At 69.1% G+C, this 230,218-nt stretch carries 216 protein-coding genes, 3 tRNA genes, 1 other RNA gene, 1 pseudogene and 1 riboswitch (2 of these 222 only partly in view); of the genes and pseudogenes, 128 read left to right on the plus strand and 93 right to left on the minus strand.

Annotated elements, in window-relative coordinates:
* Nucleotides 1–4, plus strand: partial view of a M20 family metallopeptidase gene (locus OHB23_RS11285; RefSeq protein ID WP_328809549.1) — the end only. Its footprint begins 1,169 nt before the window's first position; only the last 4 of its 1,173 coding nucleotides appear in the window; its start codon lies beyond the left edge, outside the window; its stop codon occupies nt 2–4.
* Nucleotides 1–987 (plus strand): D-2-hydroxyacid dehydrogenase, encoded by a 987-nt coding sequence (locus OHB23_RS11290; RefSeq protein WP_328809550.1) that lies wholly within the window; start codon nt 1–3, stop codon nt 985–987. The genes OHB23_RS11285 and OHB23_RS11290 overlap by 4 nt, the downstream gene beginning before the upstream one ends.
* On the opposite strand, the gene OHB23_RS11295 is transcribed toward OHB23_RS11290, so the two are convergent.
* Nucleotides 922–2,268 carry a YhgE/Pip domain-containing protein gene (locus OHB23_RS11295; protein ID WP_307092252.1) on the minus strand — a complete coding sequence of 449 codons (1,347 nt, stop codon included), beginning with the start codon at nt 2,266–2,268 and terminating at the stop codon, nt 922–924. The two genes, OHB23_RS11290 and OHB23_RS11295, sit on opposite strands and share 66 nt — an antisense overlap.
* Nucleotides 2,269–2,342: 74 nt before the next feature.
* On the opposite strand from OHB23_RS11295, the gene OHB23_RS11300 reads away from it, so the two are divergent.
* A complete protein-coding gene (locus OHB23_RS11300; RefSeq protein ID WP_328809551.1) occupies nt 2,343–2,993 on the plus strand; it encodes a TetR/AcrR family transcriptional regulator in 651 nt (216 codons plus the stop codon).
* A gap of 34 nt (nt 2,994–3,027) precedes the next feature.
* Here OHB23_RS11300 and OHB23_RS11305 read toward each other — a convergent pair whose 3' ends face one another.
* On the minus strand, nt 3,028–4,131 hold the full coding sequence (locus OHB23_RS11305; RefSeq protein ID WP_056446339.1) for an NADH:flavin oxidoreductase/NADH oxidase: 1,104 nt from the start codon (nt 4,129–4,131) through the stop codon (nt 3,028–3,030).
* Nucleotides 4,132–4,287: 156 nt separating this feature from the next.
* Here OHB23_RS11305 and OHB23_RS11310 point away from each other — a divergent pair, with 156 nt between their 5' ends.
* The 10 genes from OHB23_RS11310 to holA all read left to right on the plus strand — a co-directional run bounded on the left by OHB23_RS11310 (nt 4,288) and on the right by holA (nt 13,857).
* Nucleotides 4,288–5,565: a glutamate-5-semialdehyde dehydrogenase gene (locus tag OHB23_RS11310; protein WP_222649337.1), complete on the plus strand. Its 1,278-nt coding sequence runs from the start codon at nt 4,288–4,290 to the stop codon at nt 5,563–5,565.
* A 41-nt stretch (nt 5,566–5,606) separates the two neighbouring features.
* Nucleotides 5,607–6,488, plus strand: coding sequence for an AAA family ATPase (locus OHB23_RS11315; RefSeq protein WP_056445834.1), 882 nt, complete (start codon nt 5,607–5,609; stop codon nt 6,486–6,488).
* A 3-nt stretch (nt 6,489–6,491) separates the two neighbouring features.
* Entirely contained in the window at nt 6,492–7,934 is a 1,443-nt protein-coding gene (locus OHB23_RS11320) for a vWA domain-containing protein (RefSeq protein WP_328809552.1), read from the plus strand.
* A gap of 58 nt (nt 7,935–7,992) precedes the next feature.
* Nucleotides 7,993–8,739 carry a nicotinate-nucleotide adenylyltransferase gene (gene nadD, locus OHB23_RS11325; RefSeq protein ID WP_268788579.1) on the plus strand — a complete coding sequence of 249 codons (747 nt, stop codon included), beginning with the start codon at nt 7,993–7,995 and terminating at the stop codon, nt 8,737–8,739.
* Nucleotides 8,736–9,191: a ribosome silencing factor gene (rsfS, locus tag OHB23_RS11330; RefSeq protein ID WP_051613344.1), complete on the plus strand. Its 456-nt coding sequence runs from the start codon at nt 8,736–8,738 to the stop codon at nt 9,189–9,191. Before nadD ends, rsfS begins: the two co-directional genes overlap by 4 nt.
* Complete coding sequence (locus tag OHB23_RS11335) at nt 9,188–9,829, plus strand: histidine phosphatase family protein (RefSeq protein WP_056445828.1); 642 nt, start codon at nt 9,188–9,190, stop codon at nt 9,827–9,829. The genes rsfS and OHB23_RS11335 overlap by 4 nt, the downstream gene beginning before the upstream one ends.
* Nucleotides 9,829–10,551 carry a diglucosylglycerate octanoyltransferase gene (gene octT, locus OHB23_RS11340; protein ID WP_328809553.1) on the plus strand — a complete coding sequence of 241 codons (723 nt, stop codon included), beginning with the start codon at nt 9,829–9,831 and terminating at the stop codon, nt 10,549–10,551. The genes OHB23_RS11335 and octT overlap by 1 nt, the downstream gene beginning before the upstream one ends.
* Nucleotides 10,552–10,628: 77 nt before the next feature.
* Nucleotides 10,629–11,348, plus strand: coding sequence for a ComEA family DNA-binding protein (locus OHB23_RS11345; protein WP_328809554.1), 720 nt, complete (start codon nt 10,629–10,631; stop codon nt 11,346–11,348).
* Entirely contained in the window at nt 11,345–12,871 is a 1,527-nt protein-coding gene (locus tag OHB23_RS11350) for a ComEC/Rec2 family competence protein (protein ID WP_328809555.1), read from the plus strand. Before OHB23_RS11345 ends, OHB23_RS11350 begins: the two co-directional genes overlap by 4 nt.
* Nucleotides 12,868–13,857, plus strand: coding sequence for a DNA polymerase III subunit delta (gene holA, locus OHB23_RS11355; protein ID WP_027505699.1), 990 nt, complete (start codon nt 12,868–12,870; stop codon nt 13,855–13,857). The genes OHB23_RS11350 and holA overlap by 4 nt, the downstream gene beginning before the upstream one ends.
* Nucleotides 13,858–13,994: 137 nt before the next feature.
* Here the strand turns inward: holA and rpsT are convergent, their stop codons facing one another.
* Nucleotides 13,995–14,255: a 30S ribosomal protein S20 gene (gene rpsT / locus OHB23_RS11360; protein ID WP_027505700.1), complete on the minus strand. Its 261-nt coding sequence runs from the start codon at nt 14,253–14,255 to the stop codon at nt 13,995–13,997.
* Between the two features lie 266 nt (nt 14,256–14,521).
* On the opposite strand from rpsT, the gene OHB23_RS11365 reads away from it, so the two are divergent.
* Genes OHB23_RS11365 through OHB23_RS11375 form a run of 3 tightly spaced genes read left to right on the plus strand, consistent with a single transcriptional unit; the run spans nt 14,522 to nt 17,996 of the window.
* A complete protein-coding gene (locus OHB23_RS11365) occupies nt 14,522–16,186 on the plus strand; it encodes a circularly permuted type 2 ATP-grasp protein (RefSeq protein ID WP_442972979.1) in 1,665 nt (554 codons plus the stop codon).
* On the plus strand, nt 16,186–17,157 hold the full coding sequence (locus OHB23_RS11370) for an alpha-E domain-containing protein (RefSeq protein WP_027505702.1): 972 nt from the start codon (nt 16,186–16,188) through the stop codon (nt 17,155–17,157). The genes OHB23_RS11365 and OHB23_RS11370 overlap by 1 nt, the downstream gene beginning before the upstream one ends.
* A gap of 8 nt (nt 17,158–17,165) precedes the next feature.
* On the plus strand, nt 17,166–17,996 hold the full coding sequence (locus tag OHB23_RS11375; RefSeq protein WP_222630380.1) for a transglutaminase family protein: 831 nt from the start codon (nt 17,166–17,168) through the stop codon (nt 17,994–17,996).
* Here OHB23_RS11375 and OHB23_RS11380 read toward each other — a convergent pair.
* Entirely contained in the window at nt 17,980–19,413 is a 1,434-nt protein-coding gene (locus OHB23_RS11380; protein WP_328809556.1) for an ATP-binding protein, read from the minus strand. The genes OHB23_RS11375 and OHB23_RS11380 overlap by 17 nt on opposite strands.
* 191 nt (nt 19,414–19,604) lie before the next feature.
* Between OHB23_RS11380 and OHB23_RS11385 the strand changes: the two genes are divergently transcribed.
* Entirely contained in the window at nt 19,605–19,928 is a 324-nt protein-coding gene (locus OHB23_RS11385; protein ID WP_328809557.1) for a ribosomal protein L7/L12, read from the plus strand.
* Nucleotides 19,889–20,023, plus strand: coding sequence for a hypothetical protein (locus tag OHB23_RS11390; protein WP_328809558.1), 135 nt, complete (start codon nt 19,889–19,891; stop codon nt 20,021–20,023). Before OHB23_RS11385 ends, OHB23_RS11390 begins: the two co-directional genes overlap by 40 nt.
* Nucleotides 20,024–20,030: 7 nt before the next feature.
* Here the strand turns inward: OHB23_RS11390 and OHB23_RS11395 are convergent, their stop codons facing one another.
* On the minus strand, nt 20,031–20,612 hold the full coding sequence (locus tag OHB23_RS11395) for a type II toxin-antitoxin system PemK/MazF family toxin (protein ID WP_328809559.1): 582 nt from the start codon (nt 20,610–20,612) through the stop codon (nt 20,031–20,033).
* Nucleotides 20,613–20,718: 106 nt separating this feature from the next.
* On the opposite strand from OHB23_RS11395, the gene OHB23_RS11400 reads away from it, so the two are divergent.
* The 3 genes from OHB23_RS11400 (at nt 20,719) to OHB23_RS11410 (ending at nt 24,457) form a co-directional block, all read left to right on the plus strand.
* On the plus strand, nt 20,719–21,747 hold the full coding sequence (locus OHB23_RS11400; protein ID WP_200933839.1) for an iron-siderophore ABC transporter substrate-binding protein: 1,029 nt from the start codon (nt 20,719–20,721) through the stop codon (nt 21,745–21,747).
* A 102-nt stretch (nt 21,748–21,849) separates the two neighbouring features.
* Nucleotides 21,850–23,736: a translation elongation factor 4 gene (gene lepA / locus OHB23_RS11405; RefSeq protein WP_269320095.1), complete on the plus strand. Its 1,887-nt coding sequence runs from the start codon at nt 21,850–21,852 to the stop codon at nt 23,734–23,736.
* 28 nt (nt 23,737–23,764) lie between these two features.
* Nucleotides 23,765–24,457: a TetR/AcrR family transcriptional regulator gene (locus OHB23_RS11410; RefSeq protein WP_328809560.1), complete on the plus strand. Its 693-nt coding sequence runs from the start codon at nt 23,765–23,767 to the stop codon at nt 24,455–24,457.
* Between the two features lie 3 nt (nt 24,458–24,460).
* Here the strand turns inward: OHB23_RS11410 and OHB23_RS11415 are convergent, their stop codons facing one another.
* The gene (locus tag OHB23_RS11415; protein WP_328809561.1) at nt 24,461–26,509 is read right to left on the minus strand and encodes a glycoside hydrolase family 15 protein; all 2,049 of its coding nucleotides are present in this window, start codon (nt 26,507–26,509) and stop codon (nt 24,461–24,463) included.
* A 67-nt stretch (nt 26,510–26,576) separates the two neighbouring features.
* On the opposite strand from OHB23_RS11415, the gene OHB23_RS11420 reads away from it, so the two are divergent.
* The 6 genes from OHB23_RS11420 (at nt 26,577) to OHB23_RS11440 (ending at nt 30,881) form a co-directional block, all read left to right on the plus strand.
* Nucleotides 26,577–26,816 carry a hypothetical protein gene (locus OHB23_RS11420; protein ID WP_222632728.1) on the plus strand — a complete coding sequence of 80 codons (240 nt, stop codon included), beginning with the start codon at nt 26,577–26,579 and terminating at the stop codon, nt 26,814–26,816.
* A gap of 117 nt (nt 26,817–26,933) precedes the next feature.
* A complete protein-coding gene (locus OHB23_RS22940; RefSeq protein WP_321163718.1) occupies nt 26,934–27,023 on the plus strand; it encodes an Ms4533A family Cys-rich leader peptide in 90 nt (29 codons plus the stop codon).
* A 120-nt stretch (nt 27,024–27,143) separates the two neighbouring features.
* A complete protein-coding gene (locus OHB23_RS11425) occupies nt 27,144–28,163 on the plus strand; it encodes a sulfate ABC transporter substrate-binding protein (protein ID WP_027505708.1) in 1,020 nt (339 codons plus the stop codon).
* A gap of 2 nt (nt 28,164–28,165) precedes the next feature.
* Entirely contained in the window at nt 28,166–29,038 is an 873-nt protein-coding gene (cysT, locus tag OHB23_RS11430) for a sulfate ABC transporter permease subunit CysT (RefSeq protein WP_328809562.1), read from the plus strand.
* Nucleotides 29,035–29,838 (plus strand): sulfate ABC transporter permease subunit CysW, encoded by an 804-nt coding sequence (gene cysW, locus OHB23_RS11435; RefSeq protein ID WP_328809563.1) that lies wholly within the window; start codon nt 29,035–29,037, stop codon nt 29,836–29,838. Before cysT ends, cysW begins: the two co-directional genes overlap by 4 nt.
* Before the next feature lie 5 nt (nt 29,839–29,843).
* Entirely contained in the window at nt 29,844–30,881 is a 1,038-nt protein-coding gene (locus tag OHB23_RS11440) for a sulfate/molybdate ABC transporter ATP-binding protein (protein ID WP_235578974.1), read from the plus strand.
* A 1-nt stretch (nt 30,882) separates the two neighbouring features.
* On the opposite strand, the gene OHB23_RS11445 is transcribed toward OHB23_RS11440, so the two are convergent.
* From OHB23_RS11445 to OHB23_RS11465, 5 genes are all read right to left on the minus strand, one after another.
* Nucleotides 30,883–31,365: a hypothetical protein gene (locus OHB23_RS11445; protein ID WP_328809564.1), complete on the minus strand. Its 483-nt coding sequence runs from the start codon at nt 31,363–31,365 to the stop codon at nt 30,883–30,885.
* 73 nt (nt 31,366–31,438) lie between these two features.
* The gene (locus tag OHB23_RS11450; protein ID WP_328809565.1) at nt 31,439–33,196 is read right to left on the minus strand and encodes a GTP-binding protein; all 1,758 of its coding nucleotides are present in this window, start codon (nt 33,194–33,196) and stop codon (nt 31,439–31,441) included.
* Complete coding sequence (gene cysD, locus OHB23_RS11455) at nt 33,196–34,122, minus strand: sulfate adenylyltransferase subunit CysD (protein WP_222630395.1); 927 nt, start codon at nt 34,120–34,122, stop codon at nt 33,196–33,198. The genes OHB23_RS11450 and cysD overlap by 1 nt, the downstream gene beginning before the upstream one ends.
* Nucleotides 34,119–34,850 carry a phosphoadenylyl-sulfate reductase gene (locus tag OHB23_RS11460; protein WP_027505713.1) on the minus strand — a complete coding sequence of 244 codons (732 nt, stop codon included), beginning with the start codon at nt 34,848–34,850 and terminating at the stop codon, nt 34,119–34,121. The genes cysD and OHB23_RS11460 overlap by 4 nt, the downstream gene beginning before the upstream one ends.
* Before the next feature lie 70 nt (nt 34,851–34,920).
* On the minus strand, nt 34,921–36,621 hold the full coding sequence (locus tag OHB23_RS11465; RefSeq protein ID WP_328809566.1) for a nitrite/sulfite reductase: 1,701 nt from the start codon (nt 36,619–36,621) through the stop codon (nt 34,921–34,923).
* Nucleotides 36,622–36,919: 298 nt separating this feature from the next.
* Here OHB23_RS11465 and hemW point away from each other — a divergent pair, with 298 nt between their 5' ends.
* Nucleotides 36,920–38,095 carry a radical SAM family heme chaperone HemW gene (hemW, locus tag OHB23_RS11470; protein WP_328811629.1) on the plus strand — a complete coding sequence of 392 codons (1,176 nt, stop codon included), beginning with the start codon at nt 36,920–36,922 and terminating at the stop codon, nt 38,093–38,095.
* Nucleotides 38,096–38,222: 127 nt separating this feature from the next.
* On the opposite strand, the gene OHB23_RS11475 is transcribed toward hemW, so the two are convergent.
* On the minus strand, nt 38,223–38,528 hold the full coding sequence (locus OHB23_RS11475; protein ID WP_027505715.1) for a type II toxin-antitoxin system VapB family antitoxin: 306 nt from the start codon (nt 38,526–38,528) through the stop codon (nt 38,223–38,225).
* Nucleotides 38,529–38,635: 107 nt separating this feature from the next.
* Here OHB23_RS11475 and hrcA point away from each other — a divergent pair, with 107 nt between their 5' ends.
* From hrcA to era, 7 genes are all read left to right on the plus strand, one after another.
* The gene (hrcA, locus tag OHB23_RS11480) at nt 38,636–39,679 is read left to right on the plus strand and encodes a heat-inducible transcriptional repressor HrcA (protein ID WP_328809567.1); all 1,044 of its coding nucleotides are present in this window, start codon (nt 38,636–38,638) and stop codon (nt 39,677–39,679) included.
* A gap of 73 nt (nt 39,680–39,752) precedes the next feature.
* Nucleotides 39,753–40,904 (plus strand): molecular chaperone DnaJ, encoded by a 1,152-nt coding sequence (gene dnaJ / locus OHB23_RS11485; RefSeq protein WP_328811630.1) that lies wholly within the window; start codon nt 39,753–39,755, stop codon nt 40,902–40,904.
* An 18-nt stretch (nt 40,905–40,922) separates the two neighbouring features.
* Complete coding sequence (locus tag OHB23_RS11490; RefSeq protein WP_027505718.1) at nt 40,923–41,684, plus strand: 16S rRNA (uracil(1498)-N(3))-methyltransferase; 762 nt, start codon at nt 40,923–40,925, stop codon at nt 41,682–41,684.
* Between the two features lie 340 nt (nt 41,685–42,024).
* Complete coding sequence (locus tag OHB23_RS11495; protein WP_056446329.1) at nt 42,025–43,044, plus strand: PhoH family protein; 1,020 nt, start codon at nt 42,025–42,027, stop codon at nt 43,042–43,044.
* Nucleotides 43,045–43,096: 52 nt separating this feature from the next.
* On the plus strand, nt 43,097–43,660 hold the full coding sequence (gene ybeY, locus OHB23_RS11500) for an rRNA maturation RNase YbeY (protein ID WP_027505720.1): 564 nt from the start codon (nt 43,097–43,099) through the stop codon (nt 43,658–43,660).
* A complete protein-coding gene (locus OHB23_RS11505) occupies nt 43,657–44,994 on the plus strand; it encodes a hemolysin family protein (RefSeq protein ID WP_056445784.1) in 1,338 nt (445 codons plus the stop codon). The genes ybeY and OHB23_RS11505 overlap by 4 nt, the downstream gene beginning before the upstream one ends.
* Nucleotides 44,981–45,889: a GTPase Era gene (era, locus tag OHB23_RS11510; RefSeq protein WP_027505722.1), complete on the plus strand. Its 909-nt coding sequence runs from the start codon at nt 44,981–44,983 to the stop codon at nt 45,887–45,889. Before OHB23_RS11505 ends, era begins: the two co-directional genes overlap by 14 nt.
* A 55-nt stretch (nt 45,890–45,944) precedes the next feature.
* Here the strand turns inward: era and OHB23_RS11515 are convergent, their stop codons facing one another.
* On the minus strand, nt 45,945–48,314 hold the full coding sequence (locus tag OHB23_RS11515) for an FdhF/YdeP family oxidoreductase (RefSeq protein WP_328809568.1): 2,370 nt from the start codon (nt 48,312–48,314) through the stop codon (nt 45,945–45,947).
* A 139-nt stretch (nt 48,315–48,453) separates the two neighbouring features.
* On the opposite strand from OHB23_RS11515, the gene OHB23_RS11520 reads away from it, so the two are divergent.
* The 4 genes from OHB23_RS11520 to OHB23_RS11535 are packed head-to-tail and all read left to right on the plus strand — an operon-like array spanning nt 48,454 to nt 51,004.
* Nucleotides 48,454–48,954 (plus strand): SRPBCC family protein, encoded by a 501-nt coding sequence (locus OHB23_RS11520; protein ID WP_328809569.1) that lies wholly within the window; start codon nt 48,454–48,456, stop codon nt 48,952–48,954.
* 58 nt (nt 48,955–49,012) lie between these two features.
* On the plus strand, nt 49,013–49,846 hold the full coding sequence (recO, locus tag OHB23_RS11525) for a DNA repair protein RecO (protein ID WP_442972980.1): 834 nt from the start codon (nt 49,013–49,015) through the stop codon (nt 49,844–49,846).
* Nucleotides 49,797–50,603 carry an isoprenyl transferase gene (locus OHB23_RS11530; protein WP_027505726.1) on the plus strand — a complete coding sequence of 269 codons (807 nt, stop codon included), beginning with the start codon at nt 49,797–49,799 and terminating at the stop codon, nt 50,601–50,603. Before recO ends, OHB23_RS11530 begins: the two co-directional genes overlap by 50 nt.
* Complete coding sequence (locus OHB23_RS11535) at nt 50,600–51,004, plus strand: hypothetical protein (protein ID WP_027505727.1); 405 nt, start codon at nt 50,600–50,602, stop codon at nt 51,002–51,004. The genes OHB23_RS11530 and OHB23_RS11535 overlap by 4 nt, the downstream gene beginning before the upstream one ends.
* A 1-nt stretch (nt 51,005) precedes the next feature.
* Here OHB23_RS11535 and OHB23_RS11540 read toward each other — a convergent pair whose 3' ends face one another.
* On the minus strand, nt 51,006–51,410 hold the full coding sequence (locus OHB23_RS11540) for a Fur family transcriptional regulator (RefSeq protein WP_328809570.1): 405 nt from the start codon (nt 51,408–51,410) through the stop codon (nt 51,006–51,008).
* On the minus strand, nt 51,407–51,754 hold the full coding sequence (locus tag OHB23_RS11545; RefSeq protein WP_027505729.1) for an ArsR/SmtB family transcription factor: 348 nt from the start codon (nt 51,752–51,754) through the stop codon (nt 51,407–51,409). The genes OHB23_RS11540 and OHB23_RS11545 overlap by 4 nt, the downstream gene beginning before the upstream one ends.
* Nucleotides 51,755–51,956: 202 nt before the next feature.
* On the opposite strand from OHB23_RS11545, the gene OHB23_RS11550 reads away from it, so the two are divergent.
* Nucleotides 51,957–53,342 carry a glycine--tRNA ligase gene (locus OHB23_RS11550; protein ID WP_027505730.1) on the plus strand — a complete coding sequence of 462 codons (1,386 nt, stop codon included), beginning with the start codon at nt 51,957–51,959 and terminating at the stop codon, nt 53,340–53,342.
* A 3-nt stretch (nt 53,343–53,345) separates the two neighbouring features.
* On the opposite strand, the gene OHB23_RS11555 is transcribed toward OHB23_RS11550, so the two are convergent.
* The 3 genes from OHB23_RS11555 to OHB23_RS11565 form a co-directional block, all read right to left on the minus strand.
* Nucleotides 53,346–53,777 (minus strand): SRPBCC family protein, encoded by a 432-nt coding sequence (locus OHB23_RS11555; protein ID WP_027505731.1) that lies wholly within the window; start codon nt 53,775–53,777, stop codon nt 53,346–53,348.
* Nucleotides 53,778–53,846: 69 nt separating this feature from the next.
* Nucleotides 53,847–54,380, minus strand: a complete 534-nt coding sequence (locus OHB23_RS11560) for a hypothetical protein (RefSeq protein ID WP_328809571.1) — start codon at nt 54,378–54,380, stop codon at nt 53,847–53,849.
* Between the two features lie 88 nt (nt 54,381–54,468).
* Complete coding sequence (locus OHB23_RS11565; RefSeq protein ID WP_222630414.1) at nt 54,469–56,490, minus strand: TPM domain-containing protein; 2,022 nt, start codon at nt 56,488–56,490, stop codon at nt 54,469–54,471.
* 127 nt (nt 56,491–56,617) lie between these two features.
* Here OHB23_RS11565 and OHB23_RS11570 point away from each other — a divergent pair, with 127 nt between their 5' ends.
* From OHB23_RS11570 to dnaG, 7 genes are read left to right on the plus strand one after another with little or no spacing between them, the layout of a single operon-like run.
* Nucleotides 56,618–57,532 (plus strand): ABC transporter ATP-binding protein, encoded by a 915-nt coding sequence (locus OHB23_RS11570; protein ID WP_056445775.1) that lies wholly within the window; start codon nt 56,618–56,620, stop codon nt 57,530–57,532.
* Nucleotides 57,529–58,320 carry an ABC transporter permease gene (locus tag OHB23_RS11575; protein WP_056445772.1) on the plus strand — a complete coding sequence of 264 codons (792 nt, stop codon included), beginning with the start codon at nt 57,529–57,531 and terminating at the stop codon, nt 58,318–58,320. Before OHB23_RS11570 ends, OHB23_RS11575 begins: the two co-directional genes overlap by 4 nt.
* A gap of 35 nt (nt 58,321–58,355) precedes the next feature.
* Nucleotides 58,356–59,555, plus strand: coding sequence for a sensor histidine kinase (locus tag OHB23_RS11580; RefSeq protein ID WP_328809572.1), 1,200 nt, complete (start codon nt 58,356–58,358; stop codon nt 59,553–59,555).
* Entirely contained in the window at nt 59,552–60,160 is a 609-nt protein-coding gene (locus OHB23_RS11585) for a response regulator transcription factor (RefSeq protein ID WP_027505737.1), read from the plus strand. Before OHB23_RS11580 ends, OHB23_RS11585 begins: the two co-directional genes overlap by 4 nt.
* 46 nt (nt 60,161–60,206) lie before the next feature.
* The gene (locus OHB23_RS11590) at nt 60,207–60,896 is read left to right on the plus strand and encodes a YdcF family protein (protein WP_027505738.1); all 690 of its coding nucleotides are present in this window, start codon (nt 60,207–60,209) and stop codon (nt 60,894–60,896) included.
* On the plus strand, nt 60,893–62,164 hold the full coding sequence (locus tag OHB23_RS11595; RefSeq protein WP_328809573.1) for a deoxyguanosinetriphosphate triphosphohydrolase: 1,272 nt from the start codon (nt 60,893–60,895) through the stop codon (nt 62,162–62,164). Before OHB23_RS11590 ends, OHB23_RS11595 begins: the two co-directional genes overlap by 4 nt.
* 57 nt (nt 62,165–62,221) lie before the next feature.
* Nucleotides 62,222–64,147, plus strand: a complete 1,926-nt coding sequence (gene dnaG / locus OHB23_RS11600) for a DNA primase (protein ID WP_056445766.1) — start codon at nt 62,222–62,224, stop codon at nt 64,145–64,147.
* On the opposite strand, the gene OHB23_RS11605 is transcribed toward dnaG, so the two are convergent.
* A complete protein-coding gene (locus OHB23_RS11605; protein WP_027505741.1) occupies nt 64,144–64,380 on the minus strand; it encodes a hypothetical protein in 237 nt (78 codons plus the stop codon). The two genes, dnaG and OHB23_RS11605, sit on opposite strands and share 4 nt — an antisense overlap.
* A gap of 129 nt (nt 64,381–64,509) precedes the next feature.
* Nucleotides 64,510–64,582: transfer RNA gene (locus OHB23_RS11610), tRNA-Asn, on the minus strand.
* 167 nt (nt 64,583–64,749) lie between these two features.
* Here OHB23_RS11610 and OHB23_RS11615 point away from each other — a divergent pair.
* Complete coding sequence (locus OHB23_RS11615) at nt 64,750–65,643, plus strand: siderophore-interacting protein (protein WP_285185609.1); 894 nt, start codon at nt 64,750–64,752, stop codon at nt 65,641–65,643.
* A gap of 107 nt (nt 65,644–65,750) precedes the next feature.
* Here OHB23_RS11615 and OHB23_RS11620 read toward each other — a convergent pair whose 3' ends face one another.
* The 8 genes from OHB23_RS11620 to treS all read right to left on the minus strand — a co-directional run bounded on the left by OHB23_RS11620 (nt 65,751) and on the right by treS (nt 75,142).
* Complete coding sequence (locus tag OHB23_RS11620; protein WP_328809574.1) at nt 65,751–66,311, minus strand: hypothetical protein; 561 nt, start codon at nt 66,309–66,311, stop codon at nt 65,751–65,753.
* A gap of 4 nt (nt 66,312–66,315) precedes the next feature.
* Nucleotides 66,316–67,248, minus strand: a complete 933-nt coding sequence (locus tag OHB23_RS11625; RefSeq protein ID WP_051613353.1) for an SDR family NAD(P)-dependent oxidoreductase — start codon at nt 67,246–67,248, stop codon at nt 66,316–66,318.
* 170 nt (nt 67,249–67,418) lie between these two features.
* The gene (locus OHB23_RS11630; protein ID WP_328809575.1) at nt 67,419–68,513 is read right to left on the minus strand and encodes a GGDEF domain-containing protein; all 1,095 of its coding nucleotides are present in this window, start codon (nt 68,511–68,513) and stop codon (nt 67,419–67,421) included.
* A 51-nt stretch (nt 68,514–68,564) separates the two neighbouring features.
* Nucleotides 68,565–69,629 carry a YihY/virulence factor BrkB family protein gene (locus tag OHB23_RS11635; protein ID WP_328809576.1) on the minus strand — a complete coding sequence of 355 codons (1,065 nt, stop codon included), beginning with the start codon at nt 69,627–69,629 and terminating at the stop codon, nt 68,565–68,567.
* Nucleotides 69,630–69,674: 45 nt separating this feature from the next.
* A complete protein-coding gene (locus OHB23_RS11640; RefSeq protein ID WP_328809577.1) occupies nt 69,675–70,709 on the minus strand; it encodes an NAD-dependent epimerase/dehydratase family protein in 1,035 nt (344 codons plus the stop codon).
* Between the two features lie 60 nt (nt 70,710–70,769).
* Entirely contained in the window at nt 70,770–71,870 is a 1,101-nt protein-coding gene (locus OHB23_RS11645; RefSeq protein ID WP_328809578.1) for a GGDEF domain-containing protein, read from the minus strand.
* Between the two features lie 103 nt (nt 71,871–71,973).
* Nucleotides 71,974–72,921: a methionyl-tRNA formyltransferase gene (locus tag OHB23_RS11650; protein WP_328809579.1), complete on the minus strand. Its 948-nt coding sequence runs from the start codon at nt 72,919–72,921 to the stop codon at nt 71,974–71,976.
* A 37-nt stretch (nt 72,922–72,958) separates the two neighbouring features.
* Nucleotides 72,959–75,142, minus strand: coding sequence for a maltose alpha-D-glucosyltransferase (gene treS / locus OHB23_RS11655; protein WP_027505747.1), 2,184 nt, complete (start codon nt 75,140–75,142; stop codon nt 72,959–72,961).
* Between the two features lie 197 nt (nt 75,143–75,339).
* On the opposite strand from treS, the gene OHB23_RS11660 reads away from it, so the two are divergent.
* A complete protein-coding gene (locus OHB23_RS11660; protein ID WP_328809580.1) occupies nt 75,340–76,080 on the plus strand; it encodes a GAF and ANTAR domain-containing protein in 741 nt (246 codons plus the stop codon).
* Between the two features lie 3 nt (nt 76,081–76,083).
* Here the strand turns inward: OHB23_RS11660 and OHB23_RS11665 are convergent, their stop codons facing one another.
* Together OHB23_RS11665 and OHB23_RS11670 are read right to left on the minus strand one after the other, a co-directional pair.
* Nucleotides 76,084–78,402, minus strand: a complete 2,319-nt coding sequence (locus tag OHB23_RS11665; RefSeq protein WP_328809581.1) for a sensor domain-containing protein — start codon at nt 78,400–78,402, stop codon at nt 76,084–76,086.
* A 223-nt stretch (nt 78,403–78,625) separates the two neighbouring features.
* Nucleotides 78,626–78,699 (minus strand) — tRNA-Ile (locus OHB23_RS11670).
* 67 nt (nt 78,700–78,766) lie between these two features.
* On the opposite strand from OHB23_RS11670, the gene OHB23_RS11675 reads away from it, so the two are divergent.
* Complete coding sequence (locus OHB23_RS11675; protein WP_197027787.1) at nt 78,767–78,913, plus strand: hypothetical protein; 147 nt, start codon at nt 78,767–78,769, stop codon at nt 78,911–78,913.
* Between the two features lie 3 nt (nt 78,914–78,916).
* Here the strand turns inward: OHB23_RS11675 and OHB23_RS11680 are convergent, their stop codons facing one another.
* The 4 genes from OHB23_RS11680 to OHB23_RS11695 form a co-directional block, all read right to left on the minus strand.
* Nucleotides 78,917–80,746, minus strand: a complete 1,830-nt coding sequence (locus OHB23_RS11680; RefSeq protein WP_328809582.1) for a putative bifunctional diguanylate cyclase/phosphodiesterase — start codon at nt 80,744–80,746, stop codon at nt 78,917–78,919.
* Between the two features lie 73 nt (nt 80,747–80,819).
* Nucleotides 80,820–82,925, minus strand: coding sequence for an Rv1355c family protein (locus OHB23_RS11685; protein WP_328809583.1), 2,106 nt, complete (start codon nt 82,923–82,925; stop codon nt 80,820–80,822).
* 22 nt (nt 82,926–82,947) lie between these two features.
* On the minus strand, nt 82,948–83,670 hold the full coding sequence (locus OHB23_RS11690; protein WP_051613357.1) for a hypothetical protein: 723 nt from the start codon (nt 83,668–83,670) through the stop codon (nt 82,948–82,950).
* 68 nt (nt 83,671–83,738) lie between these two features.
* Complete coding sequence (locus OHB23_RS11695; RefSeq protein ID WP_197027788.1) at nt 83,739–84,146, minus strand: PAS domain-containing protein; 408 nt, start codon at nt 84,144–84,146, stop codon at nt 83,739–83,741.
* 241 nt (nt 84,147–84,387) lie between these two features.
* On the opposite strand from OHB23_RS11695, the gene OHB23_RS11700 reads away from it, so the two are divergent.
* Nucleotides 84,388–86,232, plus strand: coding sequence for a putative bifunctional diguanylate cyclase/phosphodiesterase (locus OHB23_RS11700; RefSeq protein ID WP_328809584.1), 1,845 nt, complete (start codon nt 84,388–84,390; stop codon nt 86,230–86,232).
* Here OHB23_RS11700 and OHB23_RS11705 read toward each other — a convergent pair.
* Nucleotides 86,151–88,391 carry a molybdopterin-dependent oxidoreductase gene (locus tag OHB23_RS11705; protein ID WP_328809585.1) on the minus strand — a complete coding sequence of 747 codons (2,241 nt, stop codon included), beginning with the start codon at nt 88,389–88,391 and terminating at the stop codon, nt 86,151–86,153. The two genes, OHB23_RS11700 and OHB23_RS11705, sit on opposite strands and share 82 nt — an antisense overlap.
* 71 nt (nt 88,392–88,462) lie before the next feature.
* On the opposite strand from OHB23_RS11705, the gene OHB23_RS11710 reads away from it, so the two are divergent.
* On the plus strand, nt 88,463–89,290 hold the full coding sequence (locus tag OHB23_RS11710) for a serine hydrolase domain-containing protein (RefSeq protein ID WP_328809586.1): 828 nt from the start codon (nt 88,463–88,465) through the stop codon (nt 89,288–89,290).
* Nucleotides 89,291–89,437: 147 nt separating this feature from the next.
* Nucleotides 89,438–89,941, plus strand: a complete 504-nt coding sequence (locus tag OHB23_RS11715; protein ID WP_027505753.1) for a DUF3145 domain-containing protein — start codon at nt 89,438–89,440, stop codon at nt 89,939–89,941.
* Nucleotides 89,942–90,010: 69 nt separating this feature from the next.
* On the opposite strand, the gene OHB23_RS11720 is transcribed toward OHB23_RS11715, so the two are convergent.
* The 6 genes from OHB23_RS11720 to aceE form a co-directional block, all read right to left on the minus strand.
* The gene (locus OHB23_RS11720) at nt 90,011–91,444 is read right to left on the minus strand and encodes an acyl-CoA carboxylase subunit beta (RefSeq protein ID WP_222630462.1); all 1,434 of its coding nucleotides are present in this window, start codon (nt 91,442–91,444) and stop codon (nt 90,011–90,013) included.
* A gap of 130 nt (nt 91,445–91,574) precedes the next feature.
* Nucleotides 91,575–92,825, minus strand: a complete 1,251-nt coding sequence (locus OHB23_RS11725; protein ID WP_328809587.1) for a KasA/KasB family beta-ketoacyl-ACP synthase — start codon at nt 92,823–92,825, stop codon at nt 91,575–91,577.
* Nucleotides 92,826–92,833: 8 nt separating this feature from the next.
* The gene (gene acpM / locus OHB23_RS11730; protein ID WP_027505756.1) at nt 92,834–93,145 is read right to left on the minus strand and encodes a meromycolate extension acyl carrier protein AcpM; all 312 of its coding nucleotides are present in this window, start codon (nt 93,143–93,145) and stop codon (nt 92,834–92,836) included.
* Nucleotides 93,146–93,336: 191 nt separating this feature from the next.
* Nucleotides 93,337–94,254, minus strand: a complete 918-nt coding sequence (locus tag OHB23_RS11735; protein ID WP_328809588.1) for an ACP S-malonyltransferase — start codon at nt 94,252–94,254, stop codon at nt 93,337–93,339.
* 128 nt (nt 94,255–94,382) lie between these two features.
* Nucleotides 94,383–95,747 (minus strand): PucR family transcriptional regulator, encoded by a 1,365-nt coding sequence (locus OHB23_RS11740; protein ID WP_081821256.1) that lies wholly within the window; start codon nt 95,745–95,747, stop codon nt 94,383–94,385.
* A gap of 35 nt (nt 95,748–95,782) precedes the next feature.
* Nucleotides 95,783–98,569 (minus strand): pyruvate dehydrogenase (acetyl-transferring), homodimeric type, encoded by a 2,787-nt coding sequence (gene aceE / locus OHB23_RS11745; protein WP_239533026.1) that lies wholly within the window; start codon nt 98,567–98,569, stop codon nt 95,783–95,785.
* Nucleotides 98,570–98,939: 370 nt separating this feature from the next.
* On the opposite strand from aceE, the gene OHB23_RS11750 reads away from it, so the two are divergent.
* The 4 genes from OHB23_RS11750 to OHB23_RS11765 all read left to right on the plus strand — a co-directional run bounded on the left by OHB23_RS11750 (nt 98,940) and on the right by OHB23_RS11765 (nt 100,236).
* Nucleotides 98,940–99,362, plus strand: a complete 423-nt coding sequence (locus OHB23_RS11750; protein WP_027505760.1) for a DUF3052 domain-containing protein — start codon at nt 98,940–98,942, stop codon at nt 99,360–99,362.
* Nucleotides 99,362–99,826 (plus strand): peroxiredoxin, encoded by a 465-nt coding sequence (locus tag OHB23_RS11755; protein WP_204868236.1) that lies wholly within the window; start codon nt 99,362–99,364, stop codon nt 99,824–99,826. Before OHB23_RS11750 ends, OHB23_RS11755 begins: the two co-directional genes overlap by 1 nt.
* Nucleotides 99,827–99,857: 31 nt before the next feature.
* A tRNA-Val gene (locus OHB23_RS11760) sits at nt 99,858–99,929 on the plus strand.
* Nucleotides 99,930–99,939: 10 nt separating this feature from the next.
* Nucleotides 99,940–100,236, plus strand: coding sequence for a DUF1272 domain-containing protein (locus OHB23_RS11765; RefSeq protein WP_328811631.1), 297 nt, complete (start codon nt 99,940–99,942; stop codon nt 100,234–100,236).
* A gap of 132 nt (nt 100,237–100,368) precedes the next feature.
* Here the strand turns inward: OHB23_RS11765 and OHB23_RS11770 are convergent, their stop codons facing one another.
* The gene (locus OHB23_RS11770) at nt 100,369–101,526 is read right to left on the minus strand and encodes an iron-containing alcohol dehydrogenase (protein WP_328809589.1); all 1,158 of its coding nucleotides are present in this window, start codon (nt 101,524–101,526) and stop codon (nt 100,369–100,371) included.
* 106 nt (nt 101,527–101,632) lie between these two features.
* Nucleotides 101,633–103,123, minus strand: a complete 1,491-nt coding sequence (locus OHB23_RS11775) for a CoA-acylating methylmalonate-semialdehyde dehydrogenase (protein ID WP_042575241.1) — start codon at nt 103,121–103,123, stop codon at nt 101,633–101,635.
* A 120-nt stretch (nt 103,124–103,243) separates the two neighbouring features.
* On the opposite strand from OHB23_RS11775, the gene OHB23_RS11780 reads away from it, so the two are divergent.
* Nucleotides 103,244–104,149, plus strand: coding sequence for a LysR family transcriptional regulator (locus tag OHB23_RS11780; protein WP_328809590.1), 906 nt, complete (start codon nt 103,244–103,246; stop codon nt 104,147–104,149).
* On the opposite strand, the gene OHB23_RS11785 is transcribed toward OHB23_RS11780, so the two are convergent.
* On the minus strand, nt 104,143–105,612 hold the full coding sequence (locus tag OHB23_RS11785) for an MFS transporter (RefSeq protein WP_027505769.1): 1,470 nt from the start codon (nt 105,610–105,612) through the stop codon (nt 104,143–104,145). The two genes, OHB23_RS11780 and OHB23_RS11785, sit on opposite strands and share 7 nt — an antisense overlap.
* 189 nt (nt 105,613–105,801) lie before the next feature.
* Here OHB23_RS11785 and OHB23_RS11790 point away from each other — a divergent pair, with 189 nt between their 5' ends.
* Nucleotides 105,802–107,181 carry an amidase gene (locus OHB23_RS11790; protein WP_027505770.1) on the plus strand — a complete coding sequence of 460 codons (1,380 nt, stop codon included), beginning with the start codon at nt 105,802–105,804 and terminating at the stop codon, nt 107,179–107,181.
* A gap of 182 nt (nt 107,182–107,363) precedes the next feature.
* Here OHB23_RS11790 and OHB23_RS11795 read toward each other — a convergent pair whose 3' ends face one another.
* Together OHB23_RS11795 and OHB23_RS11800 are read right to left on the minus strand one after the other, a co-directional pair.
* The gene (locus OHB23_RS11795; RefSeq protein WP_056445720.1) at nt 107,364–107,771 is read right to left on the minus strand and encodes a PaaI family thioesterase; all 408 of its coding nucleotides are present in this window, start codon (nt 107,769–107,771) and stop codon (nt 107,364–107,366) included.
* Nucleotides 107,772–107,814: 43 nt separating this feature from the next.
* Nucleotides 107,815–108,510, minus strand: a complete 696-nt coding sequence (locus tag OHB23_RS11800) for an acetoacetate decarboxylase family protein (protein ID WP_222647301.1) — start codon at nt 108,508–108,510, stop codon at nt 107,815–107,817.
* Between the two features lie 70 nt (nt 108,511–108,580).
* Here OHB23_RS11800 and OHB23_RS11805 point away from each other — a divergent pair, with 70 nt between their 5' ends.
* On the plus strand, nt 108,581–109,555 hold the full coding sequence (locus OHB23_RS11805; protein WP_328809591.1) for a cobalamin biosynthesis protein: 975 nt from the start codon (nt 108,581–108,583) through the stop codon (nt 109,553–109,555).
* Here the strand turns inward: OHB23_RS11805 and OHB23_RS11810 are convergent.
* Genes OHB23_RS11810 through OHB23_RS11820 form a run of 3 tightly spaced genes read right to left on the minus strand, consistent with a single transcriptional unit; the run spans nt 109,484 to nt 111,580 of the window.
* Nucleotides 109,484–110,398 (minus strand): SURF1 family cytochrome oxidase biogenesis protein, encoded by a 915-nt coding sequence (locus OHB23_RS11810; RefSeq protein WP_328809592.1) that lies wholly within the window; start codon nt 110,396–110,398, stop codon nt 109,484–109,486. The two genes, OHB23_RS11805 and OHB23_RS11810, sit on opposite strands and share 72 nt — an antisense overlap.
* Nucleotides 110,399–110,435: 37 nt before the next feature.
* Nucleotides 110,436–110,894 carry a low molecular weight protein-tyrosine-phosphatase gene (locus tag OHB23_RS11815; protein ID WP_328809593.1) on the minus strand — a complete coding sequence of 153 codons (459 nt, stop codon included), beginning with the start codon at nt 110,892–110,894 and terminating at the stop codon, nt 110,436–110,438.
* The gene (locus OHB23_RS11820) at nt 110,891–111,580 is read right to left on the minus strand and encodes an HAD-IA family hydrolase (RefSeq protein WP_328809594.1); all 690 of its coding nucleotides are present in this window, start codon (nt 111,578–111,580) and stop codon (nt 110,891–110,893) included. Before OHB23_RS11820 ends, OHB23_RS11815 begins: the two co-directional genes overlap by 4 nt.
* 35 nt (nt 111,581–111,615) lie before the next feature.
* Between OHB23_RS11820 and cobC the strand changes: the two genes are divergently transcribed.
* Genes cobC through OHB23_RS11840 form a run of 4 tightly spaced genes read left to right on the plus strand, consistent with a single transcriptional unit; the run spans nt 111,616 to nt 115,697 of the window.
* On the plus strand, nt 111,616–112,677 hold the full coding sequence (cobC, locus tag OHB23_RS11825; protein ID WP_328809595.1) for an Rv2231c family pyridoxal phosphate-dependent protein CobC: 1,062 nt from the start codon (nt 111,616–111,618) through the stop codon (nt 112,675–112,677).
* Nucleotides 112,677–113,837: a Nif3-like dinuclear metal center hexameric protein gene (locus tag OHB23_RS11830; protein WP_328809596.1), complete on the plus strand. Its 1,161-nt coding sequence runs from the start codon at nt 112,677–112,679 to the stop codon at nt 113,835–113,837. The genes cobC and OHB23_RS11830 overlap by 1 nt, the downstream gene beginning before the upstream one ends.
* Nucleotides 113,838–113,850: 13 nt before the next feature.
* Nucleotides 113,851–114,588, plus strand: coding sequence for a zinc ribbon domain-containing protein (locus tag OHB23_RS11835; protein ID WP_027505779.1), 738 nt, complete (start codon nt 113,851–113,853; stop codon nt 114,586–114,588).
* Nucleotides 114,585–115,697, plus strand: a complete 1,113-nt coding sequence (locus tag OHB23_RS11840; RefSeq protein WP_328809597.1) for a bifunctional RNase H/acid phosphatase — start codon at nt 114,585–114,587, stop codon at nt 115,695–115,697. The genes OHB23_RS11835 and OHB23_RS11840 overlap by 4 nt, the downstream gene beginning before the upstream one ends.
* Before the next feature lie 37 nt (nt 115,698–115,734).
* Here the strand turns inward: OHB23_RS11840 and OHB23_RS11845 are convergent, their stop codons facing one another.
* On the minus strand, nt 115,735–117,000 hold the full coding sequence (locus OHB23_RS11845) for an SLC13 family permease (RefSeq protein WP_373428377.1): 1,266 nt from the start codon (nt 116,998–117,000) through the stop codon (nt 115,735–115,737).
* On the minus strand, nt 117,000–117,527 hold the full coding sequence (locus OHB23_RS11850; RefSeq protein WP_222638389.1) for a DUF1697 domain-containing protein: 528 nt from the start codon (nt 117,525–117,527) through the stop codon (nt 117,000–117,002). Before OHB23_RS11850 ends, OHB23_RS11845 begins: the two co-directional genes overlap by 1 nt.
* A 185-nt stretch (nt 117,528–117,712) precedes the next feature.
* On the opposite strand from OHB23_RS11850, the gene rnpB reads away from it, so the two are divergent.
* The 3 genes from rnpB (at nt 117,713) to OHB23_RS11865 (ending at nt 120,224) form a co-directional block, all read left to right on the plus strand.
* Nucleotides 117,713–118,136, plus strand: an RNA gene (gene rnpB, locus OHB23_RS11855) — RNase P RNA component class A.
* Between the two features lie 470 nt (nt 118,137–118,606).
* Nucleotides 118,607–118,792, plus strand: a complete 186-nt coding sequence (locus OHB23_RS11860; RefSeq protein ID WP_037185713.1) for a hypothetical protein — start codon at nt 118,607–118,609, stop codon at nt 118,790–118,792.
* Nucleotides 118,793–118,808: 16 nt separating this feature from the next.
* A complete protein-coding gene (locus tag OHB23_RS11865; RefSeq protein ID WP_328809598.1) occupies nt 118,809–120,224 on the plus strand; it encodes an RNB domain-containing ribonuclease in 1,416 nt (471 codons plus the stop codon).
* 44 nt (nt 120,225–120,268) lie between these two features.
* Here the strand turns inward: OHB23_RS11865 and OHB23_RS11870 are convergent, their stop codons facing one another.
* The 4 genes from OHB23_RS11870 to panB all read right to left on the minus strand — a co-directional run bounded on the left by OHB23_RS11870 (nt 120,269) and on the right by panB (nt 124,131).
* On the minus strand, nt 120,269–121,804 hold the full coding sequence (locus tag OHB23_RS11870) for a CYTH and CHAD domain-containing protein (protein WP_328809599.1): 1,536 nt from the start codon (nt 121,802–121,804) through the stop codon (nt 120,269–120,271).
* 39 nt (nt 121,805–121,843) lie between these two features.
* Nucleotides 121,844–122,809, minus strand: a complete 966-nt coding sequence (gene pip / locus OHB23_RS11875; protein WP_328809600.1) for a prolyl aminopeptidase — start codon at nt 122,807–122,809, stop codon at nt 121,844–121,846.
* Between the two features lie 2 nt (nt 122,810–122,811).
* Nucleotides 122,812–123,225 carry a hypothetical protein gene (locus OHB23_RS11880; RefSeq protein ID WP_308115559.1) on the minus strand — a complete coding sequence of 138 codons (414 nt, stop codon included), beginning with the start codon at nt 123,223–123,225 and terminating at the stop codon, nt 122,812–122,814.
* 69 nt (nt 123,226–123,294) lie between these two features.
* The gene (panB, locus tag OHB23_RS11885; RefSeq protein WP_027505787.1) at nt 123,295–124,131 is read right to left on the minus strand and encodes a 3-methyl-2-oxobutanoate hydroxymethyltransferase; all 837 of its coding nucleotides are present in this window, start codon (nt 124,129–124,131) and stop codon (nt 123,295–123,297) included.
* Between the two features lie 134 nt (nt 124,132–124,265).
* Between panB and OHB23_RS11890 the strand changes: the two genes are divergently transcribed.
* The 3 genes from OHB23_RS11890 (at nt 124,266) to OHB23_RS11900 (ending at nt 130,481) form a co-directional block, all read left to right on the plus strand.
* A complete protein-coding gene (locus tag OHB23_RS11890; protein WP_328809601.1) occupies nt 124,266–125,855 on the plus strand; it encodes an alpha/beta hydrolase in 1,590 nt (529 codons plus the stop codon).
* Nucleotides 125,856–125,958: 103 nt separating this feature from the next.
* On the plus strand, nt 125,959–127,299 hold the full coding sequence (glnA, locus tag OHB23_RS11895) for a type I glutamate--ammonia ligase (protein ID WP_027505789.1): 1,341 nt from the start codon (nt 125,959–125,961) through the stop codon (nt 127,297–127,299).
* A gap of 167 nt (nt 127,300–127,466) precedes the next feature.
* On the plus strand, nt 127,467–130,481 hold the full coding sequence (locus OHB23_RS11900; RefSeq protein WP_056445676.1) for a bifunctional [glutamine synthetase] adenylyltransferase/[glutamine synthetase]-adenylyl-L-tyrosine phosphorylase: 3,015 nt from the start codon (nt 127,467–127,469) through the stop codon (nt 130,479–130,481).
* Between the two features lie 87 nt (nt 130,482–130,568).
* Here OHB23_RS11900 and OHB23_RS11905 read toward each other — a convergent pair whose 3' ends face one another.
* The 5 genes from OHB23_RS11905 to glnA (OHB23_RS11925) all read right to left on the minus strand — a co-directional run bounded on the left by OHB23_RS11905 (nt 130,569) and on the right by glnA (OHB23_RS11925) (nt 135,875).
* Nucleotides 130,569–131,543 (minus strand): glycine betaine ABC transporter substrate-binding protein, encoded by a 975-nt coding sequence (locus OHB23_RS11905; protein ID WP_027505791.1) that lies wholly within the window; start codon nt 131,541–131,543, stop codon nt 130,569–130,571.
* Nucleotides 131,543–132,355: an ABC transporter permease gene (locus OHB23_RS11910; RefSeq protein WP_027505792.1), complete on the minus strand. Its 813-nt coding sequence runs from the start codon at nt 132,353–132,355 to the stop codon at nt 131,543–131,545. Before OHB23_RS11910 ends, OHB23_RS11905 begins: the two co-directional genes overlap by 1 nt.
* Nucleotides 132,352–133,557, minus strand: coding sequence for an ABC transporter ATP-binding protein (locus OHB23_RS11915; RefSeq protein ID WP_056445669.1), 1,206 nt, complete (start codon nt 133,555–133,557; stop codon nt 132,352–132,354). The genes OHB23_RS11910 and OHB23_RS11915 overlap by 4 nt, the downstream gene beginning before the upstream one ends.
* Entirely contained in the window at nt 133,550–134,200 is a 651-nt protein-coding gene (locus OHB23_RS11920; protein WP_027505793.1) for an ABC transporter permease, read from the minus strand. Before OHB23_RS11920 ends, OHB23_RS11915 begins: the two co-directional genes overlap by 8 nt.
* Before the next feature lie 238 nt (nt 134,201–134,438).
* The gene (gene glnA / locus OHB23_RS11925) at nt 134,439–135,875 is read right to left on the minus strand and encodes a type I glutamate--ammonia ligase (RefSeq protein ID WP_027505794.1); all 1,437 of its coding nucleotides are present in this window, start codon (nt 135,873–135,875) and stop codon (nt 134,439–134,441) included.
* A gap of 226 nt (nt 135,876–136,101) precedes the next feature.
* Here glnA (OHB23_RS11925) and OHB23_RS11930 point away from each other — a divergent pair, with 226 nt between their 5' ends.
* Nucleotides 136,102–136,575, plus strand: coding sequence for an RDD family protein (locus OHB23_RS11930; protein WP_027505795.1), 474 nt, complete (start codon nt 136,102–136,104; stop codon nt 136,573–136,575).
* 69 nt (nt 136,576–136,644) lie between these two features.
* Here the strand turns inward: OHB23_RS11930 and OHB23_RS11935 are convergent, their stop codons facing one another.
* The 5 genes from OHB23_RS11935 to sucB all read right to left on the minus strand — a co-directional run bounded on the left by OHB23_RS11935 (nt 136,645) and on the right by sucB (nt 142,210).
* Nucleotides 136,645–137,397, minus strand: a complete 753-nt coding sequence (locus OHB23_RS11935; protein WP_056445665.1) for a DUF4191 domain-containing protein — start codon at nt 137,395–137,397, stop codon at nt 136,645–136,647.
* Between the two features lie 82 nt (nt 137,398–137,479).
* Nucleotides 137,480–138,517: a lipoyl synthase gene (gene lipA / locus OHB23_RS11940; RefSeq protein ID WP_027505797.1), complete on the minus strand. Its 1,038-nt coding sequence runs from the start codon at nt 138,515–138,517 to the stop codon at nt 137,480–137,482.
* Nucleotides 138,518–138,541: 24 nt separating this feature from the next.
* Nucleotides 138,542–139,309 (minus strand): lipoyl(octanoyl) transferase LipB, encoded by a 768-nt coding sequence (gene lipB / locus OHB23_RS11945; RefSeq protein ID WP_222649293.1) that lies wholly within the window; start codon nt 139,307–139,309, stop codon nt 138,542–138,544.
* Between the two features lie 24 nt (nt 139,310–139,333).
* A complete protein-coding gene (locus OHB23_RS11950) occupies nt 139,334–140,221 on the minus strand; it encodes a TIGR01777 family oxidoreductase (RefSeq protein ID WP_056445658.1) in 888 nt (295 codons plus the stop codon).
* Nucleotides 140,222–140,359: 138 nt separating this feature from the next.
* Nucleotides 140,360–142,210 (minus strand): 2-oxoglutarate dehydrogenase, E2 component, dihydrolipoamide succinyltransferase, encoded by a 1,851-nt coding sequence (gene sucB / locus OHB23_RS11955; protein WP_328809602.1) that lies wholly within the window; start codon nt 142,208–142,210, stop codon nt 140,360–140,362.
* A 310-nt stretch (nt 142,211–142,520) separates the two neighbouring features.
* Between sucB and OHB23_RS11960 the strand changes: the two genes are divergently transcribed.
* A complete protein-coding gene (locus tag OHB23_RS11960; protein WP_328809603.1) occupies nt 142,521–142,853 on the plus strand; it encodes an oxidoreductase in 333 nt (110 codons plus the stop codon).
* A 22-nt stretch (nt 142,854–142,875) separates the two neighbouring features.
* Here OHB23_RS11960 and OHB23_RS11965 read toward each other — a convergent pair whose 3' ends face one another.
* Nucleotides 142,876–144,384, minus strand: coding sequence for a leucyl aminopeptidase (locus OHB23_RS11965; protein WP_222630518.1), 1,509 nt, complete (start codon nt 144,382–144,384; stop codon nt 142,876–142,878).
* 105 nt (nt 144,385–144,489) lie between these two features.
* On the opposite strand from OHB23_RS11965, the gene gcvT reads away from it, so the two are divergent.
* Together gcvT and OHB23_RS11975 are read left to right on the plus strand one after the other, a co-directional pair.
* Nucleotides 144,490–145,605, plus strand: coding sequence for a glycine cleavage system aminomethyltransferase GcvT (gcvT, locus tag OHB23_RS11970; RefSeq protein WP_027505803.1), 1,116 nt, complete (start codon nt 144,490–144,492; stop codon nt 145,603–145,605).
* Nucleotides 145,606–145,638: 33 nt separating this feature from the next.
* Nucleotides 145,639–146,742, plus strand: coding sequence for a branched-chain amino acid aminotransferase (locus OHB23_RS11975; RefSeq protein ID WP_027505804.1), 1,104 nt, complete (start codon nt 145,639–145,641; stop codon nt 146,740–146,742).
* 4 nt (nt 146,743–146,746) lie between these two features.
* Here OHB23_RS11975 and cobS read toward each other — a convergent pair whose 3' ends face one another.
* Genes cobS through OHB23_RS11995 form a run of 4 tightly spaced genes read right to left on the minus strand, consistent with a single transcriptional unit; the run spans nt 146,747 to nt 149,794 of the window.
* Nucleotides 146,747–147,499, minus strand: a complete 753-nt coding sequence (gene cobS, locus OHB23_RS11980) for an adenosylcobinamide-GDP ribazoletransferase (RefSeq protein WP_328809604.1) — start codon at nt 147,497–147,499, stop codon at nt 146,747–146,749.
* A complete protein-coding gene (cobT, locus tag OHB23_RS11985; RefSeq protein WP_037185716.1) occupies nt 147,499–148,554 on the minus strand; it encodes a nicotinate-nucleotide--dimethylbenzimidazole phosphoribosyltransferase in 1,056 nt (351 codons plus the stop codon). The genes cobS and cobT overlap by 1 nt, the downstream gene beginning before the upstream one ends.
* Nucleotides 148,548–149,114, minus strand: a complete 567-nt coding sequence (locus OHB23_RS11990; RefSeq protein WP_328809605.1) for a bifunctional adenosylcobinamide kinase/adenosylcobinamide-phosphate guanylyltransferase — start codon at nt 149,112–149,114, stop codon at nt 148,548–148,550. Before OHB23_RS11990 ends, cobT begins: the two co-directional genes overlap by 7 nt.
* 11 nt (nt 149,115–149,125) lie before the next feature.
* On the minus strand, nt 149,126–149,794 hold the full coding sequence (locus OHB23_RS11995; RefSeq protein ID WP_027505807.1) for a DUF3043 domain-containing protein: 669 nt from the start codon (nt 149,792–149,794) through the stop codon (nt 149,126–149,128).
* 85 nt (nt 149,795–149,879) lie between these two features.
* Between OHB23_RS11995 and OHB23_RS12000 the strand changes: the two genes are divergently transcribed.
* From OHB23_RS12000 to OHB23_RS12010, 3 genes are all read left to right on the plus strand, one after another.
* Complete coding sequence (locus OHB23_RS12000; RefSeq protein WP_222638381.1) at nt 149,880–150,929, plus strand: glycerate kinase family protein; 1,050 nt, start codon at nt 149,880–149,882, stop codon at nt 150,927–150,929.
* A 97-nt stretch (nt 150,930–151,026) separates the two neighbouring features.
* Nucleotides 151,027–151,407: a HesB/IscA family protein gene (locus tag OHB23_RS12005; RefSeq protein WP_027505809.1), complete on the plus strand. Its 381-nt coding sequence runs from the start codon at nt 151,027–151,029 to the stop codon at nt 151,405–151,407.
* 166 nt (nt 151,408–151,573) lie between these two features.
* A complete protein-coding gene (locus tag OHB23_RS12010; protein WP_027505810.1) occupies nt 151,574–152,548 on the plus strand; it encodes a carbohydrate kinase family protein in 975 nt (324 codons plus the stop codon).
* 14 nt (nt 152,549–152,562) lie between these two features.
* Here OHB23_RS12010 and asnB read toward each other — a convergent pair whose 3' ends face one another.
* The gene (gene asnB / locus OHB23_RS12015) at nt 152,563–154,488 is read right to left on the minus strand and encodes an asparagine synthase (glutamine-hydrolyzing) (protein ID WP_328809606.1); all 1,926 of its coding nucleotides are present in this window, start codon (nt 154,486–154,488) and stop codon (nt 152,563–152,565) included.
* Between the two features lie 295 nt (nt 154,489–154,783).
* On the opposite strand from asnB, the gene ctaC reads away from it, so the two are divergent.
* From ctaC to OHB23_RS12030, 3 genes are all read left to right on the plus strand, one after another.
* The gene (gene ctaC, locus OHB23_RS12020) at nt 154,784–155,830 is read left to right on the plus strand and encodes an aa3-type cytochrome oxidase subunit II (RefSeq protein WP_371831725.1); all 1,047 of its coding nucleotides are present in this window, start codon (nt 154,784–154,786) and stop codon (nt 155,828–155,830) included.
* 6 nt (nt 155,831–155,836) lie between these two features.
* Nucleotides 155,837–156,253 carry a cytochrome c oxidase subunit 4 gene (locus OHB23_RS12025; protein ID WP_027505813.1) on the plus strand — a complete coding sequence of 139 codons (417 nt, stop codon included), beginning with the start codon at nt 155,837–155,839 and terminating at the stop codon, nt 156,251–156,253.
* 214 nt (nt 156,254–156,467) lie between these two features.
* A complete protein-coding gene (locus OHB23_RS12030) occupies nt 156,468–157,355 on the plus strand; it encodes an alpha/beta fold hydrolase (protein WP_328809607.1) in 888 nt (295 codons plus the stop codon).
* A gap of 255 nt (nt 157,356–157,610) precedes the next feature.
* Here the strand turns inward: OHB23_RS12030 and qcrB are convergent, their stop codons facing one another.
* The 4 genes from qcrB to ctaE form a co-directional block, all read right to left on the minus strand.
* Nucleotides 157,611–159,347: a cytochrome bc1 complex cytochrome b subunit gene (qcrB, locus tag OHB23_RS12035; RefSeq protein ID WP_328809608.1), complete on the minus strand. Its 1,737-nt coding sequence runs from the start codon at nt 159,345–159,347 to the stop codon at nt 157,611–157,613.
* The gene (qcrA, locus tag OHB23_RS12040; protein ID WP_081821261.1) at nt 159,344–160,579 is read right to left on the minus strand and encodes a cytochrome bc1 complex Rieske iron-sulfur subunit; all 1,236 of its coding nucleotides are present in this window, start codon (nt 160,577–160,579) and stop codon (nt 159,344–159,346) included. Before qcrA ends, qcrB begins: the two co-directional genes overlap by 4 nt.
* Nucleotides 160,576–161,457: a cytochrome bc1 complex diheme cytochrome c subunit gene (gene qcrC / locus OHB23_RS12045; RefSeq protein WP_056446281.1), complete on the minus strand. Its 882-nt coding sequence runs from the start codon at nt 161,455–161,457 to the stop codon at nt 160,576–160,578. The genes qcrA and qcrC overlap by 4 nt, the downstream gene beginning before the upstream one ends.
* A 78-nt stretch (nt 161,458–161,535) precedes the next feature.
* A complete protein-coding gene (ctaE, locus tag OHB23_RS12050) occupies nt 161,536–162,150 on the minus strand; it encodes an aa3-type cytochrome oxidase subunit III (RefSeq protein ID WP_027505815.1) in 615 nt (204 codons plus the stop codon).
* A gap of 287 nt (nt 162,151–162,437) precedes the next feature.
* On the opposite strand from ctaE, the gene OHB23_RS12055 reads away from it, so the two are divergent.
* Nucleotides 162,438–162,929: a hypothetical protein gene (locus OHB23_RS12055; protein ID WP_027505816.1), complete on the plus strand. Its 492-nt coding sequence runs from the start codon at nt 162,438–162,440 to the stop codon at nt 162,927–162,929.
* Nucleotides 162,930–162,940: 11 nt separating this feature from the next.
* Entirely contained in the window at nt 162,941–163,984 is a 1,044-nt protein-coding gene (gene trpD / locus OHB23_RS12060; RefSeq protein WP_222647742.1) for an anthranilate phosphoribosyltransferase, read from the plus strand.
* A 1-nt stretch (nt 163,985) separates the two neighbouring features.
* Here trpD and OHB23_RS12065 read toward each other — a convergent pair whose 3' ends face one another.
* Nucleotides 163,986–164,261 carry an Lrp/AsnC family transcriptional regulator gene (locus OHB23_RS12065; protein WP_328809609.1) on the minus strand — a complete coding sequence of 92 codons (276 nt, stop codon included), beginning with the start codon at nt 164,259–164,261 and terminating at the stop codon, nt 163,986–163,988.
* 64 nt (nt 164,262–164,325) lie between these two features.
* Nucleotides 164,326–166,068, minus strand: coding sequence for a DEDD exonuclease domain-containing protein (locus tag OHB23_RS12070; RefSeq protein ID WP_231476318.1), 1,743 nt, complete (start codon nt 166,066–166,068; stop codon nt 164,326–164,328).
* 175 nt (nt 166,069–166,243) lie between these two features.
* Here OHB23_RS12070 and OHB23_RS12075 point away from each other — a divergent pair, with 175 nt between their 5' ends.
* The 5 genes from OHB23_RS12075 (at nt 166,244) to OHB23_RS12095 (ending at nt 171,128) form a co-directional block, all read left to right on the plus strand.
* Nucleotides 166,244–166,534 (plus strand): hypothetical protein, encoded by a 291-nt coding sequence (locus OHB23_RS12075; RefSeq protein ID WP_328809610.1) that lies wholly within the window; start codon nt 166,244–166,246, stop codon nt 166,532–166,534.
* A 113-nt stretch (nt 166,535–166,647) separates the two neighbouring features.
* Nucleotides 166,648–166,813: riboswitch (cyclic di-AMP (ydaO/yuaA leader) on the plus strand.
* Between the two features lie 16 nt (nt 166,814–166,829).
* Nucleotides 166,830–167,399: a C40 family peptidase gene (locus tag OHB23_RS12080; RefSeq protein ID WP_027505820.1), complete on the plus strand. Its 570-nt coding sequence runs from the start codon at nt 166,830–166,832 to the stop codon at nt 167,397–167,399.
* Between the two features lie 290 nt (nt 167,400–167,689).
* Nucleotides 167,690–168,691 carry a C40 family peptidase gene (locus tag OHB23_RS12085; RefSeq protein WP_081821287.1) on the plus strand — a complete coding sequence of 334 codons (1,002 nt, stop codon included), beginning with the start codon at nt 167,690–167,692 and terminating at the stop codon, nt 168,689–168,691.
* Complete coding sequence (locus tag OHB23_RS12090; protein ID WP_328809611.1) at nt 168,661–169,977, plus strand: hypothetical protein; 1,317 nt, start codon at nt 168,661–168,663, stop codon at nt 169,975–169,977. The genes OHB23_RS12085 and OHB23_RS12090 overlap by 31 nt, the downstream gene beginning before the upstream one ends.
* Before the next feature lie 26 nt (nt 169,978–170,003).
* Nucleotides 170,004–171,128: a glycosyltransferase family 4 protein gene (locus tag OHB23_RS12095; RefSeq protein ID WP_222647744.1), complete on the plus strand. Its 1,125-nt coding sequence runs from the start codon at nt 170,004–170,006 to the stop codon at nt 171,126–171,128.
* On the opposite strand, the gene OHB23_RS12100 is transcribed toward OHB23_RS12095, so the two are convergent.
* Complete coding sequence (locus OHB23_RS12100) at nt 171,116–172,924, minus strand: AMP-dependent synthetase/ligase (protein WP_328809612.1); 1,809 nt, start codon at nt 172,922–172,924, stop codon at nt 171,116–171,118. The genes OHB23_RS12095 and OHB23_RS12100 overlap by 13 nt on opposite strands.
* A gap of 135 nt (nt 172,925–173,059) precedes the next feature.
* Here OHB23_RS12100 and OHB23_RS12105 point away from each other — a divergent pair, with 135 nt between their 5' ends.
* The 6 genes from OHB23_RS12105 (at nt 173,060) to OHB23_RS12130 (ending at nt 177,595) form a co-directional block, all read left to right on the plus strand.
* The gene (locus OHB23_RS12105) at nt 173,060–173,437 is read left to right on the plus strand and encodes a hypothetical protein (protein WP_027505825.1); all 378 of its coding nucleotides are present in this window, start codon (nt 173,060–173,062) and stop codon (nt 173,435–173,437) included.
* Between the two features lie 124 nt (nt 173,438–173,561).
* Nucleotides 173,562–173,999, plus strand: coding sequence for an SRPBCC family protein (locus tag OHB23_RS12110; protein ID WP_027505826.1), 438 nt, complete (start codon nt 173,562–173,564; stop codon nt 173,997–173,999).
* A gap of 29 nt (nt 174,000–174,028) precedes the next feature.
* Nucleotides 174,029–175,255, plus strand: coding sequence for an ArsA family ATPase (locus OHB23_RS12115; protein WP_328811632.1), 1,227 nt, complete (start codon nt 174,029–174,031; stop codon nt 175,253–175,255).
* Nucleotides 175,248–175,646 (plus strand): hypothetical protein, encoded by a 399-nt coding sequence (locus OHB23_RS12120; RefSeq protein WP_307092422.1) that lies wholly within the window; start codon nt 175,248–175,250, stop codon nt 175,644–175,646. Before OHB23_RS12115 ends, OHB23_RS12120 begins: the two co-directional genes overlap by 8 nt.
* A 37-nt stretch (nt 175,647–175,683) precedes the next feature.
* Nucleotides 175,684–176,667, plus strand: a complete 984-nt coding sequence (locus OHB23_RS12125) for an ROK family protein (protein WP_027505827.1) — start codon at nt 175,684–175,686, stop codon at nt 176,665–176,667.
* A gap of 190 nt (nt 176,668–176,857) precedes the next feature.
* On the plus strand, nt 176,858–177,595 hold the full coding sequence (locus tag OHB23_RS12130; protein ID WP_027505828.1) for a lysophospholipid acyltransferase family protein: 738 nt from the start codon (nt 176,858–176,860) through the stop codon (nt 177,593–177,595).
* Nucleotide 177,596: 1 nt separating this feature from the next.
* On the opposite strand, the gene OHB23_RS12135 is transcribed toward OHB23_RS12130, so the two are convergent.
* On the minus strand, nt 177,597–178,874 hold the full coding sequence (locus tag OHB23_RS12135) for a glycosyltransferase 87 family protein (RefSeq protein ID WP_328809613.1): 1,278 nt from the start codon (nt 178,872–178,874) through the stop codon (nt 177,597–177,599).
* Nucleotides 178,875–178,913: 39 nt separating this feature from the next.
* On the opposite strand from OHB23_RS12135, the gene OHB23_RS12140 reads away from it, so the two are divergent.
* Together OHB23_RS12140 and OHB23_RS12145 are read left to right on the plus strand one after the other, a co-directional pair.
* The gene (locus tag OHB23_RS12140; RefSeq protein WP_027505830.1) at nt 178,914–179,423 is read left to right on the plus strand and encodes a polyadenylate-specific 3'-exoribonuclease AS; all 510 of its coding nucleotides are present in this window, start codon (nt 178,914–178,916) and stop codon (nt 179,421–179,423) included.
* A 46-nt stretch (nt 179,424–179,469) separates the two neighbouring features.
* Nucleotides 179,470–180,855 (plus strand): class II 3-deoxy-7-phosphoheptulonate synthase, encoded by a 1,386-nt coding sequence (locus tag OHB23_RS12145; RefSeq protein ID WP_027505831.1) that lies wholly within the window; start codon nt 179,470–179,472, stop codon nt 180,853–180,855.
* A gap of 15 nt (nt 180,856–180,870) precedes the next feature.
* On the opposite strand, the gene pknB is transcribed toward OHB23_RS12145, so the two are convergent.
* Nucleotides 180,871–182,892, minus strand: a complete 2,022-nt coding sequence (gene pknB / locus OHB23_RS12150; RefSeq protein ID WP_285185476.1) for a Stk1 family PASTA domain-containing Ser/Thr kinase — start codon at nt 182,890–182,892, stop codon at nt 180,871–180,873.
* Nucleotides 182,893–183,053: 161 nt separating this feature from the next.
* On the opposite strand from pknB, the gene OHB23_RS12155 reads away from it, so the two are divergent.
* Nucleotides 183,054–183,422: an Rv2175c family DNA-binding protein gene (locus OHB23_RS12155; protein WP_027505833.1), complete on the plus strand. Its 369-nt coding sequence runs from the start codon at nt 183,054–183,056 to the stop codon at nt 183,420–183,422.
* Between the two features lie 12 nt (nt 183,423–183,434).
* Here OHB23_RS12155 and OHB23_RS12160 read toward each other — a convergent pair whose 3' ends face one another.
* From OHB23_RS12160 to OHB23_RS12175, 4 genes are all read right to left on the minus strand, one after another.
* The gene (locus tag OHB23_RS12160) at nt 183,435–184,427 is read right to left on the minus strand and encodes a phytoene/squalene synthase family protein (protein ID WP_285185473.1); all 993 of its coding nucleotides are present in this window, start codon (nt 184,425–184,427) and stop codon (nt 183,435–183,437) included.
* Nucleotides 184,424–186,088 carry an alpha-(1->6)-mannopyranosyltransferase A gene (locus tag OHB23_RS12165; protein WP_328809614.1) on the minus strand — a complete coding sequence of 555 codons (1,665 nt, stop codon included), beginning with the start codon at nt 186,086–186,088 and terminating at the stop codon, nt 184,424–184,426. The genes OHB23_RS12160 and OHB23_RS12165 overlap by 4 nt, the downstream gene beginning before the upstream one ends.
* Before the next feature lie 101 nt (nt 186,089–186,189).
* Nucleotides 186,190–187,758 carry a phytoene desaturase family protein gene (gene crtI, locus OHB23_RS12170; RefSeq protein WP_328809615.1) on the minus strand — a complete coding sequence of 523 codons (1,569 nt, stop codon included), beginning with the start codon at nt 187,756–187,758 and terminating at the stop codon, nt 186,190–186,192.
* Nucleotides 187,755–188,858: a polyprenyl synthetase family protein gene (locus OHB23_RS12175; protein WP_197027790.1), complete on the minus strand. Its 1,104-nt coding sequence runs from the start codon at nt 188,856–188,858 to the stop codon at nt 187,755–187,757. The genes crtI and OHB23_RS12175 overlap by 4 nt, the downstream gene beginning before the upstream one ends.
* A 222-nt stretch (nt 188,859–189,080) precedes the next feature.
* On the opposite strand from OHB23_RS12175, the gene OHB23_RS12180 reads away from it, so the two are divergent.
* The gene (locus tag OHB23_RS12180; protein ID WP_081821267.1) at nt 189,081–190,127 is read left to right on the plus strand and encodes a methylenetetrahydrofolate reductase; all 1,047 of its coding nucleotides are present in this window, start codon (nt 189,081–189,083) and stop codon (nt 190,125–190,127) included.
* Here the strand turns inward: OHB23_RS12180 and OHB23_RS12185 are convergent.
* The 5 genes from OHB23_RS12185 to OHB23_RS12205 are packed head-to-tail and all read right to left on the minus strand — an operon-like array spanning nt 190,059 to nt 195,025.
* Nucleotides 190,059–191,237 carry a glycosyltransferase gene (locus OHB23_RS12185; protein WP_222630580.1) on the minus strand — a complete coding sequence of 393 codons (1,179 nt, stop codon included), beginning with the start codon at nt 191,235–191,237 and terminating at the stop codon, nt 190,059–190,061. The genes OHB23_RS12180 and OHB23_RS12185 overlap by 69 nt on opposite strands.
* Nucleotides 191,234–191,965 (minus strand): LppM family (lipo)protein, encoded by a 732-nt coding sequence (locus OHB23_RS12190; protein ID WP_328809616.1) that lies wholly within the window; start codon nt 191,963–191,965, stop codon nt 191,234–191,236. The genes OHB23_RS12185 and OHB23_RS12190 overlap by 4 nt, the downstream gene beginning before the upstream one ends.
* Nucleotides 191,966–191,988: 23 nt before the next feature.
* Nucleotides 191,989–192,840 carry a carotenoid biosynthesis protein gene (locus OHB23_RS12195; RefSeq protein WP_328809617.1) on the minus strand — a complete coding sequence of 284 codons (852 nt, stop codon included), beginning with the start codon at nt 192,838–192,840 and terminating at the stop codon, nt 191,989–191,991.
* Nucleotides 192,837–194,453: a phytoene desaturase family protein gene (locus OHB23_RS12200; RefSeq protein WP_222649275.1), complete on the minus strand. Its 1,617-nt coding sequence runs from the start codon at nt 194,451–194,453 to the stop codon at nt 192,837–192,839. The genes OHB23_RS12195 and OHB23_RS12200 overlap by 4 nt, the downstream gene beginning before the upstream one ends.
* On the minus strand, nt 194,450–195,025 hold the full coding sequence (locus tag OHB23_RS12205) for a GNAT family N-acetyltransferase (protein WP_231476337.1): 576 nt from the start codon (nt 195,023–195,025) through the stop codon (nt 194,450–194,452). The genes OHB23_RS12200 and OHB23_RS12205 overlap by 4 nt, the downstream gene beginning before the upstream one ends.
* Nucleotides 195,026–195,422: 397 nt before the next feature.
* Between OHB23_RS12205 and OHB23_RS12210 the strand changes: the two genes are divergently transcribed.
* The 26 genes from OHB23_RS12210 to OHB23_RS12335 all read left to right on the plus strand — a co-directional run bounded on the left by OHB23_RS12210 (nt 195,423) and on the right by OHB23_RS12335 (nt 224,624).
* On the plus strand, nt 195,423–195,866 hold the full coding sequence (locus tag OHB23_RS12210; protein ID WP_328809618.1) for an SAV_6107 family HEPN domain-containing protein: 444 nt from the start codon (nt 195,423–195,425) through the stop codon (nt 195,864–195,866).
* Nucleotides 195,867–196,033: 167 nt separating this feature from the next.
* Nucleotides 196,034–196,462: a DUF3040 domain-containing protein gene (locus OHB23_RS12215; RefSeq protein ID WP_027505840.1), complete on the plus strand. Its 429-nt coding sequence runs from the start codon at nt 196,034–196,036 to the stop codon at nt 196,460–196,462.
* A gap of 512 nt (nt 196,463–196,974) precedes the next feature.
* Nucleotides 196,975–197,406 (plus strand): division/cell wall cluster transcriptional repressor MraZ, encoded by a 432-nt coding sequence (gene mraZ / locus OHB23_RS12220; RefSeq protein WP_027505841.1) that lies wholly within the window; start codon nt 196,975–196,977, stop codon nt 197,404–197,406.
* A 201-nt stretch (nt 197,407–197,607) separates the two neighbouring features.
* Entirely contained in the window at nt 197,608–198,612 is a 1,005-nt protein-coding gene (gene rsmH, locus OHB23_RS12225) for a 16S rRNA (cytosine(1402)-N(4))-methyltransferase RsmH (RefSeq protein WP_328811633.1), read from the plus strand.
* Nucleotides 198,609–199,409, plus strand: coding sequence for a hypothetical protein (locus OHB23_RS12230; RefSeq protein WP_328809619.1), 801 nt, complete (start codon nt 198,609–198,611; stop codon nt 199,407–199,409). Before rsmH ends, OHB23_RS12230 begins: the two co-directional genes overlap by 4 nt.
* Nucleotides 199,406–201,322, plus strand: coding sequence for a peptidoglycan D,D-transpeptidase FtsI family protein (locus OHB23_RS12235; protein WP_328809620.1), 1,917 nt, complete (start codon nt 199,406–199,408; stop codon nt 201,320–201,322). The genes OHB23_RS12230 and OHB23_RS12235 overlap by 4 nt, the downstream gene beginning before the upstream one ends.
* 47 nt (nt 201,323–201,369) lie before the next feature.
* Nucleotides 201,370–203,106, plus strand: a complete 1,737-nt coding sequence (locus OHB23_RS12240; RefSeq protein WP_328809621.1) for a UDP-N-acetylmuramoyl-L-alanyl-D-glutamate--2,6-diaminopimelate ligase — start codon at nt 201,370–201,372, stop codon at nt 203,104–203,106.
* Complete coding sequence (locus OHB23_RS12245) at nt 203,103–204,554, plus strand: UDP-N-acetylmuramoyl-tripeptide--D-alanyl-D-alanine ligase (protein ID WP_328809622.1); 1,452 nt, start codon at nt 203,103–203,105, stop codon at nt 204,552–204,554. The genes OHB23_RS12240 and OHB23_RS12245 overlap by 4 nt, the downstream gene beginning before the upstream one ends.
* Nucleotides 204,551–205,630, plus strand: a complete 1,080-nt coding sequence (gene mraY / locus OHB23_RS12250; RefSeq protein WP_027505847.1) for a phospho-N-acetylmuramoyl-pentapeptide-transferase — start codon at nt 204,551–204,553, stop codon at nt 205,628–205,630. The genes OHB23_RS12245 and mraY overlap by 4 nt, the downstream gene beginning before the upstream one ends.
* A gap of 7 nt (nt 205,631–205,637) precedes the next feature.
* Nucleotides 205,638–207,128, plus strand: a complete 1,491-nt coding sequence (murD, locus tag OHB23_RS12255; RefSeq protein WP_328811634.1) for a UDP-N-acetylmuramoyl-L-alanine--D-glutamate ligase — start codon at nt 205,638–205,640, stop codon at nt 207,126–207,128.
* On the plus strand, nt 207,125–208,684 hold the full coding sequence (gene ftsW / locus OHB23_RS12260; RefSeq protein ID WP_328809623.1) for a putative lipid II flippase FtsW: 1,560 nt from the start codon (nt 207,125–207,127) through the stop codon (nt 208,682–208,684). Before murD ends, ftsW begins: the two co-directional genes overlap by 4 nt.
* On the plus strand, nt 208,681–209,802 hold the full coding sequence (gene murG / locus OHB23_RS12265; protein WP_328809624.1) for an undecaprenyldiphospho-muramoylpentapeptide beta-N-acetylglucosaminyltransferase: 1,122 nt from the start codon (nt 208,681–208,683) through the stop codon (nt 209,800–209,802). The genes ftsW and murG overlap by 4 nt, the downstream gene beginning before the upstream one ends.
* Nucleotides 209,799–211,274 (plus strand): UDP-N-acetylmuramate--L-alanine ligase, encoded by a 1,476-nt coding sequence (gene murC, locus OHB23_RS12270; RefSeq protein WP_056445582.1) that lies wholly within the window; start codon nt 209,799–209,801, stop codon nt 211,272–211,274. Before murG ends, murC begins: the two co-directional genes overlap by 4 nt.
* A 14-nt stretch (nt 211,275–211,288) precedes the next feature.
* Complete coding sequence (locus tag OHB23_RS12275) at nt 211,289–212,080, plus strand: cell division protein FtsQ/DivIB (protein WP_328809625.1); 792 nt, start codon at nt 211,289–211,291, stop codon at nt 212,078–212,080.
* A gap of 174 nt (nt 212,081–212,254) precedes the next feature.
* Nucleotides 212,255–213,436: a cell division protein FtsZ gene (gene ftsZ / locus OHB23_RS12280; protein ID WP_027505852.1), complete on the plus strand. Its 1,182-nt coding sequence runs from the start codon at nt 212,255–212,257 to the stop codon at nt 213,434–213,436.
* Nucleotides 213,437–213,438: 2 nt separating this feature from the next.
* Nucleotides 213,439–214,164 carry a peptidoglycan editing factor PgeF gene (gene pgeF, locus OHB23_RS12285; RefSeq protein ID WP_328811635.1) on the plus strand — a complete coding sequence of 242 codons (726 nt, stop codon included), beginning with the start codon at nt 213,439–213,441 and terminating at the stop codon, nt 214,162–214,164.
* Nucleotides 214,161–214,886 (plus strand): YggS family pyridoxal phosphate-dependent enzyme, encoded by a 726-nt coding sequence (locus OHB23_RS12290; protein ID WP_328809626.1) that lies wholly within the window; start codon nt 214,161–214,163, stop codon nt 214,884–214,886. Before pgeF ends, OHB23_RS12290 begins: the two co-directional genes overlap by 4 nt.
* 81 nt (nt 214,887–214,967) lie before the next feature.
* Nucleotides 214,968–215,675, plus strand: coding sequence for a cell division protein SepF (locus OHB23_RS12295; RefSeq protein WP_027505855.1), 708 nt, complete (start codon nt 214,968–214,970; stop codon nt 215,673–215,675).
* A gap of 160 nt (nt 215,676–215,835) precedes the next feature.
* Nucleotides 215,836–216,114, plus strand: coding sequence for a YggT family protein (locus tag OHB23_RS12300; RefSeq protein WP_027505856.1), 279 nt, complete (start codon nt 215,836–215,838; stop codon nt 216,112–216,114).
* 216 nt (nt 216,115–216,330) lie between these two features.
* Nucleotides 216,331–217,191 (plus strand): DivIVA-like cell division protein Wag31, encoded by an 861-nt coding sequence (gene wag31 / locus OHB23_RS12305; protein ID WP_027505857.1) that lies wholly within the window; start codon nt 216,331–216,333, stop codon nt 217,189–217,191.
* Between the two features lie 65 nt (nt 217,192–217,256).
* Nucleotides 217,257–217,415, plus strand: coding sequence for a hypothetical protein (locus tag OHB23_RS12310; RefSeq protein ID WP_027505858.1), 159 nt, complete (start codon nt 217,257–217,259; stop codon nt 217,413–217,415).
* Nucleotides 217,416–217,660: 245 nt separating this feature from the next.
* Nucleotides 217,661–220,795 (plus strand): isoleucine--tRNA ligase, encoded by a 3,135-nt coding sequence (gene ileS / locus OHB23_RS12315; protein WP_328809627.1) that lies wholly within the window; start codon nt 217,661–217,663, stop codon nt 220,793–220,795.
* Nucleotides 220,796–220,850: 55 nt separating this feature from the next.
* Nucleotides 220,851–222,143, plus strand: a complete 1,293-nt coding sequence (locus tag OHB23_RS12320) for a DNA polymerase IV (RefSeq protein WP_373428381.1) — start codon at nt 220,851–220,853, stop codon at nt 222,141–222,143.
* 138 nt (nt 222,144–222,281) lie between these two features.
* A complete protein-coding gene (locus tag OHB23_RS12325; protein WP_328809628.1) occupies nt 222,282–222,920 on the plus strand; it encodes a hypothetical protein in 639 nt (212 codons plus the stop codon).
* Nucleotides 222,921–223,152: 232 nt separating this feature from the next.
* Complete coding sequence (locus OHB23_RS12330; protein ID WP_027505862.1) at nt 223,153–223,800, plus strand: cutinase family protein; 648 nt, start codon at nt 223,153–223,155, stop codon at nt 223,798–223,800.
* A gap of 311 nt (nt 223,801–224,111) precedes the next feature.
* Nucleotides 224,112–224,624 carry a hypothetical protein gene (locus OHB23_RS12335; protein WP_027505863.1) on the plus strand — a complete coding sequence of 171 codons (513 nt, stop codon included), beginning with the start codon at nt 224,112–224,114 and terminating at the stop codon, nt 224,622–224,624.
* Nucleotides 224,625–224,686: 62 nt separating this feature from the next.
* On the opposite strand, the gene OHB23_RS12340 is transcribed toward OHB23_RS12335, so the two are convergent.
* Together OHB23_RS12340 and OHB23_RS12345 are read right to left on the minus strand one after the other, a co-directional pair.
* Nucleotides 224,687–225,442: a hypothetical protein gene (locus tag OHB23_RS12340; protein ID WP_328809629.1), complete on the minus strand. Its 756-nt coding sequence runs from the start codon at nt 225,440–225,442 to the stop codon at nt 224,687–224,689.
* Complete coding sequence (locus OHB23_RS12345; RefSeq protein ID WP_027505864.1) at nt 225,433–226,374, minus strand: hypothetical protein; 942 nt, start codon at nt 226,372–226,374, stop codon at nt 225,433–225,435. Before OHB23_RS12345 ends, OHB23_RS12340 begins: the two co-directional genes overlap by 10 nt.
* Nucleotides 226,375–226,443: 69 nt before the next feature.
* Between OHB23_RS12345 and lspA the strand changes: the two genes are divergently transcribed.
* Genes lspA through OHB23_RS12360 form a run of 3 tightly spaced genes read left to right on the plus strand, consistent with a single transcriptional unit; the run spans nt 226,444 to nt 228,577 of the window.
* Entirely contained in the window at nt 226,444–227,022 is a 579-nt protein-coding gene (lspA, locus tag OHB23_RS12350) for a signal peptidase II (RefSeq protein WP_231476321.1), read from the plus strand.
* Entirely contained in the window at nt 227,019–227,945 is a 927-nt protein-coding gene (locus OHB23_RS12355) for an RluA family pseudouridine synthase (protein WP_027505865.1), read from the plus strand. Before lspA ends, OHB23_RS12355 begins: the two co-directional genes overlap by 4 nt.
* Nucleotides 227,946–227,950: 5 nt before the next feature.
* Nucleotides 227,951–228,577 (plus strand): hypothetical protein, encoded by a 627-nt coding sequence (locus OHB23_RS12360; protein WP_051613372.1) that lies wholly within the window; start codon nt 227,951–227,953, stop codon nt 228,575–228,577.
* 2 nt (nt 228,578–228,579) lie between these two features.
* On the opposite strand, the gene OHB23_RS12365 is transcribed toward OHB23_RS12360, so the two are convergent.
* Nucleotides 228,580–229,167, minus strand: a complete 588-nt coding sequence (locus OHB23_RS12365; RefSeq protein ID WP_027505867.1) for a CHAP domain-containing protein — start codon at nt 229,165–229,167, stop codon at nt 228,580–228,582.
* 92 nt (nt 229,168–229,259) lie between these two features.
* On the opposite strand from OHB23_RS12365, the gene OHB23_RS12370 reads away from it, so the two are divergent.
* Both OHB23_RS12370 and OHB23_RS12375 read left to right on the plus strand, forming a co-directional pair.
* Nucleotides 229,260–229,913, plus strand: a complete 654-nt coding sequence (locus OHB23_RS12370) for a SanA/YdcF family protein (RefSeq protein ID WP_442973040.1) — start codon at nt 229,260–229,262, stop codon at nt 229,911–229,913.
* Nucleotides 229,914–230,009: 96 nt separating this feature from the next.
* Nucleotides 230,010–230,126, plus strand: a pseudogene (locus tag OHB23_RS12375) (carbonic anhydrase); the annotation flags it as partial.
* A gap of 13 nt (nt 230,127–230,139) precedes the next feature.
* Here OHB23_RS12375 and OHB23_RS12380 read toward each other — a convergent pair.
* Nucleotides 230,140–230,218: the 3' portion of a hypothetical protein gene (locus OHB23_RS12380; protein WP_231476323.1), read on the minus strand. It continues 575 nt past the right edge of the window; only the last 79 of its 654 coding nucleotides appear in the window; its start codon lies beyond the right edge, outside the window; the stop codon is at nt 230,140–230,142.

Genomic DNA, 230,218 nt, shown 5'->3' on the forward strand with positions numbered 1-230,218 from the left:
GTGAGCCCCTCCCGCACGAACGGCGGAGCGAGGCCGATCATCACCGTCCTGCACGACGGACTCCTTCCCGACCGGGTGCAGGAACTCGACACCTCGTACGAGGTGCGGCATGCCACCGCCGACACGTTCGGCGATGCGGTCGACGGCGCGCAGGCGGTCCTGCTGTGGGACTTCTTCTCGTCGGCGCTCCGGGACCAGTGGTCGCGCTGCTCCGCACTCGAATGGGTGCACGTCGCCGCAGCAGGGGTGGACAAGCTGTTGTTCGACGACCTCGCGGCGTCCGACGTCGTGGTGACCAACGCGCGCGGGGTGTTCGACGTGCCGATCGCCGAGTTCGTGCTCGCGTCCGTGCTCGCTCTGGCGAAGGACGTGCGCGGCACCGTCGAACTCGGCCGACAGGCGCGATGGTTGCGCCGGGAGACCGAGAACATCGCGGGGCGTCGAGCTCTGGTGATCGGAACGGGCAGTATCGGCCGGGCCACGGCGCGCATGTTGCGTGCCGTCGGTATGGACGTCGCCGGGGTCGGACGGACGGCTCGCACGGGTGATGCGGATTTCGGAACCGTCCACGCCAGTACGGATCTCGCGTCGGTGGTACCCGGCGCCGACTACCTCGTTCTCATCGCACCGCTGACACCGTCGACACGGGGCATGGTCGGCCGCGACGTTCTCGCGGCGGCCGATCCCGGGGTGCGCGCGATCAACGTGGGTCGTGGCGAACTGCTCGACACCGACGCGCTGGTCGACGCTCTGCGCAGCGGCCACGTCGGGGGAGCTGCCCTCGACGTGTTCGACACCGAGCCGCTGCCACCCGAGCACGTGCTGTGGACCCTCGACCACGTGCTGCTGACCGCACACATGAGCGGTGACACCGTGGGGTGGCGCGACCGGCTCTACTCCGGTTTCGCCGAGAATGCCGAACTATTCGCGGCCGGCCGACCGCTGCGCAACGTCGTCGACAAGTCCCTCGGGTTCGTCGCCGGGTGACCCGGTGACCGCGGGCGTCCGGTCGTATCCCTTGCGGTCGTAGATCGCGATCACCAGAGCGCCGAGGACCAGGCCGATGACGAGCCCGAGCAGCGTCATGCCGAGTCCGTGGGCGAGACCCGAGTTCCAGCGTGAGTCGAAGTAGAGGATCGAGCGCACGGCGAGATACACCTGATGCATCGGTTCGAATTGCGCGAGCCACCCGAAGAGCGCAGGTGACGCCTGGATCGGGATGGTGGCGCCGGCGGACGGCAGGCCCAGGATCACGAAGACGACGAGGTTGAGGATCAGCCCCGGAGTGCCGAAGATCGACAGCACCGACACCGCGGTGATCCCGACGGCCGAGATCGCCAGCACTCCGAAGAGCCACAGGCCCAGCGCATTCGGGATCGGCATGCCCAGTGCGGTGGCGATCGCGACGTAGAGACCGGACACCACGAACCCGATCACCACCATCGTGAGCCATTTCGCGGCGAGCACGCGCAGGCGACTGTCGGTGGATCGGCGACGCTGCAGGAAGGTGGGGCCGAACTCGAGCGGCACGAAGCCGAGTGCGCCGTCGACGAGAGCGCTGGCGATCATCGCGCCGGTGAAGCCGGCGAGCACGAGCAGCAGGGCGTAGTAGAAGGCGGACAGCCCGAGCCCCGTGCCGTCCGGAAGTGGGTCGTAGGGAGTGACGACGATGTCGACCGGCGCAGCCAGTGTGAGGGCCGCGGCCCCGGAGAGGGTGGCGCCCGCGGGCAGTGCCTCGGTCACTTGCGTCGTGAGTCGTTCTCCCAGAGTGCCGTTCGCGGAGTCGAGCGCCGTGTCGCCGATGGTGGTCATGAGGGAGGAACCGAGTGTGCCGGCACGCGGATTGGTCATGATCGTCACGATGGGTCGCTCGATGTCGCCCGCCACGACGGAGGCCTGCGTCAGGATCGACACTCGTTTGGTGAAGTCGCTCGGCACGACGATCGCGCCGTAGACGTCGCCGTTCGCGAGGAGGTTCTGCGCCTCCGCGATACCGACCTGCTTCAGATCGATCTTCTCCGCGTCGATGCCGTCCGCGATGCCCTGGCCGATCTGCTGCCCCAGGTTCGCCTGCTCACCGTTCGGCAGCACGTCGCCCTCGTCGCTGACCACCAGTGCCACCGGGAAGTGGCGGAGGTTCTCCTTGGGGTCGAGGATGCCGCCGAGGTACAGCGCCGCGAGCAGCGACATGACGACGGAGACCGCGACGACCGGCAGCACCCAGGTGGTGGGGCGCCGGAATGCGGGCGCAGCGGCTTCGGGGGACATGGCGGGCCTTCCGTCGGCATGTTCTCGGGGACCGATACACATCTGTATCGTCTCGTTCGATACGATAGTGCATCATGGCGGCGACTTCAGGCAACGTGACCGCGAGAACAGGCAGGACCGCCACTCGCAGCAGAGCACAGACTCGCGAGCGAGTGCTGGACGGCGCCCTCGAGGTGTTCGTCGAACGGGGTTTCGGGCGATCGACCCCGGAACAGATCTGCGAGCGAGCGGGATTCACTCGCGGAGCGTTCTACTCGAACTTCTCGTCGATGGACGAGGTCTTTCTCGAACTGTGGACGCGACAGGCGTCGGGACTGATCACGCGGGTACGCGGAGTGGTCGACGCCCTGGGGTACGACGCGTCCGACGGACGGTCCTTCGAGGAGATCGTCGTGGCAGCGCTGAGCGGACTGGTCGGCGACGTGTCGTGGCACGTACTCATGGCGGAGTTCGGCGCCCACGCGGCGCGGAACCCGGGGCTGGCGGCCGTGGTGACCGGGCACCGGGCCGCGCTCCGTGACGCCCTGCGTCCCATGATCGTTCACGGTCTCGCGACCCACGGGCGCGAGGTGGCGGTGGACGACGACACCCTCGGTCGGGGTGTCGTCGCCGCCTACGAAGGAGCGATGGCCCAGGCGATGATCGAGCCGGCCAACCCGGTACCCGCGCGACTCGCCCTCGAGCTCGTGGCCGCGGTCATATGGTCGTTCTCGCGCGAGCGCTGACTCCGCACATGGTCGTTCTCGCGCGAGCGCTGACTCAGAACGCCCGCTCGTACTGCGGAGGTGTGGCCGGGGTGATGTCCGCGCCGAGCTCGCGTGCCGCACGACGGGCCCAGTAGGGGTCGCGCAGCAGTTCGCGCGCCAGGAACACAGCCACGGCCTCGCCGGACCCGATGATGTCCTCGGCCTGCTTGGGCTCGGTGATCAGTCCGACAGCGGCCGCGGGGATGCGCGTCTCGCTCTGGATGCGCCGGGCGAACGGCACCTGGTAGCCGGGTTCGACGGGGATGGACGCCTTCGCGACGTTGCCACCCGTGGAGACGTCGACGAGGTCGACACCATGATCCTCGAGCTGCTGGGTGAGCAGGACGGTCTGGTCGGGCGTCCAGGCCTCGGAGTCGACGCCACGCTCCTCGCCGGTCCAGTCGGTCGCAGACACGCGCACGAAGACGGGCTTGTCGGCCGGCCACACCTCGCGGATCGCGTCGACCACGCGCAGGGTCAGGCGGACACGACCCTCGAAGCTGCCGCCGTACTCGTCGGTCCGGTGGTTGCTGGCCGGGGACAGGAACTGGTGCAGCAGGTAACCGTGCGCCGCGTGCACCTCGGCCACGTCGAAGCCGGCGGCCAGCGCGCGTACCGCGGCGGAGCGGAAGTCGTCGACGACCTTGTCGATGTCCGCGGTCGTCATCTCGCGCGGAGCCGGGTAGTGGCCGAACTCGACAGCGCTGGGTCCGACCGTCTCCCACGCGAGGGAGTCGTCCGCCGCCAGCGGCTTTCCGCCACGCCACGGTGCGTCGGTGGACGCCTTGCGACCGGCGTGGGCCAACTGGATCGCGGGCACACTGCCGTGCTGCCGGATCTCGGTGACCACCTCGGCCAACGCGTTCGCCTGCTGGTCGTTCCAGATGCCGAGGTCCCACGGCGTGATGCGGCCCTCCGGGCTCACCGACGCCGCCTCGGTCATCACCAGGCCGACGCCGCCGACGGCACGCGAGACGAGGTGAGTCCGGTGCCACGGTGTGACCGCGCCCGTCGAGGGTCCCTCCGCGTCCGCCGAGTACTGGCACATCGGCGACATCCACACCCGGTTGGGGAAGGTGACCTCACGCAGGGTCAAGGGCTCGAACAGCAGGCTCACAGTCATCTCCTCGTCTCGTCCTACACGCGCGCCGTCCACGACGACAGCGCTCAGGATGAACGAACAATTCGGCCGGGCGATCATTCCCGTCGGCCGGATCGTCCCGGGTGCGCTCGGGCGTACGGGCTGGTGGGAGCGTGACCTACCCTGGACGGCGTGACTGCCACCACCAGCGCCGAGGTGTCCACCCCCGATGCTCTCGAAGCGGACGTGCACGCCGCTGCTGCCCGCGCCCGGGTCGCCGCGCGCGCACTCGCTCTGCTGACGACCGCGCGCAAGGACGACGCGCTGCACGCCGCGGCGGACGCCGTCCTGGCCTCCGCCGACGCGATCCTCGCCGCCAACAGCGAGGACCTCGCACTCGCCGAGGCGTCCGGCACCCCGCCCTCGCAGCTCGACCGACTGCGGCTGACCCCCGACCGCATCGACGGCATCGCCGCCGGACTGCGCCAGGTGGCGTCTCTGCCGGATCCCGTGGGGGAGCTCCTCGAGGGTCGGACCCTGCCCAACGGACTCGAGATCCGGCAGCTCGCGGTGCCGCTCGGCGTCGTCGGCATGATCTACGAAGCCCGGCCCAACGTCACGGTCGACGCGTTCGGGCTCACTCTGAAGTCGGGCAACGCCGTCCTCCTGCGGGGGTCGTCCTCCGCCGCGCGATCGAACGCCGCGCTGGTGGGTGTTCTGCGGGCGGCCCTGTCGGCGCTGGACCTTCCCTCGGACGCCGTCCAACTCCTGTCCAGCGAGGATCGCGCGACGGTCACGCACCTCATCCGGGCTCGCGGACTCGTCGACGTCGTCATCCCGCGCGGTGGGGCCGGCCTCATCTCGGCGGTGGTGCGCGACGCGACGGTGCCCACCATCGAGACCGGTGTCGGCAACTGCCACGTCTACGTGCACGCGTCCGCGGACCTCGACATGGCCGAGCGCATCCTGCTCAACGCGAAGACACGTCGAGTGAGCGTGTGCAACGCCGCGGAGACGGTGCTGATCGACGCCGCCGTGGCCGACGTGGCGGTGCCGCGTCTGGTGCAGGCGTTGTCGGACAACGGCGTACGTGTCCACGGCGATCTTCCCGGTCTCGTTCCGGCCACCGAGAACGACTGGGCCGACGAGTACCTCTCCGACGACATCGCCCTCGCCGTCGTCGACGACCTGGATGCCGCCGTCGCGCACATCGACAGGTACGGCACGGGACACACCGAGGCGATCGTGGCATCGGATCTCGCTGCCACGCGTGCGTTCTCGGCTCGGGTGGACGCAGCGGCCGTCATGGTCAACGCCTCCACCGCGTTCACCGACGGTGAGCAGTTCGGCTTCGGAGCCGAGATCGGCATCTCCACCCAGAAGCTCCACGCCCGCGGCCCCATGGGGCTGCGGGAACTCACCTCGACCAAGTGGATCGTCCAGGGCGACGGGCACATTCGTCCGGCCTGACCCGCCTCCACCACCTCTCTGGAACAACCGAAAGGCCCGGCGTGACGCAGACGTACTCCGACATCGTTCCGTTCTTCTCCGACGTCGACGACGTGGCGACCCGCCTCGCCGCCACGGGGTACCTCGCCGACAAGGCGACCGCCACGGCGGTGTTCCTCGCCGATCGTCTGGGCAAGCCGCTGCTCATCGAGGGCCCGGCAGGCGTCGGCAAGACGGAGCTGGCTCGCGCCGTCTCGCAGGCCGCGGGAGCCGAACTGGTCCGCCTGCAGTGCTACGAGGGCGTCGACGAGGCGCGGGCACTGTACGAGTGGAACCACGCGAAGCAGATCCTGCGCATCCAGTCGAGTTCCGGCGCGGGGTGGGACGAGACACGCCACGACGTGTTCTCCGAGGAGTTCCTGCTGTCGCGGCCCCTGCTCACGGCGATCCGTCGATCGGATCCCACAGTGCTGCTGATCGACGAGACCGACAAGGCGGACATCGAGATCGAGGGCCTGCTTCTCGAGGTGCTCAGCGACTTCGCGATCACCGTGCCGGAGCTCGGCACCATCTCGGCGACCAGGCGGCCGTTCACGGTGCTGACCTCCAACGCGACACGCGAGTTGTCGGAGGCGCTGAAGCGTCGCTGCCTGTTCCTGCATCTCGACTTCCCGGACGCCGACCTGGAGCGGCGCATCCTGGCCAGCCGGGTCCCGGAGCTGCCGGAGGCGATGGCCGAGCAGATGGTGCGCATCGTGCAGGTGCTGCGGGACATGCAGTTGCAGAAGCTGCCGTCGGTCGCCGAGACCATCGACTGGGGCCGCACCCTGTTGGCTCTGGGCATGGACGAGGTGAGCGACGCGGCCGTGCGGTCGACGCTCGGCGTCATTCTCAAGCACCGCTCCGATCAGGACCGCGCCGTCGCCGAACTCCGACTCGGCTGACCCGTGACCGGGACGGTGGACATCTCCGGCATCCCCGCACACCTGGTGGGGTTCGTGGAGGCGCTGCGTCGCCGCGGTATCGACGTCGGCCCGTCGGAGACGGTCGACGCGGGCGCGGTGCTGGCCGTTCTCGACATCCTCGATCGGGAGGTGGTGCGGGAGGGTCTCGCGTGCGCGCTGGTGCGCCGACCCGGCCATCGACCCGCGTTCGACGCGCTCTTCGATCTGTGGTTCCCGGCCGCGATCGGTGCGCGGACCGCCGACGAGGAGAACACGGTCGGCCCGCCTCTCGCCGAGGACGGCACCGTCGATCTCGACGCTCTGAAACACGTGCTGGCGGAGCTGCTCGCGGACGGTTCCGCGGAGGCAATGGCGCAGGTCGAGCGCCTGGTGGGCGACATCGTCGAGACCTACGGCAAGTACAGCTCCAGCCGCGGCGAGTCGTTCTCGGAGTACCAGACGCTGCGCACGGTGGAGCCGTCGACGCTGCTGGCGAAGATTCTCGACGGACTGATCGGCCGCTCCAGCGGTCCCGGTGCACCCACGACCGGCGAGTTCGAGTCCGAACTGGCCCGTCGGACGGCCGCGGTCCGCATCGCGGAGTTCCGGTCGATGATCGAGAAGGAGACCCGTCGCCGCACCGCCGAGGTGCTGGGCAAGGAACGGGTGGCGTCCTACGGCGTCCCGCGCCTGGCCGAGGACGTCGACTTCCTCCGCGCGTCCGAGTCGGAACTGGCGGCCCTCCGCAAGAACGTCGCTCCGTTGGCGCGGCTCCTGGCGAGCCGACTGGCGGCCCGTCGACGGCGGTCGCGAGCGGGGTCGATCGACCTGCGGCGCACCCTGCGCAAGTCCTTGTCGACGGGCGGCGTCCCCATCGACCTGGTCAACCGCAAGCCCCGCACCGCGCGGCCCGAACTGGTGATCTTCTGCGACGTCTCGGGATCGGTCGCCGGCTTCAGCCAGTTCACCCTGCTGCTCGTGCACACGTTGCGCGAACAGTTCTCCCGAGTGCGTGTCTTCGCGTTCATCGACACCGCCGACGAGGTGACCCGGTTCTTCGACGCTTCGGCCGGACGCGCGTCGCTCGCCGAGTCGATGTCGCGCATGATCGCGGAGTCGGAGCTGATCACCTACGACGGCCATTCCGACTACGGCCACTCCTTCGAGACCTTCACCGCGCATCACCTCGATGCCATCGGTCCTCGGGCGTCGCTGTTGATCCTGGGCGATGCCCGCACCAACTACCGCGATCCGCGCACCGAGTCCCTCGCCCGCATGGTCACCGTCGCCCGGCACGCGCACTGGCTCAACCCCGAGCCGAAGGCGCAGTGGGGGACCGGCGACTCGGCCGCCGACGTCTATCGGCGGGTGATCTCGATGCACGAGTGCCGGTCGGCGGCGCAACTGGCCGAGGTCGTGTCGCGGCTCCTGCCCACGGGATCCTGACGTCTCTCGGTTCGGCCGAATCCTCTGTTCGGGGCAGGTCCACGTAGAGTCGTCACTCGTGCAGGAACCGACGACGCCGCCCGAGGGCCGACGCCCGCGACGTCTCGGCGTCATGGGTGGCACGTTCGACCCCATTCACCACGGGCACCTCGTGGCCGCCAGTGAGGTCGCCGACCGGTTCCAGCTCGACGAGGTCGTCTTCGTTCCCACCGGCCAGCCCTGGCAGAAGCAGGACCGGACGGTGAGCCCGGCGGAGGACCGCTACCTCATGACGGTGGTCGCCACCGCGTCCAACCCTCGCTTCTCCGTCAGCCGCGTCGACCTCGACCGTGCGAAGCCGACGTACACCGTCGACACGCTTCGCGATCTCGCCGACCAGCATCCCGGTGACCAGCTGTTCTTCATCACCGGGGCCGATGCTCTCAGCAGCATCATCGGGTGGCAGAACTGGCAGGAACTGTTCGAGCTGGCCCGCTTCGTCGGCGTGTCCCGCCCCGGGTACGAACTGGGTGCCGACCATCTGGCCGAGTACCTCGATCGGTTGCCGAAGGACGTCCTGACCCTCGTGGAGATCCCGGCTCTGGCCATCTCGTCCACGGAATGTCGACGGCGTGCCGCCGAGAACCGTCCCGTCTGGTACCTCGTGCCGGACGGCGTCGTCCAGTACATCTCGAAGCGGGACCTGTACCGCCCCGCCGGGGAGGAGCGTCACGACGGCATCGCGACCGTCTCCGAGCCCGCACCCCAGCACACCGGCACTTCCGCCACCACCGCATCAGCCCTACCAGGAGAGAACACCACGTGAGCGCTACACCCGAGGCCATCAGGGTCGCCAGCATCGCCGCACTCGCGGCGGACGAGAAGCTCGCCGCCGACGTCATGGCCCTCGACGTCTCCGACCAGCTGGTCATCACCGACTGCTTCGTCATCGCGTCGGCACCCAACGAGCGCCAGGTCAACGCCATCGTCGAGAACATCGAGGAGAAGCTCCGCGAGGCGGGCAGCCAGCCCGTTCGTCGTGAGGGCACCCGCGAGGGCCGATGGGCACTGCTCGACTACGTCGACGTCGTCGTCCACGTGCTCCACAACGACGAGCGTCACTTCTACGCCCTCGAGCGTCTGTGGAAGGACTGCCCGGTCCTCGAGATCGAGGGTCTCGGAGCCACGGACACCTCGACGCAGTACGGCACCGACGATCACGGTGTCGACGACGCCCTCGACCACGGTGTCGATCGCGTCACCGAACCGGACGAGTGACGTCCGTTCGTCGGTTGGTGCTGCTCCGGCACGGTCAGACCGAGTACAACGCGGCCTCGCGCATGCAGGGTCATCTCGACACCGACCTGACCGAGCTGGGTCGCACACAGGCCGAGGTCGCCGCTCGAGCGTTGGCATTGCTGCAGCCACACCGCATCGTCTCGTCCGATCTGCGACGGGCACACGACACGGCGACCGCGCTGTCGACGGCCACGGGTGTTCCCGTCGAGCTCGACGAGCGGCTCCGGGAGACGCACCTCGGTGACTGGCAGGGGCTGACGCACCTCGACGTCGACGACGTCTCACCCGGCGTCCGCGAATCGTGGCGCGCCGACGCCGAGTTCCGTCCGCCGGGCGGCGAGTCGCGCGTGGACGTCGCCGAGCGCTCGATGCCGCTGATCCAGGAGCTGCTGAAGGACCCGGAGTGGACCACGGCGCCCGTCGTCGTGGTCGCCCACGGTGGAACCATCGCCGCGCTCACGGCCGCACTGCTCGATCTGCCGGTCGACCGGTGGCCGGTGCTCGGGGGACTGGGCAACGCCAGCTGGGTGCAGGTCGCCGGACACGGAACGGACGACGTCTCCTGGCGCCTGGACGTGTGGAATGCGACGGCCGCCGTGGCGGGTGACGTTCTCTGATGTCCGAGGCGGATCGCCCGGTCCTGCTCGTCCTCGCGGACTCGCTCGCGTACTACGGTCCCGAGGGCGGACTGCCGGCCGACCATCCCCGCATCTGGCCCACGCTCGTCGCGCGCGAACTGGGCTGGGACGTCGAGCTCGTCGGCCGCATCGGCTGGACCTGCCGCGACGCCTGGTGGGCACTCACCCAGGATCCCCGTGTGTGGGCGTCGATACCGCTTGCCGGGGCGGTGGTCCTCGCGACCGGCGGGATGGACTCGTTGCCGTCACCTCTGCCGACGGCCCTGCGGGAGCAGATCCGCTACGTCCGACCGCCCATCCTGCGACGCGGTGTGCGCGCCGCCTACGGCTGGCTGCAGCCGCGGCTCTCGCACCTGGGCCGTCCGGTGGCCCTGCCGCCGCATCTGAGCGTGGACTACCTCGAACAGATCCGGGCCGCCCTCGCGGCCGTGCGTCCGGACGTCCCCGTCATCGCGACGCTCCCGTCGGTACATCGGTGCGACGCCTACGGACGTGTGCACGCCGGTCGCGAACCGGCCGTGCGGGCGACCACGGCGTGGGCTGCGGAGCACGATCTCCCGCTCGTCGACCTCAAGGCCGCCGTCGAGGAGAACATCGCGTCCGGTGACGCGAATCCCGATGGCATTCACTGGGGTTGGGACGCACACGTGCGCGTGGCCGAGTCCGTCGTCGCTGCCGTGCGCGCCTCCGCCCGCATCTGATCCACAGGGTCGTGGCCGTCCACAGATGAGCCCGGCGGCGGCTCGTCTCGTCCTGGCCCGGGCCTACCGTCGCGGGCATGGCACCCGAGATCGCTGCTCCCGAGCCGGCCGACCCCGAGGGCGGCCGGTCCGACGCGGTGCATCGCCGCGCGGGTCTCGTCGGCTCGCGCTTCCGGATCGATCCGGGGTCCCGCGGCGTCCGTGCCCTCGCCGTGGCCGCCGTCCTTCTCGTGGGCGCCGTGGGGACGGTGGTGATGCGAGATTCTCCGCAGGTCACCGCGGTGCCGCCGCTTCCCACTCTGATCACCGAGTCCGAGACGCCGACGACGTCGGCACCGGAATCCGCGGGAGTCGTGGTCAGCGTGCTCGGCGCTGTGATGCGCCCGGGACTCGTCACCGTTCCCGCCGAGTCCCGCATCGCCGATGTCGTCGCGGCCGCGGGTGGGCGCCGGGACGACGCGGACCTCTTCGGGCTCAACTGGGCGGCGAAGGTGTCGGACGGTGACCAGGTGGTGGTGGGGTCGACGACGGGGTCGGTACCGCTCGCTCCGGCGCCCGTGTCCGTGGCCGGTGAGGGGTCGTCCGATGCCGGCGGGAAGGCCCCGGGTCTGGTGTCGCTGAACGAGGCGACGGAGGCAGAGCTCGATGCCCTGCCCGGTGTCGGTCCGGTGACCGCGGGCGCGATCGTGCAGTGGCGCACCGAGAACGGCGGCTTCACGTCCGTCGATCAGCTGTCCGAGGTGAGCGGTGTCGGCCCCGCTCGGCTCGAGAAGCTGACGCCCCTGGTCACGGTGTGACCGACGCACCGGCCGTGGATCTGCGGCTCGTCCCGAGTGCGGTGGGGGCGTGGGCTGCGACCGTGGTGGCCGTCGGCGCGGGGTGGCGGCCCGCGGCGGCTCTGGCCGCGGTGTGCGTGCTCGTGGCGGTCGTCGGCTGGTGGTGCCGGCGTCGGCACGGCTGGGGATCGGTGGTGATGCTCGTCGTCGTGGCGGCCTGCTGCGTCACCGCGGCGTTCGCGGCGATGTCGTCCCTGCGGATGCACGAGGTGACGACGGGCCCGGTCCGCGAGGGCGCGCTGGGCGGTGCGTACGCGACGGTCGAGGGCGTCGTCACGGACGATCCACGTCCGATCACGGGCTCGTTCGCGGATCAGGTGCTCGTGCCGATACGAGCAAGCCGAGTGACGCTGCGCGGCACCGTCGTCGATGGGTCGGCACGGATCACCGTGTTCGCGCCCCCGGATCCGTGGCGGGCACTGGAACCGGGTGTCTCGGTGACGTTCCGGGCGCGGCTCGCGGCTCCCGATCGTGTGGGCGCGGTGGATGCCGTCGCACGTGCCACGGGGCCACCCGAGGTGGGGAGCGCGCCGGCCCTGCTCCGGTGGTCGGGCGTGGTGCGACGTGCTCTCGCGGAGGCCGCTGCCATCGCTCTGCCACGTGAGGAGGAGGGGCTGCTCCCGGGGATGGTGGTGGGGGACAGGTCGGGACTCGACGTCTCCGTCCAGGACTCGTTCACGGCGGCCGGAATGTCCCACTTGACCGCTGTGTCGGGTGCGAACTTCACCTTCGTCGTCGGGTGTGTCGTCCTCGGCGCTCGGCTGCTCTCGGCCGGCCCTCGGACCACCGCGGCGCTCGCGGGAATCGTCCTCGTCGCGTTCGTCGTGGTGGCGAGACCGTCACCCAGCGTCCTGCGTGCGGCGGTCATGGGTGTGCTGGGTCTGCTGGCGGTGATGACCGGCCGCCGTCGCCATGTGATGCCGGCCCTGTGCACCGCGGTGCTGGTGCTGCTGGCCGTCGATCCGGGACTGGCGGTGTCGTGGGGGTTCGCGCTGTCGGTGACCGCGACGGTCGCTCTCGTGCTGCTCGCCCCGGTGCTGACGGCGATGGTGAGCCGCGCCGACGCACCGCCCGGTCGCCGACGTCCGGTGCTCGACGCCGTGGCCGTGGCGCTGGCGGCGCACCTGGTGACCGCGCCGCTGGTCGCCGCCATGGCCGGAACGTTCTCCGTCTACTCGGTGGCGGCGAACGTGCTCGCCGCACCCGTCGTCGGGCCGGTCACCGTGATCGGCGCGCTGGCGGCCGTGGTGGCCGTCGTGAGCGTGGAGGCCGGGGCCGTCGTCGCCGGGGTGGCGTGGGTGCCGCTGCGGTGGTTGCTGGCCGTGGCCGCGTACACGGCGGACGCTCCTGGTGCGACGGTGCTCACTCCGACCGGGCCTCGGGGCGCCGCCGTCGTCGGGGGATGTGTCCTCGTCGCGGCGGGCGCGGCGGTGATGGTCCGGCGTCGGTGGCTGTCGGCGCACCGTGGCACCATCGACCGGTGAGTTCGACAGCGAGCAGCACCCGTCCCGAGCCCCTGCACCTCGTCCTGGGCGACGAGGAACTCCTCGTCGAGCGTGCGGTGTCGTCCATCGTGGCCGCGATGCGCGCGGCAACGGTGGGGGCCGGGGCAGAGGTGCCGGTCGACCGTCTGCGGGCGGGGGACACGACGGTCGCCGAGCTCGCGGAACTGCTCAGCCCCTCCCTCTTCGCCGAGGATCGCGTGGTCGTCTTCGAGGCGGCCGCGGAGGCCGGTAAGGACGCGATGACGCTGGTTCTCGACGCCGCGGCGACGCCGGTGGACGGTGTGGTCCTGGTCGTTCTGCACTCCGGTGGAGGCCGGGCCAAGGCCATGGTGGGGGCGCTGCAGAAGTCCGGTGCCGTGGTCCACGAGTGCGCGAAGCTGTCCAAGGCGTCGGAGCGCGTCGACTTCGTGCGGGCCGAGTTCCGCTCCCACTCGGAGACACGCGTCGCTCCCGATGCCATCGCCGCGCTCGTCGACGCGGTGGGGTCCGATCTCCGCGAACTGGCCGCCGCGTGCTCGCAACTGGTGTCGGACACGGCGGGGAAGGTCGATGTCGCGGCGGTCCGCCGCTATTACTCGGGCCGTGCGGAGGTCACGGGCTTCGACATCGCCGACAAGGCCGTGTCGGGTGACCGTGCCGGCGCCCTCGAGGCACTGCGGTGGGCGATGTTGGGCGGCACACCGCACGTGCTGCTCGCGGACGCACTGGCCGAGGCCGTCCACACGGTGGCGCGGGTCGGTTCGGCGGGCCGCGGCGATCCGTTCCGGATGGCGTCCGAACTGGGGATGCCGCCGTGGAAGATCAAGAAGGCGCAGGCGCAGGCCCGCATGTGGGATCCGCAGCGCATCGCCGAGGCACTGCAGGTGGTGGCCGCGCTCAACGCGGACGTCAAGGGCCAGGCCGCCGATGCGGACTACGCGGTGGAACGCGCCGTGAACGTGGTGGCGGGGCTGAGTTCGCGCTGACAGCGCCGCCCGGGCACACGACTACGCCCCGGGCATCGTGCTCGCCCGGGGCGTAGTGCTGACAAGCTACTGCACAGGAACTCTCGAGAAGAACTGCACAGGGACTCTCGAGAGGAGCCGCGAGGGCTCGGGAGAGATCAGAGCTTGTTGAAGGCCAGCGACAGTGCCGACTTCTTGTTGGCAGCCTGGTTCTTGTGGATGACGCCCTTGCTGGCTGCCTTGTCGAGCTTGCGGCTCGCAGTCAGCAGGATCTCCTCGGCCTTGGCCTTGTCGCCGGCTTCGGTCGCCTCACGGAAGGAGCGAATCACGGTGCGGAGCGACGACTTCACCGACTGGTTGCGCAGGCGCTGACGCTCGTTGGTAGCGATTCGCTTCACCTGGGACTTGATGTTGGCCACGCGTAGTTATCCTTCGTCTCTTCTCGGTCCGGGACGGCTGACTCCGGGGAACACTCTCGAGCCGTACGTGCAGTGCTTGTGAAAGCTGGTGACGGTGGGTGCGCACGAGCGTGCCCACGTCCGACGTACGAGACTACCAGCGTCGGTCCGGTAACCCAATTCGGTGATCTCGCTGCAGGGAGTCGGTGTGCACGTGACTCGTGAGGTTGCATGGAATTAACGTGTCCACCGTGCTCCAGGGGTACCTGTGAGGCAGCATGGCGACCATGAGTCCCCGATCAAGCGCTGCACCACAGGCGAAGAAGAGCCGTTCGCAGTCGCAGTCCTCGTCCGGGCCGAGCGTCTTCGACGGTTACCGGGACATCGGGAAGTACGGACTGGCGTTCGACGAGATGTTCGACGGCGACGGCGGGCTGCGTGGACCGTACAAGGGAATCCACAAGGCGCTCGCGCCGTCGGACGCCGCGGAACTGGACGCCCGCTCGGACGCCCTCGGCCGCGCCTTCGTCGATCAGGGCATCACGTTCGCGCTCGAGGGGCAGGAGCGTCCGTTCCCTCTCGACCAGGTGCCCCGGGTCATCGCGGCGTCCGAGTGGAACAAGCTCGAGCGCGGGATCAAGCAGCGGGTCAAGGCACTCGAGTTCTTCCTGGCGGACATCTACGGGGAGCAGGAGATCCTGCGTGACGGCGTGGTCCCGAAATCTTTGGTGACGTCGTGCGAACACTTCCACCGCGAGGCGTTCGGCATCGTGCCGCCCAATGGTGTGCGCATCCACGTCGCCGGTATCGACCTGATCCGGGACGCCGAGGGCACGTTCCGTGTCCTCGAGGACAACCTGCGCTCGCCGTCGGGGGTCTCGTACGTGATGGAGAACCGCCGCACCATGGCGCGCGTGTTCCCCGACCTGTTCGCCAGCCACCGGGTGCGTGCGGTCGGTGACTACGCCACGCACCTGCTGCGCGCCCTGCGTGCCGCTGCCGCGATCAACGAGGCGGACCCCACCGTCGTCGTCCTCACACCCGGCGTCGCGAACTCTGCGTACTTCGAGCACTCCCTCCTCGCCCGGCTGATGGGCGTCGAGCTGGTCGAGGGCCGCGACCTCTTCTGCCGCGACAACGTCGTCTACATGCGCACCACCGAGGGCGAGCGCCAGGTCGACGTGATCTACCGCCGCATCGACGACGACTACCTCGACCCCATGCAGTTCCGACCCGACTCCGTTCTCGGTGTGGCCGGACTGGTCAACGCCGCACGTGCCGGCAACGTCGTCATCTCCAGCGCCATCGGCAACGGTGTCGGCGACGACAAGCTCACCTACACGTACGTGCCGACCATCATCGAGTACTACCTCGGCGAGAAGCCGCTCCTGGCCAATGTCGACACGTACCGGTGCTGGCTGCCGGACGAGTGCGAGGAGGTGCTCGACCGTGTCGACGAACTGGTGATCAAGCCCGTCGAGGGCTCCGGCGGATACGGCATCGTGTTCGGTCCGGACGCGTCGCCCAAGGAACTGGCCACGATCAGCAAGAAGATCCGGGCCGATCCGCGCGGATGGATCGCGCAGCCGGTGGTGCAGCTGTCGACGGTGCCCACCAAGATCGGTGACCAGCTCGCGCCGCGGCACGTCGACCTGCGGCCGTTCGCCGTGAACGACGGTGACGACGTGTGGGTGCTGCCCGGCGGACTGACCCGAGTGGCGCTGCCCGAAGGGTCCCTGGTGGTCAACTCGAGCCAGGGCGGCGGCAGCAAGGACACGTGGGTGCTGGCCGGCCGCGCCACCAAGGAGGACGAGCGTGAGCTCGGCGGGGCGGAGATCGTGTCCGAACCCCCGTCGTCACCCACCGCGGAGCAGGGCCCCGAGCTCAACAGCCAGCAGATCCAACAGCAGCAGCAACAGCTGACCCACTCCCTGAAGGACGGTGCCCGCTGATGTTGGCTCGTAACGCCGAATCGCTGTACTGGATCGGCCGCTACGTCGAACGCGCCGACGACACCGCGCGCATCCTCGACGTCACGGTGCACCAGCTGCTCGAGGACGCGACGGTCGACCCCGACCACACCTCACGAGTGTTGTTGCGGGTGTTGGGATTCGAGCTTCCCGACGAGCGCCTGGACGTGTGGTCGTTGACGGAACTCGTCGCGTTCTCGCGCGAGGGCAACGGCTCCATCGTCGACTCGTTGTCCAGCGCCCGCGAGAACGCTCGCGGCGCACGCGAGGTCACCTCGAGCGAGATGTGGGAATGTCTCAACACGACGTACAACGCACTGGGTGAACGCATCCGAGCGTCGAAGCGTCTGGGCCCCCACGAGTTCCTGGGGTTCATCGAGGAGCGCGCAGCGATGTTCGCCGGCCTCGCCGACTCGACGCTCAGCCGCGACGACGGCTACCGGTTCCTGCTGCTCGGTCGCTCCGTGGAACGCATCGACATGACCGTCCGCCTGCTGCTCGCCCGTGCCGGCGACCGACCGTCGTCGCCGGCGTGGGTCACGGTGCTGCGGTCGGCCGGTGCACACGACACGTATCTGCGTACCTACCGTGGCGCTCTCGACGCTCAACGCGTCCTGGAGTTCATGCTCCTCGACCGGCTGTTCCCGCGCTCGGTGTTCTACGCACTGAGCGAGGCCGAACACTCGCTCGACAGCCTCGACCATCACCCCGACATGCGCGTCGGATCCCGTGCCGAGGCGCAGCGACTTCTCGGCCGCGCTCGCAGTGAACTCGAGTTCCTGCAGCCGGGTGTTCTGCTGGAGGACCTGCAGGACCGTCTGATGTCGTTGCAGGAGACCTGCCGCGAGGTGGGTGAGGCGATCTCCAAGCAGTACTTCCACGCAGCGCCCTGGGTCGCCTGGACGGACGCCGGAAGCCGAACGGACGAAGCACAATTGGAGGGTGAACTGTGAGCTGGCGGATGCGCGTCGTGCACACCACGGGGTACAACTACGACGCACCGGTCACGTCCTCGTACAACGAGGCGCGACTGACGCCGCGGAGCGACACCCGGCAGAACGTCATTCTGAACCGCGTCGAGACCGATCCGGCGACGAGGTCGTACCGGTACACCGACTACTGGGGCACCGCGGTCACGGCGTTCGATCTGCACGCTCCACACACGTCCCTCGAGGTGGCCGGGTCCTCCGTCGTCGAGACGGACGCGTTCGTCCCGCCGGAGGAGACCCTCGACTGGGAGGACCTGGCCGCAGACCCCGTGGTGGACAGGTTCAACGAGCTGCTCGGCCACAGCACCTACGTCCCTCGGAACCGTCAGCTGACGTCCGTCGCGAAGAAGTTGGCGAAGGATCTGGGGCCGTACGACGCCGTGGTGGCCGTCTGCGACTGGGTGAACCAGGAGATGTCCTACGTTCCCGGCACCACCGGGGTGCACACGTCCGCGGTGGAGGCGTGGGCCGAGAAGAAGGGCGTCTGCCAGGACTACGCACACCTCACGCTGGTGTTGCTCCGCAGTATCGGCATTCCTGCCCGCTACGTCTCGGGCTACCTGCACCCGAATGCCGAAGCGGTGGTCGGTGATTCGGTCGAGGGTCAGTCACACGCGTGGATCGAGGCGTGGACCGGATCGTGGTGGGGCTACGACCCGACCAACGGTGTGCCGGTGAACGAACAGCACGTCTCGGTGGGAATCGGACGCGACTACGCCGACGTGCCACCCCTCAAGGGAATCTTCTCCGGTGGCGGGTCCACGGAACTCGACGTCGTCGTGGAGATCACCCGGCTGGCCTGACGCCAGATCCGCCCAACAGCGAGCGCGTCAGTCTCTGACGCTCGTCCACGCAGGCGGTGAGCACCGCGGCGACGTCGTCGTCGGTGATCACCGTCGGGTGCCCGTCGGCGCCATGGTCGTCGCGTTCGATCGCGGCCACCACGGTGCGGCGCACGAGTTCTCGGACGTACGAGGCGGTTCCACCCTCGGTCGCCTCCACCAGCGGTGTGAGATCGGCTGCCACGTTCACGGCCGACAGGTAGAGCCGTGCCAACCGTTCGCGACCGCGGGTGTCGGGCAACGGGATCTCGACCGCGAGGTCGATACGGCCGGGCCTGTCCCGGACCGCTCGCTCGATGGAGTCCGGTCTGTTGGTGGTCAGGACGAACGTGACGTCCGCGTCGCCGTCCATGCCGTCCATCGCATCGAGCAAGGCGAACAGGAGCGAGTTCACACCCGTTTCCTCGCGCTCCCGGGCGATGAGATCGACGTCCTCGACCACCACGACCGACGGGCTCAGGCGGCGTGCAAGGGTGGTGGCCTCGGCGATGTGGCGCATCGCGGACCCGGTCAGCACGATCACCGTGCTGTCCGGCACGAGTCCGAGCAGGTGGCGGACCGTGTGGGTCTTGCCGGTTCCGGGTGGGCCGTACAGGAGTATGCCGCGACCCACGTGTTGGCCCGCTTCACGTAGTCGTGCTGCCGAGGACCCGACGGTGACGAGATGGCGAGTCATCGCCTCGAGGGTGCCGTCGGGAAGGATCAAGTCCTCGCCCGCGACGGTGGGCCTCGCCATGAACCTCACGAGGCCGTTGCCGCGTCCACCGCTCCCTCCCAGGGTCAGGACCTGCCCGCGCATGACGTCGTGGTCGGTCATGAGCGAGAGGAGGGCGTCCAGCGTGCTCGCACCGGCGTCTCGATCGCCGGACAGCACCTCGATCTGGAGTGGGGCCTGGTGGGCCGGGTCTGGAATGTGGAGCGCGACCGCCACGGGAATACCGCCGGGAGAGTGGGTGTCGAGCAACCCGAACACCGGGACGGACATCGTCGACGCGGGACCGACGTCCACCGACCGGTACTCGACCGGTGCGCCGCGACAACTGCCACCGCGACGGCAGGAACTCAGCATGGCGACGAGATCGTCGTGGTACCGCTCGTGGCCACGGACCGACGACCACCGTTGTGCCGCAGATGATGTCGACTCCTCCGGGCGGTCATCGGCATAGGCCTCGACGGCGAGGACGAGGGTCGCGGCCTGATAGGCGGGGAGTGAGCGGCGATGCGAGATCACCGCATCCGGAGGCGCCGCCAGGTGCGAGAAGATGTGCAGCGCAGGCTCTTCGAGCGGACCGGTGTCGAGTGTCCGGGCGCGATGTGAGAGATGGGACAGGGCTCCGCTGACGATGTCGAGGGAGTCCGGGGTATGCGTGAGGGTCACAGTGAACGCACTACCAGTGCGGATGGTTCGAAGGAATGTGACGCAGGATGTGGCGCCCGTGAGAATGGGGAAGAAGGGGGCGGAAATCACATCCGCACAGAGACGGTAGCACCGCGGCATGGATGTGCGCCAGAGCCGGCCGGAGCTGACGACCCTCGCGGCGTCCGGGCGGAGGTGATTCACTGGAGACCATGTCGGCCTCCGGATGGTTCCTCGTCGCCCTGATCGTTCTCGTCGCCGCCGTGCTCGCGTTCCGACTTCTCGGACGCGCCGCATCCGGCAGGCCCACTACCTCCGGCGAGGTCGGAACGGTCGGGTTGGACGACGGTGCTCGCGCCGAGATTCATCGACTGCTGGCCGCCGACAAGAAGATTCAGGCGATCAAGGTCTATCGGGAACGAACTGGCGCCGGACTGCGCGACGCGAAGGTGGCTGTCGAGTCCCTCGAACGCGGTGAGTCCCTACGCCGGGCCCGGTGCAGTGGGACGACCTCGTTCCGCGCCTCACGGCACTGAAGAACGAGGGACGGGCGATCGCCGCGATCAAGTTACTCCGCGAGCGGACCGGATTGTCGCTGCTCGAGGCCAAGAACGCCGTCGATCGACTGTGATCCGAGTTCAGTGCCAGGAGAAGTCGGAGCGCAGGCGCTGTGCCACCAGGTCGAAACGATCACGGGGGAGGACGGCTCCCTCTCGTCGGATCCCGCCCTCGGGAACGTCGAGCACGCGGTCGAGACGGACCCAACTCGGGCGTCCCTGCGCGTCCCACGGCCCGCCGCCGAGGCCGAGCCAGTCGCGGTCGCCGTCGTGCTTGCTCTGACTCGAGAGCATGAGGCCGAGCAGAGTGGAAGTGTCGCGGCCGACCACGAGCACCGGTCGATCCTTGCCCTGCGACGGATCCTCCTCGTAGGCCACCCACGTCCACACGACCTCGCCCGGGTCCGCGGCGCCGTCCAGCGCGGGGGAGTACTCGATGCGCCGTGCGCGCATGGCGGTGGGAACCGAGGTCGACGTCACGGGCCGTCCCGACGATGCTCCGGTGGGTGACGTGCCACCGGCACCGGACGCGCCGATGCGTGAACCCAACGACTGCGTCACCTTGTCGAGGGCGCCGGACCGCTGCAGCTGCCGGAACAGGCGCGGGCCTTCCGCCACTGCGAGTCGTCCCAGTTTCTTGCCGATCGACGCCAGAGTTGCCATGCCGACCAGGCTACCGAGACCCGAGGACGTAGCTCACCACCCGTGAGTGAGGTTCGGCTACCCTAAGTCCGATTTTGGGAGATTCCCGATGTGAAAGAGGGTTGTCGTGAGGCGTGGAAGTGTCGGACGTGTGGGTCGCCGCACGGTGGTGGCCGTCGGACTGAGTGTCCTGGCGCTGGTGTCGGCGTGCTCGTCCGACACCGAGAGCGGATCGACCGAGGGGTCGGTGACCGTGACTCACGCCTACGGCGAGACCGTCGTGCCGGCCGATCCGCAGCGTGTGGTCTCGGTCGGACTGACCGAGCAGGACACCCTGCTGGCTCTCGGCGTCGTTCCCGTCGGTGTCACGGAGTGGTACGGAGAGCAGCCGGACGCGACGTGGCCCTGGGCTCACGATCTGCTGGGTGACGCCCGGCCCGAGGTGCTCACCCAGGACGACGGCATCCAGTTCGAGAAGGTCACCGCCCTCGAACCCGACCTCATCATCGGCACCAACGCCGGTATGACGCAGGACGACTACACCCGGTTGAGCGCCATCGCCCCGACCATCGCCCACAGCGACGTCGATTCCCCCTACTTCGAGCCGTGGGATCAGCAGACCCGCACCATCGGAGCCGCGCTCGGCAAGCCCGACGAGGCGGAGGCGCTCGTCGAGAACGTCCGCACCCGGTACCGAGAGGCCGCCGAGGCCCACCCCGAGTTCGCGGGGAAGAAGGCCGTCCTCCTGCAGAACGCGATCTACGACGGCAACGCCATCGCCTATCAGGACGGTCTGAGCACCGACTTCCTCACCTCGCTCGGGTTCGAGATCCCGTCCGAGCTCGATGCCTTCGTCCAGGAGGAGGACGCCCAGGCGTACATCCCGTTGGAGAACCTCTCCGTGCTCGACACCGCCGACGTGCTGCTCTGGGCCACCGAGTCCCCGGAGGACCGCGCGACACTCGAGGCCGACCCGGTGTACTCGTCGTTGCAGGAGGTGCGGGAGAACAGGCTCGTCTTCACCGACGCGATCACGGCCGGCGCCATCTACTTCACCTCGCCGCTGAGCCTGCCGTACCTGCTCGACTCGCTCGTACCGGCATTCGAGAGCACCCTCGCGGGTGCCGGAGCGGCCACCACCACGGCCCCCGCCTGACCCCTCCGGCCTGCCCGCCCCACCTGCACGACCGGCCTCCGGCCTGCCCGCCCCACCTGCACGACCGGCCTCCGGCCTGCCCGGGACCCCGGCCGTGGTGACGTGCAGATATTCTGTACGTCACCACGGCCGTCTCGTCAGGAGTACCCCATCACCAATTTTGCGGACACGACGTTCACGGATCCCACCAGGATCCGTAACTTCTGCATCATCGCCCACATCGACCATGGCAAGTCGACGCTGGCCGACCGCATGCTGCAGCTCACCGGTGTCATCGACGACCGGTCGATGCGCGCGCAGTACCTCGATCGCATGGACATCGAGCGTGAGCGCGGCATCACCATCAAGGCGCAGAACGTCCGCCTGCCGTGGAAGGTGGGGGACACCGAGCACGTCCTGCACCTGATCGACACCCCCGGGCACGTCGACTTCACCTACGAGGTGTCGCGTGCACTCGAGGCGTGCGAGGGTGCCGTGCTCCTCGTCGACGCTGCACAGGGCATCGAGGCGCAGACGCTCGCGAACCTCTACCTGGCACTCGAGAAGGATCTGACGATCATTCCGGTGCTGAACAAGATCGACCTGCCCGCGGCCGACCCCGACCGCTACGCCGCGGAGATCGCCCACATCGTCGGCTGCGAGGCGGACGACGTGCTGCGCGTCTCGGGCAAGACCGGCATGGGCGTCGAGGCATTGCTCGACGAGGTGGTCCGTCTGGTGCCCGCGCCCGTCGGCGACGCCGACGGCCCCGCACGCGCCATGATCTTCGACTCCGTCTACGACGCGTACCGCGGCGTGGTGACGTACGTGCGTGTGGTGGACGGCAAGATCCTGCCGCGCGAGAAGGTCACCATGATGTCGACCGGTTCGACGCACGAGCTCGTCGAGGTGGGCATCGTCTCGCCGGACCCCAAGGCGACGAAGGGCCTCGGCGTCGGTGAGGTGGGCTATCTCATCACCGGCGTCAAGGACGTGCGTCAGTCGAAGGTGGGAGACACCGTCACCAGCGCCCGCAACGGCGCGACCGAAGCGCTCACCGGATACCGCGAGCCACGGCCGATGGTCTACTCGGGTCTCTACCCGGTGGACGGGTCCGATTACCCCGATCTGCGCGACGCCCTCGAGAAGTTGCAGCTCAACGACGCCGCCCTCACCTACGAACCGGAGACGTCCGTCGCTCTCGGGTTCGGGTTCCGCTGCGGATTCCTCGGTCTGCTGCACATGGAGATCACCCGCGAGCGCCTCGAGCGCGAGTTCGGGCTCGACCTGATCTCGACCTCGCCCAACGTCGTGTACCGGGTGGAGATGAACGACGGCGCCGAGCACATCGTCACCAACCCGTCGTACTGGCCGGAAGGCAAGGCGCGCGCGGTGTTCGAGCCGATGGTCAAGTGCACCATCATCTCGCCGAGCGAGTTCATCGGGTCCATCATGGAGCTGTGCCAGAGCCGCCGCGGTGAGCTCGGCGGCATGGACTACCTGTCGGAGACCCGCGTCGAGCTGCGCTACACCATCCCGATGGCCGAGATCATCTTCGACTTCTTCGACATCCTCAAGTCACGCACCCGCGGCTACGCGAGCCTCGACTACGAGGAGATCGGCGAGGAGTCGGCCAACCTGGTGAAGGTGGACATCCTGCTGCAGGGCGAGGCCGTCGACGCGTTCTCGGCCATCGTGCACGCCGACGCGGCCGGTGCCTACGGCAACAAGATGACCACCCGACTCAAGGACCTGATCCCGCGCCAGCAGTACGAGATCCCGATCCAGGCGGCGATCGGGTCGAAGATCATCGCGCGCGAGAACATCCGTGCGATCCGCAAGGACGTCCTGGCGAAGTGCTACGGCGGTGACATCAGCCGTAAGCGCAAACTGCTCGAGAAGCAGAAGGCCGGCAAGAAGCGGATGAAGACCATCGGTCGTGTCGACGTGCCACAGGAGGCGTTCGTCGCCGCCCTGTCCACCGACGCGTCCGCGGACAAGAAGAAGTAGGTCCGCGGTCGCTCCCGCGGGGACACCCATGACCAGGACCCCGCCGGCCGGCACCGGGTCCGCCGGCGACGACGAGCCGCCGTCGCTGGCCGACGCGGACCTGCTCCGTACCCCGCCGGCGACGCCGCGCGGAGTGCGCACGCGCGCTGCGCTCGTCGCGGCGGCGCGGGTGGTGTTCGAGCGTGCCGGGTACCTCGACGCCCGTCTGGTGGACATCACCGCCGAGGCTCGCTGCTCGTCCGGCACGTTCTACACCTACTTCGCGAGCAAGGAAGAGATCTTCGCGGCGGTGCTCGAGGTGTCGCAGGACGACATGATGCACCCCGGTACCGAACACGTGCCGGACGACGGTGATCCGGTCGCCGTCATCGAGGCGAGCACGCGCGCGTACTTCGAGGCGTACGAACGCAACGCGAAGCTGATGGAACTGCTCGAACAGGTGGCGGCCATCGACATCCGGTTCCGGCGGCTCCGACGCAACCGTGCCGACGCGTTCGTCCGTCGCAACGCGCGCAGCATCGCGGGTCTCCAGCGACGAGGCCTGGCGGACAGCGGCGTGGATCCCGTCGTCGCATCACTCGCGTTGTCGGGCATGATCTCCCGGCTGGCGTTCACCCATTTCGTGGTGGAGCCGTCCCTCGGCGAGCCGCCGACGTGGTCGTCGGATCAGCTGGTGCACGCGGCGACGCGCCTGTGGGTCAACGCCCTCCGACTCGACTGACCGTCACGAGTGCGCATGGCCGTGGGCGGGCTGGAACTGCCCGGCCTGCGCTGCCTCCTCCGCCCGGATGACGTGCACCACGGCGTTGATCAGCGCGAGGTGGGTGAACGCCTGCGGGAAGTTGCCCAGGTGCCGACCCGTCTTCGCGTCGATCTCCTCCGCGTAGAGCTTCAGCGGGCTCGCGAACCCGAGCAGCCGTTCACACAGTCGCTTCGCACGGTGCAGTTCGCCGATCTCGACCAGTGCGGACACCAACCAGAACGAGCAGATGGTGAAGGTGCCCTCCTCGCCGGAGAGCCCGTCGTCCGTGGTGTCGACGCGGTAGCGCAGTACCAGGCCGTCCTCGGTGAGCTCGTCGGCGATGGCGAGCACCGTCGCCCGGACGCGCTCGTCGTCCGACGGCAGGAACCGCAGGAGCGGCACCAGCAGCAACGAGGCGTCGAGTGAGTCGTCGCCGTATCGCTGGGTGAAGACTCCGCGCGAGTCGACGCCGTGCTCGAGAACGTCGGCCTTGATCTCGTCGGCGATGCTCGACCATTCCTCGGCGTACGCCTTCTCGCCGTGCAGCACAGCAAGTTTCGCTCCGCGGTCGAGCGCCACCCAGCACATCACCTTGGACGACGTGAAGTGCTGCGGTTCCCCACGTACCTCCCAGATGCCCCGGTCGGGCTCGCGCCAGTGCTCGATCGCTTCCTCCACCTGACGCTTCAGCAAGGGCCACAGCGACTCCGGAACATTCTCCCGCGAGCGCACGTGCAGGTAGACGGAATCGAGCATCGTGCCCCAGATGTCGTGCTGCACCTGGTTGTAGGCACCGTTTCCGATGCGCACAGGGACGGCTCCGTCGTACCCGGACAGGTGTCCGAGCTCCTCCTCCTCGAGCGTGCGTTCGCCGCCGATGCCGTACATCACCTGCAGCGGAACGGGTTCGCCGTCCGGGCCCGACGTCACGTCGGAGATGAAGGCGAAGAAGTCGTTGGCCTCGCGATCGAGGCCGAGCGTGTACAGACCCCACAGGGCGAAGGTGGAGTCGCGTACCCAGGCGTACCGGTAGTCCCAGTTCCGCTCTCCGCCCGGCGTCTCCGGCAACGACGTGGTGCTCGCGGCGAGCAACGCGCCGGTCGGTGCGTACGTGAGACCCTTGAGGGTGAGCGCGCTGCGCTGCAGGAACCCGCGCCACGGATGGTCGGGAAAGCGGCCGATGGTGATCCACTGGCGCCAGCACTCCGCCGTCTGCCACATCTTTTCGGCTGACTCCTCGAAGGTGCGGGGAGGATCGAGCGTCGACCACGACAGCGCGACGAAGACGTTGTCGCCCTCCGTCATCCGAGTCCGGGCGCGGGCCTCTCGCCCCTCGAGGCCGATGCGCAGATTGGTGGTCAACTTGAGAGTGGGTTCGGAGCCGTCGCCCGCCGTGGCGGTGGCCGTCGCCTCCTCGTAGACGTTGCCGGTGTACTCCCACACGGCAGGCTTGCGGTGGTAGTCGAACGCGGGCTCACAACTCATCTCGAGCTCGACCGTTCCGCTGACGCACTTCACGCTGCGGATGAGGCAGTGCTCGGCGTCCCAGTCGGACGGGGCCCGGCGGTGCGTGCGGGAGCGCTCGTCCGTGTTGTGCCACTTGCCCATCACCAGAGCGTCGCGGACCACCAACCATCCGGTCTCGGTCTGCCACGTGGTCTCGACGATCAGACCGCCCGGGAGATAGCGCCGCGCCGCGGGCACGTTCTGACCGTAGGGGCCGATGCGGAACTGCCCGGCACCGCGATCGAGCACCGCTCCGAAGATGCTGGGGGAGTCCGGTCGCGGAATGCACATCCACTCCACCGCACCGTTGCGAGCGATCAGACACGTGGTCTCGCAGTCCGACAGGAAGGCGTAGTCGTCGATCGGCGGAAACGTCGTGCGATGCGGCAGCCAGGTCTGGGCCGTGCCGGGAACGGTGTCGAGCGCGCCGCCCTCCTCGGCCGGCTCGGCCGCGCCGGGGCCGAAGACGGCTTCCCCCGCGCTGGCGACGCGGGGGACCACGGACTGTTCGTCGAACGGGCTCATCCGCCCATCATGAAGCCGTCCGGCGCCCCAGTCCACCGCGGAGAGCGAGGGACTACTGTCGTGAGGTGTGAACGCAGTGGCCACGTGGTGGGACGGAGTCGAACTCTGGATCGCCGGGTTGCCGTTCGTGCCCCAGGTCGCCGTCGTCCTGCTGGTGGTCGTGCCGGCAGCGGCACTCACCGCGTACGTCGTCGACATCGTGTTGTCGGCGCTCTTCGATGCCAGGCGGCGCTACTTCCGCCGGACGCCCGCCGACCGGGACCCCGCAGCCGTGACCACCGGCGACTCCGACCCCCGAGAGAAGTGACACCGTGCCCCGCTCCCGTGTGACCCTGGCCCTCATCGCGCTGATCGTGCTGGTGATCGTCGCGTGGCTGCTGACTCGGTAGCAGGCTCCCTCCGACTTTCTGCTAAATTCTCGGCTGTGTCCGACGCAGCCCCGCACCCGATCCGCCATGAACTGGCGCTGATCGCTGTCGGCATGCTCGCGGTCGCTGACGTCGACTGTCGCTGACCCCACACGGCGCGCCCTCACCGATTCCGGCGCGTTCCGCTCGTCAGTTCCGTCCATCACCGCTGTTCATGTCCGTGCCGCCGCGCGCTCGCGTGTGCCGCACTCCTCGAGAGGTCCACCGTGTTCCCATCACGTCGTGTCCGCCTGCTGTCCGCCGCCGCCGTCGCGGCCGCCCTCACCCTGACCGCGTGCTCCACCGGGTCCTCCGACACCGTCGGGGAGACCGCCGCGTCCACGTCCGGTCCGTCGCTCACCCTCGTCGGGTACGCCGTGCCCAAGAACGGGTGGGATGCCATCGGCGCCGCGTTCGCCTCCACCGAGAACGGTGACAACGTCACCATCAACGCCGACTACGGCGCCTCGGGCAACCAGTCGCGCAAGGTCGCCGACGGCGCACCGGCCGACATCGTCAACTTCTCGGTCGAGCCCGACGTCACCCGACTGGTGAAGGCCGGCAAGGTCGACGAGGCCTGGAACCAGAACGCCTACGGTGGCGTGCCGTTCGGCTCCGTGGTGTCCATCGTGACGCGACCGGGCAACCCGAAGAACATTCGCACGTGGGAGGACCTGATCCGCCCCGACGTGCAGGTCATCAGCCCCAGCCCGCTCAGCTCCGGCTCGGCGAAGTGGAACTTGTTGGCGCCCTACGCCTCCGTGAGCAACGGCGGCCAGGATCGCCAGGCCGGCCTGGACTACGTCACCGAACTGGTGAAGCACTTCCCGGTGCAGCCCGACTCCGGCCGCTCCGCGTCCGAGGCGTTCCTCCAGGGCCAGGGCGACGTCCTGCTCAGCTACGAGAACGAGGCGCTGTTGCTCGAGGGGCAGGGTCAGCCGGTGGAGCACATCGTTCCGGACCAGACCTTCCGCATCGACAACCCCGTCGCGGTCGTCAACTCCAGCGCTAATCTCGAGCAGGCCAACGCGTTGAACGACTACCTCTACACCGCGGACGGCCAGAAGATCTGGGCCGACAGCGGTTTCCGTCCCGTCGACCCCGCAGTCGCCGCCGACTACACCGACAAGTTCCCGACGCCGCAGAAGCTGTACACCATCGACGATCTCGGTGGCTGGGCTGCGGTGGACAGTGACCTGTTCGGCGAGAACGGTGCCATCAACGCGATCTACAAGGCATCGAGCTGACCATGACGACAGAGGTCGCCGGTCGGCGAAAGTTCCTCCCTCGCCGGCCGGCCTCCGGCCTTCCCGCCCGTCGCCGGCCGGCCTCCCATCTTCCCGGGGGATCGCTCACGCTCGGCACCGTCGTCCTGTGGCTCTCGATCATCGTCCTGCTGCCCCTGGCAGCCGTGCTGAGTCGCTCCCTGTCCGACGGACCCGCCGAGTTCTGGGACGCGGTCACCGATCCGCGGGCGCTGGCCACTCTGCGCGTGACGGTGCAGGTCTCGGTGGTGGCGGCGCTGATCAACGTGGTGATGGGAACCGTCATCGCCTGGGTGTTGGTGCGAGACGACTACCCGGGCAAGTCCGTCGTCAACGCGCTGATCGACCTGCCGTTCGCCCTGCCCACCATCGTCGCGAGCCTGGTGCTCCTGTCGCTCTACGGCCCGATGAGTCCGGTGGGCATCACGTTGAACGCCACCAAGGCCGGTGTCGTGCTCGCCCTCGCCTTCGTCACACTGCCGTTCGTCGTGCGCGCGGTGCAGCCGGTCCTCATCGAGCTCGACCAGGAAGTGGAGGAAGCAGCCGCCTCGCTCGGTGCGAGCAATCTGGTGATCTTCCGGCGGGTCGTGCTGCCGGTGCTGCTGCCGTCGATCCTCTCGGGTGCCGGACTGGCCTTCTCGCGGGCACTCGGCGAGTTCGGATCCGTCGTCCTCATCGGTGGCAACATTCCCGGCGAGACGCAGATCGCGTCGCAGCTCATCCGCGAGCAGATCGAGACCGATCAGCCCGTCGACGCGGCCGCAATCTCGGTGGTGCTGTTGCTCATCGCCTTCGTGGTGCTGTTCGTGCTGCGCATCTCCGGTAGCCGCCTCGCCCGGCGGGAGGAGCAGAAGTGAAGCTGTCCACCGGAACTCGACTGAGCCTCCGTACGGTCGCGCTGCTCTACCTGGCCGTGCTGGTGGTGTTCCCGCTGGGTGCGATCCTGTACCGCACGTTCGAGAACGGCATCGTCTCGTTCTTCCAGCTCATCACCACGCCGGCCGCACAGTCGGCGTTGCAGTTGTCGCTGATCATCGTCGCGATCGTCGTGCCGCTGAACGTGGTGTTCGGCGTCGTCACGGCCTTGGCTCTCGCGCGCGGCAACTTCCGTGGCAAGGGGTTCGTGCAGGCGGTCGTCGATCTCCCGTTCGCCGTGTCCCCGGTCATCGTGGGTGTCGCGCTCATCCTGCTGTGGGGTGCCGACGGCTGGTTCGGCTTCCTCGCCGAATGGGGCATCACGGTCATCTTCGCGCTGCCCGGCATGGTGCTGGCCACCATCTTCGTCACGCTGCCGTTCGTGGTGCGCGAGGTGGAACCGGTGCTGCACGAGATCGGACAGGAGCAGGAGGAGGCCGCGGCCACGCTGGGCGCGACGTCGTGGCAGACCTTCTGGCGCATCACACTTCCCGCCATCCGCTGGGGGCTGACGTACGGCGTCGTCCTGACGGTCGCCCGCGCGCTCGGCGAGTTCGGTGCCGTCATCATCGTCTCCACCAACCTGCCGGGCATCTCGCAGACGCTGACGCTGCTGGTGAACGCCAGGTACGAGGACTTCAACCAACCGGGCGCGTACGCCGCGTCGACACTTCTCATGGTCGTCGCCGTCATCGTGTTGCTGCTGATGACGGTTCTGGACCGCAAGCGAACCAAGGAATGAGCACCGTGACGACGACGACCACGACGACAGAGAAGCGCACGGGCGGCATCGAGATCTCCGTCCGGGGAGCGCGGAAGAACTACGGCGACTTCGCGGCCCTCGACGACGTGTCCCTCGACATCCCGTCCGGATCGTTGACGGCGCTCCTGGGGCCCAGCGGGTCGGGCAAGTCGACACTGTTGCGGTCGATCGCCGGACTCGAGGAGCTGGACTCCGGCGTGGTGGTCATCGCCGGCGACGACGTCACGACCGTCAGTCCGCAGAAGCGCGACATCGGATTCGTCTTCCAGCACTACGCCGCGTTCAAGCACCTCACCGTGCGCAAGAACGTCGCCTTCGGGCTCGAGATCCGCAAGCGGCCCAAGGCCGAGATCGACGAGCGCGTCGATCAGCTGCTCGACATCGTCGGCCTCTCGGGTTTCCAGACGCGCTTCCCGGCGCAACTGTCCGGTGGCCAGCGTCAGCGCATGGCCCTGGCCCGCGCGCTCGCCGTGGACCCGCGGGTGTTGCTGCTCGACGAGCCGTTCGGTGCCCTGGACGCCAAGGTGCGGGCCGATCTCCGCACGTGGCTCCGTCGACTGCACGACGAGGTGCACGTCACCACGGTGCTCGTCACGCACGATCAGCAGGAGGCGCTGGACGTCGCCGACCGGATCGCGGTCATGAACAAGGGCCGGATCGAGCAGGTGGGCGCTCCTCGCGATCTCTACGACACCCCGGCGAACGATTTCGTCATGTCCTTCCTCGGTGAGGTGTCGCGGCTCAACGGCCAGCTGGTCCGTCCGCACGACATCCGGGTCGGCCGCACACCGGATCTCGCGAACGCGCAGCAGACCGGCACGGCCGAGAACGCGGGGGTGTTGCGGGCGACCGTCGAGCGTGTCGTGCACCTGGGCTTCGAGGTGCGGGTGGAGCTGCGCAACGGCGCCACCAACGAGCTGTTCTTCGCGCAGATCACCCGCGGCGACAACGAGGCGCTGGGGCTGCAGAGCGGGGAGACCGTGTACGTGCGTGCCACGCGCGTGCCGGTGATCCCCGGCTGACTCACGCGCGTTCGACGCACCCCGACCGGACACACACGGTCGGGCCACGGAACGCCGGATCACCGCATCGCGTGACCATCGCCAGCACGTCGCCGGCGTGGATGTCCGACGGCAGGTCGAGCGCGGGGCACACGCAGCGCCCCGACCGGGTGCAGAGGCAACACGGAACCGGTCGGCACACCGGATGGCGCGAGGCGACGCGGACGGACACCGGGGCAACACCCCAGTCGGCACCGGTCGTGACGACGCGGAGGAGCCCTCGGTACACGTCCACCGACCGGACCCGGGTCACCGTGACCACCGCGGTGCCCGCTCGGACGGCCACGGCGTCGCCGTACTCGTCGCACAGATCGTCGAGGAACGTCTCGGCGCGCCCGTCGCTTCGGACACACAGCCTGCCCCCGTGGGTGTGAATCTCCCCGGGCCACAGCGCACGAGCATCGTCCGGAGACGACAGCGACGGCAGTAGTTCACGCAAGGTCATGACTCGACCCTGCATGCTCCACTGCCGTCGTCGGCGGTTCCTGACGTCGTCTCGACGCGGGGGCGTCTCTTCCTTACGCGTTCGATGCGCGCAGCACGGCTGCCGCGACCTCGGCCGGCGTCGCGGTGTCGTCGGCATCGACGTGGTGATCGGTGACCGGGATCCCGGCCGCAGCGATCTCGACTCGCGCGGCAGCGAGATCCTCGCCGTCCGCCGACGAGATGGGCACGATCGCGACCACTCCGGCATCCGCGAACAACCGGGCCAACCGGGCGAGTTGCACCGTCGCGGCGCGGGTTCCGGCTGCGGCGTCGATGTCGAGGACTCCGCGGACGTTGTCACCGCCGACGATGTAGGCGGTGCGACCGGAGGCGGTCAGTGCGTCCTCGAGCGCGACGGCGACGGCGGCCTTGTGCGAGGACGGGTGGCCGGTGAGCCAGATCGTCGCACCGTGCTGACCGGTACGGCGGACACGCTCGTCGCGGGTGATCGACGACGGAACCCAGGACGGGGTGTCCGAGCGGTCGAGCACCGCGCGGGACCCCTCGATGATGCCCGCGGCCACGGTGTCGTTCGTGTGCTCGTCCAGCAGGATGAACGCACCGGAGTCGCGGTTGTCCGCGTAGTCGTCGGTCACGATCACCGCACTGGTTCGCAGTGTCACCCGCGCGATGTCGTTGAGCGACAGGTTCTCCGAGCCGGGATGCTCGTCGAGCGTCTCCGGATCGAGTCGCGAGTGGATGCGCTGCACCGTCGCGCGCACCGTGGTGGTGGTGTGCTTGATCGCCAGTCGGTCGCCGACACCGAGAGGTGCCTCCGCCAGCCAGCACACGGTGGCATCGAATTCCCGTGCGAGCGTGGGCAGGTGGGCGTCGGGCTCGCCACTGACCAGGACGTCGCCGCGGGCGACGTCGATGTCGTCGGCCAGTTCGACGGAGACGCTGAGCGGAGCCACGGCGACGTCGCGGGCGTTGTCCAGTGTGTCGAGTGCCGTGACCACACTGCGCGATCCGGACGGCAGCGCGACGATCGAGTCGCCGATCTGCACGGTGCCGGCGGACAGCCGGCCGGTGTACCGACGGCGTTCGCCGTCGGTGGGGCGAGAGACCCACTGCACGGGCAACCGCAGCTCCGTGGCGACCGGTGCGGGAGCGACCAGGTCGATGCTCTCGAGGTGATCGAGCAGAGTGGGGCCCGTGTACCAGGGCATGGTCGAGGACGGCCGAACGACGTTGTCGCCCAGCTTCGCCGCGATCGGGATGACCAGGATCTCCGTGCCGAGGCGGGCACCGAGGTCGGCGAGCTCGCGCTCGACGTCACGGAAGCGGGACTCGTCGAAGTCGATGAGATCCATCTTGTTGACGGTCGCCACCAGGCGGTCGACACCCACGAGCGTCGCGATCCGGGCGTGACGACGCGTCTGCCGCAACACGCCGGCGCGGGCGTCCACGAGCAGGATGGCGACGTTCGCGTTGGAGGCTCCCGTAAACATGTTGCGCGTGTAGCGCTCGTGTCCCGGGGTGTCTGCGAGGACGTAGCTGCGACTCGGCGTGGAGAAGAAGCGGTAGGCGACATCGATGGTGATGCCCTGCTCGCGCTCGGCACGCAGACCGTCCGACAGGGCGGCGAGGTCGGCCACGCCCTCCTCGTCGGTCACGGCGTCGAGGTGATCGAGCGGAAGACTGTCCGTGTCGTGCAGCAGCCGCCCGATGAGGGTGGACTTGCCGTCGTCGACGGAGCCGGCTGTGGCGATGCGCAGCAGCTGACGCGGGGCGGTGGGAGCCGGGGACACCGGAACGTCCGACACCGGAAGCGGATTGGTGATGGTCATCAGAAGTACCCCTCGCGCTTGCGATCTTCCATCGCGGCTGTGGACGTGCGGTCGTCGGCGCGGGTCTCGCCGCGCTCGGACACGGTGGCCGCGGAGATCTCCGTGATCACCCCGGCGATGTCGGTGGCGTGCGAGCGCACGGCGCCGGTGATGGTGAGGTCGCCCACCGTGCGGTAGCGCACCATCTCGACGGCAGCGGTCTCGTGCTCGGTCGGGGAGGTGAACTCCGAGGTGGCGAGCAGGATGCCGTCGCGCTCGAACACCTCGCGCTCGTGGGCGAAGTAGATGGACGGCAGTTCGAGCTGCTCGAGCTCGATGTACCGCCAGATGTCCAGCTCGGTCCAGTTGCTCAGCGGGAACACGCGGACCTGCTCACCGCGCTTGATGCGGCCGTTGTACAGCGACCACGGCTCGGGGCGTTGGGCCCGCGGATCCCACTGGCCGAACTCGTCGCGGAAGCTCAGCACACGCTCCTTGGCGCGCGCACGCTCCTCGTCGCGCCGCGCACCACCGAAGGCGGCGTCGAACTTGTTCTCCTCCAACGCGTCCAGCAACGTCCGGGTCTGGAGACGGTTGCGTGAGCCGGAGGACCCGCCGACCTCGCGGACGCGACCGGAGTCGATCGACTCCTGGACGGACGCGACGACGAGGCGATGGCCGCCCTCCTCGAGTCGTCGGTCGCGGAACTCGATGACCTCGGGGAAGTTGTGTCCGGTGTCGACGTGCATCACCGGGAAGGGAACGGGGGAGGGGCGGAACGCCTTCTCCGCCAGGCGGAGCAGGACGATGGAGTCCTTGCCCGCCGAGAACAGCAGTACGGGTCGTTCGAGCTCGGCCACCACCTCGCGGATGATGTGCACGGACTCGGCCTCGAGTGCCCGGAGCTCGTCGACGTGGGTGACGTCCACGCTCGTGGCGGCTGTCATCGGGTTCCTTCCTCGGTCGAGTGCAGTCCGCACTCGGTCTTGGTGCTGCCGGCCCAGCGACCGCTGCGCGGGTCCGCTCCGGGAGCGGGCTTGGCCGTGCACGGTGCGCACCCGATCGACGGGTAGCCCTCGTCGACGAGCGGGTTCACGAGGATGCCGTGCTCGTCGATGTAGGACTGCATCTCGTCGTCGGACCACGCCGCGATCGGGTTGATCTTCACCAGGCCGAACGCCTCGTCGAAGGAGATCAGCGGCGAGTTGGCGCGCGTGGGTGCCTCGACGCGGCGGATGCCGGTGACCCAGGCGCTGTAGTTCGCCAGCTCACGCTTCAGCGGCACGACCTTGCGCAGTGCACAGCAGCGTGCGGGATCGCGGGCGAAGAGATCCTTGCCCTCGAGCCTGTCCTGCTCGGCCACCGACACGGTCGTCTTCGCGTCGATGACGTTGACCCCGTAGACCGACTCGACGGCGTCACGAGTACCGATGGTCTCGGCGAAGTGGTAGCCGGTCTCCAGGAAGAGCACGTCGACACCCGGATGCACCTGCGCGGCCAGATGGACCAGCGCGCCGTCCTGCATGTTCGACGCGACGATGTAGTCGTCGCCGAAGGTGTCCTCGGTCCAGCGCATGAGCTCGTCCGCCGAGGCGCCGTCCATCTCCCGCGCACCCCGCTCGGCGATGGCGCGGAGCTCGGACTCGGTCAGGTGGCGATGGGTGGCGACGCTCATGAGACAACCTTTCGCGGGCGGACGGTCCAGGAGACAACGCGAGGGCGGGACACGCGATTCCCGTGCTCGCTCACTGCAGATCCGCGTCGTCGGCGCGTACGGCCCACTGCGCGAACCGCTCGCCCTCGTCGCGCTGCTTGACGAAGTTGCGGACGATACGGTCGATGTAGTCGCCCAGCTCGGCGCTGGTGACCTTGTGCTGGCGCAACTTCCGGCCGAAGGCACTGTCGAAGCCGAGGCTTCCACCGAGATGGACCTGGAAGCCCTCCACCTGTCCGCCGTCACCGTCGTCCACCAGTTGACCCTTGAACCCGATGTCGGCGACCTGCGAACGAGCGCACGAGTTGGGGCAGCCGTTGATGTTCACGGTGATGGGGACGTCGAGCTGCGCATTGACGTCGGCCAGCCGCTGCTCGAGTTCGGGGACGAGCACCTGCGAACGCTTGCGGGTCTCGGCGAAGGACAGCTTGCAGAACTCGATGCCGCTGCACGCCATCAGGTTCTTGCGCCAGATGGACGGCCGCGCCGGCAGACCCAGTGCGTCCATCTCGGCGATGAAGTCCTCGAGCTTCTCGTCGGAGATGTCCAGGACGATGAGCTTCTGGTACGGGGTGAACCGGATGCGATCCGACCCCGCCCGCGCGGCCGCGTCGGCGACCTTCGTCAGGATGGTGCCGGAGACGCGGCCCGCGATGGGGGCGAGTCCGACGGCGTTGAGGCCGTTCTTCAGCTTCTGGACCCCGACGTGGTCGACGGGCCGGGTCGGCTTCTCGGGGGCGGGGCCGTCGAGCAGCGGCCGCTTCAGGTACTCGGTCTCGAGCACTTCCCGGAACTTCTCCACGCCCCAGTCCTTGACCAGGAACTTCAGCCGCGCCTTGTTGCGCAGACGCCGGTACCCGTAGTCACGGAAGATAGAGACGACGCCTTCCCACACGTCGGCGACCTCGTGCAGCGGCACCCAGACCCCGAGCCGCTGCGCGAGCATGGGATTGGTGGACAGACCGCCGCCGACCCAGACGTCGAGGCCGGGACCGTGCTCGGGATGGTTCACCCCGATGAAGGCGATGTCGTTGACCTCGTGGACCACGTCCTGCTGGCCGGAGATCGCGGTCTTGAACTTGCGGGGGAGGTTCGAGTACTCCGGCCGGCCGATGTAGCGCTCGACGATCTCGTCGATGGCGGGCGTGGGATCGAGGACCTCGTCGAGCGACTCGCCGGCGAGCGGGGAACCCAGCACGACGCGCGGGCAGTCGCCGCACGCCTCGGTGGTCTTCAGACCGACCGACTCGATGCGGCGCCAGATCTCGGGGACGTTCTCCACCTCGATCCAGTGGTACTGCACGTTCTCCCGGTCGGACAGATCGGCGGTGTCGCGGCCGAACTCCTGCGAGATCTCACCCAGAGTGCGCAACTGCAACGCGCTGAGTGCGCCGGCATCGCAGCGGATGCGCATCATGAAGTACTTCGCTTCGAGCAGATCGATGTTCTCGTCGCCCGTGAAGGTGCCGTCGTAGCCCTGCTCGCGCTGGGTGTAGAGCCCCCACCAGCGGAAGCGCCCGCGCAGATCGGCCTTGTCGATGCTGTCGAAACCCTGCTTGGAGTAGATGTTCTCGATCCGCGCGCGGACGTTGAGCGGGTTGTCGTCCTTCTTGCTCTGTTCGTTCGCGTTGAGCGGTTCCCGGTAGCCGAGTGCCCACTGGCCCTCGGACCTCCGCTTGGCGGGACGGGTCGACCGTGCGCGCGGCGCAGCGGTGTCGGGGGTGTTCGTCATGGGCGCTCCAAGGTCGGGCGCCGAACAGGAAGGGGTGTCTCGGAGGGCTGGTCCGCACACCTCGTCCCTGACCGGCCGGGGGGTGTGCGGGCTGGCGGGAGGGTCAGACGAGCGGCCTCAGACAGCTGCAGACGCGTGCGAGATCGACGTGGCGCCGAGCCACGAGCATGATCTCCACGACTGTCATGAGCCCCATTCTGCCACGACGCGGGTGCCTCCCCCGACCAGGGCGTCGACGAGGAGGGAGGAGGACACTGGTCCGGTGATCCCCGTTCCACTCGCTCCTCCCGCTGTCGGTGTGCTCGCACCCGACTCGTTCGTCGATCGTCCGGCCGCGCCGTTCGGCCTCTACCTCCATGTGCCGTTCTGCGCGACGCGCTGCGGTTACTGCGACTTCAACACCTACACCGCCGGGGAGCTCGGAACGTCGGCGTCACCGCAGTCCTGGCTCGACGGAGTGCGCCGCGAGCTCGATCTCGCCGCGGCGACGTTCGCGCGGGAGTCGGGCAGCGTGCCCAGCGTCGACACCGTGTTCGTGGGCGGCGGAACGCCGTCGCTGCTCGGCGCCGACGGCCTCGCCGATCTTCTCGGTGCCGCGCGCTCGTCCTTCACGTTCTCGGCCGATGCCGAGGTGACGACGGAGTCGAATCCCGAGTCGACGTCGCCGGCCTTCTTCGACGGAATCCGCGCGGCCGGCTACACGCGCGTGTCGTTGGGCATGCAGTCGGCGGCACCGCACGTGCTCGCGATCCTCGACCGCACCCACACCCCGGGACGCGCCGGGGACGCGGCACGGGAAGCGGCGGCGGCCGGGTTCGACCACGTGAACCTCGACCTCATCTACGGAACGCCGGGAGAGAGTGACGACGACCTCGATGCGTCGTTGACGGCGGTGCTCGACGCCGGTGTCGACCACGTGTCCGCGTACGCGCTCATCGTCGAGGACGGGACGGCCCTGGCGAGACGGGTGCGCCGGGGCGAGCTCCCGGCTCCGGACGACGACGTGCTGGCGTCGCGCTACGAGCGGATCGACGCGCGTCTCGGCGCGGCCGGCTTCGGGTGGTACGAGGTGTCCAACTGGGCGCGGGGCGACGGTGCGGAGTGCCGGCACAACCTGGGGTACTGGGACGGCGGTGACTGGTGGGGCATCGGTCCCGGCGCACACAGCCACGTGAACGGGACGCGGTTCTGGAACGTCAAGCATCCGGCGCGATACGCGGAGACGCTGGCGAACGGGGCGCTGCCGATCGCGGACAGCGAATCTCTCACGAGCGACGAGCAACACATGGAACGTGTCTTGTTGACCGCGCGGCTGCGGGCGGGAATGGCCGCGGGTGACCTGTCAGCGGACGAGGTGGCCCGTGCGGACTCGATCGCGTCCGACGGACTGCTCGTCCGTCTGGGCGATCGGTACGTCCTCACCGACCGTGGGCGGTTGCTCGCCGACGGGGTCGTGCGCGACATTCTCGAGTGAGTGCCGCTCAGGAGAAGTAGGCGAATGCCGAGGTCACCAGTTCGATCAGATCGACTCTGCCTGCGAAGAGGTCTGTGAAGAAGGTCTGCCAGCCTGTCCATGGGTCCATACGGACAACCTATCGACTTCAGGCCCCGATCGCGTCGTAATCGAACACCCGCGCGTGCAGGACGACACGGTTTCGCAGCGCAGCCCGCACCGCCCGGTGCAGGCCGTCCTCGAGGTACACGACGCCGTGGTAATGCACGGCATGGGGAAACAGGTCCCCGTAGAACGTGCTGTCCTCGGACAGCAGACGGTCGAGTTCGAGCACCTTCGTGGTGGTCACGATCTCGTCGAGGCGCAGCTGACGTGGCGGAATCTTGGACCAGTCGCGGAGCGACAGACCGTGCTCCGGATACGGCTTGCCGTCGCGCACTCCCTTGAAGATCACACCGGTCACAGTAGTGACTCGGGCGAGCGGAATGGGGCACCCGCGCGTCGCCGACTAGAATCGGCTGGTCCCGCACAGCCACCGGTCCCGAGCGTAGGAGGGTTGCGATGTCGAGTACGGAGGATCGACGTTTCGAGGTCCTGCGTGCCCTGGTCGCCGACTATGTCGCGACGCAGGAGCCCATCGGATCGAAAGCACTGGTCGATCGACACAATCTGGGAGTGTCCAGCGCTACCGTGCGCAACGACATGGCCGTGCTGGAGGCCGAGGGCTACATCACGCAGCCGCACACCAGCTCGGGTCGTATCCCCACAGACAAGGGCTACCGGCAGTTCGTCGACCGCATCGCCGACGTCAAGCCGCTCTCTTCGGCGGAGCGACGGGCGATCCTGCAGTTCCTCGACACCGGCGTCGACCTGGACGACGTGCTGCGGCGCGGTGTTCGCCTGCTCGCCCAGCTGACCCGTCAGGTCGCCGTCGTGCAGTACCCGACCCTGTCCGCGTCGTCGGTCCGCCATCTCGAGGTGGTGGCCCTGACGCCGGCGCGACTGTTGCTGGTGCTCATCACCGACTCCGGCCGCGTCGATCAGCGCATCGTCGAACTCGGCGACGTCATCGACGACGAGGACCTCTCGCGTCTGCGGTCGCTGCTCGGCGGCGCGCTGGAGGGCAAGCGTCTCGCCCTGGCGTCGGCCGCGGTGGCCGAACTCGCCGAGACGGCGCCCGAGGATCTGCGCGACGCCGTGGTGCGCTCGTCGACCGTGCTGGTCGAGACGCTCGTCGAACACCCGGAGGAGCGGCTCGTGCTCGGGGGGACCGCCAACCTGACGCGCAACGCCGCCGACTTCGCCGCGCTCAGTGGGTTCCCGGGGTCGTTGCGCTCCGTGCTCGAGGCGCTGGAGGAACAGGTCGTGGTGCTCAAGCTCATCGCGGCGACCCAGGACACCGGCCGAGTGACCGTCCGGATCGGCGAGGAGACCATGGCCCCGGAGATGCGGGGCACCTCGGTGGTCTCCACCGGCTACGGCTCGGCGGGCAACGTGCTGGGCGGTATGGGTGTGCTCGGCCCCACTCGCATGGACTACCCGGGAACGATCGCGTCGGTCGCGGCTGTTGCTCGATACATCGGAGAGGTGCTGGCCGAACGATGACGGCCGGTGCACTCACCTGCCCCACCCGAACTTTTCCCGACCCACCTTCCACCAAGAGGATATGAGTACACACGTGGCACGCGACTATTACGGAACTCTGGGCGTCGACAACAAGGCGTCGGACCAGGAGATCAAGCGCGCGTATCGCAAACTCGCGCGTGAGTTCCACCCCGACGTCAACCCCGACGAGTCGGCCCAGGCCCGCTTCAAGGACATCAGCTCCGCGTACGAGGTGCTGTCCGATCCCGAGAAGCGACGCATCGTCGATCTCGGTGGCGATCCGCTCGAGAGTGGCGGCGGAGGCGGAGCAGGCGGCTTCGGCGGTGCCGGCTTCGGCGGCGGACTGGGCGACGTGTTCGAGGCGTTCTTCGGCGGCAACGGCGGCGGCACCCGCGGACCCCGCGGTCGCGTCCAGCCCGGCTCGGACTCGCTGCTGCGCACCACGCTGACGCTGGAGGAGTGCGCCACCGGCGTCACCAAGCACATCGCCGTCGAGACGGCCGTGCTGTGCGACGTGTGCACCGGTTCCGGGACCAACGGCGACTCGACGCCGGTCCGCTGTGAGACGTGCAACGGTGCCGGCGAGGTCCAGTCGGTCCAGCGGTCGTTCCTCGGACAGGTCATGACGGCGCGTCCGTGCCCCACCTGCTGCGGCGCGGGCGAGACGATCCCCGATCCCTGCCGCAAGTGTGGCGGCGACGGGCGCGTGCGTGCCCGCCGCGAACTGGCCGTGAAGGTGCCGGCCGGTGTCGGCAGCGGGATGCGCATCCGCCTCGCGGCGCAGGGCGAGGTCGGCCCCGGCGGCGGTCCCGCCGGTGACGTGTACGCCGAGGTGGTCGAGAAGTCGCACGACGTGTTCGTCCGCGACGGCGACGATCTGCACTGCACCATCCGCGTGCCGATGGCGGACGCCGCCCTGGGCACGTCCGTCAGCGTCGACGCGATTCTCGACGGTCCCACGACGATCACCGTCGACCCCGGCACGCAGCCCGGCTCGGTGCAGGTCCTGCGCGGTCACGGCATGCCCAAGCTGCGCAGCGGTGTCCGCGGCGATCTGCACGCGCACCTCGAGGTGGTCGTCCCGGCCCGCCTGGACTCCACGGAGACCAAGTTGCTGCAGCAACTGCGCACTCACCGCGAACGCGACAACGCCGAGGTGGTCACCACCGCATCGCAGCACACCGGGGGACTGTTCTCCCGTCTGCGCGACGCCTTCAGTCGCTGATCGGGCGGGGGACCACTGGTGGCGGCGACCGTCTACTTCCTCGATCCGCTGCCGTCTCCGGGGGAGTCGGGCGCGTTGGACGGGGCCGAAGGTCGGCACGCGGCCACGGTGCGCCGGACGACCGTCGGTGAGCGGCTGGTGCTGTCGGACGGCCGCGGCTCGCTCGCGGCCGTCGAGGTCACCGGCGTCGAGAAGGCCCGGCTCTCGTTCACGGTGCTCTCCGTCACCACCGCGGAGCCGCCCCGGCCCACGGTGACCGTGATCCAGGCGCTCCCGAAGTCGGAGCGCTCGGAACTGGCCGTCGAGACGGCGACCGAGGCGGGTGCGGACGCGATCGTGCCGTGGCAGTCGCTGCGCTGCGTGTCGCGATGGGACGGCCCGAAGGCCGTCAAAGGTGTCGCGAAGTGGCGGAACGCTGCCTCCGCGGCCGCCAAGCAGGCGCGGCGTGCCTTCGTTCCCGACGTCGCCGACCTGCACGACACTCGGATGGTGCGCAGCCTGGTCGAGGGCGTCGTCGCACGTGGGGGCATCGTGGTCGCGCTGCACGAGGCTGCGCCCGGGGCCTTCGCGGACCTCCCGTTCCGCGGCGCACCCGAGGTGGTGCTCGTCGTCGGACCCGAGGGCGGGCTCGACGACACGGAGATCGACATGCTCGTCGGTGCCGGCGCGACGCCCGCGCTCCTGGGGCCGACCGTCCTGCGGACATCGACCGCGGCGGCCGTGGCGTTGGGCGCGCTCGGCGTCCTGACCGATCGCTGGGACGGCGCGCCCCCTGCTTGATCTGCGGCGCGGGCCGCTGGTGCACGTGCTCCGGTTTCCGCAACCCGCTCCTGTCGCGACCGGAGCAGGTTGTTGCAACCGGAGCACCTGGCGCCGCCCGGCCCGTGTGCGGGAAGGGGCAGCTACGAGGGTTGCGCGCGACATACTGGAATGCGCTTCTCGGGGGAGACGTTAAAGTGGTGAGAGGTTCCCGTCGCGGCGAACCGAGTATCGAAACCCGAGAGAAGGCCATAGCCACCACGTGAGTGACAACATCCCTTTCGTCGGCACCAGAGGTGACGATGCGCAGGACACCACTCGTGCGTCCCGCGCGCAGAAGCGGCAGTCCTCACGCCCGGTTCTGACCGAGGCGCGTGTGACCGAGTCCATCGAACTCGACCCCGCCGTGATGTTCCCTCTGCTCGGGTCCGCCGACGGTAACCTCCGGGCGCTCGAGCAGGTGCTCTCCGCCGAGATCCACGTACGCGGCAACGTCGTCACGTTCGAGGGGGCACCGTCCGACATCGCCGTCGGCAAGCGGGTGCTCACCGAGCTCGCCGCCGTCGTGGTCGCCGGCGGACCGGTCACTCCGGACGCGGTGCGGCGCACCGTCGCGATGCTCAGCCGCGGCGTGAGCGAGTCTCCCGCCGAGGTCCTGAGCCTGGACATCCTGTCCCGACGAGGCAAGACCATCCGGCCCAAGACGCTGAACCAGAAGCGCTACGTCGACGCGATCGACGCCAACACCATCGTGTTCGGCGTGGGTCCCGCCGGAACGGGCAAGACCTACCTGGCCATGGCCAAGGCGGTGCAGGCTCTGCAGGCGAAGCAGGTCAGCCGCATCATCCTCACGCGCCCGGCCGTCGAGGCGGGGGAGCGACTCGGGTTCCTCCCCGGCACACTGCACGACAAGATCGATCCGTACCTGCGTCCGCTCCACGACGCGTTGCACGACATGATGGACGTCGAAGCCATCCCGAAGCTCATGCAGGCGGGCATCATCGAGGTCGCACCGCTGGCCTACATGCGTGGCCGCACGCTGAACGACGCGTTCATCATCCTCGACGAGGCGCAGAACACCACGGCCGAGCAGATGAAGATGTTCCTGACCCGCCTCGGCTTCAACTCGAAGATCGTCGTCACCGGTGACATCACCCAGGTGGATCTCCCCGGGGGATCGCGTTCGGGACTGCGTGCCGCCACCGAGATCCTGGTGGACATCGACGACATCCACTTCGCCAAGCTCGACAGCAGCGACGTGGTCCGGCACCGACTGGTCTCCGACATCGTCGACGCCTACGACCGTTTCGACGCCGCGGACGCCAAGTCCGCCAACCGCGCTGCGCGTCGCAGTGGCGGTCCCCGCGCCGCGCACCACTGATGTGGGCGTGCACGGGCACGGGGGCGTCGCCGCGCACTAGTACGGTGTTCGCATGAGCATCGAGGTCTCCAACGAATCCGGGATGGACGTCGGAGAAGAGGATCTGATCGCGGTCGCGCGCTACGCCATCGCGCAGATGGACGTGCACCCGGCAGCCGAGCTGTCCATGGTCCTCGTCGACTCCGCCACCATGGCCGATCTCCACATGCGCTGGATGGACCTGCCGGGTCCCACCGACGTGATGTCGTTCCCGATGGACGAGCTCGAGCCGGGCGGTCGCCCGGACTCACCGGACCCGGGTCCGTCGATGCTCGGAGACATCGTGCTGTGCCCGTCGTTCGCGGCGGACCAGGCCGAGAAGGCCGGGCACCCGCTCGAGCACGAACTCGCACTCCTCACCGTGCACGGTGTGCTGCACCTCCTCGGCTACGACCACGCGGAGCCGGACGAGGAGAAGGAGATGTTCGGCCTGCAGAACAGCATCCTCGAGGACTGGTACGAGAGTCTGCGCCAGGCCGAGCGCGACGCTCTGTCGGCTGCGCGGGACGCGAAACTGTTGGGCAGCACCGGCTTCGCGAATCCCCGGACCGATGCCGGTGGTGAGTCGACCCGGTGACCAGCGCTCCGGCACTGATCGTGCTCGCGGTTGTCCTCGTCCCTCTCGGTGGCCTCTTCGCTGCCATCGACTCCGCCGTCAACACCGTCTCCTCAGCACGCGTCGAGGAGATGGTGAAGGAATCTCGGGGCGGGGCGAGCGAACTGCTCCGCATCCTCGAGGACCGTCCGCGGTACGTCAATCTGATGGTGCTGCTGCGCATCCTGTGCGAGATCGGGTCCACGGTTCTGCTCGCCGGAGCGTTGCTGGACCTGCTCGCGCCGGCGCAGGCGCTGGCCATCGCCGCCGGCGTCATGGTGGTGGTCGACTACGTCGTCATCGGCGTGGGGCCCCGCACACTCGGCCGCCAGCACGCGTACTCCATCTCGCTGGGGTCGTCCTACCCGCTGCGCGCCATCGGCATCCTGCTGGGCCCGGTGAGCCGGTTGCTCATTCTCGTCGGCAATGCGATCACGCCCGGCCGCGGCTTCCGCAACGGTCCCTTCGCCTCCGAGATCGAACTGCGGGAACTCGTCGACATGGCGCAGGAGCGCGGCGTGGTCGCCGACGACGAGCGCCGCATGATCCAGTCCGTGTTCGAGCTCGGCGACACCTCCGCACGCGAGGTGATGGTGCCGCGCACCGAGATGGTGTGGATCGAGCGTGACAAGTCCGCCGGACAGGCGACCACCCTCGCCGTGCGGAGCGGGCATTCGCGGATCCCGGTGATCGGCGAGAACGTCGACGACATCCTCGGCGTCGTCTATCTCAAGGACCTCGTGCAACAGACGTACACGTCGTCCGACGGTGGCCGCAGCGTGCGTGTCGACGAGGTCATGCGTCCCGCGGTGTTCGTCCCGGACTCCAAGCCGCTGGACAGCCTGCTGGCCGAGATGCAGAGGGACCGCAAGCACATGGCCGTCCTGGTGGACGAGTACGGCGGTGTCGCCGGCCTCGTCACCATCGAGGACGTGCTCGAGGAGATCGTCGGCGAGATCGCGGACGAGTACGACACCGACGAGGTGGCCCCGATCGAGGAACTCGAGGACGGCCGCTTCCGGGTGTCGTCCCGGCTCCCTCTCGAGGATCTCGGCGAACTGTTCGACATCGAGATCGACAACGACGAGGTGGACACCGTCGGCGGCCTGCTGTCCTACGAGATCGGGCGCGTCCCGCTGCCGGGCGCCCGTGTCGAGGCACACGGGTTGATCCTGGTGGCCGAGGGCGGCTCCGATGCGCGCGGACGAGTGCGTGTGAGCACCGTGACCGCCGAGAAGCTTCCCGAACCGGACGCCGACGACGAGGACTCCGAGTCGTCGGACGAGAGAGACGAGATCGACCATGACCGAGACTGACGATTTCCACTCCGGGTTCGTGTGCTTCGTCGGACGGCCCAACACCGGCAAGTCCACCCTGACGAATGCCCTGGTGGGGGCCAAGATCGCCATCACGTCCTCCCGGCCCCAGACCACACGCCACACCATTCGGGGCATCGTGCACCGGGACCACGCGCAGCTGATCCTCGTGGACACCCCGGGCCTGCACCGGCCGAGGACCCTGCTCGGGCAGCGTCTCAACGACCTGGTGCGCGACACCTACTCGGAGGTCGACGCCATCGGTCTCTGCATCCCGGCGGACGAGAAGATCGGTCCCGGCGATCGCTGGATCCTGGAGCAGGTCCGCCACAACGCGGGCAGGACAGCGCTGGTCGGTCTGGTGACCAAGATCGACAAGGTCTCCAAGCAGCGCGTCATGGAGCAGCTGATCGCCGTCTCCAACCTGCTCGGTCCCGACTGCGAGGTGGTCCCCGTGTCCGCCGCGTCCGGCGAGCAGGTGGAGGTCGTCGTCGACGTCTTCGCGAAGGTGCTGCCGCCCGGGCCTGCGTTCTACCCCGACGGTGAGCTGACGGACGAGCCGGAGGAGACCCTCATGGCCGAGTTGATCCGGGAGGCAGCGCTCGAGGGAGTGCACGACGAGCTCCCGCACTCCCTCGCCGTGGTCATCGAGGAGGTCGGGCCCCGCGAGGGGTCGGACACGATGCTGGACGTGCACGCCATTCTCTACGTCGAACGTCAGTCGCAGAAGGCGATCGTCATCGGCAAGGGTGGGGCTCGACTGCGCGACGTGGGCACCGCGGCTCGCGGTCAGATCGAGAAGCTGCTCGGTACCCGCATCTACCTCGACCTCCGCGTCAAGGTGGCCAAGGACTGGCAGCGCGATCCCAAGCAGATGGGCAAGCTGGGCTTCTGACCCCGCGCTACCGTGCCGCGATCGAATCGTCGCGACACGGTAGCCGGGTCCAGGTTCAGGAGAGGTGCTCAGGCTCCGTCTGGGTCTTGTGGTGCTCGTCGGAGCGCATGGCGTCCTGGCCGCCGTGCCCCACTCCCGGGCTGCCGGCCCTGGCCGGACTCAACGAGACGACGATCGACTTCGACGTGGGGCAGTTGCTGTCGGTCGCCGACGAGTCCAACGGAACCAGCGGGTTGGTCTCCGGGTAGTAGGCGGCCGCGGACCCCTTGGGCGTCTGGTACTCGACGATCCGGAAGTTCTCGGCGACGCGCACCACGTCGTCGTCGTCCCACTTGGTGGTGATGTCGACGAAGTCGCCGTCCTTCATGCCGAGTTCCGCGATGTCGCCGCGGTTGACGAACACGACGCGGCGGCCGCCCTCGATTCCCCGGTACCGGTCGCTGAGTCCGTAGATCGTGGTGTTGAACTGATCATGGCTCCGGAACGTCTGCAGCAGAAGATGTTTCGGCGGCACCTGCAGAGCCTCGATGGGCGAGACGAAGAACTCGGCGAGGCCGGACTCCGTCTGGAAGGTCCGCGAGTCCCGCGGCGGGTGGGGGAGGACGAAGCCTCCGGGGCGCCGAGCGTTGACCTCGTAGCCCTCGCATCCCGGAACCACCCGCGAGATGTGCTGACGGATGGTGCGGTAGTCGTCGCGCATGCCCTTCCAGTCGAGACCGTAGCGGTCGCCGATCGTGGCCTCCGCGATCTGCGTGATGATCTCGACCTCGGACTTGACGTGCCGGCTCGGCGGATCGAGCGGACCGCGGGAGGAGTGCACCGAGCACGTCGAGTCCTCGACGCTGATCCACTGCGGCCCGCTGGCCTGGATGTCCTTCTCGGTGCGGCCCTTGGTCGGCAGGATCAGCGCCACGTCCCCGGTGACGAGGTGCGAGCGGTTGATCTTCGTCGAGATGTGCACCGTCATGTTCGTCTTGCGCATGGCATCGAAGGTGACGGTGCTGTCCGGCGTGGCCTGGGCGAAGTTGCCGCCTAGACCGAGGAAGAACTTCACCTTGCCGTCGCGCATCCCGCGGATCGAGTCGATCGTGTCGAGACCGTTCTCGCGGGGCGGATCGAAGCCGAACTCGCTCTCGAGTGCGTCGAGGAAGTGCTTCGGTACCCGCTCCCAGATGCCCATGGTGCGGTCGCCCTGAACGTTCGAGTGACCGCGCACGGGCAGCACACCCGCGTTCGGCTTGCCGATGTTGCCCTGAGCGAACGCGAGGTTGGTGATCTCCTTGACGGTGTTCACGGCGTTGCGGTGCTGCGTGATGCCCATGGCCCAGCAGAAGACGGTGGCCTTCGAGTCGCGCAGGAGCTTCGCTGCGTCTGTGATCTGGGCTCGGGAGAGACCGGTGACCGTCTCCACCTCGTCCCAGTCGACCGCCGAGACGTGCTGCTTCCACAGATCGAAGTTGTTGGTGTACTTCTCGATGAACTCGTGATCGAGGGCGTCCCACTCGACCAGCAGCTTGCCGATGGCCTGGAAGAGCGCCAGGTCGCCGTTGATGCGGATCGGCAGGTGCATGTCCTCGAGATCGGTGCCGGGTCCCACCATGCCGCGCGGGGTCTGCGGATTCTTGAAGTTGATGAGGCCGGCCTCGCGCAACGGGTTGATCGCCAGAATCTTGGCGCCGTTCTGCTTGGCCTTCTCCAGCGCGGACAGCATGCGCGGGTGGTTGGTGCCCGGGTTCTGTCCGGCCAGGATGATGAGGTCCGCGCCGTACACGTCGTCGAGCACGACGCTGGCCTTGCCGATGCCCATCGACTCCTGCAGGGCGAACGACGTGGACTCGTGACACATGTTGGAACAGTCCGGCAGGTTGTTGGTGCCGTATGCGCGAACGAAGAGCTGGTACACGAACGCGGACTCGTTCGACGCGCGGCCCGACGTGTAGAACGTGGCCTCGTTCGGGTGCAGCGAGCGCAGCTCCTCGCCGATGAGGTCGAAAGCCTCGTCCCACCCGATCGCCTCGTAGTGGGTGCCGCCCGACCGCTTGACCATCGGGTGCGTGATTCGTCCCTGCTGACCGAGCCAGTGCTCACTGTGCGAGTCGAGGTCGGCGATGCTGTGGCGCGCGAAGAACTCCGGGGTGGCGCGGCGCTTGTCGGCTTCCTCGGCGACGGCCTTCGCGCCGTTCTCGCAGAACTCCGCGGCGTGACGGTGACCCGGATCCGGATCGGGCCACGCGCAGCTCATGCAGTCGAAGCCCTCGGCCTGGTTCAGGTCGAGCAGGGTCCGTGCGGTCCGCACCGGGCCCATGCGCTCGAGCGAGCGCTTCATCGAGACGGCGACGGCGGTCGGACCGGCGGCATGCGTCTTCGGCTTCTCGATCGACAGGTCGGCCTCGTCGTAGTCCCGAGAGTCGTGTGTGCGTGTCATCGATCCGTCACTCCTTCATGTCGCGCGTGCCCCTCTGGTCGAGGGTAGTGCGCGGCGCCGACACGACCGGTCGGACGACGCGCTTCCACTCCTGTCTACCCGCGCCGACGATTCCGTACCCGTCGCCTAGCGTGAGGCCATGACGAGAACTCGCACCGTGTCCGATCACGTCGACGTCGCGGCATCGCCCGACGAGGTCTACGCCCTGGTCAGCGACCCGACACAGACGCATCGGTGGAGCCCCGAGAACACGGGAGCGGTGGTGGACGAGCCGCGCCGTGGAGGTACCTACGAGGGCATGACGTTCGTCGGCCGCAACAAGCGCGGCCGGGCGACGTGGAGCACGCGGTGCGTGGTGACGGCCGCCGAGCCTGCACGGCGATTCGCGTTCCGGGTGGAGGTCATCGGACCCGGCAAGCCGATCGTCCGCGCACGGAACGCGAGCTGGGAGTACACCTTCGCACCCGTGGACGGCGGCACCCGCGTCACCGAGACGTGGACGGACGATCGGCCGTGGCCCGACGCGGTGGCCGCGTTGTTCGACAAGGTGGCCACCGGGGGCAGTTCCTTCTCGTCCTTCCAGCGCCGCAACATCGCGCGGACGCTGGCGAATCTGCAGGCCGAGCTCGGCGCTCCCTGACCTCGCCCGGTCGTCCTGCGTGGGACAATGACATGGTGCCGGCGAGCAGAGGTGGAGTGTGAGGTCGTATCGCGATCATGCCGTCGTCCTGCGCCAACACAAGCTCGGTGAGGCCGACCGCATCGTCACGCTCCTCACCCGCCGCCACGGACTGGTGCGCGCAGTGGCGAAGGGCGTGCGCCGCACGACGTCGAAGTTCGGCGCCCGGCTCGAGCCGTTCGCCTACATCGACGTGCAGCTGTATCCCGGTCGCAACCTCGACATCGTGACCCAGGTACAGACCGTCGAGTCGTTCGCGTCCGACATCGTCGCCGACTACGGCCGCTACACCACCGGGTGCGCCGTCCTCGAGACCTCCGAGCGACTGGCGGGTGAGGAGCATGCTCCGGCGCCTCGTCTGCATCACCTGACCGTCGGCGCGCTGCGCACCCTGGCCTCCGGGGCTCGCGACTCGGAACTGGTGCTGGACGCGTTCCTGCTGCGGGCGATGAACTTCGCCGGGTGGGCTCCGTCGCTGGACGAGTGCGTGACGTGCGCTGCGCCCGGTCCGCATCGCGCGTTCCACGTCTCCGCCGGGGGAGCGGTGTGCACCCACTGTCGCCCCGCCGGGTCCAGCACACCCTCGGTGGGTGTGCTCGACCTGATGTCGGCCCTGCAGAGCGGCGACTGGGCGGGTACCGAGGCGTCGACCGACTCGATGCGCGTGCAGGCGAGCGGTCTGGTGGCCGCGCACCTGCAGTGGCATCTCGAACGGCAACTCCGCACCCTCCCGTTCGTCGAACGCAGCGGCGGGTCCGGGACCGCCGGGTCCGCACCCGCCGGAGAAACTCCGGTCGGGCAGGATGAGACCCGTGATCCGTCGAAGTCCACGCGAGCAGCCCACCCGGCGTGAGGTCCGCGCGCCCGATCCGCACCCGTCCGGTGCCCGCGCGCCGATCCTGCAGCCGGAGCTGATTCCCCGCCACGTGGCGCTCGTCATGGACGGCAACGGACGCTGGGCGCAGGATCGCGGACTGCCCCGCACCGCCGGTCACGAGCGCGGCGAGGCCGTCCTCATGGACACGGTCTGCGGATGCATCGACATCGGCGTGCGGTGGCTGTCCGCCTACGCGTTCTCGACGGAGAACTGGCGCCGCAGCCCGGACGAGGTGAAGTTCCTCATGGGCTTCAACCGCGACGTCATCCGCCGCCGCCGCGACGAGATGCACGAGATGGGGGTGCGCGTCCGCTGGGCGGGGCGCCGACCTCGTCTGTGGCGCAGCGTCATCAACGAACTCGAGACGGCCGAAGAGCTCACGAAGGACAACACCGTCATGACGCTGACGATGTGCGTCAACTATGGCGGCCGCGCCGAGATCGTGGACGCAGCCCGCGAGATCGCCCGTCGCGCAGCAGCCGGACAGCTCGATCCCGACAAGATCTCCGAGGCGTCCTTCGCGAAGTACCTCGACGAACCGGACATGCCCGACGTGGACCTCTTCCTGCGGCCGTCCGGCGAGCAGCGCACGTCCAATTTCCTGATCTGGCAGTCCGCCTACGCGGAGATGGTGTTCCAGGAGAAGCTCTTTCCCGATTTCGATCGCCGCGACCTGTGGGCCGCGTGCGTCGAGTACGCCTCGCGTGACCGCAGATTCGGTGGTGTGAAATGACGGAGCAGGACATCGTGGCGGCCCTGCAGGACCGTGCCCGGCTGGCACTCGGACAGTTCGCGGACGTGTCCGTGGGCGACGACGGATCGCTCGGGTTCAGCTACGCGGGCGCACTCTGCTCGCTGCGTGCGGTCGCTCTGAGTCCGGGACTCGAGGTGCTCGCTCTGACGGCCGTGCTGGCCTGGGACCGTCCGTCGTCGGGAACGCTGCGGGCGCGAGTGGCGGTGCGCAACAGCGAGTCCCAGTTCGGCTCGATCTCGCTCACGACGCACGGGTCGCAGGCCGACGTCGTGATGCGCTACACGTTCCCGGCGTCGGGTCTCGACGACGAACCACTCATGACGATGCTCGTCCTGGTGCTCTCGGGTGTGGAGAAGGCGCGCGTCGGCCTGGTGCCGTGACTCATCGCGCGGCGCACTCGCTGCAGGTGCCGAAGATCTCGGCGGTGTGGCTGACGTCGCTGAAACCGTGCTTCGACGCCACCGACTTGGTCCAGCGCTCCACGGCGGCACCTTCCACCTCGACGGTGAAGCCGCAGACGCGGCACACCAGATGGTGGTGGTGACCGTCGGAGCACCGGCGGTAGACGGACTCACCGGAATCGGTCCGCAGGACGTCGATGGTGCCGGCGTCCGCGAGGGCCTGCAGGGTGCGGTAGACGGTGGTGAGGCCGATACCGTCGCCACGCTTGCGCAGTTCGTCGTGCAGCTCCTGCGCCGACCGGAACTCGTCGACGGTCTCCAGCAGTTCGGAGATGGCGCTGCGCTGCTTGGTCGAGCGCACACCGATGGTGCGGGGAGCGGTCACGAGTGGTTCTCCTCCTGAGCGTGGGCGACGGCGTCGACGACGATGTGGGCGAGGTGGTCGTCCACCAGGCGGTACAGGACCTCGCGTCCGGCACGCTCACCGCGGACGACGCCCGCGGCCTTGAGGACACGCAGGTGCTGGCTGATGAGGGGCTGCGTGACGCCCAGCGCACCGACCAGCTCGTGCACGCACCGTTCCGACTCGCGCAGTTGCAGCACGATCGCGATGCGCACCGGAGCAGCGAGTGCACGCAGCAGGTCGCCTGCGCCGCCCAGCACGTCCTTGGACGGCAGCGGAACGGGGCTCGGAGCCGCGGGAGGGACCACCGTGTCGTCGATGCTCATGAAGGTCCTCCTGCGCTGTCGGGTGGCGCTTAATGGAAACAGTAACCACTTTCGACATCTACTCTGATATGCGCGGACGTGCATGTCAACTCACCGGTGCTCGAACACCGGGACGTCGCCGGATAGTCTGATGTGTCGCGAGCAGAGGGACACCCCCTCGCTCGGCAGTACTACCGACCACCCGAGATGGAGAGCTGGCCCCGTGGCACCGAAGTCCAAGATCGATACCGTCGCCAACCTGGCCAAACGCCGGGGACTCGTCTATCAGTGTGGCGAGATCTACGGCGGAACCAAGTCGGCCTGGGATTACGGCCCCCTCGGCGTGGAGCTGAAGGACAACATCAAGAAGCAGTGGTGGCGCAACATGATCACCAGCCGCGAGGACACGGTGGGTCTCGACTCGTCCGTCATCCTGCCGCGCGAGGTGTGGGAAGCGTCCGGCCACGTCGAGACGTTCTCCGATCCGCTGGTCGAGTCGCTCCACACCCACAAGCGCTACCGCGCCGATCACCTTCTCGAAGCGTACGAGGAGAAGCACGGCCACCCGCCGGAGAACGGACTCGCCGACATCCGTGATCCCGAGACCGGCGAGCCCGGTTCCTGGACGGAGCCGCGCGCGTTCTCCGGACTGCTCAAGACGTTCCTCGGACCTGTCGACGACGAGGCAGGCCTGCACTACCTCCGCCCCGAGACGGCGCAGGGCATCTTCGTCAACTTCGCCAACGTGCTCACCACGTCGCGCAAGAAGCCGCCGTTCGGCATCGGCCAGATCGGCAAGAGCTTCCGCAACGAGATCACGCCCGGCAACTTCATCTTCCGCACCCGCGAGTTCGAGCAGATGGAGATGGAGTTCTTCGTCAAGCCCGGCGAGGACGAGCAGTGGCACCAGTACTGGATCGACTACCGCATGAAGTGGTACACCGATCTGGGCATCGACCCGGAGAACCTGCGCCTGTACGAGCACGCGCAGGAGAAGCTGTCGCACTACTCCAAGCGCACCGTGGACATCGAGTACCGCTTCGAGTTCCAGGGCAGCGCGTGGGGCGAGCTCGAGGGCGTCGCCAACCGCACCGACTTCGATCTGTCGACGCACTCGAAGCACTCCGGCACCGACCTGAGCTTCTACGACCAGGCCAACGACGAGCGCTACACCCCGTACGTCATCGAACCTGCTGCGGGACTGACGCGTTCGCTCATGGCGTTCCTCGTCGACGCGTACCACGAGGACGAGGCGCCCAATGCGAAGGGCGGCGTGGACAAGCGGACGGTGCTGCGACTCGATCGTCGTCTGGCGCCGGTCAAGGCCGCCGTGCTCCCGCTGAGCCGCAACGCCGACCTGACGCCCAAGGCCAAGGACCTTGCGGCGACTCTGCGACAGAACTGGAACGTCGAGTTCGACGACGCCGGCGCCATCGGTCGCCGCTACCGTCGCCAGGACGAGATCGGCACCCCGTTCTGCATCACGGTCGACTTCGACACGCTGGACGACCATGCGGTCACCATCCGCGAGCGCGACAGCATGGCACAGGAACGGATCGCCCTCGATCAGGTCGAGGGCTACCTCGCCACCCGTCTGCTGGGCTGCTGACCGCTACTTCTGCAGAGCAGCGGTCATCTGCTCCTCGGTCTCTTTCCCGACCCGCTCGAAGGCGATGCCGGCGAGCGGGTCGGCCAGTTTCGCAAGGCCGTTGAACTCGATGTTCGCGTGATAGGTGATCTCGGTGGAGGTCGGGCCGGCCTCGTTCAGCGTGATGTCGTCGGTGCTCGTAGCCGTCTTGTTCGTGCCCTTCAGGACGATGTGGCCGGGCTCGTCGACCTCGAGACGGTAGGTCAGCTCGGTCGAGATGCCGTACAGCTTCGACGTGTTGTTCCATTCCGTGCCGACGGCGACCGGTCCGGGCGTGGACTGCGTGCACTCCACGGTGCCCGGATCCCATTCGGTGGCGTTCGCGAAGTCGCGCAGGTACGCGGCCACGTCCGCCCGTGATCGGGTGACGGTGAAGGTGCGGGTGACATCGACCATGGGTGGGGCTCCTGATGCTAGGTGGGTGACTCCAGAGTGCCCGTTCGCGCGCAGTACTGAAACACCACGTCAGCGGACACAGGAGTGCTGCTGGTACTCCACCAACTGGCGCTGCACCGACACGGGTACCGGGATGCGGGTGTAGACCGGCACACCGTCACCCACTGCGATCCACGCGGGGAACACGAAGGGCTTCCTGGCGTCCGCGATGACATGCGGTTCGCAGGACGCCGTCGACAGCGTGACCGCGACGATGTCGGCGAGTTCGGCGGCGGCACATTCTTCGGCGTGGATTCGGTTCAGGGTGTCGTTCTGCGACGCGAGCGGCACCTCGACCGCGATGTCGTCACTCGTCTCGACGACCGCTGTCGCCGGTTCCGCTCCGACATCGCACAGCGCTGTTCCGTACGGCACGGTGACGTCGATGCGGGAACCGCGGTCGAGCGTGATCTCGCGAGGTGTCGCGTCGACCGTCTCGAAGCCGGGAGAACGCAGTGCGACCGACCGGACGGTGACCGGCTGCTCCGACGCGCCGGTGAGCGTCACCTGAAGCTGTCCGCCCACCGCGTCGTCGTCGCGGCTCCGGTAGGCGGATGCGCTCACGGGGGCACGGACCTCCGGCGGCGGCGGTGCGCAGCCGACGAGGAGCGTCAGGGCAAGGGCGCTCGCCGCGACCCGGGCGGTCACCGGCTCAGAAACGTCCGCCGGACGAGCGTCCGATGCGTCCCGAGCTGCCGGAGCCACCGAACGAGCGCGGGCCGCCGCCGAATCCGCCGTAGCCACCGCCGCGACGGTTCCCGTACGAGCGGCCCCCGGAGAAGCCGCCGCGCAGCACGCTGTCGATGAGCACGCCGGTGAGGATGCCGCCCGCCGAGGACGAGCCGCCGTACCCACCGCTGTGCCGAGGACGCTGTGTCGCCTCCCAGTCGGCGACGTCCGCCTGAGCGAGGTGCGACGCCTGCGCGGCGAGGGACAGGGCGGCCGCGGCGTGCTGCAGAGCGCGTGGCGCGTCCGTGGCACCCAGCTGCTGGGCGGCTTGGACGTGCCGTTCGGCCTCGGCGAGCCGCGTGCGTGCCTGGACCTTCACCGCGCCGCTGCGGGCGCCGATGTACTCGCTCGCGGCACGCACCTGTGCCTGCGCCGACGCGAGGTCCCGGTCCAGTCGAGCGCGGGCATGGTCGTCCTGTTCCTTGCTCTGTGTGGCGACGGCGAGTGCGGAGTCGAGTTGCGCGTCGGCCGCGACGAGGGCGTTCATACTGCCCAGCGGATCCTGCGTGCCGCGGGTCCGTGCCCGACCCAACGCCTCGGCGACGGCGGCCCGTGCCGCGGCGAGTCGGTCTCCGCCGTGCGAGGCGAGGCGGTCCGCCGACGCGATGTCGGCTTCCGCGTCGGCCATCGCCGCGTCGAGCCCGGAGCGCGCGGCCTCGATGTCGGCGTCGGCGTGCTCGACGGCGTCGAGCAGCGATCGGGCGCGCGACAGCGCACTCTCCGCGGTGCGCACCGCGGCCACCACCGGTCCCTGGTGACCCACCGGTTGCGCGGCGGCATCACGCCCCTCGTCGATGCTCGCGTCGGCGAGCTCGAGCTGTTCCTTCGCCAGGTCGACGTTGTTCGCCACCGGCGCGAGGACGGAGCTGTCGTACCGCCCCGCGAGGCTCGTCAGGGTCGCTGCCGCCGCGTCCAGCCGCGCCGTCTGCTCCACCTGCCCGCGCGTGAGCGCGTCGAGACGGGAGTCCGCGTCGATCAACAGGTTCCGGATCTCGTCGAACTCGGCGACCTTCTCGTCGAGGTGCCGGTCCGCGTCACTGCACGAGGTGATGATCGACAGGAGCATCTGGCGCCGCTCGTCGGGCGACTCGGGGATCGCGTCGTCCAGACGCTGCCTCGTCTCGAACGCGGCCGCGAGCGCGCGGCGGGCGCCGTCGAGAGCCTCGACGAACGGGCGAGCCGCGGCCTGTCCCAGTTCGCCGACGGCAGTGGACAACTCGTCAGCACTGGCCCGGATCGCCTCGTCGGTCTCCACCAGCAGAGCGCGGGAACGCTCGTCCAGGACGTCGAGCGGGAGAGCGGCGAAGGCCGCGGGGTCACTGCCGTCCAACTGCTCGGCGGCCTCCAGTGCATCGGCTCGCCGCCGCCGTGCGCGCAGCCGAGTGAAGGCGAAGGCGCCCAGTACGAGGACGAGGATCACGCCGACGGCGACCCAGAGACCTGCCGATCCCGAGCCGGTGGTCGACGCCGCCTTGCCCAGGCCGGTGGCTGCCGCCGTCGCCGCGCCCGCCCAGTTCTCCTCGCGCAGCGCCGGTTCGATCGAGGCCTGCTCGAGTTCGGAGATCTCCGAGTCCGAGATGCTCGACAGCGCCTGGGGAACGTTCAGGACGTACGAGCGGGCCTGCGTCGCGACCGCCATGAGCACATCACGGTCCCCGAAGTCGCTGGTGGACGCCGTGCGCTCACCCCACGAGGTGGCAGCCTGGCCCGAGAAGTCGTCGACGAAGACCACCCAGAGCCGGAAGCCCTGCTCGTCGTAGAGGGTGTCGACGGCGGACTGCACCTCGGACACCTCACCGGCATCGAGTGCGCCGGCCTGATCGGTGACCTGCTCGGGCACTCGGAACGGTTCCTCGGCGGAGGCGGGCACGCCCACACCGACCACGGCGAGGACGAACAGGATCGCGGTGGTGGCGGCACGCAGGAGCACTCGGACCCGGGTCATGGTGGGAACCTACCGGGAGCGTGGCCGAACGGTGCGAACGAGGACGAGAGACCCGTGACAACTGTCATGCCGCGGTCGTGACGCACGAACGAGGGTTCGTCCCTCGCATCGGAGCAGTGTTCTTCTCATGACCACACCAGCGATTCACCTCGACCATCTGCGGAAGTCGTTCGCCGGGCCGGGCCACACCCGTGTCCAGGCCGTCGACGACCTGTCACTCGTCGTCCACCCGGGCGAGATCGTCGCGTTCCTCGGGCCCAACGGCGCCGGCAAGACCACCACGATCGACATGATGCTGGGCCTCGGTCGACCCGACGAGGGCTCCGTCGCCCTCTTCGGCGGATCGCCCGAGGACGCCGTCGCGACGGGCCGCGTGTCGGCGGTGATGCAGAGCGGGGGACTGCTCAAGGACATCACCGTCGAGGAGACCGTTCGCCTCATCGGCACCCTGTACTCGTCCACCCGGCCCGTCTCGGAGGTCCTGGCACGCGCAGGCATCGCGGACATCGGGGGCCGGATGGTGGGGAAGTGCTCCGGCGGTCAGCAGCAGCGGTTGCGGTTCGCGCTCGCCCTGCTCCCGGATCCCGATCTCATCGTGCTCGACGAGCCGACCACGGGCATGGACGTGGAGGGCCGACGTGAGTTCTGGGCCGCCATGCGCGAGGACACCTCGCACGGACGCACGGTCCTGTTCGCCACGCACTACCTCGACGAGGCGGACGCCTACGCCGACCGCATCGTGCTGCTGCGCGACGGGCGCATCGTGGCGGACGGCACCGCGGCCGAGATCAAGAACGTGGCGTCCGGCCGGCGGGTCTCGGCGATCCTGCCGGGCGCGCGGGCAGCCGATCTGCTGGCCGTTCCCGGCGTCGACGACGTCGAGATCCACGGTGACCGGCTCACCGTCCACGCGACGGACTCTGATGCAGTCGCTCGATACCTGTTCGCACACACCGCAGCTCGCGAGGTGGAGATCGTTCCCCACACTCTCGAGGACGCGTTCCTGACCCTCACCACCGACACCACCGGGAGCCTCGCATGACCGCCACCGATTCGACCACCACCACCACTGTCCGGACGCTGCCGGCTCGGGGCGGATTCAACGCCGGCTTCCTCGCACTCGAGATGCGCCGGATGTTGCGGAACCGCCGCACCGTCGTCTTCGCACTCGTCGTGCCGCCGATCTTCTTCCTCATCTTCGGGCTGCAGGGTGATCTGAAGACCGAGTCGGCAGGATCGGCGAACGTCACCGGCTACGTCATGGTGAGCATGGCCCTCTACGGCGCGATGCTGGCCACCACGAGTGGCGGCGCCATGGTCTCGATCGAACGCGGACTCGGATGGAGCCGTCAGCTGCGGCTCACCCCGCTGACCCCCACCGCGTACATCGCGGTGAAGGTCGTCGTCGCCATGGCGCTCGGGCTCGTGTCCGTGGCCGTCGTCTTCGCCGTCGGTGCGGCGACAGGCGCGACTCTTCCCGCCGCGGCATGGGTGGAGTGCTTCGTGCTCGCCTGGATCACCTCGATCGTGTTCGCGGCGTTCGGCCTCTTCATGGGGTACCTGCTGCCGTCGGAGAACGTGATGCAGATTCTCGGACCCGGTCTCGCTGTGCTCGCGTTCGCCGGTGGTCTCTTCGTCCCGGCGAGTGGATGGTTCGCGACTGTGGCGAAGTTCGTCCCCACGTACGGGGTGGCCACGTTGGCGCGGTCGCCGCTCGGGGACACCTCGTGGACGTCGCTGGTGGAGGCGCTCGTCAACGTCGCGGTGTGGACGACGATCTTCGTGATCGGCGCGATGACGATGTTCCGCAAGGACACCGCCCGCGTATGACACGTCCGGACACCAGGGGGTCTAGCGTGGCGGCGGTGAGCAGGACCACCGCCGCCGCGCTCGGCCGTCGTCAGGGCCTCGTGCAGTCACTTCGGTCGCATTTCGTCATCGAGCCGCGCGAGGTGAACGTCGACGACAGCGAGGGGACGCGACTGCGCGCCGCCGTGCGCCGAGGCTGGATCTTCAGTGCGGTGTGGCTGGCCTACCTGATCTATCCGGTACGGGCGGTGTGGAGTTACGACGGGCCCGTCCACTGGCAGGTGGCCGCAGCGCTGTGTCTGCTCGCCTTCGCCGCGGTGTTCCTGGGTGGTTTCCGCGACTTCCGTGGTCGGCTGCACGCCGAGGCGCAGGTGCGAGTACCCCGACAGTGGGCTGTGGTGGTGGCGCTGATGCTGCTGCTGGTTCCGGTCGCTCCCGCAGCCGGCGACTCCGTGTTGACGGGATGCGTGTTCGTGGCGGTTCTCGCCGTCATGACCCTCCCGCCCCGATCAGGTCTCCTCGTGCTCGCTGCGAATGTCGCCGCGGTCGAGGTGCTTCCCCGTGTCGTCCCGAAGTGGACCCCGGACGATTCCGCCGGGTTCACCGTGGCGGTGGCCGCGTTCGCCGCCTGGGGAATCAGCCAACTCGTCGCTCGCAACATCCAGCTGACCGAGGCGCGCCGCCGCCTGTCCGACCTTGCCGTGGTCGAGGAGCGCGAGAGAGTCGCTCGCGACGTCCACGACATCCTCGGCCACTCGCTGACCGTCATCACCATGAAGGCCGAGCTGGCCGGGCGACTCGTCGAGGTGGATCCGGCGCGTGCCGCTGTCGAGATCGCCGACGTCGAGAGCCTCTCGCGCGCAGCGCTCGCCGACGTGCGATCGACGGTGGGCGGGCTGCGACACCTGCGACTCGACACCGAGATACGCGGAGTGCGCAGCGCCGTCGAAGCGGCAGGGATGACACTGCACATCGAGGGGTCGGTGCGTGACGTGGCGGAGGAGTTCCGTGAGCTGTTCGCCTGGGCGCTCCGGGAAGCGGTGACGAACGTGGTGCGTCACAGCGGCGGAACCGAGTGCCGGGTGCGACTCGATGCCCGCCGGATCACCGTCGCGGACAACGGCATCGGGCCGCAGGGCGAGTCCACGGGCACCGGCCTGCGGGGACTCACCGACCGCGCGGACGCCCTCGGCGCCGTCGTCCGGGTCGCGCGCGGAGGAGACGGTGGGTTCACGGTGACGGTGACGGCGCCGTGACGATCCGACTCCTGCTGGCCGACGACCAGGCCCTGGTCCGCGGCGCTCTGGCCGCCCTGTTGGGACTCGAGCACGATCTCGACGTCGTCGCGGAGGTGGGGCGCGGCGACGAGGTGGTGCCCGCAGCGCTCGAGCACCGTCCCGACGTGGCGCTTCTCGACGTCGAGATGCCCGGGGGAGACGGCATCGCCACCACCGCCCTGCTGAGGGCGGCAGTCCCCACGTGTCGCGTGCTCGTGGTCACCACCTTCGGACGGCCCGGGTACGTGCGGCGGGCCATCGACGCCGGTGCCGGCGGATTCGTGGTCAAGGACACGCCCGCTCGCCAGCTCGCCGAGGCGGTCCGGCGGGTCCACGCCGGGATGCGCGTCATCGACCCGGCACTGGCGACGGAGACGCTGACGGCCGGGAACTCGCCCCTGACACCGCGGGAGCGGGACGTCCTGTCCGCGGCTCGCTCCGGGACCACCGCCGGGTCCATCGCCGCCGCACTGCACCTCTCCGAGGGCACGGTGCGGAACCATCTCTCCGCCGCCATCGGGAAGACCGGTGCCACCACGCGCGCCGAGGCCGTGCGCATCGCGGAGGACAACGGGTGGTTGTGAGGCGCGCCGGACCGATCTCCGCGGGTGCGGCTGGCAGAATCGACGTGTGAGTACCGACTACCGCTACGACGACCCGTACGTGCCGCAGCCCGATCGTCTCGGCTTCGGCGGCACCGTCGCGCGCTGGCTCCGTCGGCTCGTGGCGGGCGTGGTCCTCGTGGGAGTGCTCCTCGTCGGTGGGACCGCCGTGCGGGTGTGGCAGGTGGCTCGGATCGACGATCACACGCCGTCGGACGCCATCGTCGTGCTCGGCGCGGCCCAGTACGACGGCGTCCCCTCGTCGGTCTTCGAGGCGCGACTCGAACAGGCGTCGGCGCTGTTCTCCAGCGGGGTCGCTCCGCTGATCGTGACGGTCGGTGGCAAGCAGGTGGGCGACAACTACACCGAGGCGGCGTCGGGTCGGAACTACCTGATGGATCAGGGTGTTCCGGGCGAGGACATCGTCGCCGTCGAGGAGGGGTCGGACACCCTGCTGAGCATCGAGGCCGTCGCGGCGGAGTTGCAGTCGCGAGGACTGACCGACATCACCCTGGTGAGCGATCCGTGGCACTCGCTGCGCACCCGCACCATGGCGCGCGACGCCGGTCTGGACGCGTGGACGTCGCCCACTCGCCAGGGCCCCGCCGTGTTCACCCGCGAGTCGCAGATCCACGGGATCGCCAGGGAGACAGCGGCTCTGCTGTGGTACCAGCTGACGCACTACTCCGCGGACTTCCAGTACACGGCCAGCCAGTGACGCAGTACGACGCGGCGGACCTCGAACGACTGGTGGCGGAGGGGCCGAAGACGGCCGCGCTGGTGCTCACCGAGACACCCGGCGATTCGCGAGGACACTTCGCCCGTGATCGCGCCCGGGTGCTGCACTCGGCCGCGTTGCGACGCCTCGCCGACAAGACTCAGGTCACCGGTCCCCGTGAGGGCGACACGCCCCGCACCCGATTGACGCACTCTCTGGAGGTCGCCCAGATCGGGCGCAGCATCGCCGACGGCATCGGGTGCGACCCCGATCTGGTGGAACTGGCCGGGCTGGCTCACGACATCGGCCACCCGCCCTACGGACACAACGGCGAGCGGGCCCTCGACGAGGTGGCCGAGTCCTGCGGCGGGTTCGAGGGCAACGCTCAGAACCTTCGGATCCTCACGGTGCTGGAACCGAAGGTCCTCACCGAGGACGGCGCCAGCGCCGGGCTGAACCTCACTCGTGCCTCGCTCGATGCCGCGATCAAGTACCCGTGGTTGCGGCCGCGGCCGGGCGCGAAGTTCGGCGCCTACGACGACGACGCCGACACCCTCACCTGGATCCGCGAGGGCGCACCCCAGGGTCGTCAGAGCCTGGAGGCGCAGGCGATGGACTGGGCCGACGACGTCGCGTACTCGGTGCACGACGTGGAGGACGGCATCATCGCCGGGCGCATCGACCTCCGGTCGCTGGCCGACCCCAGCGAGCAGTCGGCCCTCGCCGAGATGTCGGTGAGCGAGTTCCGCGGCTTCGACCGTGACCACATGCGCGAGGCCGCTCAGCGGTTGTCGGAGATGCCGGTGGTCACCGATGCGTCAGGCTACGACGGCACTCTCGTCCGCTCGGTGGCGCTCAAGCGGATGACGAGCGAACTGGTGGGCCGATTCACCACCGCCGCCATCTCCAGCACCCGGGAGGCAGCCGACGGCAGGCCTGTGCGGCGCTACGAGGCCGATCTCTCCGTACCGTCGCTGGTCCGAGCGGAGGTGGCGTTGCTCAAGACGATGGCGCTGCGTTACGTGATGTCCGACGCCGGGCACCGGCTCCGGCAGGACCGTCAGCGCGATCGCATCCACCGCGTCGCGGCCTGGCTGCTGTACTCGGCACCGACCTCGCTCGATCCGATGTTCGTTCCCGTGTGGAACGCCGCCGCGGACGACTCCCAGCGCATCCGCGTCGTGGTGGATCAGATCGCGTCCTACACGGAGTCGCGGCTCGAACGGGTGGACAAGAGCAGCCTCGGAGCGCAGGCGTCCTGGGGTTAGCGGGTCCGGGTCGGTACGGCGGGGGAGCCGTGTCGGACCCGGCACTAGACTGGGCTCGTGGCCGGCCGGATACCTGAACGCGATGTAGCCGCCATTCGCGAACGCACTCGCATCGAGGACATCGTCGGCGAGTACGTCGCACTGAAGGCTCCGCGAGGCGACTCCATGAGCGGGCTCTGCCCGTTCCACGACGAGAAGAACCCGTCTTTCCACGTCCGGCCGAATCACGGCACCTTCCACTGCTTCGGCTGTGGTGAGGGCGGCGACGTGTACACGTTCCTGCAGAAGATCGAGCACATCACGTTCGTCGAGAGCGTCGAGCAACTCGCGGATCGGCTGAGCTACTCCATCTCGTACGAGGGTGGCGGCACCTCGGTCCAGCGTGATCGTGGGACCCGGTCCCGCCTCGTCGCGGCCAATGCGGCAGCGCAGCAGTTCTACGCCGAGCAACTCGGATCACCCGAGGCGCAGGCGGCGCGGGACTACCTGACGCAGCGCAACTTCGATGCCGCCGCGGCACAGGAGTTCGGGTGCGGGTTCGCCCCGAGTGGGTGGGACACGCTCACCAAGCATCTGCTGAACAAGGGCTTCGAGTTCAAGGAACTCGAGGCGGCCGGGCTGTCCCGCGAGGGCAAGCGGGGTCCGATGGACCGGTTCCACCGTCGATTGCTGTGGCCCATCCGCAACCTGTCCGGTGACGTCATCGGCTTCGGCGCACGCAAGATCTTCGACGACGACACGATGCCGGGAAAGTATGTCAACACTCCGGAGACGTTGCTGTACAAGAAGTCTCAGGTGCTGTTCGGCCTCGACCTGGCGAAGAAGGACATCGCCAAGGGGCATCAGGCCGTCGTCGTCGAGGGCTACACCGACGTCATGGCCATGCACCTGGCGGGAGTCAAGACGGCGGTCGCCTCGTGCGGTACCGCTTTCGGTGACGAGCACCTCGCGCTCCTGCGTCGGCTGCTGATGGACGACAAGTTCTGGCGCGGCGAGATCATCTACACCTTCGACGGGGACTCCGCCGGTCAGGCCGCCGCGATGAAGGCCTTCTCGGGAGACCAGAAGCTCGCCGGCCAGACGTTCATCGCGGTGGCTCCGGACGGGATGGATCCGTGCGACCTGCGCCTCGAGAAGGGGGACGCGGCGGTACGTGATCTCGTCGCGCGTCGTACCCCACTCTTCGAGTTCGCCATTCGCGGCGCTCTGTCCGAGTGCGATCTCGACACCGCCGAGGGACAGGTCGAAGCCCTGCGCCGCACCGTGCCGATGGTCGCCCAGATGAAGGACCGTGCGCTCCGCGACAACTACGCGGCTCGGCTCAGCGGCTGGGTGGGCTGGATAGACGAGCGCATGGTGGTCAACCGGGTGCGCGAGGAAGCGGCCAAGATCGCGAAGGGTGGCGCTCCGGCGCCGCTCCGGCGGCCGGTGCGCAGTACCGAGACCGAGAAGGCCGCGCCGGTCGGACCGGCCCATCCGGCGCGCAACGACCCCACGCTGTGGCCGCAGCGCGAAGCCCTCAAGGCCGTCATGCAGCACCCCGGTATCGCCGGGTCCGTGTTCGATTCGCTGCCGCCCGAGACGTTCGGGCACCCGGCGTACGCCGCGGTGTCCGAGGCGGTCCGCGAGGCCGGTGGAACGGCCGCGGGGCTCGGGGGCGGGGAGTGGCTCGACGCCGTCGGCAAGAAGGCGGAGCCGAAGGGATTGCGCTCCCTGGTCACGGAACTGGCCGTCGAGGCCATGCCCATCTCCGACGAGGCGACCCCGCGCTACATCTCGGGGGTGCTCGCGCGTCTGCAGGAGGTGTGGGTCGGCCGGCAGGTGGCGGAACTGAAGTCGAAGCTGCAGCGCATGTCACCCATCGAGAAGCCGGACGACTACAACGCGCTGTTCGGCGACCTCATCGCGCTCGAGCAGTACCGCCGCAGCCTGTTGGAGCAGGCCGTCGGCAGCACCACGGACGCGGAGTTCCCCGCCGTCTAGAGCTTGTCGTGCGGGATGTAGAGCTGAGTGTCGTCGACCTGCTTCATCGGCTCGAGCTTCGGCTGCGTGCTGAGGGTGTCGGCCAACTTCTGGCGTCCGGCCGACACGACCTTCTTCGTCGCCGGGCTCGACGCCACCGCCTTCGTCGCGCGGCTGATCTGTTCGTAGCGCGCCCGCCCCGCCTTGGTGCCGAGCACGTATCCGGCAGCGATGCCGGCCAACATTCCCATCATGTGAGCGTGAGTCCTTTCGAGACGTCTGAGACCATCCTGCCCGACGTGACCGGGCACGGCGAACTCCCCGGGGCGGGTGCGGCGAAACGAGAAGAGCCCGTGACCGACGACGGTCACGGGCTCTGTGTGCTCCCCCATCTGGACTTGAACCAGAAACCCTTCGATTAACAGTCGAATGCTCTGCCAATTGAGCTATGGGGGAATGTTCGTGGCTCCGACAGCACCCTCTCGGATGCATCCTCGCCGAGAAGAGACTCTAACCCATGGCACCCGTCGACCACCAAATCGCCTCGTCCTGGCACCACCACACCCGGCCTGGTCAGGGTAACCTAACTCGGAACGACGACCTCGACTGCGGGAGCACCGACGATGACCGACGACACCGAGCCGACCTTCTACTGGGCCGAGGTGGTGGACCGGACGACACTGAGCCCCAACCTCGTTCGCCTCACCTTCGGCGGAGAGGACCTGCGCCGGTACCGCCCGGCCGGTGTGGCCGACGAGTGCGTCGCGCTCTACTTCCCGGCTCCCGGCGACGCTCGGCCGCCGGCCATGCAGTGTGTCGACGGGGTGTGGTGGTACCACGACGACGCCGCCCGTCCCGAGGGCCGCAACTACACGGTGCGCCGGGTGACGGACGCCGGTGAGCTGGTGATCGACTTCGTCGCCCACGACGGCGGGGTGGCCGCCTCCTGGGCGCTGTCGGCGCGACCGGGCGACGTCGTGGTCGTCACTCCACCGCGGCACTGGTTCGCGCCGCCGGCGGACACCGCGTGGTTCCTCCTCGCGGCGGATCTCGCCGGGCTTCCGGCGCTGGGCCGAGTGCTCGAGGAGTTGCCCGCGAACACTCGGGCCCATGCGATCGTCGAGGTTCTCGACGAGGCCGACGTGCAGACGTTCGAGTCGGCGGCCGAGGTGACAGTGCAGTGGTGCGTCGGGTCCGGTAACGGGCACGGTCCCGGAGTGCTGCCGGACGCGGTGCAGGCGTGGGAGTTCCCGCCGGGCGAGGGTTACGTCTTCTTCGCGGGGGAGGCCGCGGACTCGCGTGCCGTCCGCAAGTACGTGCGACGCGAGCAGGGTATGGGCGTCGACCGTTTCGACATCATCGGCTACTGGCGCGTGCGAGCCGAGCAGTGGCTCGCGAAGTACACGGCGGTGGAGAAGGAGGTGTCCGCCGTCTACGTGGGCGCGCTGCAGGAGGGCCGTTCGGAGTCCGAGGCGGCTCTGATCTACGACGAAGCGCTGGAGAAGGTGGGGCTCTAGAACGCGGTCCACGCGCTCCCCGGCGTGCAAGGATGCCCCATGAGCTCACTGCAGCCGTTCCACGTCATCGTTCTCCTGCTGATCGTGCTGGCGGTGGTGGGCCTGATCTACGCACTGGTGCGGCGGCGCTGACGCCCACCCTCCCGGCGCACTCCTCGGCGCGCGAACTCCAGGAGCACCGCACCCGAAGCAACCCCTGCCACGATGTCGATCCACATCCGGTCCGACCCGGCGACGGCCAGGACGAAGCCGAGCACCCCGAGAACGGTCAGCACCGAGCCCAGGACGTCGAACAGTCGCAGGTGCCACAGGCGCGCCAGGACGACGAAGTGCACGCCGACCACGACGGCCACCCAGGCGACCCCGGCCTCGGGCAGTCCGAGAGGCCCCGCCACGATGCGGATGCCGACGAAGAGCAGCACCACCTCGGCGAGCACGATCACGACGTAACCGCGTCCGAACGGTGTGACACCCGCGGGCACCGTGGCCACGGGATTGCGCGCGATTCCCACGAGAACGGTGATCGCGGCCGCCGCAGCGGCCACGCAGAACGCGAGACGCAGGAGTGTCGGCGACGACGCCGAGTTGACCACCACGAACACGAGTCCGAACACGGCGCCGATGAGGGATCCGAGCTTCTGTGGGGGCAACCGGCGTCGGGTGGTCATGGACTCAGTGTGGACGGTCTCCGGTCCGCGCGGTCACTTTCCGCGGGGGAGGTGCGGTCCTGGAGTGGAATACATTGCCCTCCGAATCGTCTTTGGGCTCGCGTGCGATGCCGAAACGCCACATCAACGGCCCGACGAGTCGATCGAAGACCGCCGGGACCAGCGAGTAGCCCGCCGACGCGAACTTGTTGACGAGGCCGAACACCGCATCGGCGTCCCGCTCACGCTGTGGGCGCCGGACGACCGCCGCGACGGCACGGGCGATGACCTCGGGCTCCGCGACGGGGGGAGGCGGCGATCCTGCTCTCCCGACGACGGTGGCGGCCTGCTCGTAGATCGGCGTGTTCACGGCACCGGGTGCGACGGCGCTGACGTGCACGCCGGGATACTGCCGAACCTCTTGCTGGAGAACACGGGTGAGGCCGCGCAGCCCCCATTTGGACGTGACGTAGGTGCCCATCCACGGCACCGCGATACGGCCCAGCAACGAGCCGATGACCACGAGGTGGCCGTGCTCCTGGTCGCGGAACACCGTGAGCGTCGACCGTGCGACGTTCGCGGACCCGAGCAGGTCGACCGACACGGCGTGATCGAACACCTCTGCCGGGGTGTCGAGGAACGTCCCGTAGGACATCACCGCGGCGGAGTGCACGCAGACGTCGAGGCGGCCGAACTGCTCGACGACCTCGGTGACGACCTTGGTCACGTCGTCGCCGCGCACCACGTCGACCGGCTTGACGGCCACCGCGGCGGCGCCGCGTTGCAGGCATTCGTCGGCCACGGCGGCCAGACCGTCACGGCCACGGGCACACACGACGATGGACCAGCCGCGCTCGGCGTAGAGGTGGGCGGTGGCGCGACCGATACCGCTGGACGCGCCGGTGATCAGGATCGTCCCGGCGGATCGACGATCGGTGGGAGAGATGGACTGGGTCATGGATCACCTCGAGTATCGACGCGCTGCCGACGTCGGCGCGCGTCCGGAGAGTCGACGGCCGAGACCGTCGATGGTGACGCCAGTTCTCGACGCCGTCGACGCCGCGGATGTGACCGGCGGCGTCCCAGAGCAGTACCCCGAATTCGGAGTCACGAGCAGGACGAGACCGATCAACGCCGATATTTCTCGCGATACATCGCGTTGTCCGCCCGCCTCATCAGTTCGTCGAGGTCCGGGCCGACGCCGCCGGGGGCGGGGTTCCACACCGCGACCCCCGCACTGACGGAGAGCTGCGCGGCGCCGAGCCCGTCGAGGGCGGTCGCCCCGAGGTCGAGGACCTCCTGTTCGCCGGCCCCGGGGAGGACGACCACGAACTCGTCGCCGCCGACGCGGGCGATCAGATCGTCGGAGCGAAAACTTCTGTGGAGAATGCCGGACAGTCGTACCAGCGCCGTGTCGCCCGCGTCGTGGCCGGCTCGGTCGTTGATCTCCTTGAGACCGTCGAGATCGAGATAGAGGACACCGACGGGCACGGCATCACGTTCGCAGTCGGCGAGCGCGGGCGAGGCGCCCCGCGCGAGACCGCGCCGGTTCAGCAGCCCCGTCAGGTCGTCTCGGTGAGACAGCGAATCGGCTCGAGCGCGTGCTCGATCCACCGACCTGTAGCGCTCCCACAGCAGACCGATGGTGCGGATCCGCACGTAGTGGATCAACCCCGCCACCAGAACGGTGCGCACGATCGCGGCCGCGAAGGTGCGCACCCCGGCGTCTCCGATCCCGTTGACCGAGGCAAGGGCGATCCAGGCCAGTACGCCCCCGGTGACGACGACGACCACGTGCCATCGTCGTTGCAGCAGCGCGGCGGCGGCGACGATGGAGAGCGCGAGTCCGAAGGCGGGGAAACCGGAGTCCGCATCGGCGTTGCCCAGAACGGGACTGGCGATGATCAGGGCTGCGGCGACGAACGTCACGACGTCCGTGTGACGGTAGAACCACACGGCCCGCGGCGTGTGCAGAGCCCAGAACGTCGTGGCCGCGAGCGCGGCGACCAGCAGGTTGTAGGACTGAACCCACCAGTGGACCGCATAGTCGGGGTCCGTCACCACCCACAGGAACACCGCTCCGTACAGAACGGTGCTCAGCACGCAGATCGCGGCGAGGCCCTGGACGACCACCACGTCCGATCGCACCGGATCGCCGTCGCGCCACTGCCGACGCGCTCGGCGTGCGGACGCCACCAGCGCGCCCGCCCCCGTGTCACTCACTCGCGCAGACCACCCTCGCTCCGGGCTCCCATGGCCCGTGTCACCACCACGCTACCGGGCGGACGAGTCCTCGCCACGTGAGAGGCGCAGGGCGCGACCACGTTCGACGTGTTCGCGATCGGTCTCCTCGTTCTTCTCCGAGACGCGCGTGTCGCGCGGTGGAAGCTGCAGATGGTCCTCGGCCTCGATGCCGGCCTGGAGTTGGCGGCCGCGTTCGAGTTCGGAATCGAGTTCCGCCCCGAACAGCAGAGCGAGGTTCGTGATCCAGAGCCACAGCAGGAAGATGATCACGCCGGCCAACGACCCGTAGGTCTTGTTGTAGCTGCTGAAGTTCGCGACGTAGAAACCGAAGAGCACGGACGCGAGGATCCACACGACGATGGCCATGCCGGCCCCTGTGCTGATCCATCGGAACTTCGGCTGCTGCACGTTGGGTGTGGCGTAGTAGAGGATCGCGACGGCCAGGACGATCAGCGCGAGGACGACGGGCCACCGCGCGATGTTCCACACCGTCAGTGCGGTGTCGCCGGCACCGATCGCGTCACCCACGGCCGTGGCGACGGGACCGCTGACGGCCAGCATGAGTCCCGCTGCGGCGATGCAGATCAGGCCGACCAGAGTGACGACCAGCATGACCGGTCGGAGCTTCCAGATCGGTCGGCCCTCGTCCACCTCGTACATCCGATTCATGGCGCGGCCGAACGCGCCCACGTAGCCGGACGCCGACCAGAGGGCGCCGGCCAGACCGATGATCAGGGCGAGTCCGGCGGTGGGCGCCTGGACGAGCTGCTCGACCGGTCCGCGCAGTGTGTCGACGGCGGACGACGGCCCCAGGTCGGACACGATGTCGAGCACCGCGGTGACGGTGCGCTCGCCCTGCCCGAACACGCCGAGAAGGGACACGACGGCGAGAAGAGCCGGGAACAGCGACAGCACCGCGTAATACGTGAGAGCAGCGGCCAGATCGGTGCACTGGTCCTTGGAGAACTCGCGCGCGGTCTTGCGCAGGACGTAGAAGAACGACGGCCTGGTGAGATCGGTGGGTGAATCGGGCTTCCGAGGATCGTCCGGGTCCGCGTGGGCCGGGTCGTCACCCGTCGTCTGCTCTCGGGTCATGGACTGCGGACTACCCGCACTCACCCGACGCAAACCGCCGCCGGGTCACGCGGACAGCGGCGGGGTCGGGGCGTCGTCCACCTCGTGCACGCCGCGGACGAACTCGGCGAGAGCGTCCTGCGCGGTGTGTCGAGGCGCCCACTCCAGCAGGTCGCGGGCGCGACCGGAGTCCATGATGGGAAGCCGCAGCACCGCGTCGAAGAGGCCGGGGTCGGTGGGAACGAGGCGTGCGGTGAACAGAGCATCGAGGGCGAGTCGCACCGCGGACGCGGGCAGAGGGATCAACCGCGCGCGGAGAATCTCCGCGAAGGTGGCCGGGGTGATGACGGGGTCCGCCGCGAGGTTGAACGCGCCCGACACCTCGCGCACCGCCGCCGCGGCGAATGCTCGTCCGACATCACGGGAGTGCACTCCCTGGAACACCAGATCCGCGATGTCAGGGAAGACCGGGACGAACGCGGGTCGCACCAGCCGGGCCGGGACGAAGGGTCCGCCGAACAGTCGACGCTGCTCCGTGGACGCCGACGCCTCGAAGACGAAGGCCGGGCGCATCCGGACGACCCGGAGGTCGGGATTCCGCGTCTCCACCCGGTCGAGCACACGCTCGAGATACGACTTCTCGCGCGTGTAGGCCGCGCCCTGCCAGCCGTGCGTCGGCCAGTCCTCGGTCACCCGAACGTCTTTCGATCCCGGGGAGTAGGCACCGACCGACGACGCGTGCACCAACGCGCTCACTCCGGCCGCCGCCGCGGCGTCGAAGACCCGCATCGCGCCGACGACGTTGACGTCCCAGGTCTGCACCGGATCGCGCGACGGCTGGAACTGCCACGCCAGGTGTACGACGACGTCGACTCCGTCGAACAGCGGGACCAGGTCGTCCCGTGCGATGTCCGCCTCGACGAACGTCGTCCGTGCGGGAGCCCACGCCGGACGACCGTTCGTCGGCACGGGCGAGCGCCGCGCGATCGCACGGACCGCGGAGACCGCCGGGTCGTCGACCAGCGCGTCGACGACCGAGGTCCCGAGGTTTCCCGTCGCTCCGGTCACGGCCACGACGAGCCCACTGCGTTGTTCCGGCATGTCGTGGCGATACCCGTGCGTCGGGGAGCCAAACGGGTACCCCGGCTCCCGCGTCGCCGTTCAGCGCCGTGACTTGACCCGATACATCGCGTTGTCGGCGCGCCTCGTCAGGTCGTCGAGATCCGGCGCGTGTGGTCCCGGACTCCACACTGCCAGTCCGACACTGACGGACACCTCGGTGGTCATCGAGAGATCGCGGATGGACGCGCCCAGATCCAGCGCCACGGTCCGGTCCGTGTCGGGGAGAACCACGACGAATTCGTCACCGCCGACGCGGGCGACGATGTCACTGCCGCGGAACGCGGTCCCCAGCATCTCGGCGAGTCGTACCAGTACGGCATCTCCGGCATCGTGCCCGAGGGTGTTGTTGACATCCTTGAGACCGTCCACGTCGAGGTAGAGAACGCTCACGGGCCGAGACTCTCGTCGGCACCGATCCAGTTCGGTCGCCGCACGTCGCTGGAGGCCGCGACGGTTCGCCAGGCCGGTGAGATCGTCGACGTGCGACAGGGAGTCGGCCGCGGCACGTTGCTCGTCGACCATCCGATACTTCTCCCACAGCAGGTCGATGGTCTTCATGCGGAAGTAGTGGATGACCGCGACGACGAGAACGGTTCGCAGCACCGACACCGCAAAGGTCTGCACGCTCACGTCCGTGCCGTGAGCCACCGCCAACGCCGTCCACGCGCACACCGCCAGCGTGGTGAACGTGACGATGTGGGCGCGACGTTGGAGTATTCCGGCGAAGGCCACGATGGCCAGAACGAGTCCGAAGGCCGGGTAAGCAGACCCCGCGCTGGCATAGGCGAGGACCGGACTGCCGACGACGAGAATCGCGGCCACCAGGGTGACCGCGTCCGTGTGCCGGTAGAAGATGGCGGCACGCGGGGTGTGCAACGCACACCAGGTGATTGCGGCGGTCACCGTGACCCCGAAGGTGTAGGTCTTCGACCACCAGGAGAACGCGTAGTCGTCGGCCGTCGTCATCCAGACCAGGACAGCGCCGAACAGGAGCGTGCAGAGTGCCGTGATGGTGGCGAGTCCTTCGACGATGACGAGGTCGGAGCGCACCGGATCACCCGCGCGTGCCGTGGATCGCCACACCGTCCGTGAGTGCTGCGCACGGTCCGTCCACGAACCGGGACCGGTGATTCTCGCCATGTAGACCGTCCTCGTGACCAGCCCCCGTCACCCGCTTCCAGGTGAAATGTACTCGACCCGACCCGTTCGTGATCCCGTTCGCCCGACCTGCCGGAACCGAACGTCAGGGAGCGTCGGTGAGGTACCCGCCGCCGCGGGGGAAGTACTCCGCAGCAGGGATCGTGCGGTCGTCGTCCTCGGTGCGCACCGCGTCGATCACGAGCGCTCGGTTACGGCCGAGGTGGGCGTTCGGGCCGGAGACGATCGCCATGCCGTCACCCTCGTGGATGAAGACGCGACCGGGTGTACCGCCGTAGATGCCCTGCGACACATGCGCTTCGACGATGCGGAGCCGACGGCCACGGTGATGGGTCCACGCGTTGGGGTAGGGGTCGGACTGAGCGCGGACCAGACGGTCGATGTCCTCGGCCGGCCACGTCCAGTCGATACGGCTGTCGATGTCCGCACGCTTGTGGAAGAACGTCCGCTGCGAGAGGTCCTGCGGGGTCCACACCGCGGTGCCGCTCTCGATCGCGCCGAGTGCCTCGAGCAGTACCTCGGGAATGAGGTCGATGGTCGCCTGCACCAACTGGGTCGCGGTGTCGCGCGGGCCGATCGGAACGGACCGCTGGATGACGACGTCGCCGGTGTCGAGTTCGTCGTCCATACGGTGCGCGGTCAGGCCGGTCTCGGCCGCGCCGCTGATCAGCGACCAGATCACGGGGGAGAAACCCGTGAACCGGGGCAGCAGTGAGTCGTGCAGGTTGAGGGTGCCGTGCGGCGGCATGTCGTAGATGGACCGGGGCAGCTTGGTGCGCCAGTTGTTCGCGACGATGATGTCCGGCTTCGCCTCCTCCAACGCGACGCGCATCGCATCGTCCGGAGTGAGGGCGAGGTGGACCGGCACGTCGTGGGCGCGTGCCAGATCTTCCACGGAATCCGACCAGATCGACTCGTACGAGTGCTCACTGGGAGGATGGGTGACGGCCAGGACCACCTCGTGATCGGACTCGATGACCGTCCGAAGCGTCGTGTGTCCCCAGGTCTGATAGCCGAACATCGCCACTCGCATGCTGGTTAGCCTAACCTTCCCCGGCCACCTCTCGGCATCAGCCCCTGAGCATCACCGGGACGCCCTGGTAGGGCTGCAGGGTCATAGGGAAACTGCCCAGCTCGTCGACGACGGCGATGTCCTGGTCGGTGAACAGGTCCACCACCGTGGCCCCGCCGGTGAGGTGCTTCGACTGCACCGTCGCGTGGATCTCGTCGCCCGTGAAGTTCAGCACCGTCGCCGAGATGGATCCGTTGCCCAGCTGGTGCACCAGGACGAGCAGCCCCTTGTGCGACACGGACGGGACGTCGAGCTGGGTGGCCGTCGCGATGCCGTACCTCGTCCGCACATCGAGGATGCGGGACAGCTGACGCGCGAACGACGTCGAGTCCTTCATCTGCTCCGGCAACGAGCCGTAGAGACTGCGGCCACGGGGGATCCCGGACTCCGACCGGGTGGCGTCGGGCGAGGTGTTCATGAGGTCGTGAGCCCCACGGTTGATCCAGCGGGTGTCGCCCTCACGGATGAGATCGGCGACCTCCTCCGCCGGCACCGGGAGGATGCCGGTGAGGTCCCAGCCGGACAACGCGAACACGCCCGGTTGCAGCGCGTTGTACATGGCCAGCATGAGATGGGCGCGCTTGACCGTCTCGATGTCGGTGTCGTCCATCCGGTCGAGGTCGCGGATGCCCAACGACGCCGTGATGACCGACGCGGTGGTGCAGGCGATCCCGTTGTTGGTGAACGTGCGGTTGTACGGCGCCCACCGGCCGGTGAGTCGTTCGCACAGTTCGGCGCGGATCTGGTCACCCAGATCGCCGCCCTTGATCACGTCGCCGCCGTACGAGAACTCGTCCTCACGGTGCAGGGTCGCGAAGTGCACCAGCTCGAAGGTCATCTCGTCGTGATTCTGCAGCGCGTGCACCAGCGAGGCGGTGTCCACACCGTGGTCCCGCGCCAGATTCATGGTGAGCCTGAGAAACTCGGTGTTCCCCATGACGAGCGCGTGGTGATAGGCGGGGCGGTTGATGAAGTCGTAGGACAGATCGGCGCCGCTGCTTCCCATCGCCTTGATGTCGTCGATGGTGAGGTTCAGCTCCTGGAAGGTGAAGCCACCCATCTTGCGCACCACACTGGAGATGAGGTGATTGGCGGCCTCCGAGAGCGGGTGGCCCTCGGACCATCCCGGACCCTCGGTCCGGCGCTCGACTCCGAGGAACCCGTTGGCGTCGAGACGCAGTGCGCCGGCGCCGAGGTCCGCGATGGAGTGGCAGGCGTCGCCGATGACGAGGCGCATACCGGCGAACGAGGGATCGAGCCAGTTGATGGAGGGCTGACCCGCCTTGAAGTAGTGCAGGTACACCCAGCGGCGCTCGACCCCGTCGACTCCGCGGATGACCGGCGTGGCACTCCAGTTGGTCTCCTTGACGCCCATCTCGTAGAAGATGACGCGCTGGAGCTGGCCGACGATGTACCCGGCACGAGCGAGATTGGCCTCGGACTCGGCATCGATGTTCACCGAGTCCTGGCCCGCCTTCACGCGGGGGAGCAGGTGCCAGTCCTGCGGCTCGATCTCCACCATGTGGTAGATGCCGGGGTAGTCGGAGACGTTCATCTCCGCCAATCGGAAATCGGCGCCCTTGCCGGTGTGTCCGGGGACGATGTCGTCGATGACGATGCCCTCGTAGGCGGACGCGACGACGCACAGCCGCCGGAACTCCTCCTCGGAGCCGAACGCCGGGTCGATCTGCATGCTGACGCGGTCGAAGTGGCCGTCGACCGACGGTGTGGCATGCCACCCGTGCAGTCCGCCGGCCTCCTTGACGGGGCCGGTGTGCACGGCCGTGATGCCGATGTCCGAGAACACCTGCCACAGAGCCTCGTCGCCGAGCGTGCCGAGAAAGCTCTGTCCTGGAGCCGCGATGAGCGAGATGGGATACGCGGTGAACCACACGGGTGCGCGCTCGACGGCTCCGCGCGGATCCGGCGACGCGTAGGGGTTCTGCCACATGCTGCCCTTGCCGGACAACTGTTCCGCGATCAGCTTGGCATCGTGCAGCATCGACCGGTCGACGAGCCACGACACGTACTCGGGATTGGAGGCGTCGGCGTCACCCTGGGGCAGCGCGCCCGCGGTGCGGTACGCACGACGCACCGACGGCTTCAGTGGGCGAGGCCTGGCCGGGTAGAAACTCTCGTCGTACGTGATCTCGCTGGGTTCGTGCTGAACTTCCGGATCCACTGTTCCTCCGATGTGACGGGACGCGCGGACATCTTCGATGGGAAGCTCCCACAGGCGTGCCTGGTCTGCATGCCGTCCGGGGAACTACCCGAGGGTCGACGAACCGAAACGCCGACCGCACCTCAGACTACGCACGGACCGACGGAGTGTGCCGAACACGCCTCGGTGGATCGGCGGGCGTGTGATCGAATGGTGCAATGGACACGGAAGGGCGGGCCGAAGGTGGCCTGACACCCGAACGACTCGGTGAGATCGTCGGCTCGCTGGGTCGACGCATCGAGGACACGGACGAGCTCGGCGAGTTGCTGCAGCGGTCGGTGGATCTCGCGCACGACGTCATCAGGGGCGCCGACAGTTGCGGCGTGACAATCGATTACGACGGCACCACGTACACGGCGGTCTACACCGACAGCACCACCCTCGCAGTGGACGAGATGCAGTACGAGACCGGCGAGGGTCCGTGCCTCGAGGCGTCCCGTACCGACACCACGATCGTCGTCGACTGCGACAGCACCGAGCAGCGGTGGCCGGAGTTCGCGGCCGCGGCGCGCACCGAGGGTGTGCACTCGTTCCTCGCCTCGCCCATCAGGACTCTCGACGGCGTGATCGGCTCGTTCAACCTGTACGGCTCGTCCGCCGACGCCTTCGACGACATGGACGCCGACATCCTGGACAGCCTCACCACCACGGTGGGACGGGCCATCGGAGAGCACGCTCGCTACACCGACGCCACCACCACGGTGAGCGGACTGCGCGACGCCATGGCGCGACGCGCCCCCATCGAGCAGGCCAAGGGCATTCTGATGGCGATGCGCGGTCTCGACGCGGACGCCGCGTTCGACGTGCTCTCGCGTGAGGCGCAGCGCCGGAACATGCGAGTTCGCGAGGTGGCCGCCGACTTCGTGCGCGACGCCACCAGGACCGATCCGGCCGGCTGACGGTCAGCCGGCGCGTCGCTCCAGCAGCATCGAGGTGACCTCGTTCGCGCTGGCCGGGTGGGCGAGCCAGAAGCCCTGGGCCAGATCGCAACCACTGTCCCGCAGACGGTCGAACTGGGCCTGTGACTCGACACCCTCGCCGACGACGGCGACGTCGAACGCGTGTGCCAGGGACACGATGGCGGACACGATGGCCTCGGGCTGCTTGCCCGGCATGGCCTGGATGTACGTCTGATCGATCTTGAACGCCTCGATGACGGGATACCGGCTGAGGTAGGTGACGGAGCTGTGGCCGCTGCCCAGATCGTCCAGGAGGATGGACACGCCCATCTCGTGCAGTTCGGTGAGGGCGTCCCGCACCTGCGCCGTGTCCGCGAGCCACACCGTCTCGGTGATCTCCAGGCCGAGTCGGCCCACCGGCAGACCGGAACTGGCGAGGATGCGGGCGACGCTGGCCACGAACTCGGGCTGGCGAAGCTGCAGGGCACTGACGTTGACCCGCACGCCGACGTCCGAGATGGCCTGCCACTCCGCCGCCTGCACGCACGCGGTGTGCAGAGCCCACAGGCCGAGGGTGTTGATCTGGCCCGTGCGCTCGGCGATCCGGACGAAGGTCTCCGGGCTCACCGAGCCGAGGGTGGGGTGCTGCCACCGCGCGAGTGCCTCCACGGCGGTGATGCGGCCGGTCGCGATGTCGAAGATGGGCTGGTACGCGAGCGTCAGGATCTGGCTGTCGAGAGCCGACCGGAGATCGGCCGACAGAGCCAACTGGTTGCGGCGGTGCTCGCGATCGTCGGTGTCGAACACCGCGACGTTCCCGCGACCGGTGTCCTTCGCGCGATACATCGCCACGTCGGCGCGGCGGATGAGCTCGTTGCCGGGCACGGTGTCGTCCGCCAACGCGACGCCGATGCTCGCGGTGATGCGCAGTTCGTTGCCGTCGACGACGATGGCCGCCCGCACGGCGTCCGCGTAGGCCTGCGCCACGGCGATCGACTCCTCCGGACCGGAGAGGTTCTCGCAGACCGCCACGAACTCGTCGCCGCCCAGGCGAGCCACGGTGTCGCCGGGGCGCGATGCCCGGGTGAGGCGGTTGCCGATGGACACCAGAGCCGAGTCGCCCGCCTCGTGCCCCAGCCCGTCGTTGATGGACTTGAAGTCGTCGAGGTCGATGAGCATGACGGCCGTCGTGGTGGCCTTCGCGACGCCCCGTTCGACGGCGGACTCGATCCGGTCGTACGCCAGCGCGCGATTGGGGAGCCCCGTCAGCGGGTCCCTGAGGCTGCGGTAGCGCAGTTCGCTCTCGACACCGACACGATGCACCGCTGCGGACACGACGTCGGACACCGTGTCGAGGGCGCCGGTGTCGAGCATCGGATTGTCCGGGACCAGAATCGGCGGCCCCGCCGTCGTGATGTCGATGATCGGCACGGACGACCCGGTGGCGGAGGAGAGATAGCGCGAGTCGACCCCGAGGACGGTCAACACACCCCACGGCTGGCCGGTGCCGTCGATCGGCACGGCGACCGCGTTCTCGACACCACCCGCGACGAGGGCGGCGACGTCGAACCTGGACTCGTGCGCGTCCCCGGACCACACGATCCGGGTGGCCGATCGGCTGGCGAACGCGGTGATCGAGGACGGCCCGGTGGCGCACAGATCGTGCGGTGCGTCGTCCCCCGTGGCGGCGACGATCTCGAGAGTGGCGGGCAGGTCGTGCGCGCGGGTGATGACGGCGCACCGCGCCCCGTACAGCGTCACGACGGCGTCGGTGGCCGCCGACAGAAGGTCGTCGAGCCGGCCGCGCAGAGCGAGCCTGCTCAGCTCGGCGACGACCCGCTGCTCGGACGCCCGGAAGGTCGACGCGTCCAGAGCCTTCTGCAGGAGATGGTCGTCGGCATTCTGTGCAGAGGCGTCGCGATGGATCGAGACGACCAGGGACGAGTCGTCGTCGTGGCCGCGTACGGCGAATGCTGAGGTGGACACCGCGAGCCTTTCTCCTGTGAGGTGATGCACCAGTTCTGTTCGGCCGAGCCAAGTTCCGTGGAGCTGGACAGCCGAGAGGATGTCCGTGAGCGTCGTGGGGGGAGTGGGGACGACGACGGCGTCCACGGTCGGATCGTCCGGCGGCCCGTGCTCACCGCCGTCGAGTCCGAGAGTCCTCGACGCCTCGGGATTCGCGTGGACGATCCGGCCGTCGGACGTGGACACGAGCACCACGTCGGGGGAATGGTCGAACACCGTCGCGAGACCGAGTCGCGAGGACATGAAGGCCTCCGACAGCGTCGGGCGCGGGTCTGATCCATCCTCGTCGGGCATCATCGTCGTTCCTCACGGCTCTGCCGTCGGTCCTGCCTCTCTCGTCACCGTTCGGAGCCGACGAACAGACGGGTAGCCGGGTCGATCGCTTCGAAACAAACCTAGAGTTCAAAATATAGCAGACGAACAGCCGAAACGACGGTGTGTGCGTGTCGGGACAACGGTGTCCCGGCGAGGGGGACGTCCTGGCCTGACGACCGAGGTGTGGGAAGGCGAAGGGTCCGAGTGGGGCGGGCGGGGCTCGAACCCGCGACCAATGGATTATGAGTCCACGGCTCTAACCGACTGAGCTACCGCCCCCGGCGCTGACGCGCGCTCACGATACCTGGGCAGGATTAGCGACGGCGGCCGCGGGTACGCGTGCCGCATGACCGAACCGAACGGCGACTCGCCCGTGTCCGACGAACCCTCGACCTCCTCGGAGAGGCCCTACGACTCCTCGCGCGACCCCGACGCGGACCCGTCGGAACTGGACGACGCGGCCGGAACGCAGCCCGACCAGGCGGAGGGCTGACGTTCAGCTCGGTGTGAGCGTTCCGACTCGCAGCATCTCGAGGACGACGTCGGCGGGCTGGGGGCGGGCGTAGAGGTACCCCTGCGCGCGCGAGCACCCCAGTTCCAGCAACACGGCACGGGCGTCGACGTCCTCGAGCCCCTCCGCGATGAGGTCGAGGTCGTAGGCCCGAGCGAGGGCGGTGACGGCCTCGACGATCGCGCGGTCGTCTCTACTGGTCGCGAGGTGGGTGACGAACTCGCGATCGATCTTGACGGCGTCGACCGGCAGCGTCTTGAGATGCGAGAGCGAGCTGTACCCGGTGCCGAAGTCGTCGATGGCCACGCGTACCCCGAGTGCACGGATGTCGCGCAGAGCCCGTGCGGCCAGGACGATGTCGTGGACCACCGCCACCTCGGTGATCTCGATGCAGAGGTACTGCGGCTCGAGGGAGTACCGGGACAACGCCTCTCGTACGGTGTGCACGAAGTCGAGCGAGACCAACTGTGCGGGTGACACATTGACCCGCAGTGCGATGTCCAGTGTTCCCAACGTCGAGCGCCACGACGCGTACGTTCTGCACGCGGTGTGGAGAACCCACCGTCCGAGGTCGGTGGCCAGGTTGACGGCCTCGGCGATGGCGATGAACTCGACGGGCGGCAGCATGCCCCGCGTGGGATGCTGCCACCGCACCAGGGCCTCGACCGCGGTGATGCGGTCTGTCGTGAGGTCGATCTCGGGTTGGAAGTGCAGGAGCAACGACTCGCCCTCGATCGCTGCGCGCAGATGCAGCTCGATGTCGTTCTGCAACTCGTTGCGTTCGCGGATCTCGGAACTGAACAGCGAGACCTGATTGCCCCCGGCCGTCTTGGCGGCCAGCGCAGCCTGGTCGGCGTCCGCGATCACCGAATCGACCGTACCGCTGCCGGGGATGCCCAGTGCGACACCGATACTGGCGGTCCGTGAGACGTACTCGCCCGCCATGTCGACCCGTGCGGTCACCACGGTGAGGATGCGGCAGGCCTCGGCGTACGCGTCGTCCTCGGTCATCGGACCGGGAAGAACGACCACGAACTCGTCGCCGCCCCACCGTGCGAGAAGAGTGTCCGCGTCCGAATGCCGCTGCAGCCGTGCGCCGACCGTGCGGAGGAACGTGTCACCGGCCGAGTGCCCCAGGAAATCGTTCAGAGCCTTGAGACGATCGAGGTCGAAGTAGAGCACCGCGAATGCGTCACCGCCCCCGGCGAGTCGAGCGGACAGCAGCTCCGAGACACCCCGCCGGTTGAGCAACCCCGTCAACGCGTCGTGCGTGGCGGCCCACCGCAGGTGCTCCTCGGCGGCGATCCGAGCCTGCAGTTGGGAGAAGAGGGTGGCGATCGCTTTCAGCGCCTCGACCTCCTCGTCGGACCACTCGCGGTCGCCCGACGCGACCAACCCCAGGGTTCCGGTCGTCGTGTCGCGGGTGACGAGCGGGACCGATGCCATCGAGATGCTCTGATAACCCGAGGCGCTCTCGACGCGTCGGCGGTAGTCCTCCATGGCGGGATCGGGGCGGAAGAGCAGCGGCTCCTTGAGGTGCTCCGTCGCGGCGAACACGGGGTCGGCGTCACGAAAGGTGACGGTCCCCAGTGGGTCGGGATCAGGGACGTCGGTACGAGCGGGCCACTCCGCCACCATCACGGTGGCACGGCGTTGCGCGTCGTGATGCCGGAGATAGGCGGCGTCCACGTCGAAGTAGTCGACGAGATTCGAGAGGACTTTCTCGTATCCCGCACCGACCGTGGCGGCGTTGACGCCGATCAGATGGGTCGCCACACGGGTCACCAGCACGTCGAAGCTCGGACGGCGCTCCAACGTCGGGTCTCCTCGCGTGGCTGCGGAGCGCTGGACTGCACTCGTTCAGCCGACTGTACCGCGAAGAGTGCCGTCAGCGAGGTCGACGCCGACTTCGAACGGCGGGAATTGCGCAGTGAGACAGTCGCAATACGAGGCCGACCGGTTTGTCTCGCGGCTGAACAGCGGTATCGAGGAAGCGGTGACGCAGTGCGCGTAGTCGCTCGGCGTAACGCGGGGACAGAGCGTCGAATTCGTGCTCCTCCGAGGCGTAGAGGAACACGGGAGACACGGGATGAACTGCCAGACCGTGCAACTCGGCCGTGATCCACGCACGCTCCACTGCACCGCCGGCGCCGACGTGATCGCGGCCGGTGGTTCCCGGCGCGAACACGACGAGTACCGCGGACGTGGTCGCCATCCGAGCGCGCGTGTCGTCGCCCAACGCCGTGCCGGTGTCCCAGTCCGCGAGAAGACGCATCACGTCGGGTCGTCGGGCGACGTCGAGCTTGACCAGGTCGGTGGCGTCGAGGGCCAGAGTGGCGACATCGATACCGGTGTCCGGGTCGTCGTCTCCGGGCCACCGCAGTTCGGACATCATCTCGGCGTGCAGCGTGGTGGTGAGGTAGCGGAGTCGGTCCGATTCCGCCAGGATCTCGCCGATCTCGGACAGCGCCGCCCGATCCGTGATCACGATCGCTGAGCCGTCCTCCGCTGCAGCCGCCGCGCGCAGGTCGCGCACGACCTCGTCGGCCAGTGCGGTCGGTGTGCCCGGATGACGGTTCGTCGAACGCCGCATCATGGCCTCGTGGAGGGGAGCGAGGGCAGTGTCCGGCCTTCGCGCCAGTGTCAGGTCGACGCGTACGCGACCGTCCCCCTCGTCGACGACGGTCGGCACCGCCGTGAGTCCGGCTTGGGCCGCGGCGACCCGAGCGTTGAACACCGCGGCGCCCAGGGCGATTCGGCTCCCGCGGTGCGCGACATCGAGACCGGTGGTGCGCAGAGGGTCGAGCGTGATCGTGACGACGTCGTCGGACGTGGTCACGATCCACGGCTGAACGTTGCCGCCGGACGGTGCGCGCCGAGCGGCCTCCACCATCGAGTCCACGACCGAGGTCGGTGTCGTGGGCGCCGTCGTCGGTGCCGGCTCGTCGATGGGGTCCCGGGCGCTCTCGGTCGTTCCGAGGGTGTCGAGAGCGCCGTCGACGTCGACACGGGTGCGACCGGACGGCATGGAAAGGCCCAACACGATGCGCCGCACCACCGCTGCGACCGTCGCCCCTCCCAGAGCGACGTCGCTCCCGAGCTGCGGCCACGTCGAGATCGTGCGGTCGACTTCGACCATGGACGCGGCGAACCGCGCGGACACGTCGGATGCACCGAGGATCGACATGACGTGGGGTGCCTTGTCGCGCGTGCTGAGACCGCTGAGGGCGCCCGACGAGAGAGTGCCGACGGCGCCGTGGAAGATCGGACGATCGGGCTCGAGATCGAACCGTTCCACGTCGAGAAGTCCGCGGTCGCTGGTCTCCATGATCACCGGGATGCGATGCCGCTTGGCGGCTTCACGCAGCAGGACCTTCACGTCGAGGGAATCGCATTCCTCGACGACGATGTCGAGGCCGTCCAGGAAGTCGTCGACCGTGTCGGCGGTGATGCCGCGTGCTTCGACGCGCACGGACAGGTAAGGGTCCAGCTCGGCGATGCGCCGGGAGACGATGTCGGTCTTGCTCTCGCCCAGGTCGAGAACGGTCGACGGGATCCGGTTGAGGTTGGAGAGCTCCAACTCGTCGAAGTCGGCGACCCGCAATTCCCCGCACAGTCCCTCGAGGGCCAGGGTGTGCGCGACCGCGTGCCCCACGCTGAGACCCACGACGCCGATCTTCGCCGCGCCGAACCGGTCCTGCTCCTCGGCGGTGATCTTGTTGCGGTTGCGGTCGAGCCGGAGCCGCCGGAACCCGCGAGGCCCGAGAACGCGGACGAGCGTGCGGCGCCACGGATAGTGCACCCAGCGAGGGGATTCGTCCAGAACGTCGTCATCGGGCCGGGGGACCAGCGCGGACAGTCCCCGTGCCTGGGCGTCGAGTGTGTCGAGAACGACGGTCACACCGTCGCCGAGCAGAGACTCGACGACCGCTCGATCGTTCTCCGAGTGTGGATCGAGAACGAGTGCAGCAGAGCCTGTCAGCGCATCGGTCACGAGTCGCTCCTTCGTGTCGGGCCTATGTCGTTCCCGTGGACCAGGTGTGGACCAGTTGCGCTGCCGCGTCGTCGATCCGTCGAGCGTGATGCGCGTGAGCGGTCTCTCGGAACGTGTTCAGATCCCACCAGAGGGCCCTCGTGCTGTAGCGGTCGTCCGGATACGGCGTGGGGTCGATCGTATCGGCCACCACGGCCCCCGACTTCTGCCACATGGACACGGCATGGTCCGCAGCGGTGGAGAGTGCGAAACGCACCCCGAGCAACGAGCACGCCAGCGGTCCTGCGTGCGCGATCATGTCGACGAGACGTTTGTCGCGTGGCGCTGCACGATCCACCCAGCCCGATTTGAGCTCGATGACTCCCTCGCGGAGACGGTCGTTGACAGCGTCTCGCAAGACGTTCCGCGCCAACGGGTTCCGTTGCCACTCCAGGTCGGCGTGCGTCTGACGGGCGTGCTCGTACGGACCCTGGACGCGGATGCCGGCGAGCATGCGCCCGGACGCATCCAGGGCGCACAGAAAGATGGTCGTGTTCCGCCCGTCGCGGATGGTGTCGTACTCGAGGGCGACGGACACGTCGTGCCGCTCGTAACTGATGCGTGCACCTTCGAGGTAGCGACGCCACAGATCCGGGCGGGAGGTGGGGGAGGTGGCGACCACGGTGCACTCGAACACCGGATCGTCGTAGTACCCGAAGGCGTGTGTGGGGCGTGTGTGCGTGGTCGAGAGTGGCGGGGCCGTCATGGTCTGGCGCTCCTGTACTCGGGATGGTGTCCACCGGGGTTCAGCGGTCGTGCCTCCGGCCCGGCGAGTCAGGCCGCGGGGGCGACCGGCGTCGACTCGACGAGCAGGTATCGACGGTCCCCGACCTGTACCCGGGAGAGTTCGAGATCCACCTCGACGGCCCCACCGTCCTTGCGGACCAGCCGGAGCCGAGCGTCGGCCGAGCCGTCGAGGGCGGCAAACGCCCGCGCGGTCGCATCGGCGAGGGCCTCGGTGTCGGCAGGATGGAGCACTGCGGACGATCCGAGCAGCGCGAGCTCACCCGAGTCGTAGCCGAGCAGGTTGCTGCACGCGGAGTTGTAGAACGCGAGAGCGCCGGAGCCGTCGTGCACCGTCGTCGCCCGGTCGGACCGCACGACTCGGTAGTACAGGGACGAGAGGTCAGGGGCAGCCGTGACCGAGCTCGCTGACGTATTCATCGATACCAGGTCCGACATGGGACCGATAGTGGCACAGTGACTTACGGTTCTGCCACGGTGCAACTGAGGCAAAACCGGTAAAGAGTCGGTTTTTATGTGTGATGTCATGAGTTGCAGGTCACTGCATTTTCGGATCAGATGTTGATCAGAATGCGCGGAAGATGCCTCGAGCTGCGAGTACGACACGCTGCATCGACCGGGTGGGGTGGTGACGGCCGTGCGGGGGCATCGGGCCGATCAGGGGATTTCAGGAGAAGTCATGGATCGGATGGAAGGTCGGACGAGTGTCCGGCGGCCCCTCAACACGCTCGTGTCCGAGTTGGCGACGCGGTTGCTCGGTGCCGACTCCGCGAACGTCGTCGAGGCGTACCGGGCGCTGCTCCGAGACCTGTCCACCGATTTCGGGATGGACACGTGCTTTCTCCGGCACAACGACGAGCGCATCGACGCGTCGATTCTCGTCGCGGAGTGGCCCCCGCGGCCCGTCGTTCCCGACCCGGATCCGTTGGGCGTCGTGTACTTCGACAGAGCGGATCCCGTGTTCGCCCGGTCGCGCAGCCAGACCGAGGTCGAGATCTACAGGCCGAGCGATCAGCCCGAGAACTACCGCGACCGGGTGAAGGACGCATCAGGGGTTCCGGCGACCACGATGGTCGCGGTACCCCTGGTCGGCGACGGCCGCACCCTGGGCGTCCTGGGTTTCGTTCGATTCGCCGACCGCGAGTGGACCGCGGAGGAGCTCGAGGCCGTCACTGCGGTCGGAGCGATGCTCGCCCAGGTGCAGAGGCGCGTGGCCGCGGAGAACGAACTGCGCCACACCGCGATGATCGACGAACTGACCGGGCTGATGAACCGTCACGGGCTGACCGAGCTGCTCGACGGGCGCGCCGGCGACGGCACCGCGGTGGGCGTGCTGTTCGTGGACATCGACCGGCTGGCCGCTCTCAACGACTTCCTCGGCCATCGCATGGGTGACGAGTTCCTGCGCACCGTCGCGGACCGCATCCGCCGCCGACTGCCGGACGGGGACGTGGTGGCGAGGCTCGGCGGGGACGAGTTCGTCGTCGTCCTCGGTGGTGCGCCCACGGCCGAGGACGGCGCGGACCGTGCGGAGATGGCCCGTTCGGTGGTCGCCGAGCCGATGGTGGTGGGGGACGACAGGGTGACCCGCACGGCGAGTATCGGCGTGGCCGTGGGAACCGCGGATCCGTCGGAGATGCTGCGCCGGGCGGATCAGGCGGCGCTGCACGTGAAGTCGTCGGGTGGCAACGGCGTCGTCCTCTACTCGGACGAGATCGCGGCGACCAACGACCTCCGGACCGACGTCGAGCTGACGCTGGGCCATGCCATCTCCCACGACCGGTTGGTGCTGCACTTCCAACCCGAGGTGGACCTGCGTTCCGGTGAGATCACCGCAGTGGAAGCTCTCGTCCGCTGGCCGCATCCGACCCGCGGCATGCTCGGGCCCGACGTGTTCGTGCCCATCGCCGACGCGGCGAACCTCGCCCCGGAACTCGGGCGCTGGGTCATCGATGCGGCGTGCCGGGCGTATGTGAGCTGGCGGGACGCCACGGGTCGCACCGACCTGGTTCTGCGCGTGAACATCTCACCGGTCCACCTCGCCGTGCGCGACTTCGCGCAGGAGGTGGCGGACGTCCTGCGGACCCACGGGATCGACCCGGCCTGCTTCTGCCTGGAGCTGTCCGAGGTCGCGGTGGTGGATTCGGTGGCGCGATCGGGCGCAGCCCTGACCTCCCTGCGCGACAGGGGAATCAGGACGGCCATCGACCACTTCGGTGTCGGCTACTCGTCACTGCTGCATCTCAAGAGGTTGCCGCTCGACGTGCTCAAGATCGACAGGCACTTCACCGACGGGCTCGGCGTGGACGGCGACGATCGTGCGCTCGTCTCGGTCATGATCGGACTTGCTCGGTCACTCCGGCTCGACGTCGTCGCCAACGGAGTCGAGACGTCCGCGGCGGCGCGCACTCTGGTCGAGCTGGGCTGCCACCGCGCGCAGGGTCACGCCATCTGTCCGCCCGTCGACGAACCCACCCTCCGCTCGCTGCTCGTCGACGGGACCCGGCTGCTCGACGTGTCCTGATCGTCGGTCCTGACGAGCCGGAGCGTCACCGGGACACCGTTGAGGACGGCATTTCCCGCGACGCCCTCGACGCGGTCCGGATCGGTGAGGTCGTTGACGCTCGGTCCGCGGACGTCGCGGGCCACCGTCAGTCGCACACCGTCGCGGTCATGCCCGAAACCGTGCGGGATGCTCACGACGCCGGGCATCACCGAGTCGCTCGCCGTCACCTCGATGCGCACGGAGCCGGCGGCGGACACGACCTCGACGGTGTCCCCGTCGGCGATGCCGAGACGGTCGAGATCGGCGGGATGTGCCAGCAGACCGTGGCGCGGCTTGCCCTTCACGAGACGCGGCGCGTTGTGCATCCACGAGTTGTTGCTGCGAACGTGGCGGCGCCCGATCAGGAGCAGTTCGCCGTCCGCGGACGGCGTCGCGGCGAGTAGAGCGCTCCGCAGTCTGTCGATGTCCGGGGTGATCACGTCGTGCATCAGACCGATACGCCGATCGCGGGTGAGCAGCTTGCCCGGCAGACCGGGACGCAGCGGACCGAGGTCGGTGCCGTGCGGGTTCTTACGAAGTGTCCGCAGAGTGACCCCGCGAGCGCGCAGCAGCAGGAGTTCGACCGTTCGGGCGGGGGACAGCCGAGTGCGCACCTCACGGACCACGGCCGCGGCGTTCACCCGACCCAGGGTCCGCGCACGCGGTCCGCGGCGGCGGACGGCGGCGTAGCGCAGACTCAGATCGCGGAAGATCTCCCAGTCGTGGCGCGCGTCGGCCTCTTTCGGCAGGACGGCCGGATTGAACTTGGCGGTGTTCCGCACCGCGAACGTCGAGAAGATCAGGTCGTAGTGGTCCCGCTCGAGGGCCACCGTGGACGGCAGGATGATGTCGGCGTGGCGTGAGGTCTCGTTGACGTAGATGTCGAAGGACACCATGAAGTCGAGCCCGGCGAACGCGTCGTCGAGTCGGGGGCCGCCCGGCATCGACAGCACCGGGTTGCCCGACGCCACGACCATGGCGCGGACGCGCCCGGGCCCGTCGGTGGTCATCTCGTCCACGAGGGTCGACGCCGGGAGCTCGCCACTGAACTCGGGCAGATCCCGTACCCGGCTGCGCCACTTGTCGAAATGACCGCGGCCGGTGATCTTGTTCGCGATCAGGTCGACGGCCGGATCGGTGAACAGCACGCCGCCGACCCGGTCGAGATTGCCGGTCAGGATGTTCAGGACGTGCACCGCCCACTGGCACACGGTGCCGAATTCCTGGGTGGAGACACCCATCCGGCCGTAGACCGCGGCCGATCCGGCACTCGCGAGATCGCTTGCCAGCGCGCGGATCACGTCGGCGTCGATACCGGTGAGAGGTGCCACGGCCTCGGGCGTGAACGCCGCCACCGCCTCGGTCACACCCTCGACGCCGTCGACGTACGGGGCGGGGGTAGCGGCGCCGTCGGCCAGGACGACGTGAACGAGCGCCAGCAGCAGATGAGCATCCGTGCCGGGACGGATGAAGTGGTGGGTGTCGGCGACGTCCGCCGTCTCGGTGCGCCTCGGGTCGATCACCACCATGCGCCCGCCCCGTGCGCGCAGTTCCTTCACCCGCTTCCCGAAATCGGGCACCGTCATCATGGATCCGTTCGACGCCATCGGGTTGGCGCCCAGGACGAGGAAGAAGTCGGTGTTGTCGATGTCGGCGATCGGCTGACGGAGCTGATGCCCGTAGAACAACATGTTGGTCAGCTGGTGCGGCAACTGGTCCAGCGACGTGGCGGAGTACCGGTTGCGGGTGCGCAGCATCGACAGGAACGGGATGCCGTGGGTCATGGCGCCGAGACTGTGCACGTTGGGGTTGCCCGCGTAGACACCCACGGCGTCGGCGCCGTGCTCGTCACGGATGGCGGACAGGCGTCGTGCCACGAGGTCCACCGCTTCGTCCCACCCGATCTCGCGCCACCCCGACTCGGTGCGCTGCAGCGGTCGGCGGACACGGTCGGGGTCGTTCAGGATGTCGACGAGCGCGGTCGCCTTGGGGCAGATGTGTCCGCGGGACAACGGATCCTTCTTGTCCCCGCGGACGGACTGCACACCCTCGTCGGTCACCGTGTACTCGAGTCCGCACATGGCCTCGCAGAGGGTGCAGGTGCCGTGGGCGGTGCGGGTGGTTCCAGCCGAGGTCATTCCACGCACGCTAGTCGCGTGTACCCGGACGCATCGAGATTCTGTGACGAGTGTGAATTACAGTCGGGCTCGTGGTCACCGGCAACGCATCCGAGATTCTGTCCTCACTCACCGACTGGCCGGTCCCGGCGGTGTCGGCCGCGGTGATCACCGACGGTCCCGACGTGGCCGCGCGGCACGGTGATCGGGACCGCGTGCAGGAACTGGCCTCGGTCACCAAGCTCCTCGTCGCCTACGCGGCGCTCGTTGCGGTGGAGGAGGGAGCCGTCGAGCTCGACGAGGCGGCGGGACCCGAGGGATCCACCGTCCGACACCTTCTCGCCCACACCTCGGGAGTCGCGTTCGACGACCGACGGCCCACCACGGCGCCGGGGACGAAACGCATCTACTCGAGCGCCGGCTTCGAGATTCTGGCGGAGCACGTGACCGAGCGTTCCGGCATCGAGTTCGGGGAGTACCTGTCCGCCGCCGTGCTCGAACCGTTGGGTATGACCTCGACCGAGCTGCACGGGTCGGCCGGCCACGGAGCCCGGTCCAATCTCCGCGACATGGAGGCGTTCGCGGCAGAACTGCTCGCACCGACGCTCGTCTCCCGCCAGACCGTCGACGAGGCGACGATCGTGCAGTTCGAGGGACTCGGAGGCATCCTCCCCGGGTACGGGTCGCAGCGACCCAACGACTGGGGTCTGGGCTTCGAGCTCCGTGACCACAAGTCGCCGCACTGGACGGGGGAGACGAACTCGGCGCGCACGTTCGGGCACTTCGGGCAGTCGGGAACGTTCCTCTGGGTGGACCCCGAAGCCCGCGTCTCGTGCGTCGTGCTCGCCGACCGCGCCTTCGGGGACTGGGCCAAGCCGCTGTGGACCGCGTTGGGTGACACGGTGCTCGCGGGCGTGTGACCCGCCGCGACACGCCGCCGGAACCCACGCGACACACCGAACGACTGGTGTAACAGGGGTAACTCGAGGCACACTGGTAGAAGCCGTACATCAGCAGACGCGTCAGGCCGTTGGGGAAGACGTCCCTCGTCGAAGCTGGAGGCAACGGTGAACGCACTGAACCAATTCGCGGACTCGACCACGGGTGTCGTCTACATTCACTCGTCGCCGGCCGCGCTGTGCCCGCATGTCGAATGGGCGCTGTCCGATGCGCTCGACTGCCGAGCAAATCTCAAGTGGACCGCGCAGCCCGCATTCGACGGTCAACTGCGGGCCACCACCAACTGGACCGGCCCCGTGGGCACCGGCGCCCGGTTGGCCAGCGTGCTGCGCTCATGGCAGATGCTGCGTTTCGAGGTCACCGAGGACCCCAGTGAGGGTGTCGACGGTGAACGCTTCGCGCACGTGCCCGGCCTCGGCCTGTGGCACGGCGCCACCAGTGCCAACGGCGACGTCATGGTGGGCGAGCAGCGACTGCGGTCGATCCTGGAACAGGGCCGCGGCGACGTGTACGCGCAGCTGGATCACGTTCTCGGTACCGCCTGGGACGCGGAGCTCGAACAGTTCCGTCTCGGTGGAGTCGGCGGAGAGGTCACCTGGCTCGCGAGTTAGTGGGCCTCCGGCCCCCGTGAGCCTTTTGCGCATCCAGGGATGCGCACAAGGCTCACGGGGCGACGCCACTCAGAGCGGGATGTTCTTGTGGCGACCACGGCGCGCCGGGGCGTCCGCCAGCGCGCGGGTGAGAGTGCTGCGGGTGGCGGCCGGATCGATGATCGCGTCCACGACGCCGATGCCCACGGCCCGCTCGACACCACCGGCGATGGCCTCGTGCTCGGCCGTCAGACGGTCGTGCAGCGCCTCGCGCTCGTGATCGGGCGCCGCTGCCAGTGCCTTCTTGTGCAGGATGCCCACGGCCGCCTTGGCGCCCATGACCGCGACCTCGGACTCCGGCCAGGCGTAGACGGCCGTTGCTCCGAGAGCCCGTGAGTTCATCGCGATGTATGCGCCGCCGTAGATCTTGCGGGTCACCAGTGTCACGCGGGGCACGGTGGCCTCGGCGAACGCGTGCAGCAGCTTGGCACCGCGGCGGACCACGCCCTCCCACTCCATGCTGACGCCCGGGAGGTATCCGGGGACGTCCACGACGACGACGAGCGGGATGCCGAAGGCATCGCACAGGCGGACGAAGCGGGCGGCCTTCTCGGCGGACTCGGAGTTGAGGCACCCACCGAGGCGGATCGGGTTGTTGGCGATGACACCGACCGAGCGACCGCCGAGGCGGCCGAGCCCGGTGACGATGCTGCGCGCCCAACCACCCTGGAACTCCTCGAAGGACGACTCGCCCTCGACGTTGTCGAGGAGCTCGTGGACGACCGGGTGCACGTCGTACGCGCGGCGGTTCGACGCGGGCAGGAGTGCCTTGAGATCGGTGTCGCCGTGCTGGGCGGCGGCCAGGTCGAACTCGCCCTGCTCACTGAACATCGACACGAGCCGACGTCCCCGTGCGAGGGCGTCGAGTTCGTCGTCGGCGACGATGTGGCAGACGCCGGACTTGCGGAAGTGGGTGTCGGGCCCACCGAGCGAGGCCATGTCGACCTGCTCGCCGGTGACGCTGCGCACCACGTCGGGACCGGTCACGAAGACCCGGCCCTCGGGGGCCATGATCACGACGTCGGTGAGCGCGGGGCCGTACGCGGCGCCGCCGGCGGCGAATCCGAGCACGACCGAGATCTGCGGAACGGTGCCTGACGCACGGACCATGGCCTCGAAGACCAGCCCGACGGCGTGCAGGGCCTCGACGCCCTCGGCGAGACGGGCCCCACCGGAGTGCCAGATGCCGACGATGGGCGCTCCGGAGTCCAGGGCCTCGTCGATGGCGGAGACGATGTGCTTGCAGCCGTCGACTCCCATGGCGCCGCCCATGACGGTGGCGTCGGAGCAGTAGGCGATGGTGCGGACTCCGTCGATCTCACCCGAGGCGGCCAGCACACCGGACTTGTCACGGTCGTGCAGCGGGGTGGTCGTACCGGAGTCGAAGAGCTTCTCGAGACGAGCGAGGGGGTCGCGCGGGTCACGCGACGAGGAGTGGCGGGTGTGCGGAGCGAGGACGGTCATCGTGTTCTCCCCTTCATACTGCCGCTCCCGGCAGGGGAGTGGTGGTGCGGGCGAAGATCCGGCGACCGCGGTCGCCGGATCTCCGCCCTCGTGCGCGTACGACTGTCACGCCGTGACGGCTGCGGAGCCGTCAGTGGCGTCCGAAGGCGAGCGCAACATTGTGCCCACCGAATCCGAACGAGTTGTTCAGTGCGTACTCGATCTCGCCGCGACGGGCCTCGCCCGACACGACGTCGAGGTCGATCTCCGGATCCTGGTTGTCCAGGTTCAGCGTGGGCGGAACGATCCCGTCCCGGATGCTGAGCACTGTCAGGATCGACTCCAGGGCGCCGACAGCGCCGATGGAGTGCCCGAGGGCCGACTTCGGTGCGTACACCGATGCGTGGTTGCCCACCGCAGCGTTGATCGCGGTGGCCTCGGCCGTGTCCCCGATGGGAGTGGCCGTGGCGTGGGCGTTGACGTGCGAGATGTCCTGCGCCGTCAGTCCCGCCGTCTCGATGGCCCGGCGCATCGCACGCGCCGCACCGGTTCCGGCCGGATCGGGAGCCACCAGGTGGTACCCGTCCGAGGTGATGCCGGCGCCGAGAAGGCGAGCATGGATCGTCGCGCCGCGAGCCTTGGCGTGCTCCTCGCTCTCGATCACCATGAGCGCACCGGACTCGCCGAAGACGAAGCCGTCACGATCCTTGTCGAACGGCCGCGAGGCCGCCTGCGGATCGTCGTTGCGTGTGCTCATGGCACGCATCATCGAGAAGGCCGCGATCGGCACCGCGTCGATGTGTCCCTCGACCCCACCCGTGACCATGATGTCCGCGTCGCCCATGACGATCATCCGCCATGCGTGAGCGATCGCTTCCGATCCCGACGAGCATGCCGACACCGGTGTGATGACACCGGCGCGTGCACCCAGGTCGAGCCCCACGACAGCCGACGGTCCATTCGGCATGATCATCTGCACGGCGAGCGGGGACACCTTGCGGTACCCGCCCTCGCGCATCTTCTTGTCGGCGTCGAGCAGTGCGTCTCCGCCGCCCAGGCCGGTGCCGATCGAGACGCCGAACCGCTCCGAGTCGACCTCGGGGCTGCCGGCGTTCTTCCACACCTCCTTGCCCAGGACGTATGCCATCTGCTCGACGTAGCTCATGCGTCGTTGCTCGACGCGAGAGAGAAGAGTCGATGGATTGACGGCCAGATGGCCGCCGATGCGAACCGGAAGATCGAACTCGGTGACGAAATTGTCCTCGAGCACGTCGATGCCGCTCTCCCCGTTCAGCAGTCCCTTCCACGTCGCGTCGACGTCACCGGCGATGGAGGTGGTCACCGCCAGGCTGGTCACGACGACGTTGCGGAAGCCCCCGTTGGCTGTGCTGGGCGTGGTCACGGTCGTGCTCACTCGCCTGCGGAGTCGCTCTGGTTGTCGAGCTTCGCCTTGATGGCCTCGGCGGCCTCGGGGTTCTCGGCTTCGAGCTTCTGGATGTAGTTCACGGCGTCGCCGACGGTGCGGAGGCTGGCGAGATCCTCGTCGGGGATCTTGACGCCGTACTTGTCCTCGGTCTGCACTGCGATCTCGACCATGGAGAGGGAGTCGATGTCCAGGTCGTCGACGAACGACTTCTCGACGGTCACCTCGGACGGCTCGATGCCGGTGACCTCTTCGATGATCTCGGCGAGTCCGGCGATGAGTTCTTCCTGCGTGGCCACGGAGTGGCTCCCTTCGTGTAAGGAACTGTGCACACGACGCGACTGTGCGCCGGTGCGGATGCTGTCTCGACGAACGCTCGTTCTCGAGTCGGGCCGGCTACGTACCGGCCCCGCTCACCTCACGACGTGCGGTGAGCGATGCGCATCCCCGGCCCGGCCCGTGACGGACCGGCGGGGTTGCGCGCAGTAACCTAACCGACCGATACCGGGGCGGTGAGGCCGGAGACGTCCTCCGGAGTCTTGAGGGCGACCGTCGGGGTGCCGCGCATCTCGCGCTTGGCGATCCCGACGAGGGTGCCGGCCGGCGGGAGCTCGACGATCGAGGCGACCTCGGCCGCGCGCAGCGTCGCGGTGCACAGATCCCACCGGACGGGCCGGGTGACCTGGCCGGCGAGCTTGGCCAGTGCGTCCGCGCCGGAGGTGACCTCGCGGCCGTCGAGGTTGGAGAGCAGGCGACGCGTCGGCTCGGACGGCGTGATGGAGGCAGCTGCGGCGACCACGGCGTCCTGCGCGGGTGCCATGAAGCGCGTGTGGAACGCGCCGGCGACGGGCAGCGGGCGAATGCGTGCCCTCTCGGGCGGGTTCGCGGCGAGCTCGGCGAGGTCGGTGAGGAGACCGGCAGCCACGATCTGGCCGGCGGCGTTCCGGTTGGCGGCCTCGAGGCCGAGCTCGGTCAGACGCTCGAGGACCGCGTCCTCGTCGCCACCGAGCACGGCGGACATGCCGGTCGGAGCCAGTGCGCAGGCCTTGGCCATCTCGGCGCCGCGGATCGCGGCGAGAGCGACGGCGTCGTCGGCGGAGATGACGCCCGCGACGGCGGCTGCGGCGAGTTCACCGACGGAGTGGCCGGCGACGACCATGTTCTCCGGCAGTCCGTGCGTGCGCTCGATCTCCTCGAAGGCGAGGAGCGCAGCGGCCACGACGAGCGGCTGGGTCACGGCGGTGTCGGTGATCTCCTCCGCCGTGGCGGTGGTTCCGAGCCGCGTCAGGTCGAGGCCCGACGCCTGCGACCAGAGGGCGAGACGATCCGCGGCCCCGGGGAGTCCGAGCCACGGCACGAGCATGCCGGGTGTCTGAGAGCCCTGTCCGGGCGAAAGCACTGCAATCACGGAACTAAGAAAACACTGTGAAGGCCGTTTCAGGAGATGTTCTACGCGATGAACCTTGTCGGTCGTATTTGTCAGAACCCTACAAACGCCCTGCAGGATGGGTCGCATCGTTCCTGGCGCAAGATCCGTTACTGTATGAGATTCCCAAATGTTCCGGCTGTGACTGTTGTTATCGGTGATGGGCTTTCGTTATGGGATTGCGACAGGCGACCCACTGTTGCCGCGATTCTCAGGACGTACGCATCACGGGCATTGGTGGGATCCCGACCAGTCACCTCCGCGATTCGCTTGAGCCGATATCGCACAGTATTTGGATGAACAAACAGTGACCTGGCACACGTCTCGACCGCTCCGCCGCAATCGAGATACGCATCGAGCGTGTCCGAGAGTGCCGATCCGGCAGCCTGGAGCGGCTGGACGATGAGCTCGTTGAGCGACGTGACCGCCGCCTGATCGCCCAGCAACGCTCGTTCCGGCAGTAGTTCACCCGCGTGCACCGGCCGCGGTGCTCCCCGCCATCCGACCACCGCCTGCATCCCCGCGAACGCCTCCACGGCACTCGAGTGCGCGGCGCCGAGGGTGCGGGTCGTCGGGCCGATGACCACCGGGGTGTCGGAGAAGTTGCGCATGAGGTCGTCGAGGAAGGCGGCACTGGTCGGGTCGCCGGAGAGATGACCGGAGACCACCATGACCAGACGCGTGCCCTGCACGACGGCGAGCGCGGCGCGATGGTGGCGCTGCGCCACCGTGTGCACGGTCCCGACGACGGAGACGCCCTGATCCGGTGGAGGCGATCCGACGAGCACGGTGGCCGGCGCGGTCGCGTCCCAGTTGAGGGTCGCGGCACGCGAGAGCATGTCCGAGCCCGTGTCGCCACGGACGACGGCGTCCACCACGAGGGCCTCGAGCCGGGTGTCCCACGCGCCACGCGACTCGGCCGCGCTCGCGTACACCGACGCGGCGGCGAATCCCAACTCGCGCCCGTAGCGCAGCACTGCTTCCGTGAGCGCGACGAGTTGCTGATCGTTGCGCGCCAGGGCCGGGAGCCACTGCTCGAAGAACTCCATGGCGACCCGGACCATGTCGACGGTCTGCCGCAGAGTCAGGCGCCGCGCCAGATCCTGCGGGATGACCTGGAACGCGTCGAGGCTGAAGCGGATGTCGCTGTCGGGGTTCTGCAACCACTCGAGGAAGTTGACGACGGCCGTCTGCACGAGCATCTGCACACTCGCGCGCTGCGACGCATCGAGGTCGCTCACGAACGGCAGCTGATCCTGCATCTGGGTCAGCGCCTCGGTGGAGAGCCTGCTGGAGAACTGCTTCACCCGTCGCAGCAGTGCATCGGGAAGCGGGACTCGTTGTTGTCTCGCGCGGATCGCGCCACCGGGTCGGTGGGCCTCCGCGGCGGCGCGGCGGAGTTCGCGGCGTTCCCGGACACGCTCCGATTCCCCCTCCGGCGAACCGTCGGGGGAATCGGGAGCGATGTCGGCCATGGCCACGAACTTACGCGGCGTGCCTGGTGCAACTGTCAGGCGACGCCCGGATCGGCCGTGGAGATCGGAGCGGCCAGGACGTCGTCGATCTGGTAGCGCTCGGCTGCCTCGACGGCCTTGTCCTTGTCCACCTCACCCGAGCGGGCGAGCGCGGACAGCACGGCGACGACGATCGACTCGGCGTCGACGTTGAAGTGCCGCCGTGCCGCGGTGCGGGTGTCGGAGAAGCCGAACCCATCGGTGCCCAGCGTCGTGTAATGGCCGGGAACCCACTGACGGATCTGATCCGGGACAGCACGCATCCAGTCCGACGCGGCGACGAAGGGTCCCTCCGCCTCCTGCAGCTTGCTGGTGACGTACGGGACGCGCGGCTCGTCGCCGGGGTTGCGCAGGGCCTCGGTCTCGGCGTCGACACCGTCGCGGCGGAGTTCGCCCCAGCTGGTCACCGACCAGACGTCCGCGGACACGCCGTAGTCCTCGGCGAGGAGTTCCTGCGCACGCAGCCCGGACGGCATGCCCACACCGGAGACCAGGATCTGTGCCTTCGGGCCGTCGGCCTTGCCCTTCTGGAACAGATAGATGCCCTTCAGCAGACCCTCGACGTCGAGGTTCTCGGGCTCCGCCGGCTGGCGGTACGGCTCGTTGTACAGAGTGATGTAGTAGAAGATGTTCTCTCCACCGAATCCCTCCACACCCTCGGTGCCGCCGTACATCCGGCGCAGACCGTCCTTGATGATGTGCGCGATCTCGAACGAGAACGCCGGGTCGTACGCGACGGCCGCCGGGTTCGTCGCCGCGAGCAACAGCGAGTGTCCGTCGGCGTGCTGTAGGCCCTCACCGGTGAGTGTGGTGCGGCCGGCGGTGGCGCCGAGCACGAAGCCGCGGGCCATCTGGTCGGCAGCGGCCCAGAGGCCGTCGCCGGTCCGCTGGAAACCGAACATCGAGTAGAAGATGTACAGCGGGATCATCGGTTCGCCGTGAGTGGCGTACGACGTGCCGACGGCCGTGAAGGACGACGTCGAGCCGGCCTCGTTGATGCCCTCGTGCAGGATCTGGCCGGTGACGTTCTCCTTGTAGGCGAGCATCAGTTCCGAGTCGACCGAGGTGTAGAGCTGGCCGTTGCGGTTGTAGATCTTGAGCGACGGGAACCACGAGTCCATACCGAAGGTGCGGGCCTCGTCGGGGATGATCGGCACGACGCGATGGCCGATCTCCTTGTCGCGAAGAAGTTCCTTCATGACGCGGACGAGCGCCATGGTCGTCGCGACCTCCTGCTTGCCGGAACCCTTCATGATCGACTTGTAGGTCGAGTCGGGCGGCATGGGCAGCGGCTTCGCCGACGTGCGACGCTCCGGGACGTATCCGCCCAGGGCCTTGCGGCGATCGAGCATGTACTGGATCTCGGGGGAGTCCTCGCCCGGGTGGTAGTACGGGGGCAGGTACGGATCCTTCTCGAGCTCCTCGTCGGAGATCGGGATGTGCTGGATGTCGCGGAACGCCTTGAGGTCGTCCAGCGTCAGCTTCTTCATCTGGTGGGTCGCGTTGCGGCCCTCGAAGTGCTTGCCCAGCGTGTAGCCCTTGATGGTGTGCGCCAGGATCACCGTCGGCTGGCCCTTGTGCTCCATCGCGGCGGCGTACGCGGCGTGGACCTTGCGGTAGTCGTGGCCACCGCGCTTGAGGTTCCAGATCTCGGCGTCGCTCAGATCCTTGACCAGTTCCTTGGTCCGCGGATCGCGCCCGAAGAAGTTGTCGCGGACGTAACTGCCGTCGTTGGCCTTGTACGTCTGGAAGTCGCCGTCGGGCGTGGTGTTCATCAGGTTCACCAGGGCGCCGTCGCGGTCCTTGTGCAGGAGCGTGTCCCACTCGCGGCCCCATACGACCTTGATGACGTTCCAGCCGGCGCCGCGGAAGAACGACTCCAGTTCCTGGATGATCTTGCCGTTGCCGCGCACCGGGCCGTCGAGGCGCTGCAGGTTGCAGTTGACGACGAAGGTCAGGTTGTCCAGACCCTCGGTGGCCGCCACGTGAGCGAGGCCTCGCGACTCCGGCTCGTCCATCTCGCCGTCGCCGAGGAACGCCCACACGTGCTGATCGGTGGTGTCCTTGATGCCGCGGTCGGCGAGGTAGTGGTTGAAGCGCGCCTGGTAGATGGCGTTCATCGGGCCGAGGCCCATCGACACCGTCGGGAACTCCCAGAAGTCCTGCATCAGACGCGGGTGCGGGTACGACGGCAGGCCGCCACCCTGATCCGCGTGGCTGTACTCCTGGCGGAAGCCGTCCATGCGCTCGGCCGGAATGCGACCCTCGAGGAACGCGCGGGCATAGATGCCGGGGGAGGCGTGGCCCTGGATGAAGATGTGGTCACCGCCGCCCGGGTGGTCCTTGCCGCGGAAGAAGTGGTTGAAGCCCACCTCGTACAGAGCAGCGGACGAGGCGTACGTGGAGATGTGGCCACCGACGCCGACGCCGGGGCGCTGCGCGCGGTGCACCATGATCGCGGCGTTCCAGCGGATCCAGGCGCGGTAGCGGCGTTCCATGGACTCGTCGCCGGGGAACCACGGCTCGTTCTCGGTGGGGATGGTGTTGACGTAGTCGGTCGACGTCAGCGCGGGAATGGACACACGCTTCTCACCGGCACGCTCGAGCATGCGCAGCATCAGGTAGCGGGCGCGCTGCGGCCCGGAGCGCTCGAGGAGCTGGTCGAAGGATTCCATCCACTCGTCGGTCTCGTCACTGTCGATGTCCGGAAGGTACGACGCCACCCCCTCTCGGATGACGCGAACACGGCCGTCCGTGCTCGCCTTCCTGGCGACAGCGCCCATCGCGGCGTCTGCCGCGTCGGTGCGCTCTTCCTTCGTCGATTCCGACAACGTGTGTTCTCCTCGATGTGGCGGGAGCATGGTGTGCTCCCGGTCCAGTGCGAGCCGGTCCTGTGACGCCGGCCCGCTGTGCAGCTTCACGGTGATCTGGGTCAATCTCGGGTGATCGAGGTCAATCCTGCCCCATCGGACCCCGCTTGGTGCAGGTGGTTCCCGATTGGGTAAGCGTGAAATCAATGCAACGGAAAAACGCGCAGATCGCCGCGTCGGCTTGCGCCGGGGCGCCCGACCCTGTTCGCTTTGACTACTGCACACTTTGCTGTATCGCCCGGTCGGTCTCGATCGGGTTCACGACTCGAAGGAGGACACGACCGTGGTCGCCGCGGCGGACGCCCAGAACTATGCCCAGAAGCTCGGAGTCACCCGCGACATGGTCGTGCAAGAGTTGGGTTGGGACGAGGACACCGACGACGACTTGCGGGCCGACGTCGAGGAGATGATCGGCGGCGAGACCGTCGACGAGGATTCCGACGAGGTGGTCGACGTCGTGCTGCTGTGGTGGCGCGACGGGGACGGAGACCTGGTCGACGCCCTCATGGACGCCATCACCCCCCTCTCCGACGACGGTTTCGTGTGGGTCCTCACTCCCAAGACAGGCCAGTCCGGCCATGTCGAGCCCAGCGAGATCGCCGAGTCCGCACCCACCGCGGGCCTCACCCAGACCTCCACCACGAACCTCGGTGCGTGGATCGGCAGTCGGCTGGTGCAGCCCAAGGCTCAGCCCACGAAGCGCTGATGACGCTCGAGGTGGGAGTCGAGGCTCCCGACTTCACGTTGAAGGACCAGAACAACCAGCCCGTCACGCTGTCGGACTATCGCGGCACCAAGAACGTGCTGCTGATCTTCTTCCCGCTCGCGTTCACCGGCACGTGCCAGGGTGAACTCTGCCGGGTGCGCGACGAGCTGCCGAAGTTCGAGAACGACGACACCGCGGTGCTCGCCGTCTCGGTCGGTCCGCCTCCCACGCACAAGATCTGGTCCGCCGAGCAGGGATACACGTTCCCGCTCCTGTCGGACTTCTGGCCGCACGGCGCCGTGGCGCAGCAGTACGGCGTGTTCAACGAGGACCTCGGGTTCGCCAACCGCGGCACCTTCCTCATCGACACGTCCGGAGTGGTGCGGTTCGCCGAGATGATGGGTCCGGGCGAGGCCCGTGACCAGGGGGCTTGGGAGAAGGCCCTCGCCACGCTAGATTCTTGAGCGCGTTCCCCGGCTCGGTCGGGGAACGACGGGGCGTATAGCTCAGCGGTAGAGCTCTGGTTTTACACACCAGCGGTCGGGGGTTCGAACCCCTCTGCGCCCACATCATGGACATGCGGCCCAATTGCGAACGGTGCGACGTGGATCTGCCCCCGTCGTCCGTCGACGCTCATGTCTGCACCTACGAGTGCACCTTCTGCACCGCCTGCGTCACGCGCCTGTCGAACGTGTGCCCCAACTGCGGTGGCGGCTTCGCCCCGCGTCCGGTTCGACCGGCTCGCGAATGGCGGCCGGGGTTGTCGGTGGCGCTGCGACCCGGATCGACCGTGCGAGTGCACACGCAGTACACCGAAGCGGAGCTCGACGAGTTCGTGGACCGGGTGAAGGGTGTGCCGCCGACTGAGCGGTGAACGGGTTGTCGTGCGCTGGGCGATGGGGTGCTGGGGCTGCCGGGCGCTGCGCCCGGTGTTGTGCGCACGCTGAGCGTGCGCACAACACCGGGCGGTGCGCGCGGGGGAGCGCGACGGGGCGGCGCCGACCGGTCAGAACACCTGCCGGTACAACTCCTCGATCTGCTGGGCGGTGGGGACCACCGGGTTGTTGTTCGGCGAGCCCGAGGCAAGTGCCTGCTCCGCCATCAACGGGACGAGCTTCTCCCACTTGTCCGCATCGAGACCGTGCGCGCTCGGGGATGGCACTTCGACCGTCGCGCAGAGGTTCTCGATGTAGGTGACCAGTGCTGCCGAGGCCACGTCGTCGCTGTCACCCTCATGTGCGGCGCCGAGTTGCCGCGCGCACTCCGCGTACCGCTCCGGGGCACCGGGTATGGAGAATGCGGTGACGGCGGGCAGCAGCATCGCGTTCGACAAGCCGTGTGCGACATGGAAGTGGCCACCGATGGGTCGGCTCATGCCGTGCACCAGACACACGCTGGCGTTGGAGAACGCCATCCCGGCCTGGGTGGACGCGGCCATCATCGCGGCGCGCGCCTCGGCGTCGTCCCCGTCGGTGTACGCGCGTACGAGGAACCGTCCGATGGTGCGCATGGCGTTGAGGGCCAACGCATCGGAGATCGGGTTCGCCTTCGTGCTGACGTACGCCTCGATGGCGTGGGTCAACGCGTCGACACCGGTGTCCGCGGTGAGGCGTGGCGGCATGGACATCGTGAGTTCGGGGTCGACGACGGAGGCGATGGGGAGGAAGGACAGGCCGGGGCACAGCATCTTCTCGTCCGACTCGCTGTCGGTGATGACGGTGAACTGCGTTGCTTCCGAACCGCTTCCGGCCGTGGTCGGGATGGCGATGATGGGCAGCGCCGGTCCGGTGTACGGGCCGGGTGCCTTGTAGTCGCGCATGACGCCGCCGCCCTTGCTCAGCACCGACAGTGCCTTCGCGGTGTCCATGGGGCTCCCGCCGCCGAAGCCGATGACGGCGTCCGCGTCGTGCGCTGCGACGGCGGCGACCCCGGCGGTGAGGGAGTCGGTGGTGGGGTCGGGAACCGTCTCGGCGAACAGCGCGCCGGTCTTGCCGGCGGCCGCGATGATGCCCATGACGCGGTCCGCTGCACCCGTGCTGACCATGAACTTGTCGGTCACGAGGAGGGGGCGCTCGACTCCGAGGTCGTCGAGTACCTGGCCGAGGTCCTCGACGGCGCCGGGTCCCATACGCAGGAAGCGGGGAAAGGAAATGGATGTCGACATCGTCGTCGTGCTCCTTCTCGTGATCGGGCGGTGCGTGATGCGGAAATGCCGATGCCGCACCGCCTCCCGAACTGCGGAGAGACGATGCGGCGCGGCGTGGACCTGACTAGTCGTTCTCGGGGAATCCCAGGTTGATGCCGCCGTGGCTGGGGTCGAGCCAGCGGGAGGTGACGGCCTTGGCGCGGGTGAAGAAGTGCACGCCCTCGGTGCCGTGGGCGTGGGTGTCGCCGAAGAGGCTGTTCTTCCAGCCACCGAAGCTGTAGTAGGCCATGGGAACCGGGATCGGCACGTTGATGCCGATCATGCCGACCTCGACCTCGTTCTGGAAGCGTCGAGCGGCGCCACCGTCGTTGGTGAAGATGGCGGTGCCGTTGCCGTAGGGGTTGTCGTTGATCAGCTGCAGCGCCTCGTCGTACGTGTCGACGCGGACGACGGAGAGCACCGGTCCGAAGATCTCGTCGGTGTAGATGCTCATCTCGGGGGTGACGTGGTCGATGAGGGTGGGTCCGAGCCAGAAGCCCTCGTCTCCGCCGTCGGCCTTGACGGTGCGGCCGTCGACGACGATGGTGGCGCCGGACTCCTCGCCCGCGTCGACGTACGAGGCGACCTTGTCGCGGTGCGCCTTGGTCACCAGTGGGCCCATGTCTGCGCCGCGGGTGCCGTCGCCGGTCTTGAGCGGGGTGGTGCGCTCGGCGATCTTGGCGACCAGCTCGTCTGCGATGTCGCCGACCGCGACGAGGGCGGAGATTGCCATGCAGCGCTCACCGGCGGAGCCGAAGCCGGCGTTGACCATGGCGTCGGCAGCGAGGTCGAGGTCGGCATCGGGGAGCACGATGGCGTGGTTCTTGGCGCCGCCGAGGGCCTGGACGCGCTTGCCGTGCGAGGTGCCCGTGGCGTAGACGTACTGCGCGATGGGGGTGGAGCCGACGAAGCTGATGGACTTGATGTTGCGGTTCTCGAGCAGCTCGTCGACGGCCGTCTTGTCACCCTGGAGAACGTTGAAGACGCCGTCGGGCAGGCCCGCTTCCTTCCACAGCTCGGCGATCCAGATGCTCGCCGTCGGGTCTTTCTCGGACGGCTTGAGCACGACGGTGTTGCCGGCGGCGATGGCGATGGGGAAGAACCACATCGGCACCATGGCCGGGAAGTTGAACGGGCTGATGATGCCGACGGGTCCGAGCGGCTGGCGCAGGGAGAAGACGTCGACTCCGGTGGAGGCGTTCTCGGTGAAGCCGCCCTTGAGCAGATGCGGGATACCGCAGGCGAATTCGACGACTTCCTGGCCGCGGCTGATCTCGCCGAGCGCGTCGGAGAGGACCTTGCCGTGCTCGGCGGTGATGATCTCGGCGAGTTCGCCCTTCTTCGCGTTGAGCAGTTCGCGGAAGTTGAAGAGGATCGCGGTGCGCTTGGACAGCGAGGTGTCGCGCCAGGCGGGGAAGGCGGCGGTGGCCGAGTCGATGACGACGCGGGCATCCTCGACGGTGGCGAGAGCGAGCTCGCCGGTGACCTGACCGGTGGCCGGGTTGGTGACGGGGGAGGTCTTGTCGGAGGTGCCGGCGAACGGCTTGCCGTCCACCCAGTGCGTGATCGTGTTCACGGAGATTCCTTCGGTCGAGTGCTGGCCTGTGACCTGAGTCTCCCTAGCAGAATTGCGTCTGTCAAAGGCCAAAGGCGCACTCTCGCGTGCAGATCTGCACGTGGTGGGTACGCTCACGGCATGTTCTCCGCCGATCACCTCCGCTTTTTCCTGGAGGTCTCGCGCCACGGGCGCCTCAACAACGCCTCGCGAGTGCTGGGTGTCGACCACACGACGGTGGGCCGCCGCATCACCAGTCTGGAGAAGGCGGCGGGCCATCGACTCTTCGATCGCACGCCGTCGGGCTGGCGGCTGACGGAGGCGGGGCGGCGCCTCGTGGGCTACGCGGAGACGGTGGAGTCGACGCTGATCGCGGCGTTCGAGGACCAGACGACGTCCGTGGGATCGCTGACCGGCTCCGTGCGGATCGCCGCCCCGGACGGTTTCGGTGCCTTCGTGCTCACGCCGCAGCTGACGCGGCTGCGCCGGGACCACCCTCGACTCGACGTCGAGCTGGTCACCGCCACGGAGCACGACGCGCTGAGCACCCGCGGCTTCGACGTCGCCGTGAGCCTGGAGCGGCCGTCACCGCGATTCATGTCATCGCGGAAGCTGGCGTCGTACGAGCTCAAGCTGTACGCGTCACCGTCGTACCTCCGCGCCGCGCCCACACTGGAGAGCCTCGACGACCTGCGTCGGCACGTCCTGATCTGGTACGTCGACGCGCTGTTGGACGTGGTGCCGCTGCGCATCCTCGACGCCATGCATCTCGACGGTCGACCGCAGTTCCAGACCAACAACATCACCGGGCACTGGCTCGCGGCCCGCCACGGGCTCGGGATCGCACCGTTGCCCAACTACATCGGCGAGCCGGACGACCAGCTGGTCTGCGTGTTGCCCGACGAGTTCGCCGTGCGCCGCGACTACTGGACCGCGATGCCTCGCGATCTCACGCGACTGGCGCGGGTGAAGGCCGTCGACGAACTACTGCGATCGATCGTCGCCGACGACGTGCACCTTCTGGCACCGGATGCGGACGATCAGTGAGCCCGTCGCGGTAGTGCGAAGACCAGGACGAACGCGAGCACGGCGAATCCGGCGCTGACTCCCATGGCGTGCGCCGCGCTGTCGGTGAACGCCGTCGCGACGGCGTCCTCACCGGGGCCCATGACGTTCAGCGAGCCGAAGAGGACGCTACCGATGATGGCGATGCCGATCGCGCTGCCGACCCGCTGCATCGTCGAGATGACACCGCTGGCGGCGCCCGCGTCGGGCCGATCGACCGTCGCGACGATGAACTGCGCATTGGGAGCGATGAAGGCGCCGTTGCCCAGGCCTGCGATGAACAGGGGCAGCAGCAGCTTCCAGTTGGTCAGGGCCGACGCATCGGTGAACAGCAGGACCAACCAGGCCCACACGAGTCCCAGGGTGACGAGGGCCGTGCCGAGCACCAGGACGTTGCGGCCGAGACGTTCGGCCAGCCTGTTGGACTGCGACGACGAGATGATGCTGCCGATCGCGAACGGGATCGACACCACGCCCGAGGCGAGGGCCGAGTTGCCGAGACCGGTCTGCCACAGGATCGAGATGGTGAAGAAGATCGACGTGAAGGCAGCGAAGTAGACGAGGGCGAGAATGACCCCGCCGGTGAACGCGGGCCGGGTGAACAGTCGCGGCGGGACAAGAGGGGTGCGGCCGGCACGCGAGTAGCGCACCTCCCACGCGCCGAACAGCCCGATGAGCACGATGCCGGCGCCGAGTGTCACATACGTCCAGGTCGGCCATCCGGTGTCCTGGCCCTCGATGAGGGGGACCAGGATCGCGACGAGACCTGCCGTGACGAGTGCGAGACCCACCCAGTCGATACCGCGCGCGGGGGCGTCGGGGGAGTCGATCTCGGAGCGGGTCGGCAAGATCTTCGCGGCCAGGATCAAGCCGATGAGTCCGAACGGCAGGTTGACCCAGAAGACCAACCGCCACCCGCTCTCGCTGCCGGCGGCCTCGATGATCAGACCGCCGATGATGGGGCCCAGTGCGGACGAGACGCCGATGACGGCGCCCATGATGGCGAAGGCCTTGCCCCGCATCTGCGGCGGGAACAGCAACTGGATGTAGGCGGTGACGGCGGGGACGAAGATGCCGCCCGCGAGTCCCTGCACGATGCGCGCCGCGACGAGCTGCAGATCGTTCTGCGCGAGTCCACACGCGAGGCTGGCCACCGTGAAGAGGGCGAGTCCGGTGAAGAACACCCACTTGTGGCCGATGCGGTCGCCCACCCGACCCGCCGGGATCAGTGCCAGGCCGAACGCGAGCGCGTATCCGGAGATGATCCAGGACAGGGTGGCCTCGGACGCGTCGAGGCTCGTGCGGATGGTGGGGAGCGCGACGTTGACGATGGTCGTGTCGAGCAGGGCGATGAACATGCCCATGAGCAGGACGATCAACGACTGCCAGGCGCGTCGGGAGACCGCGGGGGCCGCGTTGTCGGCCGAGGTGGAAGTGGTGGACACCCGAGAAACCTTTCGCACAGGACAGTAACTGACGACCGTATTCGGTGAAGACGTGAGTCTCGGACCGGTCGTGGCCGCATTCTCTAGAGTTGCGTGCACCACGGAGCGCGGCGCACGGGGTGCAGCGTTCCCCGCGGGACGCGCACGCAATCACCGCTTCGCCGGTGACGGAAGCGAGGGGGATCTTCGATGACACATGCGTTCACGGACGATGCGTTGGGGCGCGACGACGCGGTGGGGCTCGCGCTGCGAGTGCGCAGGCGCGAGGTCTCCGCCGCGGAGCTGGCGTCGGCGGCACTGTCGCGCATCGAGAAGATGGCCGAGTTGGACGCGCTGGTGGGGCCACCACTGACGACTCCCGTCGTCGGCGACCAGGCGGGGCCGTTCGCGGGTGTGCCGACGCTGATCAAGGACAACAGCGACGTCCGAGGGCTGCCGACGGGCCAGGGCTCCGAGATCATCCGTGCTCGTCCCGCGGACCGGCACGGTCCCGTGGCCCGCGAGATGCTCTCGATGGGGTTCGGTGTCATGGCCAAGACGACGCTGCCGGAGTTCGGTCTCAGCGCGTCGACCGAGTTCCCGACCCGGCCGCCCACCCGGAACCCCTGGAACACCGAGTACTCGACGGGCGCGTCCTCGGGCGGATCCGCGGCGCTGGTGGCGGCGGGGGCGGTTCCCCTCGCACACGGCAACGACGGCGGCGGCTCGATCCGGATCCCAGCGGCCTGTACGGGGCTCGTGGGCCTCAAGCCGTCGCGCGGCAGGTTCGTGCTGCCGGCGCTGGAGAAGCTGCTGCCCGTCGCGATCGTCTCCGAGGGCGTGCTGACGCGCAGTGTCCGTGACACCGCCGCGTTCTGGGCCGCGGCCGATCACGCGAGTGCACGACGCCTGCGACCGATCGGCACCGTGACGGGCCCGTCGGCGCGGCGTCTGCGGGTCGGTGTGATCCGGCAGTCGCCCGCGGGCGGCCCCACCGACGTCGAGACGCTCGCCGCGCTGGACGACGCCGCCGCGCTCCTCGAGCGCCTCGGTCACACGGTGGACGAGATGACCACCGTGCCGATCGACCCACGCTTTCCCGAGGACTTCGTCGAGTACTGGTCGTTCCTCGCCTACGTTCTGCAGAAGACGACGCCGCGTCTCGAGGGCCGCACGGAACGCGACTTCGACACGCTTACCGTGGGACTCGCGGACCGCTTCCGTCGTACGCGGTACCGATTGCCGTCGGTGGTGCGTCGACTGCGCAGGGCCGGTGCCGACTACGCCTCGATGTTCGCGAGCGTCGACCTGGTGCTGTCCCCGGTGCTCGGGCACACCACGCCGCGGCTGGGGCATCTGTCGCCGCACGTGCCGTTCGACGAGTACCTCGAGAGGCTCACGTCCTACGCCGCGTTCACTCCGCTGCACAACGTGGCGGGAGCGCCGGCGATGTCGCTGCCGCTGGGGCGCTCGAGCGCCGGACTGCCGGTGGGGGTCATGTTCTCCGGTGTGCAGGGCGACGAGCGAACGCTGCTCGAGGTGGCCTTCGAGATCGAGGGCGCGGCACCGTGGCGTTCCCTCGCCGACTGACACGAGAACGTCGCCCGTTCTCCGTGTTGCGACCCCCGACGGGCCGGCGGGTGCCTAGTGTTCTGGGACAGGGGGCGACCCGAGCCCGCTGACAGGCACGAACGTCGGAGGAACACATGTCCGCAGGGCTCGTCGACATCCTGATCCGCATCAGCTACCTGTTCCGCGGCTGGAGCTTCTAGTCAGGCGTTCGGGTTCGCCACGTTCTGCAGTCGCACCTGACCGCGGGCGATCTCCTTACCGGAGTCGGCGCTGGTGATGATCACCTGCCAGAGCTGCTGTACCCGACCCTGTTGCAGCGGGGTGGCGACCACGTCGACCCGCCCCTCGGTCATCGACCGGAGGAAGTCCGTTCCGTTGTGGACGCCGACGGCGAACTGTCCGCGGTCCGAGACCGCCACGCTCGCACCGATACTCGCGGCCGATTCGACGGCCGAGGCGTAGACGCCGCCGTGCACGACGCCCCACGGGGTGTGATGATCGCTCGTCAGATCGATGTGTCCGCGTACCTCGGTGCCGGTGGCCGTGGTGACCTGCAGCCCGGCTGCGGCGGTGAAGACGGTGTCGGCGAAGTTCTGTAGGTCGGTCATGGGGTCTCCTGTGTAGGCGGACCCACAGTCAACCCCAACGAGCTCAGCGTCGGTCGACGTGTCCACCGAACACGATGGAGGCGTCGGCGAGTGCCACGCTCACGGTCGGCGTGCGTCCGTGCAGGTGACCCAGCGGACCGTCCGATGCGAACGTCCACGTCGTCGACAGCGCGCGGGTGGTCGCGTAGATCGTGTTGCGGGACACGACGGTGCGACCGCCGAGGTGCTGTGCGGTGGTGAGCGGAATGCGCGGCGTGCCCGGTGTGAGTCGGCGCCCGACCCGCGCGTCGAGCGCCGCGACGGGGGCACCGTCGAAGGTCATGGACGCGGTGACACGCGGCCCGCTCGTCTCGCGGCGGAATTCGCCCAGATGCTTCGGTATGGACCACAGTTCGCGCCCACCGGTGCGGGACTGCGGACTGTCGACCCAGATGTGCGGGATGGTGGCCATGACGGTGAGGCCGCGCCGGACGAGTACCGAGCCGATCAACTCGTCGTAGGACAGGACGCCGCCCGAGGTGTAGCGCACGAAGGCCGCGGAGACGACAGCGTGCCCGCCGACCGTCACCAGCCGGGCATCGGCGTCGGACACGGCGGACACCACGTCCTTCGGGAGCTCGTGGACGGGAACGCGGTAGACCGACACCAGCAGGGTGCCGCCGAGGTACCAGGGCTCCGGCGGATACAGCTCGCCGTCCGCGCCGGTGTGCCAGTCCTGCGTCCGCGTCGACTCCGTCATGCGCACAGGGTAGCCGAATACGTGGACGTCCGACTATCTGACCGTGACGCGGCGGATAGGATCGCAGACGATGATCACCGCACCCGCCGTCGGAATCGTGTCCGGATACCTCGCCGACCTGATGCTGGGGGATCCACGACGCCGTCATCCCGTGGCCGCCTTCGGATCTCTCGCCGCCGCCCTCGAGACGCGGACGTACCGGGACGACCGACTCGCCGGAACCGTCCACACCGCACTGCTCGTCGGTGGAGCCATCGGCGCGACGGCCGCGGCGGATCGACTCGTGCGCGATCACCCGGTTCCGCGTGTGACGCTGACGGCCGCCGCGGTCTGGGCGTGTCTCGGCGGAACGACGCTGGCCCGCACGGGTCTCGCGCTGGCCGACGCCCTCGACGCCAACGATCTTCCGGCCGCGCGGGCGATTCTGCCGTCGCTCTGCGGGCGTGATCCCGCTCTGCTGGACGACGCGGGCGCGGCGCGGGCGGCGCTCGAATCGGTGGCCGAGAACACGTCGGACGCGACGACGGGCGTGCTCTTCTGGGCCGCGGTGGCAGGGGCTCCCGGCGTTGTCGGCTACCGCGCGGTCAACACCCTCGACGCGATGATCGGCTACCACTCGCCGCGCTACGAACGGTTCGGATGGTGTGCCGCCCGGCTCGACGACGTGGTCAACCTGATCCCCGCCCGACTCACCGGACTCCTCACGGCAGCATCGGCGCCGACGGTGGGTGGGACGCCGCGGGACGCCCTGGCCGCGTGGCGCGCGAGCGCGTCCGACCATCCGAGCCCGAATGCCGGAGTGACCGAGTCGACCGCCGCGGGCGCCCTCGGAGTACGGCTCGGCGGCGAGACGGCCTACGCGCACGGTGTCGAACAGCGGCCCGTCCTGGGCCGGGGAAGCGTCCCCACGACGAACGATCTGCGGCGTGCGGTGCGCCTGTCGGCCGCGGTGCAGGCGAGCGCCGCGGCGGTGTCAGCGCTTCTTGCCGTAGCGATCGGTCAGCAGCGTCGTCGACTCGGCCGCGGGCGCCGACTTCCTTCGTAGGCCTCGCCGCGGCTTCAGCAGCGCGTCCAGTCCGTCGTCGTACTCGTCGGGAGCGGCGGTGGGCTCGAGATCGTCGCTCGGTTCGAGATCGTCACTCGACTCGGCGTTGCCACGCCGCCGTTCCTTGATCTCGGCGCGCACGAAGTACGCCAGACCCAGCGGAGCCATGATGCCGAACGCCAGCCACTGCAACCCGTAGGACAGGTAAGGCCCGGCGTCGAGCTGCGGCAGCGCGAGAACACCGAGACCGCCGGGCTGCGCGTCGGCGAGCTGCACGTACCCGTCGACCGGATCGGTGCCGGTCAACTCACCGACCTGGGCGGGCGTGATCGTGTAGACCTGCGGGACCCCGGGACCGGCGACGGCGGGCTTGTCCGGAACCGACGGTTCCGAGACGCGCAGGCGGCCCTCCAGCGTGACGGTGCCGGCCGGCGGGGGATCGAAGGTCGGGACGTCGATACCCGTGGTGGGCAGCACGTAGCCGCGGTTCACCAGGATCGTGGGCCCGGCGTCGGTGACGAACGGGGTGAGGACCTCGAAGGCCGGGGTGTCGTCGACGCTGCGCAGGCGGACCACCACATCGCTGCCGGCGTCGTACGTCCCGGTGACCACGACCCGTCGCCAGTCGTCCTCGGGGGCGACGACCTGCTCGGTCAACAGGTCGGCAGCATCGACCGGTTCCGCGTCGAAGGAGCGGCTGATCTGCTCGTTCCGCGCCGACGTGGTGGTGTTCTTGCCCAGTTGCCAGGGCGCGAGAACGGAGAAGCAGAGGTACGCGAAGAGGATGACGACAGCCGCGAGTGCCAACCACCCGGGACGGAGAAGGAACGACAGTCGGCGCACGACTACACAGCGTAGTCGTCGCGTCGCGACGGGGGTGTCAGTGCTGCGTGAGGGCCTTGAGTAGACCGGGGACGGCCGCCTCGATCTGCTCGCGCACCGTCCGGAAGTCGCCGTCGTCGCCATAGTACGGATCGGCCACCGAGTCGGAACCGGCGTCCGGGTCGAACGAGCGCAGCAGTGCCAGCCGGTCCGCGGGGACGCCGAGGCGACGGAGGTCGCGCTCGTGAGTTCGATCCAGCGCGACGACGAGGTCCGCACCCAGGATCTCGGGATCGACGGTGCGGGCGCGATGGGCCGACGGGTAGCCGTGCGACTCCAGCTCGGCAGCGGCGCGCGGGTCGGCGGCGTCGCCGACGTGCCAGTCGCCCGTACCGGCGCTGGTGACGCGCACCCGGTCGTCCATCCCGGCATCCGCGAGGGCCTGCGTCACGATCTTCTCGGCCATCGGCGACCGACAGATGTTGCCCGTGCAGACGAAGGTCACGTGCACCGTCATGCCGCGTCCGTCGTGAGCGAGGAGAGCAGCGTGGTGAGTTCCGCCGCCGATCCGACGGACCACGAGGCCGCGTCGTGCTCGGACTCGAATCCGTATCCCCACCGGACCAGGACGACGGGGATGCCCCAGTGCCCGGCGCCGAACACGTCGTGGTCGCGGTCGCCGACCATCACCACCGACGCGGTACCGCCGTCGGCCGTGGACCGAGCCGGGCGCCCCACCTGCTCGAGTGCGCGCGCGACGACGTCCGCCTTGGACCGGCGGCTGCCGTCGTCGCTGGCGCCCGCGATGAAGCGGAAGTAGTCGGCCAGGCCGAAGTGTTCGAGAATGCGCCGTGCGAATCGTTCGTTCTTCGACGTCGCGACCGCCATCGGGACACCGGCGGCCACGAGCGCGTCCAGCACGTCGACGATGCCCTCGTACACCCGGTTCTCGGACCAGCCGCGGCTGTCGTAATACTCCGTGTAGGCGGCGCGGGCGCGCTCGACCCTGTCCTCGTCGAGACCGAGGGACCGGAACGTGTCGATCATCGGCGGACCGATGACGTGCGCCCGGACGTCGTCGCCGGGCGGCGGGCTCCCCACCGTCGCGAGCGCGTGATCGAAACCGGCGAGGATGCCGGGTGCGGAATCGGTGAGGGTGCCGTCGAGGTCGAAGAGGACGAGGTCGACGGCTGTGGTGGACATGGGGGTCAGTATATGGAGCGCCTACAGTCACCCGAGTGACAGGCGACGCCCGTATCGATCCGCTGCTTCGCCACCACGGCGACGTGGAGGTCGAGGCGGGCATGCTCGACTTCGCGGTGAACGTTCGTGGGTCCCGGCCCCCCGAGTGGTTGCGGCGCAAACTGATCGAGGCCGTCGACCGACTCGCGGCGTATCCGTCCGAGGCCGAGGACCGGCGGGTTCGCGACCGAGTGGCGTTGCGCCACGGTCGATCTCCGGACGAGGTGCTGTTGCTCGCCGGAGCGGCCGAAGGATTCGCGATGCTGCCCCGGCTGCGCCCGCGCCTCGCCGCGGTCGTCCACCCGTCCTTCACCGAGCCGGAGTTCGCCCTGCGCAGTGCCGACGTCCCGGTGCATCGGGTCGTCCTGCCCGCGCCGTACCGGCTCGTCGACGCCGCCGTTCCGCACGACGCCGACATGGTGGTGCTGGGCAATCCCACCAACCCGACGTCCATCGGCCATCCCCGCGCGGACGTGCTCGCACTCCGGGCGGAGGGACGCGTGCTCGTCGTGGACGAGGCATTCGCCGACACCGTGCCCGGCGAGCCCGAGTCCCTGGCGTCGCAGTCTCGTCCCGACGTGGTGGTGCTGCGCAGCCTCACCAAGTCGTTCGCCCTCGCGGGGCTGCGGTGCGGGTACGCGCTCGGAGCGCCGGACGTCCTCGCCACACTGAACCGGGGCCGACCCCACTGGCCGCTGGGCACCCTGCAGCTGGCCGCGATCGAGGCGTGCTGCGAACCCGACGCCGTCGCGTCCGTGGACGCCGACGCGCTCGTGCTCGCCCGCGAGCGGCAGTACCTCGTCGAACGGCTCCGCGTACTCGGGGTGGAGGTGTCGGCACCGGCGACGGCGTCGTTCGTGCTCGTCCGCGCGGAGAACGGCGCAGCGATCCGGGCCGCGTTGCGGGACCGCGGTGTCGCGGTCCGCCGAGGCGACACCTTTCCCGGCCTCGGCCCGGATCACCTGCGGATCGCGGTGCGGGGCGCGGACTCCGTCGACCGACTCGCCGACGCGTGGGGTGACGTGGTGCGCGAGATGGGCACACCTAGGGTCGAGTGATGGCATCGACGGGAACCGCAGCGCCCACCCTGGCCGAGATCATCGACGTGCTCGACGCGGCGTACCCGCCCCGGCTCGCCGAGAGCTGGGACTCGGTCGGTCTGGTGTGCGGCGATCCCGCGAACTCCGTGACCACCGTGATGTTAGCCGTCGACGCCACGGCCGCCATCGTCGACGAGGCGATCACCGCCGGTGCCGATCTGCTCGTGGTGCACCACCCACTGCTGCTGCGCGGCGTGGACACGGTCGGTGCCCACACGCCCAAGGGCGCGTTGGTGCATCGCCTGATCACGGCGGGGTGCGCTCTGTTCACCGCCCACACCAACGCGGACTCGGCGCAGCCCGGAGTGTCCGACGCGCTGGCGACACTGCTGGGCCTCACCGATCTGCGCCCCCTCGACGAGAAGTCGGACGGGGGCCTCGACAAGTGGGGTGTGTACGTCCCGGTGGCCGACGCCCCCGCCGTGCGGCAGGCCATGTTCGACGCGGGCGGCGGGTCGATCGGCGACTACCGCGAGTGCAGCTGGAGCGTCGTGGGCGACGGCCAGTTCCGTCCCGTCGACGACGCGCGGCCGGCGATCGGCACCGTCGGCACCGTCGAGTCGGTCGAGGAACGGCGCGTCGAGATGGTCGCTCCGCGCTCTGCACGCGCGGCCGTTCTCACCGCGCTGCGCTCGGCGCACCCCTACGAGGAAGTGGCGTTCGACGTCGTCGAGACGGCCGGGTTGCCGACCGACTGCGGGCTGGGCCGGATCGGGACGCTGGCCGAGCCGATGTCGTTGCGCGCCTTCGCCGACCGCGTCGGCAGCCGGCTCCCGTCCACTGCCTGGGGAGTGCGCGCCGCCGGCGACCCGGACGCGACGATCCGGCGGGTGGCCGTGTGCGGTGGATCCGGGGACTCGATGCTCGGCACCGTCACCGCAGCGGGTGTCGACGCCTACGTGACCTCCGACCTGCGACACCACGTGGCGGACGAACACCTGCGGGCCGGCGGACCTGCGCTGATCGACGTCGCGCACTGGGCGGGGGAGTTCCCGTGGTGCGCCCAGGCGCGCGACCTGCTGGACAGCGCGTTCGGTGATCGCGACGGCTGGACCACCCGGACACTGACGATCAGAACGGATCCGTGGAGCATCGGCGTCCGTCCCCCGCAGGACTAGTACCGTGACACGCGTGAACGTCGACCCGAAGATCCAGCTCTCCCTCCTCGACCTGGCCGCCATGGACACCGAACTGGCCCAGCTCGCACACCGTCGACGCACTCTTCCCGAGCAGGTCGAGCTCGATGCACTCGAACGCGAGCGGATCGACCGCAAGGACGCAGCCGTGGGCGTGCAGATCTCGCTCGACGATCTGGACCGGGACATTCGCAAGCTCGAGGGTGAGGTCGACGCCGTGCGCCGCCGCGAGGAGAAGGACCGCGCTGCGCTGGCCTCCGGCGCGGCTCCCGCGAAGCAGCTCAGCGAACTCCAGCACGAGCTTGGCAGCCTCGAGCGCCGCCGCGGCATCCTCGAGGACGAGTTGCTCGAGGTCATGGAGCAGCGCGAGGCGTCGCAGAGCGATTACGAGCACGCCGGTGCCAATCTGACACAGGTCGAGGACACGATCGTCGACGCCACCCGTCGACGCGACGACGCGCTCGCCGACGTCGAGAACGCCGAGCGCACTCGGTCGGCGCAGCGCGAGGAGCTCGCCGCGCAGCTGCCCGCCGAGGTGTCCGCGATGTACGAGAAGCAGCGTGAGAGGTCGGGCATCGGTGCCGCCCTGCTGCGTGGTCGGCGCTGCGGTGCGTGCCGGATCGAGCTGGATCGCGGCGAGATCGCGCGCATCGCCGGCACCGCGCCCGACGTGGTCGTGCGGTGCTCGGAGTGCAACGCGATCCTGGTGCGCACCAACGAGTCCGGTCTGTGAGTCCCCATCCCGACTCCGTCCTGGTGGAGGCCGACGGGGGATCGCGAGGCAACCCCGGGCCCGCCGGATACGGCGCCGTCGTGTGGGACGCGGCGCGAGCCACGGTGTTGGCCGAGCGCCGCGAACACCTGGGAGTGGTGACGAACAACGTCGCCGAGTACCGCGGACTGATCGCCGGTCTCGAGGCGGCCCGCGAACTCGGGGCCTCGCGCGTCTCGGTGCGGATGGACTCCAAGCTGGTGGTCGAGCAGATGTCCGGCCGCTGGAAGGTCAAGCACCCGGACATGATTCCGCTGCGCGCGCGAGCAGCCGCTGTCGCGGACACGTTCGACGACGTGCAGTACGCGTGGATCCCGCGCGCCGAGAACTCGCATGCCGACCGGCTGGCCAACCAGGCGATGGACGGTGAGGACGCGCTGCTCACCGGTGCGGCCGAGGTCGCGAGCGCACCGACGCCGGTGTCGGAACGGCCTGCCTGGCAGTCCGTCTCGGGTGCCGCGACCCGCACGATCCTGCTGCGGCACGGCCAGACCGCCCTGTCGGTGGATCGTCGGTACTCCGGCCGAGGCAACCCGGAGCTCACCGAGCTCGGGCGAGCGCAGGCAGCGGCCGCGGCGCAGCGTGTCGCACTGCTGGGCGGCGTCGACGTCGTCCTGAGCTCACCGCTGGGCCGGGCGCACGACACCGCGTCGGCCGTCTCCCGCGCGACCGACGTCCCCGTCACCGTCGTCGAGGACCTGACGGAGACGGACTTCGGCGAGTGGGAGGGCCTCACCTTCCTCGAGGCCACCGAGCGCGATCCCGAGCTGCATCGGCGGTGGATGGGCGACACGTCCGTCGCGCCGCCCGGCGGCGAGAGCTTCGACGCCGTCCTCGAACGGGTGCGCCGGGTCCGCGAACACATCGCGACCGAGTACGCGGGGAAGACCGTCGTCGTGGTCTCGCACGTGACGCCCATCAAGACGCTCCTGCAGCTCGGCCTGGACGTCGGCCCGTCGATCCTCTACCGGATGCACCTCGACCTGGCGTCCATCAGCATCGTCGACTGGTTCGACGACGACGCGGCCTCCGTACGCCTGGTGAACGACACGTCCTTCCTCTGGGCCTGATGGAGGAACCGACACGTCGTTCCTCTGGACCCGACCACTACACCTGCAGGGCGAGCCACAGGGCGACGGTCGCCGCGACCACGGTGATCGGTGTGGTCACCAGACCCACCACGGTGAACGTCCGCAGGCTCGGCGGCTCGCCCTCGGCGCGAGCCACGCGGCGCCACAACATGATCGCGAGCGACCCGACGTAGGTGAGGTTGGGCCCGAGGTTGACGCCGATCAGCATGGCGAGCAGCGCGCCCACCGGTGCAACGCCTGTCGTCGACGTCAGTGCGGCGAGCAGCAGCAGCGTCGCGGGCAGGTTGTTGAGCACGTTGGAGGCGACCGCGGCCACCGCGGCGACGGTCAGGAGCGCGAGCAGCGTGGACGACGTCGGCAGGATCTCGGTGACGGCCTCGCCCACCGGACCCCCGGCGAGTCCCGCGACCACCACTCCGAGCGCGAAGACGAACACGCAGAACCACAGATCGAGTGCACGCACGATCGCGACGGGAGTCGTCTCGGACCGGCGCAGCGCAGGAACGGCGAGCACGATCGCGGCCGCCGCGGCCACCCACACCGGTTCGAGGCCGAGCGACCCACTGATCGCGAAACCCACCAGAGCGCAGCCGATCACGACGAGGGCGAGCGTCGGCGCCGCCACGGACGGACCGTCGTCGTCCGGCGGGTTCTCCACCTCGCGCAGGTCGGCGCGGAACAACCAACGGAACGCCGCGTACTCGAGCGCGATCGCGACGACCCACGGCGCTGCCATCAGCGCGGTGAAGTGCAGGAACGACAGACCGGTGGCCGAGAACACCAGCAGGTTGGTCAGATTCGAGACCGGCAGCAGCGTGGAGGCCGAGTTCGACAGGTGTGCCACGGCATACGACGCCGGCCGTGGCGACATCCCGGCGCGGCGGGCGGCGGCGATGACGACCGGGGTGAGCAGGACGACCGTCGCGTCGAGACTGAGCACTGCCGTGGTGAGGGACGCGGTGACGAACACGAGCATCAGGAGCCGCGTGGGGGAGGATCGCGACCGGGCGTGCAGGACGGACGCGATCCACGTGAACACACCGTGCGCGTCGGCGAGGTGAGCGAGAGCCAGGATCGCCGCGAGGAACGCCACCGTGGGGGCGAGCTCCGCCGTCTCCTCGAGTGCGTCGCTCGTCGACACGACTCCGAGCAGGATCGCCAGTGCCGCGGCCGGAACGGCGATGGTGGCCTCGGGGAGTCCGCGAGGGCGAGCGATGGCGAAGACCAGGACGGCAGCCACCAGCAGCGCGGCCACGACGGTCCGCGCGGTGGAATCGGTGATCACGCGAGGATCTTGCGCAGCGTGCGGAGGTTTCGCGTGGTCGTCGTCGACTTGTAGGACGCGCGCGCACTGGCCTTGCCGACGACACTGGACAGGGTGTCACCGCGCACGACCTCCCAGAACAGGACGTGATGCGGCCCGAGTGTCGACCTCTCGACGACGGGGTCGGCCGTCTCGCCGATCGCCGCGAGATCGGTGGTGGACACACCGTCCGTCGAGAAGATCACGTAAGGGTGGCGTACCGCCTCGTCGGTCTCCCACGGGAAGGCGGCGACGATCTCGGCGAGCTGCTCCACGGTCACGACCACCACCCACGCCTCGTAGCCGAAGGCCTGCCGCAGGACGCCCTCCACGTCGGAGCGCACCACGGCCGGGTCCTGCGTCGTCGCGGTGAGCACCACGTTGCCCGACGCGAGAACGGTGCGCACCGCGGTGTATCCGGCGTCCTCCAGCGACGACCGCAGGGCCGCCATGGAGATGCGGATGCCGCCGACGTTGATGCCGCGCAGGAGGACGACGAAGGTCATGCGCGTGACTCTAGATCCCCGGTCCGACCGTCCGTCCGCTCGGCACACCCACCCCCCGCGAGTACGTCCGAACTGTCGTGATCGGGGCTCGCCCAGCGACGGTTCGGACGTACTCGCGTGGGTCGACGAGGGGGTCGGGCGTGGGTGGGACGGGGGTGGCGGAGCGGCTACCATGACGGGGCGGACGAGTTGGCCGGGCGGCCGCGGCACGGAGAACTGACGACCGGCGTCGTCAAGCTTCGAGCCGAGGAAAGTCCGGACTCCACAGAGCAGGGCGGTTGCCAACAGCAACCCGAGGCGACTCGCGGGACAGTGCCACAGAGAAGAGACCGCCGACCGGTCCTCGGATCGGTCGGTCAGGGTGAAACGGTGCGGTAAGAGCGCACCAGCACCCCGGGTGACCGGGGTGGCTCGGTAAACCCCGCCCGGAGCAAGATCGAAGGTCGCACCGCCGTTCGCGGTGGTGCGTCTGCGCAGGTGTTCGAGGGCTGCTCGCCCGAGCCTGCGGGTTGATCGCTCGAGGTACCCGGCGACGGTGTGCCCAGATGGATGGTCGCCACCCGGGATTCGTCCCGGGGACAGGATCCGGCTTACACGCCGACTCGTCCGCGCACACGACCAGCACGGACCGCTACGTCGGAGGGCGGACTAGAACATACGTTCGATGTCCTCTACAGTGAGTCTCGGCGGGCCGGCGGTAGGAAACTACGGGAAGCGTCGGCCCGCCGCCACGTATCGAGTCCTCCTGAACGACGAAAGGCCCCGTCCTCGATGAGGGCGGAGCCGTTCGTGAGCAGAGTGGATCAGATGGGGTCGACCACCAGCAGGGTGGCCCAGTACGTCGCGGCGTCATGGCCCATCAGCGGCAACAGTTGATCGAAGAGAAGGGTCGACATGTCGTACTCCTATCGGGTGCGTGGTCCGGCTCCGGTCCGGCGTGTGTACCCGGACATGCGAGAAGTGTAACGCGGCCGCCGGTCCCGCGGTGTGTGCGGTCGGCGCGTCGCCGACCGTGAATCGCGGGGCCGCAGAACGCGAAGTCTGTTCCGTCGGGGCAGATCTGGGGCACACTGTCGATCATGAGTGACGACGACGATCAGTGGTACTTCCGCATCAGCGACAAGGCTGTCGTGCAGGGTAAGGAGGCCGGTGCGATGGACCGCATGGGCCCCTACCCCGACAGGGCCACCGCCGAGCGCGCCCTCGAGATCGCCGCGGAGCGCAACAAGGCCGCGGACGACGCCGACGACACCTGGTCTTCGTGACCGCATCGGCGCGCTCGTGACCGCGTCGGTGTCGAGGCGGGCCGTTGCGCCTCGGGTCGACGGAGTCGACTTCTCGGCTGTGCGCGCCGAGTTCGACCTGCCGACCGGGTACCCGCCCGACGCTGTCCCGGTGGCGGACTCTCGTCCGACGCGGCGCGACGCGACCGACCTCGAGTTCGTGACCATCGACCCGCCCGGGTCGATGGATCTGGATCAGGCTCTCGTCGTCCACCGCACCGACGCGGGTTTCCGCCTGTACTACGCCATCGCCGACGTCGGTGCGGTCGTCGCGCCGGGAAGCGTGCTGGACGAGGAGGTGCGCCGCCGTGGACAGACGCTCTACCTCCCGGACGACAGCGTGCCGCTGCACCCTCGGCAGATGTCCGAGGACGCGTCGTCCCTCCTGCCGGACCGGGTACGGCCGGCCGCGCTGTGGACCATCGACACCGACCCCGCGGGGACGGCGACGTCCTGGCACGTCGAGCCGGCGACGGTGCGCTCACGGCAACGGTTCACCTACGCCGAGGTGCAGTCGGCTGTCGACTCCGGCACCGTGCATCCGTCGCTGACGGCGCTGCAGGATCTCGGTCGGGCGCGGCGGGCCCTCGCGGTCGCGCGCGGCGCCATCGAGCTCGCGCTTCCCGAACAGGAGGTCGTCGCCGACGGTTCCGACCGCGGCGGATGGCGCCTCGAGATCGCGCCGCGCACCGAGGCCGACGCGTGGAACGCCGAGATGTCCCTGCTCACCGGAATGTGCGCCGCCGCGATCATGCTCGAGGCGAAGGTCGGCATCCTGCGCACTCTCCCGCCGCCGGGCGCGTCGGACGTCGAGGCACTGCGGGCGGTGGTGCGGGCACTGGGCCTGCAGTGGCCGACCGGTGCCTCGCCCGGCCAGGTTCTCGCCGGCCTGGACCCGGCGGCTCCCACGACTCTCGCCGTGATGACCGAGGCGACCACGCTGTTGCGCGGCGCCGCGTACGTCGCATTCGACGGTGAGACACCCGAGCAGCCGGATCATTCCGGGATCGGTGGCCCGTACGCCCACGTCACCGCGCCGCTACGTCGGCGCGTCGACAGGTACGCCACCGAGGTGTGTCTCGCCCACTGCGCCGGAACCGCTGTCCCCGACTGGGTGCTCGCCGAGTTCGCGGAGCTGCCCGACGCGATGCGGCGCAGCGATTCGCTGGCGTCGAAGGTGGATCGCGCGTGTATCGACCTCGTCGAGGCCAGGGTGCTGGCGGACCGCGTCGGCGACACCGTCTCCGCCGTCGTGCTGCGCGGACGTACCGACAAGCGGCCCGCCGAGGTCTTCGTTCCCGAGTACACCGTCGTCGGCCCGTGTTCGGGAGACCCGGCCGAGGGCACGACCGTCGCCGTGCGGGTGGGGCCCGTGGACGTCGCGACCCGGCGAGTGGAGTTCTCGGTCGGGTAGGCCGGACGCCGGTCGGGGGATGGCCGGGTAGGCCGGTCAGGTTGTCAGTCGAGGGAGGCTGCGCGGCGCCGCAGCTTCGTCCACGCGCGGGGGAGCGGCTCCAGCGCGTCCGCGCTGTCGTGTCCCTCGTTCGCGTACAGGACACCGAAGGTGAAGGTGTCCTCGCCTCGCTCGGCCGCGGAGGCGGCCTCGGTCAGGATCGTGGCGCGCGACACCGCACTGTCCTGGACGTCGCCGAGGACGGACTGCACCTTCTTCGCGGCCTTCGCGACGTCGGCGGCCGTCGTGCGTACTGCTCCGTCCGAGAGTGCGCCCGCCGCTGCCTCGGCCGCGTAGCGCAGCTTCTTGGCGTTCTTGCGCACGTCGTGCAGAGCCTCGGCACGCTCGTCGCCGGTGAGCGCGGCCGCGTGAGCCTCGGCTCGGGCGATCGTGCGGTACTGGCCGCGGAGCACCTTCCGGAAGACCTTGTCCGCGCGGCCGTCCGACGGACCGACGGTGGGTGCTGCCAGTAGTGCATCGAGCGCGTCGAGCAGGGCGAAGTAACGCTCGCCGCTCAACTCCCGCACGATCTCCTCGTGCGCGAGCGTGTACAGCCGCCTCTGGGTGCCGACGAGGGTCTCGACCACGGGACCGCGCACAGCGTCGGACGGCAGCGCCGAGAGCGACGCGTCGTAGCGGGCCGCCAGCACCTCTGCGTCGCGAGCGGTGCCGAGAATGTCGGCGAGCCAGGACAGTTCGCCGCGGACCGTGTCGACGGACGGTCGGTCGAGCAGGTCGCGGTAGGACCGCAGCACGCTGCGCAGTCGCCGCGTGGCGACGCGCATGGCGTGCACCGCGTCGTCGTCGTTCTCCCGCACGCGCGGATCCGCCGCGAGGAGAGCGGACACGTCGGTGGCCAGGGCGGCGAGCAGTGTGGACCCGGCGGTGCCGTCGGGCGTGGCGTCGCCGGTCCGGAGATCCGCCAGGCGGGATCCGAGCGCCCGTGCGAGCTTCGACGGTGAGGAACCGGGATCGGCGCCGTGGGAGAGCAGGTAGGTGCTCACCTTCTCCAGGGTGCGGCGGTCACCGTCGAGCAACTCCACCTCCCATTCACGCCAGCGAACAGTGGTGTCGTCCAACAGGTTCCGGGCGGTGACAGTGTCGTCGCACAGCTCCGCGGCGGTCTGGTGCCGCTTCGTGGCCACGACGGTGACGATGCGTCGGGTCTCGATGCTCGCGACGGGCACGAGCGGTTTGCCTCGCACGTGCGCCGTCACGCGATCGGCGACCTCGGCCGGCACGCGAGCGGTGTTGCCGCCCGCGGACAGCGGGCTCCGCAGCTCGAGACGCTCGTCGGACGAGACGGGCATCTTGATGTGCCAGCCCGCGTCGGAGCTTCCGGTCCGTCGACGCACCGTGATGCGTCGACGCGCCAGATCGAGATCCGGGGTGTCGAAGTACGTGGAGACCGGGTGTGTCAGCTCCGGCGCGGACGCGGACACGATCGACTTCGCCCCCGTGAGCTCGGGAACCGGCGTGTCCATGCCGACGTCGAACTTGGCCTCGATCTCCGTGTGCGCATCCGCACCACCTGAACTCATGGTGACATCTTTACCACCTGCAGGTGAACGGCCGGTTCGTCAGCGGCGGAAGGAGTCCGTCGCCTCGACGAGGTGATGGATGATTCCCGGTTCCGCGGCGGAGTGCCCGGCGTCGTCGACGATGTGGAGTGTCGACGACGGCCAGGATCGATGCAGATCCCAGGCGCTCGTGGCCGGGCACACCACGTCGTAACGGCCCTGCACGATGACACCGGGGATGTGGGCGATGGAGTCCATGTTCGCCAGCAACTGATTCTGTTCCAGGAACCCCTGGTGCACGAAGTAGTGATTCTCGATGCGCGAGAACGCGAGTGCGAACCGTGCCTCGGAGTTCTGCTCCACGCGTTCCGGTTTCGGGAGCAGGGTGCTGGTGGCGCCCTCCCACGTGGACCAGGCGACCGCCGCGTTCAGCGCGGTCTCCGGGTCGGACGAGTGAAGGAGTCGGTGGTAGATCTCCACGGGGTCGCCGTCACGCTCCGCCGCCGGGATCGGGGCGAGGAACTTCTCCCACAGTTCTGGGAAGAGGTGTCCTGCGCCGCCGCGGTAGTACCAGTCGATCTCCGACTCACGCAGCAGGAAGATGCCGCGCAGCACCAGTGACGTGACGCGGTGCGGGTGCGCCTGGGCGTACACGAGCGACAACGTCGATCCCCACGACCCGCCGAACACCGACCACGTGTCGATGCCGAGATGCTCACGCAGGACCTCCATGTCGGCGATGGAGTGTCCGGTGGTGTTGACGGAGAGATCGGCGCCGTCGGCGACGTGCGGCGTGGACCGACCGCACCCGCGCTGGTCGAACAGCACGATCCGGTAGGCCTCGGGATCGAAGTAGCGACGCTGATCGGGACCCGTGCCGCCGCCCGGTCCGCCGTGCACGAACACCACCGGAGTGCCGTCGGGGTTGCCGCTGACCTCGAAGTGGAGGTGCTGACCGTCGCCGACATCGAGCATCCCCGAGTCGTGCGGGTCGAGTTCGGGGTAGAGGGACCGGCGCGCCGTCATCGTCACAGCCCCACGAGGCCCGACGCGAGATCGGGAATCTCGAGGATGTCGACGACCTGGCTCCGGACGTCGGAGCACGCGTCGGTCGCGGCCGTGTCGACGATCCCGCGGTTCTGGATCACTGCGGCGTTCAGTCCATAGCGTGCCGCCCACGTCTGCACCAGGATGTTCAGGCCGCCGCGGCCCACGGTCGGGCCCTGCACGCGCCAGTTCGACAGCTGTGCCTCGAGGTCGGTGCACAGCGACTGAGCCTGATCCTCGGACACCGTCGGGGTGGCCGCAGCCGCCGACGTGGTCGTCGTGGGAGCGGCCGTCGTCGACGCAGTGGTGGTGTCCGTCCCGCCTGCGCACGACGTCAGGGTCACGGTCGCTGCTGCCAGAACACCCGCCGCGGCGAGTCCATGTCGCATCATCATGGCCCCGAGTGTGCCACCCGGGTGCTTCCCCGACCGGCTCGCCCGCGTCGCTCGCCAGGGGTCGCAGTCCTAGAAGCTGTGCTCCTGCGCGGGGAAGGCCCCCGACCGCACCTCGGCGGCGTAGGTCGACGCCGCGGCGCGCAGCTGGTCGCCGACGTCGCCGAAACGCTTGACGAACTTGGCGGTGCGACCGCTGGTGAAGCCGGCCATGTCCTGCCAGACGAGAACCTGGGCGTCGCACTCCGGACCGGCACCGATGCCGACGGTGGGGATCGTCAGCTTGCGCGTCACCTGGCCGGCGAGATCGGCGGGCACCATCTCCATGACGACGGCGAAGGCGCCGGCCTCCTGGACGGCGATGGCGTCGGCCACGAGCTGCTCGGACGCGTCGCCGCGGCCCTGCACGCGAAAACCACCGAGTCCGTTGACGCTCTGCGGGGTGAAGCCGATGTGCGCCATCACGGGGATACCGGCGGCGGTGATGGCGGCGATCTGCGGGGCGACACGCTCGCCGCCCTCGAGCTTGACCGCGTTGGCCTGGCCCTCGCGCATGAAGCGGACAGCGGTCTCGACGGCCTGCTGCGGAGAGATCTCGTAGGTGCCGAACGGCAGGTCGGCGACCACGAGTGCGTTGGGGGCACCACGGACCACGCCGCGGACCAGGGGGATGAGCTCCGCGATGTCGATGTGCACCGTGGTGTCGTAGCCGTAGACGACGTTGGCGGCCGAGTCGCCCACGAGCAGGACGGGGATGCCGGCCTCCTCGAAGATGCGCGCGCTCGAGTAGTCGTAGGCGGTGAGCATGCTCCAGCGGTCGCCGGAGGCCTTCATCGCCTGCAGGTGGTGGGTGCGGGTCTTGCGGCCCGTGGGTGCGGATCCGTACAGCGGGGTCTCAGCAGCAGACATCGAGCGTCCCTTTCGTCCTCGAGGCCCGCTCGGCGGGTCCCCGGGTAGAGGTGATGACGCGTTCAGTCTGCCACCGCCGGGTTCCGCGGCACGAGTGCGCTTGGTCACACACCACGCCGTGCCACCATCGAGAGGTGTCCTCCCGTCGCGCGTCCGTCCGTCTCGCCGTCTCCCTCTCGGTTCTCGCGGTGTTGGCCGCGGCGTGCGGCTCCGATGTCGGCGGCACTCCCACCGACGACGAGGGTGGGTCCGTGCCCGTCACGACGACGGAGACGCGTGCCGATCAGCCGTCGACGCTGGACGCCTTTCGGGCGCAGCGTGTCACGTGGGGATCGTGCGAGGGATTCGTGACCGACGGGTCCGAGTTGGACCCGAGCCTGCAGTGCGGCCGGGTGACCGTGCCGATCGACTACGACGATCCGGCCGGGCCCACCGCCTCACTGGCGTTGTCCCGGTCGGCGGCGACGGGGGAGAAGGTGGGCTCGATGCTCGTCAACCCCGGCGGACCCGGCGCGTCGGGCCTCTCGACTGCGACGGTGGCGCGGGGTACCGCCGTCGAATCGTCGTTCGACGTCATCGGATTCGACCCTCGGGGCATCGGTGCGTCGGTGCCGGCGGTGCGCTGCGACACTCCGCGGGAGTTCGACGCCGAGCGTGCGGACAACGACGTGGACACCTCGCCCGCCGGCATCGCCGAGACCGAGAAGGAGAATCAGGACTACGCCGCGCGGTGCGCCGAGCGCAACGATCCGGTGTTGCTCGAGCACCTCACGTCGGCCGACGTCGCGCGGGACATGGACGTCGTCCGGTCGGTGCTCGGCGACGATCAGCTGACGTATCTCGGATTTTCGTACGGGACGCGGCTGGGCTACACCTACGCCGAACTCTTCCCCGAGAACGTGCGCGCGATGGTGCTCGACGGCGCTCTCGACCCCGCTGCGAACGCGGCCGACGAGGTGGTCGCCCAGGGCGCAGGCTTCCAGTCGGTGTTCGACGCCTTCGCGGCCGACTGCGCGGGACGGTCCGACTGTCCACTCGGTACCGACCCGGCGGGAGCCGTGCGTTCCTTCCGGGCCCTGGTCGATCCGTTGGTGGACCGGCCCGCGAGCACCGAGCTCACCGGGCCGGAGGGTGCCCGCTCGCTGAGCTACGACGACGCCGTGACCGGAGTGCAGCAGGCGCTCTACAGCACCGAACTGTGGGGACCGTTGCGGCGCGGACTGACTCAGCTGGAGAACGGTCAGGGCGACATCCTGCTCTCGCTCGCCGATCTCTACAACGGGCGCCTGAGCGACGGCACGTACAGCAACACCAACGACGCGTTCACCGCCGTGCGGTGCGTCGACGATCCGCGGGTGACCGACCGGGCGGAGGAGGGCGCGCTCGACGCCCGGTTCCGCGCCGCCGCGCCGTTCCTGGACGACGGCCGGGGCAACGGCACCGCGCCGCTCGAGCCGTGCGCCTTCTGGCCGGTCCCCTCGGCGGCCGACCCGGGGCCGGTCTCGATACCGAGACTCGCACCGACCGTGGTGGTCTCGACCACCGACGATCCCGCAACCCCGTACGAGGCCGGGGTCGCTCTGGCCTCGCAGCTGGGCTCGTCGCTGGTCACCTACGAGGGGAATCAGCACACCGCCTCGTTCGCCGGGATCGCCTGCATCGACGACGCCGTGTCCGCCTACCTCGTCGACCTGACGCCTCCACCAGCAGGTCTGCGCTGCTGAGTCGTGACCTCACAGTCGTCGCCACCGCGCTGTGAGGTCCAGAAAGTGCGACCGGTTTCACGATGTAACACGGATTTAATGCAACGTGCCTAGCCTGACGGTCATGGATCGCCAAAAGGAATTCGTGCTTCGCACTCTGGAGGAGCGCGACATCCGGTTCGTCCGTCTGTGGTTCACGGACGTGCTCGGCTACCTCAAGTCCGTGGCCATCGCTCCGGCCGAACTCGAAGGCGCGTTCGAGGAGGGCATCGGCTTCGACGGCTCGGCGATCGAGGGCTTCTCGCGAGTCTCCGAGGCCGACACCGTGGCCAAGCCCGACCCCACGACGTTCCAGATCCTGCCCTGGACCACCAGCAAGGGCGAGCAGCACTCCGCCCGCATGTTCTGCGACATCGCGATGCCCGACGGGTCGCCGTCCTGGGCCGACTCCCGGCACGTGCTGCGTCGACAGCTCTCCAAGGCCGCGGACCTCGGATTCAGCTGCTACGTGCATCCCGAGATCGAGTTCTTCCTGTGCAAGGAACTGCCCGACGACGGTCGGCCCCCCGTCCCCGCGGACAACGGCGGCTACTTCGACCAGGCCGTCCACGACGAGGCGCCGAACTTCCGGCGCCACGCCATCGACGCCCTCGAGTCCATGGGCATCTCGGTGGAGTTCAGCCACCACGAGGCCGCGCCCGGTCAGCAGGAGATCGACCTGCGCTACGCCGACGCCCTGTCCATGGCCGACAACGTGATGACCTTCCGCTACCTCGTCAAGGAGGTCGCGATCGACGAGGGCGTGCGCGCGACGTTCATGCCCAAGCCCTTCAGCGATCAGGCCGGCTCGGCCATGCACACGCACATGAGCCTGTTCGAGGGCGAGACCAACGCCTTCCACAACCCGGACGACCCGATGCAGTTGTCCGAGACCGGCAAGGCCTTCATCGCGGGCATCCTCGAGCACGCCAACGAGATCAGCGCGGTCACCAACCAGTGGGTCAACTCCTACAAGCGTCTGATCCACGGCGGCGAGGCCCCCACGGCGGCGTCCTGGGGTCCGTCGAATCGCTCTGCGCTGGTACGCGTTCCGATGTACACGCCGAACAAGGCGTCGTCTCGCCGCGTCGAGATCCGCAGCCCCGACTCGGCGTGCAACCCGTACCTCACCTTCGCCGTGCTGCTCGCGGCCGGACTGCGCGGGGTGGAGAAGGGATACACGCTGCCGCCCGAGGCCGAGGAGGACGTGTGGTCGTTGACCTCCGCCGAACGCCGCGCCATGGGCTACCGGGAGCTGCCCAGCAGCCTCAACGAGGCGCTCGCCGCCATGGAGGGCTCCGAACTGGTGGCCGAGGCGCTCGGCGAGCACGTCTTCGACTACTTCCTGCGCAACAAGCGTCGTGAGTGGGAGTCGTACCGTTCGCACGTGACGCCGTTCGAGCTCAAGACCTACCTGGGTCTGTAGCGACTGCGCGATTGTCGAGTGGACGGGGCTGTCGAGTAACGTCGACACGCCATGAACATGTCGGAATGCACCACCGTCCCGAGATTCGTCGACCCGCGGTTCGTCCACCCGACGTTCGCTGACGCCGACCCGGCGGTCGACTCGTACACCGTGGTGGAGGCTCGCCCGTGATTCCGCCCAGTTCCCGTTCCACCGTGCCCAGCCCCGGACGGCTCGGTCTCGTCGAGGCGTCGGCCCCGGCGAACCTGTCGCTGCTGGGCTGGACCGACGAGGACAGCACCGAGCTGCTGTGGTCGCTGTCGCGCTCGCCCGACGCCGATCTCGCGCTGCGCACTCTCGCGCGCCTCGCCGAGGATCTCGGTGACAACTGGTCCGACCTCGACGCCCGCCTGCGCACCGACAAGAGTCTGCGCGGCCGCATGTTCGCTCTCGCCGGATCGTCCAGCGCTCTCGGTGACCACCTGGTGTCCGAGCCGGAGAAGTGGCGCCTGCTCACCACCTGCACGGAGTCGTTGCCCACGGCCGACGAGCTGCGCGACTCGATGCTCGCGAGCGTCGGTGCCGTCGCGGAGACGGGCGACGACGCCCTCGGTCAGGTGTTCCGGGCCGAGCTGACCGGACCCAAGGCCATCATCGCGCTGCGCACGGCGTACCGCGACCACCTCATGATCCTGGCCGCCGCCGATCTCGCGGCGACCGTGGAGAACGAGCCCGTCGTGCCCTACGAGGTGGTCGGTCGTCAGCTGTCCGATCTGGCGGACGCGGCGCTCACCGCGGCACTGTCGGTGGCCGTCACCGTCACGTTCCCCGACGGGCCCTGCTCGGTCCGACTCGCGGTCATCGCGATGGGCAAGTGCGGTGCGCAGGAACTGAACTACGTGAGCGACGTAGACGTCGTCTTCGTCGCCGAACCCTCCAACTCCCTCGCCACCCGCATGGCCGGCGAGATGATGCGCATCGGCTCGTCCGCCTTCTTCGAGGTCGACGCCGCACTGCGTCCCGAGGGCAAGCAGGGCGAACTGGTCCGCACTCTCGACTCGCACCTGGCGTACTACCAGCGGTGGGCGAAGACCTGGGAGTTCCAGGCGTTGCTCAAGGCGCGCGCCATGACCGGTGACGCCGAGCTGGGCCAGGCCTACGTCGACGCGGTGACGCCGATGGTGTGGGTGGCCAGTGAGCGCGAGGACTTCGTCCCCGAGGTGCAGGCGATGCGCCGCCGCGTCGAGGAGATGGTGCCGGCCGAGCTGCGCGAGCGCGAGATCAAGCTGGGGCGCGGCAGCCTGCGTGACGTCGAGTTCGCCGTCCAGCTGCTGCAACTCGTGCACGGACGAGCCGACGACTCCCTCCACGAACGCGGTACCGTCGCCGCGCTGTCCGCTCTCGCCACCGGCGGCTACATCGGGCGTGACGACGCGGCAAACCTCACCGCGTCCTACGAGTTCCTCCGCCTCATCGAGCACCGGCTGCAGCTGCAGAAGCTGCAGCGCACGCACCTCCTGCCGCCGGACGACGACGACGAGGCGATGCGCTGGCTCGCCCGCGCCGCCCACATGCGTCCCGACGGCAACCACGACGCGACCGGCGTTCTGCGCCAGGAGATCCGTCGCAACGCGCAGCGGATCCGGCGGTTGCACGCTCGGCTGTTCTATCGCCCTCTGCTCGAATCGGTGGCCCGGCTGGACAGCGACTCGCTGCGCCTCAGTTCGGATTCCGCGATCCGGCAGCTCTCGGCGCTCGGCTACTCGGCTCCACAGAACGCGCTCGGACACCTGAGCGCACTCGTCGGCATGGGTGCGCGCAAGGGTCGCATCCAGTCCCTGCTGCTGCCGACGCTGCTCGAATGGCTGGGCGACACACCGGATCCCGATGCGGGCCTGCTGGCCTACCGACGGCTGTCCGAGGAGGTCGCCGAGCAGTCCTGGTTCCTGCGGCTGGTCCGCGACGAGGGCCCGGTGGCGCAGCGCCTGATGCAGGTGCTCGGGTCGTCGGAGTACCTGCGCGGTGTGTTGGTCAACGCGCCGGAGGTCATCCGGCTCTTCGCCGACGGATCGACCGGCCCCAAACTGCTCGACGTCGATCCCACCGAGACGTACGGCGCCATCCTGAAGTCCTCTGCGCGCTACGACGATCCGGTACGCGCGGTCGCGGCGGCGCGGTCCCTGCGTCGCTACGAACTGGCGCGGGTCGCCTCGGCGGACATCCTCGGACTGCTCGAGGTCCCCGAGGTGTGCCGGGCGCTGTCCTCGGTGTGGGCAGCGGTCATCAACGCCGCCCTGGACGCGGCGGTCCGTGCGTCCGTCGCCGAGCGCGGCGGCACCGCTCCCGCGTCGATCGCCATCATCGGCATGGGTCGACTCGGTGGTGGTGAACTGGGCTACGGGTCCGACGCCGACGTGTTGTTCGTGTGCGAGCCGGCCGAGGGCGCCGACGACAGCGACGCCGTCAAGTGGGCCAACGCCATCGCCGATCGTGTCCGCAAGCTCCTGGGTTCGCCGAGCCAGGACCCGCCGCTGGAGGTGGACACCGGACTGCGTCCCGAGGGGCGCAACGGGCCTGTCGTGCGCACACTCTCGGCCTACGACGCGTACTACTCGCAGTGGGCGCAGCCGTGGGAGGTGCAGGCCCTGCTCCGCGCCCACCAGGTCGCCGGCGATCAGGACCTGGGAATCCGGTTCCTGCTCATGGCCGACCGCATCCGGTACCCCGAGGGCGGAGTCTCCGAGGACGCCGTCCGCGAGATCCGGCGCATCAAGGCCCGGGTCGACGCGGAGCGACTGCCCAAGGGAGCCGACCCGAAGACGCACACCAAGCTGGGGCGCGGGGGACTGGCCGACGTCGAGTGGACCGTGCAGTTGCTGCAACTGCGTCACGCCCACCGCATTCCGGCGCTGCACAACACGTCGACCCTGGAGTGCCTCGACGCGATCGGCGCCGCGGAGCTCATGAGCCCGGGCGACGTCGACCTCCTGCGCCAGGCGTGGCTCACGGCCACGAAGGCCCGTAACGCGCTGGTCCTGGTGCGCGGCAAGCCGACCGATCAGTTGCCGGCTCCCGGCAAGGTGCTGTCGGCCGTCGCGCAGGTGGCCGGCTGGCCCAGTGGCGACGCGGGGGAGTTCCTCGACAACTACCTGCGCGTCACCCGTCGGGCCAAGGCCGTGGTGGAACGCGCGTTCGGTTCCTGACCCGTACCGGTTCTGCACAGAGAACGACCCCGCTCGGCCGACTGTGCCGGGCGGGGTCGTCTTCTGTGCAGTATGTGTACCTCGGTGTCAGTCGGCCCCGGCGGTGACGAAACCCTGCTGCACCATCCAGTCACGCGCCACCTCGGCGGGTTCCCGGCCGTCGACGTCGACCTGCTTGTTCAGCTCGGTGATGGCGTCGATGGTGAGCGCCGCGGACACCGGCGCGGTGATCTCCGCGATCTCCGGGTAGCGGTCGGCGATCTCCTGACGCAAGTTCACCGTCGCGTTGTAGCGCGGGAAGAACAGCTTGTCGTCCTCGACGACCACCAGGTCGAGGCCCTTGATGCGGCCGTCGGTGGTGAACACCTCGCCGAACTTGCACTGCGAGCCGTCCGCCGTCGCCTGGTAGATGATGCCCGTCTGCAGGATCTGGCGGTTCACCGCGTTCGCGTCGAAGCCGTACGCCGCCGCCATGCCGGGGAAACCGTCCTGGCGGGAGTTGAACTCGGTCTCCACGCACACCGCCGCGGCGGCGGGATCACGCTGCACCAGGGCGGCGTAGTCGGACAGCGTCTTCACGCCGGTCTCCTGCGCCGTCTGCTGGTTCATCGCGAGTGCGTACGTGTTGTCCATCGGCGCCGGGTTGACCCAGACGATGCCGTTCGCCTTGTCCGCGTCGCGCACCGCGTCGTACTGCTCTGTCGCGTCGGGAATGGGAGTCTCGTTGCCGAGGTAGTTGATCCAGCCGGTGCCGGTGTACTCGTAGGTGACGTCGACCTGGCCGCTGATCATGGCCTGCCGCGTGCTGTTGGATCCCGAGATGTTGGTCAGGTCGCGGACGTTCGCCCCCGCCGCCTCGAGCGCGAACTCCAGGATGTAGCCGAGGATGATCTGCTCGGTGAAGTCCTTGGAACCGACGGTGAGCTCGGCACCTTCGAGACCCGGCTGCGCCGTGATGCTTCCGGGTTCGACGGCCAGGGGCACCGCGCTGCCGGACTGCAGCCCGCAGCTGGTGAGGGCGAGGGTGGAGACCGCGCACAGTGCGATCAGGGTACGGCGCATCAGCGCAGTCCTTTCGGTCCGAGGAAGGCCTCGGCGAGAGCGCCCAACCAGTCGACGAGCAACGCCAACGCAACCGCGAGCACGGCGCCCACGACGAGGATGAGCGGCTGATTGAGCTTGTACCCGGTGTCGATGAGCACGCCGAGGCCGCCGGCGCCCACGAGGAAGCTCAGCGTGGCGGTACCGACCGCCAGCACGAGAGAGGTGCGCAGGCCGGCGAGGATGTACGGCACCGCGAGTGGGAACTCGATGCGCCACAGGATGCCGGAGCCCGACATGCCCTGTCCGCGTGCGGCATCGATGTAACTGGCGTCCACCTGCTGGAACCCCAGCATGGTGTTCCGCAGCACCGGGAGCAGCGAGTAGAACGCGATGGGCAGGACACCGACCCAGAACCCGGTGCTGCCGGTCGCGAGGAACAACAGGACGAGCAGGCCGACGGCAGGCGCTGCTTGACCGATGTTCGCGATACCGATGAAGACGGGAGCGAGTCGTCGATAGCCGTTGCGAGTGAGGATGATTCCGAGGGGCACCGCGATCAGCACGACGAGTGCCGTCACGACGAACGTGATCAGGACGTGCTCGAGAACGCGCTGGGAGATCGTGGCGACGTTGATCGTCGCCGCCTGCGTCGCCGTGAGATCACGCGTGAGGGCGTAGACCAGCGTGACCACCACGAGGACGAGAACCAGTGCGGGCTGGACGACCAGACGGATCCGTTCGGCTCGCCGCGCTGCCCTGGCCGCGGACTTCGCATCGCCCTCTGCGTCGGCGGGATCGTCGACGACGGACGCCTCGACCGACGCCGTCACGACGACGCGCCCGAGACGGACGCCGCGCCCGCGTCGACCACGTCGTCGTGGTCGTGCGCGTGCTGCGAACGGATGGTCTTGATGGTGTCGATCAGTGCCTCGATGGTGACGGTGCCGACGTACTCGCCGCGCTTGCCCGTCACGGTCGCCGTCGCGTTGCCCTCGGCGAGCAGGGCCTCGAGCGCGTCCTGCAGCGTGGACTGGATCGACACGAGCTCACCGATCGGCACACCGACGTCGCGGAGGCTGCCCACGCCGGCGAGGTGACGACGGTCGGTCCACCGGATGGGCCGCTTCCGGGAGTCGAGGATGAGACCCCACGCCTCCGGATCGGTGCCGAGCGCCCGGTTCATCGTCTCGACCGGCTCGTCCTCACCGAAGGCGGGAACATCGCTGAGCTCGATGTCGCGCACACGCATGAGGGTGAGCTGCTTGAGAGCCGCACCGGCGCCGACGAAGCCGGCCACCGTCTCGTCAGCGGGATTGGCCAGCACGGCCTCGGGGGTGTCGTACTGCAGGATGCGGGACTGGTTGCCCAGGACGGCGATCCGGTCGCCCAGCTTGACGGCCTCGTCGAAGTCGTGTGTGACGAAGACGATCGTCTTGCCCAGCTCGGCCTGCAGGCGCATCAGCTCGTCCTGCAGGAGGCCGCGGGTGATGGGGTCGACGGCACCGAACGGCTCGTCCATCAACAGCACCGGGGGGTCGGCCGCCAGAGCGCGGGCCACACCCACGCGCTGCTGCTGCCCACCGGAGAGCTGGCGCGGGTAGCGCTCGCGGTACTGGCCCGGATCGAGTCCGACCAGATCGAGCATCTCGTCGGTGCGGTCGGAGATCTTCTTCTTGTTCCACCCGATGAGCCCGGGGACCATGCCGACGTTCTGCGCGATCGTCATGTGCGGGAACAGGCCGGCCTGCTGGATCGAGTAGCCGATGGTGCGTCGCAGCTCGTTCGGATCGATGGACAGCGCGTCCTTGCCGCCGATCGTGATCCGGCCGGACGTGGGCTCGATGAGGCGGTTGATCATCCGCATCGTCGTCGTCTTGCCGCAGCCCGACGGTCCCACCAACACGACGACCTCACCCGCGGGGATGGTGAGCGACACGTGGTCGACCGCGGCGGCCTTCTGGTTGGGGTAGGACTTCGTCACGTCCTCGAGGACGATCTCCGCTCCGGTGGTGGTGCGAGTCGTGTCAGTCACGGATACCCCTCGAGGTGGTGAGTTTGCCGATCAGGACGTAGATCCCGTCGAGGATCAGCGCCAGGATGACGATCAGGACGGTGCCGGTGAGGGCCTGGGGAACTGCGGTGGGGCTGCCGACGCGGGCGAGGCCGGAGAACAGGAGATTGCCGAGGCCGGGGCCCTTGGCGTACGCGGCGATGGCGAGAATGCCCATCGCCATCTGGGTGCTGACGCGCATCCCCGTGAGAATCGACGGCCACGCGAGAGGAATCTCAATGCGACGCAACACGGTGGCTCGACTCATGCCGATACCGCGTGCCGCATCGCTGACCGCCGGATTCACCGCGTCGAGTCCGACCACAGTGTTCCGGATGATCGGCAGCAACGAGTACAGCACCAGCGCGGTGACGGTCGGCTTGACGCCGAGACCGAGAATGGGAATCAGCAGTCCCAGCAGCGCGAACGACGGGATGGTGAGCACCGTGCTCGCGAGAGCGGTGGCGACGGCGGAGCCGGCGGGACTGCGGTAGACGAGGACTCCGATGGCGACACCCAGGATGGTCGCGATGACGACACACTGGACGACGGCGGAGACGTGAAGATAGGAATCGATCGCGAGCTGCCTTCGGCGGCCGACGATGAAGTCCCACAGAGCATCCATCAGGTGCAGATCCTTCGCTCGGCAACAGGAGAGACGCGACTGTGGTGGTGCCACGACGTCCGGCGGCCGGGTGGATCGTCACCCGGAACACAGCGGACACCCGTGTCTACCCCGAAAGTTCAGAGTTCAATCCAGCTTTCGGTCGAGTCGTGTCCGCATCGTTCCCGAATCGTCCCGGAAACGACGCGAGCCCGCGCCGGACAGGGTCCGGAGCGGGCTCGACGTGGTGGAGCGTGACTCAGCAGTCGTAGTACAGCTGGAACTCGTACGGATGCGGACGGAGGTTCACCGGCGCGATCTCGTTCTCACGCTTGAGCGAGATCCAGGTCTCGATCAGGTCGGTGGTGAAGACGCCACCGGCGGTGAGGTACTCGTGGTCGGCCTCGAGGCGGTCGATCACGGCAGGCAGCGAGGTGGGTGCCTGCGGGATGTTCTTCGCTTCCTCGGGCGGGAGCTCGTAGAGGTCCTTGTCGACGGGAGCGAGTGGCTCGATCTTGTTCTTGATGCCGTCCAGGCCGGCCATCATCTGCGCGGCGAACGACAGGTACGGGTTACCGGACGCGTCGGGCGCGCGGAACTCGAGACGCTTGGCCTTCGGGTTGTTGCCCGTGGTGGGGATACGGACGGCGGCCGAGCGGTTACGGCCCGAGTACACCAGGTTGATGGGGGCCTCGTAGCCCGGCACCAGGCGGTGGTACGAGTTGATCGTCGGGTTCGTGAACGCCAGCAGCGACGGCGCGTGGTGCAGGATGCCGCCGATGTAGTGACGAGCGAGATCCGACAGACCCGCGTAGCCCTTCTCGTCGTAGAAGAGCGGCTTGCCGTCCTTCCAGAGCGACTGGTGGACGTGCATGCCCGAGCCGTTGTCACCGAAGAGCGGCTTCGGCATGAAGGTCGCGGACTTGCCGTGCTGCCAGCAGGTGTTCTTGACGATGTACTTGAACAGCTGCAGGTCGTCGGCTGCACGCAGCATGGTGTTGAACTTGTAGTTGATCTCCTGCTGACCGCCGGTGCCGACCTCGTGGTGGCCGCGCTCGAGCTCGAAGCCCGCGTTCTGCAGGTTGGTGGAGATGGCGTCGCGGATGTCGACGTAGTGGTCGTACGGCGCGACGGGGAAGTAGCCGCCCTTCGGGCGGACCTTGTAGCCGAGGTTGGGGGACCCGTCGGCCTCGGTCTCGGCGCCGGTGTTCCAGGCGCCGGAGCTCGAGTCGAGCTCGTAGAACGCGCCGTTCATCTGGGAGTCGTAGCGCACCGAGTCGAAGATGTAGAACTCGGCCTCGGGACCGAAGAACGCGGTGTCGGCGATGCCGGTGCTGGCGAGGTACTCCTCGGCCTTGCGCGCGACGTTGCGGGGGTCGCGGCTGTAGGACTCGCGGGTGTACGGATCGTGGACGAAGAAGTCCATGTTCAGCGTCTTGGCGTGACGGAACGGGTCGATCTGAGCGGTGCCGTAGTCGGGCAGCAGCATCATGTCCGACTCGTGGATCGACTGGAAGCCACGCACGGACGAGCCATCGAACGCGAGACCGTCTTCGAGGGTGTCCTTGGTGAACGCCTTCGCCGCGATCGAGAAGTGCTGCTGGATACCCGGGAGATCGGTGAAACGGATGTCGACGTACTCGACGCTCTCGTCCGCTATGTACTTGATGACCTCTTCGGCCGTGGTGAAATCCACGCTGGAACTCCTTCTTGTCGAGTGCTGGTCCGCGACGTCTGTGTGAGTGCGGCAGCTGCGCCACGCCGACGGTAGGGAAGTGGTGTTGCCTCACCGTCAAGTCCGTGTTTCGTCGGTGTTACGCGTCCCGTCGTCGCAGCTGGTGGCCGGTGGGAAGACCCTCCCGCCGGGGCGACACCTATCCTGGAGCAATGGCCCCGCACTCACACCAGTATGGAGAACACTCATGGCACGGATGACCGGATCGTGGCTCTCGGGCCCCGCCGCCGCGCTGCCCGACGGTGACCACGAGCAGCAGGCCTACCAGGGCGAGTACCTGGGACTTCCCAAGGTGGGGCCGGGTTCGCTCGCGCCGACACCGAGGCGTGTCGCGGCATTGGCCATCGACTGGCTGATGTCGATGGGTGTGTCCGCGCTGTTCCTCGGCGGCAGCGTCGCCGGGGGCAACCTGTCGACCCTGACCCTGGGAGTGTGGTTCCTGCTCGGATTCGTGTCCGTGAGCTTGTTCTCCTTCACGCCCGGTCAGTTCTGCATGGGCATGCAGGTGGCGCGCATCGACGCTCCGGGCCGCGTGGGAGTCGTGCGCGCGCTGGTGCGTCAGGTCTTCATCGCCTTCGTGGTGCCCGCCGTCATCACCGACATCGACAGCCGCGGCATGCACGACCGCGCGACGGGCACCGCACTCCTCATGTCCCGGTAGTGGGGCTCACCCCTCGTGCGCCCTTTGCGCATCCCTGGGTACGCACAAGGCGCACGGGGCCGGAGGCCACTAGCGACGCTTGATGGTGCGCTGCACACCCTTCATCTTCGCGCCGCCCGGCATCGGTCCCTTGGGGAGTGCCGGGCCACCGCGGGCGCCCAGCGCCGAGAGCCGTGACTCGATGGTCTCCATGCGCTTGCTGTCGATGTTCTTCGGCAGCTTGGTCAGGTACTTCTGCAGCTGCGAGAGCGGCACCTGGCCCTCGTCGTTGCCGACGACGACGTCGTAGATCGGGGTGTCGCCGACGAGGCGTGCGGTCTTCTTCTTCTCCTGCGCCAGCAGTGCCTTCACGCGCTGCGGTGCGCCCTCGGCCACCAGGATGACGCCGGGACGACCGATGACGCGGTGCACGGCGTCCAGCTGCGTGGTGCCGGCGATGGCGGTCTTGACACGCCACCCGCCCTGCAGGTTGTCCAGTGCCCACGCGGCGGCGCCGGCCTGGCCCTCGGCCTTGCCGTACACCGACTTCTGCACGCGGCGACCGAAGATCACGAACGCGATGAGCACACCGATGAGGAGCCCGAACGGCAGCAGGAGCCACTCGATCCCGAAGATCAGCCCGATCAGGAAGAACAGCACCGCCATACCGACGACCGATCCGATCATCAGCGGCAGGAGGAGCTTGTCCTCCTTGCGCTGCATCTGGAAGGCCTGCCACAACTGGGAGCGCCGTTCCTTCGACGCCTGCTTGCGTGCTGCCTTCGCCGCGGCCTTCGCCTCTTTCGAGGCCTTGCCCTTGCCTGCTGTACCGCCGTTCGCCATGGCTCCCAGGATAGGCGCAGACGCAGCGCGGCCCGCCATCCGGTAGGACGGCGGGCCGCGTGGTGTCGCTGGGGGTGTGGGGTCAGCGGGCTGCCAGGCGCGCCATCAGCGAGCTGGCTTCCTGGGACGCCTCGCCGCCGTGCTCGAGGTGGGACATGTTCTCGGAGATCGCACGGCCGTGGTGAGCCATGGCCTGCGCGTAGAGGCGACCCGCGCGGTACGAGGAGCGGACCAGGGGACCGGCGAGGACGCCGGCGTAGCCCATGGCCTCGGCGGCCTTGGAGTGCTCGACGAACTCCTCCGGCTTGGCCCACCGGTCGACCGGATGGTGCCGCGGCGACGGGCGCAGGTACTGGGTGATGGTGAGGATGTCGCAGCCGGCGTCGTGCAGGTCCTGCATCGCCTGCGTGACTTCCTCGTAGGTCTCGCCCATGCCCAGGATCAGGTTCGACTTGGTCACCAGGCCGGCGTCGCGCGCCGCGGTGATGACGTCGAGGCTGCGCTGGTAGCGGAACGCGGGACGGATGCGCTTGAAGATGCGCGGCACCGTCTCCACGTTGTGCGCGAGCACCTCGGGGCGCGAGGAGAAGACCTCGGCCAGTTGGTCGGGGTCGGCGTTGAAGTCGGGGATCAGCAGCTCGACACCGGTGTTGGGGTTGAGGCGCTTGATCTCACGGACGGTCTCGGCGTACAGCCAGGCGCCGCCGTCCTCGAGATCGTCGCGGGCGACACCCGTGATGGTGGAGTAGCGCAGACCCATCGCCTGCACCGACTCGGCCACGCGGCGCGGCTCGTCCCGATCGAGGTCGGCAGGTTTGCCGGTGTCGATCTGGCAGAAGTCGCAGCGACGGGTGCACTGCTCACCGCCGATGAGGAACGTGGCTTCGCGGTCTTCCCAGCATTCGTAGATGTTGGGACACCCGGCCTCTTCGCACACCGTGTGCAGTCCCTCGCGCTTGACGAGTCCCTTGAGTTCGGAGTACTCGGGGCCCATCTTCGCGCGGGTCTTGATCCACGACGGTTTGCGTTCGATCGGGGTCTCCGCGTTTCGGATCTCGAGGCGGAGAAGCTTGCGTCCGTTCGGAGCTTGTGCAGGAGAGTTCTCGGGTGCGACGGTCACCGCATCGATGCTACTCGCGGGGGGTCATCCGCCGAAGTTCACCGTGGTGAAGCGTGGCGTGGGTGCGACCGGCGTTCTGTCCAGATCGTGCACCGCCAACGGCAGGCGACCGTCGAGTGCGTCCAGGATGCGCTGCGTGACCGCCGGAGTGACCTCGTCGACGGTCACGTCGCGGCCGAGTTCGTCCGACAGTGTGGTGACGCCGGCGTCCGCGATACCGCACGGAACGATGGTGCCGAAGCCCTCCAGGGACGCATTGCAGTTCAGGGCGAAGCCGTGCAGAGCCACACCCCGCTGCACGCGGACCCCGATGGCAGCCACCTTGCGTTCGGGCTGCCGTCCCGGACCAGAATCTCGGGCTCCGCGCACCTCGCCGGCCGCGAGCCAGACGCCGGAACGGCCGTCGATACGCCCGACCTCGAGGCCCAGATCGGTGCACACGGCGATGAGTGCTTCCTCGATCAGCCGGACGTACCGAACGACGTCGACGGGCTCCGCGAGCCGCACGATGGGATAGCCGACCAGCTGCCCGGGACCGTGCCAGGTGATCTTGCCGCCACGGTCGACGTCGATGACGGGGGTGCCGTCGCGCGGCCGATCCTCGGGAGCCGTACGCCGACCCGCGGTGAAGACGGCGGGATGCTCGAGAAGCAGCAACTCGTCGGCGCCGACGTTCTCGGCACGACGGCCGGCGACCTCGCGCTGGATCTCGAGAGCGTCGAGGTAGTCGATCGTGCCGAGCGAACGCACGAGCATCGGCCGGGAGTCGGCGCGGGCGGAGCGGGTGATCATGACATCGAAGAGTACGCCGCCGGGTCAGCCGACGGTGTCCGCGAGCGCCTCTCCGATGGTGTTGTGCTCGAACGTGAATCCGTGCTTCTCGAGCACCGCGGGGATGGCTCGCGGATTGTGCAGGATGGCCTCGTTCGCGAACTCGCCGATGATCGCGGAGATCGCGAACCCGGGCACCATCCACGGTGCCGGGCGATGCACCGCTCGCGACATGGCGCTGTTGAACTGGGCGTTGGTCACCGGTGCGGGCCCCTGGAGGTTGACCGGTCCGGTGATGTCCTGATTCTCGAGGGTGAAGACGATCGCCCGGACCTCGTCCGTCAGTGAGATCCACGGGAAGTACTGGCGGCCGCTGCCGAGCCGACCGCCCAGCGCGAAGAGGTACAGCGGGCGGAGCTTGCCCATCATGCCGCCGTGCCGGGACAGGACGGCAGCGCTGCGCAGGAACACCACCCGGACGCCGTTCGAGGCCGCGAAGGACGTGGCGTCCTCCCAGTCGCGACACACCTCGGCGAGGAAGCCCGTACCGACCGGCGCCGTCTCGTCGACCACGGTGTCGCCGGTGTCACCGTAGAAGTTGATGCCGCTGGCGTTGACGAGCGTCGGCACCTTCGCCTCGACGACGGCGCGGGAGATCACCTCTGTGGGGACGATGCGACTGTCGCGGACGGCCTGCTTGTACGCGCCGGTCCACCGCTTGTCACCGATCCCGACACCGCACAGGTTCACCACGGCGTCGGCGCCCTTCAGCGCCTCCGGGTCGAGCGATCCGGCGGTGGGATCCCAGCCGATCTCGTCCGGTCCCGCGGGTGCACGGCGGACGAGGCGGAAGACGTCGTGCCCTCCGCTGCGCAACGCCGCCACGAGCGACGTGCCGATGAGTCCGGACGAACCTGCGATGACGATGCGCACGAGTGACTGCCTCCTGGGACGGCGACGGGGGCACCCACTGCACGGTGTGCAGCGAGTGCCCCCTCGTTCGACAGGTCACAGATTCCCGGAGGTCGGGGCTGCGAAGTGTCGGGGACTTCCGAGATTACCGAAGAAGCGTCAGAGGCCGAGGTCGGCTTCGAACGCGCCCTCCTCGAGGCGGTGCTTGATGGTGGTCAGGAAGCGACCCGCATCGGCGCCGTCGACGAGACGGTGGTCGTAGGTGAGCGGCAGGAACGCCATGGAGCGGACACCGATGGACTCGCTGCCCGAGGCGTCGGTCACCACGACCGGGCGCTTGACGATGGCCCCGGTGCCCAACATGGCGGCCTGCGGCGGAACCAGGATCGGCGTGTCGAACAGGGCGCCCTGGCTGCCGATGTTGGTGATGGTGAACGTGCCACCGGACAGCTCGTCCGGCTTGAGGCCGTTCGACCGTGCACGTGCCGCGATGTCCGCGATGGCGCGTGCGATGCCGGCCAGCGACAGGTCGCCCGCGTTGTGGATGACGGGGGAGAGGAGGCCCTGCTCGGTGTCCACCGCGATGCCCAGGTGCTCGGCGTCGTGGTACGTGATCTCCTTCTTCTCCTCGTCGATGCTCGCGTTCACGTTGGGGTGAACCTTGAGCGCCTCGACGACGGCCTTCGCGAAGAACGGCAGGAACGTCAGGTTGACGCCCTCGCGCTCCTTGAACGTGGCCTTGGCGCGGGTGCGCAGTGCTGCCACCTTGGTCAGGTCGACCTCGAACACCTGCGTGAGCTGCGCCGACGTCTGCAGCGACTCGCGGGTCTTCTTGGCGGTGATCTGCCGGATGCGATTGATCTTCTGCGTCGAACCGCGCAGGTGCGCGAGTTCGGGCCGCACGCCGGCAGTGGACGGTGCCGAGGGCGTGGCGGACGCGGCGGGAGCTGCGGCAGCCGGAGCAGCCTTCTCCTCGGCCGGTGCCTTCTTCGCCTCTGCGGCGGCGAGGACGTCCTGCTTGCGGATGCGCCCACCCACGCCGGTTCCCGACACGGAGTTCAGGTCGACGTCGTTCTCCTGCGCGAGCTTGCGCACGAGCGGCGTGACGTACGGGCTGGAACCGCCGGCGTTCGATCCGCCGGCCGGCGCCTCGGACTCCGACTTCGAGGAGTTCTCGGACTTGCTCTCGGACTTCGGCTCCGGCGTGTAGACCTCGCCGGCGGGCTCGGGGTCGGCCTGCTTGGCGGGCTTCTCGGCGGGCTTCGCCTCCGCCTCGGGCTCCGGCTTCTTCTCCGGCTCGGGCTTCTTCTCGGGCTCCGGCTCGGGCTCGGGCGCGGACTCCTTCTTCGCGGGAGCACCGGAACCGATGACGGCGAGCCGGCCGCCGACCTCGACGGTGTCGTCCTCCTCGGCGCTGATCTCGAGCAGGGTGCCGGCGACCGGGGACGGGATCTCGGTGTCGACCTTGTCGGTGGAGACCTCGAGGAGCGGCTCGTCCACGGCGACCTCGTCGCCGACGGCCTTGAGCCACCGGGTGACGGTGCCTTCCGTGACGGACTCGCCCAGTTCGGGCATCGTGACGGGAGTGCCGTCGCCGCCACCGGTTGAACCGCTGCTCGCACTGCCCTCGTCGTCGCTCTCGGGTGCGGGCGCGTCGGCCTCGCTCTCGCCCTCGACGGACGCCTGCTCGGCGGCGTCGGACGGGCCTGCGTCGGCTTCGTCGCTGCTCGAGTCGTCGCTGCTCGAGTCGTCGCCGTCGGACGGTGCCTCGTTCGCGTCACCGATGACGCCGAGCTCACCGCCGATCTCGACGGTGTCGTCCTCCTGCGCGACGATCTTGGTCAGGACACCCGCTGCCGGAGAGGGAATCTCCGTGTCCACCTTGTCGGTGGAGACTTCGAGCAAGGGTTCGTCGACTTCGACCGTGTCCCCCTCCTGTTTCAGCCACCGTGTGACAGTCCCCTCGGTGACGCTTTCACCGAGAGCTGGCATCTGGACGGAGAAGGTCATGTCTGTTGACTCCTCGACAAGTTGTAGTACGGGTGTAGCGGCTCGTGGTCGCTAGCGGGTGTGGTGTCTAGCCGGTCGCGGTACGTGGACCATTGTGGCCGCGTCGCACCGTTCTCGCGGCGAGTTGTGCCGGTAACGGGTGACGCGCACCGTGAGATGGTTCACGCGATGCCCGATCATCCTGTCACTTCGTGAGACGGTTCGCGCTCGGTGGGGTCGGCGTGCCGTCCGGATGATGGTGTGGACCGGATTGAGTGCATTTCGTGCACGCGAGAGTCGCGTGCACTGCTCGGCGGATGGAGGAGACACCGTGGGACTGTTCGACAGATTCAAGCGCCCGAGTCGATCCCGAGGCGGAGCGTCCTCGTCCGACAGAGCGCATCTCGCCGACTGGACGGCCGCCCGCATCGGCGTCGAGGCCTACGTCGAACCGGAGACGACGGTCACTCCGATCACCGTGGTGCTGGTCGCGAACGACGGTGAGTGGACCCGCCGCACGGTGGGCGGCGAGAAGGGCGCGCGCAAGCTGGGCGAGGACCTGAAAATCCCGGTCTACGACGTGCGCAAGACCGGGTATCCGCAGCGGATGCGGGACCACGACGCCCGACAGAAGATCATCCGGAGGCGCGAGCAGGGAGCCTGAGCTCCCCGCTCGCGCGAGCGGGTCAGCCCTGCTCGGCGATGTCCTCGAGCACCGAGATCATGGTGCGCACCGGGACACCGGTGCCGCCCTTGCTCGTGTAGCCGTGCGGCCCGCCGGTGTTGAAGGCCGGCCCGGCCACGTCGATGTGCGCCCACTGGACGCCCTCGGCGACGAACTCCTTCAGGTAGAGCCCGGCCGCGAGCATGCCGCCCCACCGGTGGTTGGTGACGTTGGCGAGGTCGGCGACGCGGGAGTCGAGATCGGGTCGCAGTTCGGCCGGCAGCGGCATCGCCCAGGCGTTCTCGCCGATGCGCTGCGAGATGGCGGCGACGCGGTCGCGGAACACCTCGGTGCCCATGACACCGGGGGTGCGTGTGCCGAGGGCGACCATCTGCGCTCCGGTGAGGGTCGCGGTGTCGATGAGGTAGTCCGGCTCGTCCTCGCAGGCGCGCACGATGGCGTCGGCGAGAATGAGGCGGCCCTCGGCGTCGGTGTTGATGACCTCGACCGTGGTGCCGCCGTACTGGGTCAGCACGTCGCCGGGACGCTGCGCCGTGGACGACGGCATGTTCTCGGCCATCGGCACCGTCGCGGTGACGTCGATCGGCAGCTTCAACTTGGCCGCCAGCACCACCGTCGCGACGACGGCGGCCGCGCCGGCCATGTCCGAGGTCATGTTCTCCATCCCCGCCGCGGGCTTGATGGAGATGCCGCCGGTGTCGAACGTGATGCCCTTGCCGACGAGAGCGACGGTGGGGGACTTCTTCTTTCCGCCGGACCAGGACAGCCGGACCAGACGCGGCGGGCGGGACGAGCCCTTGCCGACGCCGACGATGCCGCCGTAGCCCCCGCGCTCGAGTGCCTTCTCGTCGAGCACCTGCACGGTGAGGCCGGCCTCGGTCCCGAGGGCACGGGCGCGCTCGGCGAACTCGGCCGGGAAGAGGTGGCTCGGGGGCGTGTTGACGAGGTCACGCGCGGTGGCGACCGCCTCGGCGACGGCCTCGGAGCGCGCGAGTTCGGCGCGAGCCTGCTTGTCGCGCGGCGATCCGACGAGCAGATCCACCCGGGTGATCGGTGTCGCGTCGTCCTTGGGCGCCGACTTCTGCTTGTACTCGCTGAACTGGTATGCGCCGAGGTAGAGGCCCTCCGCGGCGGCGGCGAGGCCGACGGCGGACAGGGTCGTCGCGACGTGGCCGATGCCGGTGAGCGCGCGCGCCGCCGATCCGGCCGCACGACGCAGCACGTCGTCGGTGCGCTCGGCGGCGGTGCCCAGACCGACGGCGAGAACGCTGGCGGCGGGTAGGGACGAGGGTGCGGGAACGCGGGTGACCTGATCGGCCCGGCCGGTGGCGCCGAGGGCCGTGACCGCGGCGAGGACGTCTGCGGCGGCGTTCCCGAGGAAGTCCTCGCCGACGATGCGGACACCGTCGTCGGTCTTCTCGAGTCCGACGACGACGACCTCGACGGCCTTGTCGATGGTTCCGGCGAGGACCAGTTCGGGTCCGAGTGTGCGCTGCGACTGACTGCTCACGTGCTGCTGCTCCTGATGGTCGGGGACGGTCGGTGAGGGTGGAGCGACGCAGTCGATCGTATGCCGACCCCGACATCGGGCTCGTCTGAGTTAGCGTTCCCCACCATGAGCGAAGAGTTGTTGCACGGTCCGGTCCACGAGGCGCACGTCGCCCTCGGAGCCACGTTCGCCCCCTTCGGCGGGTGGACGATGCCGGTGTCGTACGCGGGCACCGTCTCCGAGCACACGTCGACGCGCACCACCGCGGGGTTGTTCGACGTGAGTCACCTGGGCAAGGCGGTCGTCTCCGGTCCCGGCGCCGCGGCGTACGTCGACTCGGTGCTGACCAACGCGCTCGACCGCATCGGGCCCGGCCAGGCGCAGTACACGTTGTGCTGCACCGAGAACGGCGGAGTGGTCGACGACCTCATCGCCTACCTCGTGTCCGACGACGAGGTGTTCCTCGTGCCCAACGCGGCCAACACCGCCGCCGTGGTCGAGGTGCTCGCGCAGGGTGCCCCGGCCGGCATCGAGGTCCGCTCGGCCCACCGGGAGTACGGCGTCCTCGCCGTGCAGGGACCGCGGTCGGCCGACGTCCTCGCCGCCGTCGGGCTGCCGTCCTCCCTCGATTACATGGCGTTCGAGGACGTCGCGTTCGGATCCGGCTCGGTACGGGTCTGTCGCACCGGCTACACGGGGGAGCACGGGTACGAGCTGCTGCCGCAGTGGGACACGGCCGCGTCGCTGTTCGAGGCGCTGCTGGGCGCGGTGCGCGAGGTGGGCGGCGAGCCCGCCGGTCTCGGAGCGCGCGACACGCTGCGCACCGAGATGGGCTACCCGCTGCACGGGCACGAGCTGTCCGTCGACATCAGTCCGCTGGAAGCGCGCTGCGGCTGGGCGGTGGGCTGGAAGAAGGACGAGTTCCGCGGACGCGACGCCCTCGTGGCGCAGAAGGAGGCGGGCGCACCCCGCACCCTCGTCGGCCTCCGCGCCGTCGGACGCGGTGTGCTGCGTCCGGATCTGACCGTCCTGCGCCCGGGGAATTCGGTCGGCACCGGAGAACCGGTCGGTGCGACCACGTCCGGCACCTTCTCGCCGACCCTCAAGGTGGGCATCGCGCTCGCGTTGCTCGACACCGCGGCGGGCGTCGCCGTCGGTGACGCGGTCGACGTGGACGTGCGTGGTCGGGCGATCGCGTGCGAGGTGGTCAGGCCGCCGTTCGTCGAGGCGCACGTGCGGTGAGATGCCACACCACGCTGCTTTAGAGTGTTCGGCATGACTGGCCTGGAATTCACGCGTCACGAGCACCCGTCGCCCGCCACCGCGGAAGCGCGGGCAGCGGTGTTGCAGGCGCCCGGGTTCGGCGTGCACTTCACCGATCACATGGTGGCCATCGACTACGACGCCGGCACCGGGTGGCACGACGCGGTGGTGACGCCCTACGCGCCGTTCCCGATGGATCCCGCGGCCATGGTTCTGCACTACGGCCAGGCCATCTTCGAAGGTCTCAAGGTCTACCGCCAGCCCGACGGCAGTCTCGCGTCGTTCCGCCCCGGCGCGAACGCGGAGCGCCTGCAGAGCTCGGCCGCGCGGTTGGCGATGCCGGCCCTGCCGGTGGAGCTGTTCCGCGAGTCCATCGAGCAGCTGCTCGCCGTCGACCACGAGTGGGTGCCCGTCGCCGGCGGCGAGGACGCGCTCTACCTGCGGCCGTTCATGTTCGCCACCGAGGCGGGGCTGGGCGTGCGCCCGTCGTCCTCCTACCGCTACCTCCTCATCGCCTCGCCCGCCGGCGCGTACTTCCCGCGCGGGGTCAAGCCGGTCAGCGTGTGGCTCTCCACCGAGTACGTGCGCGCCGCGCCGGGCGGCACCGGCGCCGCGAAGTTCGCGGGCAACTACGCGGCCTCGTTGCTGGCCCAGGCGCAGGCCGCGGACCAGGGCTGCGACCAGGTCGTGTGGCTCGACGCGCTCGAGCGCCGCTACGTCGAGGAGATGGGCGGGATGAACCTGTTCTTCGTCTTCGGCTCCGGACCCGACGCGCGGTTGGTCACGCCGTCCCTGTCCGGCTCGCTGCTGCCCGGCATCACGCGTGACTCGCTGCTGGCGCTCGCCACGGACGCGGGCTTCGCCGTGGAGGAGCGCAAGATCTCCACGGACGAGTGGCAGAAGAAGGCGGAGTCGGGCGAGATCACCGAGGTCTTCGCGTGCGGCACCGCAGCCGTGATCACCCCAGTCGGCAGCGTGAAGTCGGCCGAGGGCGACTTCCGTATCGGTACCGGAGAGCCCGGCGAGGTCACCATGGCGCTGCGCGACACACTCACCGGAATCCAGCGCGGCACCTTCGCCGACACCCACGGCTGGATGAGCACGCTGCGCGACTGATCGCTCAGCCGACGAGGCAGAGCACGAGCACCACGGCGGTGGTCAGCTCGATGCTCGCCCCGAGCACGTCACCGACGAGACCGCCGAATCGCCGAACGCAGTGCCGGGCGAGCAGAGTGACGGCAGCGAGTGCCACCGCGACGGCTGCCACTCCCTGCAGCGGGACGCCGGGGACGGCGAGCAGCCCGGCGGCGAGTGCCACGAGGACCCACAGGGTGACCACGGCGGGTGACTGCGACGCCGCGACGAGTGAGCCGAAGCCACTGCCGGTGGCGGCCGGCACCGAGCGGCGGCACACGATCACGACGGCGCACCGGGACACGACGGCAGCGACCACGATCGCGAGAGTGTCTCCCCGAGAGACGAGTTCGCCCATGGCCACCGCCTGCACGCCGAGAGTCAGAACGAGGGTCGCGGCCCCGAACGGTCCGGTGGACCCGGACTTCATGATCGCCAGCGCACGCTCGGCCGGGCCGTAGGACCCGAGTCCGTCCGCGGTGTCCGCGAGCCCGTCGAGATGCATTCCGCGGGTCAGCAGCGCCAGGGTGCCGACGCCCAGCAGTCCCGCGAGCGTCGGCGGCAGGTCGGCTGCGGCGCACGACCACACCACCAGTGCGGCCGCGCCGCCCAGCGCCAGGCCCACGAGCGGGACGATCCCGATCGCGCGGCGTGCGTCGTCGCGATCGACGGCGACCGGACCACGCACCGGCAGCACCGTCAGCCAGGAGAACGCCAGGCGCACCGGGTCCAGGAACATCAGGGCCGCGTGCTCACTCCGGCATCGGAGAACGTCGCCATGTCGGCGAGTGTCGCGACGGCACCGGACAGGATCGGCAGCGCGACCATCGCCCCCGAGCCCTCGCCGAGGCGCATCGACAGGTCGAGCAGGGGATCGAGTCGCAGGTGTGCGAGCGCCAAGGCGTGTGCCGGTTCCGTCGACCGATGGCCGGCCAGCCACCACGACGAGGCGCCGACCGAGAGATCGTTCGCGACCAGTGCCGCCGCCGTGACGACGACGCCGTCGAGCAGCACCGGTGTGCGACGCACCGCGGCCTGCACCAGGAAGCCGGTCATCGCGGCGAGATCGGCGCCGCCGACGGTGCGCAGCAAAGCGATCGGGTCGCGGGTGACGGGACGCGCACGCCGCAGGGCGTCACGGATCGCGGCGGTCTTGCGGATCCACCCCGCGTCGTCGATGCCGGTACCGCGGCCGACCGCCGCCACCGGTTCGGTGTTGGTGACGGCAGCGATCAGCACGGTGGCGGGGGTGGTGTTGCCGATGCCCATGTCGCCGGCGATCAACAGGTCGGCGCCGCCGTCGACCTCCTCGTCGGCGATGTCGCGGCCCGCTGTCAGGGCGGCGATCACCTCGTCCTGCGACAGTGCGTCCTCGCGGTCGATCGACCCACTGGAGCGACGCACCTTGTGCGACGACACGGAGTCGTCGGTGTCCGCGTCGACCGCGATGTCCACCACTCGCACGGTCGCACCGGACACCGTCGCCAACGCGTTGATCGCGGCGCCGCCGGCGGCGATGTTCGCGACCATCTGCGCCGTCACCTCGGGCGGGTACGCGGAGACCCCACCGCGGGCGATGCCGTGATCGCCGGCGAAGACCACGGCGCGAGCCCGAGCGAACCGATGCGGAGGGCTCACGCCCTGGCACGACGCGACCCACACGGCGAGGTCCTCGAGACGGCCGAGCGAGTCCGCGGGCTTGGTCAACGACGACTGCCTGGCTCTCGCCTCACGGGCGATCTCGGCGTCGGGTGGATCCACCGGACGGAACAGTGCGGAACTCTCGGTCACCACGTGCCTCTCGATCGGTCGGTGGGTCGGTCACTCGGTCGGGTGAGGGGGACGGACAACCCGGCCACCACCAACGTCACCGCGTCACACACCTGCGCGAGACGGGCGTTCGCGGCACCGATCTCGTCGCGGAAGAGTCTGCCCGCCCGCGACTCCGGGATCACGCCCAGACCCACCTCGGGGGAGACGAGCACCAGCGGACCCTCGAACCGGTCGACGGCCGTCACCAGGTCGTCGACCGCCCCCACCACCGTGCCCCGCGGCGAGTCCCACGCGCGCAGATCGTCCAGCGCGCCGGTGAGCCAGGTCCCCAGGTCGTCGACCAGTGTGGGCACGTCGTCCCGCAGGGCCTCGGACAGTGCCGCGTACGAGGTGATCTCGACCGTGGACCAGTGCTCCGGCCGCGTCCGTCGATGCGTGTCGATGCGGGCGTCCCAATCGGCGTCCGCACTGTTCCGCCGCCCGGTGGCCACGTACCGGACCTCGGCGTGACCGGCCAGCAACGACTCCGCATGGCCGGACTTGCCGGACCGGGCACCTCCGAGGACGAGCGTGCGCGTCACCGCGGGTGCGCTCAGACCGCGTCGCCGGGGCCGACGCGAGGCTTGGGGGCACGCATCTTGCGGACCTGCGACGCGCGGACGAACGAGTACCAGCCGAGCTTGAAGCCGCCGTCCGGAGTCTCGGGGAAACGGTCCCGCACCTTGTTGTTGACGCGGCGGCCGAGCAGATAGCCGTCGATACCCATGAAGATCATCATGATGAACAGCGCGAGCGTGACGATCGACTGCACCTCGGGGCTCAGGAACAGTGCCACGAGCAGGATCAGGGCCATCGGCATGAAGAGCCCGACGAAGTTGCGACGCGAGTCGACCAGGTCACGCGCGTAGGCGCGGACGGGGCCCTTGTCGCGGGGGAGGAGGAACTTGTCCTCGCCGGCCATCATGCGGGCACGCTGGTCCGCGGCCTTCGCGCGACGCTCGGCCGAGGCGGCCTTGCGCTCGTCCTTGCTGCCCCGCGTCGCCTTGCGTCGCGCCCGGGCCTCCTTGGCCGTCAGCGGCGCCGGTGCGACCGGGCCACGGCGGCGGCCCTCGGCCTCACGCCGTGAGGGCGTCGGACGGCCCTTGCCGAGGCTGACGTTGCCGCGGGTCTGCGCCGTGCTCTCGTCCAGGCTCGTCGACTCGTGGTCGACGGGGGTCTGGGTGTCGGACTTCTCACTCGACTTACCGAAGGGCAGCTTCACCCCCACAGGTTATTCGACGTTCACCACCACGCGAACACCGCAGTCGTGGGCTCTCACGACCGGCGCTCCTCGTTAGAGTGTTCCGATGCGCGTTCTCATCGCCCCCGATTCCTTCGGAGACACCCTGACCGCGGCCGAAGCAGCCGACGCCATCGCGGCGGGGTGGTCGAGCGCGCGCGACGACGAGCTGATCCTCGCGCCCCAGTCCGACGGCGGACCCGGGTTCGTCGACGCACTCGCGGCCGACGGAGGCGAGGTGATCGAGTCGACCGTGTCCGGACCTCTCGGCGACGTCGTGACTGCGCGCTGGTTGCTCGACGGCGCGACCGCCTACGTGGAGGTCGCGCAGACCGTCGGTCTCGGACTGCTCGGTCGTTCGCCGGATCCGGAGTCGGCCGTCGCGGCGTCCAGCAGGGGAGTGGGGCAGATCGTCGCGGAGGCGCTGACCCGTGGTGCGACCACCGTGGTGGTCGGTCTCGGTGGCAGCAGCTCGACCGACGGCGGCGCGGGCATGATCGAGGCTCTCGGGGGACCCGACGCGGCGGTCGCGGCTCTCGCGGACGTCGACCTCGTCGCGGCCACGGACGTCGACAATCCGTTGCTGGGTCCGGCCGGTGCGGCCGCGGTGTTCGGACCGCAGAAGGGTGCGGACGCGGACACCGTGCGTGTCCTGGAGGAGCGGAACGCCGACTGGTGCGTCGAGCTCGATCGCGTCGCCGAGCGCGCGGTGGCGGACCTGCCGGGGGCGGGTGCGGCCGGCGGCCTGGGCGCCGCGTTGCTCGCGCTGGGAGCGACCCGCACGTCCGGGGCCGATCTGGTGGCCGAGCGCACCCGTCGCCACGAGGTGATGCCGACGGTCGACGTGGTGCTGACGGGCGAGGGGAAGTTCGACTCGCAGTCGTTGCGAGGAAAGGTGGTGACCGCTCTCGCGGGGTCGGCTCGCGAGCACGGTGTGCGCACGGTGGTCCTCGCCGGTCAGGTGCGTCTGGGCGAGGACGACATGCGCGCGGCGGGCATCGAGTCGGCGCACTCGGTGACCGATTTCGCCGGATCGGTCGACCTCGCCATGTCGGACGCGCGTGCCCAGCTGACCGGACTCGCCGCGGACGTCGCCCGCACCGGCTCGTGGGCGTGACCGCCCCGGCGATCGTGTGGAATAGCGGGGTCGGGAGTACCGTTGACTGTGTTCGCCGGCGTTGTCGCCGAGAGGGCACGAACGATAGGGAGAACCCATGACTGTGCAGAACGACGTCGCCACCAGTGACGTGACCACCACCGACACCGAGACGCACGCCGTCCTGATGACCGAAGCGGCCTCGTCCAAGGCCAAGGCACTGCTCGATCAGGAAGGCCGCGACGACCTGGCGCTGCGCATCGCGGTTCAGCCCGGCGGGTGCGCAGGGCTGCGCTACCAGCTGTTCTTCGACGACCGCTCGCTCGACGGCGACCTGGTCAAGGACTTCGGCGGCGTCACGCTCGCCGTGGACCGGATGAGCGCGCCGTACGTCGAGGGCGCGTCGATCGACTTCGTCGACACCATCGAGAAGCAGGGCTTTACGATCGACAACCCCAACGCCACGGGTTCGTGCGCGTGCGGTGACTCCTTCAACTAAGTCCCGAGTAGTCTCCCGCCGTCCCCGGCACCCTGCGTGGGTGCCGGGGACGACGTGTGTCCGGGGTGCGTCGTCCCGGGGCGTCCGTCTGATGGGGTTCACCCACTCGTCACCCGGGTAAGGTTCACAGCAGTTCTCCTCCACCTGCTGCGAAAGGCCCTCGGACGTGACCATTGCGGTGTCCGGCTCCATTGCTACCGACCATCTGATGCGGTTTCCCGGTCGGTTCGCCGACCAGTTCCTCGCCGATCAGCTGGCACACGTCTCGCTGAGCTTCCTCGTCGACGACCTCGTCATCCGCAAGGGCGGGGTGGGCGGCAACATCGCCTACGCCATGGGTGTTCTGGGCGGCGCACCGCTGCTCGTCGGCTCGGTCGGTCCCGACTTCGCCGAGTATCAGACGTGGCTCGAGGACAACGGCGTCGACTGCTCCGCCGTCACCCTCTCCGAGACGGCTCACACCGCGCGTTTCGTCTGCACCACCGACGAGGACATGGCACAGATCGCCTCGTTCTACCCCGGCGCGATGACCGAGGCCGGCGACATCTCCGTCCACACCGTGGCCGAGGGTCGCGACCTGGAACTCGTCCTGGTCGGCGCCAACGACCCGGCCGCGATGATGCGCCACACGGCGGAGTGCCGCGAACTGGGCATCCCCTTCGCCGCGGATCCGTCGCAGCAGCTCGCACGCCTCGACGGAACGCAGGCCACCGAGCTCATCCAGGGTGCCGAGTACCTGTTCACCAACGAGTACGAGTGGGGCCTCCTCCGTCAGAAGACCGGGCTGACCGAACGCCAGATCCGCGACACCGTCGGCCTGCGCGTGACCACGCTCGGCAAGAACGGCGTCGAGATCGTCGGCGCCGACGGCACGGACATTCGCGTCTCCGTGGTCCCGGAGACCAGCAAGGTCGACCCCACCGGTGTCGGTGACGCGTTCCGCGCCGGCTTCCTCGTCGGCCGCGCCAACGGGCTGGGCCTCGAGCGCGCCGCCCAGCTCGGATCGTTCATCGCGGTGCTCGTGCTCGAGACCACCGGCACCCAGGAATGGACGCTCGTCCGTGACGACGCGATCAAGCGCCTCACCGACGCATACGGCGACGAGGCCGCGGCCGAGATCGCCGCGATCCTCCCGCAGTAGTTCGCGTCTGCCGGCTAGAGCCGAACCGGGTACGTGGGTTCGGCGATGGCCGGCACGATGCGCTTCTCGACGAAGATGCCGTGCCACACCATGAAGATGAGCACGGTCCACAACCGGCGGCTGTGATCGCTGCGTCCCTCGCGGTGGTCGTTCAGCATGCGGGTGATCGCGGCCTTGTCGAGCAGGTGATCGGTCTGGGAATCGGCGATCTGCTGGTGCGCCCAGTCGAAGAGCTCGGTGCCACGCAGCCAATGCCGAAGCGGCACAGGGAAACCCAGCTTCGCGCGGTTGAGCACATGATCGGGCACGATGCCGTCGAGTGCCTTGCGTAGCGCGTACTTCGTCGTCGACTTCGTGATCTTCTGCTCCAGCGGCAACTGCTCCGCCACCCGGAACACCTCGTTGTCGAGGAACGGCACGCGCAACTCCAACGAGTTGGCCATCGTGATCTTGTCGGCCTTCACCAGGATGTCGCCGCGCAGCCACGTGAACAGGTCCAGATGCTGCATCCGCGCCACCGGGTCCCAGCCGGCGGACTGCGCGTAGATCGGCGCCGTCACGTCCTGATGGGTCCACTCGGGCCGGAACTCGCGCAACACCGACCGCAACTGCGCATCGTTGAAGCTGCGCGCATTGCCGTAGTAGCGCTCCTCCAGGCTCATCGACCCGCGGTGCAGGAGACTCTTGCCGCGGGTGCCCTCCGGGATGCGCTCACTCAGTCGACCGGCGGCGCGTCGCAGGGAGGGTGGCAGCTTCTCGAACGGTGCGAGCGACAACGGCTCCCGGTAGATGGTGTAGCCGCCGAACAACTCGTCCGCACCCTCGCCCGACAGCACCACCTTGACGTGCTTACGTGCTTCCTTGGCGACGAAGTAGAGCGGCACCAGCGCCGGGTCCGCCACCGGATCGTCGAGATACCAGACGATCTCGGGGATCGACGCGGCGAACTCCTCGGGCCCGACGACCTTGATGACGTGCTTGGCGCCGATCGCGGCGGCCGACTCGGCCGCGACGTCCACCTCGGAGTAGCCCTCACGCTCGAAACCGGTGGTGAAGGTGACCAGATCCGGGTTGTGGCGCATGGCGAGCGCGGCGATCGCCGTGGAGTCGATGCCGCCGGACAGGAACGAGCCCACGGTGACGTCGGCACGCATGTGCTTGGCGACGGAGTCCTCGAGCGCCTCGGCGATCTCGCGGTAGCGCGCCGCCTCGGTGCCCGACGGGACGGGACGCACCGGGAACGTCGGCCGGAAGTAACGAGTGACGGTCGGCTCGGAGCCGGGAGTCAGTCGAGCGGTGCAGCCGGACTCCAGGCGACGGATGCCCGCGTGGAGCGTCTCGGGTTCCGGCACGTACTGCAGCACCGTGTAGTGCTCCAGGGCGCGGGGGTCGAGCTCGTCGGACACGCCCAACGACTCGAGGAGTTCGAGAATGCTCTTCTTCTCGCTCGCGAACGCGGTGCCCGCGGCGCCCGTCGAGTAGAACAGCGGCTTGATGCCGAACGGGTCACGCGCGAGGAACAGTTCCCGCTTCTCGGTGTCCCACAGCGCGAAGGCGAACATGCCCCGCAGGCGTCGAACGGCGTCGTCGCCCCAGAAGTGGAACGCGGCGAGAATGGCCTCGCCGTCACCCTCGGTGGCGAACGTCGCGCCGTGCTCGCGTGCCAACGTCTCGCGCAGTTCGAGATAGTTGTAGATCTCGCCGTTGAACACCAGCGCGTAGCGCTCCGGACTCTCCGCGGGACCCCAGCGGAGCGGCTGGTGCGAGTGCTCTATGTCGATGATCGAGAGCCGGTTGAAGCCCAGCGCCAGATCGTCGTCGTGCCACGTCCCCGGCTCGTCCGGCCCGCGGTGTCGCATGCAGTGCGACGCGTGGCCGACGGCATCGACGACGTCTTCCGCGGATGCGTTCGACGTCAGCAGTCCCAGCAGTCCACACACGGTCGGTACGCCTCGTTTCGTTCGGGTGTCGGCCCGGTAGCGGGCCTGGTCACAGGCGTCGCCGGGACCTCGACGGCCCGACGCGCATCGGTCCGAGTATGCCGCAGTGCGGCGGGAACGCCGAAGTGACCGGCCGGGCCCGGTGTCGCCGCCCAACTCGCACCCGACCCGACACGAGAACCGAGCCCGCTTTGGTCTACGCTGCGTAGTACACGAGTACCTCGTGCGTGTGAGCGACTTCGGTGGCTCGTCCGGACGGTTCTCGTACTCTCCATCTGGCAATCAGGAAGGCGTGATCGTGGCGCAGCGTGGTGGTGGATCCGGTCGTCGGACGACACGACGAGTCGGATTGGTGGCCTCTCTTGCAGTGGCCGCCGTGGTGCTGTCGGGCTGCGGCATCGACAATTCCGTACTTCGATTCGGATGGCCGTCGGGCGTCACGCCGCAGGCCGAGCGGATGCGCGAGCTGTGGACGTGGTCCGTCATCGCGGCGCTCATCATGGGCGTCATCGTGTGGGGCCTGACCTTCTGGACAGTGGCGTTCCACCGCAAGAAGAAGGACTCGCCGGAGTTCCCGCGCCAGACCGCATACAACGTCCCGCTCGAGCTGTTCTACACGGCCGTGCCGTTCGTCATCATCGCCGTCCTCTTCTACTTCACGGTCGTCGTGCAGAACTACGTCCAGGAGAAGCAGGACAACCCCGACGTGGTCGTGGACGTCACCGCGTTCCAGTGGAACTGGAAGTTCGGCTACCGCACCGTCGACCTCAAGGACGGGCAGCCGCTGTACGACGGCACCGACCAGGAGCGCGAGCAGGCAGCAGAGGAGGCCGGCACCCCCGAGGGTGAGGAGCCTGGCCCGCTGTTCGGCCGCGAGAAGTCCGACCAGTCGTACCTGCACTACAACGAGGTCGAGACAGTCGGCTCCAGCTCCGAGGTCCCGATTCTCGTGCTGCCCACCGGCAAGCGCATCGAGTTCGAGATCGCGTCCTCCGACGTCATCCACTCGTTCTGGGTTCCCGAGTTCCTGTTCAAGCGCGACGTCATGCCGAACCCGGACGAGAACAACTCCGACAACGTGTTCCAGATCAGCGAGATCGAGCGTGAGGGTGCCTTCGTCGGGCGCTGCGCCGAGATGTGCGGCACTTACCACGCGATGATGAACTTCGAGGTTCGCGCGGTCAGCCCCGAGGCCTTCGAGAACTACATGGCGGCGCGTCGCGACGGCCAGACCAACGCTCAGGCGCTGGAGTCCATCGGCGAAGAGCCTCGCGCGACCTCCACCTCGCCGTTCAACACCGACCGCACCGTCAAGGCTGCGACCGTGGCAGAAGGAAACTGACATCCCATGAAGATCGAAGCGAAACTCTTCGAGATCCTGACCGGGTTCTTCATCCTCGTCGGAATCCTCTACGGCGTGTTCACCGGCTTCTCGCGGACCGGCATCGAGTGGGCCGGCCTCACCGCCATCGCCCTCTCGGCGGGCCTGACGCTGATCGTCGGAACGTACTTCCGGTTCGTCGCTCGTCGACTGGACACCCGTCCCGAGGACTACGACGACGCGGAGATCGCCGACGGTTCAGGCGACCTGGGCTTCTTCAGCCCCGGTAGCTTCTGGCCCATCATCCTCGCCGGATGCGCCGCCTTCATGGCCCTTGCGTTCGCGTTCTACGAGCCCTGGATGCTCGCGGTCGGCGCCCTCGCCATCATCGCCGCCGCAGCCGGACTGGTCTTCGAGTACCACGTGGGACCCGAGAAGCACTGACACAGCTCCACCCCGAACGCCCCCGGCCCGTGGTCGGGGGCGTTCGGCGTCGGTGAGGTGGGATTGCGCCCTCCTGGTGGGCTTCTCGCACCTCCGGTGTTCCCGCACCCACGCTGCGCCGTCGCACGTCGCCTTGCCGAGCAACACGCATGCGTGACGCGAGGAAGGGTGCGGGAACTGGGGCCCTGCCGGCCGCTCGCGCGATGATGACGACATGTTCGAGAACTTCGACGAATCGATGATCGAGGTCGAGGCCGCGTCGATCCTCACCCGGCACTGCGGCGCGGGCGATCTCCCCGTGCTGTTGCTGCACGGGCACCCGCGTACGTCGGCGACGTGGCACCGTGTCGCCCCACTGCTGGTCGACGCAGGACATACGGTCGTCTGCCCGGACTTGCGCGGGTACGGCCGCTCGCAGGGCCCGGCGCCGACACCCGACCACTCCGCACACTCGAAGCGGGCGATGGCCTCGGACATGGTGCAGGTGATGGCCGCACTCGGGCACCCACGCTTCGCCGTGGTCGGTCACGACCGTGGAAGTTACGTGGCCCTGCGCCTGGCCCTGGACCACTCGGGCCTCGTGACCGCGCTGTCCCTGCTCGACTGCATCCCCATCAGCGAGCACCTCGACCGGGCGGACAGTCGATTCGCGACCCGATGGTGGCACTGGTTCTTCTACGCCCAGCCCGACCTCCCCGAGCGCGCCATCACTGCCGATCCCTCTTCGTGGTACCGCGGCGATCCGGCCCTCATGGGAGTGGAGAACCACCGTGAGTGGCTGACGGCGATCCACGATCCCGATGTCGTACGCGCGATGCTCGAGGACTACCGAGCGGGACTCACTGTCGACGCCGACCACGAACGCGCCGACCGAGCGCAGGGGAGGACGTTGGCCGTGCCGGTGCAGGTGCTGTGGTCCACACGGGACGACCTTGAGGAGTTGTACGGCGATCCGTTGACCATCTGGCGTGCGTGGGCGCCGGGCGTCGTCGGGCACGGCATCGATTCGGGACACCACATGGCCGAGGAGGCCCCGCACCACCTCGTCGACGCGCTGCTGCCGTTCCTCGCCTCGGCGGGGCGGTGGGATCCAGTGCAGTAGCCCGCGCTCCACACGGTCCAGTGCACCGGATCTGCTGGAGCGGGGCTTTCGTGTGCAGTGATCCGCGGTGGGCGCGGATCACTGCACACAAGAGGGGTGGGTGGCATCCCGATCCGCCGGCGCGGATCTCGGACTGCGCTGACACCCCGCCTCGCCGAGCGACGACGGGTGCGGGAACGAGCGGTGGGGGAGGGGACAGACGAGAAGAGGCGCCACCCGAGTGGGTGGCGCCTCTTCTACCGTTCAGCGGGTCGCTCAGTGCCCGTTGGACTCCGGTCCGTGACCGTTGCCGTTGGACGAGCCGTTGCCGTTCGAGTGGCCGTTGGACGAGCCGTGGCCGTTGGACGAGCCGTTGCCGTTCGAGTGCCCGTTGCCCTGCGACAGGATCTTCGCCTGGTAGGTGCGGAGCATGGTGAGCTGATCGTGCTCACCCTCGTGCGACAGACGCTCGTGCAGCCGGTGCTCCTCGTCCGAGTCCGGAGTGAAGATGCTGCCCGAGCCGGGCTTGCCGGCGGAACCGAGCTTGTTCATCTTCTTCGGGATCGCAGCACCCTGGTACTCGAGCGGGATCGGGTGGCCGTGATCGTCGACCGGGCCGAGGGGCTGGTGGATCTCGACGTAGGCGCCGTGGGGCAGACGCTTGATGACACCCGTCTCGATGCCGTGCTCGAGCACCTGGCGATCGCTGCGCTGGAGACCGATGCAGAAGCGGTAGGTCAGCAGGTAGACGATCGGAGGCAGGACCACGAGGCCGATGCGGCCGATCCAGGTCATCGCGTTCAGGGAGATCGAGAACTTGTACGCGATGATGTCGTTGACGCAGCTGAGCGTCAGGACCACGTAGAAGGCGATCGCCATGGCGCCGACCGCGGTACGCACCGGAACGTCGCGGGGACGCTGCAGCAGGTTGTGGTGAGCGTCGTCCTTGGTGAAGCGCTTCTCGATCCAGGGGTACGCGATCATGATCGCGAACACCGCACCCATGATGACGGCGACCCAGAAGACGGCCGGGATCATGTAGTTGCCGATGTAGAGCTCCCACGCGGGCCACAGTCGAGCCAGTCCGTCCGTCCACATCATGTAGAAGTCGGGCTGTGAGCCGGCGGAGACCTGCGACGGGTTGTACGGGCCCAGGGCCCACACCGGGTTGATCTGCAGTACTCCACCCATGACCGCGAGGACACCGAAGGTCATGGCGAAGAAGGCGCCGGACTTGACCGCGAAGACCGGGAGGATGCGGACACCCACCACGTTGGTCTCGGTGCGGCCGGGGCCGGGGAACTGCGTGTGCTTCTGGTACCAGACGAGCGCGAGGTGAGCTGCGATGAGCGCCAGGATGATGGCGGGCAGGAGCAGCACGTGCGCGACGTACAGGCGCGGGATGATCAGCGTGCCGGGGAAGTCACCGTTGAAGATCAGCCAGTGCATCCACGTTCCGATGACCGGGATGGAGATCGTGATGCCCGAGAAGGCGGCGCGCAGCCCGGTACCGGACAGCAGGTCGTCGGGGAGCGAGTAGCCGAAGAAGCCCTCGAACATCGCCAGGATGAGCAGCAGCGAGCCGATGACCCAGTTCGCCTCACGCGGGCGACGGAACGCACCGGTGAAGAAGATGCGCATCATGTGCACGATGATCGAGCAGGCGAACAGCAGAGCTGCCCAGTGGTGGATCTGACGGATGAACAGACCGCCGCGCACCTCGAAGGACAGGTCCAGCGTGGTGGCGTACGCCTTGGTCATCTCGACACCGCGTAGGGGAGCGTAGGCGCCCTGGTAGGTGGTCTCCGTCATGGAGGGGTCGTAGAAGAGGGTCAGGTACGTACCGGACAGCAGCAGGATGACGAAGCTGTACAGCGCGATCTCACCCAGCAGGAACGACCAGTGGGTGGGGAAGACCTTGTTGATCTGACGACGCATACCCGCTGAGAGGTGATAGCGGGAGTCGACGTCCTCGGCTTGCTTCGCAGCGAGCGTGGCGATGGATGGACTCATCGTGAACCTTCCGATGACGACGCAGCAGAAGCGCTCTCCTGCTCGTGTACTCCGGCCGGACGTTCCCAGTAGGCGGGTCCGAGCGGCTCGATGAAATCGCCCGCGGCGACGAGGTAGCCCTCGTCGTTGACCGTGATGGGCAGCTGCGGAAGAGCGCGGGCGGCCGGTCCGAAGATCGGCTTGGCGTACTCCAACGCGTCGAATTGCGACTGGTGGCACGGGCACAGGATCCGGTTGGTCTGCTGCTCGTACAACGATGTGGGGCACCCGAGGTGGGTGCAGATCTTCGAGTAGGCGAAGTAGTCGCCGTAGTTGAAGCTCTCCTGGCCCTTCCGCTTGATGGTGCGGTCGGCGTCCTCGGTACGCAGACGGATGAGCATGACCGCGTTGCGGATGCCCTTCAGTGCATGCGAGAGCTCCTCCTCGTTGCCACGCTCCGACTCACGGAACGGGAAGACGGTCTCCATGGCGCCGGCGTCGAGATCCTCCGGGCGGACGAGAACGATGTCGTCGACGCGTCCGGTGTAGCGACGCAGGTAGACGGTCTCGCCCTCGTAGTTCGGCGTCCAACCCGAGACCCAGAGCGAGGACTCGTCGCCCTCGGCCCACGGGTTCTTGATCAGACCGCCGAGCGGGAGGATCGACATGACGCCGAGCGCGCCGCCGCCGAAGACGAGGCTGCGCTTGATCATCTTGCGTCGACCCAGCGTGGAGGTGTCGAAGGAGTCGCTGAGCTCGGCGACGACCGTCTTCTTGTCCACCTCGCTCGATCCACCGTCGTGGCGATCCTGGATGGACACCTCTTCGGGGATGAACTTCTTGGTGAACTGCACGGCACCGACGCCGACACCGATGATCGCGAGACCCATGGTGAGACCGATGAGCGGTGTGTACAGGCTGTACAGCCCATAGCTGTCCTCGCCCATGCCGGCGTACTGCCACGGCCAGAACAGGTAGATGGCGATGAAGGCCACGGCCGACACACCCGCCAGGAAGAACCAGAGGCTGACGCTGCGCTCGGCGCGCTTCTCGGCCTTGGTTCCGGGGACGGGCCAGCGTGCGCGACGGAACGCCACGTCCACGTGATCGAGGTTGGTGCCGAGTGCGACGAGCTCGTCGCGGCTCATGGCGGCCAGTTCCTCGTCCGTGTACTTGCGGTCCGGGTCGAAGCCCTCGGGGAACTTGTTCGGATCGCCGGGCACGCCGTCGTCCTTGCGGTTGTCGTCGCTCATGACCTCACTCCGATCCACAGTGCTGCTGCGACGACCGCTCCGATGCCGACCACCCAGATGGCGATGGCTTCCGTACCGGGGCCGAAGCCGCCGAGTCCGTATCCACCGGGAGGCTGCGTCTCGGAGGAGGACTTGACGTAAGCGATGATGTCTTTCTTCTCTTCGGGCGTGAGCTGGCGGTCCGAGAACTTGGGCATGTTCTGCGGGCCGGTGACCATCGCCTGGTAGATCTGCTGCTCGTTCGCCGGGTCGAGTGTGGGTGCGTACTTGCCCGAGGACAGCGCGCCGCCGCGACCGGTGAAGTTGTGGCAGGACGCGCAGTTGAGGCGGAAGAGCTCGCTGCCGCGGGCGATGTCGCCGCCACGGAGTGAGTCCTGCGCGATCTCACCGTTGTCGGTGCGCACCACCGTGGGTCCGCCGCCGTTGGCCTGGATGTAGGCGCCGAGAGCGTCGACCTGCGACTGGTTGTACTTCGGGGGCTTCCGCTCGGCCTGGGCCTCGTTGCGCGCCATCGGCATGCGACCGGAAGAGACCTGGAAGTAGACGGCTGCTTCGCCGACGCCGATGAGGGACGGTCCGCGGTCCTGGACACCCTGGAGGTTTGCGCCGTGGCACGTCACGCAGGACGTGTCGTAGATCTGCTGGCCTTCGCGCACCATGGCCGCGCTGTCTTCCTGCGCGGTGGCGACCTGGGCGTCGGGGGTGAGGGCGGCGGCGAGGAAGCCCGCGCCGACGAGACCCATGAACAGCGCCATGGCGCCACTGACCCGGCGACGGGTACGACGCTTGCGACGCGCCTTGGTCGCCGAGGCGTCCGGCGTACCGGCGGACACGACAGTGCCGTCGTCGTCGGGAGTGGCGGGGGGAGAGGAACTCATCTGTATCCCTTGTCGTGTCGGGACGGCTTGTCGGATGCGACCGATGAGGCTGTCATCGGGTATTCGACGCCTGCTCGGTCAGCGGATGAAGTAGATCGTCGCGAACAGCGCGATCCAGACGATGTCGACGAAGTGCCAGTAGTACGACACGACGATGGCGGCGGTGGCCTGAGCCGGCGTGAACTTGCTGACCAGGGTGCGGGCGATCAGGAAGACGAAGGCGATCAGACCGCCGATCACGTGCAGGCCGTGGAAGCCGGTGGTGATGTAGAAGACGGAGCCGTAGACGCTGCTCGAGATCGAGGTGCCCTCGTGGACGAGGTGGTAGTACTCGTAGCCCTGGCCGGCGACGAAGAACGCGCCCATGGCCAGAGTGATCGTGTACCAGCGACGCAGTCCGAACACGTCGCCACGCTCGGCGGCGAACACGCCCAGCTGGCAGGTGAAGGACGATGCGATGAGCACCGCGGTCACGGGGACGGCCAGCGTCAGGTTGAGCTCGGTCGGCTCCGGCGGCCACTGGCCGGGAGCGGCCTGAGCCCGCGCGACGAAATACATCGCGAAGAGGCCGGCAAAGAACATCAACTCGCTGGACAGCCACACGATGGTGCCCACGCTGACCATGTTCGGTCGGTTCAGCGAGTGGACACGCTGGGTGATGGCGGATCCCGAAGTACCTACTGCGCTCGTCACATCGAGAAGTATGACTCGTCGTAGTACGGATGGCATAGCCGGGGCGGTATTGGCGAGTCGAGCATCGTTCGCGCGCGCGTGACACAGAATGTCTCCTCGTGGTCCGGTCGGCCCGTCTTCCTGGACTTTCTGTTCAATAGTACTCGTCTGTGCACGTCGGACCGGGTTCCGTCGACCCCCGCGCCCGTGATGTATCCCGCACGCCGGAGTCTCGACCCGAGCTTCAGACTCGATGCCTCCCGAGCGACTCCGGAACCGGTTCCAGCGGCATCTGGCACTGTCGTGACATGACTTCGGGCTCTGGTCGTGGGCGGACACGGTGGTGGCAGCGGCTGTTCGGCCGGGCGGCTCCGGAGCCCCTCGACCCCACTCGCACCGACCTCGTCGTGGTCGCGTCGTGCTTCGACGACGTGGAGGCGTGCTCGACGACCCTCGAGCGCGCGGCGCACACGGACCCCCTCTGGTCCGCGGACGACGACGTGGTGTTGCGCCACCACCTGCTCCTCCCCGCCGATCAGATCGCCGACGCGGTGTCGGTGGCGGCGCAGGACGGATACAGCGAGGCGACCGCAGGTCCCATGGCGCAGACTCCCGGGCATCTGCCCGGCGGTGTCTCCGACGCGACCGTCCTGGTGCTGCAGCGGGTGCAGGTGCTCGACGCGCTGCACTGCTCGCAGGAACGGTCACGGATGGCGGGGTTGGCCCAACGGCGCGACGGGGTGGTACTGGGCTGGGACGCCCTCCAACCGGCTGCCGAGGACGCATCGCCGGAGCACTAGGCTTCCCGCTCATGAGCGCTGGGGATGGCACGCGTACATGGGCACAGGTCCTCGGGGCCCTGGCATCACGCCAGGACCTGACGGGTGCCGACACGGCGTGGGCGATGGACGAGATCATGTCGGACAACGCCACCGCGGCCCAGATCGCTGCCTTCGGTGTCGCCCTCAAGATGAAGGGCCCCACGTCGGACGAACTGCGCGGACTGGCCGACTCGATGCTCGGCCACGCCAAGCGCGTGCCCGTGGACGACGACGTCGTCGACATCGTCGGTACGGGCGGCGATCGGTCCCACACGGTGAACATCTCGACGATGGCGTCGGTGGTCGTGGCGGCCGCGGGAATTCGGGTGGTCAAGCACGGCAACCGGGCCGCCTCGTCCAAAAGCGGCGGAGCCGACGTGTTGGAAGCGCTGGGCGTGCGTATCGACCAGGGGCCGGAGCGGGTCGCGGCGAGTGTCGCCGAGCTGGGCATCGGGTTCTGCTTCGCGCCCGTGTTCCACCCGGCGCTGCGCTTCGCTGCGGCGCCTCGCAAGGAGATCGGCATCCCCACGGCCTTCAACGTCCTCGGGCCGCTGACGAACCCTGCGAGTCCGCGCGCCGGTCTGGTGGGATGCGCGTTCGACGATCTCATCGACGTCGTCGCGGGCGTGTTCGCGGCGCGCGGCAACTCCGTCCTCGTGGTGCGCGGCGACGACGGGCTGGACGAGATCACCACGTCGACGACCACCTCGGTGCGCATCGTCCGGAACGGTGTCGTCGACCACGCGGTGCTCGATCCACGCGATCTCGGTATCGAGCGGGTGTCCCTCGACGCCCTCCGAGGCGGGGACGCCGCACACAACGCGGACGTGGCGCGTCGGGTGTTCGGCGGCGAACGAGGCCCCGTGCGGGACGCGGTGCTGCTCAATGCAGCAGGTGCCATCGCGGCGTTCCGCGGCGTCGACGGTTCGCTCGAGGACGCGATGGCCGGTGCGTTGACGACGGCAGCCGCCGCGGTGGACGACGGAGCCGCTCAGACCCTGCTGACGCGATGGGCGGCGTTCACGTCGGCCTGAGTCACTCGCCGATGGAGAAGCCCGCGTCGACGTCGGCGCTCGAGTAGGACTTGAACGCGATGTGCGTGTCTGTCCGCACCACGCCGGTGACGCGGTTGACGCGCCCGGTGATCACCTCGGCGATCTCCTCGTGCGTACGCACCTTGACCACGGCGATCAGGTCGACGTCGCCGGCGCACGAGTACACCTCGGACACACCCGGTACGTCGGCGACGGCACGCGCGGTCTCCGGAATGGAGTGCACCTCGGCGTGGATCAGAACGATGGCGGTGATCATGGTGAACCTTCCGAACTGTCGTGAGAGGGCGAACTGCGGGTCAGCCTAGTTCTCGGCCGTGCGGTCATCCCCAGGCCATCGTGCGTTCCTTCTCGCGGCGTCCGACGTCGCGCACGGCGGCGCACCACTGTGCCCATCGCCCCGCTCCGTGCGCCGGTTCGCACCATCCGTCCGTGGTGTCGACGATGCGGACGCCACCCGACTCGAGCCACCGCGCGATCAGCGCCACCTCCTCCGGCGTGGCACCGCGTAGGGGAGTGGCGTCCGGCACGACGGTCTCCGCACCGGCGACGAGTGCTTCCACCACGGGCATGGGTGCGACGCCGCGGCGGGAACGACCGGCACTGGCGAGACGTCCGTGCCGGACGACGACGAACTCCCACCCGCCGTCGTCGGCGCGGCGGGCGGCGATCAACTGCTCGATGGCCGCGAGTGCCTGCAGCCGCTGCACCGACCGCAGGGCCGTCAACAGGGTGGCCGCGCGGTCGCGCAGGCGGGCCGCGGACTCGAAGAGCAGATCCTCGGACAGTGCGTCGATCCGGGCGGCGACGGCATCGAGCACCGCTGCGTCGGCACCCTCGGTGAGAGCACGGAAGGCGACGGGCGCGTCGGCGTACTCCTCGGGAGTGAGCGGGCTCGCCGTCGCCGCCGTGCATCCACCGACGGCCTCGGTGGAACAGTCGTGCACCGCCGAGGCGGCGATGCGGTGGGTGCAGGAGCGCAGCCGGGTGTGCTCGGCGACGAGAGCGGCGGCCTCGGCGGCCGCCCCGCGAACGGAGAACGGTCCGAGCGCGCCGGGCGCCGGTGTCCGGACGATGGAGATGCGCGGGAACGCCTCGCTCGTCAGGGTCAGCCACCAGCCCTTGCGGGGGTACTTCGATCGACGGTTGTACGGGGGCGTGTGCGCACTGATGAGCCTCAGTTCGCGCACGCCCGCCTCGATGGCATGGCTGCACTCGACGTGGTCGACCCGGGTCGCGAGGGCGACCATCTCCTTCATGCGTCCGCGGGTCTCGGATCCCGTGAAGTAGTTCCGGACGCGGCGGTGGAGGTTGCGCGAGGTGCCGACGTAGAGCACCTCGTCGGACGGTCCGCGGAAGAGATAGACACCGGGGGCGTGCGGAAGGCCCGCCGCGAGCGTGCGTTTGGCGCGGTGCGCCGAGGACACCGTCGGCAGGTAGTCGACGAGTTCGGCGTAGCTGTGGACGCCCTGGTTGCCCACCCGTTCGATCAGCCCGTGCAGCACGTCGACCGTGGCCCGTGCGTCGTCGAGAGCCCGGTGGGTGGGCCTGGTGGACACCTGGAAGAGGGTGGCGAGCGAGGACAGCTTGACCGAGGGCGCCTCGTCACGGGTGAGCACCCGCCGGGCGAGCGTGACGGTGCACAGCACCCGGAACGACGGCCACGCCAGATCCATTCGCGTCGCCGCCGCGCGGAGGAACGCGGTGTCGAAGCGCGCGTTGTGCGCCACCAGCACGCTGCCGCGGGCGAACTCGACGAAGGTGGGCAGGACCCGCTCGATACGAGGGGCGTCGAGAAGCATCGCACCGGTGATGCCCGTCAACGCGACGATGGCGGGCGGAATGGACCGGCCCGGGTCCACGAGCGTCGCCATCTCACCGATCACCCGGCCGCCGCGAACCTTGACGGCACCGATCTCGGTGATCGCGTCCTCGCCCGGTCGGCCTCCGGTGGTCTCGAGGTCCACCACCACGAAGGTCGTGTCCCGCAACGACTGGTCCAGTTCGTCGAATGCGAGCTGCACACCGCGTGCATGCCCCGACACCACAGTCGCCCCATCAGTCACGTGCGTCACCGTAGGTGGTCCCACCGACAGGAACCCGGTCCGTCCACGACGAGCACGCCGTGTCGGTGCACGTCGTTAGCGTCCGTTTCCGAGGCGTGATCGAGCGTCGGATCGGGTGTGATCCGGGCTGAACATCACGGCGAGAGACCGTGAACCACAATGAGACGGAGATCACATGATTGTCGATTGCGGCGAGTGCACCGTGCGCGGAGACGCGTGTTCGGACTGTGTCGTCTCGGTGTTGCTGGGGGTGCCGGGCATGCCCGCGGCGTCGGCCGGCGGCCCGCGTGACGCCCCCTTCGCCACGCGCAGAATGCGTCTCGAGCAGGACGAACAGGAGGCGATGGCCGTTCTGGCGGAAAGCGGGTTGGTGCCCCGGTTGCGGTTGGTAGGCAGAGAAATTCCCTCACCGCAGGAGACCGGCCACGACCGACCCGCTGCGGGGCCGGAGCACGCCGCGGGGTGAGTCGGACCGTGATCGTTTCGCGACACGAGTCGGCTGGGCTCGACATCGGGGATGCCGTTTCGTAATCTTTCCGAGACATTGCGGAGTCGAGCAGAGCCACCAGGGACTGCGCCGCAAGGTCACCGCCTAATCGGCCGCCTCTTCCGGGTGGTCGTACCGGGAACCCACCGTTACACCGGGGTGAATCCCGTCGCAGTCGCACCAGCGGCTCGTCGGGTAGGGCTGATCTTCCCAGCCCGAACCCGTCAGCTAACTCGGTCGGCGGATATCAGGAAGAAACGGAGCACATCTTTTCGTGGCGAAACACCGCAAACCCAGCACTGCCTCGCGGCCGGTCCGCAACGTTCTCGTCGCCGGCGCGCTCACCGCAGGCGCTGTCGCCATCCCCGCCGCCCCCGCCTTCGCGGCACCGGTGGAGATCCCCGGTATCGGCACCTTCGAGGTCCCGGACCAGATCCTGAGCCAGCTTCCCCCCATGCCGCAGGTCCCCGCGCTTCCCGGCCCGGCCGCACCGCAGTCCAGCGCCGCGCAGGTCGCCGTGCAGGCAGCCGAGAGCAAGGTCGGCGCACCGTACGTCTACGGAGCCGCAGGCCCCAGTGCGTTCGACTGCTCCGGTCTCATGAAGTGGGCGTACCAGCAGGCCGGTATCGAGCTTCCCCGCACGAGCTACGACCAGGCCGCGGCCGGCGTGCCCGTCTCGCAGGCGGATCTGAAGCCCGGCGACGTCGTGTCCTTCTACGGCGGCTCGCACTCCGGCATGTACGTGGGCAACGGCAACGTCGTCCACGCGTCCACCGAGAGCCAGCCCGTCAAGATCGCTCCGCTGTCGTCGATGCCCTTCGACGGCGCACGTCGCTACGCCTGACGCAGCGACACCTTCGCTCGACACCCTGACGCCGCACGAAACCGATCGCCCGGTCGGTTCTGTGCGGCGTCAGTCGGTGAATCCGCCGTTTTCGACGGGTTCTCGGGCTTCGTGGACAGAATCATCGTTCGCGTCGTAATCTTTCCGTGACGTCCTCGGCCATCATCCGCGCCGCCGAGCGACCCGGACTCGTCCAGATCGGAGAACCGTTCATCGTGCCGTCATCGGTCCACCCCCGCGTTCGTCCCACTTCTCGTACGAGACTGCGTGGACTGGTGATCGTGAGTGCGATGACAGCGGCGATCGCCGTCCTCCCCGCCGGTCCCGCCGGCGCCGACCCGGTTCCCGGCGCGTCCGCCTCCGAGGCGGTCACGAAGCTCACCGATCTCTCGCGCGAGTCCGAGCAGACCACCGAGGCGATGCACAACGCCCAGATCGAGCTCGACGCGAAGCTCGCCGCCCAGCAGGAGGCGGACGCTCGACACGACGCCGACCGTGCCGCCCTCGACGCGGCCACGGCGCAGATCGACACGGTGCGGCCCGCCGTCGACAAGATCGCCCGTGCCAACTACCAGGGCGCTCGGACGAACCGGCTCTTCGCGGTCATGGTCAGTGATTCCCCGCAGCAGTTACTCGACCAGATGTCCGCTCTCGACATCATCTCCACCGACGCGGCCGCCACCGTCGGCACCTTCCGGGAGGCCAGCGACGCCGCAGCGGCAGCCGAGGCGGCGTCACAGCAGTCCGCCGACGCGGCCCGGGTGGCCACGGAGCAGGCGAAAGCTGTCAGCGACGACCTGCAGGGCAAGCAGAGCCGTCTGCAGAGCGAGATAGCCGATGTCGTCGCCGCGTTCGGTTCGCTGTCCGACACGGAGAAGCAGGGGCTGGCCGGCGCCGCGTTCCCGCCGGGCTTCGATCCCTCCGCCATCCTCGGCGCCCTCCCGCCGGGATCGCAGGCCGGAGCACTGTCGGCCGCGTTCACGCAGATCGGCAAGCCGTACGTGTGGGGTGCGACCGGCCCGGACGGGTACGACTGCTCGGGCCTCGTGGTGTGGGCCTACAAGCAGATCGGTAAGACTCTCCCGCGGTCGAGTCAGGCGCAGGCCGCCGGCGGCACCCCCGTCGACAAGGCGAACCTCCAGCCCGGCGACGTGGTCCTGTTCTATCCCGACGCATCGCACGTGGGTCTCTACGCCGGTAACGGCAACGTGGTCCATGCATCGACCTTCGGTGTTCCCGTTCGTGTCGAGTCGATGGCATCGTGGCCCTTCTACGGCGCTCGCCGCTACTGACGGTCCGCGCCCTGGCGGCGCTGGGCCTGGTTCTCTCCCTTCTGGTGGCGTGTTCGCCGTCGGCACCCGACGAGCAGACGCCCACGACGACTGCGGGCCCGGACGCCCGCACCGTCGGTGTCACGGCACTGCTCGACTTATGGACGGCCGCACTCCGCTCCGACGACGAGGCCGCGCTGCGCGAGTTGATCGACTCCGACGCTGACCCGGGATTCGCTGATCGCGAGATCGCCCGCGCGCAGGCGCTGCGCGGTCTGCCGCTGTCCGACTTCGGCTACGAGATCACTCCGGGTCCGGAGACTCCGGTGCCGGTCGATCGGGCGGATGCACTCGCGGCCACCGAGGTGTGGGCGCCGAACGTCGCACTGCGCTACGCCTGGGCCGACGCCGACATCGGTTCCACGAGTCGCGACATCGCACTCGTCGTCGCTCGTCGGGGCGACACGTGGCGTCTGGTCTCCGATGCCGACCTGCCGCAGTACGGGCGCACCACGTGGCGTGGCCCGTGGGACTTCGGGCCGGTGGTCACGGAGCGGGTCGCCACCGGGTCGACCACGTCGCTCGTCGTGGGTCACGAGGCGCAGCGCGCCTTCATCGACGACCTCGCCGCGGAGCTGCCCTCCGCGGTGGCGGCCGTGACCGAGTTCGCCGGGCTCGGATGGTCGCGCCGCGCGGTCCTGACGGTCACCGGTTCCGATGCCGAGTTCATCAGTGCGGCAGACGGATTCACGTCCACCGATGTCGCGGCCTCGACGATCGCGGATCCGGTCCGCGGGGGCCTGGTCACCGGCCAGCGCATCGTCTTCGGCCCGACTGCGCCGGACCGGCTCACCGACTCGACCCGCCGCACCGTGCTGCGCCACGAGCTCACCCACGTGGCCATGCGCGCGGTCACCGGGGAGGACGCGCCCCTGTGGATGCTCGAGGGTTTCGCCGACTACTCGGGCTATCGAGGCTCGGGACTGTCCTTCGACGAGATCGCGCCCACCCTCGCGGCCGTGGTCCGCGCGGCGGGACCGCCCAGGGTCCTCCCGGAGGACTCGGACTTCGCCGCGGGTGGCAGTCGCGGATCGATCGCGTACGAGTCCGCCTGGTCGGTGGCCTCGTTCGTCGCCGACCGGTTCGGGGAGCCGGTGCTCCGGCAGCTGTACGACCGTTTCGCGGCCGGACCGACCGATCCCACCGTGACCGATTCGGTCTTCTCGGCCACGCTGGGCTTCGGCACCGTCGACTTCCTCGCGCAGTGGGGGCAGTGGGTGGCGGAACAGGCCGCCGGGCAGAGCTGACGGCGGTCTCCGTCTACGGTGGTCCCATGCGTCGAACGCTGCTGGTGACCAATGACTTTCCTCCGCGGCGCGGCGGCATCCAGTCGTATCTGCACACCTTCGCCCAGCTGTTGCCCGCGGACGAACTGGTGGTCTACGCACCGCGGTGGCGTGGCGACTCCCACGTGCGGTTCGACGCGGAGCAGCCCTTCGAGGTGGTGCGGCACCCGACGACGTTGATGCTTCCGACACCGGACGTTGCCCGTCGGGCGGCCAGGCTGGTGGCCGACCGACAGTGCGACACGGTGTGGTTCGGGGCCGCTGCTCCGCTCGCCGTGCTCGGACCGCACCTGCGCCGTGCCGGAGCCGAGCGCGTCGTGGCCTCCACCCACGGTCACGAGGTGGGCTGGTCGATGCTGCCGGCGGCGCGGCAGGTGCTCGGTCGTATCGGCTCGACGGCGGACGTCGTCACCTTCGTCAGCCGTTACACGCGCGGCCGATTCGCCGCGGCCTTCGGGGCGGACGCGGCCCTCGAACACGTGCCGCCGGGGGTCGACTCGACCGTGTTCGCGCCCGACACGTCGGCACGGGAGACACTGCGCGCGCGCTACGGCCTGGGTGATCGGCCGACCGTCCTGTGCCTGTCGCGGTTGGTGCCGCGCAAGGGACAGGACATGCTGATCCGGGCGCTACCGGGGATTCGTGCGGAGATCGACGGGGCCGTGTTGGTCGTCGTCGGCGGCGGTCCGTACGGCGACACCCTAAGGGCTCTGGCGCAGTCGTGCGGGGTGGCGGATCACGTCGTGTTCACGGGGTCGGTGCCGGCCGAGGAACTGGCGGCACACCACACCCTCGCCGACGTGTTCGCCATGCCGTGTCGCACCCGCGGTGCCGGTCTGGACGTCGAGGGCCTGGGCATCGTGTTCCTCGAGGCGTCCGCGTCCGGCGTACCGGTGGTCGCGGGCCGGTCGGGTGGAGCGCCGGAGACCGTCGTCGAGGGCGTCACCGGCACAACCGTCGACGGCACCTCGGTCGACGACGTCCGGCGCGCCGTCGTGGACGTGCTGTCCGATCGTGACCGCGCCGCGGCGATGGGGGCCGCGGGACGCGAGTTCGTCTCCACCGAGTGGCGGTGGGACGACCTCGCCGCCCGACTGGCTCACTTGCTGTAGATGGCCTCGATGTCGCTCGCGTAGGACTTCTGGACCACGGCGCGCTTGAGCTTCATCGTCGGGGTCAGCTCGCCGCCCTCTTCGGTGAAGTCCGCCGGCAGGATCCGGTACTTCTTGATGGACTCCGCGTGCGAGACCGTCTTGTTGGCTTCGGCCACGGCAGCATCGATCTCCGCGACGAGGTCGGGATCCTTCGTCAGGTCGGCGACGGTGGCGCCCTCGTCCTTGCCGTTGCGCTGCTTCCAGCCGGGGAACGCATCGGGGTCGATGGTGATGAGCGCGCCGATGAACGGCTTCTGGTCACCGACGACCATGGCCTGACCGATGAGCGCACTGGCCCGCAGCGAGTCCTCGAGGCCGGCGGGTGAGACGTTCTTGCCACCCGCCGTCACGATGATCTCCTTCTTGCGCCCGGTGATGGCGATGAAGCCGTCCTCGTCCACGGCGCCGAGATCGCCGGTGTGGAACCACCCGTCGGTCAGCGCCTCGGCGGTGGCGTCGTCGTTCTTCCAGTAGCCCTCGAAGACCACGCCGCCCTTGAGCAGGATCTCGCCGTCGTCGGCGATGCGGACGGCGTTGCCCGGCAACGGCTTTCCGACGGTGCCGATGCGCTGTTCGTCCGGCGTGTTCACCGCTGCCGCGGCGGTGGTCTCGGTCAGGCCGTAACCCTCGTAGATGGTCACACCGATGCCGCGGTAGAAGTGCGCGAGGCGCTCACCCAGCGGGGCGCCGCCCGAGATGGCGAGTTCGCACTGCCCACCGAGCGCTGCGCGAAGCTTGCCGTAGACCAGACGGTCGAACACAGCGTGCTTGGCGCGCAGCACGATCGACGGGCCACCGGTGTCCCGCGCCGCGCTGTAGGCGACGGCGGTGTCGGCGGCCGCGTCGAAGATCTTGCCCTTGCCGTCGCCGTGAGCCTTCTGACGCGCGGTGTTGTACACCTTCTCGAACACGCGCGGGACGCTGAGGATGAAGTGCGGTCGGAACGAGCCGAAGTTGTCGACGAGGTGCGGGATGTCGTGGGTGTGCCCGAGTGTCGCGCCCTGGTCGAAGGCGGCGATGGACACCGCACGTGCCAGCACGTGGGCCATCGGCAGGAACATCAGGGTGGTGCGTCCCTCGGTGAGCATGCGGCCGATGGAACTGGCGGCGATACCGCGGGACTCGGCGATCAGGTTGGAGTGCGTGAGCACGCAGCCCTTCGGCCGTCCCGTGGTGCCGGAGGTGAAGACGAGCGTCGCCGGGTCCGAGGAGCGCAGCGCCGCGACGCGGTCGGCCACCGTCGCGTCGGTGGTCTGGGCACCGGCGTCGGTGAGGACGTCGATGGCGCCGGGCCGCTCGGCGGAGGCGTCGATCTGCAGGACCGTCGCGACACCCGGCAGCACGGGAAGGATGTCGGTGAGGATGTTCGTGTGGGCCACCGTCTCGGCGATCATCGCGGCGGCGCCCGAGTTCTCGAGGATCCACCGCACCTGGTCCGACGAGGACGTCTCGTACACCGGAACCGTGACGGCGCCGGCGGACCAGATCGCGTAGTCGAGCAGGGGCCACTCGTAGCGGGTCGACGACATGAGGGCGACCCGGTCGCCCTGCTTCACGCCGGATGCGATGAGCCCCTTGGCCACTGCGCGAACCTGGGCCGCGAAGTCCGCTGCGCGAACGTCCGACCACCCGTCGCGGGTGGCGCGGCGGTACACCACGACGTCGGGCCGGGTCTTCTCGTGCGCGAACACGGCGTCGACCACCGACGCGTCGTCCTCGATGGTGAATGGTGCCGGGACGGTGAACTCGCGCACGGATTCCTCCGATGTCGTAGCGGTTTCGGACGAGGCTTCACAGTAATCCTGTCCATTCCCCGGATGTCACCGGCACGTGCTCGTCGACCGAGGTCGTCGACGCCGTCGACGAGGGCACGTGGGATTCTGGTCCGCATGAGCAGTGTGCAGGTCGCCGACCAGACGTTCGTCGCAGCACGGGCCGAGGACGTCGCGGCGCTCGTGTCGGACACCCGTCGATGGCGGGCCTGGTTCCCGGGTCTCACCGTCACGGTCCAGGAGGACCGGGCCGAGAAGGGTGTCCGCTGGGTCGTCGGGGGACAGCTCCAGGGAACCATGGAGGTGTGGCTCGAGCCGATGCTCGACGGCGTCGTACTCCACTACTTCCTGCACGCGGAGCCGACCGACGGAGTGCAGGAACCGTCCACCCACCGCCGACGAGTACTGGGCAAGCAGATGTCGTTCGAGATCAAGGCGCTCCTCGAGGCCGGGCGGGCGGCGGGAGAACCGCCGGTCCCGGGGCTTCGGTCCTGACTCGCGGGTACTCGCGGCGACAGGAACCGACCCCGCCGTTCGGGCGGTGCCACCGGACGGTCGATCATGTGGGTACACGGACGCCGATCAGGTGACGGCACGCGGCGCGGAGGGAACGAGTTCCATGGCAGACAAGACCACGAAATCGATCGTCGTCGGAGCGGCGCCGGACGAGGTGATGGCGGTCATCGCCGATTTCCCCAGGTATCCGGAATGGGTCACCGCGGCCAAGTCGGTCGAGATCCTCGAGGAGGGGGAGTCCGGCCGGGCTCGCCGGGTCCGGTTCGTGCTCGACGCGGGCATGGTCAAGGACACCTACGAGCTCGAGTACGACTGGCGGCCGGACGGCACCGCGGTGTCGTGGACGCTCGTCGCGGGGGAGATGCAGAAGTCCCAGGTCGGGTCCTATGTGCTCACCGAGAAAGGTGCCGGAAGCACCGAGGTGACCTACGAACTGACGGTCGATCTCGCCATTCCCATGATCGGCTTGTTCAAGCGCAAGGCGGAGAAGGTCATCACCGACACCGCGTTGAAGGAATTGAAGAAGCGAGTCGAAGGCTGAGCGATCGCGTTCCCGAGACCGCCGCGCGGATCACGTTCGTCGTCGGAGCCGGCGGTGCGGGCAAGTCCACCGTCGCCGCGGCCCTGGCCGTCGACGCACACCGCGCCGGTCGGCGTGTGCTCCTCGCGTCGGTCGACGGCGCGGATCCGTCGGACCTGGTGTCCGACGTCGCAGTCGAGGTGCTGCGCATCGACCCCTCGGCCGTTCTCGAATCGCAGTACCGCCTGCTGACCACGGCTCTGGCGATGGCCGGACGCCACGACCACGGCGCCGGTCCGACGCTGCCGGATCCCGAGGAGCTGACGTCGCTGCCGGGCGCCGAGCCGCTCACCGCGCTGCTCGAGGTGGTGCGCGTCGCCGACAGCGGCGAGTGGGACGACGTGATCGTCGACTGCCCCGGACCGATGTCCTGGCGGGAGATCGTCGCGACCCCCGGAGCTGTCGCGGGGTACGTCGAACGCATCTGGCCACGTCATGCCCGCGTCGTGGCCTCGACGGGCCAGGACGTCCGCGCGGCCGTCCTGGTGGAGCTCGTCGATCGTGTCGTGGCGGCGGCGACGTCGGTCACCGCCGTGCTCGAGGACGACGGACGGACCTCTGCCGTCGTCGTCTCGCGTCCGACTGCGCGGTCCTTCGCAACGGCGCGAGAGCTGGTGGCCGTCACCAGTTTCCACGGCGTCCGCGTCGATCGTGTGGTGGCCGTGGGGGTGATCCCGGACCTCGGGGCCGGGGCGCCGTCGTCCGTGCTGGGCACGCATCCCGGCGTGTTCTGGATGGACCGGGCGCACGCGGAGCATCGCGCGGCGCTGGCGGAGTTCCGCGGCGCGGTGGGCGACCTCCGCGTCGACGTCGTGTCGGCCCAGCCCACCGAGCCGGTAGGGTCGACTGCTCTGGGGGCCGTCGCGGCCGACCTGAACGGGCAGGTGGCGGCCGGACACGGCGGCGCGCTGCCCGCGCTGTCGCCGCGGGTGCGGCACGAGTCCGGGCAGGGCCTGGACTCGGTGTACGTGATGGACGTCCCGCTGCCGTTCGTCGACACGGACTCGGTGGCGGTGGGTCGGGTGGAGGACGACGTGATCGTGAGTGCGCAGGGCAGTCGACGACGACTGCGGTTGGCGTCGGTGCTGCGTCGGTGCGTGGTCACCGGTGCCGGCGTCGACGACGGCGTGCTGTCCGTGACCTTCGCTCCCGACCCGGCGCTGTGGCCGGAGAACCTGCAGAAGGCGGACGTACCGGAAGAGTCCGGCGATGGATGAGGGCCGGCGGGACCTGGCGGCCGAGCTCCGGGTGCTGGCCGAGTTGCTCATCGACCGGGTCGAGCCGGTGCTGCGTCGCCTCGACACCGAGGACGCGCCCGAGTGGCAGGGCTGCTCCTGGTGCCCGTTCTGCGCTCTCGCCGCTGCCCTGCGCGGGGAACGCCACGATCTGCTGACGCTGGTCACCGGTGAGATGGACGGTCTGATCGACGTGCTCCGGGACTTCCTGCAGACCCACGGTTCGGGGCGACACACGCCCGGCGACGCGGAACGAGCCGACGCGCCGGAGGGCGCTGCGCCACCCGTCGTTCGCCCCGCGAGCTATCAGCCGATTACGGTGACCAGGACGCGTGAACCCGACCCGGCACGCAGACCCGATCGCGACCGGTGACACCGGTCGCCCGCCACCACGTGAGGATGCCGCAGACGTGAGCGCCCAGTCCCGGTCCAGCCGGCCTCTGACCATCGGCATCGACGTGGGCGGCACCAGCATCCGCGCGTCGGTGGTCGACGTCGACGGTCAGGTGCTCGACTCCACCCAGGCGCCCACGCCGCAGTCCTCCCGCGCACTCGAGAACGGCATCGACCGGGCCGTGCGCGAACTCGCGAGCCGCCACGACATCGCGGCCGTCGGTCTCGCCGTCGCCGGGTTCATCAACTCCGACCGCACCGTCGTGCGCTTCGCCCCCCACCTGCCGTGGGTGAACCGCCCGGTCGCGCGAGAGATGACGGAACGCCTCGGCATCCCGGTCATCCTCGAGCACGACGCCAACGCCGCCGCGTGGGCGGAACACCGCTTCGGTGCGGCCGCGGGCGGTGGGAACGTCGTCATGATCGCGATCGGCACCGGCATCGGCGCCGCACTCCTCATCGACGGCAAGCTCTACCGCGGCAGCTACGGCATCGCGCCGGAACTCGGCCACCTGCAGGTGGTTCCCGACGGGCGTCAGTGCGCGTGCGGCAAGCGCGGCTGCTGGGAGCGCTACTGCAGCGGTACCGCGTTGGTGGACACGGCGATCGAGCTCCTCGCCGCCAACCCGCGGGGATCGACGGTGCTCGCGCGTGAGGCCTTCCTCGATCCCGGATCCCTCACCGGTCGACGCATCGCCAACGCCGCGCAGGACGGTGACCTGGTGGCCATCGAGACGATGTCCGAGTTCGCACGGTGGCTCGGCATCGGACTGGCGCTGGTGTCGGACGTCTACGACCCCGACCGCATGGTCATCGCCGGCGGCGTCGCCACGTCGTCCGCGCTGTTCCTGGACACCGCCCGTGAGCACTACGCCGCGCAGATCACGGGCGCCGGCCACCGGCCCCTCGCCCGGATACGCGGAACCCAGTTGGGGGAGGCCGCGGGCATGATCGGCGCGGCCGAGCTGGCGCGCGTCGAGGTGGGCGCGGCACGCGCCTGACCGCCTCGGCGGACGGATTCGTGTCCGGCCGATGGCCGGGTGATGACGGCGGTGTGAGATGTGTCCGAGCTGACGCTCGAACTGTGGCTGGTGTCATAAAGCCCCGGTACAGTTACGCCCACGAGATGTCCGAGCGGGCCGCGGGCATCGCGGTGCGGGTCGCGGGTACTTCGAGAAAGGCATGTCGGGCATGTGGTACTGGATATTCAAGTACGTCCTTCTCGGGCCGGTGTTGCAGGTGATGGGCCGTCCTCGCGTGGAGGGCCTGGAGAACATCCCCGACGACGGGCCGGTGATTCTCGCCAGCAACCACCAGGCGGTGTTCGATTCGTTCTACGCGTGCCTGGTCGTGCCGCGTCGCATCACGTTCCTCGCGAAGAGCGAGTACTTCACCGGCAAGGGCCTCAAGGGCCGCTTCCAGAAGTGGTTCTTCTCGTCGGCGGGACAGGTCCCGATCGATCGCACCGGTGCCTCCGCCGCGCAGGACGCGCTCGATGCGGGACTGCGCGTGCTGGCGAAGAACAAGGTGCTGGGTATCTACCCGGAGGGCACGCGCTCGCCGGACGATCGGCTCTACAAGGGTAAGACGGGTATGGCGCGTCTGGCTCTCGAGAGCGGCGTCCCGGTGATTCCGGTCGCGATGATCGGCACCGCGAAGATGAATCCCATCGGCTCGCGGATTCCGCGCCCCACCAAGCTCGGCGTGAAGTTCGGTAAGCCACTGGACTTCTCGCGGTACGAGGGCATGGCCGGCAACCGGTTCGTCGAGCGCGCCGTCACCGACGAGGTGATGTACGAGCTCATGAAGCTCAGTGGTCAGCAGTACGTCGACGTGTACGCGGCGAGCATGAAGAAGACGCCCGCCCCCGTGGTGGATCCGGCTCCGTCGACCGAGGCCGCGCGCATCCCCGACACCCGCGCGGGCTGAGTCAGACCGCCTCGGCGGTCACCCCCGGGCGTTCGGGACTGCGTCGATCGCGCAGCGGCACCGCCGCCACCGCGATCACGAACACCAGTCCCCACCACACGTAGGACGAGGCCTGGATCTGGTCCCACAGGGGCCAGCCCAGGCCGTTCCATCGTCCGGGCGCGAGGCGCCAGTGCGACGGATAGTGCAGCAGCACTGCGCCGATCACGGCGAGGGCCACCAGTGCGGGGGCGCGCCGCGTCACGCCGACGTGCACCAGGACCATCAGCATCGGCACCGTCCACACCCAGTGATGCGACCACGACACCGGTGAGACCAGCAGGCCCAGAGCAGTATTGACGCACAGGGCCAGCAGGTACTCGTGTGCCGCCAGAGCGCGTCGCATCGCGACGAGGGCCACCAGCCCCACGACGGCGCTGCACACGATCCAGACGATCGTCCGCGGGCCGTCCGCGAGACCCAGCCGCGCGAGCATCCCGGTGAGGGACTGGTTCGAGATGTACCCCGGCCCGCCGATGCGGTCGGAGTCGAGCAGCACCTCGGTCCAGTACTGCACCGAGTCGCGGAACGTCGCGACGAATCCGAGTGCCGTGAACCCGAGGAACGACAGGCCGGTGACCACGGCCGCCCGGTACTGCCTGCGCAGCAGGAAGTAGAGGACGAACACCGCCGGCGTGAGCTTGATGGCCGTGACGAAGCCGATGAGCAGACCGCGCGGCCACGGGGTGCGCTTCAGCAGGACGTCGAGGACGACGAGGCACATCAACACGACGTTGATCTGCCCGTAGTCGAGGGTGGACCACACCGGTTCGAGCGCGAACGCGATCGCGGTGATGCCGCCCGTGACCCACGCCGTCGTCCCGGCCGACAGGTGCACCAGAGAGCGCAGGCACACCGCCACCGTGACGGCGAGCAGGATCATCGTCATCGCCGTCATGATCAACGAGGCCGCCGGCAGCGGGAGGACCGCCATCGGCGCGAAGGACACCGCGGCCATCGGGGGATAGGTGAACGGCAGCGGGATGTTCACCGAGGTGCGCGGCAGGACTCCGTAGAGATTCACGCCGTCGAGCAGAGCCCGGCCACCGATGCGATACACGTCGAGGTCGAGCCGGTAGATCGCACCCCACTCCCGCAGCGGGGGCAGACCGACCACGTTGAACGCGATGCCCGCCACGAGCCCGACGCACACCGCGACCTTCGCGATCACGGCGACCGGTCGGGGCAGCGACGCCCCCGGCCCGGTGTAGGGAGGGGCGGACGGCAGAGTCCACGTCATGGTCGGGGTGGATCCTTTCGGTGACCTAGGCTCGCAGACGTGCGTTATTTCTACGACTGCGAGTTCATCGAGGACGGCCGCACGATCGATCTGGTGTCCATCGGGATCGTGGCGGAGGACGGGCGTGAATATTACGCCGTGTCCACGGAGTTCGATCCCGAGCGCGCGGGCACCTGGGTCCGCCGCAACGTCCTGCCGAAGCTCCCGCCGTTCTCGTCGCCGCTCTGGCGCTCACGCAGCCGCATCCGCGACGACATTCTCGAGTTCGTGTCGGCGCCGCACGGCACCGTCGGACCGACCGTCGAGATGTGGGCCTGGGTGGCGGCGTACGACCACGTCGCGCTGTGCCAGCTGTGGGGTTCGATGACGGCGCTCCCGCGGATCATGCCGCGGTACACGCGGGAGTTGAAGCAGTACTGGGAGGAGCACGGGTCGCCCGCGCTGCCGCCGGTGCCGGACGACTCGCACGACGCGCTCGCCGACGCCCGGCACAATCTCGCGAAGTTCCGGGCCGTCGAGGCCGCGAGAGCGTGGTCCGGTCGGGAGTGACACACCGCTGGTCCCGGCCGTCGGAGCGGGCGACTACTCTGTACGCGTGAACTGGACTGTCGACGTTCCGATCGAACGCTTGCCCGAGCTTCCCCCGCTGCCCGAGTCGATGCGCGAGCAACTCGACGTGGCGCTGGCCAAGCCGGCGGCGCAGCAGCCCAGCTGGCCCGCCGATCAGGCGGAGGCCATGCGCAAGGTCCTCGAGAGCGTGCCGCCCATCACGGTCGCCAGCGAGGTCGAGGCGCTGTCGGAGAAGCTCGCGTCCGTCGCCCGCGGCGAGGCGTTCCTGCTGCAGGGCGGTGACTGCGCCGAGACCTTCGTCGACAACACCGAGCCCCACATCAAGGGCAACATCCGCACGCTGCTGCAGATGGCCGTCGTGCTCACCTACGGCGCGTCGATGCCCGTGGTGAAGGTCGCGCGCATCGCCGGCCAGTACGCCAAGCCCCGCTCCTCCGACGTGGACGCCCTGGGCCTGAAGTCCTACCGCGGCGACATGGTCAACTCCCTCGTGGCCGACGACGCCGTCCGCCAGCACGACCCGTCGCGCCTGGTCCGCGCCTACGCCAACGCCAGCGCCGCGATGAACCTGGTGCGCGCGCTCACCGGCGCCGGCATGGCCGACCTGCACAAGGTGCACGACTGGAACCGCGAGTTCGTGCAGAACTCGCCGGCCGGTGCCCGGTACGAGCAGCTCGCCTCCGAGATCGACAACGGTCTCAAGTTCATGGACGCGTGCGGCGTCACGGATCCGAACCTGCACCAGGCCACCATCTACGCCTCTCACGAGGCGCTCGTGCTCGATTACGAGCGCGCGATGCTGCGTCTGGACAACGACGACGAGCACGCCAAGCTCTACGACCTGTCGGCACACTTCCTGTGGATCGGCGACCGCACGCGGCAGCTGGACGGCGCGCACATCGCGTTCGCCGAGCTGGTCTCCAACCCCATCGGACTGAAGATCGGTCCCAGTACGACGCCCGAGATGGCCGTCGAGTACGTCGAGCGGCTCGACCCGACCAACAAGCCCGGCCGGCTGACGCTGATCTCGCGCATGGGCAACGGCAAGGTCCGGGACCTGCTGCCGCCCATCATCGAGAAGGTGCAGGCCACCGGTCACCAGGTCATCTGGCAGTGCGACCCCATGCACGGCAACACGCACGAGGCGTCCACCGGCTACAAGACGCGCCACTTCGACCGCATCGTCGACGAGGTCCAGGGCTTCTTCGAGGTGCACAACGAACTCGGGACGCACCCGGGTGGCATCCATGTCGAGCTCACCGGTGAGAACGTCACCGAGTGCCTCGGCGGCGCCCAGGACATCTCGGACCTCGATCTGTCCGGACGGTACGAGACGGCCTGCGACCCGCGACTGAACACGCAGCAGTCTCTCGAGCTGGCCTTCCTCGTCGCGGAGATGCTGCGCGGCTGATCGCCGGAGCAGAACTCAGGGCAGCGCGGTCAGAGTGACCGTGCTGCCCTTCTGCACTCGGTCGCCCTGACCGGGCGACTGGGCGATGACGAGCGAGCGATCCGTCTGCGCGACCTGGCGCACCACCACGGTGAGCCCCAGGCGTTCGAGTTCCGACCGCGCCGAGCCGACGGTGCGTCCGAGCATCGAGGGCACCTCCACGGCCGTCGACACCCGCAGCGTGACGGTCGATCCCGCGGTCACGGACGTGCCGCTCGCCGGGTCGGTCCCGATGACACGGCCACCGTCGACGTCCTCGTCGAAGACGGAGTCCACCGTCGCCACGGTGATGCCGACCCGATCGAGTTCTGCGCGCGCCTGCTGCTCCGTCTCGCCCCGGACGTCGGGAACGTCGACGGGGGGAGCGCCCTTGCTGGTCACCACCCGGACCTCGCTGCCCACCGGCAGGACCGTCCCGGGCGCGGGGTCGAGTGCGGCGACCGCACCGACGGGTGCGGCGCTGCTGAAGGCGTCACCGCCGTCCACGGGGACGAACGTCCGCTCCCGCAGTGCCGCCTCCACCGTGGTCGAGTCCGCGTTTCCGAGGGCCGGGACGGTGGGCCTGCCCTGAGAAACGAGAAGGGTCACGGTCTCGCCCCGGGCGATCCGTGACCCTGCGGGAGGATCGGTTCCGAGTAATCGGTCCACGGGATCGCTGTCGGTGTAGCGGCCCTCGACGGTCGCCGAGAGATCGGCCGCCTCGATGGCGGAGACGGCGGTGGATCGGTCGAGCCCGTCGATCGCCGGCACCGCGGTGAAGCGGCCGGACCCGGCCCACCAGCCGACGGTGCCGAGCAGGACCGCCACGATCACGACGATCGCGAGCCACGTGAGTGCGACTCGACGCGACCTGCGCTTGTCCGCGTCGAAGTCCGGGAACGCGAAGGCTTTCCGGTCCACCGGCTCGGCGGCGGTGGACCGCGGTTCGTCGGCGCCGCGGGGAGTCGCGGTGGTCACCATCCGCGTGTGCTGAACGCCGCCGGTGGACGGCTGCCCGCGGTCGGAGGCGGCGGAGAAGTCGTCCGCGGGGACCGACACGATCTCCGTCTCCGGAGTACGCGGAGCCTGCGGAGCGTAGGGGCGCGGAGCGTTCAGCGTCTCGGCGCTCAGATGCTCGGCCGACCGTGACGGGGACGGCACCCGGTAGTGGGGCAGAGCGAGGGTCCTGGTGACCGAGCGCACCGCGTCGCCCATCGTGCCGGCGTCGCGGAACCGCTCCTCGGGCCGCCGCGCCGTCGCGTCGCGCACCAGTGCGTCGAAGTGGGGCGGCACCCCTGCGATCACCGAGCTCGGCGGCGGAACGTCGTTCTCGATGCGCTGGTACGCGATCGAGAGGGAGGTGTCTCCCTGGAACGGCGTGCGTCCGGTCAGCAGTTCGAAGAGCAGGATGCCCGCCGAGTACACGTCGCTGCGCGCGTCGGCCGATCCGGTGGTCACCTGTTCGGGGGAGAGGTAGGCGGCAGTGCCGAGGATGACGCTGTTGGACGTCGTCGTCGACGCGGCCACGGCGCGCACCAGACCGAAGTCGGCGATCTTGACCTCGCCCGCGTCGGAGATCAGCACGTTCTCCGGTTTGACGTCGCGGTGCACGAGGCCACCGCGGTGCGCGACCGCGAGTCCGTCGAGTACGGGTTGGAGAACGGCGGCGACGGCGTGCGGGGGCATGGGACCGCGTTCGCGGAGCAACTCGCGCAGCGTGCCGCCCTCGACCAGTTCCATGACCAGGAAGGCGTGCTGACCGTCGCGACCGTGATCGTGGACGGCGACCAGCCCCGGGTGGCTGAGCCGGGCGACCGCGCGCGCCTCGAACTCGAAGCGACGCACGAACTCGGGGTCGGCGGCGAACTGGGGATCCATGATCTTGATGGCCACGGGCCGGTCCAGACGCAGGTCGAGACCCCGGTAGACCGTGGACATACCGCCGCGGGCGATCGGCGCGTCGACGCGGTAACGACGGTCCAGCAGCGCGCCGAGCAGCGACGGACCTGACGTTGTCACCTGCGTCCACTCTCCTGTCGTGTTCTCGCATCGATCGATGCCGATCAGTCGATGGTAGCCAGTGTGACGGATGAGGTAGCAGTCACGTGTGCGGGAACACGGCGCGGGAGGCGGGCGTCGGCGAATTGTCCTGGCGGCGGGCCGTGACTACCTTTGACCGCGTGAGTGCCATTCCCTACTGCGACGACGTCCTGCCTGCCGACGAGGCCGTGATCGCGATTCCCGACGCCGCCGAGATCATGGGCGTCCCCGTGACGAAGCTCTACCAGATGGTGCGTGAGCACAAGCTGATCGCGGTGCGCCGCGATCGAGTGGTCTCGATCCCCGCGAAGTTCGTCGGCGAGGACGGCGAGCCGATCAAGTACCTCGCCGGTGCGATCGCGGTTCTGCTCGACGGCGGCTACAACCACCCGTCGATTCTGCGGTGGCTCTTCACCCCGGACGACAGTCTGCCGGGCATGCCGGCCGACGTGCTGCGCGGCGACCACGCCCGCGAGATCATCCGCCGCGCCCAGGCCATGGCCTTCTAGCGCTCGATCGGATCAGGCGGCGCGTGACCCGGGCCGCGGGAGCCGTTCTCCGGCTCTGACGAGAAGACCTCGACCGGCCGCGGTCGCGGCGACACGAGCGCGCCGAGGAGTGCCCACGCGAGAGCGGACGGACAACGACCGGTAACCGTCGTTCTCCACGGCTTCGAGGATGTCCTGGTACAGCGCGAACGCGACCCGGATGCCCTCGCGCGCCCGCGGTTCCAGCAGGGCGATGCCGGGCTCGGCGGTGCGGTAGAGCGCGCGGGTGGTGGCGATGATGTCGGCCAGAGCGCGGCGGACCCTCGGGTCGACGGAGTCCGTGCGGCGGCACCACCACAGCAGGTCCTCGTCGACGCCGTAGGCGGTGAGCACGTCGCCGGGCAGATAGATGCGGTCGCGCGCGAGATCCTCGCCCGCGTCGCGAACGAAGTTCGTGACCTGGAAAGCCTCGCCGAGAGCCGACGCCGTCGGGCGGGCCTCCTCGACCGGACACACGGTGCCGAGGACGGGGAGCATCTGCAGCCCGATCACGGCGGCGGAGCCGTACATGTACGTCGACAACTCGTCCATGGTGGCGTAGCGATCCTTGTAGATCGCCGAGTGCGGTACGTCCATGAGCATCGACGTCATGAAGGCGGTGAAGTACTCGGACGGGATGTCGTAGCGACGTGCGGTGTCGAACAGGGCCGCCAGGATCAGCTCGTTGCGCCGGTCGGGTCCGGGCGGGACCGACGTCGGCGGGGCGATGGTCGAGGCGAGACCCTCGTTCAGTCGCTCCTCGATGCGGGTGAGCAGCGCCAGGTCGAGTGCGACCGCCGTGTCGTCGCCGCGTTCGGCGATCATGTCGACGTCGATGATGTCGTCGACCATGCGTGCGAACGCGTACAGCGCGTGCACCGCGGGCCGACGGTCGGTCGGCAGCAGGCGGGTGGCGAGGAAGTACGTCTTGCCGTGTTCGGCCGCGACGTCCCGGCACAGCGCGTAGGCCTCGGGAAGATCGGTCACTCGGTCAACTCCTGGCTGGGCTGGTCCGGACGGGGCTGGTCCGGGCGGGCAGTCTCGGCGCGGACGCGCGGGGCCGGGATGAACGTGTTCTCGTGCTCCGGGTGTGTGACGGCCCGCAGGCGGAGGGGATCGACCGTCCGGAGCGACAGCGCGGCGACCACTGCGGCGAACGTCGCCAGCACGACGTGCGGGAACGTGTAGAGACCGATGGACCCGTCCGGCTGGAACACCAACATGAGCCAGGCGGACAGGCCCACCAGCACGGTCAGAGTGGTCGCCGACATGGTGAGACCCGCGGCGACGGCGAGAGGCCACGAGTAGTACCAGGGGAGAGCGGCCGGGGACAGGATCACGATGGCCACCAGCGACACGAGGATGCCCAGCAGTGCGCCGCGCTCCGAGTGGCGCGATCGCCACCACGCCGTGGCCAGGATCGCGGCCAGAGCCACCGCGCACAGCATCCTGGTCACCTCGAGCACGGGGCCGAGCCGAGCGCCCGTGAACCACCCGGTGAAGACCGTGACCAGGTGGGCGAGGATGGTCGGTAGCGAGAGCCAGTTGATGATCTTGGCCGAGCCCGAGAGCGCCGTCAGCCAGCCGATGCCGACGCCGGCCACCAGGGACGCGACGACGAACACCGCGACGAACACGGCGAAACCGATACCTGCGGTCTTCGCGAACACCAGCAGGACGTGCTGGCGTCGCGGCGGGTCACCACGCTCGGCCCGCGCCTCGTTCTCGGTGCGGAGCCGGTCGCGCTCGTGGAGCATCCAGATCCACACCAGGAAGGGCAGCGCGATGCCCGCGGTGGCCTTGATCGCCACGGCGACCGCGACGAGCCCCATCCCGGCGACGTGGTGCCGGTCGAGGACGGCGGCGATGCCGGCCGTCATGAGACCGACCATGAGCATCTCGTTGTGGACGCCGCCGATCAGGTGGATCAGGACCAAGGGATTGAGCACGGCGAGCCACAGGGCCACGGCAGGATCCGCGCCGAAGTGTCGGGCGATGCGGGGGACCGCCCACATGGTGAGGGCGAGCCCCGGCAGCATGGTCAGGCGCAGGAGCATCGTCCCGGCGATCACGTTGTCGCCCGTGAGCGAGGTGATGCCCTCGCCCAGCAGGAGGAACAGCGGGCCGTAGGGCGCGGTGGTGGTGGTCCAGACGTTGCTCACGTTGTCCAGCAGCACACCGGGATTGGCGACGGGACCGACGGCGTACGGGTCGAACCCGTCCCGGAGGAGGGCGCCCTGTGCGAGGTAGGAGTACGCGTCGCGGCTGAACATCGGGACCGCGAGCAGGAGCGGCGCGATCCAGAGCGGCACCACCCAGCGCAGCTGCCGCACCGTGGTCCGGTGACCGAGAGTGGCGCGTCCGAGACGGACCCACGCGGCGATCATGAGCAGCACGCCGATCCACACCATGACGGTCGACAACACGAGTCCGTGCCCGAAGCGGAGCCAGGACAGGTGCATCGCCTCGAGCAGCGGGTCACGACGGCGCACCGCACCCGAGCCGAAACCGCCGAAAGTGATGAGCGCGGACCCGGCCAGACCCACCAACGTGGCGCGGCCAGCGCGTCCCCCGAAGAACCGTCGTGTCGATCGCCACGACGACTCGTCGGTGGCGTCCGCGGCCCGGAGTGGGGAGGACGTCGTCATGTTCCTCCCCGGAAGACGCGACATGCCGGCGACCGTGCGGAAGCCGGGCTGAACTCACGTGAGTTTAGAGGCTCCGGACCGGAAGACGAACCGGCCCGCCGTCAGACGGCCACACGGGCCGAGCGACGCACGGACGGATCGATGCGTTCGGCGGCCAGTCGACCCGAGATCAACACCGTCGGCACACCCACTCCGGGGGTGGTCCCACACCCGGCGAGGACGACGTTGTCGATGCCCTTGACCAGGTTGCGGCGCCGGAACGGGCCGGTCTGGCGGAAGATGTGCGACGCCGAGAACGGGGTTCCCGCGACCATCCCCTGCGCGAGCCAGGTGGCCGGCGTGTCGATGTGGTCGATCTCGAGGTGCTCGGACACGCCGGTGTAACCGCGGCGATCCATCTCGAGCAGGATCTCCCGCACGTAGGGGTCGGTGATGGCGGACCAATCCAACGGCGCGCTGTCGAGATTGGGGCAGGGCGCGAGGATCGAGATGGGCTCCTGCTCGACGCCGTCGTGCGTGACGCGCAGAGCCGGATCGGTCAGCGAGGTCCGGGTGATGAGCAACGACGGGTCCGACATGAGTGTGCCGCGCCCGCGCGAGGCGGTGAGCTCCTCGAACGTCTCGTTCCAGTTGTGCCCGAAGTCGATGACGTGGTGCGAGCGGGACGACCACCGCGCGGTGACGTCCACCGGCACGCGGCCGTGCACCACGACACAGGACGGTGACGCCCGGATCTTGCGGCGCACGGTGATGCCGGCGGTGGCGAGAAGGCGATCCGTCACCAGGAGATCCGGCGTGAGGATCAGGGAGTCGCACGTGTGCCGCTCGCCGTTCTCGGTCACCACCGCGCGAGCGCGGGTCCCGCCCTTCTCGATGGCGGCCACGCCGGTGGAGAGCAGCAGCGTGCCGCCCGCACTCACGAACGCGTCGGCCATCGCGTTCGCGATCGACTGCATTCCGCCGTCCGGGAACGACACACCCAACGACGTGTCCATGTGCGAGATCGCGGAGTAGACCCCGAGAGCTTTGGCGGGCGCGACACCGGCGTAGAGAGCCTGGAAGGTGAAGATGCGGCGCAGTCGCGGGTCGTCGATGAGCTTGTCGATCCGCTTTCCGAGTTTTCCGAACCCCCCGAGACGCAGCAGGGTCAGCGTGTTCGCTCGCGCCCTGCGCTCGCCCACGAGGTCGAGCGGTGAGTCGACGTTGTCGTCGATGTAGCGGTCGAACTCCGCGTCGAACATCGATCCGATCCACGCGCGGAGAGTGCGGTAGCGCCGAGCCTCGTCCGGCCCGCACTTCTCGCCGACCTCCGCGATCATCCGCTCGGGATCGGAGTGGACGTCGATGGTGGTGCCGTCGGCGAAACGGGTGTGGTACGCCGGATGCAACGGTGTCAGACGCAGGGGAGGCGTGGTGGACTCGCGGGTCGCACCCACCGCGGCGAGCGCCTGATCGATCAGGTCGGGCATCGTGAGAACGCTCGCGCCCGTGTCGATGCGGTAGCCCGGCGCCGCGACGGAACCCACCCGGCCGCCGACGGTGTCGGACTTCTCGATCACGGTGACCTCGCGACCGGTGCCGCGGAGGTGGAGCGCCGCGGCGAGGCCGGACAGACCGGCGCCCACGACGATCACGTGATCGGTGGGTCCGGACACGGTGGCATGCGTCATGAGGTTCTCCTGGTGGCGGTGTAGGCCATGGCCGTGAGCCGCCTCTTGGCGTCCTCGGTGACATCGGACGCGTTCAGCGCCGCCAGGGCGCTGTCGGTCAGTGTGGTGATGCGGCGCTCGACGTCGTCGACGGCACCGAGATCGATCATGTGCGCACGCAGGTCGTCGACGGCAGCCTCGGAGAGGTCCGTGCCGATTCCCGCGCGCAGAGCAGCCGCGGTGGCGGGATCGCGTTCGTCCGCCGCGTCCAGGGCTGCGGCGAGGAGCACCGTCCGCTTGCCCTCACGCAGATCGTCGCCGGACGGCTTGCCGGTCACGGACGGATCCCCGAACACTCCCAGCAGGTCGTCCCGCAGCTGGAAGGCGATGCCGATGTCCGCACCGAACGTGCTGTAGACCTCCAGCAGGTCGGGGCCGGCGCCGGCGAGCGTGCCGCCGATGAGGAGAGGGCGTTCCACCGTGTAGGCCGCCGTCTTGTAGCGGTCGATCTGGAGCGCGGCCTCGACGGAATCGTCTCCACTGGCCTCCACGGCGATGTCGAGCAGCTGTCCGCCGAGCACCTCGGTGCGCATCGCGGACCACACCGGAGCGAGGCGTGCCGACGTGGCGGAGTCCAGTGCCGCCGCGCGGACGAGATCGTCGGCCCAGCAGAGCGCGATGTCGCCCAGCAGGATCGCGACCGACTCGCCGAACTTGTCCGAGTTCCCGCGCCACCCGGCCGCGCGGTGCCGTTCGGCGAAGGTGACGTGGACGGTGGGGAATCCGCGACGGGTCGAGGACGCGTCGATGATGTCGTCGTGCACCAGCGCGCACGCCTGAACGAATTCGAGGGCGGAGCACACGTCGAGGACGGCGTCGGCCTCGGCGGCGTGCGGATCGCCGCCCGCACCCAGGAAGCCCGTCCACGCGAAAGCGGGGCGGATCCGCTTGCCGCCGCGGAAGACGAAGGAGGTGAGCTCTGCCACGGCGTCGGTGTAGATGGGACCGACCGAGTCGACCGTGGCCTGTTGCGTCGCGACGAAATCGCGCAGGGACGTCTCGACCGCATCGACGAACGTCCCCAGCGGCCACTGATCACGGTCGTCCGCGGCGGACTCCACGTCGAGCGGTCGGTGGGCGGCGGGGCTGTGCGGTGCGGCGGACAGAGTTTCCTCCGGTGTTCGGGGCGGCGGACGGTGTCCGCAGGCAGTCGGTCGGGATGCGGTCGGGTCTCGGGCGCAGCGTCCTGGCACCCCCGACTCTATCCGGGTATTCGGACACGGCGCCGGTGCGGACGACCTGGGGGCCCGAGCAGGTCGGCGCGGGAATCTATGCTGTGAGGCGTGACAGACGAATCCTCCCGCGCGCGGGTCAGCCGCACTCCGTCGGTGATCGACCGGTTGAATTCCGCGGCGCACGGGAGTGTTCCGTTCTCCGTCGAGTTCTCGCCTCCTCGCGACGAGGCCGCCGAGGACCGCCTGTGGCGTGCCGTGCGCACCTTCGAGCAGATGCATCCCGCCTTCGTGTCCATGACGTACGGGGCGGGCGGATCCACGCGTGATCGCACGGTGCGGGTCACCGGCGAGCTGGCGGAGGTCACCAACCTGCTGCCCGTGGCCCACCTCACGGCCGTGGGGCACAGCCGCACCGAGCTGCGCGCGATGGTCGGGGCCTACGCGGACCGCGGCATCTCCAACATTCTCGTGTTGCGCGGCGACCCTCCCGGCGATCCGCTGGGTCCGTGGGAGAAGCATCCGGACGGCGTCGAGTACGCGGAGGAACTGGTGCGGTTGGTCTGCGAGCTGGGCGACTTCCACGTCGGTGTCGCGTCGTTCCCCGAGGGACATCACCGCGCGCCCGATCTCGACCACGACACCCGCCATCTGGTCGCGAAACTGCGTGCGGGCGCCGAGTACTCGATCACCCAGATGTTCTTCGACGTCGAGGACTATCTCCGCCTGCGTGACCGTGTCGCCGCGTTCGATCCGGAGCAGGGCGCCAAGCCGATCATCCCCGAGATCATGCCCATCACGTCGCTGCGCAGCGTCAAGCGTGCGATGGAGCTGTCGGGATCTGCGCTGCCCGCATCCGTCGAGAAGCGCCTGTCCGCCGCGGCCGGGTCCGACCCGGACGAGAACCGGGCCGCCGTGCGCGCGGTGGGCATCGAGATCGCCACCGAGATGGGGGAGCGACTGATCGCCGAGGGCGCCCCCGGCCTGCACTTCATCACGCTGAACTTCGCGAAGGCCACCAGTGAGGTCGTCGGCAATCTCGGGCTCGCCCGCCCGGTTCCGGAGGGCACGGGTGGGATCGGTACCGGATCAGTGCCGGGTGGCCAGAACGCGCGACTTCCACACGAGAGTGCCCTGGCGGCGTCCCCGGTCCGATGAGGCCAGCAGCGCCGAGCCCGCCGCGATGGACAGTGGGTGCAGCGCCGAGGTGACGACGTCGCGGGCCAGCGAGTCGTCGCTGCCCTCCGCGCGCCGCGCAGCGATGCGCGACACCCATCCCGCCAGGTACCCGGCGACTCCCCACCGGCGGGTCGATCCGCGCGCGGCCATCGCGATCGGTGGCAGGACCCATACGGCTGTGGCGATCGCCGAGACGGCGAGAGTGCCTGCAGCGCCGCCGAACTGGGACCAGAGCCACTTCGCGTGACCGGCACGCACCTGCGCGGCGTCGGTGTACATGCGGCACGTCGCGACGCGCCCGCCGTACGCCACTGCCGTCGGGAGACCGCGGGAGCGGACGTGCCGCACCAGCGTCAGATCGTCGGCCACCGCGAAGCGTGTGCACTCGTGTCCGCCGACCACGCGGTAGGACGGTGCGTCGAGCACGAGGAACTGCCCGTTGGCCACGCCCATCGACGGCCGACGGCCTCGATTGGCGGCCCGGACGAGGAGGGTCACCGACCACGACCACGACAGCAGAGGCTGGACGACCCGCTCGATCGTCGTCACCGCCGTCTCCGCGGGCCACGGGCAGAGCATGGCCACGTCGTGCTCGCGGAGAACGGACGCGGCGGCGTCCAGTGCATCAGGATGCAATCGCACGTCCGCGTCGAGGAAGACGACGAGGGTCGGATCGGTGGTCGCGAGCGCGCGGCGGCCGAGGTCGAGGCAGGCGAGGGACTTGCCCATTCCCGGCGCGTCGGCCGGCTCGGTGGTGCGGCCCGCCAGGATCCGGAAACGCGGATCGTCCCCCACGACGGCCCGGGCGACGTCCGCGGTCCCGTCGGACGAGTCGTCGTCCAGCACGAGCACGGTCATCGCGGACCGGGAGCGCTGAGCCAGCAGATCCCGCAGCAGGTCGGGGAGACGGTCTGCCTCGTCACGGGCAGGAATGCAGACCGTGATGCGCTCACCGGCCCGCACCGTCGCCGCGGACGAGGGCAGCACGCGGGGTGCGGTCGCGGCGTTGATCAGGGCGATGCCCGCGGTGGCGATCGAGGCGAGAGAGCCGACTCGGACCGCGTTCCGGGCTCGGCGCCGGGCGGTCACCGGCGGCCGGCCGACTCCGCATCGCGTCGGCGTCCGCCGGAAGCGTCGCGGGCGACGTAGGCCATGCCGCCGACGATGGCCGCGATACCCACGGTGACACCGAAGACGATGCCGGCCCACCCGGCGAAGCTGCGCGTGTTCGGATCCGAGTAGCGCACCTCGGCGCGCAGGGTGCTGCGCTCGCCGGCGGGGAGCTTCCAGGACACCACGTTGTCGCCCTCGCGGGCGCCGTTGGTGGTGGTGACACGGGCGGGGAAGGCGATGGTGAACTGCACGTCGCTGCCCTCGGAGGGTACGGAGCTCAGATCGACCTGGCCGGCGAGAGTGACGAGGTCACCCGCGCGGACCAGGGACAGCTGGTAGAGGCCGACCGACTGGTCGGACAGTGCCGCGAGCTGCTGCACGTCACCGAACGTGAGGTCGCTGAACAGCGCCTCGCTGCCGACGTACCCGTCCGAGTCGTACGGCTGCACCCGGATCTTGCTGCCCAGGCTGTCGGGGACCTCCATGCCCGGTCCGGTGTCACCCTCGGCCGTCGGCACCGTCGCGGCGACGATGCGGCCGGACACCCGGTCGTTCGAGGACACGCCCATGGACACCTGTGCCCGCAGGCACCCGGCCAGCAGCGGAACCGTCAGCAGGGCGAGCACGAGGACGGAGACCACGCGGCGCGGTACGGAAACGCGCGGCGACGTGCGAGGAGCAGCGGGGTGGGGCACAGCGGTCATCGTGCCAGGCCGCCGCGACACCGTCAGTGAACGGGTCGGTCAGCGCGGCGTGGCGCGTCGCGAGCGATGTCCGACCGGGGTCGGGACAGGGCGAGGAGGAAGGGGACACCGACGACGCCCATGGCGACGAGGCCGTACAGAGCGGACCAACCGAGGTCCGGCAGGAAGACCGCATGGGCGAGAGCAGAGCCGAGCCACGTCCACACGAACAGCCCCCACGGCACCAGCGGGCTCACCGTGGGCGTGCGCATCGGTGACCGCCCCAGGACCTCCATGGCGGCGGCCATGAGCGCCGCGACGAGCAGCCATCCCACATAGTTGGTCCACGGGATGCCGTCGAGCCCGGGCAGGGGAGCGAAGGGACTGCACCAGGTCCACTGACCGTCGGCCACCATCTGAGGGTCGAGATACAGATCCCACCCCACGACGCCGACGGTGGTGAGTCCCACGCGGGTGAGCACCGGTCGGCGCATCCGCTGCGCGACGACGGCGGCGGCGCACCACACCGGGTACAGGCCGGCCGTCCAGGCGAACGGAACCACCACCGGCACGTGGGCCAGGGAGGGTCCGATGCGGTCCTGCGCGTACTCGTAGCACCCGAAGGGCATGCCGGTTCGCGTGCCGATGATCTCGGCTGTCAGACCGATCCCGGCGGTGAGCAGCACCATGAGCGTGGCCCACCCGGCCCCGCGTGCGCTCGCCGCGTGCGTGACGCAGGCGGCGGCGAGCAGAGCGACGACACAGAACGTCACGGCGTCCTTGACGCCGCCCGAGACGAGCGGGTAACTGATCTGCGCGAGGACGGCCGCGACGGCGAAGCCCACCGCGACGGGTGTGGCTCGCCCCGACGCGCGGAGAGTGTCTCCCGACCTCATCGGCGGCCCGGGAGAGCGGCGCCCAGACGCGACGCCACGCGCTTCAGAGGACTGCCCGCGCGTTCGGCGATCGCGAGCCGGGCGGCACTGCGGCCGCTGGATCCGGAGACACCGCCGCCGGGGTGCATCGAGGCGCCGGTCAGGAAGAACGACGGGGCTCCGGGCACGGTCATGTCCGCGAGCGCCGGCATGGGGCGCCACATCATCATCTGGTGCAGTGACATCTCGACGTGCATCACGTTGCCCCCGACGAGCCCGAGTTCCTGTTCGAGGTCCCACGGGGACTGGGTGTGCCGCTGCAGGATGCTGTCGGCGAAGCCGGGGGCGTACTTGTCCACCTCGGCGACGATCCGATCACCCTCGAGTTCCGCCACCTCCGGGCTGCCGCCTCGCCAGCTCCGACCGTCGGCCAGTCGGTACGGGTGCCACTGCGACCACAGTGAGACCTGGTGTTCGCCGGGCTTCGCGATCGATGGGTCGACCGCGCTGAAGCTCATGGCCAGCACCACCGGCGCCGGCGGGAGATCGCCTGCCGATGCTGCTCCGTGCGCCCGACGGAGCTGGGCCCGGTCGTGTACCAGCAGTTGCAGTCCGCGGCTGGACGACTCGACGCCGGGAGCGCCGGGATACTGCGGCAACGACGACGTCGATGCGCGGACCACCATGCCGATGCCCGGCCCCACGTCGATCTGCCGTCGCCACGACTCCGTCGTCGCCGTGTCGAAACCGCCGGCGTCGAGGAGGTCGAGCGTGGTCAGGATGTGGCACCCGGCGATGACCGTGCGTGCGCGCACCTCCTCGCCACTCGCGGTGCGGACCGACCATCCGTCTCCGACACGCGTGACCGACACGACGGCGTCACCGAGGGTGACGGTGCCTCCGTCGGCCTCGATCTTCGTCTGCAGCGCGACGCTCAGCGCGCCACTGCCGCCGACGGCGCGGCCGGGCGGGGTCGTGTGCATCAGAGCGTTGAAGGCCACCATCGGGGCCGTGCCGGGCTCGGACATCGGCGGACCGGACTGGGCGCCGAACCACGCGAGAGCCGCTTTCAGGCGCTCGCTGTCGAACCACCGGTTCAGAAGCGAGTCGCCCGACGCGAGGAACTCGCGGGACAGGGCCGCCGCACCGTCGCTCGCGTCCATGCCCCAGAAGGAGGACAGCAGAGCCCTCCCGGTGGGCGGACTCCCGAACGACTTCATGACACGTGCGCTGCGGGGCCCCCACAGTGCGACGAACGCGCGGTACGCGTCCGCGTCCTTGCGTCCGCACGCCGCCTCGATCGAGGCACAGGTGGCGTCCAGGTCCACGGAGAACACGATGCCCGGCTCGTCGGTGCCGGGCGGAGGCGGCGCGAACGCCCACGGGTCGCAGTCGAGATAGCGCAGGCCGTGATCGGCGAGACGCAACTCCTCGATGATGCCGGTCTGCCGGATCATGATGTGCGCGGACGAGCCCCGATCCACCTTGTGGCCGGGGAAGCGCTCGACCGTGGAGGCCGCGCCTCCGACGACGGTGTCTCGTTCGAGGACGCGGACGGACCATCCGGCATCGGTCAGGTAGGCGGCGGAGACGAGTGCGTTGTGACCCGATCCGACGACGGCGGCATCGATCACGTGGTCGGCCCCTCTTCTGTGGTGGTGTCGAGACCGAGTCCGGTCCCGGGTGTCAGGGGTAATTCGCGGCCGAGCACCGCGAAGGGTCGGGCGTCCCCGGCGAAGTGGAATCGGCGCACGACGTCCTGGAACCCCGTCCGCCGGTAGAGACGCCATGCTCGATTGTCCTCGCCGGTGACCTCGGGGGTGGAGAGCAGCACGGAACTCTCCCGGCGGCCCGCCATGAGGGCGAGCAGGAGCCGTTCGCCGAGACGGTGCCCCTGAGCCTCGGGGGAGACGTGCAGCTCGGTCAACTCGACGTAGTCCGAGAGGACCCGCTCGGCGTTCTCGGCGGACCACCCCGCTCGTCGCATTCCGTCGCGGACCTGCTGATGCCACCACTGATGTGGCGCTCCGCGATAGCAGTAGGCGATCGCCACCAGGTGGTCGTCGTGTGAGACTCCTCCCACCGCGCCCCACCCCGGCCGCAGGATGTGCTCCGCCCACATCGGCGCCCGATGCAACTCGGTTCCGCGCGGGTAGCCCATCGCGGCGACGTAGACGGACAGGGCTTCGGTCAACCGTCGGCGCATGTCCTGCGGGGTGAGTTCGATCAGACGAATGCCCTCGTCGGAGGGGCCGCCTCGGGCGTCGTGAACGGTACTCACCTCGATCCCTCGCATCGTGTCGGACGTCCGCGCTACAGTGAAGTCATCGAACACGCGTTCGAACGAATCGACCTCGGGTCGATCGGCCCGACATCGGGTCGATCGCGCGAGACGGTCCGGAGAACATGTCCGACCTCCATGCTTACATCGCGCTCGATCGGCCCGCTCAGGGGAGTAACCGACAGGCCGACGGTGTTGAGAAGGACGTGGGACGCCGATCGGTTCACGTGTCGGAGAGGGAGGTAGCGCAATGGCTCGGAGCACGGGTGGTCACACTGCGGCACGCCGCAGCTCTGCAGACCGCACGGAGGGTGGTGAGGCGATGACGAACGGCACGGTGGTCTCGTTCGACGCCTCCGCGGCGGCGCCGTCGCGCACGCACGCCCGCGCCCGCATGTTGCTGCGTCGCGCGGACGCCATTCTCGGTGACGCGGCCGGTGCACCATCGGCGGCCGACATGTTCCTCGAGTCCTACGTCGCCGCGTTGCGCGGTGCCGGCGCCCTGCTCGACGCGGTCGATCCGGTGCCCAAGCGTGGGGCGTCCCGCAGCGCCTGGGTGCGCATGCGGACGGCTGCGCCGGAGTTCACGGAGTGGGCGTCGTACTTCGCCGCGTATTCCACGCTGCGTGCGTCCATCGAGGCGGGCTCGGCCGATCGGCTCGACGCGGCCGAGGCGGACGAGTTCTTCTCGCAGGTGGGACGCTTTCTGCACCGCGTCGAGGACCGTGTGACCTCGCGGTCCGACGCGGTCGCGCAGCCCGCGTAGGCCTGGTCGCCACCACGGAGCGACTTTTTCTCGCATACTGGTGGTGCAGGTAGGTGGCTCGCCGCCGATTCTGCTCGTATCATCGACAACAGGTAGCCGGACCGATCGGCTACCTCTCACTTCTGGCCAAGAGGTGAGAGCCACCATCCAGTGCCGGGGGAGGTACCGTGCCACTCTCCGAGCACGAGCAGCGCATGCTCGACCAGATCGAGAGCGCTCTCTATGCCGAGGACCCCAAGTTCGCGTCGACCGTGCGCGGCGGACGGATTCGAGCCGCATCCACGCGGCGTCGTTTTCAGGCCGTCGCTCTGTTCGTGATCGGCCTCATTCTGCTCATTGCAGGCGTGGCCCTCCCGTTCAAGCCCGGTGGATTCCCGATCATCAGTCTCGTCGGCTTCGTGTTCATGTTCGGCTCCGGCGTTCTGCTCTTGCTGCGCAAGCCCACCGCGCCCCAGTCCGAGCAGTCCGAGGGCGACAACCCGCCGGCACCGGGAAGCGGCCCGCGCCGTTCCGGTTCCGCACCGCGCCGAGGTCCCCGCAAGGGATTCTCCTCGCGGATGGAGGATCGTTTCAAGCGACGGTTCGACCAGGAATGAGAGAGACCGGAGCGGTCACATCGATCGCTCCGATTCTCGCGTGAGGGGCAGCGCGCCTCTCACACCGATGCTGTGACACATCAGCGCGGCACCCACCACGGGTGCCGCGCTGATGCCGTTCAGGGACCCGTGGGTGTCGATCCCCCCACCGCGCCCCACCGAGGGTGGTCTCGGCCCCCAGATCCCCACCACGCCCCACCCGGCACCCCTGGCGACTCCGCCGCGCGCGGTCACCCGGGCCCGTGACGCGCGAACGTGCCGTTCGACCTGCAATTATCCGGTTCACGGGGGTCGCGGAACGGTGGGGGACACCTCCACTCCGTGCACGTGGGTCCTCCCGCTGCCGGACCGACTTCGCTGCTCTTTGTGCGTGCGACCTGGCCCTTTAGTGACGAGTCACTGAAATGTTCCGCCGTGTCGATTGAATGTGGGGGAAAGTGGGGTAATGTGGCGGACAGCGGGGATCGATGGAGTCCCGCGAACTGCACGACACGGGGTCGAGGAGGTGCCGAGTGTTTCTCGGTACCTACACGCCCAAGCTCGATGACAAGTTTCGACTGACGTTGCCGGCGAAGTTTCGCGAAGACCTGGCGGGAGGAGTGATGGTGAGCAAAGGGCAGGACCACAGCCTGGCCATCTACCCCCGTGACGTGTTCGCGGAGCGGGTGGCGAAGCTGTCGAAGGCCTCGCGGTCGAACCCGCAGGCGCGCGCGTACATCCGCAACCTCGCGGCCGGTACGGACGAGCAGCGGCCGGATTCGCAGGGTCGCATCACCATCGGGTCCTCGCACCGCGAGTACGCGGCGCTGTCGAAGGACTGCGTCGTCATCGGCTCGATGGATCATCTCGAGCTGTGGGACGCCGCGTCGTGGGAGCGGTACTCGCAGGAGCACGAAGAAGATTTCTCGCAGGCAGTGGACGAATCGCTCATGGACATGTTGTAGCCACACCCGGCCGGCGGCGAGTGCCGCGTGGCCTCTGCCCGAACCGGGCCTTGACGTACTTCCCCAACGCCAAGTACCGGTCGGACCCTGACGTACTTCCCCAACGCCAGGTTCCACTGTCGGACAGAGACCTCGACGCACTCACCGCTCCACCTGGCACGACACACAGCTCGAATGCGAATCAGGCGGGAGATCACCACCATGGCGGAGGACGAGCAGGCATCCGCCTCGCCTTTCTCGCACGTTCCGGTCCGTCTTCCTCGGGCCGACGAACTTCTCGGACCGGCGTTCGTCGCCGCTGCTGCGAACGACCGCGATCCCGTCTACATCGACGCCACTCTCGGCCTCGGCGGTCATGCCGAACACTTCCTCACCGCGTATCCGCGGTTGCGTCTCGTCGGTCTCGACCGCGACCCGGACGCGTTGGCCATGGCCGGAGAACGGCTGGCTCCCTTCGGTGACCGCGTCTCGCTGGTCGCGACCACGTACGACGGTATCGAGGACGCGCTGGCGTTGGTCGGCCTCGGCGCGACGGACAGCGTCGACGGGATCCTCTTCGATCTCGGCGTCTCGTCGATGCAGCTCGACTCCACCGATCGTGGCTTCGCCTACTCCGTGGACGCACCGCTCGACATGCGGATGGATCCCACGACGGGTCGGACCGCCGCGGACATCCTCAACACCGCGTCGCACGGTGAGATCGCCCGCATCCTCAGCACGTACGGCGAGGAACGCTTCGCCGGCCGCATCGCCTCGGCGATCCTGCGCCGCCGGGAGACGGAACCGTTCGTCACCAGCGGGCCTCTCGTCGAACTGCTCTACGCGAGCATCCCGGCGGCGACGCGTCGCACCGGCGGACATCCGGCGAAGCGGACCTTCCAAGCACTGCGGGTCGCGGTGAACGAGGAACTCGACTCGTTGCGAGACGCCATCGCACCGGCTCTCGACTCGCTGGTCGTCGGGGGACGCATCGTCTTCATGTCGTACCAGTCCCTCGAGGACCGCGTGGTCAAGCAGGAGCTGACACCGCGCACCCGCTCCACCACGCCGGAGGGGCTCCCGATGGAGCTGCCGGGAAGCGGACCCGAGTTCCGGCTGCTCACTCGCGGCGCCGAGAAGGCCTCGCAGGACGAGATCGACGACAACCCCCGCGCGGCTCCGGTCAGACTGCGCGGCGCAGAACGCATTTCCAGGAGGTCGTCATGAGTGTTCCGGTGGACGTGACCGGATCGGACGGCAACCGCCGCGCCGGGTCCTCGCTCGAGACGGTGCGCGCACCGCGGCCTCCCGCTCGCACGGGCGCGGCCAAGCGCGCGTACGACAAGCGTCGCCAGCGTGCGATGTCCCACGAGTCCGACCCGCGCGCGCAACGACCCACCCGATCCGTCGCGGCTCGGATCCCGTTCGTGGCCAGCATCATCGGGCTCCTCGCCATCGGACTCGCCTCGACACTGCTGTTGAGCACACGCGCTGCGGAGGATTCGTACCTGCTCAGTGCGGGGCGTGCCACCAACCAGGAGCTGACGGAACGGGCCGCCGCGCTGCAACGTGACGTGGAGACAGCGAATTCGGCTCCCGAGCTGGCCCGTCGCGCGACCGCACAGGGAATGATCCCGACGAAGGACGTTCCGCGACTGGTGGTCCTGCCGGACGGCGTCGTCCAGGTGATCGGTACGCCGGCACCGGCCGCCGGTCCACCGGCTCCCGACTTCGCGGCCGCCACCCCGTCGGGCGGTGCGGCGACTCCGAGTGCGCGCCCCGGGGCACCCGCGTCCGGCGGGGAGGCGCTCACTCCCGTCGGTCGCCCCGGTACGTCGCCGAGTGCGTCCGCGACCCCGACCACGTCGGCACCCGCAGCATCCACCACGCCGGCCCCCACGACGTCCGCGCCCGTGGCACCGACGACCACGCCGATGCCGGAGAATGCTGCGCCGCAGCCTCTTCCGGCTCCCGCCGCCGCGGTGGGCGAGCAGCAGGTACCCATCGCAGGAGGCGCTCGGTGACCACTCGACAGCCGTACCGGAGCACCGGCCGCGACCACGGCGACCCACGCGCTCGGCCGGCCACCGGCTCCGGTCCTCGCGGTCCTCGTCCGCCGCGTCGACAGGGTCCACGCAAGTCCGAGACGTTCGACTTCCGGTTCCGCTACGGCCGTTTCGCGATGTTCGCGATCCTGGGCGTCGCGACGCTGCAGTTGCTGTGGATCCAGGGCATCGACGCCCCGTCGCTGTCGGCGCAGTCGGCCAGTCAGCGCACCACCACCATCGTCGATCCGGCGACGCGAGGGTCCATCACGGACCGGGACGGCAATCCCATCGCGTTCACGATGGAGGCGAAGGCGCTGACCTTCCAGCCGCAGCGAGTGCGTGTGGAGCTCGAGGAGGCGAAGGCGAAGGACGACACGAAGCCGGATCCGGACGATCGCATCCGCGAGGTCGCTGCCGGTGTCCACGGCATCCTGGGCGACCTGGTGTCGGAAAAGGACCTTCTCGACAAGATGACCGGAGCCTCGTCGTTCGAGTACCTCGTGCGCAGCATCGATCCCGCGGTCGCGGCGACCATCGCCGAGCAGTACCCCGAGGTCGGCCTCGAGCGGCAGGACATCCGCGAGTACCCGGGTGGGGCGCTCGCCGCCAACATCGTCGGGGCGACCGGCTGGGACGGCCACGGCCTGCTCGGCCTCGAGGACTCCCTCGACCCGGTGTTGGCCGGTACCGACGGCTCCCGCACCTACGACCGCGGCAGCGACGGCGCGGTGATTCCCGGTAGTTGGCGCGACCAGCAACCCGCCATCGACGGCTCGAACGTGGAGCTGACGCTCGACAGCGACATCCAGTACTACGTTCAGCAGCAGGTCCAGCAGGCCAAGGATCTGTCGGGCGCCAAGAACGCGTCGGCCGTCGTCCTGGACTCGCACACCGGCCAGGTGCTGGCCATGTCGAACGACGGCACCTTCGACCCGGCCATCGGCGTGGGCAACAACTCGCCGACGGCGCAGATGGGCAACCTCGCGGTGTCCAGCCCGTTCGAGCCGGGATCGGTGAACAAGATCGTCACGGCGGCGGCCGCCGTCGAGGACGGTCTGACGAACCCCGACGAGGTGCTGCAGGTTCCCGGCAGCATCACGATGTCCGGTGCGACGGTCAAGGACGCCTGGGATCACGGCGTCGCGCCGTACACGACCACCGGTGTGTTCGGTAAGTCCTCCAACGTGGGCACGCTGATGCTCGCGCAGCGGGTCGGCGAGGATCGCTACGCGGACATGCTGGACAAGTTCGGGCTGGGACAGCGCACCGACGTGGGCCTGCCCGGCGAGAGTGCCGGCAGTGTCCCGGCCCGCGACCAGTGGTCCGGCGGCACGTTCGCGAACCTCCCGATCGGGCAGGGCCTGTCCATGACCCTGCTGCAGATGACCGGTATGTACCAGGCGATCGCCAACGACGGCGTGCGCATCCCGCCGCGCATCGTGTCGGCGACCGTCGGCAAGGACGGTCAGCGCACCGCGGAGCCGCAGCCCGAGGGCGTGCCGGTGGTCAGTGCCGACACCGCGCGCACCGTGCGCGACATGTTCCGGGCCGTCACGCAGAACGACACCGGCAACCAGCGCGGCACCGGTGTCGCCGCCGGTATCGAGGGATACCAGGTCAGTGGCAAGACCGGCACCGCGCAGCAGGTCGATCCGGAGTGCAAGTGCTACTCCAACTCGAACTACTGGATCACCTTCGCCGGCATCGCGCCGGCGGACGATCCGCGCTACGTGATCGGCATCATGCTCGACGCCCCGACCCGCAGCTCCGACGGATCGGGCGGGCAGTCCGCCGCTCCGCTGTTCCACTCGATCGCGTCCTGGATGCTGCAGCGTGACGCGGTGCCGCTCTCGCAGGAAGGTCGTCGGCTCCTCCTGCAGGCGGACTGATCCGTCGACGGTGCAGGGCGTTCACCTGCACCGGGGCGGACTTCGCCATGGCACGTCTCGTGGCGTGCCGACTCGCCGGTAATCTGATGCGTCGGCCGCTGACCACCGGTCGGCGGCACTCGCATGTTCGGCGCCGAGGCAGTCACCGCACCGGCCCGAACACCCACCGTCCGCCCGTCACCACAGCAGAGGAGCGTCTCGAAGTGCCCAGCTCGACTCTCCGCCCGCAGCGGCCCACGGTCACGTCGGCGACCGAGCTGGCCGGAGAGATCGGTCTGCGCCACGGAGTGCTCGTCGACGGTGCGCTGGTCGACGCGACGGACGACGTCGGCGTCACGGGCATCGAACTGCGCGCGCAGAGCATCCTGGCGGGCGATCTCTTCGCGGCCCTGCCGGGCGCTCGGTCGCACGGCGCCGCCTTCGCGGGCGAGGCGCTCGAACGCGGAGCGGTCGCCGTGGTCACCGACGACGAGGGTGTGGCCCTCATGATCGGTTCCGGCGTGCCCGACGGCACTGCCGTCCTGGTGCATCCGCAGCCCCGCTCGATCCTCGGCACGCTGTCCGCGGCGGTGCACGATCGGCCGTCCGACAAGATGACGGTCATCGGCATCACCGGCACCTCGGGGAAGACCACCACGTCCTATCTGGTGGAGGCGGCGCTGCGCGCTGCCGGACGCACTCCCGGGCTCATCGGCACCATCGAGACCCGTATCGGCACCGAACCGGTGCCGTCCGCGCTGACCACGCCCGAAGCTCCGAATCTGCACGCGATGTTCGCGGCGATGTACGAGCAGGGGGTGGACACGGTCGTCATGGAGGTGTCCTCCCACGCGCTGTCCCTCGGCCGGGTCGACGGCACCACCTTCGCGGTGGGCGCGTTCACGAACCTCTCGCAGGACCACCTCGACTTCCATCTCACCTTCGAGGACTACTTCGCGGCCAAGGCCCGGTTGTTCGCCGAGGACTCGCCGGTCCGCGCGGATCGCGCCGTCGTCTGCGTCGACGACCGGTGGGGCCGGCGCATGGCGGAGATCGCGGCGGCCGGGGGCCGAGCCGCCCCGCTCACCGTCGCGACCACGACCGAGGGGACGGCCTCCTGGTCGGTGACGTCCTGGTCGTCCGGGCCGGACGGCACCCAGCAGTTCGAGGTCGCCGCACGGGACACCGTCGTGTCGGCGTCACTCCGGATGCCGGGGCGCTACAACGTCGCCAACGCCGTGGTCGCCGCCGCCGTGTGCGCGGAGGTCGGGGTGGATCCGGCGGTCGCCCTCGCCGCGATGGCCGAGGTCGACGTGCCCGGCCGCATGCAGCGCGTCGAGCGTGGTCAGAACTTCCTGGCCGTCGTCGACTACGCCCACAAACCCGCCGCACTCGAGGCGGTGCTGGCCACTCTGCGCGCTCAGACCGACGGCCGCATCGCCGTCGTCGTCGGCGCCGGGGGAGACCGCGACGCCGAGAAGCGGCCGCTGATGGGCGAGGCCGCGGCGCGCGCCGCAGACCTGGTCGTCATCACCGACGACAACCCCAGATCCGAGGACCCGGCCGCCATCCGCGCGGCCGTTCGGCGAGGCGCCGACGCCGTCGGCGGTAGCGCCGAGGTGCGCGAGATCTCTCCGCGCGACGAGGCGATCCACGCCGTGGTGCAGTGGGCGAAGGACGGCGACGTCGTCCTGATCGCCGGCAAGGGCCACGAGGTGGGGCAGGACGTCGGCGGCATCAAGTACCCCTTCGACGACCGCCGTGTGCTCGCCGACGCCCTCGACCGACAGAAAGGCTCGATGTGATCCGACTGTCCCTGTCCGCCGTCGCGGACATCGTGGAGGGCACACTGCACGACGTCCCCGATCCCTCCGTGGAGATCACCGCCGGCGTCGAGTTCGACTCCCGGAAGATCACCGAGGGCGGACTGTTCCTCGCTCTGCCCGGTGAGCGCGTGGACGGCCACGATCATGCCGCCGGTGCCGTCGCCGCCGGTGCCGTCGCGGTGCTCGCAGCGCGGCCGGTGGGCGTTCCCGCCATCGTCGTCGAGCACGAGGACGGACCCGGCGCGGCCGTTCTGGACGCACTCGGGAAGCTGGCCGCGGCGTCCGTCGCCGAACTGGCCGCCGGCGATCTCACCGTCGTCGGTGTCACCGGAAGCTCGGGGAAGACATCGACCAAGGATCTGATCCGCGCGGTGCTCGAGCGTGCGGGCACCGTGGTCGCACCGCCCGGCTCCTTCAACAACGAGCTCGGGCATCCCTGGACCGTGCTGCGCGCGGACGCCTCGACACGGTTCCTCGTCCTCGAGCTGTCGGCGCGGGGACGCGGCCACATCGCCGCGCTGGCCGCGATCGCACCGCCGCGGATCGGTGTGGAACTCAACGTCGGCACCGCGCACCTCGGCGAGTTCGGCTCGCGCGAGAACATCGCCGAGGCCAAGTCCGAACTGGTACAAGCGCTTCCGGCTGCGGAGGCCGGTGGTCGGGCGATCCTCAACGCCGACGATCCGCTGGTGGCAGCGATGGCGTCGAAGACCACCGCTCGCGTCGTCACCTACGGGTCGGACACCAGTGCCGACGTCCACGCGCTGGACGTCCGCCTCGACGAGACCGCGCGCGCGTCGTTCACCATGGTCACGCCGTCGGGGAGCGCTCCGGTGTCGCTGCTGGTCCACGGCGAGCACCAGGTGGGCAACGCATTGGCGGCGGCGGCCGTCGGCCTGGACTGCGGCATGGACGTCGAGACCGTCGCGGCCGCGCTGTCGGGCGCGGAGGCCGCCTCGGCCCGGCGCATGGACGTGCGCACGCGCGCCGACGGCGTCACCGTCGTCAACGACTCCTACAACGCCAACCCGGATTCGGTACGCGCCGCGCTGAAGGCGCTCGTCACGATGGCGCGCAGTGGCCGCGACAGGGGTCGGCGGTCCTGGGCCGTGCTGGGTGAGATGGCCGAACTCGGCGACGAGTCGGTGATCGAGCACGATCGGATCGGGCGCCTCGCGGTGCGTCTGGCCGTCAGCAAGATCATCGTCGTGGGAACGGGTCGCCCGTCGCACGGCCTGTACCAGGGTGCCGTCATGGAAGGGTCCTGGGGCGAGGAGGCCCACCTGGTTCCCGATGCCGACGCCGCGATCGCGCTGCTGCGCGACGAGGTTGAGCCGGGTGACCTGGTGTTGGTGAAGGCGTCCCAGTCGGTGGGGCTGTGGACCGTCGCGGAGGCATTGCTGAGCGAGCAGGGGGAGACTCGGTGAGACAGATTCTGTTCGCGGGCGGTATCGCGCTGGCGGTGGCGATCCTGCTGACGCCCGTGTTGATCAAGGCGTTCTCGAAGCAGGGGTTCGGCCAGGAGATCCGGGTCGAGGGTCCCGCGAGCCATCAGTCCAAGCGCGGCACGCCCACCATGGGCGGCGTCGCGATCCTCGCCGGTCTGTGGGCCGGCTACTGGGGCTCGCACCTCATCGGCATCGGCTACGACGCGGACGGGCCGTCGGTGTCGGCGCTCCTGGTGCTGGGTCTGACGACGGTGCTGGGAGTGGTGGGCTTCCTCGACGACTTCATCAAGATCCGCAAGCAGCGCAACCTCGGACTGAACAAGACGGCCAAGCTGGTGGGTCAGCTGTTCGCCGCGGTGATCTTCGGTGTCCTCGCACTGCAGTTCAACGGTGCCGGCGGACTGACGCCGGGCAGTGTCCAGCTGAGCTACGTGCGCGACATCGCGACCGTCTCCATGGGCGGCATCGTCTTCATCCTGTTCTGCTACCTCCTCGTCAGCGCCTGGTCCAATGCGGTCAACCTGACCGACGGCCTCGACGGACTCGCGGCCGGATCGATGACCCTCGTGCTGGGTGCGTACACCGTCATCACGTTCTGGCAGTACCGGCAGGCGTGCACCACGAGTCCGGGACCCGGCTGCTACGACGTGCGTGATCCGCTCGACCTGGCCCTGATCTGTGCCGCTGCGGCGGGTGCGTGCATCGGCTTCCTGTGGTGGAACGCGGCGCCCGCCAAGATCTTCATGGGCGACACGGGCTCGCTCGCGCTCGGTGGCCTGCTCGCCGGCCTGTCCATCGTCACCCGGACCGAGCTGCTGATGGTCGTCATCGGTGCGCTCTTCGTGGCCGAGGCCGCGTCCGTCGTGATCCAGGTGGCGGTCTTCCGGTCGAGTCGCCGACGAGTGTTCCGGATGGCCCCGTTCCATCACCACTTCGAGCTCGGAGGTTGGGCCGAGACGACGGTGATCATCCGTTTCTGGTTGTTGGCCGCCATCTCGTCGGCCGTCGGACTGGCTCTGTTCTACAGCGAGTACCTCTCGGCGATCGGCGACTGACGTGGTGTTGCACGATCCCCGCGAACCCCTCACGTCACCGCTCGACCTCCGGGGTCGCCGGGTTCTCGTCGCCGGTGGCCGGGTGTCCGGCCGCGCCGTGATTCCCGCGCTGCTCGAGGTGGGAGCCTCGGTGACGGTGGCCGACTCGGACACGTCGTCCCTCGAGGCCTGCGCCGATCTCGGCGTTGACACGGTGTCGATGGACGCGATCGCCACCGACCGCGACGCGGTGACCGAGAGCGCCCTCGTCGTCACCAGCCCGGGATTCCGCCCCGATTCGCCGTTGCTCACCACCGCGCTCACGGTCGGCGTGCCGGTGTGGGGCGACATCGAGTTCTCCTGGCGTATCGATCAGGCCGAGGTCTACGGGCCGCCGCGCACCTGGTTGGTGGTCACCGGGACCAACGGCAAGACCACGACGACGTCGATGCTCGCGGCCGTCCTCGACGCGGCGGGAGTGGCGTCCGCGGCGTGCGGCAACATCGGCGTACCGGTCGTGGACGCGCTGCGGCGCGACCCCCGGGCGGACGTGCTCGCCGTGGAACTGTCCTCCTTCCAATTGTTCTGGGCGCCGTCGGTGCGACCGGCGGCCGGAGTGGTGCTCAACATCGCCGAGGACCATCTCGACTGGCACGGCGGCATGGAGGCCTACGTCCAGGCGAAGCTCCAGGCGCTGCACGGCGACGTCGCCGTGGTGGGGCTGGACGACGCGATCGCGTCCACGCTGCGAGCGCGCGCCGCGGCTCCGATCACGGTCGGGTTCACTGCGCACGACCCTGCTGCCGGCGATGTCGGTGTCGTGGACGGCACGATCGTGGACCGCGCGTTCGGTGACGCCGAGTCGCTGGTGGAGACGGACGCCATCGAACCCGCAGGGCCCGCGGGACTGCAGGACGCGCTCGCCGCGGCGTCGCTCGCGCGCGCGGCCGGGGTCTCGGCCGAGCACATCTCGGCCGGTCTGCGGTCGTTCCGCGTCGGACCGCACCGCGCCGCCGTGGTGCGTGAGCTCGGTGGGGTGCTGTTCGTCGACGACTCGAAGGCCACCAATCCGCACGCCGCGAGGTCGTCGATCCTCGCGCACGACCGCGTCGTGTGGCTCGCGGGCGGTTTGCTCAAGGGCGCGGAGGTCGACGATCTCGTCGCCGAGGTCGCCCCGCGGCTCGTCGGTGCCGTGGTGTTCGGCCAGGACGGCGACGTGATCGCGGCAGCACTCGGGCGACACGCGCCGGATGTGCCCGTGGATCGGGTGCCGTCGGGAGACGATGCTGGAGTGGCCGATGCGACTGATGTGACTGACGGTGACGAAGTGATGGCACAGGCGGTGCGGGCAGCCGCGCGCCGCGCCGAGCCGGGAACCACCGTGCTCCTGGCACCCTCGACCGCCTCGTTCGATCAGTTCCGGGACTACGGGCACCGCGGTGACAGCTTCGCCGCCGCCGCCGCGAGCCTCGGCCCCCACGATCTCGCTCCCACCGCCGACCACGGCACGCCGGCATGAGCCCGGCCCGCGGCGCCACGACACCCCCGTCGCGCGCCGGCGGACCCGTGACCGAGCCGGTCACCTCCGCCCGCCCCGGCCGTACGGCTCCGCGTCGACGACCCGTCCGCGCGAAGTTCGAGACATGGGTGGACCGGCCCCTCGCGTCCTTCCACCTCATCGTCACCGTGGCGGCACTGCTCACCATCCTCGGACTCGTCATGGTGCTGTCCGCGTCGTCCGTCGAGGCCTACGCCGAGGACGGTTCCGCGTACACGATGTTCACCCGGCAGGCCATCTTCACCGTGGTCGGCCTGATGCTCTTCGTCGTGGCGCTGCGCCTCCCCATCCGGATCCTGCGCAAGATGTCGTTCCCGATGTTCGTGGTGTCGGTGATCCTGCTGGTGCTCGTGCTGATCCCCGGCATCGGAACGGTCGCGCAGGGCACCCGCGGATGGTTCACCATCGGCGGAGTCGGCCTCCAGCCGTCGGAGATCTCGAAGGTGACCTTCGCCGTGTGGGGCGCGCACCTGCTGGCGTCGCGCCGGGCGGAGCGTGCCGACCTCAAGGGTCTGCTGATTCCCCTGGTGCCCGCCGCGATGGTGATCTTCTTCCTCATCGTGATGCAGCCCGACCTCGGTACCACCGTGGCCCTGGGCATCATCCTCATGGCTCTGCTGTGGTTCGCGGGTCTGCCGGTCAAGGTGTTCGGATCGGTCGTCGGCGGCCTCTTCCTGGCGGCGGTGGTGCTCGCCCTGACGGCCGGGTACCGCTCCGCGCGTATCCAGCAGTGGCTGAACCCCGGCAGCGACCCGCAGGGCACCGGATACCAGTCGCGGCAGGCGCTGTACTCCCTGGCCGACGGTGGGTTGTTCGGTCTCGGCCTGGGTCAGAGCCGAGCCAAGTGGAGCTATCTTCCCAACGCGCACAACGACTTCATCTTCGCGATCATCGGCGAGGAACTCGGCCTGGTCGGGTGCATCGCGGTCATCGGACTGTTCGGGCTGCTGGTCTTCACGGGCCTGCGCATCGCGGCGCGGGTGCCCGATCCGTTCATGAAGATCCTGGTGGCGACGTTCACCGTCTGGATCCTCGCGCAGGCCGCCATCAACATCGGCTACGTCATCGGGCTCCTGCCCGTGACGGGACTGCAGTTGCCCCTGGTGTCCGCGGGCGGAACGTCCACCGCCATCACACTTCTGGTGCTCGGGCTGCTCGCCAACATCTCGCGACACGAGCCCGAGGCGGTGGCCGCACTCGCGTCGGGTCACGACGGGAAGTTCGGCAGACTGCTCAGACTGCCGGTGCCCGAGCCCTACTCGCCGGTCAAGGCGTCGCAGGCGCGAGGCGGACCGCGTGGTCCGGGCCGACAGGGGGTGGCGGGACCCGCTGCGCGCCAGGCGTTGCCGCCACAGGCGCGACGACGCGAGTCCGAGGCCCGCGCGGCACGCCCCGCTCCCGAGCGACACACGTCCGGACGCCCGTCCGCGCGGGATCCCCGACGGGGCGCCGCGGACATGGCACGCAGCGCCGCTGCCCGCGACGCACGATCACGAGAACGGAGACATCACCGGTGACAGGCTCTTCCGGCGTGTCAATCGTCGTCGCCGGCGGCGGCACGGCGGGACACATCGAACCAGCTCTCGCGGTGGCCGACGCCCTGCGGGAGCTGGACCCGTCGATACGGGTGACGGCACTCGGAACCGAACGCGGGCTCGAGACGACGCTGGTGCCCGCTCGCGGTTACGAGTTGGCGCTCGTTCCGCCGGTGCCGTTGCCTCGCAAGCTGACCCGGTCGCTGTTCGCGTTGCCGGCGAACGTCGTGCGATCGGTCCGCGTCACGCGTGCGGTCCTGCGCGACGTCGACGCCGACGTGGTGATCGGCTTCGGCGGGTACGTCGCGCTGCCGGCCTACCTCGCCGCTCGCGGCACGGTGCCCGTGATCGTGCACGAGGCGAACGCGCGCGCCGGTATCGCGAACAAGGTGGGCGCCCGCGTGGCGACGAGAGTCCTCGCCGCCGTCGCCGGCTCCGGGATCCACGGCCGCGGGTCGTCGGAGGCCGAGATCGTGGGCATCCCCGTGCGGCCGACCATCACCGAGCTCGACCGCGCCGGACTGCGCGCCGAGGCGCGTGCGCACTTCGGACTGCCGCAGTACGGTCCCGTGCTGCTCGTGTTCGGTGGGTCGCAGGGCGCCCGCTCGCTCAACCTCGCCGTGTCCGGCGCGTCGGCCGCGCTCGCGGCCGCCGGCGTGTCGGTGCTCCACGCGCACGGCCCGAAGAACACCCTCGACGTCGCCACGGCCGATCCGGACGCCCCGTACGTGGCGGTGCCGTACCTGACCCGCATGGACCTCGCCTACGCCGCCGCCGATGCCGTCGTGTGCCGGTCCGGCGCGATGACCGTCGCGGAGGTCTCGGCCGTCGGTCTGCCCGCCTTCTACGTACCCTTGCCCCATGGCAACGGGGAACAAGAACTCAACGCGGGCCCGATCGTCGCGGCCGGCGGTGGTGTCGTGATCGCCGACGCCGACCTCACGCCGGAGTTCGTGGCCACCGACGTGGTGTCGCTGCTGACCGATCCCGATCGCGTGTCGGCCATGAGTGCGGCCGCCGCGGGCGCGGGTCATCGAGGCGCCGCCGCGGAGGTCGCGCGCATCGTTCTCGAGGTCGCCGGACGAGGTGGTCGGGCATGACGCGACACACCGTCGACGCGACCCTGCCGCCCGAACTGCAGCGCGTGCACATGGTCGGCATCGGGGGAGCGGGCATGTCGGGGATAGCCCGGATCCTGCTCTCGCGCGGTGGCCAGGTGTCGGGCTCCGACGCCAAGGAGAGTCGCGGCGTGAAGGCGCTGCGCGCCCGCGGTGCCCAGATACGGATCGGGCACGACGCGTCGGCGCTCGACATGCTCGAAGGCGGCCCGACGGCGTTGGTCACGACGCACGCGGCCATCCCGAAGACGAACCCGGAGCTGGTCGCGGCCGCCGAGCGTGGTGTGCCCGTCCTCCTGCGTCCGGCCGTGCTCGCCTCACTGATGAAGGGTTTCCGCACCGTCCTGGTGTCGGGGACGCACGGCAAGACCTCCACCACGTCGATGCTCGTCGTCGCGCTGCAGCACTGCGGTGCGGATCCGTCCTTCGCCGTGGGCGGCGAGCTGAACGAGGCGGGAACCAACTCTCATCACGGCACCGGCGAGGTCTTCGTCGCGGAGGCGGACGAGAGCGACGGGTCGCTGCTGCAGTACGACCCCGACGTCATCGTCGTCACCAACGTGGAGGCGGATCACCTCGACTACTTCGGCAGCGAGGACGCCTACGTCCAGGTGTTCGACGATTTCGCCGCTCGTCTGTCCGCCGGCGGTGCGCTGGTGGTGTGCACGGACGACCCCGGGTCGCGGGAGCTGGCGCGTCGGGTCGCCGCGAAGGCGACCGACGGTGTGCGGGTTCTGACCTACGGCTCCGAGGACGCGCAGGTCGACGGCGCCGAGGTGTCCGCGACGCTGCTCGGGTGGGAGCCCGAGGACACCGGCGGCGTGGTGCAGTTCCGGCTGGCCGGCGAGGACCGTGCCCGCACCGTGCGCCTGGGTGTGCCCGGCCGGCACATGGCGCTGAACGCGCTGGCCGCCATCGTCGCCGCGCGCGAGACCGGGGCCGGAGTCGACGAGATCATCGAGGGGCTGGCCGGGTTCGCCGGTGTGCACCGACGGTTCCAGTTGCAGGGCCGTGAGCGCGGCGTGCGCGTGTTCGACGACTACGCCCACCATCCCACCGAGGTCCGCGCGGTGCTCGGTGCCGCGGCGGACCTGGTGCGCACCGCGGACACCGCGACCCCCGGTCGCGTGATCGTCGTGTTCCAGCCCCACCTGTACTCGCGCACGGTGACCTTCGCGGACCAGTTCGCGGCCGCCCTGGATCTGGCCGACGAGGTGGTCGTGCTCGACGTCTACGGCGCGCGCGAGGAGCCGGTTCCCGGTGTCAGCGGAGCGACGGTGGCCCGGTCGGTGACCAAGCCGGTGCACTACCAGCCCGATCTGTCCGCGGTGCCGCGTCAGGTGGCGCACCTGTGTGTCGCCGGCGACATCGTGGTGACGATGGGCGCGGGCGACGTGACCATGCTGGGAAGCCAGATTCTCGACGCTCTCCGCTCCACCCCGGCGCGGCGCTGAGTTCGGGACGTGACATGGCAGGACGACAGACCGTGAACGCGCGCGGTACCGGCCGCACCCGACCCGCGGCCACACCGCGTCGTGTCGGTGCGGAGCGGTCGACGCGGTCGCGCACGTCGACGCGGGCGCCGGCGCGCGAACCGCGTGTCGGTCGCCGCGGCAAGCTGTTGATCCTTCTCGCGCTCGTCGCCTCGGTCGCCTTCGTGGCGGTGTCGTACTTCGGTCCGCTGTGGGCGGTCTCCTCCGTGCAGGTGAACGGCAACGCCGCGGTCTCGCGCGAGCAGGTCGTGCAGACGCTGCAGGTCGCGGAGGGGACACCCCTGCCGAGAGTGGACACGGATGCTGCCGCGGCGCGGGTCGCCGCCATCCCGAAGATCGCGTCGGTCCGGGTCCAGCGCGTGTACCCGTCCACGGTGCGGGTCACGGTCGAGGAGCGCGTTCCCGTCGTCTTCTTCGACGCGGCGGACGGTACCCATCTGATGGACGCCGAAGCCGTCGACTTCGCGGTGGAACCGCCCCCGCCCGGGGTGGTGCGCATGGTGGTGGCCAGCCCGTCCTTCGGCAACCTCGAGACCCGTGCGGCCCTGTCGGTGCTCACCGCGCTGCCCGGTCCGCTGCGATCGCAGGTGGCACAGATCGACGCGCCGACCATCTCGGCGGTGTCGTTGACGTTGTACGACGGCCGGGTCGTGGTGTGGGGGAGCAGTGAGGACACGGAGTACAAGGCGTCCATCGCTCTGCCACTGCTCACTCAGCCGGGTCAGACCTACGACGTGTCGAGTCCGGATCTGCCGACCATTCGGTGACGGTGACGTCCCACATATTTTTCCTGCGCGTGTCGGCGCGCCTAATGGAACCCGCCGAGCGGTGTCTCTAGCGTTTCACCCAGTCGATCACTTGACATAACTATGAACCTATGGTTCAGGTTGAGGGTTTGCCTCGACTGCATCATGCACACCAACCACGGAAGGCGAGAGCCCATGACGCCCCCGCACAACTACCTCGCCGTAATCAAGGTCGTCGGCATCGGCGGCGGCGGCGTCAACGCGGTCAACCGCATGATCGAGCAGGGACTCAAGGGAGTCGAGTTCATCGCGGTCAACACGGACGCGCAGGCGCTGCTCATGTCGGACGCCGACGTCAAGCTCGACGTCGGTCGCGAACTCACCCGAGGCCTCGGCGCGGGTGCCGATCCCGAGGTGGGCCGCAAGGCCGCCGAGGATCACAAGGACGAGATCGAAGAGGTGCTCAAGGGTGCCGACATGGTGTTCGTCACCGCGGGCGAGGGTGGCGGTACCGGCACCGGTGGAGCCCCCGTCGTCGCGAGCATCGCGCGCAAGCTCGGCGCCCTCACCGTCGGTGTGGTGACGCGGCCCTTCTCCTTCGAGGGCAAGCGACGCGGCGGTCAGGCCGACGTCGGCATCCAGGGTCTGCGCGAGTCGTGCGACACCCTCATCGTCATCCCGAACGACCGGCTGCTGCAGCTCGGCGATGCGGCCGTCAGCCTCATGGACGCGTTCCGCTCCGCCGACGAGGTGCTGCTCAACGGTGTCCAGGGCATCACCGACCTCATCACCACTCCCGGCCTCATCAACGTGGACTTCGCCGACGTCAAGGGCGTCATGTCCGGTGCGGGCAGCGCCCTCATGGGCATCGGGTCCTCGCGCGGCGAGGGGCGCGCCATCAAGGCGGCCGAGTCGGCCATCAACTCGCCGTTGCTCGAGGCGTCCATGGAGGGTGCACGCGGAGTGCTCCTCTCCATCGCCGGCGGATCCGATCTCGGTCTGTTCGAGATCAACGAAGCGGCATCGCTGGTGCAGGAGGCCGCGCACATCGACGCCAACATCATCTTCGGCACCGTGATCGACGATTCGCTGGGCGACGAGGTGCGCGTCACCGTCATCGCCGCCGGTTTCGACGGCAGCGGTCCGGCCCGTCGCCCCATCGAGGCACCGCAGAGTCAGTCTCGCGGCGCCACCGTGGGAACGGCCCGCGCGGGCGAGACGCGTACCGAGGACGACGGTCCCGCCGTCTTCCGCGACGCGCCGTCCTCGTCTCTTCCCCCCATCGGCGAGCGCGCCGCGCGTGCCACCGGACATCCCGTCCGGGTGGAGGACGAGGGCGACGACGACGTGGACGTGCCCTCCTTCATGCGTCGGTGAGCATCTCCGACCGCGGCTACCGTGTCCGGCGCGTGACGACGTCACGCGCCGGAGGCGTGTCCGAACCGCCCTACGATTCCTTCAATCTCGGTGATCACGTCGGTGACGACCCGGCGCACGTGGAGGCCAATCGGCGTCGTCTCGCCGAGAAGATCGGTCTGTCTCCCGAGCGTCTCGTGTGGATGGACCAGATTCACGGTCGATCCGTCGCGATGGTGGACGGACCGGTCTCCGGACCGGTCGAGGCCACCGACGCCCTCGTCACCACCCAGCGCGACCTCGCGCTCGTCGTCCTGGCCGCCGACTGCGTGCCGCTCCTGTTGTCCGACGATGCCGCGGGCGTCGTCGCCGCCGTTCACGCCGGCCGCGTCGGTGCTCGGATCGGCATCGTCCCGCGCGTTCTCGACGCCATGGTGGCCGCGGGCGCCGCCGTCTCCCGGATCGAGGCGTTCCTCGGCCCGGCGGCCGGGGGAGACGACTACGAGGTGCCGCGCACCATGCAGATCGACGTCGAGACCCACCTGCCGGGCAGCGCGACGCGTACTCGCAAGGGCACACCCGGTCTCGACATCCGGGCGGGCCTGCGTCGCCAGTTGCTCGAGGCCGGCGTCGCCGGAGTGGCCGCCGATCCGCGCGAGACCATCACGGACCGTTCGCTGTTCAGCCACCGCCGGGGGTCGCCCACGGGGCGGCACGCCGGTGTCGTGTGGATGGACACGACCTCGTGACCGCGCCGGACGATCGGCGGACGTATCTCGCGGACCATCTCGCCGAGGTCCGCGATCGGCTGTCGCGCGCCTGTGCGGCCGCGGATCGCGCACCCGATTCCGTGACCCTGCTTCCCGTCACCAAGTTCTTCCCGGCCTCCGACGTCGTACTGCTGCGCGAGCTCGGGTGCACCGAGTTCGGCGAGTCGCGCGAGCAGGACGCGTCTCCCAAGGTCGCCGAGATCGGCACCGACGGTGTGCGCTGGCACATGATCGGCCGCCTGCAGCGCAACAAGGCGAAAGCTGTTGCCGCCTGGGCACATGCGATCCACTCGGTGGACACCGACCGTCTGGTCACCGCACTCGGCAAGGCGGTCGCGGGCGCGGTGGACAACGGTGACAGGACTGCGGATCTGGACGTCTACGTGCAGGTGAGTCTGGACGGTGACACGCATCGCGGAGGCGTGGACCGCGAAGACCTGGAGGCACTCACCGCGCAGGTGTCCGAGACCTCGGGTCTGCGACTCGCCGGGCTCATGGCGGTGCCCCCGTTGGGTGCGGACGCCGACGCGTCGTTCGAGGATCTGCAGCGTCTTCACACGCAGGTCCTCGCCTCGCATCCGGGCGCGACCGGACTCTCGGCCGGGATGACGGGCGACCTGGAAGAGGCTGTCCGACACGGGTCCACGTGTGTGCGTGTCGGAACCGCAATCCTCGGTCCTCGGCCGATAACCTCGCCTTGACGACATGAACACCATCGTCACCATGGACTTACTCCAGTCACACGAGTACCAGCCACACCGCCACGCCAGGAAGGTCGACCGATGAGCACGTTGCACAAGTTCAAGGCTTACTTCGGCATGGTCCCACTCGACGATTTCGAGGACGACTACCTCGACGACACGGATGCGCCCGTCGCATCCCGGTCGTCGCGTGGCGGATACGGAAAATCGATGGACGACCATGACTACGCCGATCGCGACTACGCCGAGCCGGCGTTCGTCGGTGGTCGCCGGGACGAGGACGACGACTACGAGCGTCCCGAGCCCCGGCACAGTGCTCGGGTGGCGCCGCTGTCGTCGCGCTCCGGTGGCGGATCCCGCTCCGGCGGCGCGATGCGCACCTCCACCCGCGGCGCCCTCGCGATGGACACTCGCATGGACCCGCACTCGGAGCTGCGTCGCAGCGAGCCTCGTCACGCCGAACCGCGCGTGTCCGACCGCCGCCAGGCCGCACTCGACGACGGGGGCCCCATGTCGACCATCACCACGCTGCGTCCGCGTGACTACAGCGAGGCGCGCACGATCGGCGAGCGCTTCCGTGACGGCACGCCCGTCATCATGGATCTGGTCGAGATGAGCAACGCCGACGCCAAGCGCCTCGTCGACTTCGCCGCGGGCCTCGCGTTCGCGTTGCGTGGTTCGTTCGACAAGGTCGCCACGAAGGTGTTCCTGCTCTCACCGGCCGACGTCGACGTCTCCGCCGAAGAGCGTCGCCGGATCGCCGAGACGGGTTTCTACAACCAGCAGTGACGTCTCACACGGCGCGGTGGGCCGGTCTCGCGGTGCGAGATGGCCTCCCCGTGTCGCGAGATGGCCTCCCCGTGTCGCGAGATGGCATTGTGGTGTCGTGCGTGATCAGAAAGTTGTGTCGGTGTCGGTCTCTCCTGCGTCTCGCAGGACGGTGAGCTGAGTGTTCGCGGTCCTGTACTTCATCCTCTTCGTCTTCTGGCTGTTGCTCATCGGCCGGATCATCGTCGAGTTCATCCGATCCTTCGCACGTGACTGGCGTCCGACGGGTGTGGTCGTGGTCGTACTCGAAGCGATCTTCACGGTCACCGATCCGCCGGTCAAACTGCTGCGGCGCATCATCCCGCCACTGAATCTGGGCGGTGTCCGGCTCGACCTGTCCATCATGGTGCTGCTCTTCATCGTCTTCATCCTGATGCGCGTGGTGCAGGGCGTCGGCTGACGGTGAGTTCCGTCGACGGCGACAGTGTCCCGTGTGACAGAATGTTGCTCGAAGGTGCACGATGAGTGACCATCGCTCTTTGTGCGATATAACTGAATGTCCTGGTTGCCCCCACTACGGCAGCCGGGTGCCACTGCCACTGTTGATCGAACGAATGCTCGCGTACATCGCTTGTCGATGCTCCACCGCTCTCGAGACGCGTGAAGGGACCCTTCCATGCCGCTGACTCCCGCCGATGTGCACAACGTCGCGTTCAGCAAGCCGCCCATCGGTAAGCGCGGATACAACGAGGACGAGGTCGATGCATTTCTCGATCTCGTCGAACAGGAGCTGTCGCGCCTGATCGAGGAGAATGCCGACCTGCGTCAGCGGGTCGGAGAGCTCGATCAGGATCTCGCCGAGGCCAAGAGCTCGGCAGCGTCGCGTCAGAGCACCCCTGCCCCCGCGCCTGCTCCCACCCCCGCACCGGCACCGCGTCCGGAGCCCGCCAAGCCGGCACCGGTCGTCCAGGCCGCTCCGGCACCGGCTCCTGCCCCCGCCGCGGCGTCGTCCGCCGGCGATTCGAACATGCAGGCTGCGAAGATCCTGGGTCTCGCCCAGGAGATGGCCGATCGCCTCACCGGTGACGCGAAGACCGAGTCCGAGCAGCTGCTCGGGAGCGCTCGCGCCAACTCGGACCGTCTGGTCAGCGAGGCGCAGAGCCGCGCCGAGTCCCTCGTCTCCGAGGCTCGCCAGAAGGCCGACGCACTGCTGTCCGACGCACAGACGCGCTCGGAGACACAGCTGCGCCAGGCCAAGGAGAAGGCCGACGCGCTCGAGAGCGATGCCGAGCGCAAGCACACCGAGATCATGGCGACCATCAACCAGCAGCGTTCGGTCCTCGAGGAGCGCATCGAGCGCCTCAAGACGTTCGAGCGCGAGTACCGGGTCCGCCTCAAGTCCTACCTCGAGTCCCAGCTGCAGGAACTCGACCAGCGTTCGTCCGCACTGCCGGTCGACAGTGGTCAGGATCCGTTCAGCAAGGACAACGGCCAGTCGTCGAACTTCGGACAGTCGTACGCCAAGGGCAACAACTGATCCGTCCTCGTCAAGGCTGTTCCGGGGGGAACCAGCGGGGGGATCGAGGGTGAACGGATGAGTGCGTGCTTGTTCTGACGCTGGTTCTGGCGGGCGTCGGGTTCGCGTTACTCGTCGTGTCGCTCGTCACGGGATCCGTGGTGTGGGCCTGGGCCTGCATCGCGGTGTGTCTCGTGGGTGCGGTCCTCTTGCTCGCCGGTGCCCTCGCGGGCCGGCGGCGGTAGACTGCCTCACGTCGAAGTACAGGTAGGTCCAGCGATGATCCGGCCATCACCGGGGAGCTGTCCGGAAGAACGGTCTCGGCCCGCACGGGTCGGTGCTCAGTAGAACCGGACGGGTCGAGCCCGTCACAGCTCGATCGGAGAGTGGGTCGCCTCGGCGGCCAAGCGGGGTGGTACCGCGGCTTCCGGCGCAGAGTGCCGGTCGTCGTCCCCGTGCCGCATCGAACGGGCACAGGAGCACCGCAGCCATGACCACCACCGACGACACCTCGACACCCGACGCCGGGTACCCCCGCGTCCGCTACGCCTCGGAGTCCGGAAGTCCCGATTTCCCGGCTCTCGAGCAGCAGGTCCTCGCGCACTGGGACGCGGACGGCACATTCCGAGCCAGCGTCGACGCGCGTGCCGACGCGGATGAGTTCGTCTTCTACGACGGGCCGCCCTTCGCCAACGGCCTCCCGCACTACGGCCATCTCCTCACCGGCTACGTGAAGGACCTGATCCCGCGTTTCCAGACCATGCGCGGGCGCAAGGTGGAGCGACGGTTCGGCTGGGACTGTCACGGTCTCCCCGCCGAGCTCGAGGCGGAGAAGCAGCTCGGCATCACCGACAAGAGCCAGATCGACACGATGGGTCTGGCGGAGTTCAACGCGTACTGCAAGCAGTCCGTTCTGCGGTACACCGGCGAGTGGCGCGACTATGTCACGCGCCAGGCGCGGTGGGTGGACTTCGACAACGACTACAAGACGCTCGACCTGGACTTCATGGAGTCGGTCATGTGGGCGTTCAAGGAACTGCACGACAAGGGCCTGGTGTACCAGGGCTTCCGCGTGCTGCCCTACAGCTGGTACGAGCAGACGCCGCTGTCGAACCAGGAGACCAGGCTCGACGACGCCTACAAGATGCGTCAGGACCCAGCGGTCACGGTGCGGATGACGTTGAGCGCGCCCGGCTCCCCGCTCGACGGTGCGGACGCACTGATCTGGACCACCACCCCGTGGACCGTGCCGTCCAACCTGGCGATGGCCGTACGCCCCGACATCGACTACGTGCAGATCGAGGACGGCGCGGGCGGCCGTGTCGTGCTCGCACGAGATCGGGTGTCGCACTACGCCCGTGAGTTCGGCGACGAGCCCGTGGTGGTGTCCGAACACACCGGTGCCGATCTGATCGGTCTCGCCTACGCGCCGCCGTTCGATTTCTTCCTCGGTCACGAGAACAGTCATCGTGTGCTGTCGGCCGACTACGTGACCACCGACTCCGGTACCGGAATCGTCCATCTCGCACCGGCTTTCGGTGAGGAGGACATGGACGTCGCCACGGCCAACGGCATCGAGGTGGTGCAGCCGCTCGATGCGGGCGGCAAGTTCACCGCGATGGTGCCGCCGTACGAGGGTCTGATGATCTTCGATGCCAACCCGGTGATCATCAAAGACCTCAAGGCGTCGGGAAAGCTGGTGCGGCACGAGACCATCGAGCACTCGTACCCGCACAGCTGGCGTTCGGGTCAGCCGCTGATCTACATGGCGGTGCCGTCGTGGTTCGTCTCCGTCACCAGTTTCCGCGACCGGATGGTCGAGCTGAACCAGGACATCACGTGGGTGCCCGAGCACATCCGCGACGGCCAGTTCGGCAAGTGGCTCGAAGGCGCGCGTGACTGGAACATCAGCCGGAACCGGTACTGGGGCAGCCCCATCCCGGTGTGGGTGTCGGACGACCCCGCGTACCCGCGCACCGACGTGTACGGCAGTCTCGACCAGATCGAGGCGGACTTCGGGGTCCGTCCGAACGACCTGCACCGGCCGTTCATCGACGAGCTGACCCGTCCCAACCCGGACGACCCCACGGGCCGGTCCGTCATGCGTCGAGTCCCCGAGGTACTGGACTGCTGGTTCGAGTCGGGCTCGATGCCGTTCGCCCAGGTGCACTACCCGTTCGAGAACGCCGAGTGGTTCTCCACGCACAACCCGGGCGACTTCATCGTCGAGTACAACGGTCAGACGCGTGGGTGGTTCTACACCCTCCACGTCCTGGCGACGGCGCTGTTCGACCGGCCCGCCTTCCGGACGGTCGCGGCACACGGCATCGTGCTGGGCGAGGACGGGCTCAAGATGAGCAAGTCCAAGGGCAACTACCCGGACGTCAACGAGGTGTTCGACCGCGACGGCTCCGATGCCATGCGGTGGTTCCTCATGTCGTCCCCGATCCTGCGGGGCGGCAACCTGATCGTCACCGAGCAGGGCATCCGCGAGGGTGTGCGGCAGGCACTGCTGCCGATGTGGAACGCGTGGAGTTTCCTGCAGCTGTACGCGTCGAAGCCGGGGACGTGGCGGACCGATTCCACCAACGTGCTCGATCGCTACATCCTGGCCAAGTTGGCCGAGACCACGCGCGTCATCACCGAGGCGTTGGAGGCGGTCGACATCGCGGGGGCGTGCGACGAGTTGCGTCAGTTCTGCGACGCGCTGACCAACTGGTATGTGCGGCGTTCGCGTCAGCGCTTCTGGAACGAGGACGCCGACGCGATCGACACTCTGCACACGGTGCTCGAGGTGCTCACCCGCGTCGCGGCCCCGTTGCTCCCGCTCGTCAGCGAGGTCGTCTGGCGGGGACTCACCGGTGGGCGCTCCGTGCATCTCGCGGACTGGCCGGTGGTCGGTACCGAGTTGCCGGCCGATCCCGACCTGGTCGCGGCGATGGACGAGGTCCGCACCGTCTGCGGCGCGGCACTGTCGCTGCGCAAGGCGAAGAACCTGCGCGTCCGCCTGCCGCTGCAGGAGCTCACCGTCGCCGCCGACGACGCCGAGCGGCTGCGCCCGTTCGCGGACCTCATCGCCGACGAGGTGAACGTCAAGCGTGTCGATCTCACCGAGAACGTCGACGTGCACGGCCGTTTCGAGCTCGTCGTCAACGCCCGCGTGGCCGGTCCGCGTCTGGGCAAGCAGGTGCAGGTGGTCATCAAGGCGGTCAAGGCAGGGGAGTGGAGCGAGACCGACGGCGTCGTCACGGCGGCAGGTCTCGAGCTGCTGCCCGAGGAGTTCACCCGGCGCCTGGTCGCGGCGGAACCGGAGTCGACGGCGGCGCTCCCGGGCAATGCCGGGCTGGTCGTGCTCGACTCGGAGGTCACCGAGGAGCTCGAGGCCGAGGGGTGGGCCAAGGATCGCATCCGCGAGTTCCAGGACGCCCGACGCTCCGCGGGTCTGGACGTGTCCGACCGCATCGCGGTGAAGGTCGACGTTCCCGCCGAGCGCCGGTCCTGGTTCGACACGCACCGCGATCTCATCGCCGGCGAGATCCTGGCCACCGATCTGCAGGTCGGCGATCCGGGTTCGGCAGCAGTCGATCTCGGCGACGGAGTGCGGGCATCGCTGGTGAAGGCCTGACGGTGTGAGCGGCGGGTCGGCCGAGCGCAGCAGACGCTGGGTGTTGCATCTCGACATGGACGCGTTCTTCGCGTCGGTCGAGCAGCTCACCCGGCCGACGCTGCGGGGCCGACCCGTGCTCGTCGGCGGCGGCGGTGGTCGAGGCGTCGTGGCGGGATGCAGCTACGAGGCACGCGTGTTCGGTGCCCGGTCGGCGATGCCGATGCACCAGGCTCGACGACTCGTCGGATCCGGTGCGGTGGTGGTGCCGCCCCGCGGCAAGGTCTACTCGGCTCTCTCCACCGTCGTCTTCGACACCGTGCGGCGCGTCGTGCCGGTGATCGAACAGCTTTCGCTCGACGAGGCGTTCGGTGAGCCCGCGGAGTTGGCGGGAGCGACCGTGGCCGAGGTGGAGGAGTTCTGCGCCGCGCTGCGTGCGTCAGTCCTGGACGCGTCCGGGCTCGTCGCCTCCATCGGAGCAGGAGCGGGCAAGCAGATCGCGAAGATCGGCTCGGGTCTCGCGAAGCCGGACGGCATCCGGGTGGTCTCTCCGGCGGACCAGGCCGCCCTCCTCGAGACTCTGCCGGTGCGGAAGTTGTGGGGCATCGGGCCGGTGGCCGAGGACAAGCTCCGCCGACTGGGAGTGCACACGGTCGGTGCGTTCGCCGCGATGCCGGAGGCGGAGGCCGCGTCCGTACTCGGTTCCGCCGTCGGCCCCAGCCTGCACCGTCTCGCACGTGGTCTCGACGATCGACCCGTGGCGGAACGCGCCGAGTCCAAACAGGTCAGTGCCGAGACCACCTTCGCCACCGACATCGTCGACATGGCCGGGTTGCGATCCGCCATCGTCGCCAGCGCGGAGGCCGCCCACACCCGATTGACGAAGGACGGGCGGGCGGCCCGCACCGTCGTCCTCAAGCTCCGCAAGTCCGACATGAGCATCGTGACCCGTTCGGCCACACTGCCGTACGCGACGGTCGATCTGGCGACGATCGTGGCCACCGCGCAGCGGCAGGCTCTCGATCCGCGCGAGCTCGGCAGTATCCGACTCGTGGGCGTGGGCCTCGCCGGGCTGTCGACGGTCCGGCAGGAGTCGCTGTTCCCCGAACTCGACCAGGAGGGCCTCGACGTCGACTCCTCGGTCACCGCGGCCGAGCCCGCGCCGGTCGTCACGAGCGACGTCCTGCTCTGGCGGCCGGGGCTCGACGTCCGACACGACGAGTACGGCCACGGGTGGGTGCAGGGCGCAGGGCACGACGTGGTGACCGTGCGGTTCGAGACGCGGAGCACGGGCCCCGGGGTGGCGCGGACCTTCTCCGGAGACGACGAGCACCTCGCGGTGGCGGATCCGATGGACAGTCTGGCCTGAGGCTCACCGATCGAGTCCTGTGACCCATCCGCGGGGCGCGCACCGCCGAATACGCGTGACTGCGGCGTCTGTCGCCGCACCCGTACGACGAGGAGTGCCCGTGCCCGGCACCGAGTTCACGCTGCGAGCCTCGCTCCCATGGTGAGCGATCAGCGGCACCCGCTCGCGGGTCTGCGCGGAGCCGAGTGGGTCGCCGTCTGTGCAGATCTCCTGCACGCGGACGGAGCGACCGCAGTACTCACCTCCGCGCACGCCCCGGACAGCAGGCGCGTGCTGTACCCGACCGCCCACGATGCCGTGCAACTGGCGGATCTGCAGTACCTCCTGGGCGAGGGACCCCACGCGGAGACGATGGCGGACGGTCGGATGCACAGTGTGTCGGTCGACTCGGCGGCGGATCGCGTGCGATGGCCCCTGCTGGTCGACTGTCTCATCGAGTCGGGGGTGCGATGGGTCCGGACCGTCGCGGTCGGAGCGAGCAGCCGGGTCGGCACCCTGCAGTGCCACGGACGCGGTCCCCTCGGCACACCCGACGAGAGGACCGTCGCGGCGGTGGGCAGACTCGCCGATGTGCTGGGCGACGAACTGGTCACCTGCGGCCTGGCAGGCGTACCGGCGGATCCGGGCGGTGAGTGCGACCTGATCGACGAGGCCATCGGTGTCCTGGCCGGTCGTCACCGGATCGACGCGCCCGCGGCGTCGGCCGTGCTGCGGGCGGCGGCGTTCGCGGCGGATCGCACGGTGGCCCTCCAGGCCCGAGCCGTTCTCGGCGTCTGAGCGGTGTGTCGGCAGCATCTGTCGACGCCCGGGACGACACGAGGAGGTTTCGGCGTCCGAACTGCTCGTCGTGACGGTCTTCCGGCGCTCGTTCCTTCCGTGTCTTCGGCGTTTCCGGTGACATGCGGGAAATGCGTTCGTGCAATTGTGATGTGTGCGAACAAGTACTGTCACCCGACATTTCCGTCCGTTACTGTGACCGAGTCCACTGACCTTCGGGGAAAGGCTCGTCATGAATGTCAGACTTCTCGCTCGGGCGTGTGCAGCGGCGTCTGTCGCCGCTGCGGCCCTGGTCGTTCCCAGCGCTGTGGCCACCGCGGCGCCGTGTACGGACGTCGACGTCTCGTTTGCACGCGGGACCGGTGAACTGCCCGGACTCGGCATCACCGGTGGACCTTTCACCAGCAGTGTCACCTCCACGCTCGCCGGACGGTCCGTCAGCACCTACGCCGTGAACTACGCTGCCGACTTCTCGCAGGCCAGCGCCGGGCCCGGCTCGCGTGACCTGGTCGCGCACATCACCTCCGTCGCAGCAGCATGTCCTGCAACGCAATTCATCATCGGTGGGTACTCACAGGGTGCCACTGTGGTCACCAATGCCGTGGGTCTGCGCACCCCGAGCAGTCTCACCGGTTCCGTGCTGCCCGCCGGCGTCGCCGACAGGGTCGAGGCCGTCGTCGTGTTCGGCAACCCGTTCGGTCTGACCGGGAGGACCATCGAGTCGGCGAGCGGAACCTACGGCCCGCGCGCCCGCAGTTTCTGCAACTTCGGAGACCCGGTGTGCCAGATCGGCGGATTCAATTCCTTTGCGCATCTCACCTACGCGAGCAATGGCAGCGCGGGTCAGGGTGCGACATTCGCAGCCTCCCGAATCAGCTAGATGGCTCATTGTTCGACTGATCGGGGCTCGGTGGACTGAATGCGCGCGGTGCGAGCCGGCGCGGCGTCGAATCCGGCACCCCGCACCCGGCCAGAGGTTCGCCCCGTGCGCAGCGCGCGGTGTTCTGCGCAGGATGCAGAGTGCGCGCTACCCCGTGCGGTGCGCGCGGCGGCCACCGCGCCGGCCGACGCCGCCCACCCTGTGACCCCTCTCGAGGGCGCGACGAGCTTTACCGTTTCCTCAGAACTGGTCGGTAAGGTCTGGCCCGACGCTCGATACCGAGTCAACTCACGAGATGTAAGGACGTACACGTGAAGCTTCCCCGTACCGGACGCGCACTGGTGGCAGGCATGGCAGTCGCCGCCGCCCTGACGATGACGGCGTGCAGCAGCGGCGAGGACGGCGGCACCACCGACGCCACCACGTCGGCAGCCACCACCTCCAGCGCAGTTGCGGAGGCACCGTCCGATCTCCCCCCGGTTCCCACCGCCGAGGAGCTGAACACGCGCCTGCAGGAGAGCCTCGATCCCAACGTGCCGCTCGAGCAGAAGGTCCAGTACGTGCAGGGCGCGGAAGCCGATCCGGAGCTCATCAACAAGGTCGCCGAGGCCGCTCGCGTGAACAACGCGAAGATTCAGGTCCTCGACGTGACCGATCTGGGCGACGGCACGCTCAGCTCCAACGCCACCATCGATCTCGGTGGCCAGGTCAATCCGCTCCAGGTCGCCTACGTGGCCGAGGACGGGGAGTGGAAGCTGTCGAAGGACAACGCTTGCGCGATCGTGTCGCTGGCGCAGCTGACCTCGCCTGCCTGCACCGCCTGACACCGCAGTACCGACCACACGACGCCGGCATCACCTTCGGGTGGTGCCGGCGTCGTCGTGTCTCAGCGCAGCCGGTCGGCGGCGGTGCGCGCGAGCGTCCGCACCAGGTCGGGGTCGACGGGCTCGGTCCCGGTGGCCACCAGTTGGCTCAGGGTGGATCCGGAGACGGTGAGGATCGCGTCCGTCGTCAGGGACACGCCGTCGCTGCTCACCACGAGTCGCACCGCCACGGAGGCGTCGCCGATCGGGGCGACGTCGGTGAGCAGGGTCGAGGAGCCGACGCGGTAGTCCACCCGCACACCGTCGGCGTCCGTGCCGCTGAAGGTCGCGCATCGTGTGAGCGAGTCCTGCACGGCCGCGAACGCGGTGAGGGCGCCGGGACCGTCGTAGCTCGCGGCGTCCTGGTCGATCGACGAGAAGTCGGGTCCGCCGTAGGAGACGGATGCGGCGCTGATGACGCCGGGCACCTGGGTGGCGATGGGCGCCAGCACCGCGGCGCACTCGGCGGGGTCGGTGCTCGACCGGTCCTCGGCCGTCGCGCCCGGAGCGCTGGGGTCCAGCGGAGGCAGGTCGTAGCCGGTGTAGCCGGGTGGGAGGTCGGCGATGCTCAGGAGCCGACCGGCGAGCAGAGCGTTGTCGGTGATCGGGCCGGTGCCGGTGGCCGACGGCGGAGGGACCGGAGTGAAGGCGGGGAGCCCGACGGTGGGCGCCTCGGGCGTGGCCTCGCTCGGTGTGTCGCCGACGTCCCGATCGGTGCCGCATCCGACGAGCACCACCGCGAGCGCTGCCGTGACCGCGCCCAGTCGTCTCAACTCCACGTCACCGTGTTGCTGGTGGTCTGCTTCAGCGTCGTCTGGCTGTTGGCGTCCCGGTAGACCTGGTCGCCGCCGACGGCGACCGTGCCGCCCAGGGGAAGCGGCTTGGACGGATCGATCCGCAACTGCCCCTGGCCGGTCATCACGAACGACTCGATGTTCAGGGTGCCCTGCTCGTCGGGCAGCTGCCAGATCGGTTCCTCCGGCGACTGGGTCACGGCGACGTCGACCGTCGCGACGCCGTCGTCGAACGAGGTGAGTGTCGCCGTCGTCGTCTGCAGCAGCGAGATCCCGCTGACGACCTCCTGGGTGACGGTCCATCTCGCGCCGACGCCGATGGGCTCTGCCGGGAACGGGACGGCGCGGTACACCGCCTGGGACAGCGCCTGCTCGACGGCTGATCGAGCGATGTCCCGGGCGTCCGGCGACGGATCGATGGTGAGTGCGGTGACGGCACCCGACGGCGTGGTCGCGAAGCCTGCGGACGATCCCGCGGTGGGCCCGAGGCTCGCCTGCAGGGTGGCGTCCGACGTGGTGGCCGCACCGAGTGTCATGTCGACCTGGAGTCCGTCGGACCCGGCCGCCGAGCGTGAGGTCGCCGTCATCGGCAGCGTCAGCGGCGGGGTCGAGAAGTCCTGCGACTCGGCAGCGTCGATCTGCTGGCTGATGGTCGACTCGGCCACGAGGGTCGCGGTCTGCTCTGCTTCCGACGGGGTCGCGGTGACGACGGTCCGCGGCTCGGCTCCGGCATCGACCAGCGTGGTGGTGACGGCGGAGACCGGGAGAGTGACCGCGGACGTGCTGGGGGTCAGCTCCTCGGTCGCGGGTACGTCGGTGTCGGTCCCGCACGCCCCGAGCGAGAGGACGACGGTGACCGCTGCCGCGGCGACGAGGGTGGTGGAGCGTCGGCGGGGTCGTGTCGAGAGCAGTGTCACGCGCCCGAGGTTAGCGTCGGATCCTGAGCGGCCGGTGAGCGGTGAGGGCAGGTAGTGGACAATGGTGGGGTGACCGACGTGGAGAATCCGGACCGACCCCTGGCCCGACGTACCCGACGGCTGTTCGCTGTCGCGGCGGTCGTGCTCGCCCTGGACCTGCTCACGAAGATCGTCGCGGTCGCCGTCATCGAGCCCGGTCGACCGATCGAGATCATCGGTGACACCGTCACCCTCCGCATGGTGCGCAACGCGGGCGCGGCGTTCTCGATGGCCACGGGCATGACCTGGCTGTTGACGCTGGTGGCCGTCGCCGTCGTGGTGGGTGTGATCCGCATCGGACGCACTCTTCGCTCCGGCTGGTGGGCCGTGGGCCTCGGCCTGGTGCTGGGCGGCGCGCTCGGCAATCTGATCGACCGATTCTTCCGCTCGCCCGGCCCGCTGCAGGGTCACGTCGTGGACTTCGTGTCCATCGGCTGGTGGCCGGTCTTCAACGTCGCCGATTCCTCCATCGTCTGCGGGGCCGTCCTGCTGGTGATCATCACGCTGTTCGGGATCGAGCCGGACGGGACTCGCCGTGCCGACGACAAGGGTGACGACCCCGCGGTGACCGAGAGCGCAGCGGCGACGGAGTCGGAGAAGAAGGCGTGAGGGAGACACGGTCGATGCCCGTTCCGGACGGGCTCGACGGCATGCGCGTGGATGCGGGACTGGCTCGGCTGCTGGGGTTGTCGCGGACCGTCGTCGCGACCCTCGCCGAGGAGGGCGCCGTCCAGGTCGACGGTTCCACTGTGGCGAAGTCCGACCGTCTCGGCGGCGGCACGTGGCTCGAGGTGGAACTGCCCGAGCCCGCGCGTCCGTTGACCATCGAGGCACAGCCGGTGCCGGGCATGGAGATCCTGTACTCGGACGACCACATCGTCGTCGTGGACAAGCCGGTCGGAGTGGCCGCGCACGCGAGCGTGGGCTGGACGGGACCGACGGTGATCGGTGGTCTCGCGGCCGCTGGATTCCGCATCTCGACGTCCGGGGTCCACGAGCGTCAGGGCATCGTGCACCGTCTCGACGTCGGGACGTCCGGCGTGATGGTGGTGGCGACGTCGGAGCATGCGTACACCGTGCTCAAGCGCGCGTTCAAGGAGCGCACGATCGACAAGCGCTATCACGCTCTGGTGCAGGGACATCCGGACCCGAGCAGCGGAACCGTCGATGCGCCCATCGGACGACACCGCAGCAACGACTGGAAGTTCGCCGTCACGGCCGACGGCAAGCCCAGCATCACCCACTACGACACGGTCGAGGCGTTCCAGGCCGCGAGCCTGCTGGACGTGCACCTCGAGACCGGGCGCACTCACCAGATCCGGGTGCACTTCTCGGCGCTGCGGCATCCGTGCTGCGGTGATCTGACCTACGGTGCCGATCCGCGCCTGGCCGAACGGCTCGGCCTCGAACGCCAGTGGCTGCACGCCCGCGCACTCGGGTTCACTCATCCCGGTGACGGCCGCTACGTGGAGTTCTCGAGCCCGTACCCGGCGGATCTGCAGCACGCACTGGACGTGTTGAGAGCGGGCTGAGACGCGTGCGCGCCGTGTCCGCGGCGTCGGTCGTCGCGTTGATCGTCGCGGTGCTCGTGCTCGGTGTCCTCGACCCGGTCCGTGGTTCGTCGGTTCGCACCGATGCCCTCGGTCCCGACAACGACGAGACCGCCGCGCAGTACGTGGCCCGGGTGGACCCGCCCTCCGGCGACGGAGATCGGTGGGCGCTGGTGTCCTTCACCCGGTCGATGCGTGCCGACGAGATCGCGCCCACCGTCGACGGAATCAGGGTCTCGGTCGTCTATGCGCACGTGCCGATCGACCGCGTGCAGACCCCGCTCGTGGTGGTCCCGGTGCCGGACACCGACTCCGTGCTCGCGTCGTCCGTCCGTCTCGCCGCCGGCCTCGTTCCGCCCGGACGCGACCAGCGCGGGAACGCGATCGCGACGGTGGTGCGCGCACGCCTGCAGGCCGACTGTGACTGCGCCGCAGGAGTTCTGGTACGTGCGAGTGTTCCGGAACTCGCCGCGCTCGCGGGCCTGGACGGCATCCGCGCGGTCGAGGCATTGCCGGGGGACGCGGTCTACGGCCGGTTCGCGGTGGCACCGCTGTATCCCGAACGCGACGGCGACGCGGTGCAGCCCGACGACGGCCCGGTTCCCGCCTCCTGACCTCAGGACCCGAGCAGGCCGAAGCCGAGCACCGCCGAGTCGTCCGCCCAGTCCAGATCGTGAATGCGGATCCCGCCCATCTCGTTGCCGCCGACGGTCGTGACCGTGTCCCCGTCCACCGCGACCACGATGTTCGTGTGCTGCCCGACGAGCAGATCCCCGACGGGCCCACCCGACTCGTACAGGACGACGTCGCCGACCGCGGGAGAGTGGTCGCCGACCGGCGCGAAACGGCCCTGTTCCTGGTAGTACTCCGTCAACGTGTAGACACCGGGAATGCGCCACCCACCCGAGTGCGGATTGGTGAACGGCTGTCCGGCCTGGCGCATCACGTGACTGACGAAGTCGGCGCACCAGGCCTCGTCGACGCCCTCGGAGTAGAACGTGGCGGGACGGGGATCGCGGTATTCACGCTCCACCACCTCGAGCACACGCTGCTGCGCCGGGGACAGGGACGCGTCGGCCGCGGGGAAGTCGGCGGTGTCCCACGGGTACCACCGCTCGGGCGCGGTCCACAGCACCGCCGCGACGGCGACCACCGCGAGGGCGACGACGCCGGCGACGGTACGGCGGAGGCGGGTGGTGGGCATGCCTCGACGCTACCGAGCCGGGCCTCCGTGGTCAGGATCGCGGCGCCGATCTTCACGGAACCCTCACATGATGGACTGGGGACATGAGACGTGTGGGGCGCCGACATCTGATCCGTGCCGTCGGCGGGTCCGCCGCCGCGGTGCTCGTCGTCGTGCTCGGATCGGCGGCGTGGGTCGCCGCCTCGTCCCACGGTCGGCTGTACACGGCGGACACCGCGCCGCGTGCTCCCGTCGCCATCGTGCTGGGCGCTCGGGTCCAGGAGGGCGAACCGTCGTCGTTTCTCGCCGGTCGTCTCGACGCGGCACTCGATCTGGCGCGTCGCGGTACCGTGCGCGCACTTCTGTTGTCGGGCAACGCCGCCGGCACGTCGGGTGACGAGGTGGAGGTGATGACGCGCTACCTGGTGCGCCGCGGCGTCGATCCCGACCGCATCGTGGCCGACCCGTACGGTCTGACGACCCACGACACGTGCCGACGCGCTGTGGCGACGTACGGAGTGTCGACGGCCCTGATCGTCAGTCAGGACACCCATGCCGCACGTGCGGTGGCCCTGTGCCGAGCTGCGGGGATCGATGCCGGCGGTGTCGTCGCTCCCTGTGACTGTTCCCGGCGCTCGCTGCTGCGGCAGTTCGTACGCGAGATGCTCGCGCGTCCCAAGGCCGTGCTGGACGTGCTCCGCGGCTCCGCGCCCGCGGTGCAGTCGCCACCGACCGACGCGGTGCGCCGCGCCGTCGAGATCGGCTGACCCGAGTCACTCGGATCACCTCGAGCCCAACCCTGTTCGCACCGTCGCACCGCGAGCAGTCCGGAGACCCGAGCGCGAGTGTTCCTGTCGCGATGCTTGCGGCGACAGCTCCGGCGCATCGAGCTCAGTCCGTTCGTCTCGCGGACGACGTCGTTGCGCGGCTTCGTGTTCGACGTGGCGACCGGTGCGCTGCGTGAGGTTCAGCCGGCCTGATCGAGCGTGTCGGTCAGCCCGCGCTGCCGCGGCGGGCCTTCTCCAGCGCGGCCAGTGTCGACATGACGGTGGCGCGCTGACGTTGCAGGTCG

Source organism: Rhodococcus sp. NBC_00294 (assembly GCF_036163995.1).
Lineage (GTDB): Bacteria > Actinomycetota > Actinomycetes > Mycobacteriales > Mycobacteriaceae > Rhodococcoides.

Excerpts from the sequence above, each read along its gene's own strand:
- OHB23_RS11295 (WP_307092252.1), bottom strand. The coding sequence starts at position 2,268 with ATGTCCCCCGAAGCCGCTGCGCCCGCATTCCGGCGCCCCACCACCTGG.
- OHB23_RS11300 (WP_328809551.1), top strand. The coding sequence starts at position 2,343 with ATGGCGGCGACTTCAGGCAACGTGACCGCGAGAACAGGCAGGACCGCC.
- octT (WP_328809553.1), top strand. The coding sequence starts at position 9,829 with ATGTCCGAGGCGGATCGCCCGGTCCTGCTCGTCCTCGCGGACTCGCTC.
- OHB23_RS11345 (WP_328809554.1), top strand. The coding sequence starts at position 10,629 with ATGGCACCCGAGATCGCTGCTCCCGAGCCGGCCGACCCCGAGGGCGGC.
- OHB23_RS11365 (WP_442972979.1), top strand. The coding sequence starts at position 14,522 with ATGAGTCCCCGATCAAGCGCTGCACCACAGGCGAAGAAGAGCCGTTCG.
- OHB23_RS11370 (WP_027505702.1), top strand. The coding sequence starts at position 16,186 with ATGTTGGCTCGTAACGCCGAATCGCTGTACTGGATCGGCCGCTACGTC.
- OHB23_RS11375 (WP_222630380.1), top strand. The coding sequence starts at position 17,166 with ATGCGCGTCGTGCACACCACGGGGTACAACTACGACGCACCGGTCACG.
- OHB23_RS11385 (WP_328809557.1), top strand. The coding sequence starts at position 19,605 with ATGTCGGCCTCCGGATGGTTCCTCGTCGCCCTGATCGTTCTCGTCGCC.
- OHB23_RS11395 (WP_328809559.1), bottom strand. The coding sequence starts at position 20,612 with ATGGCAACTCTGGCGTCGATCGGCAAGAAACTGGGACGACTCGCAGTG.
- OHB23_RS11410 (WP_328809560.1), top strand. The coding sequence starts at position 23,765 with ATGACCAGGACCCCGCCGGCCGGCACCGGGTCCGCCGGCGACGACGAG.
- OHB23_RS11415 (WP_328809561.1), bottom strand. The coding sequence starts at position 26,509 with ATGAGCCCGTTCGACGAACAGTCCGTGGTCCCCCGCGTCGCCAGCGCG.
- cysT (WP_328809562.1), top strand. The coding sequence starts at position 28,166 with ATGACGACAGAGGTCGCCGGTCGGCGAAAGTTCCTCCCTCGCCGGCCG.
- OHB23_RS11445 (WP_328809564.1), bottom strand. The coding sequence starts at position 31,365 with ATGACCTTGCGTGAACTACTGCCGTCGCTGTCGTCTCCGGACGATGCT.
- OHB23_RS11450 (WP_328809565.1), bottom strand. The coding sequence starts at position 33,196 with ATGACCATCACCAATCCGCTTCCGGTGTCGGACGTTCCGGTGTCCCCG.
- cysD (WP_222630395.1), bottom strand. The coding sequence starts at position 34,122 with ATGACAGCCGCCACGAGCGTGGACGTCACCCACGTCGACGAGCTCCGG.
- OHB23_RS11460 (WP_027505713.1), bottom strand. The coding sequence starts at position 34,850 with ATGAGCGTCGCCACCCATCGCCACCTGACCGAGTCCGAGCTCCGCGCC.
- OHB23_RS11465 (WP_328809566.1), bottom strand. The coding sequence starts at position 36,621 with ATGACGAACACCCCCGACACCGCTGCGCCGCGCGCACGGTCGACCCGT.
- hrcA (WP_328809567.1), top strand. The coding sequence starts at position 38,636 with ATGTCGAGTACGGAGGATCGACGTTTCGAGGTCCTGCGTGCCCTGGTC.
- ybeY (WP_027505720.1), top strand. The coding sequence starts at position 43,097 with ATGAGCATCGAGGTCTCCAACGAATCCGGGATGGACGTCGGAGAAGAG.
- era (WP_027505722.1), top strand. The coding sequence starts at position 44,981 with ATGACCGAGACTGACGATTTCCACTCCGGGTTCGTGTGCTTCGTCGGA.
- OHB23_RS11515 (WP_328809568.1), bottom strand. The coding sequence starts at position 48,314 with ATGACACGCACACACGACTCTCGGGACTACGACGAGGCCGACCTGTCG.
- OHB23_RS11520 (WP_328809569.1), top strand. The coding sequence starts at position 48,454 with ATGACGAGAACTCGCACCGTGTCCGATCACGTCGACGTCGCGGCATCG.
- OHB23_RS11530 (WP_027505726.1), top strand. The coding sequence starts at position 49,797 with ATGAGACCCGTGATCCGTCGAAGTCCACGCGAGCAGCCCACCCGGCGT.
- OHB23_RS11535 (WP_027505727.1), top strand. The coding sequence starts at position 50,600 with ATGACGGAGCAGGACATCGTGGCGGCCCTGCAGGACCGTGCCCGGCTG.
- OHB23_RS11545 (WP_027505729.1), bottom strand. The coding sequence starts at position 51,754 with ATGAGCATCGACGACACGGTGGTCCCTCCCGCGGCTCCGAGCCCCGTT.
- OHB23_RS11555 (WP_027505731.1), bottom strand. The coding sequence starts at position 53,777 with ATGGTCGATGTCACCCGCACCTTCACCGTCACCCGATCACGGGCGGAC.
- OHB23_RS11565 (WP_222630414.1), bottom strand. The coding sequence starts at position 56,490 with ATGACCCGGGTCCGAGTGCTCCTGCGTGCCGCCACCACCGCGATCCTG.
- OHB23_RS11570 (WP_056445775.1), top strand. The coding sequence starts at position 56,618 with ATGACCACACCAGCGATTCACCTCGACCATCTGCGGAAGTCGTTCGCC.
- OHB23_RS11575 (WP_056445772.1), top strand. The coding sequence starts at position 57,529 with ATGACCGCCACCGATTCGACCACCACCACCACTGTCCGGACGCTGCCG.
- OHB23_RS11605 (WP_027505741.1), bottom strand. The coding sequence starts at position 64,380 with ATGATGGGAATGTTGGCCGGCATCGCTGCCGGATACGTGCTCGGCACC.
- OHB23_RS11615 (WP_285185609.1), top strand. The coding sequence starts at position 64,750 with ATGACCGACGACACCGAGCCGACCTTCTACTGGGCCGAGGTGGTGGAC.
- OHB23_RS11620 (WP_328809574.1), bottom strand. The coding sequence starts at position 66,311 with ATGACCACCCGACGCCGGTTGCCCCCACAGAAGCTCGGATCCCTCATC.
- OHB23_RS11625 (WP_051613353.1), bottom strand. The coding sequence starts at position 67,248 with ATGACCCAGTCCATCTCTCCCACCGATCGTCGATCCGCCGGGACGATC.
- OHB23_RS11635 (WP_328809576.1), bottom strand. The coding sequence starts at position 69,629 with ATGACCCGAGAGCAGACGACGGGTGACGACCCGGCCCACGCGGACCCG.
- OHB23_RS11640 (WP_328809577.1), bottom strand. The coding sequence starts at position 70,709 with ATGCCGGAACAACGCAGTGGGCTCGTCGTGGCCGTGACCGGAGCGACG.
- OHB23_RS11645 (WP_328809578.1), bottom strand. The coding sequence starts at position 71,870 with ATGGCGAGAATCACCGGTCCCGGTTCGTGGACGGACCGTGCGCAGCAC.
- OHB23_RS11650 (WP_328809579.1), bottom strand. The coding sequence starts at position 72,921 with ATGCGAGTGGCGATGTTCGGCTATCAGACCTGGGGACACACGACGCTT.
- OHB23_RS11660 (WP_328809580.1), top strand. The coding sequence starts at position 75,340 with ATGGACACGGAAGGGCGGGCCGAAGGTGGCCTGACACCCGAACGACTC.
- OHB23_RS11665 (WP_328809581.1), bottom strand. The coding sequence starts at position 78,402 with ATGATGCCCGACGAGGATGGATCAGACCCGCGCCCGACGCTGTCGGAG.
- OHB23_RS11675 (WP_197027787.1), top strand. The coding sequence starts at position 78,767 with ATGACCGAACCGAACGGCGACTCGCCCGTGTCCGACGAACCCTCGACC.
- OHB23_RS11690 (WP_051613357.1), bottom strand. The coding sequence starts at position 83,670 with ATGACGGCCCCGCCACTCTCGACCACGCACACACGCCCCACACACGCC.
- OHB23_RS11695 (WP_197027788.1), bottom strand. The coding sequence starts at position 84,146 with ATGTCGGACCTGGTATCGATGAATACGTCAGCGAGCTCGGTCACGGCT.
- OHB23_RS11700 (WP_328809584.1), top strand. The coding sequence starts at position 84,388 with ATGGATCGGATGGAAGGTCGGACGAGTGTCCGGCGGCCCCTCAACACG.
- OHB23_RS11705 (WP_328809585.1), bottom strand. The coding sequence starts at position 88,391 with ATGACCTCGGCTGGAACCACCCGCACCGCCCACGGCACCTGCACCCTC.
- OHB23_RS11720 (WP_222630462.1), bottom strand. The coding sequence starts at position 91,444 with ATGACCGTCCTCGCTCCGCACACCCGCCACTCCTCGTCGCGTGACCCG.
- OHB23_RS11740 (WP_081821256.1), bottom strand. The coding sequence starts at position 95,747 with ATGGCCGACATCGCTCCCGATTCCCCCGACGGTTCGCCGGAGGGGGAA.
- aceE (WP_239533026.1), bottom strand. The coding sequence starts at position 98,569 with ATGGGCGCTGTCGCCAGGAAGGCGAGCACGGACGGCCGTGTTCGCGTC.
- OHB23_RS11755 (WP_204868236.1), top strand. The coding sequence starts at position 99,362 with ATGACGCTCGAGGTGGGAGTCGAGGCTCCCGACTTCACGTTGAAGGAC.
- OHB23_RS11765 (WP_328811631.1), top strand. The coding sequence starts at position 99,940 with ATGCGGCCCAATTGCGAACGGTGCGACGTGGATCTGCCCCCGTCGTCC.
- OHB23_RS11770 (WP_328809589.1), bottom strand. The coding sequence starts at position 101,526 with ATGTCGACATCCATTTCCTTTCCCCGCTTCCTGCGTATGGGACCCGGC.
- OHB23_RS11780 (WP_328809590.1), top strand. The coding sequence starts at position 103,244 with ATGTTCTCCGCCGATCACCTCCGCTTTTTCCTGGAGGTCTCGCGCCAC.
- OHB23_RS11790 (WP_027505770.1), top strand. The coding sequence starts at position 105,802 with ATGACACATGCGTTCACGGACGATGCGTTGGGGCGCGACGACGCGGTG.
- OHB23_RS11795 (WP_056445720.1), bottom strand. The coding sequence starts at position 107,771 with ATGACCGACCTACAGAACTTCGCCGACACCGTCTTCACCGCCGCAGCC.
- OHB23_RS11800 (WP_222647301.1), bottom strand. The coding sequence starts at position 108,510 with ATGACGGAGTCGACGCGGACGCAGGACTGGCACACCGGCGCGGACGGC.
- OHB23_RS11805 (WP_328809591.1), top strand. The coding sequence starts at position 108,581 with ATGATCACCGCACCCGCCGTCGGAATCGTGTCCGGATACCTCGCCGAC.
- OHB23_RS11815 (WP_328809593.1), bottom strand. The coding sequence starts at position 110,894 with ATGACGGTGCACGTGACCTTCGTCTGCACGGGCAACATCTGTCGGTCG.
- OHB23_RS11820 (WP_328809594.1), bottom strand. The coding sequence starts at position 111,580 with ATGTCCACCACAGCCGTCGACCTCGTCCTCTTCGACCTCGACGGCACC.
- OHB23_RS11830 (WP_328809596.1), top strand. The coding sequence starts at position 112,677 with ATGGCATCGACGGGAACCGCAGCGCCCACCCTGGCCGAGATCATCGAC.
- OHB23_RS11850 (WP_222638389.1), bottom strand. The coding sequence starts at position 117,527 with ATGACCTTCGTCGTCCTCCTGCGCGGCATCAACGTCGGCGGCATCCGC.
- OHB23_RS11860 (WP_037185713.1), top strand. The coding sequence starts at position 118,607 with ATGAGTGACGACGACGATCAGTGGTACTTCCGCATCAGCGACAAGGCT.
- OHB23_RS11870 (WP_328809599.1), bottom strand. The coding sequence starts at position 121,804 with ATGAGTTCAGGTGGTGCGGATGCGCACACGGAGATCGAGGCCAAGTTC.
- pip (WP_328809600.1), bottom strand. The coding sequence starts at position 122,809 with ATGACGGCGCGCCGGTCCCTCTACCCCGAACTCGACCCGCACGACTCG.
- OHB23_RS11880 (WP_308115559.1), bottom strand. The coding sequence starts at position 123,225 with ATGATGATGCGACATGGACTCGCCGCGGCGGGTGTTCTGGCAGCAGCG.
- panB (WP_027505787.1), bottom strand. The coding sequence starts at position 124,131 with ATGTCTGCTGCTGAGACCCCGCTGTACGGATCCGCACCCACGGGCCGC.
- glnA (WP_027505789.1), top strand. The coding sequence starts at position 125,959 with ATGGATCGCCAAAAGGAATTCGTGCTTCGCACTCTGGAGGAGCGCGAC.
- OHB23_RS11905 (WP_027505791.1), bottom strand. The coding sequence starts at position 131,543 with ATGCGCCGTACCCTGATCGCACTGTGCGCGGTCTCCACCCTCGCCCTC.
- OHB23_RS11920 (WP_027505793.1), bottom strand. The coding sequence starts at position 134,200 with ATGGATGCTCTGTGGGACTTCATCGTCGGCCGCCGAAGGCAGCTCGCG.
- OHB23_RS11930 (WP_027505795.1), top strand. The coding sequence starts at position 136,102 with ATGGCACGGATGACCGGATCGTGGCTCTCGGGCCCCGCCGCCGCGCTG.
- OHB23_RS11935 (WP_056445665.1), bottom strand. The coding sequence starts at position 137,397 with ATGGCGAACGGCGGTACAGCAGGCAAGGGCAAGGCCTCGAAAGAGGCG.
- lipB (WP_222649293.1), bottom strand. The coding sequence starts at position 139,309 with ATGATCACCCGCTCCGCCCGCGCCGACTCCCGGCCGATGCTCGTGCGT.
- sucB (WP_328809602.1), bottom strand. The coding sequence starts at position 142,210 with ATGACCTTCTCCGTCCAGATGCCAGCTCTCGGTGAAAGCGTCACCGAG.
- gcvT (WP_027505803.1), top strand. The coding sequence starts at position 144,490 with ATGAGCGAAGAGTTGTTGCACGGTCCGGTCCACGAGGCGCACGTCGCC.
- OHB23_RS11975 (WP_027505804.1), top strand. The coding sequence starts at position 145,639 with ATGACTGGCCTGGAATTCACGCGTCACGAGCACCCGTCGCCCGCCACC.
- cobS (WP_328809604.1), bottom strand. The coding sequence starts at position 147,499 with ATGTTCCTGGACCCGGTGCGCCTGGCGTTCTCCTGGCTGACGGTGCTG.
- OHB23_RS12000 (WP_222638381.1), top strand. The coding sequence starts at position 149,880 with ATGCGCGTTCTCATCGCCCCCGATTCCTTCGGAGACACCCTGACCGCG.
- OHB23_RS12005 (WP_027505809.1), top strand. The coding sequence starts at position 151,027 with ATGACTGTGCAGAACGACGTCGCCACCAGTGACGTGACCACCACCGAC.
- OHB23_RS12025 (WP_027505813.1), top strand. The coding sequence starts at position 155,837 with ATGAAGATCGAAGCGAAACTCTTCGAGATCCTGACCGGGTTCTTCATC.
- OHB23_RS12030 (WP_328809607.1), top strand. The coding sequence starts at position 156,468 with ATGTTCGAGAACTTCGACGAATCGATGATCGAGGTCGAGGCCGCGTCG.
- qcrB (WP_328809608.1), bottom strand. The coding sequence starts at position 159,347 with ATGAGTCCATCCATCGCCACGCTCGCTGCGAAGCAAGCCGAGGACGTC.
- qcrA (WP_081821261.1), bottom strand. The coding sequence starts at position 160,579 with ATGAGCGACGACAACCGCAAGGACGACGGCGTGCCCGGCGATCCGAAC.
- qcrC (WP_056446281.1), bottom strand. The coding sequence starts at position 161,457 with ATGAGTTCCTCTCCCCCCGCCACTCCCGACGACGACGGCACTGTCGTG.
- OHB23_RS12055 (WP_027505816.1), top strand. The coding sequence starts at position 162,438 with ATGACTTCGGGCTCTGGTCGTGGGCGGACACGGTGGTGGCAGCGGCTG.
- trpD (WP_222647742.1), top strand. The coding sequence starts at position 162,941 with ATGAGCGCTGGGGATGGCACGCGTACATGGGCACAGGTCCTCGGGGCC.
- OHB23_RS12065 (WP_328809609.1), bottom strand. The coding sequence starts at position 164,261 with ATGATCACCGCCATCGTTCTGATCCACGCCGAGGTGCACTCCATTCCG.
- OHB23_RS12075 (WP_328809610.1), top strand. The coding sequence starts at position 166,244 with ATGATTGTCGATTGCGGCGAGTGCACCGTGCGCGGAGACGCGTGTTCG.
- OHB23_RS12085 (WP_081821287.1), top strand. The coding sequence starts at position 167,690 with ATGACAGCGGCGATCGCCGTCCTCCCCGCCGGTCCCGCCGGCGCCGAC.
- OHB23_RS12095 (WP_222647744.1), top strand. The coding sequence starts at position 170,004 with ATGCGTCGAACGCTGCTGGTGACCAATGACTTTCCTCCGCGGCGCGGC.
- OHB23_RS12105 (WP_027505825.1), top strand. The coding sequence starts at position 173,060 with ATGAGCAGTGTGCAGGTCGCCGACCAGACGTTCGTCGCAGCACGGGCC.
- OHB23_RS12110 (WP_027505826.1), top strand. The coding sequence starts at position 173,562 with ATGGCAGACAAGACCACGAAATCGATCGTCGTCGGAGCGGCGCCGGAC.
- OHB23_RS12120 (WP_307092422.1), top strand. The coding sequence starts at position 175,248 with ATGGATGAGGGCCGGCGGGACCTGGCGGCCGAGCTCCGGGTGCTGGCC.
- OHB23_RS12130 (WP_027505828.1), top strand. The coding sequence starts at position 176,858 with ATGTGGTACTGGATATTCAAGTACGTCCTTCTCGGGCCGGTGTTGCAG.
- OHB23_RS12135 (WP_328809613.1), bottom strand. The coding sequence starts at position 178,874 with ATGACGTGGACTCTGCCGTCCGCCCCTCCCTACACCGGGCCGGGGGCG.
- OHB23_RS12165 (WP_328809614.1), bottom strand. The coding sequence starts at position 186,088 with ATGACGACGTCCTCCCCACTCCGGGCCGCGGACGCCACCGACGAGTCG.
- crtI (WP_328809615.1), bottom strand. The coding sequence starts at position 187,758 with ATGACGCATGCCACCGTGTCCGGACCCACCGATCACGTGATCGTCGTG.
- OHB23_RS12190 (WP_328809616.1), bottom strand. The coding sequence starts at position 191,965 with ATGACCGCTGTGCCCCACCCCGCTGCTCCTCGCACGTCGCCGCGCGTT.
- OHB23_RS12195 (WP_328809617.1), bottom strand. The coding sequence starts at position 192,840 with ATGAGGTCGGGAGACACTCTCCGCGCGTCGGGGCGAGCCACACCCGTC.
- OHB23_RS12205 (WP_231476337.1), bottom strand. The coding sequence starts at position 195,025 with ATGCGCCGACGGTTGACCGAAGCCCTGTCCGTCTACGTCGCCGCGATG.
- OHB23_RS12210 (WP_328809618.1), top strand. The coding sequence starts at position 195,423 with ATGACGAACGGCACGGTGGTCTCGTTCGACGCCTCCGCGGCGGCGCCG.
- rsmH (WP_328811633.1), top strand. The coding sequence starts at position 197,608 with ATGGCGGAGGACGAGCAGGCATCCGCCTCGCCTTTCTCGCACGTTCCG.
- OHB23_RS12230 (WP_328809619.1), top strand. The coding sequence starts at position 198,609 with ATGAGTGTTCCGGTGGACGTGACCGGATCGGACGGCAACCGCCGCGCC.
- OHB23_RS12240 (WP_328809621.1), top strand. The coding sequence starts at position 201,370 with ATGGCACGTCTCGTGGCGTGCCGACTCGCCGGTAATCTGATGCGTCGG.
- ftsW (WP_328809623.1), top strand. The coding sequence starts at position 207,125 with ATGAGCCCGGCCCGCGGCGCCACGACACCCCCGTCGCGCGCCGGCGGA.
- murC (WP_056445582.1), top strand. The coding sequence starts at position 209,799 with ATGACGCGACACACCGTCGACGCGACCCTGCCGCCCGAACTGCAGCGC.
- OHB23_RS12275 (WP_328809625.1), top strand. The coding sequence starts at position 211,289 with ATGGCAGGACGACAGACCGTGAACGCGCGCGGTACCGGCCGCACCCGA.
- ftsZ (WP_027505852.1), top strand. The coding sequence starts at position 212,255 with ATGACGCCCCCGCACAACTACCTCGCCGTAATCAAGGTCGTCGGCATC.
- OHB23_RS12295 (WP_027505855.1), top strand. The coding sequence starts at position 214,968 with ATGAGCACGTTGCACAAGTTCAAGGCTTACTTCGGCATGGTCCCACTC.
- wag31 (WP_027505857.1), top strand. The coding sequence starts at position 216,331 with ATGCCGCTGACTCCCGCCGATGTGCACAACGTCGCGTTCAGCAAGCCG.
- ileS (WP_328809627.1), top strand. The coding sequence starts at position 217,661 with ATGACCACCACCGACGACACCTCGACACCCGACGCCGGGTACCCCCGC.
- OHB23_RS12320 (WP_373428381.1), top strand. The coding sequence starts at position 220,851 with ATGGACGCGTTCTTCGCGTCGGTCGAGCAGCTCACCCGGCCGACGCTG.
- OHB23_RS12325 (WP_328809628.1), top strand. The coding sequence starts at position 222,282 with ATGGTGAGCGATCAGCGGCACCCGCTCGCGGGTCTGCGCGGAGCCGAG.
- OHB23_RS12330 (WP_027505862.1), top strand. The coding sequence starts at position 223,153 with ATGAATGTCAGACTTCTCGCTCGGGCGTGTGCAGCGGCGTCTGTCGCC.
- OHB23_RS12365 (WP_027505867.1), bottom strand. The coding sequence starts at position 229,167 with ATGCCCACCACCCGCCTCCGCCGTACCGTCGCCGGCGTCGTCGCCCTC.